General features: G+C 39.9%; 197 protein-coding genes and 2 tRNA genes (2 of these 199 only partly in view). 83 read left to right on the top strand and 116 right to left on the bottom strand.

Going from position 1 to position 230,686, the window contains the following annotated elements; all coding sequences use genetic code 11:
- The 7 genes from B4B65_RS01505 to B4B65_RS01480 all read right to left on the bottom strand — a co-directional run.
- Positions 1 to 187, bottom strand: partial view of a nucleotide sugar dehydrogenase gene (locus B4B65_RS01505; protein ID WP_293912728.1) — the 5' end (the start) only. Its footprint begins 1,097 nt before the window's first position; only the first 187 of its 1,284 coding nucleotides appear in the window; the start codon lies at positions 185 to 187; its stop codon lies beyond the left edge, outside the window.
- Positions 188 to 229: 42 nt separating this feature from the next.
- On the bottom strand, positions 230 to 682 hold the full coding sequence (locus tag B4B65_RS01500; RefSeq protein ID WP_293912725.1) for an adenylyltransferase/cytidyltransferase family protein: 453 nt from the start codon (positions 680 to 682) through the stop codon (positions 230 to 232).
- A gap of 604 nt (positions 683 to 1,286) precedes the next feature.
- Complete coding sequence (locus B4B65_RS01495; RefSeq protein ID WP_409590538.1) at positions 1,287 to 2,159, bottom strand: GDP-mannose 4,6-dehydratase; 873 nt, start codon at positions 2,157 to 2,159, stop codon at positions 1,287 to 1,289.
- A complete protein-coding gene (locus B4B65_RS21665; protein ID WP_409590539.1) occupies positions 2,131 to 2,370 on the bottom strand; it encodes a GDP-mannose 4,6-dehydratase in 240 nt (79 codons plus the stop codon). Before B4B65_RS21665 ends, B4B65_RS01495 begins: the two co-directional genes overlap by 29 nt.
- 172 nt (positions 2,371 to 2,542) lie before the next feature.
- Positions 2,543 to 3,505: a GDP-L-fucose synthase family protein gene (locus tag B4B65_RS01490; protein WP_293912722.1), complete on the bottom strand. Its 963-nt coding sequence runs from the start codon at positions 3,503 to 3,505 to the stop codon at positions 2,543 to 2,545.
- A gap of 60 nt (positions 3,506 to 3,565) precedes the next feature.
- On the bottom strand, positions 3,566 to 4,177 hold the full coding sequence (locus B4B65_RS01485; protein ID WP_293912720.1) for a 3'-5' exonuclease: 612 nt from the start codon (positions 4,175 to 4,177) through the stop codon (positions 3,566 to 3,568).
- A gap of 209 nt (positions 4,178 to 4,386) precedes the next feature.
- Positions 4,387 to 5,667, bottom strand: coding sequence for a replication-associated recombination protein A (locus tag B4B65_RS01480; protein ID WP_293912717.1), 1,281 nt, complete (start codon positions 5,665 to 5,667; stop codon positions 4,387 to 4,389).
- Between the two features lie 93 nt (positions 5,668 to 5,760).
- On the opposite strand from B4B65_RS01480, the gene B4B65_RS01475 reads away from it, so the two are divergent.
- On the top strand, positions 5,761 to 6,891 hold the full coding sequence (locus tag B4B65_RS01475) for a tetratricopeptide repeat protein (protein ID WP_293912715.1): 1,131 nt from the start codon (positions 5,761 to 5,763) through the stop codon (positions 6,889 to 6,891).
- 94 nt (positions 6,892 to 6,985) lie between these two features.
- Here B4B65_RS01475 and B4B65_RS01470 read toward each other — a convergent pair whose 3' ends face one another.
- Positions 6,986 to 7,726, bottom strand: a complete 741-nt coding sequence (locus B4B65_RS01470; RefSeq protein WP_293912712.1) for a dienelactone hydrolase family protein — start codon at positions 7,724 to 7,726, stop codon at positions 6,986 to 6,988.
- Positions 7,727 to 7,966: 240 nt separating this feature from the next.
- Here B4B65_RS01470 and B4B65_RS01465 point away from each other — a divergent pair, with 240 nt between their 5' ends.
- On the top strand, positions 7,967 to 10,078 hold the full coding sequence (locus B4B65_RS01465) for a carboxy terminal-processing peptidase (protein WP_293912709.1): 2,112 nt from the start codon (positions 7,967 to 7,969) through the stop codon (positions 10,076 to 10,078).
- A 464-nt stretch (positions 10,079 to 10,542) separates the two neighbouring features.
- Here B4B65_RS01465 and B4B65_RS01460 read toward each other — a convergent pair whose 3' ends face one another.
- From B4B65_RS01460 to B4B65_RS01425, 8 genes are all read right to left on the bottom strand, one after another.
- Positions 10,543 to 12,069, bottom strand: coding sequence for a DUF5689 domain-containing protein (locus B4B65_RS01460; RefSeq protein ID WP_293912707.1), 1,527 nt, complete (start codon positions 12,067 to 12,069; stop codon positions 10,543 to 10,545).
- Positions 12,070 to 12,095: 26 nt separating this feature from the next.
- A complete protein-coding gene (locus B4B65_RS01455) occupies positions 12,096 to 13,625 on the bottom strand; it encodes a SusD/RagB family nutrient-binding outer membrane lipoprotein (RefSeq protein WP_293912705.1) in 1,530 nt (509 codons plus the stop codon).
- An 11-nt stretch (positions 13,626 to 13,636) separates the two neighbouring features.
- The gene (locus B4B65_RS01450; protein ID WP_293912703.1) at positions 13,637 to 16,885 is read right to left on the bottom strand and encodes a SusC/RagA family TonB-linked outer membrane protein; all 3,249 of its coding nucleotides are present in this window, start codon (positions 16,883 to 16,885) and stop codon (positions 13,637 to 13,639) included.
- Positions 16,886 to 17,263: 378 nt separating this feature from the next.
- Positions 17,264 to 18,706 (bottom strand): M28 family peptidase, encoded by a 1,443-nt coding sequence (locus B4B65_RS01445; protein WP_293912700.1) that lies wholly within the window; start codon positions 18,704 to 18,706, stop codon positions 17,264 to 17,266.
- Between the two features lie 69 nt (positions 18,707 to 18,775).
- Positions 18,776 to 19,429 (bottom strand): tRNA (guanosine(46)-N7)-methyltransferase TrmB, encoded by a 654-nt coding sequence (gene trmB / locus B4B65_RS01440; RefSeq protein ID WP_201681204.1) that lies wholly within the window; start codon positions 19,427 to 19,429, stop codon positions 18,776 to 18,778.
- A gap of 73 nt (positions 19,430 to 19,502) precedes the next feature.
- Positions 19,503 to 20,012, bottom strand: a complete 510-nt coding sequence (locus B4B65_RS01435; RefSeq protein ID WP_201681203.1) for a hypothetical protein — start codon at positions 20,010 to 20,012, stop codon at positions 19,503 to 19,505.
- Positions 19,987 to 20,403 carry a hypothetical protein gene (locus B4B65_RS01430; protein ID WP_002998088.1) on the bottom strand — a complete coding sequence of 139 codons (417 nt, stop codon included), beginning with the start codon at positions 20,401 to 20,403 and terminating at the stop codon, positions 19,987 to 19,989. Before B4B65_RS01430 ends, B4B65_RS01435 begins: the two co-directional genes overlap by 26 nt.
- Positions 20,404 to 20,567: 164 nt before the next feature.
- On the bottom strand, positions 20,568 to 20,837 hold the full coding sequence (locus B4B65_RS01425) for a YtxH domain-containing protein (protein ID WP_002998090.1): 270 nt from the start codon (positions 20,835 to 20,837) through the stop codon (positions 20,568 to 20,570).
- A 229-nt stretch (positions 20,838 to 21,066) separates the two neighbouring features.
- Between B4B65_RS01425 and B4B65_RS01420 the strand changes: the two genes are divergently transcribed.
- Positions 21,067 to 22,605, top strand: a complete 1,539-nt coding sequence (locus B4B65_RS01420; RefSeq protein WP_293912694.1) for a YifB family Mg chelatase-like AAA ATPase — start codon at positions 21,067 to 21,069, stop codon at positions 22,603 to 22,605.
- A gap of 3 nt (positions 22,606 to 22,608) precedes the next feature.
- On the opposite strand, the gene B4B65_RS01415 is transcribed toward B4B65_RS01420, so the two are convergent.
- The 5 genes from B4B65_RS01415 to rsfS all read right to left on the bottom strand — a co-directional run bounded on the left by B4B65_RS01415 (position 22,609) and on the right by rsfS (position 26,925).
- Positions 22,609 to 23,031, bottom strand: a complete 423-nt coding sequence (locus B4B65_RS01415) for a hypothetical protein (protein ID WP_201681201.1) — start codon at positions 23,029 to 23,031, stop codon at positions 22,609 to 22,611.
- A 56-nt stretch (positions 23,032 to 23,087) separates the two neighbouring features.
- Positions 23,088 to 23,714, bottom strand: coding sequence for a rhomboid family intramembrane serine protease (locus B4B65_RS01410; RefSeq protein WP_201681200.1), 627 nt, complete (start codon positions 23,712 to 23,714; stop codon positions 23,088 to 23,090).
- Position 23,715: 1 nt separating this feature from the next.
- On the bottom strand, positions 23,716 to 24,363 hold the full coding sequence (locus tag B4B65_RS01405; RefSeq protein WP_201681682.1) for a LutC/YkgG family protein: 648 nt from the start codon (positions 24,361 to 24,363) through the stop codon (positions 23,716 to 23,718).
- A gap of 76 nt (positions 24,364 to 24,439) precedes the next feature.
- A complete protein-coding gene (ftsH, locus tag B4B65_RS01400; RefSeq protein WP_201681199.1) occupies positions 24,440 to 26,509 on the bottom strand; it encodes an ATP-dependent zinc metalloprotease FtsH in 2,070 nt (689 codons plus the stop codon).
- A gap of 41 nt (positions 26,510 to 26,550) precedes the next feature.
- The gene (gene rsfS / locus B4B65_RS01395) at positions 26,551 to 26,925 is read right to left on the bottom strand and encodes a ribosome silencing factor (RefSeq protein WP_201681198.1); all 375 of its coding nucleotides are present in this window, start codon (positions 26,923 to 26,925) and stop codon (positions 26,551 to 26,553) included.
- A 78-nt stretch (positions 26,926 to 27,003) separates the two neighbouring features.
- Between rsfS and B4B65_RS01390 the strand changes: the two genes are divergently transcribed.
- The 4 genes from B4B65_RS01390 to pfkA all read left to right on the top strand — a co-directional run bounded on the left by B4B65_RS01390 (position 27,004) and on the right by pfkA (position 31,088).
- Positions 27,004 to 27,750: a biotin--[acetyl-CoA-carboxylase] ligase gene (locus tag B4B65_RS01390; RefSeq protein WP_293912687.1), complete on the top strand. Its 747-nt coding sequence runs from the start codon at positions 27,004 to 27,006 to the stop codon at positions 27,748 to 27,750.
- Positions 27,751 to 27,878: 128 nt separating this feature from the next.
- A complete protein-coding gene (locus B4B65_RS01385; RefSeq protein WP_201681196.1) occupies positions 27,879 to 28,328 on the top strand; it encodes a protein-disulfide reductase DsbD domain-containing protein in 450 nt (149 codons plus the stop codon).
- An 85-nt stretch (positions 28,329 to 28,413) separates the two neighbouring features.
- Positions 28,414 to 30,090, top strand: a complete 1,677-nt coding sequence (locus B4B65_RS01380; protein WP_201681195.1) for a protein-disulfide reductase DsbD family protein — start codon at positions 28,414 to 28,416, stop codon at positions 30,088 to 30,090.
- A gap of 23 nt (positions 30,091 to 30,113) precedes the next feature.
- The gene (gene pfkA, locus B4B65_RS01375; RefSeq protein WP_201681194.1) at positions 30,114 to 31,088 is read left to right on the top strand and encodes a 6-phosphofructokinase; all 975 of its coding nucleotides are present in this window, start codon (positions 30,114 to 30,116) and stop codon (positions 31,086 to 31,088) included.
- Positions 31,089 to 31,122: 34 nt separating this feature from the next.
- On the opposite strand, the gene B4B65_RS01370 is transcribed toward pfkA, so the two are convergent.
- The 5 genes from B4B65_RS01370 to B4B65_RS01350 form a co-directional block, all read right to left on the bottom strand.
- On the bottom strand, positions 31,123 to 31,605 hold the full coding sequence (locus tag B4B65_RS01370) for a hypothetical protein (protein ID WP_293912684.1): 483 nt from the start codon (positions 31,603 to 31,605) through the stop codon (positions 31,123 to 31,125).
- A gap of 40 nt (positions 31,606 to 31,645) precedes the next feature.
- Positions 31,646 to 32,776, bottom strand: a complete 1,131-nt coding sequence (locus B4B65_RS01365) for a TlpA disulfide reductase family protein (RefSeq protein WP_002998111.1) — start codon at positions 32,774 to 32,776, stop codon at positions 31,646 to 31,648.
- Positions 32,777 to 32,869: 93 nt separating this feature from the next.
- Entirely contained in the window at positions 32,870 to 33,709 is an 840-nt protein-coding gene (locus tag B4B65_RS01360) for a TPM domain-containing protein (RefSeq protein WP_293912681.1), read from the bottom strand.
- Complete coding sequence (locus B4B65_RS01355) at positions 33,709 to 34,143, bottom strand: TPM domain-containing protein (protein ID WP_201681191.1); 435 nt, start codon at positions 34,141 to 34,143, stop codon at positions 33,709 to 33,711. The genes B4B65_RS01360 and B4B65_RS01355 overlap by 1 nt, the downstream gene beginning before the upstream one ends.
- Positions 34,144 to 34,213: 70 nt before the next feature.
- Positions 34,214 to 34,792, bottom strand: coding sequence for a LemA family protein (locus tag B4B65_RS01350; protein WP_003009126.1), 579 nt, complete (start codon positions 34,790 to 34,792; stop codon positions 34,214 to 34,216).
- 184 nt (positions 34,793 to 34,976) lie between these two features.
- On the opposite strand from B4B65_RS01350, the gene B4B65_RS01345 reads away from it, so the two are divergent.
- From B4B65_RS01345 to B4B65_RS01335, 3 genes are all read left to right on the top strand, one after another.
- The gene (locus tag B4B65_RS01345; RefSeq protein WP_293912676.1) at positions 34,977 to 36,521 is read left to right on the top strand and encodes an NAD(P)/FAD-dependent oxidoreductase; all 1,545 of its coding nucleotides are present in this window, start codon (positions 34,977 to 34,979) and stop codon (positions 36,519 to 36,521) included.
- A gap of 56 nt (positions 36,522 to 36,577) precedes the next feature.
- Positions 36,578 to 36,650, top strand: a tRNA-Gly gene (locus B4B65_RS01340).
- A gap of 234 nt (positions 36,651 to 36,884) precedes the next feature.
- Positions 36,885 to 37,241 carry a PH domain-containing protein gene (locus B4B65_RS01335; RefSeq protein WP_293912674.1) on the top strand — a complete coding sequence of 119 codons (357 nt, stop codon included), beginning with the start codon at positions 36,885 to 36,887 and terminating at the stop codon, positions 37,239 to 37,241.
- A gap of 37 nt (positions 37,242 to 37,278) precedes the next feature.
- Here B4B65_RS01335 and sufD read toward each other — a convergent pair whose 3' ends face one another.
- The 3 genes from sufD to sufB form a co-directional block, all read right to left on the bottom strand.
- Positions 37,279 to 38,619, bottom strand: a complete 1,341-nt coding sequence (gene sufD, locus B4B65_RS01330; RefSeq protein ID WP_293912672.1) for a Fe-S cluster assembly protein SufD — start codon at positions 38,617 to 38,619, stop codon at positions 37,279 to 37,281.
- Positions 38,620 to 38,631: 12 nt separating this feature from the next.
- Positions 38,632 to 39,390 carry a Fe-S cluster assembly ATPase SufC gene (gene sufC, locus B4B65_RS01325; RefSeq protein ID WP_037460381.1) on the bottom strand — a complete coding sequence of 253 codons (759 nt, stop codon included), beginning with the start codon at positions 39,388 to 39,390 and terminating at the stop codon, positions 38,632 to 38,634.
- Between the two features lie 108 nt (positions 39,391 to 39,498).
- Positions 39,499 to 40,950 (bottom strand): Fe-S cluster assembly protein SufB, encoded by a 1,452-nt coding sequence (gene sufB / locus B4B65_RS01320; protein ID WP_201681187.1) that lies wholly within the window; start codon positions 40,948 to 40,950, stop codon positions 39,499 to 39,501.
- Positions 40,951 to 41,282: 332 nt separating this feature from the next.
- Between sufB and B4B65_RS01315 the strand changes: the two genes are divergently transcribed.
- A complete protein-coding gene (locus B4B65_RS01315) occupies positions 41,283 to 41,753 on the top strand; it encodes an Lrp/AsnC family transcriptional regulator (RefSeq protein ID WP_002998128.1) in 471 nt (156 codons plus the stop codon).
- A gap of 3 nt (positions 41,754 to 41,756) precedes the next feature.
- Complete coding sequence (locus tag B4B65_RS01310) at positions 41,757 to 42,839, top strand: DUF6695 family protein (RefSeq protein ID WP_293912667.1); 1,083 nt, start codon at positions 41,757 to 41,759, stop codon at positions 42,837 to 42,839.
- Here the strand turns inward: B4B65_RS01310 and ung are convergent.
- Positions 42,836 to 43,516 carry a uracil-DNA glycosylase gene (gene ung, locus B4B65_RS01305; protein ID WP_201681185.1) on the bottom strand — a complete coding sequence of 227 codons (681 nt, stop codon included), beginning with the start codon at positions 43,514 to 43,516 and terminating at the stop codon, positions 42,836 to 42,838. The two genes, B4B65_RS01310 and ung, sit on opposite strands and share 4 nt — an antisense overlap.
- Before the next feature lie 100 nt (positions 43,517 to 43,616).
- On the opposite strand from ung, the gene B4B65_RS01300 reads away from it, so the two are divergent.
- Positions 43,617 to 44,156: a DUF2892 domain-containing protein gene (locus B4B65_RS01300; protein WP_293912665.1), complete on the top strand. Its 540-nt coding sequence runs from the start codon at positions 43,617 to 43,619 to the stop codon at positions 44,154 to 44,156.
- A gap of 17 nt (positions 44,157 to 44,173) precedes the next feature.
- Here B4B65_RS01300 and B4B65_RS01295 read toward each other — a convergent pair whose 3' ends face one another.
- Entirely contained in the window at positions 44,174 to 44,641 is a 468-nt protein-coding gene (locus tag B4B65_RS01295; protein WP_293912663.1) for a hypothetical protein, read from the bottom strand.
- Positions 44,642 to 44,871: 230 nt separating this feature from the next.
- Between B4B65_RS01295 and B4B65_RS01290 the strand changes: the two genes are divergently transcribed.
- Complete coding sequence (locus B4B65_RS01290) at positions 44,872 to 45,651, top strand: NYN domain-containing protein (RefSeq protein WP_293912661.1); 780 nt, start codon at positions 44,872 to 44,874, stop codon at positions 45,649 to 45,651.
- 32 nt (positions 45,652 to 45,683) lie between these two features.
- Here B4B65_RS01290 and B4B65_RS01285 read toward each other — a convergent pair whose 3' ends face one another.
- Positions 45,684 to 46,754: a fatty acid desaturase family protein gene (locus B4B65_RS01285; protein WP_201681182.1), complete on the bottom strand. Its 1,071-nt coding sequence runs from the start codon at positions 46,752 to 46,754 to the stop codon at positions 45,684 to 45,686.
- 379 nt (positions 46,755 to 47,133) lie between these two features.
- On the opposite strand from B4B65_RS01285, the gene B4B65_RS01280 reads away from it, so the two are divergent.
- Entirely contained in the window at positions 47,134 to 47,325 is a 192-nt protein-coding gene (locus B4B65_RS01280; protein ID WP_002998145.1) for a cold-shock protein, read from the top strand.
- Between the two features lie 79 nt (positions 47,326 to 47,404).
- Here B4B65_RS01280 and B4B65_RS01275 read toward each other — a convergent pair whose 3' ends face one another.
- The 5 genes from B4B65_RS01275 to B4B65_RS01255 all read right to left on the bottom strand — a co-directional run bounded on the left by B4B65_RS01275 (position 47,405) and on the right by B4B65_RS01255 (position 51,116).
- Positions 47,405 to 47,917, bottom strand: coding sequence for a CinA family protein (locus tag B4B65_RS01275; RefSeq protein WP_293912658.1), 513 nt, complete (start codon positions 47,915 to 47,917; stop codon positions 47,405 to 47,407).
- Positions 47,918 to 47,938: 21 nt separating this feature from the next.
- The gene (locus B4B65_RS01270; protein WP_293912656.1) at positions 47,939 to 48,826 is read right to left on the bottom strand and encodes an SDR family oxidoreductase; all 888 of its coding nucleotides are present in this window, start codon (positions 48,824 to 48,826) and stop codon (positions 47,939 to 47,941) included.
- 173 nt (positions 48,827 to 48,999) lie between these two features.
- Positions 49,000 to 49,212 carry a hypothetical protein gene (locus B4B65_RS01265; RefSeq protein WP_293912654.1) on the bottom strand — a complete coding sequence of 71 codons (213 nt, stop codon included), beginning with the start codon at positions 49,210 to 49,212 and terminating at the stop codon, positions 49,000 to 49,002.
- 141 nt (positions 49,213 to 49,353) lie between these two features.
- Positions 49,354 to 50,013 carry a response regulator transcription factor gene (locus B4B65_RS01260; protein ID WP_002998156.1) on the bottom strand — a complete coding sequence of 220 codons (660 nt, stop codon included), beginning with the start codon at positions 50,011 to 50,013 and terminating at the stop codon, positions 49,354 to 49,356.
- Positions 50,014 to 50,015: 2 nt separating this feature from the next.
- Positions 50,016 to 51,116, bottom strand: a complete 1,101-nt coding sequence (locus B4B65_RS01255; RefSeq protein ID WP_293912652.1) for an ATP-binding protein — start codon at positions 51,114 to 51,116, stop codon at positions 50,016 to 50,018.
- Positions 51,117 to 51,540: 424 nt separating this feature from the next.
- Between B4B65_RS01255 and B4B65_RS01250 the strand changes: the two genes are divergently transcribed.
- Positions 51,541 to 52,173, top strand: a complete 633-nt coding sequence (locus tag B4B65_RS01250) for a hypothetical protein (RefSeq protein ID WP_293912650.1) — start codon at positions 51,541 to 51,543, stop codon at positions 52,171 to 52,173.
- Positions 52,174 to 52,201: 28 nt separating this feature from the next.
- Here the strand turns inward: B4B65_RS01250 and B4B65_RS01245 are convergent, their stop codons facing one another.
- Entirely contained in the window at positions 52,202 to 52,879 is a 678-nt protein-coding gene (locus B4B65_RS01245; RefSeq protein WP_293912648.1) for a DUF421 domain-containing protein, read from the bottom strand.
- Between the two features lie 5 nt (positions 52,880 to 52,884).
- Positions 52,885 to 53,100 (bottom strand): hypothetical protein, encoded by a 216-nt coding sequence (locus tag B4B65_RS01240; protein WP_293912646.1) that lies wholly within the window; start codon positions 53,098 to 53,100, stop codon positions 52,885 to 52,887.
- Between the two features lie 190 nt (positions 53,101 to 53,290).
- Here B4B65_RS01240 and B4B65_RS01235 point away from each other — a divergent pair, with 190 nt between their 5' ends.
- Positions 53,291 to 53,824 carry a type 1 glutamine amidotransferase domain-containing protein gene (locus B4B65_RS01235; protein ID WP_293912644.1) on the top strand — a complete coding sequence of 178 codons (534 nt, stop codon included), beginning with the start codon at positions 53,291 to 53,293 and terminating at the stop codon, positions 53,822 to 53,824.
- Between the two features lie 75 nt (positions 53,825 to 53,899).
- Here the strand turns inward: B4B65_RS01235 and B4B65_RS01230 are convergent, their stop codons facing one another.
- The gene (locus B4B65_RS01230) at positions 53,900 to 54,418 is read right to left on the bottom strand and encodes a pyridoxamine 5'-phosphate oxidase family protein (protein ID WP_201681173.1); all 519 of its coding nucleotides are present in this window, start codon (positions 54,416 to 54,418) and stop codon (positions 53,900 to 53,902) included.
- Between the two features lie 300 nt (positions 54,419 to 54,718).
- Between B4B65_RS01230 and B4B65_RS01225 the strand changes: the two genes are divergently transcribed.
- From B4B65_RS01225 to B4B65_RS01210, 4 genes are all read left to right on the top strand, one after another.
- Positions 54,719 to 55,180 (top strand): ferritin-like domain-containing protein, encoded by a 462-nt coding sequence (locus B4B65_RS01225; protein ID WP_201681172.1) that lies wholly within the window; start codon positions 54,719 to 54,721, stop codon positions 55,178 to 55,180.
- 67 nt (positions 55,181 to 55,247) lie between these two features.
- On the top strand, positions 55,248 to 55,739 hold the full coding sequence (locus B4B65_RS01220; protein WP_201681171.1) for a hypothetical protein: 492 nt from the start codon (positions 55,248 to 55,250) through the stop codon (positions 55,737 to 55,739).
- A gap of 390 nt (positions 55,740 to 56,129) precedes the next feature.
- Positions 56,130 to 57,338, top strand: a complete 1,209-nt coding sequence (locus B4B65_RS01215; protein WP_293912640.1) for a glycosyltransferase family 4 protein — start codon at positions 56,130 to 56,132, stop codon at positions 57,336 to 57,338.
- Between the two features lie 14 nt (positions 57,339 to 57,352).
- Positions 57,353 to 58,465 (top strand): hypothetical protein, encoded by a 1,113-nt coding sequence (locus B4B65_RS01210; RefSeq protein ID WP_293912638.1) that lies wholly within the window; start codon positions 57,353 to 57,355, stop codon positions 58,463 to 58,465.
- Positions 58,466 to 58,474: 9 nt separating this feature from the next.
- Here B4B65_RS01210 and B4B65_RS01205 read toward each other — a convergent pair whose 3' ends face one another.
- Positions 58,475 to 59,935 carry a glycoside hydrolase family 130 protein gene (locus tag B4B65_RS01205; protein WP_201681680.1) on the bottom strand — a complete coding sequence of 487 codons (1,461 nt, stop codon included), beginning with the start codon at positions 59,933 to 59,935 and terminating at the stop codon, positions 58,475 to 58,477.
- A gap of 159 nt (positions 59,936 to 60,094) precedes the next feature.
- Between B4B65_RS01205 and B4B65_RS01200 the strand changes: the two genes are divergently transcribed.
- On the top strand, positions 60,095 to 62,290 hold the full coding sequence (locus B4B65_RS01200) for an ATP-binding protein (protein WP_293912636.1): 2,196 nt from the start codon (positions 60,095 to 60,097) through the stop codon (positions 62,288 to 62,290).
- 22 nt (positions 62,291 to 62,312) lie between these two features.
- On the opposite strand, the gene B4B65_RS01195 is transcribed toward B4B65_RS01200, so the two are convergent.
- The gene (locus tag B4B65_RS01195; protein ID WP_293912634.1) at positions 62,313 to 63,275 is read right to left on the bottom strand and encodes a YihY/virulence factor BrkB family protein; all 963 of its coding nucleotides are present in this window, start codon (positions 63,273 to 63,275) and stop codon (positions 62,313 to 62,315) included.
- A gap of 217 nt (positions 63,276 to 63,492) precedes the next feature.
- Between B4B65_RS01195 and B4B65_RS01190 the strand changes: the two genes are divergently transcribed.
- Complete coding sequence (locus B4B65_RS01190; RefSeq protein ID WP_293912632.1) at positions 63,493 to 64,074, top strand: ferritin-like domain-containing protein; 582 nt, start codon at positions 63,493 to 63,495, stop codon at positions 64,072 to 64,074.
- A gap of 67 nt (positions 64,075 to 64,141) precedes the next feature.
- Here B4B65_RS01190 and B4B65_RS01185 read toward each other — a convergent pair whose 3' ends face one another.
- Together B4B65_RS01185 and B4B65_RS01180 are read right to left on the bottom strand one after the other, a co-directional pair.
- Positions 64,142 to 64,651, bottom strand: a complete 510-nt coding sequence (locus B4B65_RS01185) for a YdeI/OmpD-associated family protein (RefSeq protein WP_293912630.1) — start codon at positions 64,649 to 64,651, stop codon at positions 64,142 to 64,144.
- A 71-nt stretch (positions 64,652 to 64,722) separates the two neighbouring features.
- Positions 64,723 to 66,255 (bottom strand): SulP family inorganic anion transporter, encoded by a 1,533-nt coding sequence (locus B4B65_RS01180; RefSeq protein WP_293912628.1) that lies wholly within the window; start codon positions 66,253 to 66,255, stop codon positions 64,723 to 64,725.
- Positions 66,256 to 66,417: 162 nt separating this feature from the next.
- On the opposite strand from B4B65_RS01180, the gene B4B65_RS01175 reads away from it, so the two are divergent.
- From B4B65_RS01175 to B4B65_RS01165, 3 genes are all read left to right on the top strand, one after another.
- Positions 66,418 to 66,963, top strand: coding sequence for a lipocalin family protein (locus tag B4B65_RS01175; RefSeq protein WP_293912626.1), 546 nt, complete (start codon positions 66,418 to 66,420; stop codon positions 66,961 to 66,963).
- A 102-nt stretch (positions 66,964 to 67,065) separates the two neighbouring features.
- On the top strand, positions 67,066 to 67,314 hold the full coding sequence (locus B4B65_RS01170) for a DUF7218 family protein (RefSeq protein ID WP_293912624.1): 249 nt from the start codon (positions 67,066 to 67,068) through the stop codon (positions 67,312 to 67,314).
- A gap of 89 nt (positions 67,315 to 67,403) precedes the next feature.
- Positions 67,404 to 68,453, top strand: a complete 1,050-nt coding sequence (locus tag B4B65_RS01165; RefSeq protein ID WP_293912622.1) for a DNA topoisomerase IB — start codon at positions 67,404 to 67,406, stop codon at positions 68,451 to 68,453.
- Positions 68,454 to 68,574: 121 nt separating this feature from the next.
- Here the strand turns inward: B4B65_RS01165 and B4B65_RS01160 are convergent, their stop codons facing one another.
- Positions 68,575 to 69,078, bottom strand: a complete 504-nt coding sequence (locus tag B4B65_RS01160; RefSeq protein ID WP_236582350.1) for an RNA polymerase sigma factor — start codon at positions 69,076 to 69,078, stop codon at positions 68,575 to 68,577.
- A 399-nt stretch (positions 69,079 to 69,477) separates the two neighbouring features.
- Between B4B65_RS01160 and B4B65_RS01155 the strand changes: the two genes are divergently transcribed.
- Entirely contained in the window at positions 69,478 to 70,233 is a 756-nt protein-coding gene (locus B4B65_RS01155; protein WP_293912619.1) for a Ku protein, read from the top strand.
- Here B4B65_RS01155 and ligD read toward each other — a convergent pair.
- The 4 genes from ligD to B4B65_RS01135 all read right to left on the bottom strand — a co-directional run bounded on the left by ligD (position 70,230) and on the right by B4B65_RS01135 (position 74,314).
- Positions 70,230 to 72,710 carry a DNA ligase D gene (gene ligD, locus B4B65_RS01150; protein ID WP_293912617.1) on the bottom strand — a complete coding sequence of 827 codons (2,481 nt, stop codon included), beginning with the start codon at positions 72,708 to 72,710 and terminating at the stop codon, positions 70,230 to 70,232. The genes B4B65_RS01155 and ligD overlap by 4 nt on opposite strands.
- A 43-nt stretch (positions 72,711 to 72,753) precedes the next feature.
- On the bottom strand, positions 72,754 to 73,341 hold the full coding sequence (locus B4B65_RS01145) for a DUF4142 domain-containing protein (RefSeq protein ID WP_293912615.1): 588 nt from the start codon (positions 73,339 to 73,341) through the stop codon (positions 72,754 to 72,756).
- Positions 73,342 to 73,457: 116 nt separating this feature from the next.
- Positions 73,458 to 73,841 carry a nuclear transport factor 2 family protein gene (locus B4B65_RS01140; protein WP_201681156.1) on the bottom strand — a complete coding sequence of 128 codons (384 nt, stop codon included), beginning with the start codon at positions 73,839 to 73,841 and terminating at the stop codon, positions 73,458 to 73,460.
- Positions 73,841 to 74,314, bottom strand: coding sequence for a DUF4293 domain-containing protein (locus B4B65_RS01135; RefSeq protein WP_201681155.1), 474 nt, complete (start codon positions 74,312 to 74,314; stop codon positions 73,841 to 73,843). Before B4B65_RS01135 ends, B4B65_RS01140 begins: the two co-directional genes overlap by 1 nt.
- A 253-nt stretch (positions 74,315 to 74,567) precedes the next feature.
- Here B4B65_RS01135 and truA point away from each other — a divergent pair, with 253 nt between their 5' ends.
- Positions 74,568 to 75,341, top strand: coding sequence for a tRNA pseudouridine(38-40) synthase TruA (gene truA / locus B4B65_RS01130; protein ID WP_201681154.1), 774 nt, complete (start codon positions 74,568 to 74,570; stop codon positions 75,339 to 75,341).
- A gap of 62 nt (positions 75,342 to 75,403) precedes the next feature.
- A complete protein-coding gene (locus tag B4B65_RS01125; RefSeq protein WP_293912611.1) occupies positions 75,404 to 77,113 on the top strand; it encodes an ABC transporter ATP-binding protein in 1,710 nt (569 codons plus the stop codon).
- 87 nt (positions 77,114 to 77,200) lie between these two features.
- Here B4B65_RS01125 and B4B65_RS01120 read toward each other — a convergent pair whose 3' ends face one another.
- The gene (locus B4B65_RS01120) at positions 77,201 to 79,339 is read right to left on the bottom strand and encodes a M3 family metallopeptidase (protein WP_293912609.1); all 2,139 of its coding nucleotides are present in this window, start codon (positions 79,337 to 79,339) and stop codon (positions 77,201 to 77,203) included.
- A gap of 162 nt (positions 79,340 to 79,501) precedes the next feature.
- Between B4B65_RS01120 and B4B65_RS01115 the strand changes: the two genes are divergently transcribed.
- The 5 genes from B4B65_RS01115 to B4B65_RS01095 all read left to right on the top strand — a co-directional run bounded on the left by B4B65_RS01115 (position 79,502) and on the right by B4B65_RS01095 (position 84,393).
- Positions 79,502 to 80,608 (top strand): DUF4407 domain-containing protein, encoded by a 1,107-nt coding sequence (locus B4B65_RS01115; protein WP_201681152.1) that lies wholly within the window; start codon positions 79,502 to 79,504, stop codon positions 80,606 to 80,608.
- Between the two features lie 192 nt (positions 80,609 to 80,800).
- Positions 80,801 to 81,544 (top strand): aspartate/glutamate racemase family protein, encoded by a 744-nt coding sequence (locus tag B4B65_RS01110; protein WP_201681151.1) that lies wholly within the window; start codon positions 80,801 to 80,803, stop codon positions 81,542 to 81,544.
- 110 nt (positions 81,545 to 81,654) lie between these two features.
- Positions 81,655 to 81,990, top strand: a complete 336-nt coding sequence (locus B4B65_RS01105) for a TM2 domain-containing protein (RefSeq protein ID WP_201681150.1) — start codon at positions 81,655 to 81,657, stop codon at positions 81,988 to 81,990.
- Between the two features lie 162 nt (positions 81,991 to 82,152).
- Positions 82,153 to 82,866: a pirin family protein gene (locus B4B65_RS01100; RefSeq protein WP_293912606.1), complete on the top strand. Its 714-nt coding sequence runs from the start codon at positions 82,153 to 82,155 to the stop codon at positions 82,864 to 82,866.
- Positions 82,867 to 82,971: 105 nt separating this feature from the next.
- Positions 82,972 to 84,393 carry an aldehyde dehydrogenase family protein gene (locus B4B65_RS01095; RefSeq protein ID WP_201681148.1) on the top strand — a complete coding sequence of 474 codons (1,422 nt, stop codon included), beginning with the start codon at positions 82,972 to 82,974 and terminating at the stop codon, positions 84,391 to 84,393.
- Positions 84,394 to 84,451: 58 nt separating this feature from the next.
- On the opposite strand, the gene typA is transcribed toward B4B65_RS01095, so the two are convergent.
- From typA to B4B65_RS01075, 4 genes are all read right to left on the bottom strand, one after another.
- Complete coding sequence (typA, locus tag B4B65_RS01090; protein ID WP_115170240.1) at positions 84,452 to 86,257, bottom strand: translational GTPase TypA; 1,806 nt, start codon at positions 86,255 to 86,257, stop codon at positions 84,452 to 84,454.
- A 79-nt stretch (positions 86,258 to 86,336) separates the two neighbouring features.
- Complete coding sequence (gene kbl / locus B4B65_RS01085; RefSeq protein ID WP_201681147.1) at positions 86,337 to 87,527, bottom strand: glycine C-acetyltransferase; 1,191 nt, start codon at positions 87,525 to 87,527, stop codon at positions 86,337 to 86,339.
- A 128-nt stretch (positions 87,528 to 87,655) separates the two neighbouring features.
- Positions 87,656 to 88,903: an ABC transporter permease gene (locus B4B65_RS01080; protein WP_201681146.1), complete on the bottom strand. Its 1,248-nt coding sequence runs from the start codon at positions 88,901 to 88,903 to the stop codon at positions 87,656 to 87,658.
- A gap of 136 nt (positions 88,904 to 89,039) precedes the next feature.
- The gene (locus tag B4B65_RS01075) at positions 89,040 to 89,468 is read right to left on the bottom strand and encodes a DUF2147 domain-containing protein (RefSeq protein ID WP_201681145.1); all 429 of its coding nucleotides are present in this window, start codon (positions 89,466 to 89,468) and stop codon (positions 89,040 to 89,042) included.
- A 220-nt stretch (positions 89,469 to 89,688) separates the two neighbouring features.
- Between B4B65_RS01075 and B4B65_RS01070 the strand changes: the two genes are divergently transcribed.
- Together B4B65_RS01070 and B4B65_RS01065 are read left to right on the top strand one after the other, a co-directional pair.
- The gene (locus B4B65_RS01070) at positions 89,689 to 90,042 is read left to right on the top strand and encodes a phage holin family protein (RefSeq protein WP_201681144.1); all 354 of its coding nucleotides are present in this window, start codon (positions 89,689 to 89,691) and stop codon (positions 90,040 to 90,042) included.
- 191 nt (positions 90,043 to 90,233) lie between these two features.
- Positions 90,234 to 92,138, top strand: a complete 1,905-nt coding sequence (locus B4B65_RS01065) for a heavy metal translocating P-type ATPase (RefSeq protein ID WP_293912601.1) — start codon at positions 90,234 to 90,236, stop codon at positions 92,136 to 92,138.
- Between the two features lie 88 nt (positions 92,139 to 92,226).
- On the opposite strand, the gene B4B65_RS01060 is transcribed toward B4B65_RS01065, so the two are convergent.
- The 3 genes from B4B65_RS01060 to B4B65_RS01050 form a co-directional block, all read right to left on the bottom strand.
- Positions 92,227 to 93,630 carry a PepSY-associated TM helix domain-containing protein gene (locus tag B4B65_RS01060; protein ID WP_293912598.1) on the bottom strand — a complete coding sequence of 468 codons (1,404 nt, stop codon included), beginning with the start codon at positions 93,628 to 93,630 and terminating at the stop codon, positions 92,227 to 92,229.
- Positions 93,631 to 93,752: 122 nt separating this feature from the next.
- Positions 93,753 to 95,264: a SusD/RagB family nutrient-binding outer membrane lipoprotein gene (locus tag B4B65_RS01055; RefSeq protein ID WP_293912595.1), complete on the bottom strand. Its 1,512-nt coding sequence runs from the start codon at positions 95,262 to 95,264 to the stop codon at positions 93,753 to 93,755.
- Between the two features lie 10 nt (positions 95,265 to 95,274).
- A complete protein-coding gene (locus tag B4B65_RS01050) occupies positions 95,275 to 98,328 on the bottom strand; it encodes a SusC/RagA family TonB-linked outer membrane protein (RefSeq protein ID WP_293912592.1) in 3,054 nt (1,017 codons plus the stop codon).
- Positions 98,329 to 98,478: 150 nt separating this feature from the next.
- Here B4B65_RS01050 and B4B65_RS01045 point away from each other — a divergent pair, with 150 nt between their 5' ends.
- Positions 98,479 to 99,372 carry a helix-turn-helix domain-containing protein gene (locus B4B65_RS01045; protein ID WP_293912589.1) on the top strand — a complete coding sequence of 298 codons (894 nt, stop codon included), beginning with the start codon at positions 98,479 to 98,481 and terminating at the stop codon, positions 99,370 to 99,372.
- Between the two features lie 56 nt (positions 99,373 to 99,428).
- Here the strand turns inward: B4B65_RS01045 and nagB are convergent, their stop codons facing one another.
- From nagB to B4B65_RS01030, 3 genes are all read right to left on the bottom strand, one after another.
- Positions 99,429 to 101,351, bottom strand: coding sequence for a glucosamine-6-phosphate deaminase (nagB, locus tag B4B65_RS01040; protein WP_293912587.1), 1,923 nt, complete (start codon positions 101,349 to 101,351; stop codon positions 99,429 to 99,431).
- Between the two features lie 151 nt (positions 101,352 to 101,502).
- Complete coding sequence (locus tag B4B65_RS01035; protein WP_293912584.1) at positions 101,503 to 102,654, bottom strand: methionine aminotransferase; 1,152 nt, start codon at positions 102,652 to 102,654, stop codon at positions 101,503 to 101,505.
- A gap of 74 nt (positions 102,655 to 102,728) precedes the next feature.
- Positions 102,729 to 105,218 carry a DUF5686 and carboxypeptidase regulatory-like domain-containing protein gene (locus B4B65_RS01030; protein WP_293912582.1) on the bottom strand — a complete coding sequence of 830 codons (2,490 nt, stop codon included), beginning with the start codon at positions 105,216 to 105,218 and terminating at the stop codon, positions 102,729 to 102,731.
- Between the two features lie 197 nt (positions 105,219 to 105,415).
- Here B4B65_RS01030 and B4B65_RS01025 point away from each other — a divergent pair, with 197 nt between their 5' ends.
- Positions 105,416 to 106,108 carry a TlpA family protein disulfide reductase gene (locus tag B4B65_RS01025; protein WP_293912579.1) on the top strand — a complete coding sequence of 231 codons (693 nt, stop codon included), beginning with the start codon at positions 105,416 to 105,418 and terminating at the stop codon, positions 106,106 to 106,108.
- Positions 106,109 to 106,219: 111 nt separating this feature from the next.
- Here B4B65_RS01025 and radA read toward each other — a convergent pair whose 3' ends face one another.
- On the bottom strand, positions 106,220 to 107,605 hold the full coding sequence (gene radA / locus B4B65_RS01020) for a DNA repair protein RadA (protein WP_293912577.1): 1,386 nt from the start codon (positions 107,603 to 107,605) through the stop codon (positions 106,220 to 106,222).
- 155 nt (positions 107,606 to 107,760) lie between these two features.
- The gene (locus B4B65_RS01015; RefSeq protein WP_002998253.1) at positions 107,761 to 108,051 is read right to left on the bottom strand and encodes a helix-turn-helix domain-containing protein; all 291 of its coding nucleotides are present in this window, start codon (positions 108,049 to 108,051) and stop codon (positions 107,761 to 107,763) included.
- A 171-nt stretch (positions 108,052 to 108,222) separates the two neighbouring features.
- On the opposite strand from B4B65_RS01015, the gene B4B65_RS01010 reads away from it, so the two are divergent.
- Positions 108,223 to 108,372 (top strand): molybdenum ABC transporter substrate-binding protein, encoded by a 150-nt coding sequence (locus B4B65_RS01010; protein ID WP_201681133.1) that lies wholly within the window; start codon positions 108,223 to 108,225, stop codon positions 108,370 to 108,372.
- Between the two features lie 6 nt (positions 108,373 to 108,378).
- Here the strand turns inward: B4B65_RS01010 and B4B65_RS01005 are convergent, their stop codons facing one another.
- The gene (locus tag B4B65_RS01005) at positions 108,379 to 109,041 is read right to left on the bottom strand and encodes a rhomboid family intramembrane serine protease (protein ID WP_293912572.1); all 663 of its coding nucleotides are present in this window, start codon (positions 109,039 to 109,041) and stop codon (positions 108,379 to 108,381) included.
- Positions 109,042 to 109,205: 164 nt separating this feature from the next.
- Here B4B65_RS01005 and B4B65_RS01000 point away from each other — a divergent pair, with 164 nt between their 5' ends.
- From B4B65_RS01000 to B4B65_RS00965, 8 genes are all read left to right on the top strand, one after another.
- Positions 109,206 to 109,391, top strand: coding sequence for a hypothetical protein (locus B4B65_RS01000; protein WP_293912569.1), 186 nt, complete (start codon positions 109,206 to 109,208; stop codon positions 109,389 to 109,391).
- Between the two features lie 56 nt (positions 109,392 to 109,447).
- Complete coding sequence (locus B4B65_RS00995) at positions 109,448 to 111,604, top strand: peptidase domain-containing ABC transporter (protein ID WP_293912567.1); 2,157 nt, start codon at positions 109,448 to 109,450, stop codon at positions 111,602 to 111,604.
- A gap of 162 nt (positions 111,605 to 111,766) precedes the next feature.
- Complete coding sequence (locus B4B65_RS00990) at positions 111,767 to 112,636, top strand: AraC family transcriptional regulator (protein WP_201681129.1); 870 nt, start codon at positions 111,767 to 111,769, stop codon at positions 112,634 to 112,636.
- 429 nt (positions 112,637 to 113,065) lie between these two features.
- Positions 113,066 to 116,083, top strand: coding sequence for a SusC/RagA family TonB-linked outer membrane protein (locus tag B4B65_RS00985; protein WP_293912564.1), 3,018 nt, complete (start codon positions 113,066 to 113,068; stop codon positions 116,081 to 116,083).
- Positions 116,084 to 116,100: 17 nt separating this feature from the next.
- The gene (locus tag B4B65_RS00980) at positions 116,101 to 117,726 is read left to right on the top strand and encodes a RagB/SusD family nutrient uptake outer membrane protein (protein ID WP_293912562.1); all 1,626 of its coding nucleotides are present in this window, start codon (positions 116,101 to 116,103) and stop codon (positions 117,724 to 117,726) included.
- A 72-nt stretch (positions 117,727 to 117,798) separates the two neighbouring features.
- Positions 117,799 to 119,616, top strand: coding sequence for an aryl-sulfate sulfotransferase (locus tag B4B65_RS00975; protein WP_293912560.1), 1,818 nt, complete (start codon positions 117,799 to 117,801; stop codon positions 119,614 to 119,616).
- Positions 119,617 to 119,630: 14 nt separating this feature from the next.
- Positions 119,631 to 120,836, top strand: a complete 1,206-nt coding sequence (locus tag B4B65_RS00970) for a glycosidase (RefSeq protein WP_293912558.1) — start codon at positions 119,631 to 119,633, stop codon at positions 120,834 to 120,836.
- Positions 120,837 to 121,079: 243 nt separating this feature from the next.
- Entirely contained in the window at positions 121,080 to 122,969 is a 1,890-nt protein-coding gene (locus tag B4B65_RS00965; protein ID WP_293912555.1) for a sodium:solute symporter family protein, read from the top strand.
- Here B4B65_RS00965 and B4B65_RS00960 read toward each other — a convergent pair.
- Positions 122,966 to 124,135 (bottom strand): dipeptidase, encoded by a 1,170-nt coding sequence (locus B4B65_RS00960; protein WP_293912552.1) that lies wholly within the window; start codon positions 124,133 to 124,135, stop codon positions 122,966 to 122,968. The two genes, B4B65_RS00965 and B4B65_RS00960, sit on opposite strands and share 4 nt — an antisense overlap.
- A 145-nt stretch (positions 124,136 to 124,280) precedes the next feature.
- Positions 124,281 to 126,041 carry a serine hydrolase domain-containing protein gene (locus tag B4B65_RS00955; RefSeq protein WP_293912549.1) on the bottom strand — a complete coding sequence of 587 codons (1,761 nt, stop codon included), beginning with the start codon at positions 126,039 to 126,041 and terminating at the stop codon, positions 124,281 to 124,283.
- Positions 126,042 to 126,229: 188 nt separating this feature from the next.
- On the opposite strand from B4B65_RS00955, the gene xseA reads away from it, so the two are divergent.
- The 6 genes from xseA to B4B65_RS00925 all read left to right on the top strand — a co-directional run bounded on the left by xseA (position 126,230) and on the right by B4B65_RS00925 (position 135,381).
- Positions 126,230 to 127,504, top strand: a complete 1,275-nt coding sequence (gene xseA / locus B4B65_RS00950; RefSeq protein ID WP_293912546.1) for an exodeoxyribonuclease VII large subunit — start codon at positions 126,230 to 126,232, stop codon at positions 127,502 to 127,504.
- Entirely contained in the window at positions 127,494 to 127,721 is a 228-nt protein-coding gene (xseB, locus tag B4B65_RS00945) for an exodeoxyribonuclease VII small subunit (protein ID WP_293912544.1), read from the top strand. Before xseA ends, xseB begins: the two co-directional genes overlap by 11 nt.
- A 145-nt stretch (positions 127,722 to 127,866) precedes the next feature.
- Positions 127,867 to 130,671, top strand: a complete 2,805-nt coding sequence (gene uvrA / locus B4B65_RS00940; RefSeq protein WP_293912541.1) for an excinuclease ABC subunit UvrA — start codon at positions 127,867 to 127,869, stop codon at positions 130,669 to 130,671.
- A gap of 7 nt (positions 130,672 to 130,678) precedes the next feature.
- Positions 130,679 to 132,325 (top strand): alkaline phosphatase PafA, encoded by a 1,647-nt coding sequence (gene pafA, locus B4B65_RS00935; protein ID WP_201681119.1) that lies wholly within the window; start codon positions 130,679 to 130,681, stop codon positions 132,323 to 132,325.
- A gap of 63 nt (positions 132,326 to 132,388) precedes the next feature.
- Positions 132,389 to 132,832, top strand: coding sequence for an RrF2 family transcriptional regulator (locus B4B65_RS00930; RefSeq protein ID WP_115170267.1), 444 nt, complete (start codon positions 132,389 to 132,391; stop codon positions 132,830 to 132,832).
- 158 nt (positions 132,833 to 132,990) lie between these two features.
- Complete coding sequence (locus B4B65_RS00925) at positions 132,991 to 135,381, top strand: TonB dependent receptor (protein WP_293912537.1); 2,391 nt, start codon at positions 132,991 to 132,993, stop codon at positions 135,379 to 135,381.
- A gap of 147 nt (positions 135,382 to 135,528) precedes the next feature.
- On the opposite strand, the gene B4B65_RS00920 is transcribed toward B4B65_RS00925, so the two are convergent.
- The 5 genes from B4B65_RS00920 to B4B65_RS00900 all read right to left on the bottom strand — a co-directional run bounded on the left by B4B65_RS00920 (position 135,529) and on the right by B4B65_RS00900 (position 142,096).
- Entirely contained in the window at positions 135,529 to 136,830 is a 1,302-nt protein-coding gene (locus B4B65_RS00920; RefSeq protein WP_293912535.1) for a UDP-N-acetylmuramoyl-tripeptide--D-alanyl-D-alanine ligase, read from the bottom strand.
- Positions 136,831 to 136,960: 130 nt separating this feature from the next.
- The gene (locus B4B65_RS00915) at positions 136,961 to 137,785 is read right to left on the bottom strand and encodes an SMP-30/gluconolactonase/LRE family protein (RefSeq protein ID WP_293912533.1); all 825 of its coding nucleotides are present in this window, start codon (positions 137,783 to 137,785) and stop codon (positions 136,961 to 136,963) included.
- 38 nt (positions 137,786 to 137,823) lie between these two features.
- Positions 137,824 to 138,405, bottom strand: a complete 582-nt coding sequence (locus B4B65_RS00910; protein ID WP_293912531.1) for a TIGR00730 family Rossman fold protein — start codon at positions 138,403 to 138,405, stop codon at positions 137,824 to 137,826.
- A 109-nt stretch (positions 138,406 to 138,514) separates the two neighbouring features.
- Positions 138,515 to 141,307, bottom strand: a complete 2,793-nt coding sequence (locus B4B65_RS00905; protein ID WP_293912529.1) for a TonB-dependent receptor — start codon at positions 141,305 to 141,307, stop codon at positions 138,515 to 138,517.
- A gap of 72 nt (positions 141,308 to 141,379) precedes the next feature.
- Entirely contained in the window at positions 141,380 to 142,096 is a 717-nt protein-coding gene (locus tag B4B65_RS00900) for a hypothetical protein (RefSeq protein WP_293912527.1), read from the bottom strand.
- Positions 142,097 to 142,743: 647 nt separating this feature from the next.
- Here B4B65_RS00900 and B4B65_RS00895 point away from each other — a divergent pair.
- Genes B4B65_RS00895 through B4B65_RS00875 form a run of 5 tightly spaced genes read left to right on the top strand, consistent with a single transcriptional unit; the run spans position 142,744 to position 146,199 of the window.
- Positions 142,744 to 143,820, top strand: coding sequence for a DUF1573 domain-containing protein (locus tag B4B65_RS00895; protein WP_293912525.1), 1,077 nt, complete (start codon positions 142,744 to 142,746; stop codon positions 143,818 to 143,820).
- A 29-nt stretch (positions 143,821 to 143,849) separates the two neighbouring features.
- Positions 143,850 to 144,158 carry a chitin binding peritrophin-A domain-containing protein gene (locus B4B65_RS00890; RefSeq protein ID WP_293912523.1) on the top strand — a complete coding sequence of 103 codons (309 nt, stop codon included), beginning with the start codon at positions 143,850 to 143,852 and terminating at the stop codon, positions 144,156 to 144,158.
- A gap of 40 nt (positions 144,159 to 144,198) precedes the next feature.
- A complete protein-coding gene (locus B4B65_RS00885) occupies positions 144,199 to 144,834 on the top strand; it encodes a hypothetical protein (protein ID WP_293912521.1) in 636 nt (211 codons plus the stop codon).
- Positions 144,835 to 144,882: 48 nt separating this feature from the next.
- Entirely contained in the window at positions 144,883 to 145,515 is a 633-nt protein-coding gene (locus B4B65_RS00880; protein ID WP_293912519.1) for a hypothetical protein, read from the top strand.
- 48 nt (positions 145,516 to 145,563) lie between these two features.
- Complete coding sequence (locus B4B65_RS00875; protein WP_293912517.1) at positions 145,564 to 146,199, top strand: hypothetical protein; 636 nt, start codon at positions 145,564 to 145,566, stop codon at positions 146,197 to 146,199.
- A gap of 283 nt (positions 146,200 to 146,482) precedes the next feature.
- Here the strand turns inward: B4B65_RS00875 and B4B65_RS00870 are convergent, their stop codons facing one another.
- From B4B65_RS00870 to B4B65_RS00860, 3 genes are all read right to left on the bottom strand, one after another.
- Positions 146,483 to 148,903 (bottom strand): TonB-dependent receptor domain-containing protein, encoded by a 2,421-nt coding sequence (locus B4B65_RS00870; protein WP_293912515.1) that lies wholly within the window; start codon positions 148,901 to 148,903, stop codon positions 146,483 to 146,485.
- Between the two features lie 172 nt (positions 148,904 to 149,075).
- Positions 149,076 to 150,812, bottom strand: a complete 1,737-nt coding sequence (locus B4B65_RS00865) for a PspC domain-containing protein (protein WP_201681113.1) — start codon at positions 150,810 to 150,812, stop codon at positions 149,076 to 149,078.
- Between the two features lie 26 nt (positions 150,813 to 150,838).
- Complete coding sequence (locus B4B65_RS00860) at positions 150,839 to 151,174, bottom strand: PadR family transcriptional regulator (RefSeq protein WP_115170281.1); 336 nt, start codon at positions 151,172 to 151,174, stop codon at positions 150,839 to 150,841.
- Positions 151,175 to 151,393: 219 nt separating this feature from the next.
- On the opposite strand from B4B65_RS00860, the gene B4B65_RS00855 reads away from it, so the two are divergent.
- Entirely contained in the window at positions 151,394 to 151,774 is a 381-nt protein-coding gene (locus tag B4B65_RS00855) for a VanZ family protein (RefSeq protein WP_201681112.1), read from the top strand.
- A 121-nt stretch (positions 151,775 to 151,895) separates the two neighbouring features.
- On the opposite strand, the gene B4B65_RS00850 is transcribed toward B4B65_RS00855, so the two are convergent.
- The 8 genes from B4B65_RS00850 to B4B65_RS00815 form a co-directional block, all read right to left on the bottom strand.
- Positions 151,896 to 152,588, bottom strand: coding sequence for a ComF family protein (locus tag B4B65_RS00850; RefSeq protein WP_293912510.1), 693 nt, complete (start codon positions 152,586 to 152,588; stop codon positions 151,896 to 151,898).
- A 58-nt stretch (positions 152,589 to 152,646) separates the two neighbouring features.
- Positions 152,647 to 153,705 (bottom strand): 23S rRNA (adenine(2503)-C(2))-methyltransferase RlmN, encoded by a 1,059-nt coding sequence (rlmN, locus tag B4B65_RS00845; RefSeq protein WP_293912508.1) that lies wholly within the window; start codon positions 153,703 to 153,705, stop codon positions 152,647 to 152,649.
- A gap of 112 nt (positions 153,706 to 153,817) precedes the next feature.
- The gene (locus B4B65_RS00840) at positions 153,818 to 155,509 is read right to left on the bottom strand and encodes a hypothetical protein (protein ID WP_293912506.1); all 1,692 of its coding nucleotides are present in this window, start codon (positions 155,507 to 155,509) and stop codon (positions 153,818 to 153,820) included.
- 188 nt (positions 155,510 to 155,697) lie between these two features.
- Positions 155,698 to 156,546, bottom strand: coding sequence for a DUF4349 domain-containing protein (locus B4B65_RS00835; RefSeq protein WP_293912504.1), 849 nt, complete (start codon positions 156,544 to 156,546; stop codon positions 155,698 to 155,700).
- Between the two features lie 65 nt (positions 156,547 to 156,611).
- Positions 156,612 to 157,652, bottom strand: coding sequence for an LLM class flavin-dependent oxidoreductase (locus B4B65_RS00830; RefSeq protein WP_201681108.1), 1,041 nt, complete (start codon positions 157,650 to 157,652; stop codon positions 156,612 to 156,614).
- A 99-nt stretch (positions 157,653 to 157,751) separates the two neighbouring features.
- Positions 157,752 to 158,333: a tRNA-(ms[2]io[6]A)-hydroxylase gene (locus B4B65_RS00825; protein WP_201681107.1), complete on the bottom strand. Its 582-nt coding sequence runs from the start codon at positions 158,331 to 158,333 to the stop codon at positions 157,752 to 157,754.
- A 119-nt stretch (positions 158,334 to 158,452) separates the two neighbouring features.
- The gene (locus B4B65_RS00820; RefSeq protein WP_293912500.1) at positions 158,453 to 159,133 is read right to left on the bottom strand and encodes an AcvB/VirJ family lysyl-phosphatidylglycerol hydrolase; all 681 of its coding nucleotides are present in this window, start codon (positions 159,131 to 159,133) and stop codon (positions 158,453 to 158,455) included.
- 13 nt (positions 159,134 to 159,146) lie between these two features.
- A complete protein-coding gene (locus B4B65_RS00815; protein ID WP_293912498.1) occupies positions 159,147 to 161,744 on the bottom strand; it encodes a phosphatidylglycerol lysyltransferase domain-containing protein in 2,598 nt (865 codons plus the stop codon).
- 99 nt (positions 161,745 to 161,843) lie between these two features.
- Between B4B65_RS00815 and B4B65_RS00810 the strand changes: the two genes are divergently transcribed.
- A complete protein-coding gene (locus B4B65_RS00810) occupies positions 161,844 to 163,067 on the top strand; it encodes a glycosyltransferase (protein ID WP_293912496.1) in 1,224 nt (407 codons plus the stop codon).
- 61 nt (positions 163,068 to 163,128) lie between these two features.
- Here the strand turns inward: B4B65_RS00810 and B4B65_RS00805 are convergent, their stop codons facing one another.
- From B4B65_RS00805 to B4B65_RS00785, 5 genes are all read right to left on the bottom strand, one after another.
- Complete coding sequence (locus B4B65_RS00805) at positions 163,129 to 165,021, bottom strand: glycoside hydrolase family 2 protein (RefSeq protein ID WP_293912493.1); 1,893 nt, start codon at positions 165,019 to 165,021, stop codon at positions 163,129 to 163,131.
- Positions 165,022 to 165,062: 41 nt separating this feature from the next.
- Positions 165,063 to 166,163 carry an aldose epimerase family protein gene (locus tag B4B65_RS00800; RefSeq protein ID WP_293912490.1) on the bottom strand — a complete coding sequence of 367 codons (1,101 nt, stop codon included), beginning with the start codon at positions 166,161 to 166,163 and terminating at the stop codon, positions 165,063 to 165,065.
- 277 nt (positions 166,164 to 166,440) lie between these two features.
- Complete coding sequence (yiaA, locus tag B4B65_RS00795; RefSeq protein WP_002998337.1) at positions 166,441 to 166,860, bottom strand: inner membrane protein YiaA; 420 nt, start codon at positions 166,858 to 166,860, stop codon at positions 166,441 to 166,443.
- 157 nt (positions 166,861 to 167,017) lie between these two features.
- The gene (locus B4B65_RS00790) at positions 167,018 to 167,596 is read right to left on the bottom strand and encodes a YdeI/OmpD-associated family protein (protein ID WP_293912488.1); all 579 of its coding nucleotides are present in this window, start codon (positions 167,594 to 167,596) and stop codon (positions 167,018 to 167,020) included.
- A 115-nt stretch (positions 167,597 to 167,711) separates the two neighbouring features.
- Complete coding sequence (locus B4B65_RS00785) at positions 167,712 to 170,108, bottom strand: TonB-dependent receptor (RefSeq protein WP_293912486.1); 2,397 nt, start codon at positions 170,106 to 170,108, stop codon at positions 167,712 to 167,714.
- A gap of 116 nt (positions 170,109 to 170,224) precedes the next feature.
- Here B4B65_RS00785 and B4B65_RS00780 point away from each other — a divergent pair, with 116 nt between their 5' ends.
- The 3 genes from B4B65_RS00780 to B4B65_RS00770 all read left to right on the top strand — a co-directional run bounded on the left by B4B65_RS00780 (position 170,225) and on the right by B4B65_RS00770 (position 173,511).
- On the top strand, positions 170,225 to 171,316 hold the full coding sequence (locus B4B65_RS00780) for a hypothetical protein (RefSeq protein WP_293912484.1): 1,092 nt from the start codon (positions 170,225 to 170,227) through the stop codon (positions 171,314 to 171,316).
- Between the two features lie 214 nt (positions 171,317 to 171,530).
- Positions 171,531 to 172,091, top strand: a complete 561-nt coding sequence (locus B4B65_RS00775) for a hypothetical protein (protein WP_293912481.1) — start codon at positions 171,531 to 171,533, stop codon at positions 172,089 to 172,091.
- A 127-nt stretch (positions 172,092 to 172,218) separates the two neighbouring features.
- Positions 172,219 to 173,511: a hypothetical protein gene (locus B4B65_RS00770; protein WP_293912479.1), complete on the top strand. Its 1,293-nt coding sequence runs from the start codon at positions 172,219 to 172,221 to the stop codon at positions 173,509 to 173,511.
- A gap of 46 nt (positions 173,512 to 173,557) precedes the next feature.
- Here the strand turns inward: B4B65_RS00770 and B4B65_RS00765 are convergent, their stop codons facing one another.
- The 4 genes from B4B65_RS00765 to B4B65_RS00750 are packed head-to-tail and all read right to left on the bottom strand — an operon-like array spanning position 173,558 to position 176,803.
- Positions 173,558 to 174,235, bottom strand: coding sequence for a phosphatidate cytidylyltransferase (locus tag B4B65_RS00765; protein ID WP_293912477.1), 678 nt, complete (start codon positions 174,233 to 174,235; stop codon positions 173,558 to 173,560).
- Between the two features lie 5 nt (positions 174,236 to 174,240).
- Complete coding sequence (locus tag B4B65_RS00760) at positions 174,241 to 174,987, bottom strand: phosphatidate cytidylyltransferase (protein WP_293912475.1); 747 nt, start codon at positions 174,985 to 174,987, stop codon at positions 174,241 to 174,243.
- A complete protein-coding gene (locus B4B65_RS00755; protein WP_293912473.1) occupies positions 174,966 to 175,547 on the bottom strand; it encodes a CDP-alcohol phosphatidyltransferase family protein in 582 nt (193 codons plus the stop codon). The genes B4B65_RS00760 and B4B65_RS00755 overlap by 22 nt, the downstream gene beginning before the upstream one ends.
- Before the next feature lie 2 nt (positions 175,548 to 175,549).
- A complete protein-coding gene (locus B4B65_RS00750; RefSeq protein WP_293912471.1) occupies positions 175,550 to 176,803 on the bottom strand; it encodes a hydroxymethylglutaryl-CoA reductase in 1,254 nt (417 codons plus the stop codon).
- A gap of 105 nt (positions 176,804 to 176,908) precedes the next feature.
- Here B4B65_RS00750 and B4B65_RS00745 point away from each other — a divergent pair, with 105 nt between their 5' ends.
- Together B4B65_RS00745 and B4B65_RS00740 are read left to right on the top strand one after the other, a co-directional pair.
- Positions 176,909 to 177,865: a hypothetical protein gene (locus B4B65_RS00745; protein ID WP_293912469.1), complete on the top strand. Its 957-nt coding sequence runs from the start codon at positions 176,909 to 176,911 to the stop codon at positions 177,863 to 177,865.
- 40 nt (positions 177,866 to 177,905) lie between these two features.
- Complete coding sequence (locus B4B65_RS00740; protein ID WP_293912467.1) at positions 177,906 to 178,448, top strand: SMI1/KNR4 family protein; 543 nt, start codon at positions 177,906 to 177,908, stop codon at positions 178,446 to 178,448.
- Positions 178,449 to 178,479: 31 nt separating this feature from the next.
- Here the strand turns inward: B4B65_RS00740 and B4B65_RS00735 are convergent, their stop codons facing one another.
- The 14 genes from B4B65_RS00735 to purD form a co-directional block, all read right to left on the bottom strand.
- On the bottom strand, positions 178,480 to 179,091 hold the full coding sequence (locus tag B4B65_RS00735; RefSeq protein WP_293912465.1) for a hypothetical protein: 612 nt from the start codon (positions 179,089 to 179,091) through the stop codon (positions 178,480 to 178,482).
- A gap of 158 nt (positions 179,092 to 179,249) precedes the next feature.
- Positions 179,250 to 179,525, bottom strand: a complete 276-nt coding sequence (locus tag B4B65_RS00730) for a hypothetical protein (protein ID WP_293912463.1) — start codon at positions 179,523 to 179,525, stop codon at positions 179,250 to 179,252.
- 239 nt (positions 179,526 to 179,764) lie between these two features.
- A complete protein-coding gene (locus B4B65_RS00725) occupies positions 179,765 to 180,238 on the bottom strand; it encodes a hypothetical protein (protein WP_293912461.1) in 474 nt (157 codons plus the stop codon).
- A gap of 2 nt (positions 180,239 to 180,240) precedes the next feature.
- The gene (locus B4B65_RS00720; protein WP_293912459.1) at positions 180,241 to 183,768 is read right to left on the bottom strand and encodes a DUF6443 domain-containing protein; all 3,528 of its coding nucleotides are present in this window, start codon (positions 183,766 to 183,768) and stop codon (positions 180,241 to 180,243) included.
- Positions 183,769 to 183,776: 8 nt separating this feature from the next.
- Entirely contained in the window at positions 183,777 to 187,148 is a 3,372-nt protein-coding gene (locus tag B4B65_RS00715) for a hypothetical protein (RefSeq protein WP_293912457.1), read from the bottom strand.
- 353 nt (positions 187,149 to 187,501) lie between these two features.
- The gene (locus tag B4B65_RS00710) at positions 187,502 to 188,836 is read right to left on the bottom strand and encodes a serine hydrolase domain-containing protein (protein ID WP_293912456.1); all 1,335 of its coding nucleotides are present in this window, start codon (positions 188,834 to 188,836) and stop codon (positions 187,502 to 187,504) included.
- A 194-nt stretch (positions 188,837 to 189,030) separates the two neighbouring features.
- A complete protein-coding gene (locus B4B65_RS00705; RefSeq protein ID WP_293912454.1) occupies positions 189,031 to 190,152 on the bottom strand; it encodes a TlpA disulfide reductase family protein in 1,122 nt (373 codons plus the stop codon).
- Positions 190,153 to 190,168: 16 nt separating this feature from the next.
- Positions 190,169 to 191,113 (bottom strand): DUF4465 domain-containing protein, encoded by a 945-nt coding sequence (locus B4B65_RS00700; RefSeq protein ID WP_293912452.1) that lies wholly within the window; start codon positions 191,111 to 191,113, stop codon positions 190,169 to 190,171.
- A gap of 34 nt (positions 191,114 to 191,147) precedes the next feature.
- A complete protein-coding gene (locus tag B4B65_RS00695; RefSeq protein WP_293912450.1) occupies positions 191,148 to 192,638 on the bottom strand; it encodes a RagB/SusD family nutrient uptake outer membrane protein in 1,491 nt (496 codons plus the stop codon).
- A gap of 11 nt (positions 192,639 to 192,649) precedes the next feature.
- A complete protein-coding gene (locus B4B65_RS00690) occupies positions 192,650 to 195,868 on the bottom strand; it encodes a SusC/RagA family TonB-linked outer membrane protein (RefSeq protein WP_293912447.1) in 3,219 nt (1,072 codons plus the stop codon).
- 575 nt (positions 195,869 to 196,443) lie between these two features.
- Positions 196,444 to 198,831, bottom strand: a complete 2,388-nt coding sequence (locus B4B65_RS00685; protein WP_201681086.1) for a TonB-dependent receptor — start codon at positions 198,829 to 198,831, stop codon at positions 196,444 to 196,446.
- A 554-nt stretch (positions 198,832 to 199,385) separates the two neighbouring features.
- A complete protein-coding gene (locus B4B65_RS00680) occupies positions 199,386 to 200,498 on the bottom strand; it encodes a glycoside hydrolase family protein (RefSeq protein ID WP_293912445.1) in 1,113 nt (370 codons plus the stop codon).
- A gap of 246 nt (positions 200,499 to 200,744) precedes the next feature.
- Positions 200,745 to 200,816, bottom strand: a tRNA-Glu gene (locus B4B65_RS00675).
- 104 nt (positions 200,817 to 200,920) lie between these two features.
- Positions 200,921 to 202,195 carry a phosphoribosylamine--glycine ligase gene (gene purD, locus B4B65_RS00670; RefSeq protein ID WP_293912443.1) on the bottom strand — a complete coding sequence of 425 codons (1,275 nt, stop codon included), beginning with the start codon at positions 202,193 to 202,195 and terminating at the stop codon, positions 200,921 to 200,923.
- 117 nt (positions 202,196 to 202,312) lie between these two features.
- Between purD and B4B65_RS00665 the strand changes: the two genes are divergently transcribed.
- From B4B65_RS00665 to B4B65_RS00635, 7 genes are all read left to right on the top strand, one after another.
- Positions 202,313 to 204,994 (top strand): TonB-dependent receptor plug domain-containing protein, encoded by a 2,682-nt coding sequence (locus B4B65_RS00665; protein ID WP_293912441.1) that lies wholly within the window; start codon positions 202,313 to 202,315, stop codon positions 204,992 to 204,994.
- Between the two features lie 7 nt (positions 204,995 to 205,001).
- Positions 205,002 to 205,769 (top strand): enoyl-CoA hydratase/isomerase family protein, encoded by a 768-nt coding sequence (locus B4B65_RS00660; protein ID WP_293912439.1) that lies wholly within the window; start codon positions 205,002 to 205,004, stop codon positions 205,767 to 205,769.
- A gap of 1 nt (position 205,770) precedes the next feature.
- The gene (locus B4B65_RS00655) at positions 205,771 to 206,652 is read left to right on the top strand and encodes an SDR family oxidoreductase (protein ID WP_293912436.1); all 882 of its coding nucleotides are present in this window, start codon (positions 205,771 to 205,773) and stop codon (positions 206,650 to 206,652) included.
- Complete coding sequence (locus tag B4B65_RS00650) at positions 206,653 to 207,297, top strand: hypothetical protein (protein ID WP_293912434.1); 645 nt, start codon at positions 206,653 to 206,655, stop codon at positions 207,295 to 207,297.
- Positions 207,298 to 207,376: 79 nt separating this feature from the next.
- Positions 207,377 to 209,110 (top strand): phospho-sugar mutase, encoded by a 1,734-nt coding sequence (locus tag B4B65_RS00645; RefSeq protein ID WP_293912431.1) that lies wholly within the window; start codon positions 207,377 to 207,379, stop codon positions 209,108 to 209,110.
- 9 nt (positions 209,111 to 209,119) lie between these two features.
- Positions 209,120 to 209,662 (top strand): NUDIX hydrolase, encoded by a 543-nt coding sequence (locus B4B65_RS00640; protein ID WP_003009518.1) that lies wholly within the window; start codon positions 209,120 to 209,122, stop codon positions 209,660 to 209,662.
- A 154-nt stretch (positions 209,663 to 209,816) separates the two neighbouring features.
- Positions 209,817 to 211,127: a nicotinamide mononucleotide adenylyltransferase gene (locus B4B65_RS00635; RefSeq protein ID WP_201681069.1), complete on the top strand. Its 1,311-nt coding sequence runs from the start codon at positions 209,817 to 209,819 to the stop codon at positions 211,125 to 211,127.
- A gap of 50 nt (positions 211,128 to 211,177) precedes the next feature.
- Here B4B65_RS00635 and B4B65_RS00630 read toward each other — a convergent pair whose 3' ends face one another.
- Positions 211,178 to 212,008 carry an N-acetylmuramoyl-L-alanine amidase gene (locus B4B65_RS00630; protein ID WP_293912428.1) on the bottom strand — a complete coding sequence of 277 codons (831 nt, stop codon included), beginning with the start codon at positions 212,006 to 212,008 and terminating at the stop codon, positions 211,178 to 211,180.
- A 147-nt stretch (positions 212,009 to 212,155) separates the two neighbouring features.
- Between B4B65_RS00630 and B4B65_RS00625 the strand changes: the two genes are divergently transcribed.
- Positions 212,156 to 212,848 carry an AIM24 family protein gene (locus B4B65_RS00625; RefSeq protein WP_002998389.1) on the top strand — a complete coding sequence of 231 codons (693 nt, stop codon included), beginning with the start codon at positions 212,156 to 212,158 and terminating at the stop codon, positions 212,846 to 212,848.
- Between the two features lie 42 nt (positions 212,849 to 212,890).
- Here the strand turns inward: B4B65_RS00625 and B4B65_RS00620 are convergent, their stop codons facing one another.
- Together B4B65_RS00620 and gcvP are read right to left on the bottom strand one after the other, a co-directional pair.
- Positions 212,891 to 213,553: a hypothetical protein gene (locus tag B4B65_RS00620; RefSeq protein WP_201681067.1), complete on the bottom strand. Its 663-nt coding sequence runs from the start codon at positions 213,551 to 213,553 to the stop codon at positions 212,891 to 212,893.
- A gap of 282 nt (positions 213,554 to 213,835) precedes the next feature.
- Positions 213,836 to 216,709 carry an aminomethyl-transferring glycine dehydrogenase gene (gene gcvP / locus B4B65_RS00615; RefSeq protein ID WP_293912424.1) on the bottom strand — a complete coding sequence of 958 codons (2,874 nt, stop codon included), beginning with the start codon at positions 216,707 to 216,709 and terminating at the stop codon, positions 213,836 to 213,838.
- Positions 216,710 to 217,215: 506 nt separating this feature from the next.
- Here gcvP and ctlX point away from each other — a divergent pair.
- The gene (ctlX, locus tag B4B65_RS00610) at positions 217,216 to 218,160 is read left to right on the top strand and encodes a citrulline utilization hydrolase CtlX (protein ID WP_293912421.1); all 945 of its coding nucleotides are present in this window, start codon (positions 217,216 to 217,218) and stop codon (positions 218,158 to 218,160) included.
- Here the strand turns inward: ctlX and bshC are convergent.
- From bshC to rpmB, 6 genes are all read right to left on the bottom strand, one after another.
- Positions 218,157 to 219,746 (bottom strand): bacillithiol biosynthesis cysteine-adding enzyme BshC, encoded by a 1,590-nt coding sequence (gene bshC / locus B4B65_RS00605; RefSeq protein WP_293912419.1) that lies wholly within the window; start codon positions 219,744 to 219,746, stop codon positions 218,157 to 218,159. The two genes, ctlX and bshC, sit on opposite strands and share 4 nt — an antisense overlap.
- Positions 219,747 to 219,848: 102 nt before the next feature.
- Positions 219,849 to 221,183 (bottom strand): 30S ribosomal protein S12 methylthiotransferase RimO, encoded by a 1,335-nt coding sequence (gene rimO, locus B4B65_RS00600; protein ID WP_293912417.1) that lies wholly within the window; start codon positions 221,181 to 221,183, stop codon positions 219,849 to 219,851.
- A 1-nt stretch (position 221,184) separates the two neighbouring features.
- Positions 221,185 to 222,159 (bottom strand): signal recognition particle-docking protein FtsY, encoded by a 975-nt coding sequence (gene ftsY / locus B4B65_RS00595; protein WP_002998405.1) that lies wholly within the window; start codon positions 222,157 to 222,159, stop codon positions 221,185 to 221,187.
- Between the two features lie 197 nt (positions 222,160 to 222,356).
- The gene (locus tag B4B65_RS00590; RefSeq protein WP_002998407.1) at positions 222,357 to 222,518 is read right to left on the bottom strand and encodes a DUF4295 domain-containing protein; all 162 of its coding nucleotides are present in this window, start codon (positions 222,516 to 222,518) and stop codon (positions 222,357 to 222,359) included.
- Between the two features lie 50 nt (positions 222,519 to 222,568).
- Positions 222,569 to 222,751, bottom strand: coding sequence for a 50S ribosomal protein L33 (rpmG, locus tag B4B65_RS00585; RefSeq protein ID WP_002998409.1), 183 nt, complete (start codon positions 222,749 to 222,751; stop codon positions 222,569 to 222,571).
- A gap of 76 nt (positions 222,752 to 222,827) precedes the next feature.
- The gene (gene rpmB, locus B4B65_RS00580) at positions 222,828 to 223,061 is read right to left on the bottom strand and encodes a 50S ribosomal protein L28 (protein WP_002998411.1); all 234 of its coding nucleotides are present in this window, start codon (positions 223,059 to 223,061) and stop codon (positions 222,828 to 222,830) included.
- 207 nt (positions 223,062 to 223,268) lie between these two features.
- On the opposite strand from rpmB, the gene B4B65_RS00575 reads away from it, so the two are divergent.
- Both B4B65_RS00575 and recO read left to right on the top strand, forming a co-directional pair.
- On the top strand, positions 223,269 to 223,496 hold the full coding sequence (locus B4B65_RS00575) for a signal peptidase (protein WP_201681062.1): 228 nt from the start codon (positions 223,269 to 223,271) through the stop codon (positions 223,494 to 223,496).
- A 57-nt stretch (positions 223,497 to 223,553) separates the two neighbouring features.
- Positions 223,554 to 224,276, top strand: coding sequence for a DNA repair protein RecO (gene recO, locus B4B65_RS00570; RefSeq protein WP_293912405.1), 723 nt, complete (start codon positions 223,554 to 223,556; stop codon positions 224,274 to 224,276).
- A 66-nt stretch (positions 224,277 to 224,342) separates the two neighbouring features.
- On the opposite strand, the gene B4B65_RS00565 is transcribed toward recO, so the two are convergent.
- Complete coding sequence (locus B4B65_RS00565; protein ID WP_002998417.1) at positions 224,343 to 224,534, bottom strand: cold-shock protein; 192 nt, start codon at positions 224,532 to 224,534, stop codon at positions 224,343 to 224,345.
- A gap of 152 nt (positions 224,535 to 224,686) precedes the next feature.
- Between B4B65_RS00565 and B4B65_RS00560 the strand changes: the two genes are divergently transcribed.
- The 6 genes from B4B65_RS00560 (at position 224,687) to gcvT (ending at position 229,040) form a co-directional block, all read left to right on the top strand.
- Positions 224,687 to 225,409, top strand: coding sequence for an SIMPL domain-containing protein (locus B4B65_RS00560; RefSeq protein WP_236582342.1), 723 nt, complete (start codon positions 224,687 to 224,689; stop codon positions 225,407 to 225,409).
- Positions 225,410 to 225,412: 3 nt separating this feature from the next.
- Complete coding sequence (locus B4B65_RS00555; RefSeq protein WP_293912400.1) at positions 225,413 to 225,898, top strand: DUF4112 domain-containing protein; 486 nt, start codon at positions 225,413 to 225,415, stop codon at positions 225,896 to 225,898.
- Between the two features lie 69 nt (positions 225,899 to 225,967).
- Entirely contained in the window at positions 225,968 to 226,339 is a 372-nt protein-coding gene (locus B4B65_RS00550) for a DUF4359 domain-containing protein (RefSeq protein WP_293912398.1), read from the top strand.
- Positions 226,340 to 226,348: 9 nt separating this feature from the next.
- Positions 226,349 to 227,041 carry a pseudouridine synthase gene (locus B4B65_RS00545; RefSeq protein ID WP_293912395.1) on the top strand — a complete coding sequence of 231 codons (693 nt, stop codon included), beginning with the start codon at positions 226,349 to 226,351 and terminating at the stop codon, positions 227,039 to 227,041.
- 2 nt (positions 227,042 to 227,043) lie between these two features.
- Positions 227,044 to 227,877 carry a DUF6929 family protein gene (locus B4B65_RS00540; protein ID WP_293912393.1) on the top strand — a complete coding sequence of 278 codons (834 nt, stop codon included), beginning with the start codon at positions 227,044 to 227,046 and terminating at the stop codon, positions 227,875 to 227,877.
- 80 nt (positions 227,878 to 227,957) lie between these two features.
- A complete protein-coding gene (gene gcvT / locus B4B65_RS00535) occupies positions 227,958 to 229,040 on the top strand; it encodes a glycine cleavage system aminomethyltransferase GcvT (RefSeq protein WP_201681056.1) in 1,083 nt (360 codons plus the stop codon).
- Between the two features lie 19 nt (positions 229,041 to 229,059).
- Here gcvT and B4B65_RS00530 read toward each other — a convergent pair whose 3' ends face one another.
- Together B4B65_RS00530 and B4B65_RS00525 are read right to left on the bottom strand one after the other, a co-directional pair.
- Positions 229,060 to 229,302: a DUF6358 family protein gene (locus B4B65_RS00530; protein ID WP_201681055.1), complete on the bottom strand. Its 243-nt coding sequence runs from the start codon at positions 229,300 to 229,302 to the stop codon at positions 229,060 to 229,062.
- 315 nt (positions 229,303 to 229,617) lie between these two features.
- Entirely contained in the window at positions 229,618 to 229,932 is a 315-nt protein-coding gene (locus B4B65_RS00525; RefSeq protein WP_293912390.1) for a rhodanese-like domain-containing protein, read from the bottom strand.
- A 194-nt stretch (positions 229,933 to 230,126) separates the two neighbouring features.
- Here B4B65_RS00525 and B4B65_RS00520 point away from each other — a divergent pair, with 194 nt between their 5' ends.
- Positions 230,127 to 230,686, top strand: the 5' portion of a protein-coding gene (locus B4B65_RS00520) for a M20/M25/M40 family metallo-hydrolase (RefSeq protein ID WP_293912388.1). It continues 751 nt past the right edge of the window; only the first 560 of its 1,311 coding nucleotides appear in the window; the start codon lies at positions 230,127 to 230,129; the stop codon falls past the right edge of the window.

The following is a 230,686-nucleotide window of genomic DNA, read 5'->3' as shown; positions in this document are numbered from 1 at the left end:
AAGTATTTTCATCTTTAATCAGCTTGAGTAATTCTTGTTTAGAAATTTCTAAAGTACGATCATATCCGCTATTAAGTTCAGCAACTCTTGTTTCATTGATATCAAATCCAACAACCTGATGATATTTTGAAAAAGCCAGCGCCAAAGGTAACCCTACATATCCCTGTCCGATAACGGCGATGTTCATACTATTCTGCATATCCGTGAATTATGATTGTACAATCAAGACCTATAATTGCGTATTTTGTGCTTCCTTCTCCGCTACAATACGACGAAGACCTGAGCTTGAGAACCGATGGTCACGGCTATTGAAATAGAGCTCAATACCATTTTCTTCACAATATTGACGTCCGGTAAAATCACGTTCCTTGTACTCATCTCCTACTATACGGACATCAATTTTGAATGCGCGCAAAATATCTTCCAGATCCTGTTCTGTAGCATAAGGAACAATCTGATCAACATATTTACATCCTTTAAGCTGGATATAACGCTCTACAACAGTTTGCGTAGGTTTATTTTTCTCCGGACGATCTATGGTAGGATCTGTCTGCAGTCCGCAGATTAGAAAGTCACACTGACGCCGGGCATCTTCCAGCATTTTGATATGACCGGCATGAAGCAGATCAAATGCACTAAATGTAATGCCTATACGGAGATCTTTATGTTGTATATCTTTCATTTTAGTCTTATATCATTTTTTTAAAGTATAAAATTACCGCTTTATACGAATCCACTTATCAAAAGTCCAACAGCAATAAGCAAATTATATGCCTTATATATGCATTTAATAAATAAAGATAATTTAATCTCTTCCAATTGTAAAGTTAGCAATAATGAATTGATTAATTGGCCACGGAATAAGTGAAAACAGCACGTATCTTGCTGAAGCACCTGCTTAGACCTCATTCATGAATAGTCAGATTAACAACACTTAGCTCATGGGCCAACTTAAGCTTCCGCTGTTATCCTCGTCAACGGAAGTATTGAGGTGAATGACACGCTTGATACGAACAGGATTTAAGCCTTCCTGATAAAAAAGAGGAGAGAAAAACTAATTCGCGAAACCGTTGTCGCTTCTATGGCGGACGTCTATCTACGCCTAGAAGACTATAACTATACTAAAACCTCTCTGCTCTGCGGGCATCTCTCCTTGAAAAGGAGAGAATTAATCTGGTTTGATCCTTGTCACTTCTTTGGCACCAGTGTCTACTTTTATCTAATTCATTAAACAGCCGGATCACAAGCACCGCTTCGCTTATGCTTGCGCTATATAAAATAAAAACTTACTCCGCCTGATTAACAACTTTATGCCCGGCTTTCATCAGTTCGCAGTCTCTTTTAAATAAATCTACATCTGATGCAACCATCTCCTGTACTAATCCGGCCAGGTCGTATTTAGGTTTCCAGCCCAATTGTGTATTCGCCTTTGTAGGATCGCCAATCAGCAAATCTACTTCTGTAGGACGGAAATATGCTGGATCAACATGAATCAAAACATCTCCAGCCTTGACTGTCGGAGTATAACCTTTTAACAAAACACTTGTTATAGCTTCGTCTATATAATCCAGAATTCCAACTTCATCGACTGCTTCTCCTTCAAATTGCAGGTGAAAACCGACCTCTGCAAATGCCATACGGATAAATTCACGAACTTTTGTGGTTACACCTGTCGCAATTACAAAATCTTCCGGTTTTTCCTGTTGAAGAATAAGATACATCGCCTCTACATAATCCTTTGCGTGTCCCCAGTCCCACTGAGCATCCAGATTGCCTATATACAACTTATCCTGCAAACCTAATGCGATCTTAGCCACAGCTCTTGTAATGTTACGCATTACAACAGTTTCTCCACGCAATGGAGACTCGTGATTAAAAAGAATACCATTACAGGCATACATACCATAAGCCTCCCGGTAATTGACCGTAATCCAGTATGCATACATCTTTGCTACAGCATAAGGAGATCTAGGATAGAAAGGTGTAGTTTCCGATTGCGGAACAGCCTGTACAAGACCGTATAATTCTGAAGTTGAAGCCTGATATATCTTTGTCTTTTTCTCTAATCCTAACAGACGCACAGCTTCCAGAATACGCAAAGTACCTATTCCATCTGCATTGGCTGTATATTCAGGGGGTATCAAAGCTAACCTTAACATGGCTCATCGCAGCAAGATTGTAGATTTCATCCAGCTGTATTTCCTGAATAACACGGGTCAGATTCATGGAGTCTGTCAAATCCCCATAATGGAGCTTTATCCGTTGATGCGGATGATGGGGATCCTGATATAAATGATCGATACGGGCAGTATTAAATAATGATGATCTACTCTTAATCCCATGGACCATATACCCTTTGCTTAAAAGCAATTCGGCTAAATAAGCTCCGTCCTGTCCAGTGATTCCCGTGATTAATGCTGTTTCATCTTTATATGATTACCGTTTTTTCTGTTATGTGATATCGTTACTTTGTTTATCTGCTTTTACGCTCTGGCTGTGTCCTTACAACTATTTTGATAAAGTATATTTGAACAAAGCAAAACTACAATTTTACTTCTTTATAGCGATCAGTATTTGCTAAAAACCACTGGTAAGTAGTTTGTATGCCCGTCTCCAGTTCAACCCTATGTGTCCAACCCAGAGCATGCATTTTAGACACATCCATTAATTTACGTGGAGTACCATCCGGTTTTTCCGAATCCCACAAAATTTCACCCTTATGCCCTACAATTTTTTGTATTGTAGAAGCCAGATCACGTATACTCAGATCTTCTCCTGTACCTACATTGTACAAATGCTCGGGCAAAGTGTTTTCTAATGCAAAAATTGTGGCCTCCGCCAGATCATCTACAAACAAAAACTCCCGCAATGGGGTCCCTGATCCCCAAAGTGTAACCGGCTGATCTCCCGCCAATTTAGCTTCATGAAATTTACGAATCATAGCAGGCAATACATGCGAGCTGTTCAGATCGAAATTATCATTTACTCCGTACAAGTTAGTGGGCATCAGACTGACAAAATCTTTACCATACTGCTTCCTGACAGCTTCGCAGGCTTTTACACCTGCAATCTTTGCTATTGCATAAGCCTCATTAGTCGGTTCCAGTGTATCTGTCAATAAAGAATCTTCCGTCAATGGCTGTGCAGCAAACTTAGGGTAAATACAGGAACTGCCTAAAAATATAAACTTTTCGACATTTCCCTTGACCGCAAAATCAATCAGGTTGTTCTGGATCTGAAGATTCTCAATCAGAAATTGATAGGGATAAGTACTATTGGCAAGTATTCCACCTACGCGCGCAGCAGCATCAATCACGACCTGAGGATTTTCCTTTTCAAAAAAATCTCCAACCTGTTGCTGATCCCGAAGGTCAAGCTCACTACTGGTTTTGCCAATAATATTGGTATATCCACGGGCACGTAAGACCCGTTCTATTGCCGAGCCGACCATTCCCCGGTGCCCTGCAATATATATTTTACTGTTTAATAGGGGATTTGCATCCATATATTCTGATTCAATTGAAACCTATAATCCGGTATTATGAATAAATGTGTTTAGGATCTACTATACAATACCTTCACTTCCATTTTGTGATTCGCCATTTTTAGCTATCTCATCCGGCTGAATCAATAATTCTTCCGCAGGAAATACACGATCTAACAATTCCTGGGTGACTTCATTTTGCTTCAGGTAAAGGAAAGCAGCTGCTTTTGCATCTGACAGGGCCTCATGATGATTCAGGTCTATACCCATAATCTCACAGCATAAATTAAGCTTTGTTTTTTTAAAGCCCTTATCCCTATAGATTTTGCTTGTACACTCCCACATGACTGGTAAATGAAGTTCACGATAATCCAGACCACATGCTTTCATTGTTTTGGATAGCACCTCCCGATCAAACTTCTCGTTATGAGCGACCATCTTTCTGTTCTGAAGAAGATCTTTAATCTTTGGATAGATCTCCTCAAAAGTAGGTGCATCTGCGGTGTCTTTGGGTTTGATGCCATGAACACGCGTCGTCTGCCACATGTATTCATTCTTAGGAGGTTTGACCAGACTATAAAATTCGTCTGTGATTACACCCTGATCAACACGTACAATACCAACAGAACATACACTATTGTAAGCAGCAGTTGCTAACTCGAAATCTATTGCAATAAATGATTGTAATGCCATGTAGGTTACAAATCTAGATAAACTTAGTAGGATATACAACTTTCGTAAAATTAACAGATGCTTCAGACATCAGTCAATATTTTACAGATTGAGGTAATGAAGAGTCATCGATCTGTCCAAGAAAAGGTTAAAATAAAGTTCTTTATCTGATTTAACGGGCTGATCAGTCCAGACACTGCCGCAACCGTTTATCCTCCAACAAGAAGCTTTTAGTACCCGTATTTATTTTTCCATTTTTCTTTAAGAGACTGGCGAAGCTTCTCCTCTGCCGCATTTTTCCCGGGATCATACAGTAAAGCACCACTGATCTTATCCGGCATAAACTCCTGATCTACAAAATTACCCGGAAACGCATGTGAATATTTATATTCTGTACCATAATTAAGTTCTTTCATCAGTTTAGTAGGTGCATTCCGGAGATGAAGAGGTACGGACAGATCCCCCGTTTGCTTTACAAGAGCCTGCGCTTTATTAATAGCCTCATATGATGCATTGCTTTTTGCTGAACTGGCAAGATATGTCACCGTTTGGGATAATATAATCCGCGATTCCGGCCAGCCTATGACATTTACCGCCTGAAAACAGTTGTTAGCCAGCAATAACGCATTGGGATTGGCATTGCCGATATCTTCTGATGCGAGGATCAACAAACGGCGGGCAATAAAAGAAGGATCTTCTCCACCTTCAATCATACGGGCCAGCCAATAAACAGCAGCATTAGGATCACTCCCCCTTATCGACTTGATAAAAGCTGAAATAATATCATAATGCTGTTCTCCTGTTTTATCATAGATCGCCATATTCTGTTGCACCTGTTTAAGCACAAATTCATTTGTAATAGGTTTATTCAGACTCAGAGAAGCATTTACCACAAGTTCCAGCACATTCAGCAGCTTTCGGGCATCTCCTCCCGAAAGACGCAATAAAGCTTCATATTCTTTAACTTCTATTTTCTCTTCTTTCAGAAATTCGTCTTCAGATATAGCCGAGTTTACGATACCGATCAGTTCTTCTTCCGTCAGATGTTTCAATACATATACCTGACACCGGGATAAGAGGGCCGAGATTACTTCAAAAGATGGATTTTCTGTTGTGGCGCCAATTAATGTAACCAGTCCGCGCTCTACAGCTCCCAAAAGTGAATCCTGTTGGGACTTCGAGAACCGATGAATCTCATCTATAAAAAGTATAGGTTGTTCCTGATTGAATTTTTGCAGTTGACCCGCCTTCTCAATGACTTCCCGGATATCTTTAACACCCGACTGTATTGCACTGAGACTAAAAAACGGCCTGTCCAATGCTTTAGCCATTAACAACGCTAAAGTGGTTTTCCCAACTCCGGGAGGACCCCAGAGTATCATCGATGGAATATTATTTTGTTCCAGTGCATTTCGCAATACCGCACCTTCTCCTACAATATGCTCCTGTCCGACATATCCGACAATATTTCGGGGACGCATTCGTTCTGCTAATGGAATTCGTGTTGCCATGATAGTAACAAACTTAACAGATTTTTCATGGACTTTCAACGGATTACAATAACTTTACAGAAGGACCTCTCCTGAAGAGCTCTGTTTTCACATATGATGTTATCTTTTTTTATGACTAAATATAAAATGCATATTACCGGATTAATCTTATTCTTAACGATTGGTCTGTTTTCAATTTCTAATCCATCTTTTGCACAGCAAAAAGATCAGGAAGATCCTGCCGGTTACATCAGCAAATACAACCCTAACTTTGCCGGTATAGGCCCTCCTGTCTATTTTGTTCCTGCACCCCGTACCACAGAAGAAATTCTGCATGATGCATATAAGAACAAACAAACCTTCGCAGATACAATTGCCATCGCGCTTACCTTACAACGCTTTCTGATTGATTATAAGCTGACTTCCAATTCTGCCCAGCTGCAATATCTGATCTCCCCTCTCCCTGCAACACCGCAGGCATGGGAAATCATTATTCAGCAGACCCGCAATGCAGACAATATGAATACGCTGTATGGCCTTTTGAATGAGTCCGCATTGTATGCGATCAAAAACGGAGCTTATCCGCTTGCATTAAAACAACTGGAAGAAGCACTATCTACGGTACAAAAGACAGAAAACAAAAATGATCTGTCCATTATTCAGTTCAATTTGGCAAACCTTTATCTGTTTGATCAAAAATTTGAACAGGCGGCCAACTTTCAGGAGCAGTACTATAAAAATGCGATTCAGAATAAAACATACCTGGATCAGGCGAATTCTTTGGTTAAGATTGCTACAATTCAGGCATTTGACAGAGATTTCAAATCTGCAGAGCAAACCATTATCCGAAAAGCCATTCCGCTCTACAACAAAACCCGCTCTTACGAAGGGAAGATACTGGCATGGGAACAACTTGCTCTGATCTATCAGATGCAGAAAAAGCATACACAGGCGCAATGGTTTCTCCTACAGGCACGCGAACTGGCAGAGAAAAAAAGTCTGCCCGGAGAACTGGCAGAACTGGAATATATGCTGGCCGAATCCAAATTTGATGATGGCAACCTGAAAGTTTCCAAAAATGAATTTATAAATGCCCGAAAATTAGCCGAAAAAGAAGACAATAAGCTTTTGCAATTGGCGATTGAAAACAAAATCGGTGAACTGTTTATGAAATTAAAAGACTACAACTCCGCAAAGGAATCACTCGAAAAATACTGGGCACTACGAGCTGAACTATTCAAATAAACAGGCTTAAGATATATTAAAGCAATCCTTAGATCAAAAAAACTCCCCGTTTTCTTATGAAACGGGGAGTTTTTTTTGATAAGGCCTTTATATTTTACTTCTCCAGAACTTCCTCCAGAAACATCATCAAATGTTGCCAGGAGCGTTTTGCAGCCAATGGATTATAATCCTGCGATTTAGGATTAGTGAACGTGTGTTTGCTCGCTGCATAATAGATCATTTGCCAGTCAGCCGCAGCGTCATCCAGTTCTTTTTGTAAAGCCACAATATCACTTGCCGGCACACTTGCATCCGAAGCTCCATGTAATACCAATACTTTAGTACGGACAGGGCCATTGGCTCGTTCACCCTTACCAAGACCGCCATGTATAGATACCACAGCTTTAACAGGTAGTTGCGCGCGTGCAGCTTCTAATGCACCCGTTCCGCCAAAGCAATACCCAATAACAGCTATACGTTGCGGATCCGCTCCTTGTTTTACCAGTTCATCCAAAGCCGCTTTGATCCGCCGCTGATATAACGCATAATCGGATTTGAACTGCCCTGCAATTTTACCGGCTTCAGCAGAAGTCTTTGGTATATTTCCCTGACCGTATATATCAGCAATAAAAGCTGTGTATCCTGCTTTTGCCAGATTTTCAGCAGCAGTCTTTGCTTCATCATCAATCCCCATCCATGCGGGCAGAATCAATACTCCCGGTTTATTTTTCTGATCTGCCCCGGATAATAATCCCTTTAGCTTTTGTTCCCCATCGCTATAGTCTATGTCCTTAAGCTGAGCAAAACCTGTCTGTACCATTCCCATTGTAAGTAGTATTAAAAGAATTGTTTTCATATCTGTATTTGAATTAGTCGTCATCCTGTATGTTTAACCCTCATGTTTTCATTTTGTTTTTTTATAATGTTACTTCCGTTTAAGACACAGATTTGTAATAATATTTGACTTTGGATGTAAAATAGTTACTATATTTAGTCCTTGTAACATATACATCATACATTTTTATTTAATTTTAACGTTTAAGAGTCGAACAATCAATTTTGTTTCACGCGAATGAATTTTAACAACTATAAATTTATGTTTAAAAATCTAGTATTTGCTCTTTCTATCGTTTCTATTGTAGCCTGTGGCGCCAAGCCAAGGGTCAATCTGGAAGAAGGGGAAGGAGGCGTAAAACCCACCATGCAGCACGAGATTATAGCGAAAGAAGTGGCAAATCTATTAGAGAATGTCAGCTATAAGAAAGTTCCGATGAACGATTCGCTTTCTAATCTCGTCTTTAATAATTTGATCAAATCCATGGATCAGGGCAAAACCTATCTCCTCCAATCGGATGTTGATGAGTTTCAGCAATACAAAAATGAACTAAGTCAGGATTTCAAAAGCGGAGATCTTTCAGCTGCATTTCATATTTTCAATGTGTATTCAAAACGCTACCTGGAAAGAATGAATTATGCATTAGCACAGATTGATGTTCCTCAGGATTTTAATCAGGATGATTATTATACGGGTTATCGCGAAAAGCTCAATTGGTTCAAAACAGATGAAGAAGCTAAAGAACATTGGCGCAAAAGAGTAAAATATGATCTCCTGAATCTTAAACTCAGCAGCACAGGTAAAGAAGATGATGCCGCTAAACAAAAAGAAACCTTGCGTAAGCGTTACAACAATCTGATTTCTCAGGCAAAAAAAACAAATGCTAATGATGCATTTCAGTTGATCATGTCTGCATTAACAGATGCTGTAGATCCACATACAACATACTATAATCCTTCATTTGCACAAGCTTTTAACGAAGGTATGTCCAACACATTCGAAGGTATAGGAGCCCGACTGATGATAGACAATGAAGCTGTTACTATTTCAGAAGTATTGCCTGGAGGGCCTGCTTTCCGCGACAAAAGTCTTCATATGAATGATAAAATCATCGGTGTCGCTCAAGGCGAAAAGGGTGAATTTGAAGATATCATAGGATGGCGATTAGATGCTGCCGTAGCGAAGATCAAAGGACCTAAAGGTACAATTGTAAGATTAAAAATTATCCCTGCCGGTCAGGAAATGACCGCTCAGCCAAAGATTGTTTCCCTGAAAAGAGAAAAGATCGTTGTGGAAGAAGAATCAGCTAAAAAAGAGATAAAAATGGTAAAGGGAGATGATGGCAAAACCTACAAAATAGGGGTGATCAATCTTCCCAAATTTTATATAGACTTTGATGCTTATCGCAAACGCGATCCAAACTACAAAAGTACAACGCGTGATGTAAGATTAATTCTGGATACATTAAAACAGGAAAAAGTGGATGCTGTAATTCTGGATTTAAGAAGCAACGGCGGTGGATCCCTCCAGGAAGCAATCGAATTGACCGGATTATTTATTGATAAGGGCCCGGTAGTACAGGTTCGTGATACCCGCAATAGAATAGAAGTGGATAATGATGAAGAAGCAGGTATGGCCTGGAGCGGACCGTTCGGTGTTATTATCAACAGATTCTCGGCTTCAGCCTCAGAAATCTTTGCAGGAGCTATTCAGGATTATGGCAGAGGACTTATCTTAGGCTCCCAGAGTTATGGAAAAGGTACTGTACAATCTGCTGTCGACATGTCCCGTTTTATCAGTGCGACAAGCCGCTTATTGTTAAAGGCAGAAGGTGAAAAAGATCCTGACACCCCTAACGGTGCGCCTGAATTCGGACAGATCAATATCACAATGGGTAAATTCTACAGAATCAATGGTAGCAGTACACAACACAAAGGTGTGTCGCCTGACATTACTTTCCCAACGCAGTTCTCTGCAGAAAAATTCGGCGAAAGTTCAGAACCTGCAGCATTGCCTTGGGATCAGATCAAGTCTACAAACTTCAAAAAAGTTGCAAACTTAGATGACGTTACCAAAAAACTGGAAGCTATCCATAAAGCAAGAATGGAGAAATCACAGGAATATAAATTCTTACTGGAAGATATCGATACTTTTAACAAATTAGACTCTGTCCCTAAAGTCACGCTGAATGAAGCTAAACTGAAAAAAGAACGTGAAGCAAATAAGGTTAAAAACCGAAACAGAATCAATGAGGAATTAAAACTGCATGGTAAGCCTGTATGGAAAGAAGGCGAACCTCAGCCAAAAATAGATTTTGACTATGTAATGGATGAAAGTGCCAACATTATGGTAGATTTCCTCAAACATAAATAAATCGATCGCATATTAGAATGCTTTAAAGCATTTATTGAATCCCCTGCACTCTTTGTTGTAGGGGATTTTTTTGTGATGATCGGATTGGAAAAATTAGAGCCTCATAAATTAAAGTTGCGTCTGACGGTGTCCTCACCAGCAACTTAACACTTACTAAACCATTGATGGGGACACCAACGGACGCAAGTAGATACTATTGAACCTCTCCCTAACCCTCTCCTCAGAAAGGAGAGGGAACAGGTTTTACTCTTAAATTCAGGTCACGTATGGCCGTGTACCCACCGGCAACTTGACACTTACTAAACCTTTGCCGAAGACTCCAACGGACACAAGTAGATACTATTGAACCTCTCCCTAACCCTCTCCTCAGAAAGGAGAAGGAATTATTTTAGAAAACAGAGCTAAAAAAGGGCAGTACTCAATAGTACCGCCCTTCCGTAATAGTAAGATATTTCTAATAGGTATTATTCAACAAGTTTTGTAGACAATTCCGTCTCAATCTCAGACAACAATGACTGTTTAGTCATTAATATATTATTCTGTGATCTGGCCTTTGTCCATCTTCCGAGTCTTGTATTATACTCGCCACCCAACATGACAAAATATCCCAGATCTGCTGTGTTATATTGCAGACCGAGTGTATTGCTGCCGCTCAGATAAAAAGGCTGAGGTTTCAGATCAATAGGATTGATCTTATCATAGTAATCTGAATTTGCTATACGGTAACCTCTGCCATTTCCGTTCAAACTACCACCGCTACCAATCACAAACATCACATCTACCGGATAAGTAGCCTCTGTAACGGTTGTACCTTTGAAAATGGCAATACCGGAAGCAAAACCGGAATTCGCAAGAAGTCCCCCCGTTTTATTTCCAAAGTCAAAGCCATTTTTATTGACATAATCGTAGTTTAATATCCAGTTTGCAGCTGAAATATCCGTGGAAGCTGATCCGTTGATTAATTTGTATATACCTCCGACATAGAAAAATGTACCCTTTTTAGCAATCCCTTTTGTCAGGTTCAGCTTATATGTACGTTGATTACCTGTAGCCCAGCCTTTTTCAGGAAAACCTGTAGGCTGCGATGCTCCTGCATTATTTGTTACGACAACAGCGTATGGAGTAACTGAAAAATCAATATCCTGAGTAGCCAGAAACTGAATGTATTCATAATTTCCATCACCTCCTTTTGCATCGCTAACAAATCCGGATATCACTACTGGTGTTTCTTCTTTCTCCGATCCCAGCACTACAATATCCGCAGCACTTCTAACAGCCTCATATGGTTTCAGGGTACCGTCTGCAGCCTGCTCACTGAAGATAATACCATAATAATTAGCCATTCCAGGAGGACGCATTGATGAAAATGAGGTATTTGCTTGAGTTTTCAAAGTCATATCGCCAAATCCGTCGTTGATCACTTTATCTCCTGCAAGCGTTGCCTCCGGCCCCGGAACAGGTGTAAAGATTCCTTTCACTATCGCAACGAGTGTACTTTCGTATTGATCCGGCTTATTCAGAATGGCATTGATATTAACACGGTTTAAGGGAATGTTGACTCCTTCTGCGACCTTATTGATCTTCGAATTATCCAAACCTGAAATCTGTAAAATACCATTCACGCGTTCCAGTTTTCCGCCAACTACATTGACAACGATAGAATCGCCAGGAAGATAGTTTTTGGCAGCATCCCCCAAATTAATAGCAATCCCTCTTAGTTTATTAAGACGTCTTTTGTCCTGCATAGTCAACAGACCTGCAGGAAGATTACCTTCTCTGTGATCGGATGTGACGACACCGGTCAGCATATTTGACCCCTCAAGAGATTCTGTATTCAGCTCAACAGCACTCCCTTTATAAAGATTTCTCAAATCATATATCCCATAATAAGGACTTATTTCACCTCCCGGATAATTTCCATCTTTATTGCAAGAAGAAAAGATCATCGTTATAGCAAAGGCGAAAACTATATAGTTTAGAGTATTTTTCATCTGTATATATTTTGATATCATGAATATTATGGTTTCTGCCACCAAACCTTCGTATTGATTTCATCCGGCCCCTGTATACCAATAGCTAACTTATAATTAGTTGGGTTAGTAGATTGTATAGCCACAGGGTAGGTCATACGGGATGGCATCTCTCCGTTATTCTGTAATCCTTTACCTTTTGGCAATACCGGATATCCTGTTCTTCGGTATTCAAACCATTGCTGCATATCCACCAGAAACAAACTGTAATATTTCTGCAAGTGTATCTTTTGCATTTTAGCTTCAAAACTTTCACTCTCGCTCCAGTTAAAATCTGCTGCATCCAGATATTCATCAATCGGAACAGACCATGTTGGTAACCACAAGGTAATACTGTTCTTTACACCACTTTTGAAAAGTTCACCCGCATTCTTGCTTGTCCAGCCTTTCAGTGCAACCTCTGCTTTAATAAACTCCACTTCGGCATAGTTCATAATCATCCCCGTCATCGGGTCTGTCATCAACGTAGTCGCATTATAGTCCCCTACTTTCTGATTTGTAGAGTAGAAATATGCCTTACGGTCAAATCCTTCTCCCGGAGCATACCCGCTTGGCACACCCACAAATCCACCTTGATAAGGAGCAATACTCCATCTGTTTACACCATTCGTCCCCAATGAGGTATTGATACGCGGGTCATTCCAGTTAACAAGATTGTCGATAAAGAAACTTGCAATTCCAGGCTGTCTGAAATCTGCTTCCCGTACCGTCGCAAAAGGTGAAGTATAGGGAGCAACTCCAGTCCAGCGTAGTATAGCCGAATCATCATTACTTGTCATAATCGGATAGTTTGATGCATTCGTCTCCAGGATCTCTTTAATTTTAGCCTGTACCAAAGCACTGACCTCTGGTTTTCCTGAAACACGCAACAATAATCTGAGGTACAATGAATTTCCCAGTTTTCTCCAACGGGAAACATTTCCCTGAAAGACAGGATCCTGACTTGCATTAATAGATTTATTCGCTTTCAACCAGGCATTTGCAGTATCAAGTTTTGCAAAAATAGCCGTGTAAATATCCTTTTGCGTATCAAACTTAGGTTCAATAATCAAGGAATCCTTTCCTAAAAGAGCTTGCGTATATGGAATATCTCCATAGGTGTCCGTTAGGATTGAAAATATCCAGGATTGATTGATCAATGAGATCGCGCGGTATGATGCATTATCATTAATCCCGCCATCTGCCTTTTTATACATTTCTCTCCAGCCGTTGAGTACCGGATATAAATTGTTCCACATATAGTCCGCCCAGTTACGTCTGAAATCATAACGGAATACCTTTCCTTCAGAATCTCCAACATTCACTGTCACCTGCATTAATTCATTATTAAAACCCCGGTTACGGTTCATATTATACGATACCGAATTGACCAGTGCCGGAGCCATAAACTGATACGGATAAGCTTCTAACGATTTATTCGGATCTGTATTAATCTCCTGAAAATTCTTATCACATGATTGGAAAAACAAACTCATTCCAACACATGCACATATGATATAAATAATGTTCTTTTTCATCTTTTTAACGCTTAAAATCCAACAACTATATTAAATCCAAAAGTGCGGGTTGAAGGGAATTGCGCCACCTCAAATCCTTTCACAATATCTGTACCGCTCAATGTTCCGAATTCCGGATCAAAAATTGGCCAATCCGTCCAGATAAATAAATTACGGCCATATACTCCTACTGTAGCACGCTGGATTTTCAGACGCTTGGTAACATCTTTATTCAATGTATAATCAAAGCGGGCTTCACGGAACTTGATAAAGTCAGTAGAAAAAACACTTCCTTCGGCATTATCCTGACCATAGTGTGAACGGTAGTATTCATCGATATTCTTAGCAATTACATCATTTTTACGATAAGTGCCGTCAGGGTTCTGAACAACCCCGTTCCCAATGATACCGTTATATCTTCCCGGCAATGTATTTGTTGTTTTACCCTGTTCGGCCAGCTTGTAATGGGATAAAGAGTGAGATACACCACCAAACTGCGCATCAAATAACACACTCAGTTTAAATCCTTTGTAACTAAAATCACTACCAATACTCGCTCTTCCTTTTGGAATCGTATTACCTAAATAGATAATCTCATCAGACAATAGCGCATATCCTGTATTAGCGTCATACACAACCTGTCCGTCTGGAGAGCGTTTGTAACCGTATCCGTACAAGTCACCCATACTTCCTCCTACTTTTGCAACCAGCTGACCTCCGGCTACCGGACCGGTCTGTATTACTACAGAACTATCCAGTAAATTATCTATACGGTTGGTATTACGTGTAAATGTGGCAAACATGTTCCAGTTAAAACCATCTTTGTTCTGAACAGGTTTACCATTCAGACCAATTTCCAGTCCCCTGTTGCTTACTGCTCCGGCATTGATCACGTACCTTCTGTATCCTGTAGACGGATCTATATAGCGTAATAAGTGCTGATCTTTTGTTTCACTCTTATATAAAGCAACGTCAATGCCTAAGCGGCTTTTGAAAAACCGTAGATCTGCACCAACCTCATATGAATTTGTCTTCAAAGGTTTCAACCCGCCGTTTCCAAGAGTAGTTGGCATTTGAAGCCCCCCTGAATAAAGACTTCCGGCTGTTTCATAAGAATATCCTGTCAGGTATGGATCTGTACCCCCACTACCAACTCCAGCTATGGAAGCTCTCAATTTTGCATAATTAATCTGTTTAGGAAGTGTGAAATACTCTGAAGCGATAAAACTTAGATTCACAGAAGGATAGAAAAATCCAAGACTCTTATCCGGTACATCGACAGAAGCCAATGTACTTGACCAATCCTGGCGACCTGTTACGTCAAAGAATAAATAGTCTTTGTAACTTGCTGTAAGCAATGCATATAGTGAATTTACTTCAAATTTGGACGAATAGGGACGTGCATCCAACGGTCCTTTTGCATTTGCAAATGTATACACACCCGGGAAGGTCAGGGAATCGGCACGCAACTCTTCTTTTTTGTATTTATTCTGCATGCGGCTTCCCCCAAAAGTGGCAGACACATTCCAGTCCTTATTAATCTTTTTGTCATACTTTAACAGGAAGTCAATTGTATTTTCATTAGAAAAAATACTTTGTGTCCTGAAACTGCCCTGCGTCAGTTTGCTACCTGCATCAAATGGACGCTCCTGCGCTCTGTCTTCATATGCAAAGTCAATAGATGATCGCAACTGCAAGCTCCACTCTTTATTAAACTGGTAGCTAGCCTGCACATTTCCTGTTACCCCCTGACGATTAGATCTGTTGATAAACTCATTTGAGATCGCATACGGGTTTTCAGGATAAGAACTAAACGGATATCTGATCTTAAGTCCCTCTTCTCCCGGACGCCAGTAATCTTTTAACCAATTCAAATCTGCGTTTGGCTGCCAGAATATAAACCAATACATCAGTGACTGATTTCCATAGCCTGCACCTGGAAGGTTATCACTCCATTTATTGGTATAATTGATTTTGGAACTGATGGTTAATTTATCGCTCACTTTTGAATTTACAGATAGTGCGACCGTATTTCTTTTGAAACCTGTATTAGGCAGGATCCATGAATTATTAACATTTGTTGCTGAAAAACGAGCCGTTGTCCTGTCTGTACCACCATCTATACTCACAGAATTGGTATAGGTACGTCCTACATCAAAAATATCTCTGATTTGGTTTTTGTATGGTACCCATGGTGTACGCTCCTTTCCTGTCGTATTGGTCAGAGGATCATACTGAAAAAACATCTGTCCATCAAATTTAGGACCGTAGGCCGAACTCGTTCCGCTTGTACTTGTGCCATCTGCAGTTGTACCATAAGAGTAATAATCCGAACCATCTAAACCTTGCCCGTACTCATATTGCATATCAGGCCAGCGGTTTACACTTTCAAATGCAGTATTTGAATTTACGGTAACTCCTATTCCTTTTTTACCTTTCGAGCCGGATTTTGTAGTAATAATAATGGCTCCGCTGGCACCTCTGGCACCGTAAAGTGCTGCAGCACCCGGACCTTTCAGTACCGTCACGTTTTCGATATCTTCCGGATTGATGTCATCAATACCTGATCCGTAATCTGCCGGCATATTATCGGCTGAGGTTCCATAAGCATTCTCACCTCCTATAGCAGTCTTACGCCCGCTACCATTACTTACGACAATACCATCAACGATAATCAAGGCTCCCGGATCACCATTCAGATTTGATTCTCCACGGAGAATAATCTTTGTAGACCCCGTAGGTCCGGAATTAGAACGCATCAGATTCACACCCGCTACTTTTCCCGAAAGGGCATCCGTCCAGTTGTTGGAAAGGGCATCTGTAAATTGCTCTCCCTTCACTACTGTAGCGGAATATCCCAATGCTTTCTCATCTCTTTTAATCCCCAATGCAGTAACAACAACTTCAGACAAAGCAGTTTCATTTGGCTGCAGACTGATTGTCAGATTATTATTCTCTTTGTTGATGGTTTGATTATGAGTGGTATACCCTATACCACGGAATGAGACCTGCGTTCCTTTAAGAACTGAAAAGCTAAACTTTCCATTTTCATCTGTCTTACTGATAGATTTATTACCAGCCAGAATCGTTACTCCCTCGACAGGATTACCATTGACAGCATCCTTTACGACTCCTTTGATATCAAACAGTTCTTGTTCCACAGCTTTGACAGGAATGACATTCGCCAATACCCCTTCCGCTATCCCGTGCTGAAATGCTCCAAAACAGAAAAGAAGAATAAAGAGAGTTTTCTTCATATTCGAAATGTAGAATTCTTTCATAGTATAAATTGGATTTAGTTTTGTTTACTTTTATTAAAAGTTACGTTTGGTTATTTTTAGTTTTGATTGGTTATTCAAAACAAATATATAATAACAATTGACATTTTCATTAAATAAATTTGTCAAAAGATTTATGGGATTGTGTTGATTTGAAGAGACTGACATGTGAGTAAAATAAATAAATGCCCTTTTTTATATTAAAAAAGCGTTTTTTAAGGCAGCACAAAGGTTCAATTCTAATATTAAGCCAATATTAAATCCAAATTAACATTTTATAAAAAGTTTATATATACGTAACTTTTATATAGACAATAAAAGTAAATGAAAGAAAAAGAGCTTATCTTTTGGATAAACTCTTTATACAATTATTATTTTTTGTTACCAAATCCAATCTCCCGAAATCCGGAGAGGAGTTTCAAGTTGATGTTTTATAAGGTAGTTTTTCAATACATCTCCTGACAATATCGCCACAGGCAGATTATCCTCATTAGCCAGTGAATATGCTAATATTAATCCGTTTTTGGTGGTTTGTTTCATTCCTTCTTCAGAAACCAATCCAAATACATCTCCGTCGGAATGATAGTATAAACCGGCATTATTGGGAAGCTTATCTCCGGCTCCTCCTGCGTAAGGTATTCCTTTCAGCAAAAACGGCTGATGATCGCTATGAAGCCATGCTCCCGAAACAAAGATATTTTTAAATGTAGAATCTGCTTTAGCATACGACGCTCCCCACTTTGCAAATAAATCCTTTACCTCAGAGCGGGAACTAAAAAAACCTGTTGGTGCATTAGTCATATCATAGTTAATCATATAACGTACCTTTTCCAACTCGTGATGCTTAATCAGATCTTCAACAAAAGCTTTAGAACCCAGCAATCCCTGCTCTTCACCCATGAACAGCACAAATTGCACCGTACGTCCAGTCTTTAGCTGTAATTTTGCAAATGTTCGGATCATATCCAATACTGCAAATGAACCTATTCCATTATCGATTGCACCTGTTGCGAGATCCCAGCTATCTAAATGTCCGCCGACTACAATTTTTTCATCCGGAAATTTTGTCCCTTTGAATGTTGCAATAATGTTTCTTGCCTGTATCATACCGGCTTCATTTTTCATATGAATTCGTATTGTACCCTTTCCATTTTTCTTCAATTCCTCTTTTAACTGCATACCATCCTCCAAACCTATACACAGAGCAGGAATTTTAATCAACTCCCCATCAATAGAGGCCGTTCCGGTCAATAAAACATTTCCCTTAACCTGATTAATAAAAACAATGCCTGCAGCACCATATTTATAGGCGATGGCTGTCTTCTCTGATCGATGCAGAGAAGCAGTTCCAACCGGAGAACCAGGCAATACGCCCAGATAAACCAAAGCGATTTTTCCTTTTATACTGATTCCGGCCTTTACATAGTGATCTTCCAGTCCATTTCCAAGATCAACAACTGATGCCTCTACATCACTGGTTACCGGAGCATGCGCCAGACTGACTGCTTTTACAGGTGTGAAATTTTTAGCACTTACTTTTACTTCCACATGTAATGTTCCTCTGTTCCACCCCCGGGCATCAAAAGGTTGAAATTCAACTTGTACACCATAGGATTTAATGAGGTCATACACATATTGCTCAGCTTTACGGCCATTTACAGACCCCGTAAGCCGATGCCCGATTGTTGAAGTGATATGACGGAGATTATGATATCCCTCGTAATGATGATCTACCTCATCAATAATTTGCTTATATGTAGTCACATAATCCTGCGCATATACAGGACTGACAAATAAAAAAAGAAGAAAAAGGAAACGATTCATACTGAAATAAAAAAGGAGGTCATTATTTACCTCCTTTAAAGTTACAATTTCTATAAAAATTATGCAGGACTATTTTTTAAATGTCCACCTTACATAATTGATATTCTTGTTATGTGCCAGGTACTTCTTCTCATAGTACGTCTTTATAGACAGTACATCATCCACAAGTTCTGAATGATAAAGATCATCAGTCTGAGCCTCTTTGGTCAAACCAAGAAGATCAATCTGTTCTAAAGTATAGGCATAAAAACCGTCATTATCAGTCTTCAAATGCATCAGACCATCCGGTTTCATTATATATTGGTACCGTTCTAAAAATTTAGGATTCGTTAGTCTCTTCTTTTCCCGGCTGTCCTGAGGCTGAGGATCCGGAAATGTTATCCAGATTTCATCTACTTCATTTTCTTCAAAGTGTTCCAGTATAGTTTCGATCTGGATTCTCAAAAATCCGACATTGTTAATTCCTTCCTCAAGAGCAGTTTTCGCTCCTCTCCAGATTCTGTTTCCTTTATAGTCTATTCCGATAAAATTCTTTTGCGGAAACAGCTTGGCAAGATTGACGGTGTATTCTCCTTTTCCACAGGCTAACTCCAGTACTATCGGATTGTTATTACCAAAATGTTGAGTACCCCATTTTCCCTTTAATTCCTTTCCTCCATCTAATTGTACAACATTTTTGAAAGTGGAGACTTCCGCAAATTTCCTTAACTTATCTTTACCCATTTTTAAAAAATATGGGCAAAAATAACGTTAAAATCATAGAAGTCAAATCTTAAAACAAAAACTAAGCTGAAACTTAGTAAGTTTCGCTATCAGGAGGGATACCAAAATGAGGCGCATCTTCCTCAATCACTGGTTTGATTTTTTTTTCTTTCTTTTTTCCGGGACGGATGTAATCAGACAATTTGGATATTGCAGAAGATATCTTGTCTTTATTTACCTGGCCAATAGCGGTTTCAGAGGCCAGCAAAACAAGTGCTTTTTTAAGCCATCCAGCCCGCTTCAGAAAAAATTTATTCAATAGAAAAGGTACGCCTATGCGCAATGCTTTTGTTGCCCATCCACTACCTTCACCATCTTCGGTTCCTTTATTGTTTCCGGAAGATGAAAATAACTGCGAGACAATATCAACCCCGGGAATACGGGAAGTAATGGATCTGAAGAAACGCACAGGTGCTTCTATTTTCCTATTTAACAAATGATACTGATCCTTCAAATAGGCTTCCTGCTCAAACTTCAGCTCATTAAGCCTCGCAATTTCGGCTTTTAGCTCGGTGAGATTATTTATTTTTAAAGGTTTCCTCATTACGTTTCCCATTTTCAGATTTTACATCTTCCTCATCCTCTTCATTCCATTTCCCCAATAGTTTTCGGATAGAAAGATCCATAAATTTAGCTTCCAGTTTTGTCTCCGTCAATCGTACTATTACTACCAGAAGAATGAAAATACCGCCGGTGGTTAAAAAGCCCAGCGCATTACTGTTCATTAATTCTCCTAAATAAAATGCAAAAGCCAGACTAAGGAAAAATACAATAAATAGCGTCAATACAACTTTACTGATATCTAAGATAAGACTACCTAACATACGTGATCCGCGAGCGATAGCCTTGAGCTTCAAAAGCTCAATCTGCGAATCCAGGTATTCTTTTGACTTTTGAAAAGTACCGGAAAGAGAAAATTTTTGTTCTTCGTCCATGCATTCCATGTTTAACAGAAAGGTATATGACAATTATAGAAAGACTACCTTTATCAGTAATCCGGAGAATAAGTTAAAATTCTCTGGCTGGCAATTTTCTGTAACCAACCATACACCTTTCATAAAAATTTATAAAATTAAAAAAGCAGTATGCCTTTTTATATTCACGCATGCTCTTCCAGCTCCCCTTCTACAGAGTGTCCGGCTTTGTTTATTTTAGATTTGACTGCTGCTACAACTTTATCTTTAAAGTCATTCAATTGGTCAAATTGTTCTTCTGCTCTTTCTTTTAAAGCATCCCCAAGGTCAGAAAGAGATTCATTAATCTTATCTCTTGTTTCAGAACCCTTTTCTGGAGCAAACAATACACCTAAAACTGCCCCAGCCGCAAGACCTGCCAACAAAGCAGCTACTATTTTACCGTTATCATTCATGATTTTTAATTTTAATTGCTGTTAATGATTCTACGTGTTACTTACTAAACAAGTGAAATAGCAAATCGTTTGCCAAACACCCGATTTTTAATTCATTTATGCCGAAATTTCTTCCTTATCAAAATACAAAATTTATCGATTCTCAACAAGTTTATTTTTCCAAAAGCCCAAACAGCTTGCAGTTTCACTAATATTTTATTAACTTTAGAGAAATCGCACCAACTAAATTATGCTCGTAAAAACCTATTGCAGTGCCGTTTATGGCATTCAAGCCACAACGATTACCGTTGAAGTTAATATATCCCCAGGGGTAAAGTATTATATCGTGGGTCTTCCGGATAACGCCGTCAAAGAAAGTCTTCAGCGTATTGAAACAGCTATATTAACCAGCGGATACCGTATGCCACGGCAAAAAATAGTGGTCAATCTTGCTCCTGCAGATATACGGAAAGAGGGGTCTTCCTATGATCTGGCTATTGCGACTGCAATTCTTGCCGCATCCGGACAGCTGATAGCTGACAAAATGGATCAATATGTCATATTGGGAGAACTTTCACTTGATGGAAAAGTACAACCTGTCAAAGGATCCCTTCCTATAGCTGTTCAGGCATCCAAAGATGGATTCAAAGGAGTAATCCTACCCAGTGCCAATGCCAGAGAAGCTGCTATTGTGGAAGGATTAGAGGTACTGGGAGTTGAATCATTTCAGGATGTTATTGATTTCTTTGATAAAAAGAAAGTGCTTGAGGCGACGCATGTCAATATCAACGATGAATTTATCCAGAACATTAATAATTACGATGCAGACTTTGCGGAAGTAAAAGGGCAGGAAAACATTAAACGTGCACTGGAGATCGCCGCAGCAGGCGGACATAATGTCATCCTTATCGGCCCTCCCGGATCAGGCAAAACTATGCTCGCTAAGCGACTTCCAACTATATTACCTCCACTCAATATTGACGAATCATTAGAAACAACAAAAATTCACTCTGTTGCGGGTCAGCTTCCCGTCACCGGATCTTTGATGACAGTAAGACCTTTTCGCGCTCCGCACCACACAATATCAGATGTAGCACTCGTAGGTGGAGGAACACACCCTCAGCCTGGCGAGATCTCCCTTTCACATAACGGAGTGCTTTTCCTTGACGAGCTTCCTGAATTCAAACGCTCCGTATTAGAAGTCATGCGTCAGCCTTTGGAATCCCGGACCATTACCATATCCAGAGCCCGGTTTTCAGTTGATTACCCAGCCAGTTTTATGCTTATAGCTGCCATGAATCCATGTCCCTGTGGCTTCTATAATCATCCGGAAAAAGAATGTATATGCGCAAAAAATATAGTGAAGAGGTACCTGAGTAAAATATCAGGTCCTTTATTAGATCGTATTGATCTGCATGTTGAAGTGACTCCTGTAGATTTTAAAGAACTTTCTTCCGTCAGGATCGCAGAGAAAAGTTCCCTTATCCGTGAACGCGTCATAAAGGCTCGCCATGTGCAGCTACAACGATTTGCACACTTACAAACCATACATAGTAACGCACAGATGAGCACAAAAACAGTTCGTGAAGTGTGTATTCTGGATGAGACAGGGACACAACTACTCAAAGCAGCAATGGACAGACTTGGTTTGTCAGCAAGAGCCTACGACCGTATTCTGAAAGTGGCCCGCACAATAGCAGATATGGAAGAATCTGCACATATCCGAAATGAGCATCTTGCTGAAGCTATCCATTTCAGAAGCCTGGATAGAGAGAATTGGGCTGGTTAGTTCTTATCGGCTTTTTCGCCATTCCTCCAATGGGAGGTAGTCACCATTAACCACATCCATCACCTCAATATCTCCGCAGGTCGCTTTATTGACGTAGAAATGGTAGTAAGGCTCGTATCGTAATTCACCGTTATAGCCGGCAGTAACTGTATAAACCTGTTTGCCATTAATATCGGCACTATCTACCATAAAAGAAATATTAGGCTTATCAGAGAATAAAGAATCCAAAACAGCTTTCTGTTCTTTGATCTCCTCTAACTCACTTAGCTTTCTGACCACCTCTTCAACAGTACACCCTTCTGGTTTCGCAACATGAGCGATAGTCACATTTTTAGTTTTTGGTTTATCATTCCCCTGAGAACTGCTCGAATTACAGGAAGACAATAACAGTATACAGAAAAAGGAGAGGATTATGATTTTTGCCATATAGGTAATGGATTAGATTAGTAAATGTACTTTTCTACGATCAAAAGGAATCGGCATCAAAACTGACTCATAAAGTGTTGTATAACATCCGGGAAGAACAAAACAGTCAGCAACAGTCCTGCAAGGGCACCAAACAGGTGGGCACTATGATTAATCCCGTCATTTGCTTTTCTGGACGCCCAGTAACTATAGCCCATAAACAGTACGGCAAACAAATAAGCTTTCATGGGAATAACAAAAAATATACCCAGTTCTGCCTGAGGGTCAAACAGAATGTAACCAAATAAGACAGCGCTTATTGCTCCGGATGCGCCCAGACTATAATATCCGGGATTGTTCTTTTGTTGTAAAATCGTCGGTATATCACTCAGGACTAGACTTAAAAGGTAAAGTACTGCGAACAAAAAATGCCCCCATACACTGATTCCGGCAAAAATGGACTCAAGTCCGAATCCAAAATAATAGAAGGTAATCATATTGAAGAGCAGGTGCCCCCAGTCTTTGTGGATAAGTCCGCTCGTAAAGATTGTATAAATTCGATGCTTACGGTATACACTGTAAGGATGCAACATCAGTTTACCAAAAAGATGTTGATTAGAAAACAGGTAAAGGCTAAGTCCGATAGTAAGTATAAAAATTACACTGGATACGGGTGATTGTATAAAATAGTTGATGTTTTCCATACTAAAATCTGTCCTCCAGCATGAATACATATAATTCCTTTGGACCATGTGCGCCCAGCACCAGCATCTTCTCTATATCTGCTGTACGGCTTGGACCTGTAATAGTGGTAATCATTGTCGGGAGACGATCTCCGTATTTTTGCTTTATTCCATTAAGCGCATGCTTTACATCCATCACCAATTGAGAGGCTTTGGCAATCACAATATGTACAGGCGGATAAATGCTTAACCGGCGTCCTCCTGCATTTGCATTGGAAATCATAATACTTCCATTCCTTGCGATTAAGGCTTCGCATGCTGTAATCCCGACCTGTGCCTGTTCAAAATTCTGATCATCTTTCATTAACGGGAAGCCATATTGCCCCAAAAGCTGTTTGATACTCTCTTCCCAGCCGTAGATTCGTGTTACATTCTGCTGTTCAGCAAAGGCAATCAGATTTTCAATCAGGTTAATCTCTCCGTCGCAATAAACAAATTTGCCTGATATGGCAGTGAATTCGCGTGCAAAGGTTACATCCAATGATTCCTCCTCATCTTTATACAAAGGGGAGTCTTCAAAATCCGGATGCGGATTTTCTCTTTTCTGTAAAAGAGCCTGCCGAATTTTTTTCAGCATCTTTTCTTTTGCGGTCGTATTCTTGATGTTCATTGGAGAAGTATTGACGGCTATAAAAAACGATGTACCGTAAGCAGAGTTACAGTACATCGTGATCCGTTTTATTTAATTACGAATTAGAGGAATCCTGGTTTTTTTGTTCAGCAATTCCTTCTGCAGACTCTTCCGGTATAGGAGGAATCGGCAACTGTGTCTGCGGAACACCGGAAGACTTACCATTTACAAATTCGTCATAAGTTGTTCTGTTTACGAAAGGGCGTTTACCCAGAATCTCTTCCAGATCAGACTGGAATAAGATTTCTTTCTCAAGAAGTTTTTCTGCAATCTTGATCAATCCTTCCTGATTTTCCAGCAGTAGCTCTCTTGTACGCTCATACACTGCAGAAATCAACGTTCTTACTTCTTCATCAATAAGTTCTGCTGTCTGATCAGAATATGGCTTCTGGAATTGTGATTCTCCTGAACTGTCTCTGAAAGATATATTACCCACTTTATGGTTCATACCATAGACAGCAGTCATAGCATATGCCAGCTTTGTAATACGTTCCAGGTCATTCTGAGCTCCGGTAGAAATACGTCCAAATGTGATGTCTTCGGCTACACGTCCGCCCATAGTCATACACATACTATCCAGCAATTGCTCTGTAGTATACAGGAATTGTTCTTTAGGCAGGTACTGCGCATAACCCAGGGCAGCGACTCCACGTGGAACAATAGAAACTTTAACCAAAGGATCAGCGTGCTCCAGAAACCAACCTGCAATAGCATGTCCGGCTTCGTGATAAGCCACAATTTTTTTCTCCTCCGGAGAGATAATTTTATTTTTCTTTTCAAGTCCTCCGATCACGCGGTCTATCGCATCCTGAAAGTCCTGCATATCGATTTCTTTCTTATCCTTACGTGCTGCGATCAAAGCCGCCTCATTACACACATTTGCAATTTCGGCACCGGCAAATCCCGGTGTCTGTGCAGATAATTTTTTAGCATCAACAGAAGCGGAAAGTTTTAATGGTTTCAGGTGAACATTGAAAATCTGCTCTCTACCTATTAAATCCGGCTTATCAATTGAAATCTGACGGTCAAAACGTCCCGGACGTAACAATGCAGTATCTAATACATCAATACGGTTAGTTGCAGCAAGAATAATAACACCCAGATTTGTTCCGAAACCGTCCATTTCCACTAACAACTGATTCAACGTGTTCTCACGCTCATCATTACCGCCCATGATAGAATTTTTTCCGCGGGCACGACCAATAGCATCGATCTCATCAATAAAAATAATACAAGGCGCCTTTTCTTTCGCCTGTTTGAAGAGGTCACGAACACGGGATGCTCCCACGCCGACAAACATCTCCACAAAATCTGATCCCGAAAGAGAAAAGAAAGGAACCTGTGCTTCTCCTGCGACAGCTTTCGCAAGTAAGGTCTTACCTGTACCCGGAGGGCCTACCAAAAGAGCTCCTTTAGGAATTTTACCTCCCAAATTCGTGTATTTCTTAGGATTTTTCAGGAAATCTACAATTTCCATCACCTCTTGCTTGGCTTCTTCCAATCCGGCAACATCATTGAAGGTGATATTAACCTGAGATTCCTTATCGAATAATTGCGCTTTAGATTTACCGATGTTAAAAATAGCACCACCCGCACCGCCAGCTCCGCCATTCATTCTACGCATCAGGAACAACCAGATCACGACAATAATAAGCAAAGGAAGCATAAAAGTCACGAACCAACCTGTCCATGGATTGGAACGATCTTCAGGGATAACGCGAATCCGTTGTGACGCATCAACATTAGCCTGAGAAGCTTCTAGTTTCTTCTCTAAAGCATCAAAGGAACCATCTGTAAAAGTATACTGCGGACCCGGCGAATTGCCTAATTTAAGAGCATTCGGCGTTGGCGCCACATCTTTATATTTACTATCTTCTTTTAGTTTATTGGGTTTAATATATACTTCGACCTGAACTAAATCATTTTTCTTATAGGCAACGAGTTTCTCCACGTCTCCCGTATTGAGCATCTTCGACTCGAACTCGCTATAGGTAGTTTGCTTTGCTGTCTCTCCGTTTAAAAAATACTGCAATCCAAAAAATCCCAAAATCATAGCGATCCACAGCCACATCATATTGAACTTCGGTGGCATGGGTGTTACTTTTTTACTGGGTATTTTATTCATTATATTCTCTTGTTTGTGAAATTATGTTTTTCTAAAATCTATTAAGCACTCTGATAAGTCTTGACATCAGCATCTCCCCATAAATCTTCTATGCCATAATGGCTTCTTTTTTCTGTTTTGAAGATATGCACGACGACATCTACAAAGTCAATCAGAATCCATTCTCCGTTTCCATGACCTTCCTTATGCCAGGGATCCTGACCCAGCGCTTTGAAAATCTCTTCTTCTACACTTTTAGCGATCGCATTGACCTGCGTAGTTGAGTCTGCATGGCAAATTACAAAATAATCGGAGACGGAACTGTTAATATTTCTCAAATCAAGCCGCACTATTTCATTTCCTTTTTTCTCCTGCATTCCATGAACAGCAATCTCGGCCAGCTTTGAAGATAATCCTGCGTTTTTATTTTTAACCATTAAAAATTATTATAGTTTTGATCTTTTAATTCTTTAATCCTCTTTTCTGTGCAAAATAACACATTTCTGCGACTTTACATGGGTCTAAACTTAATAAAGTTGGACCGGGTGGCTTCTACAAATGATTATTTCAAAGAACAACTGTCAAATTTCAAGCCACTTGAAGAGGGTTCTGCCATTATGGCAACAGAACAATTTCAGGGAAAAGGCCAAAGAGGTAATGTCTGGAGATCAGAACCTGGCAAAAACCTCACTTTAAGCATCTTACTTTATCCTTCTTTTTTAGAGGTGTCCAAACATTTTTTTTTAAATGTGGCAATAAGTCTGGGTATTGCAAAATGGCTACAGACCCAAACAAAGGCACAAATAAGTGTAAAATGGCCAAATGATATCATGGCTGACCAAAAAAAAATCTGCGGAATTCTTATAGAAAATCAAGTTAAAAAAGATGTTTTTTCGAGTAGTATTATCGGCATGGGGATAAATATCAATCAAACTGATTTTCCTGCTGAAATCAGTCATAAAGTCTGTTCTTTAAAAAAAATACTGCAACAAACAGAAGACATTTGTATAGAAAGCCTTCTTCCTGAACTCTTTTATTCTTTAGAAAAACAGTATAACCGGTTAAAAGCCGGGGAGGAGACGGAATTATTAAATGACTATAATTCAATCCTCATGTGGCGTAATGAAAAACATAATTTTCTTATTGACAATGTAAAAGTTGAAGGAACTATTACAGAGGTAGACAAGGACGGATTACTATGGGTTGATTTCGGCAAAAAGGTCGTATCCTTTAATTTAAAAGAGATCGCCTATCAGTTATAGGCAACGACAATTTTACTTTGATATTAGTTTAAGAAAGAACTTTTACGTTATTTTTGTACAAGGTTAATTAAACCTTTTAATGAGATTCGTATTCATAAATAGAGGTATAACATATTTAAAAGATAAAAATGAAAAAATTAAGTTTATTAATCGTTGCTATATTATTTACAGTAGTAAGTGCGCAGGCACAAATTCTGAATCCTGTTAAGTGGTCTGTTGCCACTAAAAAGACAAGCAATACAGAAGCAACAGTGTATATAAAAGCAACTATTGACAAAGGATGGCACATTTATTCTCAGAATGTGGGAGAAGGTGGCCCTGTAGCTACTTCTTTTACTTTTACCCCTTCTAAAGACTTTACATTAGCAGGTAAAACAGTAGAGCCGACTCCAAAATCAAAATATGAGGATGCCTTTAAAATGAATGTGAAATTCTTTGAGAAAGAAGTTATTTTTGCTCAAAAAGTCAAACTTAAAAAAGGACAGACAGCAGTAAAGGGTAAGGTAGAATTTATGGTGTGTGATGATTCCCGTTGTCTTCCACCGGACGAATATGCTTTTACTGCACAGATCAAGTAATTTAAAAATATTAAGTTAATATGAATTTGGCGGTAAACTCGTTTACTGCCTTTTTTTTTATTTTTACTATTTCTTATTCATAAACATGAAAAAACTTCATTTTCTTTTACTTACGTTATTTCTAACATTTTCAACGGCTTCATTTGCATTGAATGTACAGGATAGTAGCTCCACTGATAGCTCTGTATTGACGGAGATTCCTTCAGATCTGGAGTTTTCAGATGGTCAGGATGAAGCACCTTCTACAGATACTATTACAGCAGATACGACCGTCGCAAAGCAGATTACACAGGCTAATACAACCGACAGTAGTCAGGAGAAATCGCTCTGGACTATTTTTATTGCCGGATTGGTTGGCGGATTTCTTGCCTTTCTGATGCCATGTATCTTCCCTATGGTTCCGTTAACAGTGAGTTTTTTCACAAAGAAAGCCGGTAGCAGAGCAAAAGCTGTACAGCAGGCGCTATTGTATGGATTCTTTATTATTGTTATCTATGTTGCGTTAGGAATGCTGGTCACCATAACCTTTGGTTCTGATGCACTGAATGCCTTATCAACAAACGGATTCTTTAATTTCTTCTTTTTTATTTTGTTGGTTGTTTTCGCAGCCTCCTTCTTCGGAGCGTTTGAAATTACACTGCCAAGCTCATTTGTTAATAAGATAGATTCGAAATCGGATAAAGGCGGTCTTATAGGATTATTTTTCATGGCTTTTAGTCTTGCAGTCGTATCCTTCTCCTGTACCGGCCCTATTATCGGCACATTACTTGTCGATGCTGCCTCCAAAGGAGATCGTCTGGGTCCGGCGATTGGGATGTTAGGGTTTTCGGTTGCATTGGCTATACCTTTTGCATTGTTTGCCTTATTCCCATCCCTGTTAAAGTCAATGCCAAAATCAGGTGGATGGCTGAACAGTGTTAAAGTAGTTCTGGGATTTTTAGAACTTGCATTAGCTTTAAAATTTCTTTCCAATGTAGATCTGGCTTACCACTGGAACTGGCTTGACCGGGAAGTATTTCTTTCTCTTTGGATTGTGATCTTTGGTCTTATGGGACTTTATTTGATCGGTAAGATCAAGTTTTCCCATGACAGTGACTTAGCTTATATGTCTGTGCCCCGCACGCTGTTAGCTATCATTGTATTTTCTTTTGTTGTCTACATGGTTCCAGGACTGTGGGGAGCTCCGCTGAAATCTATTTCTGCTTTTCTTCCTCCTTCAGCAACTCAGGATTTTGATCTTAGTACAGGTGTAGCAGCAGGCCCGGCGGCACACGATGGTAAGGTAAAGAAATATGCAGAGATCTTCCATGAACGTGGTACACCAAAAGGATTTGATCCGTACTACGATTATGATCAGGCGCTGCAGACTGCAAAGGAAGTAAACAAGCCGGTAATGATTGACTTTACAGGATGGAACTGTGTCAATTGCAGACAAATGGAAGCTAATGTATGGACAGATCCAAGAGTTGCCAAACTGTTAAAAGAAAAATTTGTTATGGCAGAATTATTTGTGGATGACAAGACCGAGCTGTCTACTGAAGAACAATATGTTTCTAAATTCAGCGGCAAAAAGATTCGTACTATAGGTAATAAAAACAGTGACTTTCAAGCCTCTGCATTCAATAGTAATTCACAACCGCTATATGTTATTGTAGATACGGAAGGTAATGTATTAGTACCTCCAAGCGGGGCAGATTATAATATTGACAGCTACATCAAATTTTTACAAAGCGGTTTAGATGCTTTTAATGCCAAAAAATAAGATTTCTTATTATCTTTGAATATATGAGTAAGATCCAGAATATTGCCGTATTAACATCAGGAGGAGACGCTCCCGGAATGAATGCTGCCATCCGTGCAGTTGTCCGTACAGGTATCTATTATAATTTAAATGTTTTTGGTATCCGTAGAGGATATGATGGAATGGTAAGTGGAGATATTATCAGTATGGATGCCAAATCCGTAGCTAATATTATCCAAAGAGGCGGAACGATACTTAAAACTGCCCGAAGTGATGAATTTCGTACAATAGAAGGCCGACAGAAAGCCTACGAAAATCTGAGAAAGCACGAAATCGATGCATTAGTCGTGATCGGAGGAGACGGAACATTCACCGGTGCTTCAAAATTTATTGAAGAGTTTGATTTTCCGGTCATGGGTTTACCGGGAACGATCGATAACGACTTATTAGGAACTGATTTTACAATTGGTTACGATACAGCTATCAATACTGTTGTAGATGCTGTAGATAAAATCAGAGACACTGCAGAATCACACGATCGTCTTTTTGTCATCGAAGTAATGGGTCGTGATTCAGGTTTAATAGCTCTTCGCTCCGGAATAAGCACGGGAGCTGAGGCGGTATTGATTCCGGAAATTAAAGTCGATTATGATGCCATTATGACTCGTCTTGATAAAACACGTAAGAATAAAGCTTCCCGTATTATCATTGTCGCCGAGGGAGATCAGGAAGGCGGAATGGTTGTGGCAGATAAGATCAAAGAAAGCTTTCCTTCATACGATGTGCGCCTTTCGATATTAGGGCATATACAGCGCGGTGGATCACCAACATGTATGGATCGTGTATTAGCGAGCCGTGTAGGTGTAGGAGCTGTCGAAGGACTGATCGAAGGCCGAAGAGGTGAAATGGTGGGATTGATACACGGAGAGGTCAAATACACCCCGTTCAGCAAAGCAATTAAACACATTGATAAAATTGATGACAATCTGACAAGGATTGTCGAGATTCTATCTCTATAAAATAAGAAAGGAGGAGCAAAATGCTCCTCCTTTCTTATTTTAACAATGTATTTCTATACGCATCTGTTATCTCAGGCAGCTTAATATCCTGTCCTTCTTTTTGCAGTGAATCCGCAAAATTATTAGTTTCTCCAAGAGCCTTAATGTAAGCTTGCACTACATCGTCCTCTACATTGATTTCCTTTCCTTCCCTAATATCAACCTGATAGCGGTTATTTACCAGTTTGACATGACCATAAAACCGATATGCAGCAGCTTTCAGCAGGGATAAATCTTTCTGTGACAACTGATCGATTCTCGCATCAGCGGGGAGGTTAACTTCAATAAATTCGCCATCCTTTGCCAGCTGATCAATGGGTGCATCCAATGGTACACTGGCCAAAGCAGAAAGGTTGATAATGGCCACTCCTTCTTTCTTAGGAGATTGACAAGCTGAAGTTAGAAACAAAGCAATTAATAAGGAATAGAATATCCGCATCTTAAATAGTATTTTGAATGAATACAAAAGGCTTTCCATAATTGAAAAGCCTTTTTGTATGGTTCTTACTTTTGATTTATTATTTCAGAATCTCAGAGAGTTTAGCGACAAGAGCTTCTCCTCTCAGATTGGACGCCACGATTTTACCCTGAGGGTCAAGTAAAAAGTTCTGAGGAATACCCCGGATTGAATACAATTCAACAACAGCTGATCCCCATCCTTTTAAGTCTGAAACATGTGGCCATGCCTGAAGATTATCTGCTTTAATTGCATTTACCCAGGCATCCTTTTTTCCCTCCTGATCCAAAGAAACGCCAAGTACTGTGAAGTTTTTGTCTTTAAACTGATTAAATGCAGCTACGACATTTGGATTTTCATGTCTGCAAGGTCCGCACCAGCTTGCCCAAAAATCAACCAGCACATATTTACCTCTCAATGAAGAGAGTGCCAAAGGTTTGCCTGTTGTATCAGGAAGCGTAAAGTCCGGCGCTACAGATCCAACCGCTAATTTTTTCAGATCTGCAATTTTCTGCTCCAGCGCTTTTCCTTTTTTACTGTTTTTCAGCTCGGCTGACAGGGATTTGAACTGAGGTTCTACAAACTCACTTACGGACTCCGGATCAAGTTTTTCTTCCAGAAGACTTAAGGAAATAAAGCTATTAGGATTTGCTTTTACATATTCATCATTGACTACCTGCTGTTTTTCAAAGATAGCCTGTGCTTTTTCCTGAAGAGCTCCTACAAATTCCTGGTCATTTTTCTGCTCGGCAGTAGCTGCCATATATTCATTATTCAAGGCCGCAAACTGTTCCTCAAAGGGCTTAATCACTTGCTTGTACGCAACAAGATTATCATTGATCTGATTGCCACTGATTTTCGCATCCTTCAGGATCTTATCTCCTTCAATCTTCACCACTCCTTTTGAAAGGTATACTGCTGTCAGATCAGGTTGCGGAATAGACTGAGGATCGAGACCTTCCGGAGAAAGAACTACAAATGCCTGAACCGGTTCTGTAACAGTACCATGAAACTTAAATTCACCTTTCACAACTGCTGTAGAATCGAGAAATGCCTGGCCATTATCTCTATATTGAATATATGCCTTAGCTTTATCACCAACATTGGCAAGTTTTCCATGAACAGTAAAGTCCTCTTGCGCAAATACCAGTGCAGGAATAAGGCTAAGTCCTAAAAAAATTGATTTCTTCATTATTATTAATTCTAATTTGTTTAAAATCTATTTCCGCTATCTATTATAACGGTTATTAAAGAGTTTTCTGCGGATATCTTTACAAAAATTTTGTTACCATCTTCCACTTGCTCCGCCTCCGCCAAAGCCGCCGCCACCGAAACCTCCAAAGCCACCGCCACCTCCGCCGCCGAAGTCACCTCCGGAAGAACCGCCACGGCCACCTCCGCCCAACATGCCATTCAACAATGTCCACCAGATCAAATCGTTAGCACCACGACCACCTATTACGCGACCGCCACCATTACCGCCGCCACCGCCACCCTTTCGGGCAGCCAGCACAATAATGACGATAACTACAAAAATAATAATCTTTAATATACCTCCTCCTGAAGGCTGTCCCTGAGTCCTGTCAGACGGATCACTCCGGTATTCACCTTTTGTATAAGAGATCAATGCACTCGTAGCCCGGTCTATTCCTGTATAATAGTCACGCTGCCGGAATGCAGGTTTGATTTCATTCTCAATGATTCTGTATGCTATAGCATCCGGCACTGCACCTTCTATTCCGTATCCGGTCTGTATAGTCACCGCCCGGTCTCCCAAAGCTACTAACAGTAAAATACCATTATTGTACTTTTTATTACCTACTCCCCACTTTTGTCCCAGTCTTACAGCGTAATCTGCAATATCGTAATCACCGGTTGTATTCATCACCACTACAGCAATCTGTATGGAAGTAGAATCCTCAAAAGCCAGCAACTTACGCTCAAGCTCCTGTACTTGTGTACTATTTAATGTGTTTGTATAATCATTAACCAGACGATTAGGGGTTGCAGGAAAATCCTGAGCTCCTGCTCTCAACAATAGCATAAAGAAGAGCGAAAGCAGGAACATCGATCTTAAATATGCTTTTTTAATTTTAGACATACTATCTATACGTATATGAGTCATTAGTTATCACCAAAATAAACCTCATTCGGCAATTCATTGATATCATCTGAACGACGGGGGTAAAAATGCTGAAGTTTTTTCGCCACATTGTGTACACCGGCAATCAAACCATTGGCAAGTTCACCTTTCCTAAATGATTCTGCCATTAATTCCTTTGTAGACTCCCAGAAATCACCTTCTACCCGCTCGTTAATACCTGCGTCACCTATGATAGCAAAGACATGGTCGTCTGCAGCCATATATATCAGGACACCATTTCGCTGAACGGTATTATGCATTTCCAGTTTTCCGAAATAAGATACTGCTCTTTTTATAGGGTCCTTGTCTTTACACACACGTTCCATAACAATCCGTATCTCCCCGGAGGTCATATTTTCTGCCAGACTTATCGCGTGAGCGATCTTTTCCTGTTCTTCGCTATTTAATATCTGCATCTGCAAGATTAAAAAAAGATGAACAATCCGGATCTGGGATCCGGATCGTCCATCTTATGTATGATTTTCATTAAAATGATACCTGAGGAGCTTTATCAGATCCCTCAGCAGCTTTAAATGTCCCTTTTGATTTAAACCCGAAGATTCCGGCCATAATATTATTCGGAAAACTTCTTACAGTGGTATTGTAATCCTGAACAGCTTCATTGAACGCTCTTCTTTCTACAGAAATACGGTTTTCAGTTCCTTCAAGCTGCGCCTGAAGTTCCAAAAAGTTTTGATTTGCTTTCAGATCCGGATAAGCCTCTACACTCACTAATAATCGTCCGATAGACTGAGAAAGTGCATCCTGAGTCTGTTGGTAATTAGCGATTGATTCTTCTGTAAGGTTAGAAGGATCTACTGTTACAGATGTTGCTTTGGCACGAGCTTCGACAACCGCAGTCAAGGTTCCCTCTTCATGCTTTGCGGCACCTTTAACGGTATTAACCAAATTAGGGATCAAATCTGCACGACGCTGGTAGGCATTTTCGACCTGAGCCCATTTTGCTTTTACATTCTCATCTTTGGAAACCATTGTATTGTAACCGCAGGAACTGAATGACAATGCTGTGAATAAGCCCACAATTGCTACTAATAATCTTTTCATGTGTAAAGTTTTAATCTAATTAACTTTTAAATATACTAAAATGTTTTTATACCACATGGGTATAGCAAAGCACATACCAATAGCATTTTTCTCAAGCTTATTTATAACACCGCTATCCCTGGGTGAAATATTGTCAGTGAATCCTTATCTTTGTGTCGTTTTGGGATAAAAACCCAGCCAGACCATGCAAAAAGAAATAGAATTAGCCATTGCTCCTGAGTATATACAGGATGAGGCTTATATCCTCGAAAAAGGAATTAAAGAATTGCGCCTGCCAGCAGGACGTATCAAAGGATTCAAAGTCAGAAAACGCTCTATTGATGCCCGGGGCAGGAATGTTGTCTTTCGCATCAGGGTAATCTTTTTTATTGACGAAGAGCCTGTTAACAGCATTTTTCATCCAACTCTTTCTACTGTAAAAGACGCCAAACCGGTCATTATCATAGGTGCAGGCCCCGCAGGCTTGTTTGCGGCGTACAGATGTATTGAACGAGGCCTGAAACCTATTGTTATCGAACGTGGGAAGCCCGTCCGTGAGCGACGCCGGGACTTAGCAAAGATTACGCGCGAAGGAGCTGTCAATCCTGAATCCAATTATTGTTTTGGTGAGGGAGGAGCTGGCACATATTCCGATGGAAAGCTCTATACCCGGTCTGACAAACGTGGTGATGTGCAAAATGTACTACAGATTTTTGTCAATCACGGAGCAACCTCGGATATTCTAGTGGATGCACGTCCACACATCGGCACCAACAAACTGCCCCATATTATAGAAGCGATGCGGGACACCATTCTGGAATATGGCGGAGAATTTATCTTTGACCAGCGTGTCACTGATATCAACGAATCCTTTGGCAATGTAAGAGGTGTCACACTGGCAAACGGATCGCAGCTCAAAGCTGAACATGTGATTCTGGCTACGGGACATTCCGCACGCGATATTTTTGAGCTTTTCAGACAAAAGAACTGGTTAGTAGAAGCAAAAGCTTTTGCGCTGGGTGTACGGATCGAACATCCGCAGGAAATTATTGATCAGGCGCAGTATCATTGCAGCACCCGCCACGAAAATCTTCCTCCAGCCTATTACAGTTTGGTAGAACAGGTCGATAACCGGGGTGTATTTTCATTCTGTATGTGTCCCGGAGGCATAATTGCACCCTGCGCGACAGATGAAAATGAAATCGTTGTAAATGGTTGGTCTCCTTCCAGACGTAATAATCCGCATGCAAATTCAGGTACAGTTACACAAATCAATCTGGAGGATGTACCCAATGCTGCCACCGATCCCTTTGCTTTATTGGATTTCCAACGTCAGATCGAACAAAATGCATTCCGCTTAGGCGGAGGCAATCTCGTTGCACCAGCTCAACGTATGGTCGATTTTGTAGAAAAGAGAGTTTCCAAAGATCTGCCCTCAAACTCATACAAGCCCGGCACTGGAAGCGTAGATCTGGATGAAGTGCTTCCTGATTTCGTGTTTAAGGCTTTGCGGGGAGCGTTACCTGTATTTGGCAAAAAGATGAAAGGATATTATACTAATGAGGCCATATTAGTGGGTGTCGAGTCTCGGACTTCTTCTCCTGTACGGATTCCCAGAGATAAGGAAACCTTACAGCATCCACAAATAATAGGACTCTATCCATGTGGTGAAGGAGCTGGATATGCCGGCGGTATTGTTTCGGCAGCTATTGATGGCATTAACTGTGTGAATGCCATATCATTACTATAAAGTTGAAATTTTATTTGTCAGAATAAAGCACAAACCGTATTTTTGCATTACCAAAAGCGAAAGTAGCTCAGTTGGTAGAGCACAACCTTGCCAAGGTTGGGGTCGCGAGTTCGAATCTCGTCTTTCGCTCAAAAGGAAAGCCTTTGAAGATCTTCAAAGGCTTTCCTTTTTTATATAATCTTCTACGAATCTACACTTTCTGCTAAAATTTGTTTTCCGTTTAACTTTAGAATTCTTACTTTGACGGCCTAATCTTTATTATAAAAATTCTATCCCGACATGATCTTCAACAGCAGAAAAGACCCGTTAGTTCTTGGAATTATTTTCACCTGTTGTCTAACAATAATAGTTTTATTCCTGATAATGTATATCAAAGAAAGGGCTACTCTGTTTCAAATCCTTATTTCGCTTATCCCTGCTTTGACAGCAACAGGGATATTACTTTGGATGACTTTCCGTATAACGTATACCATCGGGCTGGAATCCATTGATTGTATAGCGGGATTTTATAAGGAACGAATACAGATAGATGCTATAAGAAGAATTGATAGAGATACAACTATGTGGATGGGATTTAAACTTGCAGGAGCAAGAAAAGGCATCATTATTTATTACAATACATACGAGGAAGTATACCTGAGCCCTGACAATAATGATCGATTTATAAGTGAATTAATCAAAGTAAATCCTGCTATAGACATTCATAAAAAAAGCGTTTAAGATTGCTCTTAAACGCTTTTTGAAATCCTTATATTTCTTAGTCTCTCAATCCGGCATCTACCAGATTTTCGACATATTGACGTACTACCGGATTAGAAAATCTTGTTGTTACATCAAATGCAAACGCATGTACCAGAAGCAGTCGGGCCGACTCTTCGCCGATACCGCGGGCTCTCAAATAAAACAATGCATCATTGTCAAATTGTCCCATTGTACAACCGTGCGAACATTTTACATCATCTGCAAAGATCTCCAGCTGAGGTTTGGTATATACCGTCGATTTATCACCAATCAACATATTATTGTTTTGTTGAAAAGCATTCGTTTTCTGTGCATCCTCGCGAACAAAGATTTTACCATTAAAAACGGCAGTAGAAGTATCCTGAGGTATGTTTTTATACCACTCATATGATTCACAATGTGGTTTCATATGATCTACTACTGTATGATTATCGACAAACTGGTTATCAGCAGTCAGATTAATTCCGTACAGGTGACTTTCTACATATTCAGCATCCAATCTTACGTTGATATCATTACGGACAAAAGTTGCTCCCGGGAAATTACAGTTATAATTATTATATAAACTATATTTTTCCTGATATACTTCAGTATGATTGAAATAATGGCTTACAGATTCCGAAACCTGAAGATAGTAGTGTTGTAATTTTGCATTCTCCTGTACTACAATTTCAGTTACTTTATTCTGCACATTCTTTGCTGCACCTTCTAATGTAATGAAGGATTCGATAATCTCTGCTTCTGCATTAGGCTCCAGTACGATCAGATTACGGGTTTGCGTGAAAAAATCTTCCGCTCCGGTCGCTACGTGTACTATATGAATAGGCTTTTGCAGTGCCTTGCCTTTTGCCACATCTATATATAAACCTGATGTATACAACGCTGTGTTCAACGCTACAAAAGGATTCTGTGTCTTATCGGCATATTGTGCAAAATGCGCAATAAAATTACCTTCCTGTGCTGCATCATCAATAGGCTTCACTGTCAATCCGATCTCTTCTTCAAGTGAAGAAAATGCCAGTACATACTGACCGTTTACCAAGACTATGCGATGTGCATCCAGATCAGGAATATCAGCTTTACTGAAATCCAAACCATCAATATCCACATCCGGATTCAAAACATATGTTTTGTTTACCAGACTGTGAACATTTGTATATTTCCAATCTTCATTTTTCACAGTTGGAAAACCAACCTGACGAAATTTGTCAAAAGCATCCTGACGTAATTTAGTCAAGGCTACAGTTTCGGAAGCACTTTCCTGCTCCTGAAAACCGTCTACCAATTGTTGAAATAATGAATCTGCTATCAATGTACTCATGTTATTATCTATCCGTCTGCTTGCTACTTCATCCATCCGCTAAGATCCTCAAGCATTTTGTGTGTCTAATTCTTTTAACCAATCGTAACCTTTTTCTTCCAGCTCCAAAGCAAGTTCTTTCGGACCCGATTTCACAATACGTCCATTGTAAAGTACGTGAACAAAATCCGGAACAATATAATCTAATAAACGCTGGTAGTGTGTGATCACAACAAAAGCATTGTCTTTTGAACGTAATTGGTTAACACCGTTTGCGACAACGCGTAATGCATCAATATCCAAACCGGAATCTGTTTCATCCAGAATAGATAATTTTGGATTCAACATCGCTAATTGGAATATTTCATTACGTTTTTTCTCACCACCTGAAAATCCTTCGTTTAATGAACGGTTGGCAAGATTTGCAGAAAACTCTACAAGCTTCTGTTTTTCTTTTACCATCTGTAAGAATTCTTTAGCTTCCATCGGCGCTAAGCCTTTATAAGCACGAATATCATTTACAGCTGTCTTCAGAAAATTAATGTTTGAAACTCCGGGAATTTCTACCGGATACTGAAAAGCCAGAAACAAGCCTTCACGGGCGCGATCTTCCGGAGAAAGATCCAATAAATCTACACCATCCAATAAGGCTGTACCATCTGTTACTTCGTAGCTTTCACGACCAGCCAATACATTTCCCAATGTGCTTTTTCCGGCACCATTAGGCCCCATAATAGCATGAACCTCTCCTGCTTTTACTTCAAGATTTAAGCCTTTTAATATTTGTTTGTCTTCAACAGACGCATGTAAATTCTTAATACTTAACATATTCTTTATCATTTGGAGATCAGCGGTATTGTTCGGCAAATTGCTCTACTTCTGCTGACAGCTCCTTATATTTTTGTCGATATTTAATTTTATATATGATTCCGCTTACTATCCAACACTTCCCTCTAAGGAAATAGCCAGTAACTTCTGTGCTTCTACAGCAAACTCCATCGGCAATTGATTCAGTACCTCTTTGGCATACCCATTAACAATAAGCCCTACCGCCTTCTCCGAATCAATTCCTCTTTGATTAAGATAGAACACCTGATCTTCCCCGATCTTAGAAGTCGTGGCTTCATGCTCCAGTACGGCTGTTCTGTTTTTATTTTCGATATAAGGGAAAGTATGCGCTCCACATTTGTCTCCTATCAATAAAGAGTCACACTGTGTGAAATTTCTGGAATTGTCCGCATTGGGACCGATCTTCACCAATCCTCTGTAGCTGTTGTGGCTTTTCCCAGCGGAAATCCCTTTAGAAACAATCTTAGAACGTGTATTTTTTCCCAGGTGAATCATTTTTGTACCTGTATCAGCGACCTGCATATTACGTGTCAATGCTACAGAATAAAATTCACCGACAGAATTATCTCCTTTGAGAATGACTCCGGGATATTTCCATGTAATAGCTGATCCTGTTTCTACCTGTGTCCAGGAAATCTTACTGTTATCACCTTTACAGATACCTCTTTTTGTTACAAAGTTGTAGATACCACCTTTACCGTCCTTGTCACCAGGGTACCAGTTTTGAACAGTAGAATATTTAATTTCAGCATCTCTTTGAGCAACCAGTTCTACTACTGCAGCATGTAACTGATTTTCATCACGTGTAGGAGCAGTACATCCCTCCAAATATGAAACGTATGATCCTTCATCTGCAATAATCAGCGTACGTTCAAACTGCCCGGTATTCTGCGCATTGATACGGAAGTAAGTTGACAGCTCCATCGGGCATCTTACGCCTTTAGGAATGTAAACGAAAGATCCGTCCGAAAATACTGCAGAATTCAATGCAGCATAAATATTATCTGTCTGAGGAACCACTGTTCCCAGGTATTCTTTTACTAATTCAGGATATTCCTGCACAGCTTCTCCAAAAGAACAGAAAATAACGCCTTGTTCTTTTAGTTTTTCACGGAATGTAGTCTTGACAGATACAGAGTCAAAAACAGCATCTACCGCTACTACACCGGCCAATATCTTTTGTTCATCCAATGGAATTCCTAGCTTTGCGAAGGTAGCCAGCAATTCAGGATCCACTTCATCCAGGGAATTCAACTGTGGTTTTGCTTTAGGGGCAGCGTAGTATGAAATAGCTTGAAAATCAACCTCCGGATTTCTAAAATTTTGCCAGGTAGGCATCTTTAACGTCAAAAAATGACGGAAAGCTTTCAAACGCCACTCCAATAACCACTCCGGCTCATTCTTCTTTTCGGAAATAAGTCGAACCGTATCTTCTGTCAAGCCTGTCGGAGCAATATCCATTTCAATATCAGTTGTAAAACCGTATTTATACTCCTCCTGCTCCAGCTCTTTTAAAATATCGTCATCTTTGGTACTCATATCTCTGCTCTTAATCAAAAATCTTCTGAGCATTATCACTCAGTTTCAAGCTACAAAGGTACGACTTTAGAACCTAAAAAAATACTTTTTAATCGGTTAGATGGCTTATTTATGACAAAAAATATGACTTACATCACTTTTGTTCTTTCTTATCCACTGCAATCTCACTCCACAAGGGCAAAAATAACATAAACACCTAAAAACAAAATAGTTAAGCGAAAATTTAAACTTTTTATGTCAAGAATAATTGTTTATATAAAGAACCTATAACCAAATATTATTCGGATATTTTTTATTATCTTTACATTTAATCATAAAACTAAATTGAAAATATGCCTTTTCAGCCTGACAAAACTGACTTAAAAATTTTGAAGCTTCTTCAAGAGAACGGTCGGGTGACCAACCTGCAGTTAGCTTCAAGCATTGGCCTTTCTCCTGCCCCAACGCTGGAACGCGTACGTAAGTTGGAGAATTCCGGATTCATCAAAAGCTATCATGCTTTTGTGGATGAGGAGAAGCTTGGGCTGGGAATCAAATCTTTTATACAGATTTCTTTAGATTTTCATACCCATAATGCAATTCCTGAATTTGTGGAAGCTGTAAAGGGAATTCCAGAAGTAACAGAGTGTCACCACGTGACCGGAAATTGTGATTTTATCTTAAAAGTGTATGTCAAAGACATTAAAGCTTATGAAGCTGTCATCATGGAAAAGATATCTAAAATCCCTTTTGTAAAGACATTCCAGACGATGATGATCATGTCTACCAGTAAAAAGGAGCCTATCATCCCTTTGGAGTATTAGCCTATGGATAAGACTGTACCTGAGTTTAAAGATTTTGCATTAATTCTTGCCTGGCCCGATTCAACAATACGGGGCGATGAGGCCTGGATGATGTTTTTCAAAAAGATAGGAATCGTAAAAAATTTAAATTTCAAAGTCGGTCATACTGGCATCGTACTGGTCAGCGCATCCTCCGGAGAGCTGTTGTATTATGATTTTGGCAGGTATATCTCCCCACGAGGACATGGAAGAGCCCGATCTAAAGAATCAGATCCAAGACTGACCATCGACTTTAAAGCCCGGTTTGACAAGGAGGGAAAAATAAGCAATCTGGAAAACATTGTCCACTACTTTGAGTCTATGCGGGAAGATATGCAGGGGTTCGGGGAATTGTATTTCTCAGTAGCAGAAGATATCAACTTTGATCAGGCGAAAAAATATGCGGATACTGTTGTACTTCAAGGATCTACACCCTACGGAGCAGTAGCTCGTGGAAATAATAACTGTTCCCGGTTTATTACCCGACTTCTATTCAATTCCTCTCAGAAATACACCTGGTTGCACTGGATTAATTTTCCGGAAACAATAAAATGCAGTCCCATTAGTAATGTTGTAAATGCAAATAACTGCAGATCTGTCTACTCTTACAGTCCGGAAAATGGTTTAAAAAACTTCAGAATGAACCGCTGGCAATCGTTCCTATTCCTACTCAGCAAGTTGGCAGATAATGTACGGAGCAAGAAAGCAGCTTTACTACCTGATGATCTCATCATTGGCGGAATGGAGTGTGACGCTAAACCGACTTCTATTCCGGAACATGCTCAATATCTGGGCGGAGTGGGTGAAGGAGCATGGTATGCTTTCCGTATCATGGAAGATCGTCAAATAACCATTTCCCGTTATACCCCTACAGGCGAGTGGGAATATGCAGTAGTCGGTATCGCCGATCCGGCTTTGGATCCGGAACAACCTTTTCAAATTACGTATGACAGTCATCTCCTGACAACACATGTTATCCAGGCTGGTGTGAAATTTAACATCAGACATGTGAAGAGACTTTCAAACACGGAGCTTCCATTTCCGAGAACTGCAGAACAATCTGCCTAATCCGTTTCTATCCGCCAGTCTATCGGCAATCTTCCATGACCTTTTAAATATTCATTGGCCTGTGAGAAATGTTTACAACCAAAAAAGCCACGGTACACAGACAAAGGTGAGGGATGCACTGCAGTCAGAATCAGGTGCTTACTTTTATCAATCAGAACTGCCTTTTTCTGAGCATAACTTCCCCACAGAATGAATACGACATGCTCGCACTGTTCCGAAATTTTTTGTATGATCTGATCTGTAAATAATTCCCACCCCCTTTTTTGGTGCGAACCCGCCTCATGTGCTCTTACGGTAAGAGTTGCATTAAGCAACAGCACCCCCTGTCTGGCCCATTTCGTGAGGTTGCCAGTTGCAGGATACTTAAATCCCGGAATATCTGTCTGCAATTCTGAATAAATATTGCGCAGAGAAGGGGGAAGAGCAATACCATCCGGCACAGAAAAAGAAAGACCATGCGCCTGGCCATCATTGTGATAGGGATCCTGCCCCAATATAACAACCTTAACCTGATCCAGAGGAGTCAGTTTAAAAGCATTTAAAACCAGATCTTCCGGGGGAAAGATAAGGCAACGTTGCCGTTCCTGCTGTACAAATTGTGACAATGACCGCATATAAGGTTCTTTAAAGAGTGGCTTCAAAATCACATCCCAACTTTCATCATAACGCTTTTCCATATTTCAAATTTACAATTTTTACAATTTTATGCTGCCAACAAGTTGTACTTGCGGCTAAATTAATGGATATTTGCAATTTAAAGTACAAAATCAAAGACACATGTCAAATCTAATTCGAATTATTATCAGCTGTCTGCTGTTAGTCGGTACCGTTGTCCTTTTTTGGTTTGGACAATGGGGATGGGGAGTTTTAGGCATTCTGATCACTATATTAGCCTGGGTAACCGTATTTTTCAATGAAAATATGCTGTTAGCTCAGTGGTTTATGCGTAAGGAAAAAATGGAAAAGGCAGAACAGTGGTTAAACAGAATTACAAACTATGAAAAACAACTGATCCCTGCACAGCACGGATATTACAATATGCTAATCGGGCTTATCGAATCCAGAAGAGCACCTTTACAATCTGAAAAATTCTTTAAGAAGGCCCTATCGCTGGGACTTCATATGGATCATAATATAGCCCTTGCAAAATTGAGTCTGGCAGGTATCGCTATGGCTAAGCGCAACAAAAGAGAGGCGGAGAAGTACTTACAGGAAGCGAAGAAAGCGGATAAAAATAAATTGCTGACCGAGCAGATCAAGATGATGAAAGATCAGATGGGTATGATGGATCGTCAACAAATCCGATATTCAAGATAACACAAAAAGGCTGTCATTTACAAATTGACAGCCTTTTCTATAAATTTACCAGCTTCAGTGCTATCCTCAAAAACGAGCTTCACAACTTTCGCTTTATTTCCTTTCGCCCAGTTATCTACTGTAATCTTAAAAGCTACCGGAACTTCATCTTCCATGAAATAGTGAAGGTAATTCTGTCTGTCGGACAGCTTAATCAACACTTTTCCCATCTGCATTGTGGAATACATATACGTCTGCCCCTTAGCGTCCAGCACTTGAGTTGCAAATGTATTCAGCTTAAATTCTCTCGGATTTTTTTGATAGGAGATTAAAAAAAGATCCAATGTCAGTGTCTTGGTCTTTGCATCCACACTTACATTTTTAACATCGACCTGAATATCATCGACCAATTCGGGCACAGTATCGGATTCCTGCGCTGAAGACAGATCAGGAATGGCCAACATTCCCAAAAGAAGGATACAGTAACATATTATATTTTTCTTCATAACTATTATTAACGTTTTAACGCCGGCTTCATTGCGCTGCCGGGTTGAATCACTAAAAATAGTAATTTATCACAAAAAACAACAAGACTCTGTTTCGGAAAGTATTATAGTCTGATCCATATCAGCATACATACTCAATAAATTTTCATAAATTAGAAACTATTGAGGGTGGAGTAAAAGGATGTTATTATCCCAATCTACTATTCTGATGCAGTAACAGACACAAAGAAATGAACGATTCCAAATTTAATATTGCTGTTCTAATAGATGGAGACAATGCTCAGGCGAGTCTGATTAAAGAATTAATAGCTGAAGTCTCCAAATACGGGAAAGCTACAATCAGACGTATTTACGGAGACTGGACAAGTCCGCAAATGAATAGCTGGAAAGATATATTAAACGAATATTCAATAAATCCAATTCAAAAATTTTCTTACACCTCCGGTAAAAACTCTACTGACAGTTCCCTTATCATAGATGCGATGGATATTCTGCACGGTAAGAGTGTGGATGGCTTCTGTATTGTATCCAGTGACAGTGACTATACCGGATTAGCGAAGCGGATCAGGGAAGAGGGGCTGTTTGTTATGGGAATAGGCCGAAAGATTACGCCTATCGCATTTGTTAACTCTTGTGAGATTTTCACTTTCACAGAGAATCTGGTAGAAGTAGAAGAAATTGCTGCTATTGCTGCGGATAATAAAAAAAGACCGGCAAGAGCCATTGCTGAAAAGATTAACAAAAAACCGGAGTCTGTTAAAATCACCAAAGCTACCTTACCCAAATCAGAAATGATCAAAATTGATAAGGCATTCTCAATTGCGACAAATGAGGATGATGAAACTTTTATTGCTAAAATAGGACTGGCTTTACGAAAGATTGATCCGAGTTTTGACGCCCGTACTTTTGGATTCAAAAATCTTACCCAGCTATTAGACAGTCTGGATAAATATGAAATTATAAAAAATGAAGTTAACGGATTAAATCATCCTCTTGTTAAGCTGAAATAGCTTAAAAAACCTTTATAAGCAAGTACAAAGCATTATGCATTTACGGACATTTTATGAATATGCCGTATATGAGACCACACGGCTTGCCCTAAGCTTTTAAACTCGATATATCCTATTCCATGATCCTTGCAGGTCTGCTTTACAAGTTTATTGATTTCCGGATAATGAATATGGCTGATCTTAGGAAACAGATGGTGTTCAACCTGATAATTAAGCCCTCCGAGTAACCAGGAAAGCAATTTATTATTTGTTGAGAAGTTGGCTGTTGTTTCAAGCTGGTGAACCATCCACTCTTCTTTTATATCTTCATGTTCCTTTACAGTAGGGAAATGGGTTTCACCTACAACATGCGCTAACTGAAACACAAATGCAAGGCATAAACCACAGCTCACAAAAGCGATAACAAGACCTATGCATGCGGCCTGCCAACCTGCAAAGCAGACTGGTAAGACAATAAAAATCCCCAGATGAAAAACCTTGGTTATCCAAAAAATAGCCTTCTCTTTTGTGGGAAAGCGAAAACTTTCGCCTCCTTTATTCATTGTTCCTCTGAAATATTTCTCATAATCCTGATAGAATACCCAGGCCATATACGATATGGAATAAAGCAGAATAAAGTAGATATATTGAAATCTATGATACCAGCGAAAGGGTTGGTCATCATGCAACCGCATAAACTTTACATCTATATCGTGATCGTGCCCTTGTACGTTGGTATAGGTATGGTGAGCAATATTATGTTTGAGTTTCCAGAAGAATATACTCCCTCCCAAGAGATTGAGACTGTAGGAGAATACACGATTAACTTTTTTATTTGCAGAAAAAGTATCATGCCCTGCATCATGCATAATATTAAAACCAATACCAGCCAGATTGCATCCGAATATGATACTTAATATAATTCCTAACCAGGCTGGATAAGAGAAAAAAACAAGAAATACATATATGGACAGGGCCGATACAATAAGCAGAATTGCTTTTAGAAAGAGACGAAAATCTCCAACTTTTTCTTTAGAAGTCGTACCGAAATATTGATTTACTCTGTTACGGAGGTCTTTGGAAAATAATGAGCTACCATTATTTATGAATTTTATTTTTGACATCAGATAAAATTACGCTCCGAATAGAGCACTGATATTAATGATCTTGTCAGAATGTAGTGTTCAAAGATAACAAATTTAAAGAGTTAAGGATCCATTTCAAAGTTAAATATATGTTAATAACGCTTTGACCGGTGAACCATTTTGCTGACAAATGCCCTGTCCAATTAAATAAAACAGAGACAATTGTATAAAAGTGCATTTTTTCAGATATAGCTGATTTCCAACTTTTTTAGTTTTTTTTGTTACAATTGCAATATGTTAAAATGGCATAAAACAACAATTAAGGCCTTTTACCATAATGAAAACTTTTTTTAAAAGTATTTCGAAATTTAACCAAAATAAAACCGTACTCTTGTATAAATAATTTTAATACAATACAATGAATACAGGAACTGTAAAGTTTTTTAATGAAACTAAAGGATTTGGTTTTATTACTCCTCAAGATGGTAGTGCTGATGTTTTCGTACACACTACAGGACTTAAAAACCAAGTTAGAGAAGGTGACGAAGTTACCTACGAAGTAGAGCGCACTCCAAAAGGATTGAACGCTATCAATGTGAGATTAAGCTAATTACTACTATAGTTTTTTTTGCATAAGCAGTTTTTTTTATTAAGAACTGCTTTTTTTGTTTCCTGTTAGTGCTTCAACGCTAAATCTTATCTTTCTCCTGCGTCTCTGAAAGCAACACCATTTCGTACAGATTCTCAATAATCTCATTGGCTGTCGCCATTATGATGTCATGTGCTTCCCCTGTAAAGAGACATTTTTTATTTATGAATGAATTTTGATATTGGATCTGAAGGAAAACCGTTCCTACTGGATTTTCAGCACTAATGGCCTTATCTTCAAATGCAATTCCTGTGAGAGCGACAGCGATGTGCGCTTCATATCTATCCTTTAAGCCATTTAATAAGGCATTCGTAACCTCTTCAGATACAGCGCCGGCTTTTTGGATGAGATCCGGCTCAACACCCAGACTCAATATTTTCATATCATCATGATAACAGACAATTGAACCTAAGAAGTAATCTCCGGAATTAATTTCCAGACTTATCACGGACGCTACAAATCCTGCTGTCATACTTTCTGCAAGTATGAGTTTAAGATTTTTTTTAGAAAAGTAAGCCCCGCAGAAGTTCAGTTTATCGTTATTAATCTCCATGTGTAATATTAAGTTTAAGTGCTAAAAGGCTATTTTACCTCCTGTTGCCGGAATAGTTGCTCCCGAGATATAAGAAGCCGCAGCAGAAGCCAGAAATACAAAAATAGGTGCAATCTCCGCTGGCTGCCCCGGTCTTCCCATAGGTGTATCTTTACCAAAATTCTCATGATCGGGAATCGTGGAAGGTATTAGCGGGGTCCATATCGGACCTGGAGCTACTGCATTTACACGAATGCCATTATCAGCTTCCAGCATCATCTGCGCCATATTGGCTGTAAAGTTTTGTATAGCAGCTTTTGTCGCAGCATAAGGTAAGAGTATCGGATTAGGGTGATACGCGTTTACAGATGTTGTATTAATGATGCTGCTTCCTTCCGGCATATAAGGCAAAGCCTCATGACATAAGTAAAACATCGCATGTACATTTGTGTCAAATACCTCCCGCCATTCGTCAGCTGGTATGGAGTCGAAATCCTTATAAGTCCGCTGATAAGCGGCATTGTTTACTAAAATATCTATTCCACCCCATTCCTCTACAGCTTTCGAAATCAGTAACTGACAATGTCTCTCATCTCTAATATCACCCGGCATTAATATCGCATTTGCTCCTGCCGCTTCAACCCAGTTTTTGGTATCGATGGCATCTTCGTCTTCATTGAGATAGGAGATTATTACATCTGCACCTTCTCTGGCAAAAGCGATGGCAATAGCTTTACCTATTCCCGAATCTCCACCTGTGATTAACGCTTTCTTGCCTTGCAGGAGTCCATTTCCCTTATACGAATTCTCTCCGTGATCAGCCTGAGGATCTAATCCTTTTTCAAGACCGGGTGGATATTGTTCCTGTTTTCTAAACGGTGGCCCGGGATATTTATGAATAGGATTTACGGGCTTATTAATTTCTTCCATAACATAATTTTTACTTCCCTATCTATCCTTAAAAAAGACAAAATAGAGTATTGCCAGAATTACTACTGCAATTAAGATGGTCCAGTATATCGCATATCCTGCTGGTTGATCATCCGGTTCTTCCAAGATAGTCTTTGCTACTTTTTTCTTTCTGAATAACATGGCGTTCCTTTCTATCTAATATCCGTGTTAGAGGTGTCGGTTACATTCGAATCTATAGGCATTACCAGAGAGTCCGCCTGATTCTGATTATAACGCGTGTCTTCTCCATTTGTAGGCGGTACAGTAGTCGATTGTCCGCTATTATCTGTTTTAGAATTTCCACATGCAGCCACAGAAAGCATACAGCCTGCAGCGAGCATCAATATTAATTTTGTCTTATTCATAGCATTATGATTTTTAATGGGTAAAAAATCTGTATACTATAAAAACACCCTTTATCAACAGTAAGTTTACAACTGTGTCGATAAAGGGTGTTTATACTGAAATTCCGCGTATTTATACGGGGGAATCTATTTTGCTGATTTTTAATCAATTAATCCATTAAGAATAGCAAATTTGATCAATGCAGGAGTATTTTTAGATTTTGTCTTATCGATTAGACTTTGTCTGTGTCCTTCTACAGTTCGCTTACTCAGAAACAAACGTTTTGATATTTCCAGATTTGTAAGGCCTTCGCCCAACAATTCCAGAACTTCCAGTTCACGAGAGGAAAGGTCGAGTTCAGCAGGATCAATTTTGGTAGGTTGTGTTACTGATTTTTCAATAAGCTTATCAATAAACTTCATTGTCAATTCTTCACACAGGAACCTTCCTCCCTTTGCGACGTGATTGATGCAGAAGATCATTTCTTCCGCAGCCACATTTTTTACCAGATAAGCTTTAGCTCCGCTTTGGAAAGATTTGGAGACATGCTGATCACAATCCAGCATGGTAAGAACAATAACCTTAAGAGCAATATTACGGGATTCTATCTCTTTCATGAGTTGAAGACCGTCAATATTATGCATACTCAGATCGGTAATCAGGATATCGGCCTCTGTTCCTGAAGTCAAAAGATCTAATACTTCTTTTCCGCTTCCCACCTCCCCTACAACTTCAAAATTGTCCTGAGAATCCAACAATAATTTGATTCCATTTCTGACCACCAGGTGGTCTTCTGCTAATATTATTCTGATTTTTCTCATATTCATATTACTTGCAATGTTACAAGCACGGTAGTTCCGGTATTTTCTGTTTTTATTTTTATATTTCCATTATAGAAATTGATTCTGCTCTGAATATTTCTCAATCCAGACCCTTCTTCCATACATTCCTGTACATCTTTCTTAAATCCTTTTCCATTATCTCCAACTTCCACATTTACCCAATCATCTTTCATCGTTACTTTTACCCGGATTCTTGTGGCTACAGCATGCTTCATGCAATTGTTCAGGAGCTCCTGTACAATCCGGTAAATAGCGAGTTTCATCTCATCAGATAATTGTTCGCATTTCTCCTGTACCAGCGGAATGACCTGAAAATCCGGAATAGTGATCCGTTCAGACATAGAACCAATAGCTGCTTTCAAACCAAAATCATTCAGTACGGATGGAACAAGATCCATGGATATATTCCTGATCTGAAAAATAGCTTCATTTAACATTTCTTTCATAGGTAGCATCCAATCTTTTTCTCCCGATTTTAGAGTCTGGTGTTGAAGATTGAGCCGGATTGCATACAGTAACTGCGCAGTACTGTCATGTAATAAACGTCCAATATTTTGTCTTTCCTGTTCCTGAGTAGCAATAATAGTATGGTAGATCTCCTGCTTTAATTCCAGCAACTGACCATTTGGACTAAACTCTTTATCAAAGATAAGCAAACAATATTGCTCATCGCCAACCTTTGTTTTGTACTTACGAACATAAGTATCTGTTATTAACACCTTGTTTTTGTCCTTTACAAATCTTAAACTTACCAGTAAGGGAGTCTTCAATGCCTGACTATTCTGTAAAACAGATTTTAAACTAAGCGCATCCTCTCCTGCCAGAAATTCAAAAACCTGCCGGCCCAACATTTCTTTCGGTTTATACTCCAGCATATTTTCCAGCTTCTGATTGAGACGTCCTATTTGAAAATACCGGTCAAGAAGCAGAATCCCAAACGGCCCTTCTTTGAAAAAAATATCGAAACAGAGTTGGTCCCGATCAAAATCTTCCTCGAACAGCGAATACTGCCCTTTGATGTAGTCAGACTCATTCTTTTGATCGCTAAAGTTGTTTGCTCCGTTCTCTATTTTTTTGTTCATATATTTCCGATGATTCCGCCTTTTAAGATTAGGTATACTATCCTTTTTCTCATGGTATCCGTCGTAATACAACAACTCTTGTTTTTAAATGTTTTACATCTTATCCTAATAATTTAAGTATAGCTTTTATCTAAAGAGAATTTCCTTAAAACCTTTTTTAATCGGTTCATTAGAAGATGCTGCCTGCTCCGTAAAGTAAAACACTCTGTGGCATACAGCCCCTCCTACAAAAATAAATCGGACTAAATATAATTGTTAAGTATGTAAGAGATATAGTGATACCCTATATTTTCCATGCTATTTATATAAATTACGTATTTAACGCTGCTTTTTTCTGCTTAATTGCGGCAAATACCTGACTTTAATTATTATAAAACATGAGCATCGTGTCGCCGTTTTTATAGTACATCTAATCTCTGAAATTATGAAACATCAAATTCCTATTCAACATACTGGCCGTAGTATGGATGCTTCAGAGTCTGTATGCTTCCCTGAAAAAATGGATGCTAAAGATTTTTATGAAATAGTCCATAACCGACTACTTAGGATAGATAAGTGGTATGAGTTAGCAGATCTTCCGATGGCTTCTTTCGTACAAATTGATCAAACTGGAAAGGAGACCTTCGATTTAGCAAAAGTTGGCAACTACATTAAAATTGACATTCCGGGACCAGGTCTATTAAGTACTCAGGGTTTTGATTTCGTAAGAATTGAACGCATTGACGAAACAGATGAGGATAACCTTCAGGAGGTAACTTTAACATTACGCCCAAGTTCGGATCCTAATGATAAGTCAGATAATGAAACTAAGCACTTTTTCAAGAATGTAGCGACGTCCACCATACAGATTAAACGTATCAATGCGAGTATAAATGCAAATTATTTTGGCCGGAATGAACTCATGAATTTAGAAGCAGAAGCGCTTACAGATAAACTACGTAATTTTTTTGTTGGGATGGGAGCCCGTTTGGGTGCTTCTTATCCACAATGGAAATTACTGCTTAAAGGATTAATAAACAGCAATATTATTCAGGGAAACCGGAATAAGCCTCTATAGCATCGTTACCGCTCAGAAGACTTTTTATTCAAATTCTCCTGCTGTCCATTGCTTGCGTCCATTTAGTTCGGTTACAGCGTTTACAAAAGCCTTCGTCTGGTATTGTTTCCTCTACTCTTCCACAATACATACAGGCAAACGGACCAGATTGAGACTCCTCCTTTACCTGCCGGTAATCATCCGGGAATAGGGGTAATCCGTACTTTACTTCCTTATCTGCATAAAAAAGTATGCTCATTGTTCCATCTATTTCTAATACTGCCATTTTTACCTGACCCAGATGCTCTACGGATTGATTGCGCAATTCAGAGAAAAACTCCATCTTAGAAAAATCTCCGTCATGCTCATGTTTCAGATCAAACTCGCCTGCTCTGACCACAACCATAGCCTGACCTTCCAGCATTTTATTGAGGAAAGCAGATTTTGACGAAGCCCATGTCACGAATTTATAAATCAGTATTACTGAAAATAACACTACAAAAGCATACAGCACGGGGAGCTCTTCCTGAAACATCGGATCTCCTGCAGCAGAACCGAGACTCAGGATGATCGCCACTTCAAAAAGGGTCAACTGCCGTACACCTTTCTTGCCTGATAACCTAAGGATAATCAGGATCAAAGCAAACATAATAACAGAGCGAACAACAATCTCTCCGAGAAAACCCCATTCCACTCCCTCTAAAAAGATCTTTCTAAAGCCGTCCATAGAAACTATTTTTTAGCCGTTTTTTTCTTCGGTTCTTTAGGGTAGGTATGCATATCAGGCATAGTATGAAGCTGCCCGATCTGAGGATCTACCCCTGCTTCTCCATCTTCCTCTTGTTTTTTATCCCTTTTTTCAACTACTGACGTAATGGTTTTTTCCTTTTTGGGTTGTCTGTCTTTATTAATGATTCCAACTTTTGCATTCTCCTTTTTAATAGCCATGGTCTTTAAGTTTTTATGATAATCTGTTTTAGTAAAACACAGATATTACGGTGAAAGTTTTTGAGGTCCTGTCTCAGGCAAAGGTTTATGTGATATACCTGATCACATAGGATTAATACGCAATGTATGCTGTATCCTAAACATTCTCTTACAGGAGGCTGTTTAATACATACATCTATACACATATATTATGAACAAAATAGCCATTTTAGCTGCAGACGGTTTTGAGGAAATCGAATTAAAATCTCCAAAAATATATTTGCAGAATAAGGGATATCAGGCAGACATTGTATCGCCAAAAGATATAGAATTTGTACGGTCATGGAATCATTTTGACTGGGGTCCTTCCTACCCGATTGATGTACATCTTGCAGAGGCTGATCCGTCAGTTTATGAAGCACTGATTTTACCCGGAGGGACACTGAGTCCTGATGCTCTTCGTGTCTTACCTAAAGCACTAGATTTTATCAGGCATTTTATTGAACAAAAGAAACTGATAGCTGCAATCTGTCACGGTGCCTGGCCGCTTATAGAACTTGACTTTGTAAAAGGAAAGAGAATGACTTCTGTCAGCAACATCCGCTCCGATCTGAAAAATGCAGGGGCAATCTGGGAAGATGATGCGGTCATTCAGGATGGCAACCTGATCAGTAGCCGCACTCCGGATGATCTCGAATTCTTCAACAGCGCTATTACAGCATATCTGGAAGAAGTATTACTTTAAATTTAACCATTAACATAAATGCGGGCTTTTCATAAACAGAAGAGCCCGCATTTTTATTTTATACGTTTATAAGGGCTACACTGTAAGATCTCCATGGATACCATCGTGATCTGGCTTTCCGGTTAGCAAAGATTTTAGCATTTTGAATGCTGCTACGGGAGCAATATTCTTATTATCCCAATAATGACCTTCTAAAATTTCTACTCTCAATAAAACAATCCGGGGATCTTCCGGTCCATCAAACCAGATTTCTAATGCGGGACTCCAAAGTTCATTGATCTTCTCCTGATTTTCCAGTTCTTCGGCTATCCCATATAAATTCAGAAAGCCTGCTCTCTTACCACTTTGCATCATAAGATTAACAAAAGGATCTTTAGCAACTTCTTCATCCTTGTGTGTCTGCGAAGAAGTCATAAACCACAGATAACCATTATCATCTACCTGTAATACTGTCATTGGCCGTACAGAAAGCGGCACTCCGGTACGTATATCCGTACAGAAAAAGCATGTTTTGGCATCATCTACAATTTCTCTTATTTTTTCTAAGGCCTTCTGTCCGTCTAGATTTTCTTCTCTGTTTTGTTCTGTGTTCATATTATTTCTCCTGTTTATTTAATATTCTGTGTTGTAAAAATTACAGACTAAGCTGTCTAAAAAAAACAATTGCTCAGGGGATAAGTTTCGATATCAGGATCAATCAGGTATAAAGAAATCTAATTCGTATTAATACGGAAATAATAATAATTAATACCCCTTCTGAAGCTTTACAATAAACATAAATAATTGAATGTCAACACATTAAATATATTTTATAAAATTTCAAAATAAACTTTTCGTCAGATTTTACGTTTCTTCTTTACATCGATATTTATTCATTACTAAAAAGGAGAAGATATGACAACGGAAAACAAAACAGCTGAAATTGTGAATGATCTTATTGAAATCAATAATGACAGAATTGAAGGATATACCAGAGCATTAGAAGATCTTAAAGACGAAGAAAATCTTGATCTCAGATCTCTGTTTGAAGATTATATCCAACAAACCCGTCAATTCAACAGCGAACTTAATCCATTGGTTGTCATCAATGGTGAGGAGCCAACTACAGGTACACGTACATCAGGCAAATTGCACCGTTTATGGCTGGATGTAAAGGCTACATTTAGCGGTAATGACCGTAAGAGTATTCTTGAGGAATGTGAACGTGGAGAAGATGCCAGCAAAAAAGCTTACCAGGAGGCATTACGTGAAGCACCGCATCTTCCTATTAACGTGGTAGATGTTATCAGAAGTCAGGCTGAAAAACAATTGCAGGCTCATGATCGTATACGTGATCTTAGAGACAGCAGTAGATAAAATTTAAGTTATTTGCTTCGGTCTTACCGTATATCCAAATGATAAATTCAGATTAAATAATCAGACTATGGATACAACATACAATTATATTCATGAATTGAGAAATCGTCAGATGGCTTTACGCGCCAAGATCGAAGCAAGTACTATTGCTGGAGAGATCCAATTCTCCTATGGACAGGATTGTTATCAGGAAGAAGCCAGATCTATGGGGCTGCGCATGATTCGGGACGGTCTTGACTTGAAAGGTGAACAAATAATCCTTGGGTTTGTGAGGGAACATTATCCGGATTATGTGGAGGAAGAATTAAGATGGATCAGCAAGATGATGCGCTATCTGAATAAGATTACAGATACTCTTATTGATAATTTGCTTGCAGAGGGATACATCGCTCTTCATGGTAATATTGATCTTCCAAATGAAAACACCTTATTTTATCCGCTCAAAATATTAGATGAGGAGAGTCTTTTATATTATAAACTGAATATCAATACGCTCGTTGATCTAAGCCGTTCTCAGGATCTTGAGCATCTGGAAGGTTGGGTATATTATAAGTCCTAGCATTCTCTAAATATCAATCATTATAGGTAAAGTAAGGCAAAGGAATTGCCTACTTATATGCACCGCTGCTGGAATGAGGTTCCAGACAGTAATTCAGAATATAGTCAACGGTACAATTTTAATAATTGTACCGTTTTTATTTCCGGAAGCTTCTTTTGTTTATTCTGATCTTTTTATAGTTCGTTTATGAAATTAACCTTCCTTTGAGCTTAATAAAAGTTGAAAAATTGATTGTAAAAAATACTTCTTCCGAAGTATTAATACCTGTTCCAAAAGAATTAATCCTCTTTTAATACGATATGTTCTTTTGCTCAGGAACATTATGTTGACTTCGCTGTTTATATACTTACAGCACATAACAGTTGCCGGCAAATTTAACATTATCTACACATGAGAACTGCTATCATCGGAACATACCCACCCAGACAGTGTGGTATCGCCACTTTCACACAAGATCTTTATAAAGCGATGGTAAAATCATCTGCTGAAACACACAGTATATTTGCAATGTCGGATGGATCAGAAGATTCCTTTCCGGAAGAAGTCGCTTTTGTAATAGACCGAAACAATGTGGATAGTTATAAGAATGCAGCTCACCTGATTAATTCGTATTATGATGCTTGTATTATTCAGCATGAGTACGGAATTTTTGGAGGAGACACCGGTGAATTCATTCTCGAGCTTCTGTATAAATTACAAGTTCCGGTGATAACCAATTTACACACGGTACTCCAGCAGCCTAATGCTAATGAACAGCGTATTTTGCAACAACTGTCTATGTATAGCAGTAAAATAACAGTGATGACTGAACGCGCAATTCATATGTTGAGCGATATTTATCAGGTTGATGCTCAGCTGGTCGAACTCATTCCACATGGAGTGCCGGATTTCAATTACGACCAGGAGGAAGCGAAAGCAAAACTTGGATTAAGTGATAAAAAAGTCATGCTTAGCTTTGGTTTTCTGGGAAGAAGTAAGGGTTTTGAAACCGCTATTGATGCAGTCGCATCTGTGAAGGATAGTGATTTTAAATATATAATACTTGGATCTACTCACCCCAATATTATACGACATGAAGGGGAAATATACAGACAGTCTCTTATGGATAAGGTGAAAGAACTGGGTATAGAAGACAAAGTAGAGTTTGTCGATACGTTTGCCACAGAAGAATTACTGGTTCAATATCTGAGCGCCTGTGATATTTATGTAACACCATATCCTAATGAAAATCAGATAAGCAGCGGTACATTATCATTCGCAATTGGTGCAGGTGCGGCAGTGCTTTCGACTCCATACTGGTATGCTAAAGATCTGCTGGCAGATGATCGTGGAATTCTGTTTGACTTTAAAGATTCGGAAGGCCTGGCTACTATTATCAATCTTTTACTGGAAGAACCTTTACTTATGGCCAGATACAGATCCAATGCGCAACTATATGGACAGGAAATGTCATGGACTAATATTGGGAAGCGACATTTGGCTTTATTGCAAAGCCTTAAAAAGACAGATGCCAAGCCAACTATTTCATTCAACAGCCGGACTCTGAAAAAGAATATAGCGGCTCTGTTTCCCACGGGCAATAGCAGACTCTCTTCGTAAACCCCATAAATGAAATGAACAAGTCGTATTTAAAGGTAATGGATGAAAATCCGGCAGCCGCTGCCCTTGATGTAGATCTTATTACTGAATTAGCAGAAAAAGTACCTTCTTTTGACCTCAGTCATATAAAAAGGTTAACCAACCATGTAGGAATACTGCAACATGCCACATACATAACGCCAAACTATCATCACGGATACTGTATTGACGATAATGCAAGGGCACTTATACTGGCTTTGATGGCTTTTGAAAAAGACCCGTCTGAAGACCACCATCAATTGATATCTACATATCTGGCCTATATAAATTACATGCAACTGGAAAACGGAAAATTCAGAAATTTCCTTTCTTTTTCACATGTTTTTTTAGATGATGAAGGCACTGAAGATGCCATGGGCCGTACCATATGGTCATTAGGCTATTTGCTGAAAAGCAATGTAAATACCAGTTTTCACAAATTAGGAAGAGAAATATTCGACCGTGCGGTACGCCATCTTGATGGGTTAAGATCGCCCCGGGCTGTAGGCTATAGTCTTTTAGGATTGGTACATCTTTCCGAAAAATCTCCAGAAGATGCCGGAATGAAAGAACTGATCAATCGTCTCGCTCACTATCTTGCGGAGGAATACCGGCAAAATTCAACAAGCGAATGGTCCTGGTATGAAAAGGTAATATCGTATGACAATGCAATACTACCTTTGAGTCTATTGAGAGCTTCTGTAGTACTGGAGAATGAGTCTCTGAAACTTACGGCAATGGAGAGTTTTCATTTTCTGGACAATATATTATTTAAAGAATCTTATCTCTCCATCATCGGTAATGCGTCCTGGTATAGTGAGGGTGGAAGTCCCTGTATATACGGGCAACAACCCATTGAAGTCACATCTCTTGTATTACTTTATGAAGAGATGTATAGCATTACGCTTGAAAAAATATACAAACAGCGCATGTTGACTTCTTTTTTGTGGTTTTTTGGAAAAAATAAACTGGGTCTTCAGCTCTATGATCCATCCTCCGGAGGTTGCTGCGATGGTCTTGACAGTCATGGTGTCAATCTGAATCAGGGAGCAGAAAGTACAATATGTTTTTGGTTGGCATATCTAAACATCAACCGTCTGCTGTCCTGAAGCATCTTACTATGTCAATGCGTCCAGTAGCTCTTTCAGATCTACGGATGCATATGTAGAAGCATAATCTGACATAGCATAAGGAATGATAAGATGTCCGTTGTGAATAATCTGTCCACAGGAATATACTACATTTGGCACATACCCTTCTCTCTCATCTGCATTAGGATATAGCAAAGGTTCATTCAACTTTCCGATTATCTTCGTAGGATCTTCGAGGTCCAGTAAAATTGCTCCTAACGTATATTCCCGCATAGGCCCTACACCATGTGTCAGGACAAGCCATCCTTTTTCGGTTTCTATAGGTGATCCGCAATTGCCCAATTGTACCAGTTCCCAGGGATATTCCGGTTCTTTCAGTAAAGTGATATCCTGTTGCCAGGTATTGATATCTTCTGAAAATGCAATGTAATTATTTTCACCATCTACCCGGCATAACATGGCATATTTGCCTTTTATTTTCCTTGGGAAAAGAGCGGCTCCTTTATTAGCAATCTTACCGTTAATGGGCTGTACTTTAAAATGAATAAAATCTTTGGTAGACATCAGTTTGGGCAGAATCGTGAACCCATCATAAGCAGTATAGGTCGCATAATAAGTCTGCTGATTTTTCTCTCCTCTGAAGCGTACAAATCTGGCATCCTCGATTCCATTTTTCTCCGTATCGGAAATTGGAAAGATAACCCTTTCTGAAATAGAAGTATCCAGCGAATAAGTCATCTCATAATGAGAAGAAGCCAGCCACATAATCTGTGACATCAGTGTCTGACTATCCTGAGTCAACTCATTTTCCTGCTGCATCTCTTTGACAAATCTCCGGAGTTCTTCATATGTAAAGGAATCTGTTAGTTTGGCTCTGATAACAGCAAGCACATCCTCTTCGGGATCATGCATCTGTAACAGTTTATCTATAAAATCTTCTTTCTGATACCGGTGACTTTTAAATTGTTTTGGTTTTTCCAATAGGGTACCCACTTCGTCCAGATAGATATTGAGGTCTTTGTCAATAATAGCTGAGCGGAATACGATAGAGGATACATGTCCTTCACCAGTGGCTCTAAAACTCAGGATAATCCGCTTTTCCCCATCCTTTAATTGGGTCTGATCAGGCGATTCTACTACCGAAGGATTAAAAAATGCGGCAGCTTCAATAGAATATTCCATTGTAAAATAGGCTCCTATGAGGAGCTTTTCCTTATAACTAACATCCTCATCTTTAATATTCATTTCCCTCAGGATGGTTTCCGTCCTTTTATAATTTTTTTCTAAAATAGACACCACACTACGATGTCTCTTCGAGAAATTACGCAGCACCTGATTAAGTGTATCTGCTTTTTCCTGTTTGCTCATTTTCAGCACCCGCTGAACTATTTTGATAGATCGTTCTACACTGAGGTTAAAATAACGTGCTAATACACGTCTGGAATCGGGCTTAAAAAAGATGCTTTTTCTGACTACATTCAGGGTCATAGGATTTATATTTATTTTAGAACGGTCTTCTAACCCAAATTGTTTGTGCATTTGAAAAAATTATAACCGGAAACTGTAGGAGTTAAAACCGCTACCTCTTCTACTGTAGTCATGGGAAATGTCGATTTTAAAGTTTAACTTTATAAAAAATCGCTATCTATGATCCCCAATCAGATTCTGTGTGAGAATGAGCCTATTCATTTATGTGGCCGTGTACAACATTTCGGCCTTTTATTGATATTGGATCAGAAACTCAGTATCTCCGGTATCAGTGAAAATTGGGGAAACTACCTGCAAGAAGAGCCTGATCTTTATCTTGAACAGGACGCCGTTAAGTTTCTTTCTTTTCATTTCGCGGATCATGCAGAAGAAATTAAAGAACGCCTCGATCACTTCTCTCATTCTATAGAAGGTCGCTCTGTTATTGAACTAAAGCTCGGACAATCCGATTATTACCTGAGCATCTATAGGGTCAATGAGTATATCTATCTTGAGTTTGAAGCTACTTCCAATACACCTCCGTCGTGGCTGAACTTATACTCGTATTCAAAAAAGATAGATCGTTCTAATCAGAAGGTATGGGAACAACTTTGCGAAAGTGTGCATGATGTCATCCGATTTGACAGAGTTATGATCTATCAGTTTCTGGAGGACGGAAGCGGCAAAGTCATCGCTGAACGTGTAGCGGAAGATTGTGAGCCTCATTTGGGATTACGATATCCGGAATTTGATATTCCTAAGCAGGCTCGCGCACTTTATCTGATACACCCGACGAGATTGACATCAGACATCTCTGCTCCGACTTATGCGATCAGAAGTCAACGACAATTAGATTTCGACCTTACCTACACCACAATACGGGCTCTTTCACCGGTTCATTTACAATATTTGGAAAATGCAGGCGCTCAATCGAGTATAAGCTTTTCTATTATTGTACATGACAAGTTGTGGGGGCTTGTCACTTGTCAGCACAGGACAGCAAAAGCCGTAGATCTTGCTCAAAGGCATCTGGCTGTATTGCTGACACAATATGCTGTCACCAAATATCTCAGTAATGTTAAGGAAAAAGATATTCAATTACTTAGGGAGATCAATACGTTTGAACTTGAACTTAAGGAGAAGCTCCTCATAAAGAATGATATTCTCTCCGCTTTATCTTCATCTATTCAGTCCCTTGGCGATCTTATCCACGCAGATGGAGTAGCTATACGTTATTCTGACCGTATCATTACACACGGAGCGGCCCCTTCTCCAAAAGAGATTGAAAGCATACATCAATATATCAATGGTTTCACAGACAAGCTGTTATTTAAGGATCATAATTTTCTTCTGAACCATAGCAGCAACTTCAGCTTTTGTCCCTGCTTTGCGGGCGTCGGAAAAGTAGATATTGACAGTAGCCGTACTTTTAGCATTTATTGGTTTCGAAAAGAATATGTGTATGAAGAAAAATGGGCAGGAAAACCGGAGAAAGTATTAAAATATGATTCTCAAAAAGATCAGTACTACCCTTCTCCGCGTACGTCTTTTGAAATATGGAAAGATGCTGTAGAAGGCACAGCTATGAAATGGAACAAAAACGATATCTATTTTATGCGACGTGTAAGGCAATTGATCAGAGAAAGCATGCTTCGCAAATCTGTCGAAATAAAAAGCCTCAATAAAGAACTTATTCTGTTGAACAATACACTCGACACCTATTCCAGCACGGTAACACATGATTTGAAAAATCCGCTTTCGACAATAAAACTATCTGCTCAGTTGATGAAGATGCGAAAGGAAACAGACCCTGTATTTCTCAATAAAGTATCTACCAATATTCTCGATGCGGTATCCTTAATGGAAAATATGATGTCTAAGATTCTGGAATTCTCTCGAGCCCGGGTCTACAACTTCAAACCGGAGCGTATAGAAGTTTCCTCGACTATCGAGCAGATTGCACAGCAATGTCTGGAAATTTACAATATGCCTCTTTCCAGTATTCAGACAGGAACACTTCGTCCGGTATGGGGTGAAAAAACATTGCTCTACCAGTTGTTTATGAATATCATCAACAATGCAGTGAAATATTCCAGCAAAGTAGAAGAGCCGCTGATTACTATAAACAGTACGTTGGAGGGAGACTGGATCCGGTACGAAATAAAGGACAACGGAATTGGTATTGCTCCTGATGAACTTAAGACAGTGTATGAAATCTTCAAAAGGTTACCTAATGCATCGTCCTATGAAGGAACGGGAATAGGACTTGCTATTGTAAAACGCATTGTCGAAAGACTCAACGGCAAAATCGATATCCTCAGCGAATTAGGCAAAGGTACTACTGTAGTTGTCAGGCTTCAGGAAATAGAAGATTAGCTCTTTAACGTTCCTTATGATATTATGTTTTGTCATGATCCGGAGGAGGCAGGACTTTGACTTCCTTTTCAACCTCTTTCTCCTCCACATGCACAGCAAAATCAGAAGGCTGTATCGGAATACCTTTTATAGCGGCATATTCTCGTGTATAAATGGCTCCAAAATAGAGTATGGCCGCTGTATAATATACCCACAGCAAAACTAATATAATGGATCCTGCAGCTCCATAAGTAGATTCTGTGCCCGAAGTCTGGAGGTACAACCCGATAACAAATCGTCCGATAACAAATAATATCGCGGTAAAAAAAGCTCCTGAACGCACAGTCCGCCACGCAATCTTAACATCTGGCAGCGCCCTGAATATTATTCCAAACAGAATAAATATAACAGCAAAACTTATTGAGAAATTGATCGCATCTAACAGAACTACCGTAATATCCGGAAAGTAACGTTGCAAACGATCTGTAAATGCAAGTATTACCCCATTCACAACCAAAGTAACCATCAGCAGAAACCCCAGACTTATCACAAGAGAAGAAGATAATAAACGGTCTTTGATGACCTTTACCCATCCCTTTTTAGGTTTGGCACGTACATGCCATATTCTGTTTATCGAATTCTGAATATCTCCGAATACCGATGTTGCTCCGATCAGTAACGTAATAATACTTACGACAAGAGCGAGATTTGACTTACCTGATAATTTGAGATTCATGATCACTTCCTGTATCTGCCGGGCAGCACTTGGTCCTACAAGACCTTTCATCTCCGTAAACACTTTGCCTTCGATAGCATCCTGACCAAAAAATACACCAGCCAAAGAGATAATTAAAACTAAAATAGGTCCTATTGAAAAAATAGTATAATAGGCCAGTGAAGCACTATACTTGAGACAATCCTCATTTATAAATCCCATAGCAGATGTCTTTATAATGGAAAAGAAGTCTTTAACAAAGTTGCCACCTTTCGAATTTGTCCTACTCATCTTTTTCTTTTTTAATTAAACCAGAGTTTCATCTCTTATATAACAAGAGACTATAAGCAAAGTTTACCTAATGGGCAGAGTCGGGCATTAATACGCACGCCTTAGTAGAAGTACGCATTATTAAAAACTTAACCGCAACAGCAGAACTATCTGATTACTAATCCGTTCTTCTATTAACAAATGAATTAAACCTTTGAAAACATAAAATCATATAATTATGGCAACTACAACAGCTAAAAGCAGCAGTGCATCAAAAACTACACCTGCGAAATCCTCAAATAAAGAAGATTCAAAAATTAAAGCTAAATCCGGAGCGGCTAAAGATCTGGCAGATTTATTTGAAGACGGTTTGAAAGATATCTATTGGGCAGAAAAAGAGCTGACCAAAGCATTGCCTAAGATGGATAAAAATGCAACTTCTCCGCAGCTTAAAAAAGCTATTCAGAAGCACCTCAAAGAAACGGAAGAACATATCGCCCGTTTACAAAAATGCTTCGAATCAATTGGTAAAAAAGCTAAAGCTGAGAAATGCGATGCTATGGCCGGGCTCATTGAAGAAGGCAAAAGTATAATGGAAGAAACAGAAGTCGGCAACGTAAGAGATGCAGGTATCATTGCGGCAGCACAGAAAGTAGAGCACTATGAAATAGCTACTTACGGAACCTTAGCTGCATTTGCAAAAGTATTGGGTAATAAAGAAAGCTTAAAACTCTTATTAATGACACTCGAAGAGGAAAAAAGCTGTGACGAAACTTTAACGGGCATCGCCGATACAAACTTAAATTCGAAAGCAGAATAATTATATTCTGTATTTAGTTGTGATTAAAGCGGGTTTTAATATTAAAATCCGCTTTTCTATGGTCAATCTATAGCAGGCTGTCAGCATCCTTTTTCATATTAATGGGCTCCCGACCGATAAATCTTTCTTTTCCTAACAAAAAGTTTATCGCTTTTCCGACATTCCGTACAATACTATCTTCCTGCTTTAAATGAGATATATAACGGATAATCTCCAATTGCAGGGATGGAGTTAGAGTCTGAAAAACAGCCTCTGCTTCTGAATTTTGCGCTAAAGCTTTTGCCAGAAGTGGATGTATCTGGATTTCAGGTTTATCAGCATTAAATGCTAACGTAAAGTCAGCCGTATCTCCAACAGTTTTTCCTGCAGCTTTGAGCATAGGGCCATTGATGTACAGGCGCCATTCGCCTGCATACTTAACTAATGTCTGGGTAAAAGCAATCCCATCAATGGTTAACGATACAGGAATTTTTCCTTTATGCTGACCGGCTGCTGTTATCAGTTCCCGCAAAACAAGTTCAGGAACAAACACAAATGGATTAATACCTATTTTATCAATGACCGCAATAAAGCCCATTGTCTTACCTGTTTTAGAATTTCAATTCTTAAAGATAAATAAACGAATAAGGGGATCAAAAATAAATACGTCTATTCGGGCATCACTTTATATGTAGGATCATCTTCTACATTCACCTCAATGAGACCAGCCGCATCCGCAAGCAGTTTACGGGAATCCGCACTCAGGTGCCGTAATATGACACGTTTCCCATTCTCCGCGTATTTCGATGTCAGTTTATGTACTGCGTCAATAGCAGTCATATCGACCAACCGGCTTTCCTTAAAATCGATAATAATCTGATCCGGGTCTTCAGCCACATCAAATTTTTCTGTAAAATGAGTGGCTGATCCAAAGAAAAGCGGACCATTTATTTCATAAATCTTATTACCTTCCGCATCTATACTCTTCCGGGCGCGAATCCTTTTGGCATTGTCCCAGGCAAACACCAGAGCCGATATTACAACGCCCACCAAAACGGCCAAAGCCAGATTGTGTAGCAGCACGGTTATAGCAGCTACCAGTATGCCCACAAAAATATCCGATTTAGGCATTTTATTCACAAGCCGTACCGAAACCCACTGAAAGGTACCTATAGAAACCATTATCATCACGCCTACCAAAGCGGCCATGGGAATACGTTCAATAACAGGACTGCCAATCAGAATAATAAGCAATATAGTCAATGCTCCTATTATGGCTGAAAGCCTGGCTCTGGAACCGGCATTCAGATTTACCAAAGTCTGAGCGACCATGGCGCAACCGCCCATTCCTCCAAAGAAACCATTCACTACATTCGCCGTACCCTGTGCCATCACTTCCCGGTTTGAGTTTCCTTTTGTATTGGTGATTTCATCCACCATTGAAAGCGTCAGCAAGGATTCAATCAGTCCTACTCCTGCCATAACCAGTGCATAGGGAAATACGAGCTGTAAGGTATCCCATGTCATCGGAACAGTTGGTATATGAAAAACAGGAAGGGATCCGCTCACGGATGCGATATCAGATACAGTCTTTGTCTCTATACCTCCGGCAAGCACGATCACGAAGATGACCATAATTGCCACCAATGAAGCTGGGATCGTACGGGTCACTTTAGGAAAGAAATATACGATCAACATCGTCAGTACTGTCAGTCCGACCATAATATAAAGAGCAGATCCGGACAACCAGTGACTAACCCCATTCTCCACCACCTTAAACTGATGTATTTGTGCCATAAATATAATGATAGCCAGACCATTCAGAAAACCATACATTACTGGTTGTGGAATAAGTCTTACAAACTTACCCCAGCGGAATAGCCCTACTAAAAATTGAAGTACACCCGCCAGAATGATCGCAGCAAACAAATATTCCACACCATGTGTTGCCGCCAAAGCAATCAGCACCACCACTGTTGCTCCCGCTCCACCGGAAACCATTCCGGGCCGCCCACCTAGCACAGCTGTAATCAGTCCCATCAGAAATGCAGCATATAAGCCTGTAAGCGGGCTCAATCCAGCCAGAATAGCAAAGGATAAAGATTCCGGAATCATAGTCATAGCGACAGTAAGACCTGCAAGGATCTCAATCCTATAGTTGACCTTTTGCTTAAAATCGAAGAAGGGGAGAAAAGAATTCATATATGAGTGCAAATATAAGGCTTATACTCCGAAACCTCCATCGTGTATTATGGCAGTAAATAAGAAGGATTCCGTAAATTGCACAAGCGATAGGAATTACTGTTTTTCAGGAAAACCAGTTTACATTATCAGTTGTTATCTTATAAAACACTTACCATACATATGAAAAATAAATACTCTTATAATTGCCTGTTAATCATCTGCGCCCTTATTTCCTTTTTGTTCATCCAATGCCAGACCATTCCCGAAAATGTGAAAGCTGTAGAAAATTTTGATCAAAGCCGTTATCTTGGTAAATGGTACGAAATAGCTAGGTTTGATTTTAAATTCGAGAAAAATCTTAAAAATACAACGGCCACTTATTCGCTCCATAAAGATGGTTCTATAAAAGTCGTGAATACAGGTTTTGATACTGTGGAACGTAAACAAAAGGAAGCTATTGGAAAAGCTAAGTTTGTAGACGAACCTACTAAGGGAATGCTAAAAGTCTCTTTTTTTGGCCCGTTTTACTCAGGATACAATGTCATAGCTCTTGATTCCGCATATCGATATGCGCTGATAGCCGGCAAAAATCTTGACTACCTGTGGATCCTCTCACGGACCCCCACTCTTCCTGATCAGATTAAAAGAGAATATCTGATCAAAGCCAGAGAAGCAGGCTATGACCTGAACAAATTGATCTGGGTACAGCAAGATTCTGCGAAGTAAAAATACGTGAAAACACAAGAATAATACCTGTTCGTTATTATCTCCTAAACAAACATCGGGGCTTGCCGTTATAGATTTATAGTTTTCCTTAATGTATCAATCATGAGCAAAGATCACGGAAATCAAATCAAGGATGATGAAAAATACGAAGCTCTGCGCCATAAAGGCATGAGTAAAGAAAAAGCAGCACGTATTGCCAATACGCCTGATGCCAGCCGGAAGGGTGGAAAAAGTAGTGATCTTGATGACCGCAAAAAATCTCAGCTTTTGGCTGAAGCCAAAAAAATTGGAATAAAAGGAAGACATAGCATGAATAAAAGCAAACTTATTGATGCTATAAGAAATCATTGAAATCGATCAATTACAATAACACAACAGTAACCTTGACCCTGCATTTTTAAAAGATGTGGGGTCTTATTTTTCAAAGCTGTAATTTATTTATGAAGACCTCAGCCCCCTTGCCACATGCGGCACTAGATATCAAGCTTAGATATGTATCCGATAAGCAGCCCGGATATACCCGAAAAGAGAAAAACGGAAAATTCGTTTACTTTTCAGATAAAGGTAAAATAGCTGACAAGAAGGTATTAGACCGTATCCGGGCATTAGTACTTCCTCCTGCATGGCAACAGGTTTGGATCTGCACTCAGGCAAACGGACACATACAGGCCACGGGTATAGATGCTCGCGGCCGTAAGCAATATCGCTATCACAATGACTGGTCTGCCTTCAGAAATCTGAAAAAATTTGATCGCCTGGAAGGGTTTGCAAGAAAACTGAAACTTTTGAGAGTTCAGTTAAAGAAAGATCTGAGACGCAAGAAACTCACAAAAGAGAAAGTATGTGCCATAGCTGTAAACATCATGAGTCACACTTACATCAGAGCAGGCAATAAAGCTTACGAGCAGGAGTATGGATCATTTGGGTTGACAACACTGAAAAACAAACATATTAAAATCGAAAGCAACAAAGTTTTTTTCAAATTCAAAGGAAAGAAAGGTGTGGTCCAACAAGTGTATCTCAAAGAACCTAAACTGGTAAAAATGTTGAAAAACATTAAAGATATACCCGGTCAGGAACTCTTTCAATATTATAACAAGAATGGTGAAATTGTACGGTTAGACTCGGGTGATATCAACTCCTATCTGAAAGAATCCATGAAGGACGATTACACGTGCAAAGATTTCAGAACATGGGCGGGATGTACGCTCGCATTAATGATCATGGCCGGGATACCAGTTGCTGAAACCGAAACAGAACGCAAAAAAAATCTGCTTCATATTATAGACGAGGTCGCTTCAAAATTAGGAAATACACGAACTGTCACGCGGAACTATTATATTCATCCTGAATTACAAAATCAATATCTGGATCAGCGTCTGACACCTGTACTCAATCGTATAGTAAAGAAAAACACAGACAAGTTCACGCTCACAGAAATTGCCGAAAAATCCTTTTTAAAGTTTCTTTTATCGCTTCCTTCGGCATAGGTTTTACGAAGACATATCTCATTTGTGATCTGGAGGATAGATCAGCAAAAAAAATCCCTCAAGCTAAAGACTGTAAACAGCCAGTGCCTGAGGGAAAAGAAAAATGGTATAATTATATATATTATTGATAAACGGCTAAAACATTCTTCAATTTTTTTCTTGCCATATGAATCCGCGTTTTGACCGTCCCCACAGGCAAATTCAGATGTTCTGCAATCTCGTAGTATTTATATCCTTCAAAATACATAGTGAAAGGTACATAACAGCCTTTATCCAGTTCGGAAAGGGCTTGCTGAATATCGTCCATTACAAATTTATTCTCTCCCCAGTTATGAACAGCTGAAAAATACATCTGTGAAGAACTCACCTCTTCCTCGGTTGTAATGAATGACTGTGTTTTAGAAACTCTGCGATAACCGTTTATGAAGGTATTCTTCATAATAGTGTATAACCAACCTTTAAGATTAGTTCCCTCTTTAAAATTTTGAAAGTAGGTCACAGCTTTGAGAAACGTCTCCTGAAGAAGATCGTTGATTTCTTCATTATCTTTTGTAAAGCGTTTTGCAAAGCTCCGGAGTTCATTTGTTTGCTCCATAACCTGAGTATTAAATTCGTTTCTAGTCATAATAGTAGATTTTTTATTTCCGCTTTGAAGCATATTACCGTTAACTCTATTTTGTTGAATCATCGCAAGACATTATTCAAAGGCCATGCTAAAACAAGTGGTTTTTTTCTTTCAAAAAGCGTATAAATACCTATAAACTTTTGGTTAAACAAACGCCCTTCTCCATAGAGTTAAAAAAGCCCAATTATCAGCAAGGCAGATACGTATTTATACGCGTATTTAACCCCGATGAAATTGAAAATTTTGGACTCTGAAACATAGAGAAGAATTTGGTACAGGCGTATACAGCTCTAAATGTCTATTTAATAATACAAAACAGTCTTTTAGACTTCTCTTCAAAACATTAAAAATCAACCGCATACACCGAAACCTTCTATCCATTACATTGTTTATATGAGTATGAGAGCAATTTGGACAGGAGCAATAGGCTTTGGACTAGTAAATATTCCGGTTAAGATATACAGTGCCACGCAAAGCAGTTCACTGGATCTGGATATGTTAGATCGGAAAGACAAGTCAAACATTAAGTACAAAAGGGTGAATGAGAAGACTGGTAAAGAAGTCGCCTGGGAAAATATCGTCAAAGGATATATGCTGAAAGACAAATATGTAGTTCTTGAAGAGGCGGACTTTGAGGATGCAAGTCCTGAAAAAAATAAAATGATCAATCTCCAGTCCTTTGTTAAACTGGAAGAAATAGATAGTATCTATTTTGATACTCCCTATTATTTAGAGCCGCAGAAGGGAGGAGATAAAGCCTATCAATTGCTTTTGAAAGGATTAGAAAAAAGCAAAACTGCTGGTTTAGGTTCCTTTGTTATGCGTAATATTGAGAATCTGGTCATTATAAAACCCTACCAAAATATGCTGTTGCTCAATAAACTTCGATTTGAAGAAGAAATCCGCTCCCCTGAAGAATTAAAAATTCCGGGAACTTCCAGAATCAAAAAAGAAGAAATGGATATGGCCTTACAACTTATCAAACAACATAGCCATAGCTTTGATATCTCCGGATATAAAAATGAATATACGCGAGATCTGCTTAAAATCATCAAACAGAAAGACAAAGGCAAAAGGGCCACTATCCGAAAGATGACTGTAGAAAATACAAAAGCAGCAGATCTGTTGGCTCAGCTGAAAGCAAGTTTAGCTTAAAATTTCTCTAATGCTTTTTTGATATCGGCAGGATGTTCAAAAATATCCTTCCATGGATCTTCTCTCTTTTCAAGACGATCAGTAATAGAAGTTATATTAAATTGTTTTATATCCAGCCCTTCCTTTACTTCTTTCCAATGTAAAGGCGTACTGATAGTAGCTCCTGGCTTGGGGCGGACGGAGTAAGGCGATGCAATAGTCTGTCCCCTCCGGTTCTGCAGATAATCCAGATATATGAGTCCCTTTCTTTTCTGTGGATCCCTGATCAGACTCGTTGTGTCCGGATGTTCTTCATAAATCATCTCTGCGATAAACTGTATAAAATCACGAACTACATCATAGGTATATTTTCTGTTTACATAAATATATATATGCAATCCTGTAGATCCGGAAGTCTTAATATAATCTGTCACACCTGCCTGTTTAAAGAGACGATGAGCCGTTCTGGCGACATCAATCAAGACCTCAAAATCAGCGCCGTTGGGATCCAGATCCAACACGGCAAAGTCCGGGTATTCTTTCTTTTGATAGGTAGACAGCCAGGGATTAATTTCGATAGATCCTAAATTCGCAATGTAAAGCAGCGTTGCCTTATTATTACAGATCAGATAATCGATATTCTTATCTGTACTTTCAGAATACATGGAAACAGTGCGCAACCAACCCGGAATCTGCTTTACGTCCACATCCTTTTGAAAAAAACTCTTTTCTTCTATCCCATTTGGAAAACGGTGCATGGAGATCGGTTTATCTTTGAGATAGGGTAACAGAAGATCTCCAAATTTCTCGTAATATGCTAACAATTGTCCCTTAGTATATCCATCCGATGGCCAATATACCTTGTCCAGATTAGTAAGCTTTACCTGATGACGATCAACTGTAACCACCTTATCTTTCACCAGCTCTTCTTCAGGGTGCTCTACTTGTACATCCTTCACATTCTTATCCATACGCAACCCTTTAAAAACAGGATGACGAAGATGATTGTCTGCTGTCCATTCTGAATAATAGACTTCGCATACCAAATCAGGCTTCACCCAGGTCACCTCCTTTTCTTTTGCTACAATGACTTTCGGGTCAAAAGGTTTTCCTGATTTCCTGTTATCTTTTAGTTTATCAAAAACATCTTTTAAAAGATCCTCTGTAAATCCTGTTCCGCAGTTTCCAAGGTAAATCCATTGCTCCTTTTCGTAATATCCTAACACTAAAGCCCCAAAAAAGGAACGGCTACCCTGAGGCTTTGTATATCCGCAGATCACTGCTTCCTGAGTTTTCCGGAACTTTACTTTAAGCCACTGGCTACTTCGTTTACCGGCATGGTATAAACTCTCTGTATCTTTTGCTATGACTCCTTCCCAACCCTGCTTTTCAGCCTGTTTCCTGATTTTTGATACCGTTCCTGTCAAAGCTTCAACAGGCGTTATTACAGATTTTTTCACTCCTTTTAATAACAATTGAAGCAGATCCTTTCGCTCCTTCAATGGATATTGACTCAGATCATTTTCATCCAGACTTAGCAGATCAAAAATATAATACCGAATTACGAGAGAAGGTGGCAAAGGCTCTCCACTCTGCAAAAGCTGGAACTGAGCTTTCCCGTTTTTATCTTCTATAACAACTTCTCCGTCCAGCCAGACATCACGTTCGAGAGACGACACCGCTTTGACGATACTCGGGAATAGCTTATTCATCTGTTTTCCATTACGAGAATACAAAATAACGTTTTTAGAGGTCTTAACAGCGATTATCCGGAAGCCATCGTATTTTTTTTCATACAACCAGCCCTCTTCATCTGGTAAATCTGTAGTGAGTCGGGTTAACATGGGAAGAGGTTCCAGCAGTTCAACCTTTACATTTTTAGCAGGTGAAGGAGACAATTTTGATTTCTCTTTTGATGTCTTTGCAGGCTTCTTTTTATACTGTTCTCCTTGATCCTTAATCTTCTTACTGACATAGTCTTCAGCATTGTACGGTTTATCTACGGCGAATTTATCTTTGTGTTTGATCAACAGCCACGATTTACCATCTCCATCTTTTATACGTACTAGGGCAAACTCTCCTTTTAGTATTTTTCCATGAAGAATAAATTTAACTGAACCTTGCTCTACATCATCCAACAGACTTTTCTCTTTGCCATTCTCCAACGGCTGAAAATAGCCTTCGTCAAATATAGAAACAGTCCCGGCGCCGTAGTTTCCTTTAGGAATCTCTCCTTCAAAGCTGGCATAATCAACAGGATGATCTTCCACCTGCACCGCAAGTCTCTTATCCTGCGGAAAAAGAGAAGGACCTTTCGGCACTGCCCAGCTTTTGAGCACTCCCCCCATCTCCAGACGAAAGTCATAATGCAGACGACTTGCATGATGACGCTGCACAACAAATCGTAGTTTAGCCGGTTTATGCGAACTTGTGGCTCCTTTTGGTTCCGAAGTTTCCTTGAAATTGCGCTTCTTATGGTATTGCCCTAATTTATCCATAATCCTATACTTTCTATATAAACATCAGGATATTAACAAAGGTTTACAGCCTACTTATCATTCTGTCTCTGAAGTAGACACGCTCTATAATTCTCGCTTTGGATAGCTGAGCATATAAGTTAGGAAGAACGGAAGACGCCACATTCCTTATTTCGGAATTATTGGCATCCGATACAGCCTGTTCAAAAAGAGGAATGCTACGTTCATAATCTTCAATGACCATTTTTATAAATCTATAATCAAAGTCCGTATTCTTTTCTTCTTTCAAATCGGAGACTTGCTGTGCATCGATAGCATTCATAACCGCCGGAATAGCGACATTTAAATTGTCTCCTAAAGCCATAATCTGTTCTACATCTTTCGTATGGCATTCTTTTAAAGCCAATGCAAGATTGCGGATAGAATCTGAACTGGTCATCCGCAAGGCTTGTTCTGAAGCATTTTTTAGTTTAAGACCGCTTTCCACGGTTTTTATAAAAAAGCGTTCGGCATCAAAATAAATATTGTAATCCAATATCGAAGCTGATACTACGGAATCTGTGAGTGGCGCATTTTTAATAGATGTAGGTTTCTGGCAACTGCTTAAGTTCCATGTGACTGCAGCCAGAAGAATATATAGGTAAGCTTTCATGATCCTGTGTTGTATAATTACTATAATTACACACAGGAGCCACAAGTGTTGAGGGGAAAAACACCTTAAAAAAAAGAATAATACCTGTTGAATAAGATTAAATGCGCAATTGGGAATTAGCTTATATCTGTAAGGCTGATAATCTTATCTGTTCCGAACCGGAATACTGAACGGCCCTTCATGCTGATTACTTGTCCGCGTTCATAACCATTAGGCAGATCTACAGCTAATTTAGCTGAATAATCGATTTCAATTTCGGTCTCTTCGGGAGAATGACGAACAGCCAAAATTTCCTGTTTGCGTTCCGAAAACAACTCTGCCGCCTGTACGGCCTGATCCCAGAATGCACGGCGACCTAATAAAGATAAGTTGATCTCACCATCAGTAATATTAACAAAACGTATTTCATCATCCAGATCCGTAAGCATACCTGCTATATCGAGCTGATTATAGGCTTCAACATAATTGCGGATCAGTTTTTCTCGCTGGGTATAGTCCATTAACGTAATCTTTCTGCTGATTTTATCAGGCGTTCATCTTTACGTATACCACCGAAAGCGAGAGATAGAAACACAATAGCTACAGGGAATAAGAAAAACCCGACGCCAATATTACTTGCGGAAAGATATTGGGATGTTTTAGACAAAATATCTCCGGAAAAAGAATAAAGCCAGAAAAAGAATAGAACAAGCAAAACAATCTGTAATAAAATCAGTTTGATCTGCATCTTACGATCTTTAAATTTAAAGATGATATATACCGGGATCAAACCCAAAACGACTGTAGCTATACTCTGCAGAATAAAAGACTCTTCTTTTACAGATTCACCATTAACAGCCGTATAAGATCCTGACACTAATAATTTTCTGCCTATTCCCGCTACATCAATATATTGCAGATAGGGAAACAGAAACAATGCGAAAATAGTCACTCCCGCTAATAATAACCAAACCGTTTGAATACGCTGTATCATAAGATTATTTTATTGTAACAAAACAAACTTAGATAAATTTGCTTTTATATGCAATATTATTGACTGTATATAAAACTAATTTATCGGTTTCTCCTTTGCCGTTAAGCCGTAATTTTTTAAGAGAAAATATACTGTCATCTCCACAAGTGAATGTATGACAGTTACTATGTTTTATTAACAATGCTAATGTCAAATTGTTGCGTCAAAAATTGAAGTTGAATTATAAAATCATCCAAATCACTACATTTGCAAAGTGGAACTAAAAACGAAACGTTTCTTTCTGGAGATAGCCTATCAGGGCACCGCATATCATGGTTGGCAAATCCAGCATAACGCTGTTTCTGTACAGGAAAAGTTAAATGATGTACTTAAAACCTTACTTCGTAAGGACATTGAAACAATAGGTGCAGGCCGGACAGATACAGGAGTACACGCGAGGCAGTTATTTGTTCACTTTGATGCCCTGGCGGAAGGTCTGCTATTACAGCCCGATAAATTTGTGCATTCTCTCAATGCTCTTTTACCTCATGATATAGCAGTATACAGCCTTTTACCGGTAGATGACGAAGCTCATGCCCGTTTTGATGCAACTTCAAGATCTTATGAATATCATCTGCATTTCAAAAAAGATCCGTTCCTGTTACATGCTTCCTGGTTGACAAGAGATATTCCGGATGTAGCAAAGATGAATGAGGCCTGTCAGTATCTTCTGGGAAGACAGGATTTCGAGTGTTTCAGTAAATCCAACACACAGGTTTTTACCAATTTTTGTGATATATCAAGAGCTGAATGGTTATGGAAGACCGATGACCATCTTGTTTTTCATATTTCTGCAGACCGGTTCCTAAGAAATATGGTCAGAGCAATTGTCGGAACCTTATTAGAAATCGGACTGAAAGGAAAAGAACCTGTCTATATAAAGGAAGTCATAGCGAGCAAGAGCCGTTCAAAGGCCGGAACATCTGTTCCAGCGCACGGATTATATTTAACGGAAGTGGTTTATCCTTATATTAGTAAACGTAAATAGAATAAGCAGTGAGTGATCAAAAGATAACAGGAAAAACATACGACAGTAAGCTATTAAAGCGCATGATCAAATACATGCGCCCCTATCAGACAGTATTCTGGATTTCGGTCGTATTGACTATTTTGCTTGCTGCTGTAGCGCCCGCACTTCCCTTGCTGATCGAGCATACATTAGACAAATATATCCTCACAGACGATGCCTCAGGTCTTAATAATATGCTGATTGCCATGTTGGGACTTCTCGTTCTGCAAACTATCATAAGGTATTTTCATACGTTAATGACGAATACACTTGGACAGTCTGTCATCAGAGATATACGTATTGAAGTATTTAATCACATCACTAATCTCAGACTCAAATACTTTGATAATACCCCTATCGGAAGACTTATCACGCGTACAATATCCGATCTGGAAACGATATCCAATATCTTTTCCGAAGGACTTATACAAATTATAGGTGACTTGCTGCAACTACTGGTGATACTCATAGTCATGTTCTATACCGACTGGAAGCTGACGCTTATTGTTCTCATCCCAATGCCTCTGATGGTAGCAGCGACCTATATTTTTAAAGAAGCAATGAAATCTGCTTTTCAGGATGTACGGAAGTGGGTGGCTAATCTAAATACATTTTTGCAGGAGCATATCTCCGGAATGGGTATTATTCAATACTTTGCCCGGGAAAAACAAGAGTTACATAAGTTTAAAGACATCAACTCCCACCACCGGAATGCGCATATCCGTGCCAACTGGTACTTTTCTATATTTTTCCCGGTATTAGAACTGATCATGGCCATAGCACTCGGTCTTCTGGTCTGGTTCGGATCCAAACAGATTATCGCAGATGTAATATCTCCCGGAGTAGTGGTGGCATTTATCATGTACATAAATATGATATTCAGGCCGATACGAGAGCTTATAGATAAATTCAACACCTTACAAATGGGGATGGTGAGTGCTGAAAGGATCTTCGATGTACTGGATACAGATGAAGCGACTCCCAATTCGGGTACGCTTAAACCGGAAAATGTCAAAGGAGAAATAGAATTTAAAAATGTGTGGTTTGCCTACAATGATGAAAACTGGGTACTAAAAGATGTAAGCTTCAAAGTGCAGCCGGGAGAAACACTTGCTCTTGTAGGTGCTACAGGTGCCGGTAAATCCTCTACCATCAATATTCTGAGCCGTTTTTATGAAATCAATAAAGGGCAGATCCTTCTGGACGGGATAGATATCCGGGAATATGAACTCAATTATCTGCGTAAGACTATAGCTACTGTTCTTCAGGATGTTTTTCTATTCTCCGACTCCATCAGAAAAAATATCAATCTGAATGAAGATCGCATTTCGGAAGACAAAATAATCGATGCTGCAAGACAAGTCGGAGCTTATGATTTTATTCAACGTCTACCCGGAGGGTTCGACTACGAGGTGATGGAGCGCGGAGCAACATTGTCAGCCGGTCAGGCACAACTTATTTCTTTTATCCGGGCACTGGTACACGATCCTAAAATCCTGATACTGGATGAAGCTACATCTTCTGTAGATACCGAAACAGAAGAACTTATCCAGTCTGCCATTGACAACCTGATGAAAGGAAGAACCGCCATTGTCATCGCGCACAGACTGTCCACAATTCAGAAAGCAGACAAAATTATTGTTCTTGATAAAGGAGAGATTAAAGAAGTCGGCAACCATCACGAATTACTCGCTATAGACGGTTATTATAAGAAACTGTACGACCTTCAATTTCATTCGGCCGGAATCTGATAACTTCAGATGTATTTACTGAAAATTTTATCCTAAACAAAAGCGGGGTTTTCTATATGAAAACCCCGCTTTTGTTTTGTTATGTGATTAGTTCAATCCTCTTTTCTTCATAAGATAAACCGGATTCGGATCCGCACCTCTGAATGTACGATACATTTGTGCCGGATTTCCTGTTCCTCCTCTTTCAAGAATATTTCTTCTGAAAGAAGCTGCAGTTCCCTGATCATACAAGCCTTTTTCTTTGAATGCTGCGAAAGCATCTGAATCCAGTACCTCAGACCAGATATAAGCGTAATAGCCTGCAGAATAGCCTCCTGAGAAAATATGCTCAAAATAGGTACTTCTATATCTCGGTATTATAGAGTTGATAAGTCCGATCTTGTTCATTGCTCCTTTCTCAAAAGCATTGATATCATCTTTGACAGGAGCTGTAATGGTGTGGTAATTCATATCCAGTAAGGACGCCGCCAAATATTCAACAGTAGCAAAGCCCTGATCAAATGTGCCTGCCTTTTGCATCTTGGAAATCAGCGAATCCGGAATTGCCTCTCCGGTTTTGTAATGTTTGGCATATACTTTCAATACCTCAGGATCTGCCGCCCAGTTTTCCATGATCTGCGAAGGAAGTTCCACGAAATCTCTTGGTACCGATGTACCGGCCAGACTTTTATATTTAACATTAGACAACAATCCATGCAAAGCATGTCCGAATTCGTGGAATAACGTTGTGGCTTCATCAAACGTAAGCAATGCTGGTTCATCACCTATCGGTTTAGTAAAATTACATACTATAGAAATAACAGGAGCGACACGCTTACCCTCTTTTCTATATTGTGAACGGTATGATGTCATCCATGCGCCTCCCTTTTTAGAAGCTCTCGGAAAGAAGTCGGCATACAACAGACCCAGATGTGAACCATCTTTATCCTTCACTTCATAGACTTCCACTTCAGGGTGATAGACCGGTATATTATTTAAAGCGACAAATGTCAGACCATATAATTTATTTGCAACAGAGAAAGCTCCTTCTCGTACAGATTGCAGACTTAGATAAGGCTTGATGTCCTCTTCATTCAACGCAAAACGTTTTTTACGGATAATTTCAGCATAGTATCTCCAGTCGTATGGTGCCACATTAAAGGTATCTTTTGCAGCAATAATTTCTTTCTGAATATCAGCAGCTTCTACTTTCGCTTTTGCCAAAGCCGGTGTCCACAACTTGTTCAATAAGTCATATACATTAGCCGGATTCTCCGCCATAGATTCTGACAATACATAAGCTGCATGATTTGCAAAGCCTAATAATTTGGCCTTTTCCAGACGCAGATTAGCGATTTTACGAACAATCTCTTTGTTGTCTGCATCATTTCCGTTATTTCCTCTCAGGCTATAAGCTTCCCAGATTTTCTTACGCAGATCTCTGTTCTTTGCATATTGCAGAAATGGCATAATAGACGGGTTTTTCAATGTGAATACCCATTTATCTTTCAATCCTTTTGCCTTAGCTACTTCCGCAGCTGCCGCTTTCAGATCAGCAGTAAGCCCTTCCAGATCCGCCTCTTTATCTACAACCAATTCGAATGCATTGGTTTCTTTTAATACGTTCTGTCCAAACTGAGTTGTCAATACAGACATCTCTGCATTTATTTTTTTCAGCTTTTCTTTGTCCTTATCCTTCAGACCCGCTCCCGAACGTATAAATCTTTTGTATGTTTCTTCCAGTAACTTGTTGTCTTCAGCATCAAGTCCCAGTGCCTGTTTCTTTTCCCATATGGTTTTGATTTTACCAAACAGGGTAGAATTTAAGGTAATCTCATCATTATGTGCAGACAATACAGGTGCCATATTCTTAGCTAAAGCCTGAATAGTATCGTTAGTATTCGCTAAATTAAGATTAGAAAATATAGTGGAAACCTGACTTAACAAACCTCCGGCATTTTCCAAAGCCAGAATAGTATTTGCAAAAGTTGGTTCATCCGTATTATTAACAATAGAGTCAATCTCCAGTTTATGTCGTTTTAATGCTTCGTCAAATGCAGGCTTAAAATGCTCATCTTTGATCTTGTCAAATGGAGGGACATTGAAAGGTGTATCATAGGCTAAAAGTAACGGGTTGGTCGTTTCTGTCTTCTGTTCATTATTACAACCGACCACAGTTGCCGCAATGATCATGAACATGGGCAAAAAGCTTTTTTTATTCATTTCTGTTTCTTGATTTGTTTTCAATGTTTTTTACAAAGTTAACAATTCCACCCGGAATGACTGCCTTTAGCATACACAAAGACTCTTTACTTTCAGAAATTTATCAGATTTTTGTAAAACAAATACATAGATGTAACTATTATCAAAATATTACGTCTATTAGCATAATAATTAGCAACTTAAAAGATGAATAGTGTATCTCGCTTCTTCTGGTACTGTGCAGGTGTACATCAGGACACGCTGGCCAAATATCCTGAAGAACATAATAAATATGTCAGCATTGGTGCTACGATATTTTTCACAGGGCTTTTTGCCGCTCTTTCCGGTGGATATGCATTATATTTTGTCTTTAGCGGTAATGACCTTTCCGTTGTATACGCCATAATCTTTGGACTTATATGGGGCCTGGCCATCTTTAATCTCGACCGTTACATCGTGCTGAGTATTGATAAAACTAAAGGAAGCGGCAAGCAATTTCTTCAGGCTTTCCCACGTATCTTACTGGCCATACTTGTCGGTGTTGTTATTTCCAGACCCCTCGAGTTAAAGATATTTGATAAAGAAATCCGCGAACATCTGCGAGGTTCATACCTGAGTCAGCAACGGGCAAAAATAGATACCCTCAATCAGACATTTGAGAATAAATATGCAACTGAATATGGGCAGCTCAACGGGTTAAAAAAACAGGCAGACTCATTAGACAGCAGCATAAAGTCAGATAAGCAAAAACTTAATTTTGAAATCTTTGGCAACAAAACAACAGAGACTTCCGGAGTCATGGGATACGGGCCTTATGCCAAAATGAAAGAAGCCCAGCTCAAAAAGCAGGAAATTTATCTCGATACACTCCGGACACGCATTCAACAAAAAGAAGTCGTACTCCTGGAACGAAAGTCATTTGAGGGAATCCTGGATCAGAAATTACTTTCGAATAAAAGTCTGGACAGTGCAGTCAATATAGCCGGATTTGCAGATCGTAATGCAGCGCTTGGCAATCTTAAGTTTAAAGCGGACGGCTCTGTTGATCAGGCTACAGAAAATGCCGTACTCTTTATTGCGCTTTTATTTATATTTTTTGAATGTCTGCCCGTATTTGTCAAACTCATGAGCGGACGTGATTCCTACGATCAGGCTTTATTAAGTCAGCGCGAAATCCACAACTATGAATCGCACACCAGTATCGCTGTGGAGAAAAGTGCTATTGATAATCTGGAAGGTTTCAGAACAGATGTATCCATCAAAAAACGTATGGATAAACTAAATAACGATTACCACGAAGAAAAAGAAGTATAAAAACTCCCAGATCTGCTTATTGACATACAGTAAAGGAAAGTATGTTAATAATGCTGTCTTTTCAGAATAAAATTCATATTCCTTTAACACATTTTTGCTTGCAGCACACACATATTGGCTTCATTTTTGGATAATTGATGTTACCGCACTTCGATCGGGAGTACGGATTAAATTAAGATTAGGAGGTAAAATATGATTGGAATCGTTGGAGGAGCCAGGCCACTTGCGGGACTGGAACTTATAAAAAAAATTATGGAAGAAACAATTGCACCAACAGACCAGGATCAGTTGCCTGTGCTCTTGTCTTCACAACCTCATCGTATCGCAGACCGTACTGCGTATTTACTTGATAATACACAGACAAATCCGGCATATGCCATAGCGGAGATTATACGTGAACTGGAACAATCCGGAGCTACTGTAGTTGGGATTCCTTGTCATACCGCACATGCTGTTCCCATATTTGATATCATCCGATATGAATTACAGAACAAAGAGCATAAAGTACGACTGCTGCATATGGTAGAAGAAACATCGGACTATATTGCAGCACATTTCACTGCACCTATAGTTGGCATTCTGACCACCACCGGCATCCGCAACACAGGACTTTATAATCACGTATTTGCAGCAAAAGGCTTGAAAGTTATTCAACCTCCTGAGGAATGGCAGGAGAAAATTCAGGCAGCAATACATGATGAGCAATACGGAATCAAAACCAACTCCTCTCCTGTTACAAACCGTGCAAAGGAAGAATTGATAGGGGCTATTCATGAACTTAAAAAAGAGGGGGCTACAGTTATTGTATTAGGGTGCACAGAATTATCCCAGGTCTTTCGTGAAAAAGAAATTTCAGGTATGCCTCTTGTGGATCCGAATCGGATTCTTGCACGTGCACTGATCCGGACAGTTGCTCCGCAAAAGCTTAAAGACTAAGTAATAAAATAAAAGTGGCATTATGTTGAAGATAACGCCACTTTTATTTTTTTTGCGCATTCTTACTAAAATTCTATATTTACGATTGAAAACATTATTAAGCTAAAAATATGGATGCACAAAGAGTGGACAGTTATTTAATAACTCAGGTCAAATTTTTCTCACCTCAACACCTTAATCTGTTGAGAGAGCAAATGTTACAAATGGATGAAAGTCGGTTTGTACAAATACAGATGCTGTCCTTCAACGATCCTATGATTACCCTGTTGATCTCGATCTTCGCAGGTTCATTCGGTATAGATCGTTTCATTATCGGAGATACAGGTCTTGGAATAGGAAAGTTATTGACTTGCGGTGGTCTGGGTATCTGGACAATCGTTGACTGGTTCCTGATTATGGATGCTACAAAAGAAAAAAACTTCAGAAAAATAGCAGCTTTGCTATAGATCAATAAGAACATAATCCGTACTGTATTTATAAAATATACCGTACGGATTTGCATACGACCTCTACCCAACAGGATCATCTGTCACTTTGACACCTCCCTGTCTGCTATTTTAGTTGGCACAAATATTGATGTTTAAACACGTAAATACAGGAGGTTAATCATGCAAAAAACAATCCATCGTGCAGAAAACCGTGGTCAGGCTGACTTCGGATGGTTAAAAAGCTATCATTCTTTTAGCTTCGGACAATATTACAATCCGGAGAATATTCATTTCGGCGCATTACGTGTGCTGAATGATGATCATGTAGCAGCAGGTCAGGGATTTGGCCGCCATCCGCATGACAATATGGAGATTGTAAGTATCCCGTTAGCAGGCACACTGGCCCACAGCGACAGTATGGGTCATGGAAAAGATATACAGACCGGAGATGTACAGATCATGAGTGCCGGCACAGGTATTCAGCATTCTGAATTCAACGGTAGTAAAACAGATGATGTAAAATTCTTACAGATCTGGATTATTCCTAAAGAGGCGGACATAGAGCCAAGATACGATCAGAAATCATATGCCCATCTTGATAAAGATAATAAATGGATCACGATTGTGTCGCCTGATGAAGCGGATGCAAATGCTGTATGGATAAATCAGGATTCCTGGTTCAATCTTGCTGATCTGAAAAAAGGAAATACTTTGGCCTATCCCTTACACAATCAGACAAATGGTATTTATCTCTTTGTGCTGGAAGGAAATGTTTCTGTGGCAGGAGAACAACTGAGCCGCAGAGATGCCATAGGAATACAAGATTCAGCCAACATCAGCATAGAAGCAGATACAGATGCACAACTTCTTCTGATAGAAGTGCCGATGTTTTAAAAAAACTGATCTCAAACACAGATAATTGAGGGTCTGACTTATCGTCGGACCCTTTTTATTAAAACTTTGTTTGGCTTTTCAGGTTGTATATAAAATAATCCTACTATGGCAGAAGCGACCCGTACACCTCTAGCACAAATATCTTCTCTCTATTCCAGACAATCGGACTACAAAGAAAAGGCCAGACAACTATCGGTAGAGCAACGCATTGCACTTCTTCGGGATTTGGGTAAAAAAATAGAAAACAGTCACGCTGCCATTAAGGAAGCACTATATCACGATTTCAGAAAGAATACCTTTGAAACAGATTACACTGAAATCTACGTTGTCGAATCTACTATAAGACATGTCTGCAGGAATCTAAAAAGATGGGCAAAAAACCGAAAGGTAAAAAATAATCTGATGTATATCACGACACGCTCCTATCTCCAGTACGAACCTAAGGGCAATTCTCTTATTATTACTCCCTGGAACTATCCGTTTCAGATTCCGTTGATGCAAACAATCAGCAGTATCGCTGCCGGAAATACCGTTATGCTGAAATTATCGGAATACGTTCCGCATACCAATGCAATAATAGAACAGATAATCAGCTCTGTATTTGAGCAGGAACACGTGGCTGTCACTAACGGACAAGCTGAAGAAACTACACATTTATTAAATCTGAAATTTGACCATATTCACTTTACTGGTTCACCACAGATAGGGAAGTTAGTTATGCAGGCAGCTTCAAAACATCTGTCTGATATCACTCTGGAATTAGGTGGAAAATCACCTGTCTTTATAAATCAAGATGTAAACCTCCGATTAGTAGTACGAAATCTGATATGGGGTAAATTCGTAAATGCAGGCCAAACCTGTATTGCACCGGACTATGCTCTCATAGACAATAAGGTGAAGGATACTTTTGAAAAAATAGTACAGGAAGAATTGTCAATGGCTTTCGGATCCTCAACCGATCAGTCGCCGGACCTGGCCCGTATCATTAATGACAGGCAATTTGACCGGTTGGAGCGCGCTCTCAAACAAGCACTGGAAGCAGGAGCCCGTGTACTGGCTGGTGGAGAAACGAATAAGACGTCCCGTTTTATTTCCCCCACCATATTGACAGATATCCCGGCAGACAGCAGTTTAATGACAGAAGAAATCTTTGGACCGATATTACCCGTTATTTACTACGACACTTTAAGTGAAGCTTTATCCCTTGTATCTCAAAAAGAGAAACCTCTGGCGCTCTATATCTTCAGCAGGGACCATCATTATACCGATACTATTCTCAGGAATACGACAGCAGGTTCTACGGCCGTAAATGATATGCTGATTCAGTATATGCATCCTCATCTTCCCTTTGGCGGAGTCAATCATTCGGGCATAGGCCAGTCTTTCGGACAATATGGTTTTAAATCCTTTTCTCACGAACGGACAGTAGTCTCCGGGAGCAGAAGCCTTCCGATATCGCAGGTTTTCTGGTATCCGTATACCGCCAAAACCGAAAAGCTGTTCAAGTTTATAAAACGCTTCCTGTAAACAAAAAAAGAGTTGTCAGAAATCTGACAACTCTTTTTCTATGTATAATGCGATACGATTACTGGAATTTTTTCGCATTGATTTTACGTTCATTCTCTGTCAGGTAGATCTTACGCAGACGTGTACTTTCCGGTGTTACCTCGATGTACTCGTCAGCCTGAATATATTCCATAGATTCTTCCAGTGAAAATTTGATTGCAGGAGCAATACGTGTATTATCATCCGTACCTGAAGCACGCATATTTGTCAACTGCTTACCTTTCACGATATTGATAGTCAAATCATTATCACGGATATGTTCACCCAAGATCTGTCCTTCATAAATATCAACTCCCGGATCTACGAAGAATTTACCACGATCCTGTAATTTATCGATAGAGTATGCAGTAGTTGTACCTTTGTCAAGTGAAATCAATACACCATGAAGACGTCCAGGGATCGTTCCTCTCCAAGGCTCGTATCCTTTCAGACGGTGAGCCATTACAGCTTCACCAGCTGTTGCTGTCAATACGTTGTTACGAAGACCGATGATACCGCGTGATGGAATCTCAAATTCCAGATGCTGCATTTCTCCTTTTGTCTCCATCACTAACAATTCACCTTTACGTTGCGTTACCAACTCGATTACCTTACCGGATACCTCAGCAGGAACATCTACCACCATCACTTCAATAGGCTCACATTTCACACCGTCAATCTCTTTAACGATAACCTGTGGCTGACCTACCTGAAGCTCGTATCCTTCGCGACGCATTGTTTCGATCAATACTGATAAGTGAAGAATACCACGACCATATACCAACCATGCATCAGGAGATTCTGTAGGAACAACGCGTAATGCAAGATTTTTCTCTAATTCTTTCTGCAGACGGTCATGGATGTGACGTGAAGTAACATATTTACCCTCTTTACCGAAGAAAGGAGAGTTATTGATCGTGAACAACATATTCATGGTAGGCTCATCGATATGCATAACCTCCAGTTGTTCCGGGTTTTCAAAATCTGCAATAGTATCACCGATATCAAATCCTTCGATACCTACTACAGCACATATATCACCTGATTTTACTTCTGTAACTCTCGCTTTACCTAATCCTTCAAATACATACAATTCTTTCACACGTGATTTCACGATTTTACCGTCACGTTTTACCAATGATACCGGTTGTCCTTCTTTGATCAGACCACGCGCTACACGTCCTACTGCGATACGTCCTACGAAAGTAGAATAATCAAGAGATGTAATCTGCATTTGTAACGTACCTTCTACTACCGGAGCAGACGGGATATGTTTCAGGATAGCATCCAGAAGGTCTGTAAAATCTTCTTTAGGTTCTTTCCAGTCTGTAGACATCCATCCTTGTTTAGATGAACCGTAAAGTACAGGGAAATCTAATTGCTCTTCATTTGCATCAAGACTGAAGAAAAGGTCAAAAACATTTTCATATACTTCATCAGGACGACAGTTTTCTTTATCCACTTTGTTTACAACAACAATTGGTTTCAGTCCTAATCCCAAAGCCTTCTGCGTCACGAAACGTGTTTGAGGCATCGGTCCTTCGAATGCATCCACCAAAAGGATAACCCCGTCAGCCATTTTTAGTACACGCTCTACCTCACCACCGAAATCGGCGTGACCAGGAGTGTCAATAACATTGATTTTTACACCCTGATAGGTAACAGAAACGTTTTTAGACACAATGGTGATACCGCGTTCGCGCTCCAGATCATTGTTATCCAAAATTAAGTCGCCTTTGTTTTCCGAATCTCTGAAAAGATTGGTAAAGTGTAAAATTTTGTCAACCAATGTAGTTTTACCGTGGTCAACGTGTGCGATGATCGCTATGTTTCTGATATTCTGCATCTAGCAAATGTTTGTATATAAAATTTGAGGGTGCAAAGCTAACGATTTTACACCACAATTTTTATATCATCACTAATTTTTATTTTATAACCCCCAATTCCTGACCGACTTTAGTAAACGCAGCAATAGCTTTGTCCAGGTGATGACGTTCATGACCAGCCGATATCTGTACTCTTATCCGGGCTTTTCCCTGAGGAACAACAGGGTAATAAAAGCCGATTACATAGATACCTTCTTCCAGCATTTTTGTTGCAAATTCCTGTGCCAATTTAGCATCATACAGCATTACAGGCACGATTGGATGAAATCCCGGCTTAATATCAAAGCCCGCAGCAGTCATCTGTTCACGGAAGTATTTGGTGTTATTTTCTAATTTGTCACGAAGCTCTGTTGTCTGACTCAACATATCGAGTACAGCTACCGAAGCACCTGCAATAGCCGGCGCCAATGTATTTGAAAATAAATACGGGCGGGAACGCTGACGTAACATATCTATAATTTCTTTTTTACCGGAAGTAAATCCTCCACTAGCTCCGCCAAGTGCTTTTCCCAGTGTTCCGGTAATGATATCCACACGGTCAATCACATTATAGAGTTCGTGTGTACCCCTACCGTTTTTACCGATAAAACCTGTACAATGCGACTCATCGATCATCACCAATGCTTCATATTTATCGGCAAGATCACAGATCTGATCTAAAGGAGCTACCGATCCGTCCATAGAGAATGCACCATCAGTCACAATAATTTTGTGACGGGCTCCTGAAGCAGCTTGCAGCTGAGCTTCAAGATCTGCCATATCAGCATTTTTATAACGGAAACGCTGTGCTTTACACAATCTGACTCCATCAATGATAGATGCATGATTCAGCTCATCTGAGATAATAGCATCTTCCGCACCAAATAAAGGTTCAAAAACTCCACCATTAGCATCAAATGCTGCTGCATATAAGATTGTATCCTCTGTTCCCAGAAAAGTTGAAAGCTTAGCTTCTAATTCTTTATGAATATCCTGCGTACCACAGATAAAACGTACAGAAGACATTCCGTATCCATGTGAATCGATAGCCTGCTTAGCTGCTTCAATCACTTTAGGATGAGAAGAAAGCCCCAGATAATTGTTTGCACAGAAATTGATAACTTCGGCACCTGTGCTTACTTTAATATCGGCTCCTTGAGGTGTCACGATAATACGTTCTTCTTTATACAAACCAGCTTCTTTAATGGCTGCGATCTCTTTCTGCAATGCAGGTTGAAGTGTCTTATACATAATAATCTATTTTAGCACGTAAAAATACAGTTTTATCTCTGAAGAAAGGGACGCAGAAGACCGGTTTAAAGAAAATTTAATCCAAATTGCACAAAAAGAAGACTGTGGAAACGATTGTTTAATTTTCACTATTCATAACGGAGAGCTTCAACCGGATCGAGGCGGGAAGCTTTAGATGCAGGATAATAGCCTGAAACTACTCCAACAAAGATACAGACAGCCATTCCGAGAAACATCCATTTCCATGGAATAATAAAGCTGGCACCAAGCGCAACAGCCAAAAGATTTCCAATCGAAATGCCGAGAATAATCCCGGCTAATCCTCCCAGAATACAAATAACAATGGCTTCCATAAGAAACTGTTTTCGTATTACTCCGGGAGTTGCCCCTATAGCTTTTCGCACCCCGATCTCACGTGTGCGTTCCGTCACCGAAACAAGCATAATATTCATAAGGCCAATAGATGCACCTAATAATGTAATAGCAGCAATTGCAATTGCACCATAGGTCACATAATTCAGATTCTGCATAAGCATCTGTGCTACTGCATCTGATTTTATAATTTCAAAATTAGAGGTTTGTCTTGCATTCAGGCCACGTATCTTACGAAAAGTAAGAATTGCCTCTCCTTCTGCCGCATCCATTTTGAGCGGATCCGGAGACATAACAGTGATGACATAGGAAGGATTCGCATTCTCCATCATCATCCTTGCTTTAGAGATCGGTACAAAACAAGCTTTATCCGCTCCGAATCCGGCACTTGAGCCTTTACTTTCCAGCACACCGATCACTAAGAAGCGGTCATCTCCCACTGTAATATACTGACCTAGCGGATTTGTATTGTTTTTAAAAAGTTTCGTCGTTATCTCTTTTCCGATAATCACGACAGAACTTCCCAACTCCACATCTTGTTTTGTAAAATTCCTTCCGTCTGCAATTTTATATCCTGAAGTCTGCAGGTAATTATCATCTCCGCCTATTACTCCGATATTTGGATTAGTTTTCTCACTCTTAAATTTAATAGTAGAAGCCCAGGTTACATTTGCATTGATAGACACAATAGCATCTGTACTGAACCGGTCTTTAAATTCAATAGCCTGTTTATACGTAATCGCAGGATATACTTTGGGTTGACTCCCCTGATCGCCGATCCGCACATTAAGTCCCCTATTACGAATATTAAAGGAATTAGAGCCCATGGAAGAGAAAGAGTTGGTCAATGAACTCTGGATCGCATCGATAGAGGTAAGAACGCCTATCAAAGCCGTAATACCAATCGCTATGATCAGAGCTGTCAGGAATGTCCTGAGCTTATTGCTTACAATAGATTGCAGCGCAAGCTTGACATTTTCGCGGTAAGACATATTAACGGACATATACGATTGTATTATTTATATCAAATTAATCGATTAAAAATCAAAAAACAAAGGCCTTGATAAAATATCAAGGCCTTTTCAACCAAAAACCACCTTATGAAATCTAATTTACTAAATTCTTTATGTTACAAGCGGTTTATTTTACCCTTGTAAAAGTATCCGTACGACCAATAAGACTTACACCTACATATCCCCGGATATCCAGTTTATCTCCTTTAAGCGTCATCTTACAGCTATATGTTTTTCCGGATTTAGGATCATATACTTTTCCGTTTTCATAGAGATTCTCTTTTACCTTTTCAAAGTTGGTCAGATTCTCCATTCCAAGAACAGCTCTGCTTTTGAGTTTATCATCCGGATTTTTTACATCTTTTTTTGGATGACCGGATTCATCGTTTGGCGTTTTAAGCCAATAAATCTTCCCGTAAAACTTATCACCCTTTTTATAAATCTCGACTCTTGCCTCTCCGCTTGGGTTCTGCCATTTACCGATTACAGGATCCGTTTGAGCAAATAGAGCTACTGTTACGAATAGCACCATTAATGATAGCATTAATTTCTTCATGATCGTTACTGTTTATAATTGCAAGAGTGAATATACGAAAAAATAATTATGCAAGCATAGCATTTTTTTATTTTTTTTATCACCTTACCGTATCATGACAGAGCAATATGAGATAACTAAAAGTTTAGAAAGTAGTTGAAAATCTTCTTTTTTAGAGTTTAAATTGGTTTTTGGCACTTATTTTGAACGTTTTTATCCGGAACTTTTAAACCATTTTGCTATGAAATTTATTATTAGTTTATTACTTACCGGCGTTGTAGTAGCAGTATCAGCCTGGATCATTCCGGGAGTTTATGTTGCAGGTTTCGGCTGGGCAATTGTAACCGGACTGGTTATCGGATTTGTTAATGCGACTGTAGGAAGTATTCTTCGCTTATTTACCTTCCCTTTGAATTGGTTGACTTTAGGTTTGGTGTCTTTTATTATTACTGTACTTATGGTATTGTTAAGTGATAAAATTATGGGCGCTAAATTCGATGTCACCGGATTCTGGACAGCGGCATTATTTGCAATTGTTGTCGCTATTGTAGAAATGATATTATCCGCAATCTTGGGATCTTCAAAAGATAATTGATCTGTCCAAGTTTACAATACATACGGGATCCGGTTTAATATCGGATCCCGTTTTTGTTTTCACATATTTGTATTGTTTATTACAGCGTGTTTACTTTAGTTTTTAAGATTTTATGATGTAATATCTTCGTTTTCTTGTTTTTAATCTGCTAATTTAGAAAAAATCAAAATAGCGACTTTTAATTTCAAGATATGTGCGAACATCATCACGACCATAATCATACAGAGATCAAAGAAAGCCCCTGGTGGGTCACACAGAGGAACTTGCTTATTGCCCTTTTCATCTTACTGACCCTTCTGCTACTGGAATATGCTTTCCAAATTACTATCCCTTCCTATTTACAACTTCTTTTCAGCGCTGTAGCTTACTTACTGGCAGGCTGGCCAGTCATTGATCTTGCGGTCAGAAAAGCTTCAAGAGGTGACTTTTTTAATGAGTTTGTACTAATGGCGATCGCAACTATCGGAGCTTTTCTGATCGGAGAATATGAAGAAGGAGTTGCGGTAATGGTATTCTATCAGATCGGGGAATGGTTTCAGGATAGTGCCGTAAACAAAGCGAAAAGAAATATCAAAGCTTTATTGGATGTCAGGCCGGAGGAAGTTACGGTGATCCGAGACGGAAAGGAACATGCAGTACATCCAAATGAAGTACATATAGATGAGATTATCCGTATTAAAGCCGGGGAAAAGGTAGCCCTAGATGGTATATTATCCTCGGATTCTGCATCATTTAATACCGCAGCTCTTACCGGCGAAAGCAAACCGGACACAAAGTACAAAAATGAAGAGGTCTTAGCCGGAATGATCAATCTGGAAAAAGTGAGTTTGGTACAGGTTAAGTCCGCTTTTAAGGACAGTAAACTCAGCCGTATTCTGGAAATGGTGCAGGACGCTACCGCCAGAAAGTCACAGACCCAGCTCTTTATCAGTAAATTTTCAAAGGTATATGTTCCTATTGTATTCGGACTTGCGGTAGCAGTCTGTCTGCTTCCGGCATTATTTGTTGATGAATATATATTCAGAGAGTGGTTTTATCGTTCACTGGTCTTTCTGGTGATCAGTTGTCCATGTGCATTGGTGGTCTCCATTCCGTTAGGCTATTTCGGAGGAATCGGACTGGCATCCCGGAATGGAATACTCTTTAAAGGAGGCAATTTTCTGGACGCAATTACTACAGTAGACAGCATTGTGATGGACAAAACAGGGACATTAACAAAAGGCGTATTTGAAGTCCGGGAAATCAAAACCACTGAGAATATTACACCTTCTGAATTGCTCCGTTATGCCAAAGCAATTGAATCTCAGTCCACACACCCTATTGCTAAAGCCGTAATGCGATATGATAATAATGCAGAACCTGTTCAGCCTGCCGAACAGGTGGAGGAGATTGCCGGACACGGACTGAAGGGAATGTCCTATGGCCGGGAGATTCTCGCCGGAAATACAAAGTTGCTCGATAAATTCGGCATCTCCTATCCTGCTGAAATCAAAAATATCGTGGATTCTATCGTTATATTGGCTATTAATCAACACTATGGAGGTTATATTACGGTTGCTGATCAGATAAAGGAGGATGCGGCGGAGGTTATCCGTAAGATGAAAGACAGTGGCCTGCATACGGTAATGTTATCGGGAGACAAGGAGTCTGTTGTCCATGATGTCGCTCAAAGGTTAGGCATAGATGAGGCATATGGCAATCTGCTGCCTGAAGATAAAGTAAAGCATGTACAGGCATTACTCGATCAGAACCGAAAAGTTGCATTTGCAGGAGACGGTGTAAATGATGCTCCTGTGGTGGCATTAGCGACAGTAGGAATTGCTATGGGCGGATTAGGAGCTGATGCTACAGTAGAAACGGCAGATGTGGTCATCCAGAATGATGAACCCCGTAAAATCCTGGCGGCAATCCGGATAGGTAAATTGACAAGGAATATTGTTTGGCAGAATATCATATTGGCCCTAAGTGTAAAAATCATTGTTCTGATTCTGGGTGCCGGAGGAGTGGCCACACTCTGGGAGGCGGTGATTGCCGATGTGGGTGTTGCTCTGGCAGCGATCCTCAATGCTGTTCGCGTACAGCGAATGAAAGTGTAGTTAATGGTCAAATTCAGGAATATAAACAAGGGCTGTTACATACTTTGCAACAGCCCTTGTTTATATTCAGATAGCGCACAAATTCTACTTAAGCTATTCCGGGTTTTATCTTTTTCTTTTTTGTTTTCTTCATCTTATTTAACCAGATCATAACTCCTGTGACCGGAAGTGAAGTCGCAATCAGACAGGAAATAAAATACAGCAGCTTGGTAAACGGACCATATACATCTCCAACATGCAGACTCTTTACAGAAGAGGATATGCGTTCATTCAAAGGCTTTTCCGAAAAAACTTCCTTTTTCAGAACTTTTCCGGAATACTGATCCAGCAGCAGTCTGTCTGCAGTGGACGGCGCAAAAAATCCTTTTTTATACTTGGATATAGATACTGTACCAACAGAATCGGAAGCCAGAGAGACCATATAATCTCCCGGATAAACAAGTTCCTTATCCGCTATTGCCAGGAGCTGATTCACACGCAGAGAAGCATGTTCCGGCCCTGGATATATTGATTCTTCTTTCTTTTCCTCTTTTGGAGGTGCTGCACCTTCTTTCGGAGCTTCCTTATAGGTCCCCCAGGTCTTCTGCCAGCCTGTCCGATACCAGTCAAATGACCAGAAAGGTCCCGTTACACCCATCAGAAATAAAATAATACAACTGTAAAAGCCCAATGTATTGTGCAGATCATGATTTATACGCTTCCATTTTGCAGACCATTTGATCTTTAACCCGTTCTTCCAGCCTCTTAGACGCTGTGGAAACCAGATAACGATTCCGCTGATCACCCCTAATGTAAAGAGCAAAGTCGCTGTCCCTGTGATCCAGCTCCCCAGCTTTCTGTTTTCCACTCCTTCAATAAGAGGTTTCTCTATTTCATTCAGCATAAGCCAACGGTGCAGGCTAAACATCTTTTGCATAAAAGCTGCTGTCTTTGTTTCCTTTTCCTGCGGATCACCCAATAATTCACCGGTATACGGGTTGATCATCATCTGATTGGCTCTTTGACGCCCGCCAGCCGGAGGACCAGCCTTTTTCTCTTTTTGCTGCCCTTCTTTTTTATTTTTTCCTTCTCCGTTTACAGCAAGACTTTCTTTACGCTCATTTTTGGATTCAGGTTTTTCAGGCTTCTTCTCAGACTTACCTTCTCCCTCAGATTTTCCTTCTTCTTTTTTAGGTTTGCTGTACAAGATGGCATAGGCCCTCTCCGGATCTTCGCTAATTCGAATTCCTGAAATTTTGCCTTTAATTTGTTTTTTCGCTGCAACGAGAAGATCATCCGCTGTCATTGCCTCTTGGGAAGTCTTTTCCACTTTAAAAAGATGCGGGGCTGCAGCTTCACGGATCTCGGTATTATATACATAGATTGTACCCGTCAGACATACAATCAAGACAACGATACCACTGATCAAACCAAACCAAAGGTGAAGGTCGTTGAAAAACTTACGGATTTTCGGCCATTTTGAATCCGCCGTTATTTGTTTTGATTTATTCATTTTCTCTCTCTTTAATGATTCATCAAATAAAAATCAGGCAATGCTGCTTTACAGCATTACCTGATGTAATTGTTATGTACTCCTATTTATTGACTACCTGAAAATATCCTGATAGCATAAAATTAATTTGCATCCCACCATACTTTAGAAGTCAGGACTCCATTCTCTCCCTGAGCCACTACATTTTGATTATTTGTATTAACCTCTGTTTCCGGATACATAAATCGTAAAGGATGTGCTCCAGCTGTAGGCGAAGATACAGAATTCGGGAAGTTTGGAAAGCCAAGGCGTCTGAAGTCATTCCATGCCTGAATATTATTAATACTATTCAATGCCAGCCACTTTTGAGTTATTATCCTTTCAATCTTATTCGTAGCCGTTGCATAACTGACGCTGTTCTGATTGATATAGGTCTGTATATTATAATTGTTGACATTAAACAAATAGTTGAATGACGCCTGAACACCGCTTTGGTACAGTTGACTTGCCACTCCGCTAATCCACCCTCTTTCTACAGCCTCGGCCTGCAGGAAGTTGGCCTCCGCCAATGAAATAATCATACTGACCTGATTAAATGATTTTATAATCCCTGCCGGTTGGTTAGAATTCTCTGTCGGACCTTTGAAGGCTGAAGTCGTTGCGGCTGCAAATTCATTAGCAATCGTGTTGTTTCCGAAAATTACTCCTTTATAATCTCCTGCAATACTTGTATAATTCTGTGCCAGACGAGGGTCATTAAATTCCTTATACTTGCTGATCAGGTATTGAGTAGGGCGTATATTTGCATAATTTGCAACTGCTACACCTGCATTATTACGATAAAACGTTTCATAGAAAGGATTCATTTTAGTCGCAGTATTGAGGTAACCGGGATTCACGCTCGCATTCTCTAATAGAAAACCTGACCCCTCCTGTACAATTTTCGCAATCTCCTGTGTAATGTAAGCGGACTGTGCAGAAACTTCTGATTGTCTTAAAAGTGCTCTCAATTTTAATGTATTTCCAAACTTTGCCCACTTAATTTTATCTCCTTTAAAGAGGACATCATCATTTGTGGGCAACAGGGATGCAACTTTGATTTCCTGAATACCTTCAGTGATCAGGTTGATAGATTTGGTATACACATCTTTACCCGGCTCATAGGATGGGTGCAGAACAGCTGAACCTTTCAATGCTTCATCGAATGGCACATTGTTATAGAAATCTACAAGGATAAAGAAGTGATAAGCCATCATAATTTTGGCTATCCCTGAATAGAATTTAGCATCTTCTGTATTTGCCTGATCCAATATTTCCTTGTAATACAAAAGATTGTTGTAGTTTGATTCCCAAACCGGAACTCCGTCACGGGTATCCCGGATAGCCGGCCCATTATACGTTTTCAGCGATGTAAATGAACTAACCCCCTCATTGGATGTTCCCCAATAGCCGCCCCACAATCCTCCGATCTGGTTTAACTGAATAGCCTCATTCGCTGCTGTTGTAACCAATGCAGCAGGCAATTTGGCATTTAAACTTAAATTTTCCTTTATCGGAGAGTTCGGATTCACATTTACATCCAGAAAATCACTACATGCTGTTAATGTAATAGAAACGAATGCCAGCAAACCTATTTTTATAATATTGTATTTCATCTTCGTGTTATTAAAAAGTCATGTTAACATTAAAGCCCATTGATCTTGCTGAAGGAATCTGTCTGAAACTGTTGTATCCGTCTGTTTGATTATACAGTGCTTCAGGATCACCTATTGTGTTAGAAGAATGTCTGATAATAAACAGGTTATTTCCTACAAATCCAATACTTGCTTTTTTAATCAGCTTCTGCCCTGCCAACCATTTTCCCGGTAAATCATACCCGATATAAAGCTCTCTTAGTTTTAAATAATCGCCTTTTGCTGCAGTGGTTGTCTGGATATTTCCATATGCAGTCCACCAGGCTTTATCTCCTTTAGAGTATACATCGGTATTCTCAACGATAGAGCCGTCCGCTAACCGTACCATAGAATTTGGCATAATAAACGGCTGCCTGTCATACTTAGCCGTTTCCGGGTGGGTCCCGGCAGCATACATCCGAGGCACAACCTCAGAATACATCCAGCTACCTAATCTCGAATCGATCTGAAATCCTACTGTCAAGGATTTATAGCTGAATTTGGTATTAAATCCAAACAGATAAGGAGGAACCATTGTACCTAATACTTTCTCGTCTGTAGATGGAATAACATTTCCGTCTTTATCCAGTACAATCTTTCCGTTCTCCCTTAGAAAATCGGTCATACGAAGGGTAGGGTATTGCAAACCTTTGATGGCATACGCCTGTCTGAAAATATTAAACTCATCTCCCGCATATAGATTTTTCGCTTTGGTATCTGTATAACTGAAATTAACCCCAAACTCCAATGTTACATCTTTATTTTTAATAGCAGTACCGTTAATCATGACCTCAAGTGTCTTATTGATTACCTGCCCCGCATTCACAATAGTAGAATTAAATCCCGTGGCACTGGATATTCCGGCATTGAAAATCTGTCCGTCAGAATCTGAATATGCGTAAGCGATATCGGTCCGCAATCTGTCATTAAAGAATGCCAGTTGGGTTCCCACCTCAAATGATTTTACAAATTCAGGTTTGATTAACAAATTCGGTTCTGATAGTGATGGCGTAAATCCGACCAGACTACCAAAAGGGAAACCTCCGGTCTGACTGTACGTCAGGTTTAATCTGTAAGGATCTAAGGTAACATTACCAGTCTTGTTATACGAAGTGTAAATCCGTCCATAACTTAGAATACTGCTGTTCTTAAGACTTTCTATTGCATCTGTAAACACAAATGATGAACTGATCCCCGGAGAGAAGTAACTGTTATTATTCGGATCCAGGACGGACACCTGATCATTTCTACCTGTTAAAGTCAAAAACAAATAATTTTTGTATCCCGCTGTAAACTCACCGTAAGTTGCCAGTGAACGATATTTCGTTATAGTAGATCCTCCGGTCAGCTCTCCTGTTCTTGAACCTTGGTTGAATATATCTTCAAACAATAAATTTGCAGCACTTACGTTGATGAGTTTCGAATCATCCATCCGAACATTCTGTCCAACCAATAATTTGGTCGTGAAATCACCGAAGTTCTTGTGAAAATTCAAAATCAAATCATTATTGAAGCGTGTGAATCCACGGTGTGTATCATTTACTGAACCATTGATATTTCGTGTAGCAATATTTGATACTAACTTACGGTTAGTGACCCTTCCCGGTTCGGACTGGAAATAAAGACCTGTTCTGTAAGTCGCATCAAACCAGTCTGTAAACTCATAATTGAATTCCAGTTTTGAATTTAAAGTATGCTGATCATACATATTTCTATTATTATCCGCCATAAAAATAGGATTTCTGGTACCTGCTACTGGATTATACCAATTGAGCGGATGATTTGGAGAGCTTGGATCCTCCCAGTTTCTTGCTTCTTTATAATCTATATTAGCGGGCTGAGTATAGACTGATAACCAGGGACCATCACTTGTTGTATTGTTCTTGAAGAATACATAATTCATATTAAATGAAGTATTCAGCTTATTAAAACGGCGTGATCCGTTAAATCTGGCACCTGTACGACTGGATCTGTCACCCGGAATTACTCCTTTTAAACGGACATCCTGTAAAGACACAAAGTAAGAACCCTTCTCATCTCCTCCGGAAAATGATAAATCATTCTGGGTAGTGATTCCAGTATCAAAAAAACCTAACCTGTTATCTTTAGACGGAGCAGCGTAAACTTTTGTTGGCTGTACTCCGTTGATTGGCAAACCGAAATCTCTGGTTTCCCCATTAAATTTATCTCCCCACGACTCGTTAGCAACTGGACTGTAAACACCATTCTGCCCTTGTCCGAAGACCGTCTGCGCCGGAGGTAATAAAAATACATTTGAGAATGTAGTACTGTTACTGAAATTGATCTGACCTCTTTCTGATCTGCCCGATTTAGTCGTGATCATAATAGCACCATTAACACCTTCAGATCCGTATAAGGCCGCAGCATTTGCTCCTTTAAGCACAGTGATATCCTGTATGTCATTTGGATTGATACGGGTAATATCCGGCAAAGGAACTCCGTCTACAACATATAAGGGGTCATTTTTAGATCTGTTCAAAGAGCGTGTTCCTCTCAAACGGATCTGAATACCCGGATCTGTTTTTCCTGTTGTCAGATCCGTAGCATTAATCCTCAATCCGGCAACCTTACTTGATAAAGCCAGTAAGGGATTGACCACTTTACCTAAATTAAGCTCTTCATTGTTGACCGATTGTGCAGAAGTACCCAATTCTCTGGACTGTCTTTTTATACCCAAAGCCCCCGTTACAAGAACTTCGCTAAGCACATGAGGATCTTCTTCCAGGCGAAAAATAAGATCGGACTGACTCGTGTTAACGACGACCTCAGCAGCAACATAACCAATATGGGAGATCACTAATGTCTGTCCGCGATGTGCACGGATACGGAAGGAACCTTGAGAACCTGTAATTACGCTTCCTGAACGCGGATTTTCTTTCACCGAAACCGACACGCCACTGATAGGCTCATCACTTTTCTGATCCAGAATACGCCCTTCCAGGGTAATATGGGTCTGCGCCGATGATTCCGAAACGCACATCGACATCCATACAAGTAATAAGATTGAAAAGTATTTTTTTAACATATCTTAATATTTTAAATTGAATAAGTATAAAATTTTCTATATTTGATTTAGATTCAGTCTAAATAAATAATGCACGAAGATAGAGTTAATCTAAATCACCGAATAACGCAATAGGAAATAAGACTTATAACATCGGAAATTTCTGTAAAGATGAAATTGCTTAATACGAAAACACGTACACTTCATTATGATCATCAGGATTATGGTATCCGGTTGATCAATCCGTATACTGCATACGAGTTTATTCCTGATCACGAAGGTTATCTTGTACTAATAGCCATGAAAGAAGGATGTTCATTATCAGCCGGAAATCATAAACTCATCCTGAAAGAGAAAGAAAGCACCATCATACGACTTGATAAAACGAATATAAAAGTAAGCTCCAGACATCCTGAGGCACAATGTCTTACTTTACTCTACAAACCTTCCTACCTGAAGCATATGGATATGTCTGACCAAAGTATTCTTCAGATAGATGCCGGAATCCGCAAAGTTGAAAAAATGGAAAGTGAAGTTGCTTCCAGAACTTATATTAAAGCTGTTGATCTTATGCGCGTGAAAGCAACTCATACTCTTTTACCTGCTTTCTATAAATCCAAATCCCTTTATATTTTATCCTTATTGATGGATGGTATACAGCGAACAGTATCTTCTATACCGGCTGAATTGAGGGAGGCTGATATTGAAAAGATCAAAAAAGTAAAATATATTATTGAAACTAACCTGAATAAGAATTTTACTATTCAACATCTGGCGAGAGAGGTAGGCACGAATGTTCAATACCTAAAGCAGCATTTCAAACAGTACTACGGACAGACCATTTTTAGTTTTATTTCCGAATGTAAGATGCAAAAGGCTCAGCACCTGTTGAAAGAGCGGGAACTTACGATCAGCTTTATCAGCCACCAACTGGGTTATAAACATGCCAGTCATTTTACAAATGCCTTCAAAAAATTCTTCGGTTACGTCCCGAATACAATCCGCTATTTGTTTATTCTTTTTTATAATGAAATAGTTGCGATAACAGAACTTGGCCTTTTATAATGAAAACGGCTCCCTTTGTTTAAAGAGAGCCGTTACTTATTATACTTATAGATTGATTAATCGAATTTCCATCTTACAAAAGCTTCAATCGCTTCGTAATCTGCCAGACCTAACTGGTCATAAAGTGAAGCGGTTTCACTTGTACGGTCTTCTGCACGCACCCAGAATTCACGCGGATCGTCGCCCGGGAAAACAGGAAGATCTTTCTGCGACTGGTGTTTGAATATAGCCAAGCGCTTGCGGTACACCTCTTGCGGAGACAACGGAACAGCCATTTCGATCTCATGGATCGGAAATTCGTGCCATGCTCCACGGTACAACCACAACCAACAATCTTTTGTCCACTCATCTGTCTGACGTAATCTTTTTACGGCTTCCAGAATAATGTCAAAACAAATCCGGTGTGTTCCATGCGGATCGGCAAAGTCACCTGCAGCAAAAATCTGATGAGGTTTTACTTTACGCAACAGTTCCATCGTCTGAACGATATCATCTTCAAAAGATACATTTTTAGAAAATTTCTGTCTGTCGTAAAACGGAAGATCCTGAAAATGAATATTTGATGCCGGAAGACCAACAAATCGTGCTCCTGCGATTGCCTCACCCTTACGGATTAATGCTTTTATCTTACGAACAATGTCTGTATCGATCTGATTTGGTTTTTTACTGGCGAAGATATCACGGCTTTCATCATATAAAGCTTTGATTTTACTTGCATCAATACCCATTTCATTTGCAAAATCTTCTGCAAATTCCAGGTATCTCACCACATCATCATCCCATACAGCTGTATTACCACTGGTCTGATAAGCGACATGTACATCATGTCCCTGATCTGCAAGACGGATAAATGTTCCTCCCATAGAGATCACATCATCATCAGGGTGTGGAGAAAATACGATAGATGTTTTCTTTGCCGGATTAGCACGTTCCGGGCGTTGAGAATCATCTACATTTGGTTTACCTCCCGGCCAGCCGGTAATGGTGTGCTGCAATTCATTAAAAATACGGATATTGATGGTATAAGCAGGGCCTTCTTCGGTTACAAGCTTAGCCATTCCGTGACTGTTATAATCTTCTTCCTGAAGTTTTAAGATTGGCTTTTTCACTTCTAAAGCCAACCAAACAACTGCCTTCTTTGTCAGTTCAGGTGTCCACTCTACATCTTCTGCCAACCAGGGTCTGTCAAAACGAGTCAATAAAGATGCCGCATCTGTATCCAGAATAAACTCTACATTATCTGATAATTGCAGGTAAGTAGCCGGAATTTCTGAAGAAATTTCACCTTCAACAGCTTTTTTAATGATTTCGGCCTTATTTCCGCTCCATGCCATCAGAATAATTTCTCTGGCCTTGAAGATCGTACCGACACCCATTGTGATTGCTTTGCGAGGTACATTATCTTTACCACCAAAATCTCTGGATGCATCACGACGTGTAAGATCATCTAATGTAACCAGACGTGTTCCTGAATTCGGAGCTGAACCCGGCTCATTGAAACCAATGTGACCCGTACGTCCAATACCCAGAATCTGAATATCAAGACCTCCGCAATCTGTAATTTTTTGTTCGTAAGCCGCACAGAATGCCTGTACATCTTTTGCATCCAGTGTACCGTCAGGTATGTTGATATTTGCTTTATCGATGTCTACATGATCAAATAATTTATTATTCATAAATGTCACATAGCTCTGCGCAGCATCTGGTTGCATCGGGTAGTATTCGTCCAAGTTAAACGTCACTACATTTTTGAAACTCAATCCCTCCTCCTTGTGCAGCCGGATCAATTCCGCGTACACTTTTACAGGAGTAGCACCTGTTGCCAATCCAAGAACAGCCTGTCCGCCATTCTCTTGCTTAGCCCGGATAATATCAGCGATACGTTTGGCAACAACCTTTGATGCCGTATCCTGGTCAGGGTACACACTTACTGGAACTTTTTCGAAGCGTGTCTCTTCCAACAAATTTAATCTAGCCATTTTAGATATAGAGTATTAGATAAGGTGAATAGCAAATTTAATAATTTCTACGGTTTAACCACAGCATGTTTGCGCTTTTTTGCAAGATTTTGTCGGTTATATCGTTTTTTGCCCTTAAACAATCGTTTGAGCAACATATTTAAATTAAAAATTAGCGAATATTCCTCAGTAAATCAAGGGCTTTAGATAATGTCTCCGCTTTCTTGGCAAAGCAGATACGAAGGAGTTGCTGATTGACTGGTGTAGAATAGAAAGCAGAAACAGGAATCATAGCGATTCCGTTATCTTTTGTCAAACGGACAGCAAATTCTTCTTCCGGAAGTGTGGATATTCTGCTGTAACAAACATTTAAAAAATAAGTACCCTGTGAAGGAATAACCTCAAATCCCGTGTCTTTCAGGCCTTCAGCTAAAAAATCTCTTTTTTCCTGAAAGAAGGAAGGTAAAGACAAATACGTTTGCGGATCCTCCAGATATTTTGCAATAGCATACTGCATCGGTGTATTGACACTGAATACATTAAACTGATGAACTTTACGAAATTCCTTAGTTAATCCCGCGGGAGCAATGCAATATCCGACTTTCCATCCCGTGGTATGCAACAATTTGCCAAAAGAAGCAATTATAAAACTTCTGTTTCTCAATTCCTCATATTCCAGAAGGGAATGAATCGCCCCTCCATCATATACTATATGCTCATAAACCTCATCGCTGATAATAAGAATACCAGTTCCCCGGACAATATGACAAAGTGCCGTAAAGTCTGCTGTTTGAAGTACTCTGCCTGTTGGATTATTAGGATTATTGATAATGATCATTTTGGTCTTATCCGTAATCTGTTCTTTCACATATTCCCAGTCTATCTCAAAATCCGGGGCAAGCAACCGGACAGCACATGCTTTACCGCCGAAGAGTTCTATTGCAGGCCTGTAACAGTCGTATGCCGGTTCGAAAATGATCACTTCATCACCCGGACTTATTGTGGAGGCTATAGCCGTGAATATGGCCTGAGTACCTCCTGCTGTTACCGTAATTTCTTCTGCAGAATCAACCGTAACACGATAGAGCTGTTCAACTTTCGACGCAATTCGCTCTCTTAACAACGGAACTCCGGCCATCATAGCATATTGATGGTGGCCATCCCGCATGGACTGCTCTACAAGAGCCAACAGTTGAGGATCCGGATCATAATCCGGAAATCCCTGCGAAAGATTCAATGCACCATATTGCTGCGCTAAAGCTGACATTCGGGTAAAAATGGTCGTTCCTACATTCGGAAGTTTAGATGATATATGGATGGACATATGAAAAGACTGATAAATATCCACTAATATAGTAGATTATTCCAGAATTATCTGATCAAAAGAAAGATGGTTTTCTATTTCAGCACATTCAACAATTTGATACTGATCATAAATCCATTTTCAGCAGATGCTCCTTGCAGATTTCGTACATAATCTACCCTAAATATCCTGTATTTTCCAAATCCAACATTGTCAAATCCTGCCGTAAACTCGTGATATGGCTTAAATTTCGGAACAGCCAGATGATGATACCCTAAAACGAGATTCCATTTCAGCAAGTTTAATAAAGGAACTTTGTTCATGACATACCCCTTAAAATTATGTTCTGCATGCATTTCAAAATAGGCATCATTGGTACTACGCGTGTAATAAGGTAACATCAGAAAATTATTAAGGTATCGGGAAGCCCGTTCTACATTTGTCTCATTACCATTGAAATGTCTGAAATCTGCAAATCCGATACCCGAAGCATTAAAGAACTTACCGGCATTCAGTGCGATGCCGAAAAGGCCCTTATTGTTAAAATCAAAATCCTGAGTCAGTCTTCCCTTTATAAGCTGATATTCATACTTCTGCTCTGAAGCCCCGAAAGCCTGCTCCCAACCAAGTAAAAGGGTCGGAAAAGTCGGGTCCGGAATCGAAAGACGTTCATCCGGACGCTCAATAATCTTAACCCCTGGTCTTATACGTGCTGTAATATTGTATTTAAATAAATGATGAGGATCAAATACAGGAACCGTATTATCCTCCGGCAATAATGGGTTGTTAGAAGTATATTCATGTTCTCTACCGGCAAAAGAGTAATCCGTATTGTTAAACAAGGCTCTCCTGTCGGCATATTCAAGAGATAGCGAAGCTGCGATCTGATCTATCAGGTTTCGGGAATAGGAAATTTTAGCAAAATCCTTTTGATATATTTTCATATAATTTTTCCGTGAAAACAAGGAATAGGCCATATTCAAAAACGGATCTATAGGTTCGGCCGGATTAAACTGTTCTACAGAACGGCCACCTTCAAATGTAAGTATGTCGTAAGTCTGTGTATTAAACCGATGTAAAAGTTTTCCTTTCACGCGCAACTGCTCATCAGCAAGTCCATAATTGAAAGATACCTCTCCCCGGCTGTATTTACCTTTTTCGGACTCGCCTTTTGCCGCCGAAAATCCCGCATTAAAATTCCAGCCCTGCACGGTATTGAAACTCGTAGACAGCAGGTTTGATAAACCTCTGTACCGGAGTACAAAATGATCGGGTGTGTTCCGATACGTATAACCGATTAACACATCCAAGGGTCTAAATTGATTATTCTTTCTATCCACAGAATCGATATATCGCGGCGAATTTCTTACCTGCTGAATACTATCTTTCTTGCTATAATCAGCAGATTCTTCTGCCGTTAGTGGCACAGGTCTGTTCCTTTCCCAGTAATCAGTTCCTTTTTTATTTGCCAACGGATCTATCCTGGCAATAACATTCGTAAAAGTCTTCTTCTCAAATGCATTCACATAATTGTAATTCGAAAAATTGTGTATATACCGGCCATCAAACGCAATACCTAATACACTGATCTGAAACTCTATAGTTTGCAACATCTTGGACCATTTCTGATCCTGTGCATTATAAGCATATTGCTGTATCAAATGCAGTGTATCAATAATTGGTTGATTCATCTGTGAACCTTTAATAATAAAATCGACCCCGTATATCTCCCAGCTCCCGTCTACAATATAAATATAGCCTTTCACTACCGGCTCGGATTCGCGCACAGGTATCACTCTTATCTTGTGAACACGCATGCTGGGTTCTACATCAATGACATTTTCTCTTTTAAATTTATAATAGGAGAATGCAGCATTAGCCAAAGGAGATACAATACTTGATCCCAGTGTTACATGGTTAGCATAGAAATCAAAATTCGTTCCCTGAGCGGTATTGAAGCTAAATCCTTTATCATCTCCGCTCACTTTTGATGCGACAATGTGTTCATTTATCTTGTCTGGTTTCTGAAAACGGATCTCAGATACCGTTTCAGAAAGATATATAACCCCTGTACGGGCTGTGTCTAATGCCAGCTCGTCATCGTCAATCTTTTGTCCAAGTATCTTTTTTGGTAACTTCTTTACTCTCAGCAGTCCTTTTGAATAAAAGTCTGCTGTATATTTATCATTTTTTTCTGCATTAACCTGTCGTGATGCAATCGCCTGCCGGATAATTCGTACAGCAGGATCTTCCCCTTTCATCGTCACCACGACTTCCTCGATCTGCCGTTCTTCAGGTTCCAGACGTATATTGATAATATGAGGCTGTTCTTTTATTTGTGCTGTCACGATCTGTGTCTTATAACCCAGGTTTTGAAAGATAAGAGTACGGCTTTTCTCTTCTTTGGAAATTTTCAACTCGTACTGTCCCATCATATTGGTAGATGTTCCGGAGGTACTGTTCTGCAGAAAAACAGATACCGAAGGAAGGGGCTTTCCGGACTGATCCGTTACTACACCTTTAATCTGAGCTGATAATGTGCAGGATAAGAGCATTACACATAAAAAGGAGAGGATATTCTTCATCAGTAAAGTATTGATCGACAAAATCTATTGACTATTAGGTTAAAAAGCAAATATAATTGTGTGGATTTTAATATTCTGTTAAAGTTTGTTAAGAATAGAAATAAACATCTGCACAATCCTAAAAACAGTTATATGACAATAATATTACTCGACTAGTTTAATAGATTACTTTATATTTGTAGAAAATAAATATACATATGAAAAAGATATGCCTATACCTTCTTTTTGCTATTCCGGTATTTGCTTTCGGGCAGCAAGGATCACAAAAGAAGGAGCTTACCAAGCAAGAATATATAGAGCTGGTCAAAGCCCATCCGGATTCAGTTTCCAGTCTGATCTCCCTCCGGAGAGTAGGTGGCTATGACCCGGATTATAAAGAGATGCAGGAACTTTATAACGGTCTGAATAAAAGCGTTAAAAAGTCTAAAGAAGGAAAAGAATTTCAGGACTATTTACGGGTATTATCTACCGTTGCAGTAGGAAAACAAGCTCCTGAATTTACTCAAAATGACACAACCGGAAATCCTGTTAAACTAAAAGATTTCAGAGGGAAATATGTCCTATTAGATTTTTGGGCGTCCTGGTGTCCGGACTGCCGTGTAGAAAGCCCTGATCTGGTTGTTACTTATGAAAAATTCAAAGGCGATAAGTTCGAAATACTGGGCATCTCCTTTGATAAAGATAAAGCTGCCTGGACCAAAGCTATACATGCTGATAAAAGACACTGGAGACATGTATCAGATCTGAAGCGCTGGCAGAATGATGTAGGAACATTATATGGTGTAAAAGCCATTCCACAGAATGTCCTTATCGATCCTAACGGCAAAATAATAGCCCGGAATCTGCATAAAGAAGCGCTCGACAAAAAACTGGCAGAGGTCCTTAAGTAGTAAATGGACGAAAACAGAATAGCCCCTGAATTAAATCAGGGGCTATTCTGTTTTACCGGCAGATTATACAGGCGAGCAAGAAAAGACCACAACTGTTATGAGCTCCTTCAACTAACCAAATAATGCTCTGAATATATCCTCCAATGTTGCCATAGGACGGATGGCGATATTATACTTTTTAGGGTCAAGACCTTTTATATTGAACTTGGATATAAAAATACCTTCAAAACCCAGTTTTTCTGCTTCAGCAATACGTTGTTCTATTCGGTTTACGGCCCGTATCTCTCCGGACAATCCTACTTCACCTGCGAATGCAAAGGTTGTTTTTATCGGCATATCCTGTTGAGAAGAAATAATAGCAATAATCACAGCCAGGTCAATAGCGGGGTCTTCTACACGTAAACCACCTGCAATATTCAGGAAGACATCCTGTGCACTCAGGCGAAAGCCAAACCGCTTTTCAAGAACAGCCAGCAACATATTTAATCGCTTGGTATCGTAACCTGTAGAGGATCGTTGTGCATTACCAAATGCTGAATTGCTGACCAATGCCTGTACTTCTATCATCATAGGACGCATCCCTTCAAGCATCGCAGCAATTGAAACGCCACTCACGGGCGCATCCCGCTGAGAAATCATAATCTCGGACGGATTGGAAACTTCTCTCAGACCAGCTCCCTGCATTTCATAGATACCAAGTTCGGAAGCAGAACCAAATCTGTTTTTTACTGCCCGGAGAATGCGGTATACGTGATGACGGTCTCCTTCAAACTGCAGAACGGTATCGACCATATGCTCTAATACCTTTGGCCCGGCAATAGAGCCGTCTTTAGTGATATGACCGACAATAAATACCGGCGTACTGGTCTCCTTTGCAAACCGCAGAAGCTCAGCTGTACACTCTCTGACCTGAGATACAGATCCCGGAGCAGATTCAATCTGAGAAGAATGTAGCGTTTGAATAGAATCTATTACAATAACATTGGGTTGTACAGCTTCTATCTGTTTGAATATATTTTGTGTGGATGTCTCCGTAAGAATATAACAATCCGCTCTGGAAGATTGCGAAAGGCGTTCTGCCCGCATTTTGATCTGCTGCTCACTCTCTTCTCCTGAAATGTAAAGCGTTTTGACCTGAGGAATAGAGAGTGCAAGCTGCAACATCAGTGTAGATTTACCTATACCGGGCTCTCCTCCTATCAGGACTAATGATCCGGGTACAATTCCGCCCCCAAGAACCCTGTTGAATTCCTGATCAGGAGTCAGAATGCGCGACTCATCCTGATAAATAATTTCGTGTATGATTGCGGCCTTATTCGCTCTCTTAGATACTGAAGCACTGGTTGTACTTCGCCATTCAGGAACCTTGGAGTTACCTTTCTCGACGACTTCCTCTACAAATGAATTCCATTGTTTACATGAGGGACATTGACCTAACCATTTAGGGGATTCATATCCGCAGTTTTGACAGAAATATGCTGATTTACTTTTAGCCATTATACGAAATTACTAAAAATAATCAGTGCATATGCAGTGATCATAAACAGTATGGATGAAATTAAGACAGGAATAGCGATATATTCTATACCACAGAATGACTTCTGTGTATGAATATATCTGATTATTTGAAAATGAAATTTAACTAAAGAAAATCAACCTTTTACCAGTCCTTTGATTTTGTAAAAAGACCACTTGATTGCATACCATATCAATCCAAATGTGTTCTCTTTTGTAACATCACTTGCCAGAGATGGTGGCAACAGCTCATATACACTAATACCGAAAAGGTGGGCTATTTTATAGACCTGATCAACTTTTACTTTTGTTTCCCCTCTTTCAATTTTAGAATAAGCTGCCTGGGACATATCTAATTTAAATGCCACAGCTTCCTGAGATACTTTTAAGTTTTCTCTCTTGATACGAATGTATTCTCCAATTTCCATATCCGTTACCAATTAATTCTGCTATAAATATAATAATATAAAAAATTATAACCTACGGTTATAAGAAAAACTTCAATTACAACGCTAAGTTATAACATACAACTCTGGGTTGTGGTAGCTCCTCTCATCTAGATCTAGCTTTGGTTTAAATATTAAATAACCCAAAATGCTATGAACAATTTAGAAAAAAAAACAACAGAAACTCCGGTTGAATTAAAAGAATTAACACTAGAGGAGCAAATCAATATCAATGGCGGATCCAGAAATGATCCTAAACAGGAAGATCTGTGGGATATCATTTCCAAATGGCTTTTCCAATAGGAATATCTATTGAAAAATTGATTTAAATGAATTTATAAATTCAATAAAAGCCGGTGGTCTGACACAAAATGCCAAAACTGATCCTAACAAAAAAGCAAAAATATGCAGCCCCTTATTAACTTTACTTTTAGGAACGAAGCTCAGCAATAGAATCACAATAAGTACCGCTAACCAAAATTGTGCGCTTACTTTTATTGCTTCTATCCAGAAACTACTCATTTTTTGAAGAGGATAGTATAAAAAGCTGAATCCATATAAGCCAAACGTTAATCCGGAAGCACCAACAGCTGTATATGTAAAGTCATCTTTTTTGATATAGGTTTGAAAAAGATTTGGGATGATAACTAAGCATATAATTATCAAAACAGAAAGTAAATATGCTGCTGTCGTCCCATATTCTTGCTTTATCAATCCAAACAGATCGTATAAAAGCACATAAATCAGTACCACATTGACCAGAAGATGTATCCAGCTTCTGTGAATCAATGCCGAGGTAAATAAGGTATGCCACCTTTTGCCCCGGCATATTTCATACGGGTGCAGGAGCAGTTTATAAAAAAACGGTTTATAGTAAAATCCGATAATGCTGCAGATAATAATAACAGGTACCAAAGTATATGACCATGGTGACTCTGCAGGAGTAGGTAATATATCAAATATTGCCGGCATATGTAGAATGTGTAAACGAATGTATTGTTTTTTTTATAATATAATCACGGTCAATTGAACAAAAATTTTCTTTTCGTATATTGACCTACAAACCTGACACTTGTGATTTTTCCCAAAAAGAACATTAAATACCTGCTGTGATTATATTTTTACTTTTCATATTTATGATACCGTTTCTCTACATTCCGGCATCAGTATCTGCAGAAGAAATCCCTCTCCCTGCAAATAAAGATTCCACTATACACTCTCCGGTAGATAAGGAGTTAATTGCTGATATACGGATTCAGCAGTACAACGAAAAAATGAAGAGGTATGATACAGTCCTGCTTATTTCTTCTGCAATTATCTGACACAGTCCGCACATAAAGCTTAGACCCATTATCCCATATCTGCTATAGAATCACCCATGAAAAAAAACTGCCTTGTAAAACAACACGATATCAAAGACTGCGGAGCAGCATGTCTGGCATCTGCAGGGGCTCATTTTGGATTGGAACTTCCTTTAGCCAGGATCAGGCAGATCTGTTACACCGATAGTCAGGGTACCAATGTTCTGGGCATGATACAGGGACTACAGACCATGGGTTTCCACGCCAAAGGGGTTAAAGCAACAGTGCAGTCTCTTTCCAGGATACCCCTTCCTGCTATTGCGCATCTTATTCTAAAAAACAAACTGCATCATTATGTTGTCATTTATGAAGTGAGTAAAGACAAGGTCTCTGTCATGAATCCTGCTCATGGAAAAATGGAGCAATTCAGCATTCAGGAATTTACAGAACTATGGACAGGAGTTCTTATCCTGATGGAACCTAATGAGTTTTTCCGGCAAAAGAAGGAGAAGATCAGTAATTATACCCGATTCTGGAATCTGATCAAACCACATAAGACCATGATCATACCGGCGCTGCTGGGCGCACTGTTATATACTATACTTGGTCTTTCCATGTCCATTTATATACAGAAAATAACGGATGAGGTGCTTGTTGACGGAAACCTCCGTTTACTCAATCTGCTCTCCGTAATCATGATTGTAATTCTGGTATTTCAACTTTTTATAGGCTCGATGAAAAGCATTATGGTACTAAAGACCGGACAACGCATAGATCGGTATCTGATTCTGGGATATTATAAACATTTACTGCAGTTGCCTCAGCGTTTTTTTGATACCATGAAAGTCGGTGAAATTATTTCACGGGTGAATGATGCTGTCAAAATAAGAACCTTTATCAACGATGTATCCATTCAGATCATTGTGAACGTATTTATTATCGTCTTTTCGTTTACACTGATGTTTATTTATTACTGGAAGCTGGCCCTTATTGTCATGTTGGTTATTCCTCTGTATATCTTTATCTACTGGGTTTCCAATAAACTAAATAAGATGGTGGAGCGAAGAATGATGGAAGAAGCAGCCGATCTGGAATCCCATCTGGTTGAATCCTTACATGCTATCAGCACCATCAAACAGTTCGGAGTAGAGAATTATGCCAATAAGAAAACCGACAACAGTTTCAGTAAGTTGCTCGGCACCATCTATACTTCAGTAATGAATACCCTGTTTTCTACAAATGCTTCAGATTTTTTGTCGAAATTATTTACCATTATACTCTTATGGGCAGGAGCTGGATATGTAATAGACCGCTCCATCACGGCCGGAGAATTATTATCGTTCTATGCATTGATTGGCTACTTTACCGGTCCCGTATCGCAACTTATCGGCACAAACAAAGCTATACAAAACGCCCTCATTGCAGCAGACAGATTATTCGAAATCATGGATCTGGAGCGGGAAGAATTAACAGGGAAAACTGATTTGTCCCGGGATTCGACAGGAGATATTAAACTGGAAGATGTATCTTTTAGCTATGGATCACGTGCCCGTGTTTTCAAGGATTTTTCCTGCACATTCAAAAAGGGACAGACAACAGCTGTTGTTGGAGAGAGCGGTTCCGGCAAAACAACGCTGGCAGCACTGATCCAGCATATCTATCCGACCAATAGCGGAAAAATATCCATTGGCTCCACCAACATCAGAAACATCAGTAAGCACTCCCTTCGAAACCTTATTTCCGTCGTTCCACAGCAGGTAGACCTCTTTTCGGGAAATGTTATTGAAAATATTGCTCTTGGAGAAGACTCTCCTGACTTTAGTCGTATTCTTGAGATTACGACAGCATTAGGTATCCGGCCTTTTATTGAAAAATTACCTGAGGGCTTTGAAACGCATCTGGGTGAAAACGGGACCGTATTATCCGGTGGCCAAAAACAACGAATCGCTATAGCAAGGGCCCTCTATAAAGATCCGGAAATCCTTATTTTGGATGAAGCCACATCCTCGCTGGACACCGAGTCGGAACTTCTGATTCAACAAACGCTGGCACAGTTCAAAGCGCAGGGTAAGACGATGATTGTTATCGCACACCGCCTCAGTACGGTTGCCCATGCAGACAGCATAATGGTGCTCAAAGAGGGCAAATTAATGGAAGAAGGAAGCCACCATCAACTCCTCACAAAAGATAGCATATACCGATCGATGTGGCAAAAACAAAGCTTATCCATTTAAAATTAAAGAACATGTACATGCAAGGTGTTCAAAATTATTTCAAACGTTGATAAGTTGAGCATATGCCCGTATCCTTCCTAAATCCTGATCAGTAAAAAAACAATCAAAACAAAAACCAAAATCATTAGATTTGGAATTGATCAACCAAATAATACTGAGGTTATGCTTTCCGATATTTATAGAGAAAAATCGCCATTGTCTGAGCAAGATTGTTTTGTCGTATTTGACCGCAGAAAATCCTCGTTCACATTTCCAGTACATATCCACCCTGAATATGAGATCAATTATGTGGAAGGAGCATCCGGAGCGTTGCGTATTATTGGAGACTCTGTAGAGAATATCGGAGAGAAAGATCTGGTATTAATTGCCAATCCGGAACTCAAACATGCCTGGAAAGACGGAGATTGTACATCCACCAATATCCATGAAATTACCATCCAGTTTCATCCCTCATTAATCGAACAATGTCTGGATAAAAAACAATTTCAGAGCATTCAGCAGTTGTTTTCCCGTGCGTCAAAAGGAGTTCATTTTGGTGCCGCCACCATAGAAAAAGTACTCCCGTTACTGCGGATCATAACAATGGAAAAGGATGGATTTTATGCCGTTATGAAGTTGTTTATTCTTCTCTATGAATTGTCAAAAGGAGACGACCTTCGGGAACTCTCCAGTGAAACTACCATAGAAATGACAAAGAATGAGATTTTACTACACAAACTTCAAAACTATGTATCTACTAATATTGCAGAAGTAATCCGGCTTCCTGAGGCTGCAGATGCATTAAACATGAGCAGATCCACTTTTGCACGTTTTATCAAATGCAATACAGCAATGAATTTTACAGATTACCTGCTGGATTTCAGAATAAATATGGCTATGCGAAAACTTAAAGATGCGACCCCTATATCCGAGGTGGTCAGCCTTTGTGGTTTTAACAGTATTTCGTATTTCTACAGGGTCTTTAAAAAAGCAAAAGGAATTACACCTGCCGAGTTTAGAGACAACAGTAAAAATCAACAGTTGATTATTTAAATGGTGTCAGACGTTCACTATATTTTTCCATTCCTTTCCCTGCTCTTCCCTTAAGAGTGAATAGTTCAATAAAATTGAGTTAATTGTACAACTGCAAACAGATAAAACAACCTGTAAAAACCTATTTAACAGCTAATTAAGATAAATTAAGATCTTTTGAGTACAATAAAAATCTCCAGAAATAAAAACTAATTTTCTTGACAGAGAAGATCTTCCTACTCCTCTTTTAGTATATCCGCCCCAAATAAAGATTAAAAAGTTCAATCCGATTGAAGCAAGAGTTCAATTTACGGAATATGTTTTCCTGTAGTTTAGCTCCGGACAAATTCCAAAAACAATCCGGATAAACTAATGATATACATCAGACATCAGTGAATCCAACGCTCGTTCAGGAAGATACAACCATCAACCCAGAAAATTATAAACCGTATGAGAAGAATTATTTTAATACTCCTGCTTGGAGTCTGTAGTCTATATGCTTGGGCGCAACAGGCTATCACTGTCAAAGGAACAGTCAGAGACAAGGAAAACAAACCAGTAATCGGAGCTACAGTCGCCGTAAAGGGTAGTTCTGAAGGAACAAAAACAGATATTGACGGGAATTTTACGATCAGTATCGCTCAGGGTAAAATACTCCAGTTTTCATATGTAGGAATGCAAAAATCTGAGCATACAATTTCAGATGCATCTTTTCTACAGATTACATTAGATGACGACAATCAGTTGGATGAAGTCGTTGTGGTCGGATACGGAACCGTCAAAAGACGTGACCTGACAGGTGCTGTCGCTTCCGTGACAGGCAAAGATCTGCAGGCTGATGTTGCAAAAAGTGCCAGCGGAGCTTTGCAGGGCAGAATTGCCGGAGTTACGGTATCGAATACAGGAGGCCAGCCCGGCTCAGGCATGAGTATCAATGTCCGTGGACTTAGTTCCTTAGGGGCAAATACGCCATTGTATGTCATTGATGGTGTATACGGAGATATCAATATGGTAGACCCTGCCGATATTGCTTCCCTGGAGGTCCTCAAAGATGCGTCCGCAGCAGCCATCTATGGTTCAAGAGCCGCAAATGGTGTGGTACTCATTACCACCAAAAGCGGGAAAAAGGAGATGGCCCCTACCATCAATGTAAATTTCTATTCAGGAGTACAGCAGATTACCAAAAAACTGGATGTGCTGGATGCGCAACAGTGGAAGAATATCATGAAACAATCAGGCTATCTCCCTCAGGAAGCGGTAGACTATCAGGGTACGGGAACCAATTGGCAGAATGAAGTATACAGAACTGCTCCTGTAACCAAAGCTAATGTTGGTATAACAGGCGGGTCCCAACAGGCCACGTATAGCTTATCTGCCGGATATATCAATCAAGAAGGGATTCTGATCAATTCAGGTTATGATGCGTTCAATATCCGGTCTAAAAACACCTTTTCTTTTTTCAATGACAATTTCAGATTAGGCAATACCTTATTATTGAAAACATCTAATAAAGATATCAACAGATTAACGATTACAGATGCTCTGCGTCAGAATCCTCTGATGCCTGTTTATGATGCAGACCAGCTGGGCGGATATGCAGGCATTTCTCCGTGGATGAAAAACATGGACAATCCCGTAGGCGCTTCCCGCCTGTTTGATAACGAAGTACATAGCACAGAAATACTATTCAATGCCTATGCAGAGGTCGATCTGTGGCTGAAAGGACTGAAATATAAACTCAACTTCGGTTATAACAAAGACAATGGACGCAACTATGCCTATAATGCTCCTTATGATTTCGGATCCGGAGCAGTACAATCTAAACTAAATGAATCGGCATTTTTTGAAAACCAATGGTTGCTGGAACATACGTTACACTACGACAATACTTTTGAAAAGCATACCATATCCGCACTATTGGGATATTCTTCTCAGAAAAATTCGAATCGCGGATTTGGTGCCGGTCGTAGTGATATCCCATTCGGAACAAATTCTATAGGCGCAGGCTCCACAACGCAACAGACAACATCTGGTCAGCTACAGGAATATGCGTTGCTTTCCCAGTTTGCCCGTGCAATGTATAGTTATGATTCCCGCTATATGTTGACAGCTTCTGTACGAAGAGACGGCTCCTCCAGATTTGCAGATGGCCACAGGTACGGCGTATTCCCGTCGGTATCCGTCGGTTGGAATATCATGAATGAAAACTTCTTTGCTCAGGCTAAAAACAAAATCAGTGAATTAAAACTTCGGGCCAGCTACGGGATTCTTGGCAATCAGGAAATCGGAAATTATGCGACACAGAATATCAGTTCTAGCGGAATCAATTACATTCAGGGAGGAACATGGTGGATGGGTAGCAACACCGGAGTTGCATGGGTTTCTCCAAAAAACCTGACATGGGAAGAAACCAAAACGAGTAATGTGGGATTGGATGTAAGCATTCTGAATGGCAAGTTTGGTTTAAATGCAGATTATTATGTCCAGGAGACGAATGATGTGTTGCTGAGCATCGCTATGCCAAGTTCTGCGGGAATGAACGGAAGCCCTACGATGAATGCAGGAGTAATCCAGAATAAAGGTTTTGAACTCCTGTTAAATCATAAAAATAACGTTGGTGAAGTTCACTATAACATTGCTGTAAATGCATCAACTGTAAAAAACAAAGTCAAGGCTGTAACGGTTGGCTCTACTCAGGAATTTGGGGGATATAATCCTCAGGGAGAAGGCACAATCACCTGGGCAAAGGTCGGTGATCCTATCGGGGCTTTCTATCTGATTAAGACCAATGGACTGTTTCAATCTGAAGAAGAAGTAAAGGCGCATACCACTCAGAATGGTCAGCTTATTCAGCCGGATGCAAAACCGGGAGATATCCGTTTTGTAGATTTCAACGGAGACGGCAAAATCACGGATGATGACCGGCAATATGCAGGAAGTCCGTTTCCGGATTTCAACTATGGGATCAGAGGAAACGTTTCCTTTAAAGGAATTGATCTGGGCATATTTTTCGACGGTATGGCGGGAAATAAAATATACAACTATACCCGCGCACGTATGGAGTCCATGAATGAATTTACCAACTTCGGTTCTAATGTAGAAAATGCATGGACAGAACAGAACAGAGATACAGATGTCCCACGTTTTACACAGGAGGATAAAAATAAAAACAGCCGGAGAGTCAGTGACCGTTGGTTAGAAAGCGGTTCTTTCTTCAGACTCAAAACACTGGAAATCGGATATACTTTCCATACACAGTGGGTAAACAAAGCAAAGTTCAAAAATCTCCGTCTCTTCGCTGCAGCAGACAATCTTTTCACATCGACCAAATACAAAGGATATACACCTGACCTTGGACAAAATGACGATCAGAACGGAGGTGGCTCAAGCACAATGTCCAGAGGCACAGACCATGGACGATTCCCATTGGCCAGAACAATTATGATGGGTCTGCAAGCGAATTTCTAACATTTAAAAAGTAAAACATGAAAACCACTATATTAAAAAATATATCATTTGCTGCGATAGTCACACTATCTCTATCCAGCTGTAAATCAGACTTTTTAGACCTGGTCAATCCAAACCAGGCTGTGGAAGAAACATTCTGGACTTCTGAAGCCAATGCTCAGGCTGCTTTGGCAACTGTTTATTCGCCAATACGGGGACAGATGTACGGATATTTTGGCGGATATACAGGATGGCATACCATGAACAGGGCCGATGATGTCTGGTTCATCCTGGGCGAAGAAATTCTAAACTGGGAACCGGCGACCTATACCAATACAGCAAATACCGCAGAGAGCGATTTCGGAAGATTATACAATTGTATCAACAGAGCAAACGTCGTCCTCAAAAATATCCGGAATGTTCCCATGAGTGAAAATAAGATAAATGAGCTGTATGCAGAAGCCAGCTTCCTGAGAGGCTATGCTTATTTTCTACTCGCCAGCAACTTTGGGGATGTTCCGATACGCTTGCTCCCTGCAGGTGAGAGTTCTGATGAGATTATGAAAAAATCTTCTCCGGAGGAAGAAGTCTGGAAACAGGTTACAGAAGATTTCAAGACCGCAAAAGAATATCTGCCTGTCACAAGACCGGCTGCAGAAGCAGGACGTGTGACGAAAGGCGCGGCCATTGCTTACCTGGGAAAGGCTTATCTTTTTATGAAGCGTTATCCGGAAGCGGAAACGGAGCTGGCAACCATTATGAAAGCTCCGTATAGCTACGATCTGGTTGAAAACTTTGAAGACAATTTTACAGAATATAAGGAACTGAACAAAGAATCCATATTTGAACTTATCTATGACGGTAGCTTCGGCAGTGGTTCCTGGGGATCTGAAGAATCTACCAGTACGCAGGGCTTTGTGATTGCCAATTTTGTAGGCCCGCAGGGAACCGGAGGATGGTTTAAGTGGATGCCAACAGCCTCCATTGTTAAAAGCTTCACGGCAGAAGAGCGGCCTGCAGGATCAAGCTCCCGATTTGACAAACGGATGTATACCAGCCTTTTCTGGAAGCATTCGGACTTTGAGTCGACTGTTCAGGATGGTGCATGGTTTGGGAATATGTCATTTGACAAAATATGGGAAGCTTCTGCAACCAAACGCCTTCGCGGAGAACCCGATTTTCCAACTATAAATGCTGTAAAAGGCCGGTTCTTAATTAAAAAGTTTACCAACTTTTATAAAAATGAAGCCGACGCAAACAGCATGTACAATCAACAAAATCAAAATAATAACCTTCGTGTAATGCGCTTTGCTGAGGTGCTGCTGTTACATGCTGAAGCTTGTATCAAAACGGGTAAACTTGGCGATGCTGCAGCGGATCTTACACGTATCCGAAGCCGTGCCGGACTGGCATCAAAAACCTGGGCTAATGCTGATGAATTATGGAATGAAATGATCCATCAGAACGAACTGGAATTCTTCTTCGAAGGTCACCGTTTTTTTGATCTGAAACGGTGGTATTCTTACGAACAGATGAAACAGATCCTCGTTACCAACAAAAAACAAGGTGCAGAGAATTTTCAGGCCAGGCATTATTATCTGCCAATACCACAGGGAGAGATGAATACAAATACTGCGATCCAGCAACATCCGCTTTGGAGATAAGAACTACTAATGCAATTCATAAAACCATACAGGGGGCAGCAAAATGTTCCCTGTCTTTTATCACAAAACATTATGCCTGGACAATTTTTTAGGAGGGGATTCCATACACTGGTATTGTTCCTTATCCTTTTGCTTTGCGTACGTTGTAAGGATGACAAGGTCGAAGCAACAAGTGCCGACCTTCCCTTTCGTGCAGCTCTTCAAGCCATGATTGATAAAGGAGTTCTTCTCCAAAAATATACAAAGGGTGCTGAATATTATGTTTTTCATTTTGAGACAGGAGAGATCAGTGTGCCTGTATCTAATGTCAGAGATATCAAAGAAAGTCCTGAACTATGGTCTACACAAATCACATTTACGGATCACCAGTCCATCGCTATCCCCTCAAAAGGAGATAAGCTTGACTTCATTGTAAAGGATATCGTTTTAGACCCTTCAGGATATAATCCGCTCGCTGCTATGGTAGATGTACTATTACCGGCAGCAGGCAGGATCAAAGTCATCGTGAAAGGCAAATCCGGAGAACAAGGTACAATTACACACTTACTGCAGGCACAAACTCCAAGACAGCAAGTACCGGTATTCGGACTGTATGCCAATTTTAATAATAAAGTAGAACTTGTATTCACGGACAAAGATGGTCTTGAACGTGGCCGTACTTCTATATCGATCCAAACAAAACCTCTTGATATAAGTTCTTTCCCCGCTTTTGAAATCATCACTGCTCAAAGAGCCCGAATGGAACCCGGATTGAATCTGGTAAGTTATCCGGGAGAGAGCGAACTGGACACTTCCTGTCCCTATATGTTGGATGCCGATGGAGAGATCCGATGGATATTGTTGCTCAAAAAGTCTCCGGATCTGCAGTCTTTAGGTGCCTCTATTGGTCTGAAGAGACTTAAAAACGGGAATTTTCTGTCAGGAGATATGTATCAAAACCGAATTGTTGAACTGGATATGTTCGGAAAACTTGTCCGGCAGTGGGATCTCAAGAAATTAGGATACACTTTCCATCATGAAGTATCAGAGGCCAAAAACGGCAACTTCCTGATCACAGTAACAAAATCAAGTGCGCATCTGAATAATGGTAAACCCAGAATAAACGATCATATTATTGAACTTAATCCAGGCTCAGGAAGCCTGGTAAATGAATGGGATCTAGCCAGTATGCTGGACAGTTCGCGCTATGACAAAGGGGATGAAAATACTCCTCAGCAATTCGCACAGACTCCCTCCAACTGGGCACATAACAACTCTATTACGGAGCGGGGTAATGATCTTCTTGCGACCTTACGTTATCAGGGGATTACCAGCTTTAATCCATCCCATAAACTGAAATGGATTATTTCACCACACAAAGGATGGGGAGCAAACTATCAGTCTTATCTCTTACAGCCTGTTGATAAGCAGGGACAGCCGATTACAGATTTCAGGATCATCTCCGGAGAAGTCGCTCATCCTGATTTTGACTGGCCATGGGGGCCACATACCCCTGTAGTAATGCCAAACGGCAATATCCTTGTTTTTGATAATGGCTACAATCGCCATTTTAAACCCAATGACCTAAGCTCGGACCAAAGCTACAGCCGTGTAGTAGAATATGCGGTCGATGAAGGCAAAAAAACTGTACAACAAGTGTGGGCATATGGACAAAACAGAGGAAGAAGAACCTTTTCACAGGCTCTTTCAGGAGTACAATACCTACCCCAAACCGGAAATATATTATTCTGTCCCGGCATGGGAACGGTAACCAACAAAGGCTACGGGGGCCATATCATCGAAATCGATGGCAAAACCAAGGAAGTCATTTATGAACTGGAGATCAGCTCCCCTAGCTACACCGCTTTTCACAGGGTAACACGCCTTCCCCTATACTCGGACAACCTATAACCTATTGATCAAACATGAGCCAGCAGAACAACATGAGGGGACACTTTTTTAACCAGCGAAAAACATTACTTTTTGACAGACACGAAGAGTTACTGACGAGAACCAATATGCCTCAATCGGATTTCAATGGGATTATAAATCGCTATAAATATCCGGTTATCAGCAAACATCATATTCCGTTAAACTGGAGATATGACCTTAATCCCGAAACAAATCCACATTTTTTAGAACGAATCCCGGTCAATTCTACATTAAATGCAGGAGCAATCAAATGGAAGGGCAGCTATCTTCTCCTTGTTCGTGTAGAAGGGGTCGACAGAAAATCCTTCTTCGCTATAGCCGAAAGTCCCAATGGGATTGATAATTTTCGATTCTGGGAGCGCCCCTTATCTTTTCCTGATAATGATGAACAGGAGACAAATGTTTATGATATACGCCTGACAGCCCATGAAGACGGGTGGATTTATGGCGTTTTTTGTAGTGAAAGACATGATCCGAAAGCTTCTCCGGGAGATTTGTCATCTGCTATCGCTTCAGCAGGCATTATCCGGACAAAAGATTTTACACATTGGGAAAGACTTTCCAATATCAAGTCTGACAGCCAGCAACGTAATGTCGTCTTACATCCTGAATTCGTAAATGGCAAATATGCCCTGTATACACGCCCTCAGGATGATTTTATTCTGGCCAGAAACGGAGGCGGAATTGGTTGGGCACTCACAGATGATATCCGCCACGCCGTAATTCAAAACGAGATAATCATTAATAAGCGTCATTATCATACCATTAAAGAGGTTAAAAACGGAGAAGGTCCTTCTCCGCTGAAGACTGCTGAAGGCTGGCTGCACCTGGCACATGGTGTACGACATACCGCAGCCGGGCTACGATATGTACTCTATCTGTACCTGACTGATCTGATCAATCCGGATGTACTGATTGCCGAGCCGGCAGGCTATTTCATGGCTCCGGAACAGGATGAGCGGATTGGTGACGTATCCAATGTACTGTTTTCCAATGGCTGGATTGCCGATGAAAACGGAACCGTTTATATTTATTACGCATCCAGTGATACCCGCATGCACGTAGCCGTTTCTTCGATAGATCAATTACTGGATTATTGTCTTCACACGCCGCAAGACGGTTTAAGAACCATAGAATCTTTAAAAAAAATTAATGAGCTCATTGACAGAAACAATATATACAACCAAAAGCATGAATAAAAAGGTGAGTGTATTCATGCTGTTATTTACGTTCTATCCACTAACAAGAATGGGACAGAACAAAGACAATGTATATTTTATATATTAACCTATTACATATTAGTCGGCTTTCAGGAAAAATTTCTGGAGACTAACCGGTGACTACTATATTACACTTGTAAAGAAAGAGAAAAAATGTACCTTTAGCCGCTCCTTAAACAATTATATTCCGGTTGATACATACAAAAGGATAGCAGATTTCCAATGAAACTCCAGTTTATAGACATTCTTATTATTGTTGTATACCTCATTACAATGATTGTCATCGGCTTATTGCTGAAAAAGAAAGCATCTAAAAATCTTGACTCTTATTTTCTGGGCGGCAAATCTCTTCCCTTCTATTTACTGGGTCTCTCCGATGCTTCCGGAATGTTTGATATTTCAGGCACCATGTGGATGGTTTACCTTGCTTTTGTGTATGGATTCAAGAGTCTGTGGATTCCGTGGCTGTGGCCTGTATTTAATCAGGTTTTCCTTATGATCTATCTCTCGATATGGTTGCGGCGCTCCAATGTACTTACAGGAGCAGAATGGATACGTACACGGTTTGGTTATGGACGGGGAGCCAATCTCTCGCATACTATCGTGATCCTCTATGCCCTGATGGGTGTACTGGGATTTTTAAGTTATGGATTTATCGGGATCGGCAAGTTTATGGAAGTATTCTTTCCCTGGGAATTTGTCTCCCAATATATTCCGCTTCATCTTGAAACAGCATCCGTCGCACAGGTGTACGGAATTTTTTTCACCGGTATTGCAACTTTCTATGTGATGCTAGGCGGTATGCACAGTATTGTCTGGGCTGATGTTGTACAGTTCAGTATCATGACCGTATCCGGAATTGTGATCGCTGTTATCGCGATGAATAAAGTAAGCCCTGAAATGCTGGCAGCTCACACTCCTGCAGGCTGGGATTCTCCGTCTTTTGGCTGGACACTGGACCTCGACTGGAGTAATCTCATCCCCTCCATTATGGACAAAATCAATGAAGATCAGTATAGTCTGTTTACCATATTTGTGATGATGATGCTTTTCAAAGGAATTTTTATGAGCATGGCAGGTCCGGCAGCCAATTATGATATGCAAAAGATATTAGCCTGCAAAAGCCCAAAAGAGGCAGCGCTCATGAGTGGTTCTGTATCTGTCATTCTGTTGATACCAAGATACCTTATGATTATGGGCTTCACAGTTCTTGCACTTGTCTTTTTCAGCGAAGACTTTAACAATATGGGAAATAGTATAGATTTTGAAACTATTTTACCCAGAGCAATTAATGAATTTGCACACGTAGGGCTGGTGGGTCTTTTACTGGCCGGACTTTTATCTGCTTTTATGTCTACATTCGCCTCTACAGTCAACGCAGCACAGGCCTATATGGTCAATGATGTATTCCTGAAATATATACACAAAAAAGCTTCAGCAGTGACACAGATCAGAGTGAGCTATATCGTATCTGCTCTTGTCGTGATTATCAGTACCATTATTGGTATGTATGTCAGCAATATCAATTCCGTATTGCAATGGATCGTATCCGCATTGTATGGCGGATATATTGCAGCCAATGTACTGAAGTGGCATTGGTGGCGCTTCAATGGGAACGGTTTCTTCTGGGGCATGCTTTCAGGTATCATCGCATCCATGATTGCACCGCTGTTTTTTCCGGATATACTTCCTCTTTATTATTTTCCTGTACTCCTGTTGGTATCCGTTACCGGATGTATAGCAGGCACATTGCTATCCAAACCTACAGAAGAAAAAGTATTGATAGATTTTTATATCAAAGTACGTCCCTGGGGATTCTGGAAGCCTATCATCCAGAAAGCAATGGCACAATATCCGGATCTTAAGGAAAACACAAACTTCAAGCGTGATATGTTCAATATTGTTATCGGCATTATCTGGCAATGCAGCCTGACCCTCATACCCATGTATATCGTAATCAAGCAAGGCTTTCCATTATTTACCAGTATACTGATCTTAGGAATTACCTCACTGATCCTCAAGAAAAACTGGTACGATAAGATGAATATCGAGGAGAAAGAATATAATGAATTTATGAAGAAAAACTTCAGAAGTATTGATCAGAAATTCTAATGTACTTCGTTTTCGCGCAGTAAGCGTAGAAAATTCCCACCCATTATTTTGCCTACATCTTCTTTGGAATACCCTTGTTCCAGAAGTGCTTTAGTCAATAAGGGGAATGTACTTACATCTTCCAGCTCACGCGGAGGAGATTCGATTCCATCATAATCGGATCCTATGGCCACGTGGTCTACACCGACTTTCTTAACCAGATAATTAATATGTTCCAGCAATTTGGACATCGGAGCATTAGCCTCATGCTGTAATTTCTTTGGCAGTTTTTCATATTGGCGGGTCGGGGATAATTTATAGTTCCCTTTATCTCCAAAATGCTTGCGGTAAAGTTTCTTGACCCGTTCTGTATATGTCGGATCCAAAAATCCCGAATAAAAATTTACACCGATTACTCCGCCATTTTTCTTTAAGGCTTCCAGTTGTTCGTCTTTCAGATTACGATAATGTGGCATCAAAGCATAGGCATTACTATGAGATACCAAAATCGGTTTGGTAGATGTGGCGATAACATCATAAAAAGTCTTTTCACCTCCATGAGAAAGATCTACCATCATCCCCAGTTCATTCATCCTTCTGATAATATCCTTTCCATGCGCTGTCAGTCCCTTACCTTTATCAGAGCTTGTTTTGACCTCAATAGCTGCTGCTGTAACCCATGGAAGATTATAATTCCACGTCAATGTAAGATAACGGACTCCCCTGTCATATAGCTTTTCCAGATTCGCAATTTTGCTTTCAATCATGTTGCCACCTTCGACACCTATCACCGCAGCAATCTTTCCTTTATTCAGTATGGCATCTATATCTTTGGAGCTTTTGGCCAGTTCGATCTGCTGCGAATTTTTCGAAATCATTTTCTCCAGCGCATCAATCTGGTCGTTTGCATGATTAAATGCACCCTTTTTCCATTTCTTATCATCCGACCATACAGCAAAGACCTGTACATCCACCCCACCTTCTTTAAGCCTGGGGAGATCTGTATGGCCTGTATTCAGCCGCTTACCAATATCCTTGCTTTTGAAAATAGATTCATAGATCACATCATTATGGCCATCCACAACAATCAGATCCTTATGAATCTGTTTGTAATCCTGGGCAAATACAGAAGAGAAAGTACTCATAAGTGTAATTCCTACAGTTAACTGTTTGACTATTTTAATCATAAGAGTATCTTTTATTCCATGTATATAATTTGATTTTCAATGGTCATATGGAATATCCAAACTATATTCATTGGTGTTTGTGCAGCCTGTACGACATGGATATTTCATTAGAATACGGCTTTACGACGATTGACAGACCCTACTTTTATTTCTTTACTTCATCAAGTGTCTCATATATGGCATCCTGAATCCGGCTGCGGATATTCAGGTCCAGCAATTTGGATGAAACCTGCGGGTGAACTCTGTTGGATAAGAAAATATAGATAAGCTGATTAGACGGATCTATCCAGATACATGTACCGGTGTATCCGGTATGTCCATATACGGAGCTATTTGCACCTTTAGAAGGATATTCATTTTTTGGATTCGGATCCCAACGGTCAAATCCAAGTCCTCGTCTGCTCGTTGCGGATTGTTTGCTGGTAAACAAATCCACTGTTTCTCCTTTAAAATAGCGGTTTCCCCCATACTCTCCTCTGTTTAAAAGTAACTGACCATATATGGCCAGGTCATTTGCAGTAGCAAAAAGCCCGGCATGTCCCGCCACTCCACCGGCCATTGCAGCTCCCTGATCATGGACATAACCTTGTAAAAGGACTTTACGAAAAGAAGTGTCATGCTCTGTAGGAATAATATTTTCTTTTGCAAAACGGTCTCTTGGAAGATATCCTGCAGTCTTCATACCCAAAGGCTTATAAAAGTTCTTCTGTACATAATCCTGCATAGGTACGCCCGTCTGATGCTCAGCAACTTCTTTCATGACATACATACTGATATCACTGTATACATAATTGCCGACCGGCTTGACCGGAGAATTTAGCATTTCAGGCCACATCACATCTCTGTAGTAATTGTTCAGCAAATAACAGCTATCTGCAACTTTCACCTGATGACTTGCCGAAAAACGACGTTCCAGATCTCCGGGTTTCAGGTTTCTGTAAAATGGAATAAAGGGAGTAAATCCTGCTTCATGCAACATTACACTTCGTAAGGAGATGTTCTTTTTATTGGTTGCCTGTGCCTGATACAGGTAGTCTCCTATGGTACTATCCAGATTGATCACATGTTGTTCTGTAAGACGCATAATAACAGGCGTTGTTCCTGCAATTTTGCTCACGGAAGCTAGATCAAAAATATTACCTATAGTCGTAGGCGTCTTTTTGTCATAAGTGTGATATCCGTAACCTTTTTCAAAAATGACCTGTCCATCCTTAATAATCATCACTACAGCACCAGGAGTCGCTTGTTTGCTGATGGCTTCTGCGGCAATCTCATCTATTTTTTTTGTGAGCTTATTTAGATTAAGAGAGCTGTTCTGCCCCTCTGTATACTGAAGTCTGGTTTGATTCGTATTGAAACCGGCTCCCTTTTGAAAATAAAAACTATAAGTCTTATCCAGTTTTGCGGTACTGGAGATCCCGCCAAAAATTGTCATAGCCGCGTTTTTCTGCGTCTGACTATCTGTATTTGTATTAAACAGAATTGGTATTGTAAGGCTGTTCAATTTCGTCAATCCGCTTCCGTTACCGAAAACCACAAGGATGATCTTTTTATTATTTTTACGGGCCTGCACCAGTTGGTAGACGAATTGATCCGTGATATCCGCATCATGTAGTGGAATAATAACCGTATTCGCATACTTAATACTCTCATCCAGTTTTTCCAGCCCCTTTGTTTCAAATTCGGTGTAACGTTCGGCCTGAGCAATAAAATCCGCAAATTTATCTGAAGAAGGGCTGGCAATAACAATTTTATAGTCATCCAGCTTTTTAAGAGGAATTATTCCCTCTTGATTAAGGAGCAACACACTCTCATTTTTGACAGCAGATTTATACTGTCCATACAGAGGAAGTGTTCCCAAAAAACTACAAACAGTTGCTGCGATTACCCATTTATGGATTTTCATACGTCTTTAATTTAGGGTTTACGATGATAAAAGTAACGAATAAATTCTTTTTTGCTGTAAATTTAAATTTCAAAAATGCACAAACATGCATTCAATTGTCTTTTTTATTCCAATCCAGTAAAAATATTACATACAATCTGCTAAAATCGTCACTTTTTTATCAAAGAAAGATTGTCTAAGTTTGTTTAATGCCAGAGGTTATCGACAATAAAACCATTTTCTCCTTACTGGAAGTAACGAAAAGTATTCAAAAGACTATTGCGGATCGTTACAAGAGTATGTATTGGATTAAAGCGGAGATGAATAAGCTGAATCATTATACGCATTCCGGACATTGTTATCCTGAACTGGTTGAAAAAAAAGATGGTAAAATTGTCGCAGAAATTCGTTCTATCCTCTGGAAGGCGGACTACAACCGGATCAACATAAATTTTATGAAGACGGTACGCGAGCCGCTTCGCGAAGGTATCACCATGCTTTTTCAGGCCAGCATCTCCTACGATCCTATGTATGGATTGAGTCTTAAAATTGTAGATATAGATCCGACTTTCGCACTGGGGGAACTGGAAAAAGAAAAACTGGAGAGCATACAACGTCTTAAAGAAGAGGGCATCTACGATCTGAACAAGTCTCTCCCTTTCCCTGTAATTCCCAAGCGTATAGCTATTATTTCTGTAGAAACAAGTAAAGGATTATCCGATTTTTACAAGATCATTCACCAGAACCCCTGGGGATACCGATTCGAATGCACTCTGTATCCTGCCCTGTTACAAGGGGATAAATCTGTTCCTTCCATTATTCAACAGCTTGGTATAGTGGCAGAACATCAGGATAAATATGATGTAGTTGCCATAATCCGGGGAGGTGGTGGAGAAGTCGGACTATCCAGCTATAACAATTATCTGCTGGCAAGAGCTATAGCTATATTTCCATTGCCTGTTCTTACGGGTATAGGACATTCAACGAACCTCACAGTAAGTGAAATGGTGGCTTATAAAAATGCTATTACCCCCAGTGAATTAGCTGATTTTCTTCTGCAGAGATTTCATAATTTTGCTATCCCGCTGGATCGCGCCTCCGAAACAATCCGCCATTACAGCAGCCTGATATTTGAACAACAGGCTCAGAAACTGAATGTCTTTGCTACAGATATCAGATGGACTACGCAACATATGGTCCAGATGGCTAAAAATAATATCCATATTCTGGAAAAAGATCTTAAAACCGGATTTCAGCAACACGTAAAGGAGCAACTCTCTTTTCTAGAAAATACAGAAAAGCTGCTGCAGTTAGCTGATCCGGTACATCTGCTGCAACGCGGATTTTCAATAACAAAAATAAACGGGCAATTACTGACTTCAACGGTACAGGTCAAACCGGGAGACAGCATCAGCACACGCGTGCAGGATGGAGAAGTTTCCAGTACAGTACATGCCATTAATACCCACCAATATGGAGACTAACTACAGCTATACAGATGCATTCAACGAACTGCAACAAATTGTCAATGATATCTCTTCAGGAAGCACGAATATTGATGAACTGTCCGAAAAGATCAAACGGGCAGCTCTCCTTATCAAAGTCTGTCGCACCAAACTGATTTCTACAGAAGAAGAAGTAAACCAGCTCCTGGCAAATCTTGCACCTGCTGAGGCGCCTGTTAGCCCGGAAGAAGAGTAACAGACGTGCTTATAACCGAAGTGTAAAGATATTGTTGTTTAATTAGTTTCCGTCGATCAGGGTATCATAAGATATTTTAATTCCTTAAATTTGCCATGCTGCTTTCGAAAATTCACTGAAAAACAGCGTGATAAGTCACCATTGCATGCAAGATTCTGAAAAAAACAGCCCTAAAACTCATATACTTATAAAAGGAGCACGAGTCAATAACCTCAAAAACATTGATGTCAGTCTTCCGAAAAACAAACTTGTAGTTATTACCGGAATGTCCGGTTCGGGAAAGTCTTCTTTAGCCTTTGACACCCTCTATGCAGAGGGACAACGCCGTTATGTAGAAAGCCTTTCTTCCTATGCCCGTCAGTTTATGGGCCGGATGAATAAACCTGAAGTAGATTATATAAAAGGTATAGCGCCGGCTATTGCTATTGAACAGCGTGTCATTACCAGCAATCCAAGATCTACCGTAGGAACATCTACAGAAATCTATGATTATCTTAAACTCCTTTTTGCCCGTATAGGCAAGACTTTCTCTCCTGTTTCAGGAAAGGAAGTAACTAAAGATACGGTATCAAGCGTTGTAGACTTTATTTCGAAAGCACAGGATGAGGCTACAGTTACCATATTTGCTCCCTTAATCCCGCTGAACAACAGAAAACTAAAGGAGGAGCTCTCTTTACTCTTACAAAAAGGCTTTGTCCGCGTGTGGTATCAGGACAAGATGCAAAAGATAGAGCAGCTTATAGATGATAAAAATGTGGCGAACAAATCCTTCAAAGATGATGAGGTACAAATTGTTATTGATCGCATCCGGTTAGATCAGGAGGAAGAAACCATCAGTCGTCTGGCAGATTCTGTGCAAACTGCTTTTTTCGAAGGAAAAGGAGTCTGTACTGTTGATATAGATGGTGCTAAGCATTTTTTCTCTGATAGATTTGAGCTGGATGGTATTACATTTGAAGAACCCACTCCCAATTTTTTCAGTTTCAATAATCCATATGGAGCCTGTCGCCGTTGCGAAGGTTACGGAAAAATCATAGGCATAGATCCGGATCTGGTGATTCCTGATAAGAGTCGCTCGGTATATGATGGTGCTATCGCACCATGGCGCGGCGAAAAGATGGGAGAATGGTTGCAGGTTCTTATCAAATCTGCACTCAAATTCGATTTTCCGATACACCGTGCATATGGGGATCTGACACCTGAGCAGCAAGAATTGCTGTGGACAGGAAACTCTTATTTCCGAGGATTGAATGAGTTCTTTCAGGAACTGGAAGAGCAAACTTACAAAATCCAGTATCGTGTCATGCTATCCCGCTATCGGGGCAAAACAGATTGTCCGGATTGTAAAGGGTCTCGTCTGCGTAAAGATGCAACCTATGTCAAAGTCGCTGATCGTTCGATCACCGACATTGTACTGTTACCATTAGATCAGGCGCTCACTTTTTTCCGGGAGATAAAACTGACAAAAAATGAAGAGATTGTCGCAAAACGGTTATTGGCAGAGATCAATAACAGACTGCAGTTTCTGTGCGATGTAGGACTGAGTTATCTGACTCTTAACCGCTTATCCAATTCTTTATCCGGTGGAGAATCTCAACGCATCAATCTGGCTACGTCACTTGGAAGCTCATTAGTGGGATCCATCTACGTTCTAGATGAACCTTCTATAGGATTACATCCCCGTGATACACAACGCCTTATCGGGGTGCTGAAATCACTACGCGACATTGGAAATACGGTGATCGTAGTGGAGCATGAACAGGAAATGATGGAAGCTGCGGACTACCTTATTGATATCGGTCCTGAAGCCGGTATTAACGGGGGAGAATTAGTATTTGCAGGTACCTACTCTCAGATCCTGAAGGATAAAAAGAGTCTGACAGGCCAGTATCTGAGTGGAACTGAGCAAATTGATATTCCAGCCAAAAGAAGAAAATGGCATGATAGCATCAAAATTAAAGGTGCTCGAGAAAATAACCTCAAAGGCATAGATGTTGCCTTCCCTCTCAATGTATTTACCGTTGTTTCCGGGGTGTCCGGTTCGGGAAAAACCTCTTTAGTGAAAAGAATCTTATTTCCTGCTCTCCAAAAAGCGATAGGTAATTATTCCGGAGAGCAAACAGGTATCTTCGACGCTATTGAAGGCGATATTAACAGTATAGAGCAAGTGGAAATGGTCGATCAGAATCCGATAGGCCGGTCCTCCCGATCTAATCCGGTGACGTATGTAAAAGCCTGGGATGAAATCCGTGCCCTGTACGCCAATCTTCCGGTTGCAAAAGCGGGAGGCTTAAAACCTGCTGCATTTTCATTTAACGTGGAAGGCGGACGCTGTGATGTCTGCCAGGGCGAGGGAGAAGTAAAAATCGAAATGCAATTTATGGCGGATATTGTGTTGCCATGTGAAGCATGCGGAGGCAAACGATTCAAACCACATGTCCTGGATGTACAGTTTAAGGACAAAAATGTATCTGATATATTAAGCCTGAGCGTAGATGAAGCCCTTGAATTTTTCAAGGATCAGGCTAAAATTATTTCCAAACTACAACCTCTGCAGGATGTAGGTCTGGGCTATGTAAAACTGGGGCAGTCTTCCAGTACCTTGTCCGGAGGAGAAGCACAGCGAATCAAACTTGCCTCCTTCCTGATCAAAGGGAACAACAGTAAAAAGACCCTTTTTATTTTTGACGAACCGACTACAGGTCTGCATTTTCATGATATCAAAAAATTACTGAAATCTTTCGATGCTTTGATCGCTTTAGGAAACAGTATCCTGGTGATCGAGCACAATATGGAGATGATCAAATCTGCGGACTGGGTTATCGACATTGGTCCTGAAGGAGGAAATAAAGGCGGACAACTGGTTTTTGAAGGAACTCCGGATGAACTCACCAAATGCAAGGAATCTTACACAGGACAATACCTAAAGAATCATTTAAACAACAATTAATATTACTATGAAGCTAAAAAAAGTACTAATATTAGCCACTGTCGGAATACTGGGATTGACTGCCCAGGCACAAAATCAACCTGAACGCCCAAAACTGGTGGTCGGGTTAATGGTAGACCAGATGCGCTGGGATTATCTTTACCGCTTTGCTGACCGCTACGGTAAAGGAGGTTTCAAAAGACTGTTAGATGACGGCTTTACCTGCCAGAATACATATATTAATTATATCCCTACTTATACTGCTATCGGGCACAGTTCGGTTTACACCGGAAGTGTACCGTCTATTCACGGTATAGCAGGAAACGACTGGATCATGGAACAGACCGGAGAATCTATGTACTGTACACAAGATACAAGTGTTACAGGTGTAGGAACTACTGAAAAAGAAGGAAAACAGTCTCCACGCAATCTGTTAACATCTACGGTGACAGATCAATTGCGCCTGGCTTCTAATTTCAAGTCAAAAGTAATCGGTATTGCTCTCAAAGACAGAGGAGGAATTTTGCCTGCCGGTCATTTTGCAAATGCAGCTTATTGGTTTGAAAGCAAGTCAGGTAACTGGATCAGCAGTAATTTCTATATGGATCAACTGCCAAAATGGGTACAGGATTTTAACAACAAGAAACTAGCCGATAAATATCTGAAACAAGACTGGAATACACTTTATGATATTTCAACCTATACTTCCAGTATTGCTGATGACAATGTATACGAAGGAAAATGGGCAGGCGAGGATAAACCAACATTTCCTCACCTTACTTCCAAGCTGATGAAGGATGAAGGTTATGAGCTGATCAAAACAACTCCATATGGCAACCAGTTGACTCTGGATCTGGCAAAAGCAGCTATAGAGAATGAAAAAATGGGAAATAATCCGACAAAAAACACGGATTTCCTTTGTGTAAGCCTTTCATCCACAGATTATGTAGGTCACCGCTATTCTTTATCTGCTATTGAAATTGAAGATACTTACCTGCGTCTGGATCAACAGCTGGAAGAGTTTTTCAATTATCTGGATAAAACAGTAGGACAGGGTAACTATACTTTATTCCTGACAGCAGATCATGGTGCATCCTATAACTCCCGCTATTTTATGGATATGAAAGGAAATGGAGGTTATTTCTTTTCCCGTCAGGTAATGAAAGATCTGGATGAAGCATTGAATGCAAAATTCGGAGTTACCAAGCTGGTTAAAAGTCTGATGAACTATCAGGTTCACCTGAATTACCCGCTAATCGAAAAATCCAATCTGGATGTCGATAAAGTAAAAGAAGAGATTATCAAAGTATTGAAAAAAGAAGAAGGAGTAGCCTATGTAGTAGATGTGGAAAAAGGAGACAATATGGCGATTCCGCAACCTATTCGTGAGCGCATCATCAACGGGTACAACATGAAAAGAAGCGGAGTTATCCAGATTGTACTGGAACCGCAATGGTATGACGGATCTCCGCGCTCTACAGGAACCACGCACGGCACATGGACACCTTATGATTCCCATATTCCGTTGATATTTATGGGATGGGGCATCAAACCGGGTGTTTCAAACAGAGTGGTTAATATGACAGATATTGCGCCGACTATTTCTTCTTTACTGCATATTACTGAACCGAACGGCAATATTGGTAAGCCGATACTGGAGGTATTAGGTCAATAAAACCATCATATGAAAATCGCAATTAATTTGCTTATTTTTGTGGATTATCAATGGAGTTAAACTATGCTTTCTAAGAAAACAAAATACGCAATCAAGGCTTTGATGGTTTTGGGACGAAATTACGGGAAGGAGCCGATGCAAATTGTTAAAATAGCTGATGAAGAAAATATTCCGAAAAAGTTTTTGGAACAGATCTTATTAGAAATGCGAAACGCTGGTATCCTGTACAGTAAAAAAGGTGCTGGTGGCGGATACAGCCTTAACAAAGCTCCGGAAGATGTTTTTCTTTCACAGGTTATGCGTCTTATAGATGGACCTATTGCATTATTACCCTGCGTAAGTCTTAACTTCTATCGTTCCTGTGATGAATGTACAGAAGAACATGTCTGTGGTATACGCGATACTTTTATCGACGTCCGCAATGCTATGCTGCAGATCCTGAATGATACAAGCATCGCACATCTTATCAATAAAGAAAAAGAACTAAATCTGGATATCAGGCCTTAAGTTCTGCCGGAAAGCAAGATATAAAAAAGCACATTGCATTAACGCAATGTGCTTTTTTTGTAGTATTTCCTTTTTATTTTAACATTCGTTAACCTTATTTAACATCATGCTAATTAACAATAACTTATTTTTACTGTACATATTTGAACCGATTAATTATGAAAAATCTCTACCGGTTATTGTTAATAATCTCCTTAACTATAGGCATTTCGCAACACACATTTGCACAGATTAATATTTCCGGTAAAATCCGGAATTCCAGTGATTCTCCTGTTTCTTCGGCTGTAGTAACGTTGTATCAAGGCAAAGGTACCGGTAAAATGATCACAGCAGGAGCCACAGATGAAAATGGAGAATTCCAGCTTACGTCAGATAAGGGTTCTTATTTGCTGAAAGTTACTTTTTTACAAGAACTTCTTTATCAAAAAGAAATAACAGTCGAAAAACAACTTGATCTGGGCCTGATTACAGTCGAAAAAGATGGTAAATCTAAAGAGCTGGCTGAAGTAGAGATCAGAAAGTACAAACCAACTGTCGTTTTCAGAAACGGGAAATTAGAATTCAGTCCCAGTGTAGTTGAAACGGGTTCGGTACTGGAAATCATGAAGATTGCTCCTACCGTGCAGATACAGGAAGAACAGATCAATCTGCTTGGGAAAACGGGAACAGAAATTCGCATAAACGGCAGAAAAATACATATGAGCGGAGAACAACTGACTTCTTATCTTGCCACTCTTTCAGCTAACATGCTCGAAAAGCTCGAGATAGTACACAATCCGGGAGCAGAATATGATGCGGATGCCAGAGGAGGAGTTATCAATATTGTATTGAAAGAGTTAAAAGAAAAGGGAATTAATGCCTCCACCTATGTAACCCAGACAAAGTCCAAATATGCAAACACTTCATTAGGAGGTAATTTTAATATGTTAACCGGAAAGTGGCAGACCTGGGGATCTGTGGGAGTAGATAAAGGAAAAAACTGGACTTACGGCACCAATGACATTTTCTATACTTCGGGACTATGGCAGGACAAAAATGAACAGACAACCCAGCAAAAAAGTCTGTCCGCTACTGCCGGAATCGAGTTTGTACCGGATTCCAGCAATGCCATCAATGCTTCTTTTTCTTATTATAAAGGCCCTTCGACAGGAGAAGAATATAATCAGTCCTTTATATACAATGTCAAGAAGATACTGGATTCGACACTACGAACTACAGGAACGAATCCTCAGGATTACAGCAACTTTTCCTATAATGTGAATTACGTACATACATTCGGAAAGAGCAACAGAAAACTAACATTTGATTATGCGCAGGTATCTACCTTGTTTGACAGAGAGCAGGATTTCACCAACTCGGTCGTCAAAGAGGGAAACGACACACAAAGGCAACGCTTCTTTTCCGGAAACAATCAGAATGTGGCCGTACAGACAGCTAATCTTGCCGTGGATCTTCCTAACAAAATTGTAAATCTGAACGTAGGAGGCAAACTTATCTTCAACAAAAATCAGAATGAGACTTCGTTTTATGAGTTTGTAAATAATAACTGGGATGCGAGTGAAGATAAGTTTGACAATTTCAAGTATAAGGAACGTATTCAGGCCCTTTATTTTCAGGGAAATAAAACTATAGGCAAGTGGGAATTGCAGGGAGGACTTCGTATGGAAGCTACCCAAACAGAAGGCAGCAGCATTACGAATGAACAGATCACAAAAAGGAATTACACGAAATTCTTTCCCTCTTTCAGTGCATCATTCAATAAAGATGAGAACAATACGTTTAATCTGTCTTATGGCAAAAAGATTCAGCGACCTGAATTTTCATGGGTCAATCCGTTTGCCTGGTATACCAATGCATACGAATATTCTCACGGAAATCCTTCCCTGCAACCGTATTTCAGTAATGATCTGACCTTTATGTATGTACTCAAACAAAAGTGGACATTTTATGCAAGCTATTATTCTGCACGTGATATTTATGCGGAATACATGAAAATCGATACGACAACCGGACAGCGTGAAAGCAGAGTGGACAATTTTGTGAATCAGGATATTCTCAGTCTGTACGCAAGTACTGATTTCAATCTGTGGAAAAAATGGAAAATGTCTCCTGAGTTAGCTTTTCAGGCACATAAAAGAGGTTCAGACCTGGCATTGATTGATGATACTAGCGGCTTTAACGTAACTGCCGGTCTATACCAACAGATTCAGGTATTGCCAGACAACAAACTGGTGCTGACTTTAAATTCATCTTACAGTTCGCCCAGCAATGCCAGTGTATTGGAAACCAAAGCCAGATTTGTACAGCATGCAGGCATCACCTACCAGGCTGTTAAAGATACACTGCAAATTTCTATCAACGGCAATGATCTGTTCAAATCCGGAGCTTTCCAGTATGATGCATATGTTAATGATATTCGCCGCACACGGTACAAATATTCCAATAGCCAACAGGTCAGCATGACGGTCCGTTATAATTTCAAAAAAGGTAAAAAAAGAGAAATAAATAGATCTAATGCAAATGATGATGAAATGCGTCGGGCAGGATAAAACAAAAGCGGCCGGAAATATTTTCGGCCGCTTTTTTTTTTTTCTGCCCGCCCCGTTTCTTTTTCCTTTTTTTTTTATTTTTTTTTTTTTTTTTTTTTTTTAAAAATAATAAAAAAATAAAAAAAAAAAANNCCGCCCGCTTTTGTTTTATAATACATCCATCAGATGTTCAAATGCCATTCCTCTGGAAGCTTTTAACAGAATTGTACTATTGATTACCGGCCGGTCAATCAAAGCTTGCTTAGCCTCTTCCGAGGTTTCATAAAATTCCGCTTCAAGATAGGCTTGCTTTTTGAATGCCTTTCCGACAAAAATCAAACGGTCAGCTCCGATAGATTTTGCCCGTTGCACCACCTTTTCATGTTCTGCATCAGACTCATCCCCCATCTCAAACATATCCCCCAATATGATCACCTTGCGGGAAGCATCAATGACTTCAATATTATCCAGTGCCGCAGCCATACTGCTTGCATTTGCATTATAATAATCAGCTATAATGGTATTATGCTCTGTCTTTGTCACCTGTGAGCGGTTATTTTTAGGGACATAACGCTCAATTCCGGTATTAATTTGCTCAGCACTGACACCAAAGTATAATCCTACAGCTATTGCTGCCAAAAAATTCTCTGTGTTATATGATCCTGTCAATTGTGTGTGGACGGTATAGGAATCAGACTTATCCTTTTCCTTCCATTCAATCTGCAGGAGCGGATCCGCCTTTAGCAATTTCCCGATTACATCGTTGGTTTCAGCAAATCCGTAGGTAACTACTTCACTTATTTTACGTGTGGCAGCCATTTCATTCAGATGCGGGTTGTCTGCCTGAAGAAACAACGTACCATTGTGGTTCTGTAAATAGTCATACAATTCACCTTTTGTTTTCTTCACCCCCTCAAATGAACCAAATCCTTCCAGATGTGCCTTTCCTACATTTGAGATCAGACCATGTGTTGGTTCCGCAATAGTACACAAGAAAGCAATTTCTTTGAGGTGATTTGCACCCATCTCTATTACTGCAATTTGTATGCTCGAATCAATAGATAATAAAGTCAGTGGAACTCCGATATGGTTATTAAGATTTCCCTTTGTTGCATACGTCTTAAATTTCTGCGACAAGGTAGCATGTAACAGTTCTTTCGTGGTCGTCTTGCCATTTGTTCCTGTCACACCGATAACAGGAATACTCAATGTTTTACGATGATGATTAGCGAGCTGCTGTAGGCTTTCCAAAACATCATCTACCAAAATATAACGTCCGTCTTTAGCATATGGTGCTTCATCAATAATCACATAGCTCGCACCGGTTTGTAAGGCTTGATCAGCAAAGCTGTTTCCATTGAAATTAGACCCTTTAAGCGCAAAAAACAAACTTCCCGGCAAAATATTACGGGTATCTGTAGATACATATGGATGTTGTAAATATAAATCGTATAGCGCTTCAATAGTCATGATCAAGAATTTGTTTCACAAACTTAGATAAACTTGCAACTATATGCAAGAGTCTGTCGACGGTTAACAAATATGAGCAAGATTCTTCCTTATAAAATCAAACCATATGCTCCGTAAAATCTGGAAAATATTATTGTAATTGATACGCAATCACGCTATTGCCATTAAAAGTAGGGATATACACGATTTTTTTCTTTGCATCATAACCAAGATCGGCAGTATTAAACTCTCCTTCAACATCTAAGAGTTTCTCAAAATTTCCATCTGCCTTTACATAATACACCACACCCGGCCAACAGGTAACAATATAATCCCCGTTACCTACAGCTTCTATTCCATCCCCGCCATGCTCAAATCCTTCTGCCAGAATCTGCTTTTCTTTCGTTTGTGCATGTACACTCCACAATTCCGGACCGGCAAGTACCAAAAGGTTATCCCCAACCACCAAAAGCCCGTTCGCACTTTCTGCATCCTCCAGAAAAACCTCAGGTTTGTGGTTAATCAGTTTAAACACTTTTCCTAAACGCGTATCAGAAACATATACTGTCCCTTTAGCGTCAATTGCTATATCGTTTAAAAAAGTAGCATCGGGGACTTCAATCTTCTCCAACACTTTACCGCTTTTGGCATCCACCACTACGACATGGTCTATATCCGCTACATAAAGTTTGTTCTTATACAATCCTAATCCTTTAGGTGCATTCATTCCGGTAGCCCAATCTTTCTCTTTTACTGTCCCATCTGTATTTAATAGGGCAACACCTCCTTTTCCGTCTCTTTCCATTCCTCCTCCGTCAATTAATGACACATACAATTGTTTGTCAGGTACTGCAAGAACAGATTCCGGAACAGGCATTTCTTCTTGTGTACGCCAGATTTCTTTTAATTGATGTTGTGCCTCTGCCATTGTAATGCACAGAAAGGAAAGGGAAAGACTTAGAATTGTGTTTTTCATAATATAAAGAGCTTATATTCTTAAAGATACGAAAAAAATTAATTCCCGTCTTTCGTCAGCCATTTCGGTCGTTGCGGAGCCTGATAGTTTTTCATCTTTTCCAGCAGATCTTCGATATTATCACTAACCAATAACATATCCCTGTTTTCTGCAGAGAGCAATCCTGATTCTACCATGTGATTTACAAAAAGGATAAGATGATCGTAAAATCCATTAACGTTTAACAGTCCTATAGGTTTGGAATGCAGCCCCAACTGTCCCCATGTAATCATCTCGAACAGTTCTTCCATTGTACCAAAGCCTCCGGGCAGCGTAATCACGCCATCACTAAGGTCATTCATCATCTGCTTCCGTTCATGCATGCTTTCCACTACATGCAGCTGAGTCACTCCTTTATGCCCGATCTCTTTGCTATTCAGAAAATGAGGAATCACACCGATCACCTCACCTCCCTGAGCCAAAGCGCCATTTGCCACAGCACCCATTAACCCTACATGACCACCTCCGTACACAATACGTAGACCTTCGTCGGCTAATTTTTGCCCTGCGAAATAGGCACTGTTCATATAAACTTCATCAAATCCCGGACTTGACGCACAAAATATAGCCACACTCTTCATAGTTTTAAAGATAATGATAATCCCAAAACATTCAGATTTTGCATGTATAAAAAAACCGTAAGTGCATTTCAGTATCAGATAGTAAAATACAGGCTCATACAGTCTCTCTTTACTCAATAAAGCTACCGTCTCCCTTTCGACCCTTTCCCTTATCGTATCTACTCTTACCGAATAATTCCGGACGATAAGAAAACTGGAGTAAAAAATACCTGCTATTGGTATTAGTTACCATATTATTATATCCCAGATTACTGCTTACATAGTTTGTAACTGCATTTTCACGCGTGGCATCCATTATAACAAAACTCAATATTCCATTTTTCTTCGGGAACAACCTCTTCTCAATATTTGCATTGATTACAAAAGGAGATTTGTTCGTCATCAGGTTGGTAGTGTTATATACAGCCTGCGAAAGATCAACATTTACCGCCCAGTCTTTAGGCAAATAAACTCCCAATTTCATATTGGCGAAGAAACTGTTGCTGTACGTGCTGCCATTAGTAGCAATCAGTGTATTTTTATCCCGCAGACCCTCGTACTTAATTTCCGGCGCTATATCTATCCATTTTACAGGATTGTATAAAACAGAGACATGATATGTCTGGCTAAGTGATCTGCGTCCTTCTACCTTACCATTTGCCATATACGGATTGTCACTTTGCATAACATTCCCTGTCAGCTTCAGCGTAGAATTGAGTTTATTTAAAAACTTGCTTATCGTCAGATGACTCTGAATCTGGTTTCCACCGGCCATATTCACATAGCTACTTTCCGTAATCAGTATATTCTTGTCCGCTATAATCCGCGCGGTGCGATTTGACGTTATGATTTTTTCGTTTTTGGCATACATCCCCAACAGGGAAATGCTTAATCTCATTTTGCGGAGGAAGATCTCGTACCTGATGTCGGCGGCATTTCGTATCGTATTTTCCAGCTTTGGATTACCGACCTGCACATCATACGCAGTCAGGTAATATACTGTAGGATTGAGCATAGTGACCGCCGGCTGTGACACGCTTCTGCTGAGACCAATATTCAGACTTCCTGTTTTATTATTTCTGAAACCTACAGTAAAACGTGGTGTAAACAAAAAATCACTGCGTTTAATGGACTGTCCGTTTTGTGTTATTTTTCCGGCAAGTGACTGAAAAGACCCTCCCAGTGAGGGAGACAGAAAAACACCATTTTTAAAAGATACCTCGGGTTCGATAGCAATGGGGATTCCAACATTGGTTTCGGACTGATAATTACTCAATCCCGGATTATAGACCTCTATACCCTGACCATCAATCAAATAGGAACGAATATTTCGTAACGCATATTTATGTTGCACACCCAGATTGAACTGATATTTGATCAGATCACTTTTTTTCCAGATCAGCGAGTTGGTCAGGTTGGTCGACCAGTTACTATTGTTTTGCGGACGTGTTTGATATACCGAGCTATCCGCCTGAGTGAGGTCTGACGGATTATTGTATATATCATTCTTACTGGTTTCATCCTTTCTTTCGGTATTTAAGGAGCTGTAAAGCCCCGTCCGCAAGATTAGCTTTTTTGTTGCCTGATATTCATTCCTTACGTTTAGATTATACTTTAACGCATTTCCCTTTTCGTCTTTTTCCAGCAATTCGAGCCCCTTTACAAGACCGGATCGCAGCCCCCGTTCCACACTGTTTCTGTCAAAGACAGTATAACTTAAATTCAGTGCGCCACTCATATTCAACCCAGCATTTCCCTTATTCATATCGAACATCGTTACCAGTTCGTGATGCTGATTGCGTTGTTTTTGGGATTGCAGATTATCCACAGCAATATTACCTTGTTCATAGTAGGTTTCACTACGGCGTTCTGTTCCTTTTTTGATATTATCCAGTTTGAAGTCGTAGGTGGGTGTCAGATTGAATTTACCGATTGCCAGGTTCTGACTTATTCCGGCAAATGTATTTGCTGCGCAACCATAAGATTCTGTTTGCCTGCTTTCCCGGATTGTAACGTTTGTTGTCATTCCCGAAATGGATCCGGGTACAGCATCAGATTTGATACCCAGCGGTCGTTGTGAATAGCCCAGCTTGTAACTTCGCTGATCTTTTCCGTCTATAGTCCTGAGTCCGGCTTGTCCTTTATAACGGTCTTGCGTTCCTCCTTCGAGACTTATATCGTACATCTTTCCGGCCGATTTATCTGCTTTCGTAACGACATTCAACACTTTAACACTTTGTTCAGACTTCATTCCTTTGCCCATCAGTCCCGATTCGTCCCGGTCAATAATCTGAATACGCTCTACGATATCGGCGGGTAACTCTTTCATGATTTCACGAACAGAACCTTTAAAATATGTCTGATTATTGAACAAAGCCTTTACGACCTGTTGTCCGTTATAATATACGCTGCCATCCGGATCAATAGTGATGCCTTCCATCCTGCGCAACAAATCTTCCAGCCGGGCATAGTCCCGTACAATATAATCTTTGGCCCAAAACTCTGTAGTATCCCCTTTTAGCAAAGGCCCCCGAAGTCCGGAAATGGTCACTTCCTTCAGCTGCTCTTCTTTGATACCCAGCCGTATAGGAGGAATATTAAGCTGTGGCTTTATATCACTGTTAAAATATTTTCGGTTATAAGGTTTATGTCCTGTTGCCCGGATACTCAAAAGAAATTCTGCAGATTTCACTTCTTTAAATCCATAAAAACCAAACTTATTGGTTGCAGTCATTAAGCTGTCTTTGCCGGAGACCAGACTGACAGTAGCACCTTCGATCGGTTTATCCAGAGAGTCCCGCAGCAGACCGGAGACATTTCTCACAGGCAGTGCCGTTGTTTTGGTCTGCGCATCAGCAGTATAAATACCACAAAACAATGTCAAAACAAAAAAACAGAGATTAAGAATAGTATCTTTTTCCATTATTTACATAGAAAGAATATGGATGAAAGGAAACCAGAATTGTAAAAAAATTGAGTATTTTTCATCTTGAATTTAATTTAGGTCGCTTAACATTATGTTTCTTGTAAATTCAGTATAAAACATCCTTTCATACAGTTTACGGGTTTCTATAACCTCATTTAGTTGCTGTACACTAAACAGATTTCTTCTGATGACATCCGACTCTCCTTTTAACGCGATGTCTCCTCCGCGTAATCTTATCTTGAAGTAAATGTTATTTCCAAAGTTCTTTTCCAATAATTCCAGCGGTATCTGTATTTCACTATCAAACACACTTTTGAAATCATTTTTAGGATTATAAGGAATAATTCCCTCTTTTGGCATATTATCTTCATAGGTACATTCTACCAGAATTCCATAGTCATTGTACTTGGGCAAGACCTGATTCCTGATAGGACCACAATTATCTATTTCCAAATACTCCAAAACATTTGAGGTCAACTGTTCAAATTTTTGCCACGAAGTGAGGTGTGCATATGAAATTATAAATGACGTAGAATCTGTTTCTTTTTTATCAAAAAACAACTGTACTCCTCCCCCCGACATGACTTTCCCACCGTTATAGTCTTTCAGGATTCGTATGTACAGAAAATCGTTATCCCGCTGAAATGCGTAGTGGAGTTTATTTCGTTCGTCATACTGAAATTTCACTCCTTTCCAGTCATCAAATTTTCCATCAATCACGATTTGTGCATGCGCGGTAATAAAAAAAAGTACTTTTATAAAAAAAATTAAAATCAGTTGTTTCATAAAGCCGTTACAAAAGATTTCTGAATATGATAAATTACTTTTTGGTGTTAGCTAAAACAGTTCTTCCAGAATGTATTTGATTTTTTCTTGTTCTAACAAGACTTTGGTTTATGCAAACGAGAAAAAACTGTAACCTCATAATATTAAACCTATGCTCCAATAGGATTATCGCACGAGTTCAGAGTACACTTGAAACATTTTATCCGGCAGTGCTGGAATTTTGATCTGCAGTCAGTCCCATTCTTAAATTTTTTTAAAAATGATTATTAAAATGCCGACACAAAACAATTATATTCACAGAACACAAACACCTTTCTGTAAAGTAACAAATTTTTATACCAAAAAACAAAAAAACACCTGTTTCATATTCCGGCTAAAGCATTCTGTAATCTAAACAGAACACCGAATGATATACCCTTCAAATAAAGATCAAAATAGGATAAACAACGTGTTTTTAGAGAATCAGACCACATTTCTAACTTTCGCAGGCATAGCTTGCATATATACTTAGTCAAAATATAATGTACTTATTTGATAAAACCTAAAATTACACAGCATTAACAAATATCACAACAATGTAAAAAATTAAATCTTGGCGAGAAATTTATTATTAATTTACTTATTTTTCGGGAAAATTATTTACCCAAATGCTTAGTGCCCGAGTCGCCATATTTGTTTTTATTCCTACAATTTTATTGTTTGTTACAGCATGCTTCAATAGCAAGGACGATAAAGTTAAAAAATATGAATTCGACGACAACCAGAAAATAGAACAACTTCTTATTGAAAACACAAAAGCAAAAAATTTTTTAGTATTAATATTAACCGTTCCTAAGTGCCAGTTATGCTTCAGTATAAAAAACATCACAACTCGTACGTCCGGATTACCTCCTAATGTAATTTTCAGATCTGTTGATGTCAACAAACCAAGCAACAAGTGGATAAGTCAATTGATAAGAGATTATTCATTCCCTACAACTTTAATCTTTACACCAGAAAACAAATTAACAGCCTATATTAAGGGTGCTAATATCCCTAACATCAAAGAGGGGTTCCAGAAAGCTTTTAACGGAAGTACCTATTATTTCGATGCAGAGTCTCCTTTTTTGAATACATATACAATAGCCGGAGAGGACAGCCAGTCTTTCAAACTGAATTTTCTGGACAATCTCATTTCGGCCTACATGGCATTGCAACAGAAGAAAAAGCCAAACGAAAAGCTAGTAAATACATTAAAAACCAACAGTACAAACTATCCGTACTTTTTCAATACATACCTCCTTTATAAATTGTCCGGTGACAGAAACCGGGCGAATGACCTGATCTACAGCTATAATGATAATATCGATCAGTTTCTGTACAGCACGCTGAAGAAAGAGGTTGCTACTCTGGAAGATCCTAATAGTATGTCGATAGCCCCCAGAATCTCACTGCGCAAGGATTCTCTAAACTTTGGAACACGCAGAAGCGGTGAATCAGGGATTGTAGATATCCATATCCGAAATACAGGAAAAAGTACACTCCAACTAACAGATATAGCCCCCTCCTGCAACTGTCTGCGTATAAAATGGGATAAAAAGACAGACCTTGCGCCGGGTGAAGAAACCAATATCGAAACCACATACCACCTGGACAACAAAGGTGCATTCGAACATAAAGTATTTATTTTCTCGAATGCCATGGAGGCTCCGAAAGAGTTTACAATAACCGGAATCGTAAATTAACAATATAACTAACCTTAAATTTTAAAATTATGAAAGCAACAATTATTATGTTAACCCTGATTCTGATGAATCTTTGTTATCTTAATCCGGCAAAGGCACAAGGTGGCTGGACAATTGATATTAACGTGGACATATGTCGTGAAGTTGGAATTGATGACGGCTTCTATCCCAATTTTTCGGATTGCAGATGGTTTTATAGGTGTGATCAGGGAAATACATATGCAATTCAATGTCCTGCACCATTGATATGGGATGTAAGAACCAATACCTGTTCATGGCCCTTCTCATCTTTTAATGTTGCCTTGAATTGTCCTTATCCGAGAGCAGGAGACTTGTAGATGAGAATATATATGAACAGCCTTTAAATATTCTAAGCACATGAAATTATTCCACCTTACTTTTTTGATCCTTCTGATACCGCTGGCCATAAAAGCGCAAACATCTCCTACTGAAGGCATGCAATATGATCCGGAGAATGCGCTTTACTGGAAAATATCCAACGACAGCGAAAATCTCTATATAAGGCTGTATAAGGATGAGTATGCGCAAAAAATCAGGCAGCCCGGAGGTGTGTGGTTTTTTTTCAATCCAAAAGGAGAAAGAGACACTGTAGCTGTACCCACAATACAGTATCCAATATATAAAAGACCAAGGAATCTGGAGATAATGGGTGTCTATCATTTTAAAGATATACCAGATGGTGAACTGCCAAAGTACAATTCCTATGGTATATTGACGGAAGGAAAATTGGAAGAGAAAAAAGGAACCTCTACTTGGAGCAAAGATCATTTGATTTTTTTCTCTTATATCACTGTACCCTTGCAATATATCCGGACAAATGGCTCTAAGCTGGCTATACAAATCCTGCTCAAGGGAGTGCGGAAAGTTCCGCTTCCAGAGGGTACGGTATCCCCCATACTGATTTCCACAGTAATGGGATCGCAGGACGTAAAGGATATGCTGTATGCAACAGACATCTGGACACATTGCTGGATAGATTATGAAATAAGGTAAGGGTAACAATATGCTGTTGGTATATACAGATTTTTCAATTCTAAGCACATGAAATTATTTCACCTTACTTTTTTAACCCTTCTGATACCGCTGACCATAAAAGCGCAGACATCTCCTACTCGGGGTATGCAATATGATCCGGAAAATGCACTCTACTGGAAAATATCCAACGACAGCGAAAATCTCTATATACAGTTGTATAAAAACGAGTATGCACATAAAATCAATCAGCCTGGAGGTGTCTGGTTTTTTTTCAATCCAAAGGGACAAAGGGATACTGTAGCTGTACCTGCGCTGCAGTATCCTATATATAAACAACCAATGAATCTGGATGTGATGGCTGTCTATCATTTTAAAGATATAACCAATGGTGAACTGCCAAAGTACAATGCCTACGGCATATTGACCGAAGGAAAACTGGAAGAGAAAGAGGGTACGTCTTTTTGGAATAAGAATCACCTTGTTTATTCTTCTTCTCTCACTATACCTCTGCAATATATCCAGACCGGCGGCTCTAAGCTGGCTATACAGATCCTGCTCAAGGGACGACGAATAGTTCCGCTTCCTCCGGGTGCTGTATCTCCCATACTTATATCCACACCAACAGAAAAGGAGGTCGATGATATGTTATATGCGACAGACATCTGGACACATTGCTGGATAGATTATGAAATAAGGTAAGGGAAACAATATGCTGTTGGTATATACAGATTTTTCAATTCTAAGCATATGAAATTATTTCGCCTTACTTTTTTAACCCTTCTGATACCGCTGACCATAAAAGCGCAGACATCTCCTACTCGGGGTATGCAATATGATCCGGAAAATGCACTCTACTGGAAAATATCCAACGACAGCGAAAATCTCTACATACAACTGTATAAGGATGAATTCGCACAAAAAGTTAAGCCCCAGGGAGGGATCAGGTTTTTTTTCAATCCAAAGGGACTGAGGGATACTGTAGCTGTACCTACGCTGCAGTACCCCATATACAAAGATCCTATGAATCTGGATGTAATGGGTGTCTATCATTTTAAAGATATACCAGATGGCGAACTGCCAAAATACAACGCCTACGGCATATTGACCGAAGGAAAATTGGAGGAAAAAAAAGGTACGTCTATTTGGAGCAAAGAGCATTTAATTTACTCCTCTTCCATCACTGTACCCTTGCAATATATCCGGACAAATGGCTCTAAGCTGACTATACAGATCCTGCTAAAAGGTATGCGTACAGTTGCGCTTCCTGCGGGCGCGGTATCTCCTATACTTATATCAACAACAACTGCCTCACAAGAGGCAAAGGAAATGTTATATGCAATAGACACGTGGACACATTGCTGGATAGATTATGAAATAAGGTAAGGGAAACAATATGCTGTTGGTATATACAAGATTTTTAGTTTTCAGACATATGAAATATGCCTGTAGTAAAGACTGCACAAACATGAATGAATATAGTTTGGATATTCCATATGACCATTGAAAACCAAATTATATGCATATGAAATAATGTAAAACTGCTTCTGAGAGACTATCAGAAACAGAGCTGTTTTAGTCCCAAAACATTCAGATTTTGCATGTATAAAAAAACCGTAAGTGCCTCGCGCGCTTACGGTCATAACTAACTAAACATTGAAACAATCTTTTATTGGGCCCGGCTTTTCTCTTCGTTACCGGTGTCCTTTTTATTGAAGTTATTTTTCAGATTTCCAAACTTATACGTGTAGGTCAATCGGACTACACGGCGATCATGTGTCTGGCGGATTCGGGTATTGAATTCACCAAAGTTTGTGGACAGATTATGATTACCTGTATTGAATATATCGTTTATGGCCAGTTTGATCAGGCTTCTTTGGTTCTTAAAGGTCTTGGTAACTCCCAGATCCAGATTCCAGCGCGATTCCAGCTTATAAATGTTATAAGAAAACGGAGACATATAGTTCACATTAGCCTCTGCAGACAACAAAGATGAGATCTTGAAAGTATTCATGGAATTTCCCTGAAACATTACCGTCTGACGGTTTAATGCGTTATTGGCAACCTCTCCTTCAAACTTCATGTAAACAGCTGTCAGGTTGTTATACATCGACCAGAATTTTGTCACCGTCACCGGGACATTCAGATTGATATAAGCCTCTTTATTTCTTCCCAGATTTTCGCGTGTTACCCAGGTTGTATTCGTTGTCGCATCCTGCCCCATACTCTCCACTATCGCATCTTTCTTGACGGTGTAGCCCATAGCGACGTTATACTTTTGCAATAAAGTATAGTTAAATTTATACTCATCTGCATATTGTGGATTCAGATACGGATTTCCTCTCTCAGATGTAAACTTATCAATGAAATAATCGAACGGATTCAGATACTTATAGTTTGGACGATTGATTCTTCTTGCATACCCAACAGATACAATATGATTGGGACTCACCGTATAGGTCAGTGTTCCGGTAGGAAACAGATCCAGATAATCACGTTTTGACCGTTTACCCATTGTTATGGAATTACCATCAGACTGAGTATATTCTGCTCTTAATCCGGTTTTTAATCCCCATTTTCCAAACTGACCTGAATAATCCACATATCCGGCAGCGATTTGTTCTTTATAGATAAAGTGATTTGTACGGGTTGTATCATTAATCCAATTATTACCCTCAAACTGCTCAAATAAAAGATCGTTATCAGATGTCACATTGGAATATTTAGCACCTACATCCAAGGTATGATTTTTATTTATAGGATGAGAATAATCTAATTTCGCAACGTAAATATCAATCCCTATAGGCATATCGCTTTGAAGCAATTCTGCTGCACCTATCAGCTGGTTATCAGGACGGAAAGTTCTGTTATCATAATCTGCTCCTTTGTTGTTTCTGAATCTGCTCCAGTCCAGATCCAATACCAGTTTACGTCCGGCAGAATCAATTTTAAATTCATTGTTAAAATTGACAGAATAGTTATTGAAACGCTCTTTGTAATCCGAAACTGATCTTACAATCGAATCTATAGGATTGTTGACAATTCGTACTTCAGTTGTACTCCAATTATCATTCAGTTCTTTATTGTTACGACCAATGAATTGCAGTACCATTGTATTCTTTGCTGATGTTTTCTGCTCTATACCAAATTTGTAACTATGCGTCTTGTCCCGTGCATCAATCTGACTAATCTGAGAAAAATTAGTATTTATTCCATTATTTGCAATAGTTCTGTCGACGTTGATATCATTGATATAGCGCTCATTGAAATAGGAATATGATGTAAACACATTTGTATTGTTCTTTTTATAATTTACAGACAAGGAAGTGTTGCCTCTGAATCTGCGTGCCTGTGCAGCTGATATATTGAAATTTCCGTTGAAGCCTTCAATTTTATTCTTCTTCAGCACGATGTTGATCGTACCCGTAGATCCTTCTGCATCGTCTTTACCTGAAGTAGCAGTAATAACTTCCACAGACTTCACCTGATTGCCATCGGTACTCTTCAATAAAGTTGCCAACTGATCTCCGGTCATATAAGTCTGACGGCCATCTATCGTCACATTGATACCACTCTGCCCCATCAGCTGAATATTGTCATTCTGATCTACACTAACACCTGGAGCTCTTTTGATAATTTCCAGCGCATTATTACCCGCAGCCAATGGTGAATCTTCTACATTCAGAATCAACTTCCCCTGTTTATTCTCGATCAGAGGCTTCTTTCCCTGTACCTCTACTTCTGCGAGTACAGTTGAAGAATTTTTAAGAATAAGATCAGCGACTCTTCTGTTCTGACCATTTATATCCGTGATTGCTGATTTTTCCTTTGCATATCCGACACTGTTTGCTTCAATGATATATTTTCCCTCCGGAACATTTACAAACTCATACTCCCCCTTTTCATTGGATACTGTGGATTTCAGAAGCAATTGTTTTTCCGCCACATACAGATACATGGTCGCCGCAGCAACAGGTTGCTGTTTTTCATCCACAATCCTTCCTTTCAGGTTGTTGTCCTGCGCCCACACATTCAGTTTCCCAACACAGAATACGGCTGTAATAATTAATAATTGTACTAGTCTTTTCATAGATTTTAAAAATAAGGCTTCCCTGTTCCGGAAAATTCTCTCCGAAATAAGCTGTCACTCCGATGTATTGATGATCAGTTTGTGCGGTTGGCCTGCTGTTGTTTACTGTTTTATATAGGTTAGACGCTAACGGGAAAGAAAAGGTTGCATTCCTTTCCCGATTTCGCTTTCTTTATTTTTTATTCTTCTCCTTCGTATCTATTCTCACACCATCTTTCCCAATATTCACCAAGGTGTCTTTTGAGTTTTTTGTTGTGATCTTGATTCCATCTTTAGAGATATTTACATTTGTTTCATCATCGCTGTGATTAATGGAGTCCTGTTCAATTGTCACCTCTTGATCTTCTGAAACTTCTTCTTTCGGTTCAATAGCACATTTCAATCCCAGATCTGTCACGTTCCACTCCGTTTCTTTCACATCCTCTTCATATCTTACTTTGCAATCGTAGTAAGAGATATCTCTTAATTTATGTTCCAAAGAGCGATCAATGATTACTTTAGATCCTACAGGCAGGTAAAGAGTTACAGTTACTTCCTGATCTCTGTACAATTCTTTCTCTCTTAATTTAAAATGACTGTCGAAATGTATGCCCAGACTATCCTGAGTTACCTGATATCTGATCTGCGAAGCACGATTGGTCGCCAGCTGATAATTTTTACCTCTTGATGAGTATTCATATTTGATATAAGGAGCTTTCAGAGAGTCTATTTTTTCAACTCTAACCCTGATATTATTTTTCAGAAAATCGCTAAGATCTCTGTCATCTATCTTGATTGTTCTTTTGGTATTGCTTTCCTCTACTTTGATCACTCTTACATCACGCTCACTCAGGTGATAAACGGCCTGTCTCTGAAGTGGCTTTTCTTCAACGATTGTACTTTCTTCCTTAAAGTCTTTCATCGTATTAACCCCATAAGAAATACTTACTCCTGTCGCCAGTAACCAAACAATAAATAAGGAAATCGATACATATTTATTCATGGAACCTTTATTGAAAAGCGCCCGTATAATACTGTAAAATATAGCGATCATAGGTATTGCGATTGCAAAAGCAGCTGCTATAAGTGCAATATAGGCCTGATTCGGTTCCATGAAATTGACCGGATACATAATTCCGTTGTCACTAAATCCGGAAATTCCGAAGGCGAAGAAAATTACAGCGATCAATAATCCCAGTAAACTCAATCCTATTGAAAAGGCGATTACCAATCCTATTGCCTTTACAAACACAGTCAAGATCTTGACGATAACATCGCCGGCCGAACGAACTCCTTGACTAAGAGAATCGCCGGCCCCCGAAAAATTTTCGCGAAACCCACTCATTTCTTCTTCAAAATTTTTCTTAAAATTCTGCAGATTCGGAGCTTCTCCTCTCATTTCCATTTTATCTGCGCGGGTGACAGCTACAGGCATAATAATCCAAAGAATCACATAAGCCAATATACCTGAACCTCCCAGAAGAACAAACAAAACAAACAGCAGACGTACCCAACGAGCTTCAAGTCCTACATAATGCCCAATCCCGCTACACACACCGCTGATAACCGTATCATCCGGATCACGCATCAGCTTTTTGCCAAAAGTAAAAGACTGGTTATTTGTATAATCCTGTTGTGTATATCCTTCACCATAAGATTCATCCGCTGTATCAAAGTCACTCACTCTTCCCATCTGAGCGATCACATCATTCACATCTTCGTTGTTAATGACTTCTTTACGCCCGCTCTCGATACGCTCGCTAAACATCTCAGCAATTCTGTTTTCGATATCTTCCAGAATCTCTTTGCTATCCTCCGATTTACCAAAATGGCGTTTGATGTCGATCATATAAGATCGGAGTGTCTCGTAGGCATCCTCTTCTATGTGGAAGACGATCCCGTTAATATTGATAATTATTGTCTTATTCATGATATATGTCTCTAATTGTTTAGTCTTTAGTTTATTCTTCCTTCAATTGATGTGGATACGGCAAATACCAGTTCCTTCCAGGTCACATCTAATTTTTCGAGAACCTGAAGACCTTCTGCTGTGATCTCATAATATTTTCTTGGAGGACCTGAAGTTGATTCCTTCCAAATATAACTCAGCAAACCATTGTTCTTAAGTCGAGTAAGTAATGGATATAGGGTACCTTCTACTACCAGTAACTGCGCCTTTTTTAGTTCGCTGATAATATCTGAGGCATATATCTCCCCTCGGGAAATAATAGAAAGGATACAGTATTCCAGAATCCCTTTCCTCATTTGTGTTTGTGTATTTTCAGCTATCATAACAATACAAAGATATATGCTTTATCCTGTACTTTGCAATACATAGTACTATAATTTATGAAAATAAATACACAATACCCTGATAATCAGCAAAATAATTTTTTGTGTTTTTTTCTAATACTGAATCAAAAGGTTAAAAAAATTATTATTCCGTTATTTTTCCCTATTTTTAAAACATGGAAGGCTGCTTAACCTTCCTTAAAATGAAAGCATATTTTAATGAGATTTTTAATAAACTATTCATGGACGATTTTGTGGTCCATAATCGTTCTTATATTGATCAGCCTTCCGTCCAATGATTTCAATGGCGTCAGTACGTTCGAAGGATTTGATAAACTTGTACACACCGGTTTCTTTTTTGTCTTTACGATCCTGTCCTACTTCGGATCGGTTTTACAGTCCAAAAGAAGAGCAACCAAGCTGAAGACAAGTATTATAATCATACTGATAGCAGTATCCTTTGCCTTTCTTACTGAAGGGATACAACTGTATCTTACAACGACAAGAAGTGCAGACTGGTGGGATATCTTTGCAGACACTGTGGGTATAGGTATGGGCGTATTTGCCTATTCATTACTCTATCATAAAAGAACAATATGAAAAGAAAATACTGGATTTTTACACTTCTGATTGTCCTCACGACAGTATGTTTTAGCTCCTGCTCTATCTTTAAGAAAGACTGTGGATGCCCGTCTGTGAATTCAGGCAAACGAAAATAATATCAGGCTCTTGCCAGGGTAGCGATAGAGACGCGTACTCCGCTGATGCCGGATAGCATACTGGCAGCGGAGGCAAGGGTCGCTCCTGTAGTCAATACATCATCGACAAGGAGTATATGTTTATCCGTCAATGCTTCTTTATTTAAAATGTCAAATATACCCTTCACATTGTCATATCGATCCAGTCTGGAATACATCGTCTGACTCGAAGTTTCTATCGTTCGTACCAGATTGACGTTGTCCAACGGTATACTCATTGACATTGCGAGTCCCCGCGCAAAATACTCCGCCTGATTATAACCTCTTTTTCGTTGACGCTTACGGTGTAAAGGAACGGGAACAACGAGATCCACATCAGCATATTCTCTGGTTCTCCTGAGGACCTCGCCATATTTTATACCCAGAAAATAACCAATTTCAGGATGTCCGTTGTATTTGAGTTGATAAAGAATACGCTCTACGCGAGTTCCTTTAGATAGAAACAACATAGCTGTCGCATTCTGAAAGTCACACTTCCCTCTTAACTGGCGGGTAGGTTCATTGTTACTGTCCAGATGAAAATAAGTCAGCGGTAAATGATACAGGCATGTTGTACATAGAAATTTTTCCTGATAGAGCAATGCTACTCCGCAGCCAAAACAACATTCCGGAAAAAATAAGGATAGAAAATCTTTCCAATAGAACGCCAGTTTCATATATTCAAGTCATTGGTTTGCTTAAAGTTAACCAATGATAATGAAAATAGAAAGCCGGTTAGACAGCTTCCTCTTCTTTGATTGCTAACTGTCCGCAGGCAGCATCTATATCTTTGCCTCTGCTACGTCGTACATTTGTGATGATGCCCTGACTACGCAGATATTCAGCGAAAACATCTATTTTATCGGCATCAGCATTGGTAAAATCTGCTAATGATATGGGGTTGTACTCAATAAGATTGACTTTGCTTGGTACATGTTTACAAAAACGGGCCAGCTCTTTCGCATCTTCAAGTTCATCATTAAAATTATTAAAGACTATATACTCGAAGGTGATCGGGCTTTTGGTTTTTAAGTAGAAGTATTTCAGGGATTCAGCAAGAGCTTTCAGTGTATTTTGCTCATTGATAGGCATGATTTCATTACGCTTCTCATCATTAGCAGCATGTAAAGAAAGTGCCAGATTAAACTTCACCCCATCATCGCCCAGTTTTTTAATCATTTTGGCGATACCTGCAGTAGATACAGTAATCCGTTTAGCGGCCATATTCAAACCATCCGGAGAGGTGATCCGTTCTACAGACTTCATCATATTGGCATAGTTAAGCAAAGGCTCGCCCATACCCATATATACGATATTTGTCAGGGGTTGTCCGTATTTTTCTTCAGCCTGTTTGCTGATCAATACGACCTGGTCATATATTTCATCTGCATTCAGGTTGCGTTTACGGTCCATATATCCGGTTGCACAAAACTTGCAGGTAAGACTACATCCCACCTGAGAACTGACACATGCAGTCATACGATCGGTAGTAGGAATAAGTACACCTTCAATAACATTGTTATCATAAAGCCAGAAAGAGCTTTTTATAGTTCTGTCTGAACTGACCTGCGATTCTTTGACAGTCACAGCATTAATAGCAAAATTTGCCTTCAATGTGTCTCTCAATGCTTTACTCAGGTTGCTCATCTCATCAAAATCTGTACAGGATTTCTGCCACAGCCATTCATATATCTGCTTGGCGCGGAATCCCTGCTCTCCCATTTCAACTAACTTTTGCTTCAGCTGATCGAGTGTTAAACTTCTGATGTCGATGATGTTACTTTTTACTGCCACGGCGCAAAGTTACGGTAAATTTTGGAAATCCGTCTTTTCTAATGACACAGCAGTATCAAAAAAAGGCTACTCCGTCTCCGAAGCAGCCTACTATCAATCATCTGTTTTACTATTAATTCACATATTCTATAAGCACGGAAGATGCCTTATCATTAAATGATGTAATACAACTGTTAGTGGCATTCAATACATAACTGCTGCCTTTAAAATAGTCCTGATCGTAAAGTGTTACCCGTATATTCGGAGACAATAATGCTCCGGAAATATCATTATCTGAGATCCCTTTAGCGACTAATTCTGCTGTTGTATACCCTCCGACCGGCAGCTCGACTTCATATCCGCCATAACTGCAATGTTTATAAAATTTGGCTGTACCCCCGCCACCATAAGGCTCGACAATAACAGAACTGGTCTTATCATTAAAACCATAACTTCCTGCCAGACAGTCTGCACTTGCAGTCATGAGCAGCGGAGTTCCGGCAAAGTTGTCCTGATCATATAACCTCACTCTAACGCCGGTCATCGGCACTTTTATCCCGGAAACATCATTATTTGCAACTCCTAACGCGATCAACTCTGCTGTGGTATAAGAACCATATGGAAGCGTAATATTATATCCTCCGTAAGAACAGTTTTGCGTTACGGTAGTTGTATTTCCTGCAAATTTTGGAATTCCGTTTACAAAGCTGAAAGAATATCCCTTAGCGCTGATGTTCCCATTTTCAGCAAGCAACCGTATTGTAAAATTATAGGATGTATTGCCTAAGGAATGTAAATCACTTACAGGCATTTCTATATGAAATGTATTTCCGGAAGGAGCATTTACCCACATGGGAGAGTCATGATCTGTATTCGTCGGACTACTGACAGGGTCAAAGTAGTAAAGGACGTTTGCCAATGTCTGATTACTGGTAAATGTTCCTGAAATAACCATTTTTGATGTTGCTGTATTGTAATACGCTTCTGTAAGAGAAACATTTGTAGTCAGACTTCCATATTGTCCGGGAACGACAGACGGCTGAAACAGTTCATTGCGAAATAATATAGCACAATCTCCTTCTGAAAGAAAGGTTTTTTTGCCGGTCTTACCATAAGTAGAATTTCCGCTTCCCATCAATGAGGTCCCTAATACCGGAGCTTCTGAGACTTTCTCTTTGTTGTGAGGCAGGTTTAATCCATGTCCCAACTCATGGAACAGTCCGCCGATATAGGCCGATGTCGTAGTTGGCATAGCCGCCAGACTGATGTTAGGATTATCGAGGGCAAAACAATTTCTTCCAAGGCCGAAGAAAGGCTGCCCACCACCATCTGTACGTTGAGGCAAAATAATCAGATTGTGGTAAGTCGTAGAAAATTCCTGCGGATGGGTGGATCTATACGCATTTATTTCACTTATAATGGCATTCGCAGCTGTTGTACTGTATGGGTAATTTGCCTGAGGTTGCGCGCCCTGTATTGTTATAATTTTTACACGATTAGTCGTACTGTCCAGCGGAAGTCCTAAAGTTTTGCCTCCATATCCGTTACGGGTCATCTCCGCTGTAATAAATCCCTGAAAATGAATCAGCAGATCACTCAACCGTTCTTTGTAACCACTTACTGCCGGATTATCGGACGGAACAAAATAAATGATATTCAGGTTCCTGGCATTTGAAACAAAGCCACCGGCATTCAGCGGGAGACTGGCAACAGTATTTGTATTGGAAAGTTTTGAATCGGATTGCGTATCCGTTACATTGGGTTTCTGACAAGCATACAGCATGCCCAATACCCCCACCAGTATTAGTGTTTTTAGATTGTTCATAAGTAGTTTATTTGATTGGTATCAACCAAATATAATGATCTATACGCCTAATATTCTTGCGTTTACAACGAAAAAATTACGAAAACGTTTACGTGTATAAGATACATTTTACTGCTATTTATTTATCAAAAAATGCCGCTATTTCCAGGTATAGCGGCATCATTTCTCACAAAAGACAGCAGTAAATTTTATTGTTTCCTGCGTTTTTTATATTTGCGGATAAATACGAATCCCAATACTCCGATCAGTAAAAACGGCCAGATGCGAATCAGGATAATAAAGAAGGTTTCTAATGCAGTCCACCCGAAACGAACCGCATCTACCAGCTTGGTGCCAAAGCTGTCTGCCCCGATGGAAATATTGGATTGTTCCTGATAGAGATAAACCGAAAGCGTACTATATGCGACTTGTTCACTTAAAGATTTGAGAGAAGCAGCCGTTGCATCAATTTCTTCCTGAATAACCCGTATCTGCTCCTCAATCTCTAAGATCTCCTTGACATTCCGGGCTTTGCCAAGCAATTCTGTATAACGTTGGAGGTAGGCTTTTTTACTTTTCAGCCGCGAGTCCAGATCATAATACTGCCCGGTCATATCCTGAGACTGAATGCTCTTACTTGTAATATTGTCCTTCCCGCCTTCCAGTTCTGCAATGAATGCTTCATAGTCTTGTACAGGAATCCGGATATTAAGATTATACGAGGCTATTGAATTTCCTTTTGAAAGTGTCTCTTCTTCATAGAACCCTTTATGTTTGCCGACCAGCGCATCGAGAGATTTTTTACTTTTCGCTACGTCCCGGGATTCCACAGAAACAGATCCTGTCTTGATGATTTTTTTCTGGGGCACAACCAGACTCACCTTTGCCGCGGCATCAACCGCAGCATTCGGCTCACTCTGATCTTCCAGTTTCAGCTCCATAGGTTCTGCGGCATCAGGCTCGGACAAAGCGACCTTAGAAGAGTCCGAAAGCTTATTACACGAAAATAGGACAAGTACTGCTGATCCTATTAACAAGATTCGTTGTACATTTTTCATTTTTTTGAATTTTAGACATGATGCAGCATCAAATCAAATTCCATAAAAGAAAAATGAATACTTATTTATTCGGCTTTAGCTAATGCTTTTTTAACCGCCGGAGCTATTTTTGTACCGAATATTTCTATAGATTTCATCATCATATCGTGATCCGGACTACCGACATCCATATGTGCTGAGAAACGTGTCAAACCAAACATTTCCTGTACATGAAGGATTTTTTCTATGGCTTCATTCTCACTTCCGATGATCAGGTGTCCATGGATAGAACGACCAAAATCATATTGTGATCTTTGGTAAGGAGGCCAGTTGCGGCTCTTACCGATTCTGTTCATCTGAGCAGCATATACAGGATAGTAGTACTCCGCTACTTTTCTACTGTCTTCACCAAAGAAGGCATGCATGTGTACACCCACCTGAAATTTATTCATATCATGTCCGTTGTCTTCATAAGCCTGACGGTACATCTCGAACAAAGGTTGAAACTGCTCTGCAGCTCCTCCGATTATGGCAAACATTACCGGAAGGCCCAATTTACCGGCACGAATTACAGAGGAAGTCGTTCCGCCGACAGCGATCCAGATCGGAAGTTCGTTGTGCACAGCTCTCGGAAATATCTCCTGATTAATGAGTGATGGTCTGAACTTCCCTGTCCAGTTAACCGTTTGTTGTTTATTGATACGGAGCAACAGATCTAATTTCTCTTCAAAAAGCTCACTATAATCTTCTAATTTGTATCCGAATAATGGAAATGATTCAATAAAAGAACCTCTGCCGGCCATGATTTCGGCACGACCGTTGGAAAGTAAATCTACAGTAGCAAAATCCTGATATAACTTAACCGGATCTGCAGAACTTAATACAGAAACTGCACTTCCTAATTTGATATTTTTAGTAACAGATGCCGCCGCCGCTAAAATAATCTCCGGAGCAGCTACAGCATAGTCTGCACGGTGGTGCTCTCCCATTCCAAAGAAATCCAGACCGACTTCATCCATCAGTTTGACCTCTTCAATAATTTGATGTAAGCGCTCCTGTGGTGCCTGTATCTTGCCGGTCGAAGAATCTATTTGAAGATCTCCAAACATTCCTATTCCTAATTCCATAATATTTCCCATTTTATATCAACAAAATTAGATAAGATTGGTTGTGCCTGCATTGATCTATGATAAGAAACGCTTGTTATGAAAATATATCTGTGATACTTACCCGTGAATAAGCTCTTTATTACCGTAGCTCTGAATCAATTCTCCTTCAAAAGTCAGCCATTCTTTCCACCGCTTGTCAACATCTACATCTGTAGAATATTTTCTCGCAAAATTCAGAAATGTAGTATAGTGATTTGCCTCAGAGACCATCAGGTCATGGTAGAATTTGGCAAGATCCTGATCCTTGATGTTCTGGGATAATACTCTGAACCGTTCGCAGCTTCGCGCTTCAATCATAGCCGCAAAAAGCAGGCGATCAATAAAAGCCATATTACGGCTTCCGTCTTTTTTTGAAAACTTCATCAGCTGGCCGACATAGTCATCTTTACGTTCTCTTCCCAGCGTATACCCTCTTTCCCGGATAATCTCTATAACCATCTGAAAATGTTGCATTTCTTCAATAGCAATTGCCGTCAATTCGTGCACAAGATCTTCATGTTCAGAGTTATACGTAATCAGTGAAATAGCATTTGTTGCTGCTTTTTGTTCACACCATGCGTGATCTGTAAGAATCTCCTCTAAATTTGATTCTGCAATATTTGCCCAACGGGGATCCGTTAATAATTTCAATCCTAACATATACAAAGTAAATAGTAGAAGCTGTTTAATAATCTGCTGATATCAACCTTTTCTTCTTTTAAAATATAAAAATAAGGATATTATGCCGCTTTCAGGCATCTACATTGTCAAATTGATTCTTAATGATGCGATGTCAGTTCGGAGATCACAGCATTCGCCACCTCATCTTCATGTCCGTCAAAATGATGGTCCCCTTTCAGTACCTGAATACGCACATGTTTTGTGGACAGTTGTGAGGAGGGAAAATCCCGGGTATCGTTTCCCATCAACAGAAGGGTTTGTGTATTTTCTATTTTATTTATTTCAGCAATGACATCGAGGCTTCTTTTCACATGACTTCTTCCGACCATATCTGCCAGATGAATCTCCAGATCGGTAGATGTGGAAGGTTCTATCATGACAGCGCGATACAACTTACTTTTGAGATCTGCAGGAAGTCTGTTTACAAGAAAGGGAACCGCATCGGCACCAAAAGAGAATCCCGCAACGACAAATTGCGTATTAGGTCTTTTGTCCAGTATCTTATGAAGGTAGCCAGCCATATCAGTGGCAAGCTGCTGGGGACTCTTCTTATTCCAGAAATACTTTTTGGAATCCACAGCAGAAATACCATATCCCTTATTTGCCAATGTACTGCAAAGATTGTTCGAAAAAGTATTCAATCCGCCATCTCCACTAAAAAATAAGATAAACGGAACTTTTGTATTTCCCTGCCATTCTTTCATAGGTACCGTATTTTGTTGAGCCTGTACGACCATTAAGATCATAAGTGCTCCCAATAAACCCCAATTCTTTTTCATATATAGACCTCTCCTACTTTCCCGGCTTCATTACCTTCGTCAACGCTACAGGCAATTGCAATAAATCAAAATCATTACTGAATACCAGGTACTTATTTTCCCAGATAGTTGCATATTTCTCCTTGAAACTCCGTAACGTCTGATAGTGCTTAAAACTTCCTACTTTCTCGGAAGCAAACTTCATAATCTGCTCTGCCGGATTGTCCGGATTACTGAGTCCGCTCATAGGAATCATTCCTAAATTAAGGTAATTCAGATTTTTTTGTTGTGCGTAACCTATTAATTCGACGATAAGCGCATCCATACATCCGCCGGGAGCTTCAGCACGTTTACGGATCAGATCATAGGTGCATTCTTCAGGAGCAAAATCCGGAATAATGTTTAAAAATGCCTGTATTTTTTTTTCTTCATCTCTCACGACAATCACATCCTGATACTGTATGGTTTCGGCTTCAAACATACCCTGTGAAAAGATCATCTCTTTTTTACCAAATGATACTAACCATTCCTGCGAGACAGCTTGTAGTTCCTCTACCAGATCAAAGCTGTGGGGAGCATACAGAATCTCCGCATTATACCCTCTCTTTGTGAGCGCATTAAGCCCGTTTCGTAAGGACTTGCGATCCTTTCCGCTAAGGGAAAACGAACGTGTTTCCATAATAGCTTCCTGACCAATGATGATTTTCTGCTTTTTCATATCCATGAAATAGACCAGACTGCTTTCATCTACCCTGTAGTATGCCGTCTTCAGCCCGAGTCCGTGGCAATATTCTTCAAATTCAGCAATCACTTCTTCCTTATCCTCTTCTTCACAAACAGGCTCGTCGAGTACTATCGCAAACTCATTTGCTGTTGCATAAGATACAAATCCATCCGTCAGCGTAGAGAAATAGATCTGCTTATCTGCAGATACCTTGAAATAATCCATTGGGGAATGTCCGTAGAGATGCAAGAGGCTCTTGGCTCTCTCCAGCTCGTGACCTTCCTGTATTTTTTCGGGGTGTACGATCTTCGGGCGAAGAATAGTATATAATAATAACAACCAGGAACACAGCCCGAGTAACCGCGTGATGTTGAGAAAATCGCGGCCGAAGTTGGTGCGCGGATCTAATTCATCATCCGAAAACAACAGAAAACTGCGGATCGTATGATAAAGCGATTCCTGCCAGGAAAAGTCTTCTCCGAAGTGTTTTTTATCAATAAAATAGAAGCTCAGAAATTCGAAAAGCCCCACTGCGGCCAAAACCGTAAAGAATGTTATAAAGCCAATCCGGATCCAATTCAGATTTGTCTTGATATTATACTGTCTTCGGTTGCTCATCAACAGGAAAAGGATAAGCAAAGCAACGATAGATTCTTCGTAATCAAAGGCTTTTCCGAGATGTCCGAACAACGACAGTACAGTAAAGATAATAGCCGCAACCCAGGCTAACCGAAGACCCTTCAAGAGATAGGCTGATGTCACCATAAGCGCTATTCCCATGACCAGTACCATTAGCTTTGAAGCATGCATCGCTTCTGCCGGCAAATAAAATTTCTCCAGCCGCATCCGTTCAGCGAGAGGAGGCGTTGCAACGGAAATCAGGTTGACAAGCCCCAAGAAGAAAATAGATACTGCTGGAAGAATCCGTACAATAAGCTGTTTTCCCCGCCATAAAAACGAAACAATTCCGGCAAACAAAGGCAGCCAGAATTCAAATACCCGATACAGTAATGTAATTCCTAAAGCCTGATCGTGCGCATATCCATAGGCTGTAAAAATGTATAGCATTGTAAATTCCACAGCTCCCAGTCCTCTTAGAAAAGGAGAAATAATCATCAGCACCACTGAAATCGTATAGCCTACCGCAGCGGCTTCGAAAGAGATGTGTACACCTAATGCATACATACTTATAAAGGCATGCAGAATACCACAGCATTCGATCAAAGTAGAGAGAAGAACGGTATACAACAGATGCTTTCGGTCCAGACTGCCGGAAAAGACTTCGTCTATCTGATGGATTACTTTAGGAAACCGACGTTCTACCAGCCTGTAGAGCTTTCCTCTGGTTCTAAAGGACCAGAAAATAACAAAAGCAATTCCCAAAAGCAGACCTAATGCCAGTAACGCCAGCCAGGCATCATTAAAACTGCGATGATCCCACACCGTGTAGATAATAACCGGAACTCCGATAATAAATACCGTCAACAGGCCCACATAGCCGTAAATCGCCCCCGCCTGATGGATTTGCGTAGCTTTGAGCTTGCGCCGGCGTAGCTGTGCCGTGGTATAGGCGAGCGAGCTGATTCCTCCTGCCGGAAGAAATACACTTAAAAAATTACGTTTTAAAAAAAGCTCTATAGCATCTGAAAGATGCAAAGATGCTCCAATAGTACGGAAACTCTGTATGTACATCCAGCCCTGAAGAAGAATATATAGCAGCGTAATACAGACTCCGCCAAGAAGCCAGACAGGATCGGCCTGCTGCAATTGCGGAAGAATGGACGCTAATTCTTTACGTTCACTACGGAAAAAGAAAAAAGCCAAAAGGATAACGAAGATGGCTACGATCTCTTTCCAATATGTCTTTGGGGAAAAACCCTTTATTTTTTCTTTGAGCAATGCGTTCATTATAACCTCATTGGTGAAACGAATGTAGTATTATTTCTTAATAAAGCAATGTTAAAAAAAATTAACCATCGTCTTAAAATTGGCTTAACTTTGGACTTCATGCAACAGCAAAAAGTATTGATCATTGGCCTGGTGTGGCCGGAACCGACATCCTCAGCAGCAGGATTCCGGATGCAGCAATTGATAGAACTTTTTCTTCAACATGATTTACAGGTCGTCTTTGCCTGTGCTGCTCAAAAGTCTGCATACAGTCTCGATCTTGCCACAATGGATGTAGAAGAAGCCCCGATATTGCTTAATGATCCTTCTTTTGATGCTTTTATTCAAGAGCTGAATCCTGCTATGGTGGTATTTGACCGCTTTATGATCGAAGAGCAGTATGGATGGAGAGTAACACAGCACTGTCCGGATGCACTAAAGATACTAGACACCGAAGATCTTCATTTTCTTCGCCACGCACGTCAGCAAAATACGACAGATACCACTCCCGACCTTTACAACGATGTCACTAAACGCGAACTAGCTGCTATCCTGCGATCGGATATCAGTCTGATTATCTCCGAGACAGAGATGGATCTCCTGACTTCTACATTCCGGATAGACCCTCGTATACTGTATTATCTACCTTTTTTGGAACAGGAAATTGATGATGAAAGAGTTGCATCATGGAAGACATTTGAAGAAAGAAAAGATATGCTGTTCATAGGCAATTTTCTGCATGAGCCGAACTGGCATACGGTGCTGAATCTTAAGAAAAATATCTGGCCGTTACTTCGCAAAAAAATGCCTGAAGCCTCTCTTTATATTTATGGTGCCTATCCTTCTCAAAAAGTCTTACAACTTCATAATCCTAAAGAGCGTTTTTTTATAGCCGGCCGGGCAGAAGATGCCAGAGAAACGATGGCTAACCACAGGTTGCTGATCGCACCTATCCCTTTTGGTGCTGGTATAAAGGGTAAGTTTATAGATGCCATGCAAACCGGGACACCTTCCGTCACCTCTTCAACAGGAGCCGAATCAATGGCTGACCGGGTTAACTGGCCTGGTGCAGTGGAGGATGATATAAACCTGTTTACGGAGCAGGTCACGATACTTTATCGTGATAAAGATGTCTGGGGAGCTGCTCAGAAAAAAGGTATTTCGATTATCAACAACCGGTATTCCAGCAGGAAGTTTGCGGAGACGTTTATACAAAGGTTATTTGAGTTGCAGCGCACTCTTGTCTTACACCGGCAAAATCATTTTGTGGGGCAGATCCTGCAACATCATACTTTGCAAAGCACCAAATACATGTCCCTCTGGATTACAGAAAAGAACAAATAAGATAAGCCATCTTTTTGAAGACACCTTATCTTATTCCAAAATAATACTACCTGTACTTCAATTAGTTATTGTAAAGTTTACTGTGAATCTTCTTTAATTCATCTACCGGAATTTTTATTACTTTTCTGTCATAGGTCATAAGACCATTAGTCTCAATCTCTACATCTGTAGTCTGCGTATATACTGCTGCCGAAAGACCGGCCCGGATCAATTCAGGAAGGCGCCCTATAAGCTTAGCATACTCGGATAACAGTTTCTCTTTATCATCATAAGACTTATATCCCCAATTGCCTTTATCCAGCCACACATGGTCTTTGACCGGAAGTCCCAATCCTCCGAACTCGCCCAATACCAGAATTTGTTTGCTGCCATATACAGCCGGATCCGGCATGGCAGGTCCTGTATAATAATGCAGGTCAAGTATTGGACTCAATCCCACGAAAAAATTACCTCCACTCGCAGCATTGACCAGCCTGCTCGTATCATATTTCATTGTCCATTCCACAATATCTTTCGTTTTGAATTGTCCCCAGGCTTCATTAAACGGAACCCAGACAACGATAGACGGATAATTATGGAATTTATCCATGATCGCTTTCCACTCTTTACGGAATATTCTTTCTGATTCTGCAGAACGCACCTTATCAAATTTAAGATCTGGTGCCTGCGCTATCAGATCGTGATCCGCATCGACTTTCTCTCCCTCAGGCATTTTGACCCGAAGGTGCTGAGACCAGTTGTTATCCCCCCTGTCTCCGCTAGGCATATCCTGCCATACCAGCATCCCCAGCTTATCACAGTGATAATACCATCTTGCGGGTTCTACCTTAATATGTTTACGGATCATATTAAATCCCATTTCTCTGGTTTTCAGAATATCAAATACAAGTGCCTCATCTGTTGGAGCAGTATATAATCCATCCGGCCACCAACCCTGATCCAATGGTCCGTACTGGAATACAAACTCATTATTCAGCATCATACGCTGTATGCCATTCTGATCCTTGGCCATAGATATTTTCCGCATTCCAAAGTAGCTTCCTACTTTATCTATCACTTTCCCTTTGCGTAGTACCGTTATTTTCAGATCATATAAAAACGGATTTTTAGGAGACCATAGTTTTGCATTTGGAATGGACAAAGTCGTCGCTCCGTCGGTCAGCAACTGCTCTGTAACCTTTACTGATCCGTCCAATGCTGTTACTTTTATCTGATCACCCGTCTGAAGATTACTTGTCTCTACTGTCAACTGTAGCTGCGACTTATCAATATCAGGCGTTTGACGGGTTGACAAGATATACGTTTCAGGAACAGCCTCTACCCATACGGTCTGCCAGATCCCTGTGACTGGTGTATACCAGATAGACTCCGGTTTGTTGACCTGTTTACCGGCAGGCTGTGGCCCTTCGTCTGTCGGATCCCAAACCCGAACAGCAATCTTTTGTTTTGTGCTTTTATTCAGTGCTGAACTGATATCAAACGAAAAGGAATCATACCCTCCTTCATGTGTTCCGACTTTTGTCCCATTTACATAGACCTGTGCTGCCCAATCTACCGCTCCAAAATGTAACAATACCTTCCCTTTCCGCAGAGAGGAAGGGATTTCAATTTCCCGGTAGTACCATAATACACTATCTTTTCCCACAGATCTGCCCACTCCGCTCAAAGCGGATTCTACGGCAAAAGGAACTAGAATATCTCCGTCAAAAGATTCCGGAATCTTCGGATCAGCAGCATCAGGCAAAATAGTGTATCGCCACAGGCCATTAAGATTTTTCCAGTTATTATTACGTGTTAATTGCGGTCGTGGATACTCGGCATGGGGAGAAGATGCATTTACTTTTGTCGCCCATTCTGTGGTAATTTTTCCGGGCACTATTTTCCATTCCTTCTGAGCAAAGACCTGAGCACTAGCCAGCCACCCCATCAGTATCAGCAATATTCCTTTTTTCATAATCATTAGTTTGTTTCTTTTTTGTTCCAAACGTTTTTCAGTTATTTAACGGTTGAAAAAGCATAGGTAGATTTTGTATGGTATACCTCATCCGGCCGAAGCACAGTTGAAGGAAAGTTTGCATGGTTGGGACTATCCGGAAAATGTTGCGTTTCTAAACAAAATGCGGATCTGTAAACATCTTTACCGTTTCTGAGTGTGTTTTTTTCCTGCATAAAATTACCGGAATAAAACTGCAATCCGGGTTCACTGGTATAGATTTGCATTTGTATTCCCGAATCTGTACTTTTTACGGTTGCCACCGGGCCCGTAGATTTCTTATTAAGAACGAAGTTATGGTCATACCCTTTTCCGAAGCTCAACTGTTCGTTTTTTTTGTCTATGTCAGCTCCTATTTTTTTCTCCATCCTGAAATCAAAAGCTGTTTCTCCCACATCGGCGAGCTCTCCTGTAGGAATTAATGAACTGTCAACAGGTGTATATTGATCCGCATCTATCTGAAGGGTATGGTTCAGAATGCTCCCGGATCCATTCAGATTGAAGAAAGCATGATTGGTGAGATTCACAACGGTTGTTTTATCTGTTGTTGCTTCATATTCCATTGTCAGCTCATTATTGGCTGTAATGGTATATATTACTTTTACTGTCAGATTTCCCGGAAAGCCATTATCCTGATCCGGAGAAACCAGTGTACAGACAAGTGTGCTGTCTCCCACTTTTTTGAGGTTCCATTTTTTATACTGAAATCCTGTTTTACCTCCGTGCAATGTATTCAGACCATTATTGATCGTCAATTGGTAGTCTTTACCCTCAAGTGAAAATTTACCTTTATTAATCCGGTTTCCATACCGGCCTATTGTCGCTCCGAAGTAAGGTTCGGTAGCGGTATCATAATCTGCCGGGTCTTCAAATCCAATCACAACATCGACAGGATTTCCATTTTTATCCGGTACCTGCAGACTCATAATTCTGGCTCCGTTTTCACAGAATCGAGCAGTCATCCCTTTATTATTAGTAAGAATAAATACCTGATATGCTGAATCTTGCAAATTAACCTGCTGTTTTGAGCTTTTATCTGTGGAGGATTGACAACTTAACAAAGTTCCGATAGTAAGTACAAACAATGTGATGGTGATTTTCATTGGTTAGCCGTTTGTATTATCATAATAATATGTATGTCGGTTCCTGACATACATATTGTTTTTCAAAGGTATCTGTATATAAAAATAGTTCTAAAATTTCTATATACGCACATATAGAGTATATCTATTCTGTGACAAATAATCAGCTCCCCAACGGAGAAGTCAGGAGAGATGATTATTTTTTTATCGGGGCAGGTGTTTCTATAAAGATTTTATGGAAGCACCATATTCTATTCTTCTATATATTTTAATACAAATAAGAATAGGTTGTAAATTATTAGAAATTTGGGTCCTGATTATCCTGTTTCTTCGCCAGTTGCTGACTGTCTCTTGTATTTTTTTGTACAGCAATAGCACCAAACAATGCCAGTAAAAAAGAGAAGGCATAAAATCCCTTTTCACTCGGAAGCAGGGTTGCATTCCAGAGTCCTATGGTCAGTAATACAATGGCCAGAATCGTCGAAAACCAGCTAAGTCCATAATAGATATCTGTAACCGGAATATTTTCCAGTCTGTCGCGGACACTCTTCTGAACGGATATAACAGCAAAAAGGCCAAACATTAGAACAGTGAAATAATAGCCCTTTTCGTTTAACAGCATCTCCGCTCTCCATAGTCCGATAAGAAAGCCCGCTATTCCTGCTGCAAGAGCAATCCAGGAAGCAGCAATAAATGCACTTGATGGTTTTTGATTCATATAGTTGTATAATTGATTTGTTGTAAAATTCTAAACGAAGGAATTCTTCTTCATATTTTAAGTGAATACAATCTTCTTCATTACAAATGGCTGATATATAAACGTCCAATATAAAGAATTTATTTTCTTCTTACTATTCCGGGGAATCAACTTTAAACTATTTTGCTCTTTTATTTTCAGTGGCTAAAGAGATTGTTTCTTCAATTCGCTTTTGCCTGGTTTCCGGTCTTTTCGCATCATAAATCCATTTCAAAATTTCCTTTTTTGATGTTCTCGAAAAGCTTTCCCAATTTTTATATGCTTCTTTATTTATAAGAAAAGCATGCTCTAAATCCGGAGGAACCAACAGATTCTCCGCATTATCAGATGCATCCCACATTCCGTTTTTCCTGGCCATATCCACGACTTCCAAACCTGCATCCGTCATCAGATTCTGCTCCATCAAAAGCGCAATTTTTTTCTTATTTACAGCACTCCAGTTGCTCTTTGCTTTTCTTTTGGAGAAAAACTGAAAGCATCCATCCGGCTCCCGCTTCTTCTTGAGACTATCAATCCAGCCATAACAAAGCGCCTCTTCCACGGCTTCAGAGTATAACACACTTTTCACAGCAGACTCTTTCCTGAAAACGACCAGCCACACTGCATGAGCAGTCTGGTGATTATCCGCAAGCCACTGGCGCCATTCCGCTCTTGATTTAGCATATATCACCTTAACTCCATTTCTGATTTCTTCCATAACATTGTTTATTAAGAACTCAGGAAAGCAAACTACCTTCATTTACAAGATCTTACCAACTAAACTTACACAAAAAAAACCTTCTCTGAACAATCTTTATTTATAAATGCGACTATTACAGAAGCACTTTGACACCCAAAGAGATATTCCGGCCGGGAAGAGGTGCAAGATATTTCAAAAAGGAATTTTGTGGTCTGGCTTCTATGTTCAGCAGATTATTACCATGCGCATAGCATTCTACTGTCTGTCCCATAAACTTCAATCTATATCCGACCCGTCCCGCAAGCAGAGAATAAGCTGGCATTGGAGGCTCCGGATTTATATTTTTCCCTAAATAACGTTGTTTCAGATAGCGGTCAAAGGATACATGAAAAAAGATCTTATCAAACTGCAACGATCCTGCAAGGCCGTATCGGCTGGTAGGAAGGTTTGGCATATAATCTCCTTCCGCCCATTTACGCATATTATCATCTGCTGTGTTTTCATTTTTGACCAGATCAAAGAAAGAGGATATCTCCCACGTTCTGTCCTTAGTCCAGGAAGCTTTGTAGCTTAGTTCAGCTTCCCAACCTGAAATTTTCGTATCGGAAGCTCTCCATTCCTTGACCAAAAAACCTCCGGATCTGGATATTCCGGTATGTGCCAGATAAAGGTAATTGTCAAACGTTGTTTCATAATATGTTGCACTCAGCTGAAAACCGTACGCCTGCCAACCGGCTCCGAATTCATAGGTTTTAGCAACCTCTTTTGGTAATCTGTCATCTCCGTTTTCTTCAATCATAATTGCGAAATGATCATTACCGGCGTATAGTTCGTTTACATCGGGAGCGCGTTCTGCATGATTGTAGGATAACTTAAGAAAAGCTGTTTTCAAAATATTCCAGCGCAGATCAGCAGAAAAATGATTCAGATCAAAATTCCGGTCGGAAAGCTTTCCTCCTGCCATCCCGCGACTCGTTTTATATCCGGCATCATGTTCTGCCCGCCGTACGACCCAATCATGTCTGTAACCAACATTCAGCAGTACGGGTTGGAAAGTAAATTGCTGTAAGGTAAATGCCCCGACCTCCCGGCTCCAATTATTGGGTAAATATCTTTGTGCTCCCGTTCCATCAATTTTTAAAAAGGAAAAATCTATTCCACTGGTTCCTTTCCAGAATTTTTTAATCTGATGTTCCATATCTGTTCGGAGTGCGTGTCTGGTACTGTTGAATTTATTAACCTGGTATATTCCCACCAATTCTCTGTCATCAGATCGCTGCATCATATAATTGAGTTTCCAGGCGGATATAATGGAAGAATCAGCGCGATAAGCTGTTTCAAAAAGTGCACTGTGAGCCAGAGCCCTTGTATTGATCGGTGCGTAGTCCGGCATTGGCACCACCACATCATGTGAATGCTTAGGTTTACTTGTCATCGCAAATCCCGGAATTCCATAATATCCCTCCAATGCACGGTAGCCTAAGCCTATCCGCCACCGATCCTGAATATAACTCGTTCCGATATTTATCGCCCGGCTCTCCGCATGGCTGTTGGGCATGATACCTCTGGTCACGGGTGCATAATCCGAAATTCCATGTACTACAGTAGTCGAAAGAGGTATTTCGGGGTCTTGTCCCGCGATATATTTGTCATTGGGAGGATTGAGCACACGCTCAGTACCGATAACAGAATGGGATTCAAAAGTATAAAGATCTGCTTCGGAAAGACCCCATTTGGGATCATTCAAATGATCCAGTACAAACTGGCTTAGGTAAGGATACAGGCTCAGGTTACGAATCGTCTCTCTATCCACATGAACCTGTGCCATTGTTTCGGTCAGGTGGTCAATCTGGGGATCATACGCTATCGGAGCTTTGGTATTTCCCGGAATTTTAAGATTATTATTATGCTGATTCATTCCCCCGAAATGCCAGGCCCATTTTTTTCCGAGATTACCATTGATATCGACGGCCTGTCTGGTTCCGCTATTCGTACCGCCTTCTACCGTGACCCGTCCTCCAAAAGGTTTTGCAAATAATGACAGCGGAATTGTGTTATCGTGCATATCCACAGCTCCTCCAATTGCCTTACCTCCATAGAGCACGCTCGCACTCCCCTTATACACATCAATTCCCAGTAAATTATCCATATCAACATTGCTGTTCAGATTGGGACTTATACCAGACAGATCATTGTAAGATAATCCGTTAGTAAGGATTTTGACACGGTTTCCACTCAGACTTCTGATCATTGGTGCTCCTGAATTCGGTCCGAAGTTGGCATTCTGTACTCCAGGGACACGGCTCAAGGTTTCGCCCAACGTCCTTGCCTGCAATATATCGAGGTCTTTGCGACTCAGCTCAGACACATTTCCCTTTGAGGATTTACTGCCTGTTACAATAGCTGTGGGTAGATTGATCTTTTTCAGACTATCAGCAGTGACTTTTTCCTGCGCCTGAAGAAAGGAAACTGAAAATATACTTGTAGATAGCATAAGTACTAACGGAATGCGATAGTGAAGCGATTTCATATGGTGTTGAGAAGTAATGTTTAAATGATGGTGCAAAAATATAAAAACAAATTTTAAATGCAACATTGTTGCTTTTTATTGCAATATATTCCTACCTTCGTCAAAAAATACATTTTATGAAACGCTACAATTACTCTAAACCCTTACTTTTCGCTTGCGCCACAGCCTTATTGCTGTCTACGTTTTCGGCTTGCAAAAAAGATGAAAAAACACCTGATCAATTACCTTCAGAACTTTCCCTGCTTTATGGCGAAGAGAAAGATCTGACGTTACACGGTTCTTTAGCAGAACACGGGGATGTCTCCTTGCGACTGGAATACGCTGAAACGGAAAATATTACGATTTCGGGAACAACCAAACTGCACGATAAATTAAGTCAGGCCTTCACCATTCAAAAGAATCAAAATAAAATTCACATTAACAGTAATGTTCTATACCCGAATGGAGTCGTTTCTGTAACGAACGGAATCAAAATTCCGGATACTTACAAAGTAGCAGTGGTAGCTACTGCGGCTAACGGCACTGTAGTGGGCAGACAGACGGTAGGAATCAAAGTATCTCCGGCTAAAGTGAGCATTAAAGGAGTCCAAAACAACGGCGAAACTCCCTTTTCCTATGTCTTATACAATGATAAAGGAGCTAGTTTTGAATTGGATGCATTGAAAACACCTACTACGGGTACTTCCTGGTTCTTGCCAAAACCTGCGGACGGAGATACGGCAGTCAGTATAGACGGCAATCAGATCAAATTTGCCGCCACTGCCGGAGACCCTCAGAAACAAGCTGAAAAAAAATATAATCTTGCACCCGCTTTGCTAAAAGATGGATTTCCAGTTGCCTCAACTCCATTCCAGGTTATATTTATTCCGCAAATCAAATTCTTCTTTGGGATGTACTATCCGGAACACAACCTGACGATCAGACTCAATCTGATTCATATTAGCTTATCTAACGGCTATGTCTCTGCTGCTCCTACTTTATATCCGGATAAATACAAATCTTCATTCAGTCTTGTTTCGATAGAGAAGGATGGCAAAGCTTTTACAGATAGCAACAACACTTTTGCTGTCAATCCTGCTACCGGAATTGTAACTGTTAAAAAAGATGATGCTTTGAAAGAAGGAAGTTATAAGTTTATAATAAAAGCGGTTACCACTACAGGTCTGACCTTTGAAACAGATCTGACACTAGCCATGTCTGGTGAATAATAGTTAAGAATTGGTTTGGTTAATTAATAGAAGATGGCGGTTTGTGCTTAGTGTCTTGATTACGGACATTAGGTACATCGTCATTTTCAAACCATTGGATACACATTGATTTTGAAAAACAACCTATCTTAAGTATATTACAACTTAAGCTGAAAAACAGCTTAATAGACTTATGCTTTCTGGAAAAGTAAGGGTGCGCACATAATCAAAGAAAATGAAGGTAAAGAAAATAGTAATTATTCTGGCAATGCTTGCTGCAGGTGGAATTGGCCTTTTTATTTTCATACTCTATGCAACCGTCAAAACCAAATCTACCGACATCAGTACATACTCTCCTTTTAAAGAATGGGTAGGAAAAACCGTTACCCTCAAAAAAGAAATGTTCCTGTTAGAACAGGATAAAAACCAAATTGAAGAACCTGTATATCCTTATTTACTAATTGACAGCTTGCATCCGCAATGGCAATATGCTGAAGCTCAAAAAAATAATTCAAATAGTGACATTAAAATAATTGGAAAAATTCCTGTGGGCAGTAAACTCTCCATTGAAAAAGCAAAGCAATATACAAATGGTGTTTCGGGTTTTTCGCAACCAGCTCTCCTGGGAACTTTAAAAAACGTAGAAAAAGAATTTAAGATCACATTCGAATGGGGAGATCAGAATATAAGCAAAGCTATGGATGGAATCAAAGCTTCCTGGCTCTTTCAGCAGGCTCCCTGGCAGGAAACTAAGGACACCTCCTATTACATTTTGCCTGAAGCAAAATGGTGGTAGAACCTCTATCCATTATCTGAAATAAGGAATTCTGAATCCCTTGATTTTTCATTTTTTTATTATTTTAGTTTAAAATTTGAAGGATATATACCTATTATTATCCTTCCTCATTTATCATGAATTACAAATGAAAAGATACATTTTTATTCTGACGCTTAGTCTTTTGCCTTATTTTGCTTTTTGCCAAAAGACAGTTGTTCCAGGTAGTCCAGATATTAAGGCTTCTTATCTAAAGCCTGAAAAATCTTTATATACAGTTTATTATGTGAAAGATACCAGCTGGACAAAAATGGGTTCTTTAGCTTATGATATCTCTGTATCCAACAATCAGCTAAGCCTTACATACAAGTATACAGACAAGAGTAATGAATGGTCAAAGCAGCGGGTTTCTATCGCTGATGCAAAAACATTAAGACCAATCAGTTATAAATCAGAAGGAACGGAAATAAAACTGGACCTTAATTTTGCAGAAACAATAACCGGAAATTACTATTCCAAGAAAACCAAAAAAGAAAAACAGCTAAACTTACAGCCAAATAGCAAGTTTATAGATTTCAATCTGGCAGATCACTTTATCACTACACTTCCTCTGGATGTTGGGTACAAAGCCGTTATTCCTCAATTTTATTATGATGAAAAGTCTGATGTATTAATTACCAACTACATTGTAAAGGAAGTAAAAAGTTATATCTATTATTCGCCCCGGACCGGAAAGCATGATACCTGGTTAGCAACGGTACTGGAAGAAAGTACAGGAGCGATTTACAACTATGTGGTTGATAAAAAGGACCATCGTCTCTGGCAGAGAGAAATGTCTATGGGCAAGGGAATGTGGGAAATCTGTGTAAATGAGGAAATAGATTACCAGCCGATCAAAAACGCATTCGATAAAGAACAAGCGATGCGGCAGATTACAAAGGGAAACAGCGTTATTATTGGAACGGCATACGCAAAGGAAAATTCAGGTAAAAAGCTCGGAGGACTCGTCAATACAGCAAAAAAACAATTTGCGCCAAAAGGAACAGAAATAACACTTTTTCCAAACTCTGCTTATTATGAGGAATGGGTAACTGTAAATAAGAAGATAAAAAAACAGGGAAAAATGCCAGAAGTTCCCTTAGATGTAAATTTTGGCTATGGTATTAAGAAGGCAAAAGTATATGACGATGAAGGTCATTTTGAATTCTTAGATCTTATGCCCGGAACGTATGTTGTAATGGCTAGTTTTGATTTTACCAATTCCTACAATTATTCTTATGTATCCGGCTATACGAATTATTACAATTACTGGGGCTATACAGGATCAACAACACATTATGGTTCATCCAGACAGCAATACAGAGATAAAGCAAATGTCGAAAAAGAGGTGACAATAGCCAAAGACGGAGAGAAAAAAGAAGTAAACCTGAAAGATAACTAAATAATTAAAACCGGTTGTTTTTATAACTGGCATTGATCTTTTATTGTTAAATTATCAGCGTATCAAAGATGTAAAACCCGGCAGATACGGTAAACGGTATCGTTACATTATCATACCCGTCACGGCTCAATGCCTCCGTAAGCGCTGTAATAACAGATAGTAGTGCTAATACCAACAGTTCCTGTCCCTGCAAGGGATACCGGAATATAAGGCAGGAAACCAACATAATCAAATAGGCGCTGACAAAAAAGAAAAGCGAGCCGACAATCGTTTTATGTGCTCCCCAGATCTGATATGCCCCCAAAGGCCATCTCTTTCCGCTCAATGCGGCAAGCGGATCACTAAGGGCTAATATAAGAATAGGAAGATAATAGTATATCAGCTGATTATTCAGGATAGTATAGCTCAGATAGCAACCGTATACGGCCACCGGATAAGCCAGACTGCCAACAGACCTGCGCTCAATAGCATGAATCGACCGGAGTAAACGGAAACGTTCAGAACAGATTAACAGAATTGTAAATGTAGTACATAGGATTAAAACCCACCAATGATTATCCAGCATCATTGGAAAAAGCAATGCCAATAAGCCTGTACCTGTATGTACGATTTTGCGTGTAAACTCGACCCTTACTTTAACACAGTGATATAACAGTTCTGCAACTGCAAACAGCGATAAAAAAAGTCCGGACAGTATCAGTACATTACATATTCCTGGATCCATATCTGTTACCATATTAATCGCTCTAGATGCCCTAAACCAAAAACCGATCCTGTGAAAATAAAGCTGTCATACCGGTCCAGTATACCTCCATGTCCCGGAATCAGCCTGCTGTAATCTTTGGTTGCACAAAGTCTCTTATACCAGGACGCCAGTGCATCTCCTGCAAATGCACAGATGCAGATCAATAGCGGTAAAATCAGGCTAAACCCATCAAAGGTACCGGCATGAACAGTAATAAGCAGACCTGTTATATAGCCTGTGATGCCTCCTCCAACTGTGCCCGCAGCAGTTTTGTTCGGGCTGATATTCGGTAATATCTTACTTTTACCAAACAACTGCCCGAAGAGCTGCGAGAAGCCGTCAAACGTAAAAATAATGGTATAGATATACAGCAACACTTCAGGAGTACTGCTGATAACAAACCGATAGAAACCAATAGCAATACCGATATAAATAAGGATGGACACAACACCAAAAATTACACCCCGTTTGGAGAGGCACCCTACCAAAAAAAGCTCAATAAATCCCGTAAAGATTAGTCCGGCAGCCAGGTAAATCAGCATTCCGGTTTGAATACTGCCCGCTGTAATAAGGACGATCAGTAAATAAAGAATATACTTAATCCACCGGGATCTTTTCTGCTCCGGGTTGCTGTTTTTATTTAGAATTGCCGTAAGCAGAGCACCAATTCCGAAAAATAAAATAACTATATAGAGAAGGTTCAAAAACATCATTTCTTTGATTTGTTCCACACGAATAAACTGCTTTTTACATTCGACCGGAGTTCGGGCAAGACAGACACTAAAAGTAATTCTTCCATATAGGCCAGAAGGCTGATGACCAGCATAATATAAAAGTAAATCGTACTTACTCCGAATATGAAAAATGTGAATATAAAAACACCCTGCACATATCCCGTTACTTTGTAGGACCAGAGGTGAAAACTCGGGAATCTGCGAAAACGGATCAAACTTACTAACTGAGGAAGCAGCCACATCCCGATAAGCAGACTGAATTCTATCCTATGCTCCATAACAAAAGATTTCTCCAGCATTATCATTCCCGCAAAAGCCATAATGTAGGTACCGATATCGGCCAGAGAATCGAGTCTTGCACCCAATTCCGTTTGTAAGTGAAATAAACGGGCAATAAGCCCATCCAGGATATCCGTTATCAGATTGACAGACAGAAGTGTGATAAAAAGTGGTTTGTCTCCTACACGCATTGCATAGATAATAAAAGGCAAAGCCAGTATACGGTATATGGATAAGGCATTGGGCACATTCCATATGTTTTCTTTTTTAGCGTCCATAGCTATACAGATTTCTTACGTCCGAATTTCTGGTGAGCACTTGTAAAATGCCCTGCAGATAACGCTGCTGCGATAGAGAGTTCGCCAGCCAGTACAAGACCTCCACATATTTCAGCAAATTTTCTGGCCTGGCCTGCTCCATAGCAATCCATCATTTCCAGACACTCCTGCTGTGTCGGCAGGTGAGTTCCTCCACCAACTGTTCCAACCATCAGATTGGGTAAAGTCACACTTGCGTACAAGGAACCATCCTTATTAAGCTCCATACGTGTTATACCAGTCGCCGCTTCTGCCACGCAGGCAACGTCCTGTCCGGTTGCCAGAAATAAAGCCGCTAATCCATTCGCATAATGTCCGTGAGCTCCTATAGCACCACTTTGGATAATGCCCATTGTTGAGGAGCGCCAGTATTCTGCCATAAGTTCAGGCGTAGTTTTCAATACCTGCCGGACAATAGTCTCCGGAAGCACAATTTCAGCTGTCACCTTTTTACCCCGGACATTTGAAAAGGATAGAGCAGTTGCCTTTTTATCGCCGGAATAATTACCTTCTACAAACCAGAGCTTAGGCTTTACAGGACTGTTTGATACCAGATACTGGCATATGGCATCTGTACATATCGTGACCATATTCTGCCCTGCCGCATCTCCAGTCTGGTACTCAAAAGTGATAATGAGATGGTTTCCTTCGATCTGAATTTGCATATTAGCTAATCGGGCAAATCGACTGGTTTGTCTTGTGATTTCCTTCAGTTTTTCTTCCTCCGGAAGTAGCCAGCTGACAAACAGACCTAATTCGCCGACATTCTCAAATTTGAACAAGGGACTGCGTTGTACACCTTCCAGCAGACATATTGAAGTAATACCACCTGCCATAAAACAGGCTCTTGTGCCGCGATGATAAGAGGCCACTAAAGCGCCTTCACTCGTTGCCAGAGGGACATAAAAATCAGCATTGGCGGCAGAACCCGTAATCCGTAACGGGCCGATCACTCCTGTTGGTACACAAGACATCCCGATATAATTTTCAATATTTCCGTTAAGAAGATCCGTTTCATCTCTGCTCTCTCTTCCCGCCAGACAGGGAAATTGTTTTCCGGTAATCTTTTGTAAAAACGAATGCCGCTGTTCCAGACCTTCCCTGTTTACCTCCTGAGATAACGGAAGCGTACAGTCAACTGCTAATTCTGCAGGTTTGAGGTTTTTGAGGTTGTGTATTATACCTTTAATGTCTGTATTTTCAATTGATGAGGCCATAATAATTGATATTAGTAAACACAAACATATTGCGATTTTCGTTGTTTAATTTGTGACAAACAATAATAATATTTTGCATTTTTGTGAAAATCACAAAATAAACCTATGTATCAGGAACTGTTAATCCGCGAAATCCAAAAAAAAACAGGCCAACACCAGTCGCTTATAGCGGAAGTATCTGCTGCTTTGGATATCAGCTATGACGCTGCACATCGGCGTATATCGATGAAAAGTAAATTTTCTATTGAAGAATCTGTTCAGCTGGCAAACTACTTTGGTTTTTCAATGGATCAGGTTTTTCAACGGAGTGAGCATGTTTTGGTTAAAAGAACAAAGGAGATTCAGACGTTAAATGACTTCAGCAGTTATCTGGATAACTCTCTCAAATCGTTAATGGATTACCTTCCCGATACAGAGACCAATTTCTATTATTCCGCTAAAGATATTCCGATATTCTACACGATAAATATGGATCTGTTATCTACATTCAAGCGGTATGTCTGGCTGAATATGTTGAATATGGAAGGTTTGGATATTTCTTTTGAAACCTTTGAAAAAAATGCCCGGATTATGGATAACAGCAGAAAATTAAATCACTTCTATTCTGCCATAAGTGCTCATGAAATCTGGAATGATACGACGATAAACAGTACTCTGCAACAAATCATGTATTTCTTTCATGCAGGTCTTCTAACTGCAGATAACGGAAAATCCCTCTGTGAAAATCTTAAAGAACTGATATTTTCCCTGGAAAAAAAATGTACCGCACAAAATGAGCAATACCGTCTCTATTATCACGATCTGCTGATCCTGAATAACAATGTTCTCGTGGCAGATAAACAACGGAAATCTTTGTTTGTGCCCTATACCATGCTGGGATATTTTATCACCAATGATACAGATACTTGCAAGCATGTTTCTAATTTTTTTCAGCATCAGCTCAAAAACTCCAAACTTCTGAATACTGCCGGCACCCGTGATAAAAAGATGTTTTTTAACAGGGCTTATCAAAAAATAGATCTGTACAAAAATCAGATTACTTCTTTTAATGATATTGGTTAAAGGGGATTATATTTACACATTCTGATAATTACGTTGCTTTATGAAATCTCAAAATTTTGACCTTAAACTCTCCGGAACTCCGCTAGAGTTTGGGGATACACAATCGCTGGAAAGTTATAAATTCCCAAATGGCAAAGGGTTTCCGGATTCTTACAAAGATTTTGTGCTGACCTATGGATATGGCGTGGCTCTAAGAGAATTTCTTATTTACATACCTATGGAAGACTACGGTGATTCCCTGTTTGTGCGATCGGAAGAAATCAAAAGTACGTATATCGAAGATGTTTATAATAATGATATTTGGTTTGAACTGGAACCGGATGGTTCTCCGGAATTGTTAAAACGATTATTTCCTTTTGCCAGCAGCGAAAATGGACTTTATCTGTTCTGGGATTATGAGTCGAATCCCCAACCACATGAATTTGACATCTATCTTACCGATTTCCGGGGTACAGGTTTTAAGAAAGTGGGAGGATCACTATACCGTGTCATCGATAATCTGACACACAATGGATCTGAACATACACCTGTTTTCAATAATCCGAAGGAACGGATTTTTAAGTGTCTGCTGAGACAGGATTAGCATAGAGTGGCTAATTCTTTAGAAATTATCCTTAATAACTTGCTTCAGGTCGTAATATAATTTTAGAGAACCAGGTTGGAGGCTTACTTTTGTCTTCATCAGGAGACTGGTACACATATTTTATATGTTTGCGAAATTTGTGAAACTCTTTAAAATCTGTTAACTCGTCAGAAGTTAAAATATTGTAATGTCCTATAGTATTGCGAATCAGGTAAGCCAGACTATCATTCTGAAATCCTTGCTTCTTTGATAGGGAATAAAAATTATTATCAATATTTAGCACAATACTATCTTTCTTAATTCCTCTGAGCAGAATATAAATCTTGAAATCACCTGAATATCTCATGCTTTCTTCAGTAGACTTATTATACGGACCATTATCTACATTGTTGTACAGATATTCAAAAGAAGCTGTATCGAGATATTTTTGACCTAAATCTCTAAATAAATAACTGTACTTTTTTTGTTCCTCTTCAAAGTCTGGAAACTTATAGCCACTATCATCTACGTCTCCATTCTCATAGTAGATCTCCATTACTGTCGAATCTTCTTTCTGCGATTGACTATTATCAATTTTAGACTCATTACAGGCCAGCAATATTAAAAATAAGCTTAACCAGAATGCATTAAAAATAATCTTCATAATTTTTAATATTGTTCCCCAACGACATTTGGTCTTTTACCGGTTTGCCTTATCAGATAAAATTCCCTGACTTTTTTGATTATGCGACTGTACTATTTAAAAAAAAGTAATACTATTATTTTTAACCTAACCTTTATTAAAATAAGGTTACAGAAGATTTAAAAAATAATGCGGATAAGGGTTTTACCAACAAAAAGAAAAAACCATATAAATACCGTCGAAATAAATACAACAACAGGTAAGCTGATTAAAGGAATAATAAATCCTATTATTCCATCATAATAAACATTGTTTACTTGCATTGGTTTTAATCCAAATGAGGCTAACAGAGCTGCCACTAGTATAAAAGGCAGGCCTCCAAAAAATAAGGTCCAATACAACATTCCAAAAGATAAATCAGTATTGCCAATTTTCTTAAAATAATCTTTCATCATATATATTTAACAAAGAAATCAAAACCCTCAAAATTCTTCACTTATAAATTGCGTAAAATAGGTCTATAATTACTTCTTACCTACTACATTTTTATCAGAAAGTTTATTCCAAATATCTACCGCCCCCTGAACGATAGATTCTGCAACTCTACTATCTCTATCATCAACTACTTTATAGTTTAGCTCAGGATTTTACTGTATAGATTCGAAAATTATCTTAGTTAACGATTTCTCCGATATCAGAGTAACAAACAAAAATAAAAAGACAACAGAACAAAAAGTATTGACCCCACGGTCAACCAGCCATATTTACGCTTTTCCTGCTTAGACCACTTTTCATATCTGTCAAAGTATTTTATGTATTTATCCTGCCTGAAAACAAACGCATAACAGATCAGGCCAGAGCCAACCCCACAGCCTATTATAAGCAGTGTGGATATACTTACTTTCAACATCATCAGAACAGAAAAAAAGAAGAGAGCCAAACCTCCCCAAAGGAAACCGCCCGCAGCGACAGTACTAAGACCAAACCGCTTGTCTCCCCATGCCTTGTTGATTTCCTGATGAATATCAATCCCAAGCTCTTCATAGCGCTTTCTCTGAAAAGGCAATTTATGTATAAGATTTACAGGGTTAATTCTTTCGGTAAACAAATGTACCTTATAAAAAGCTCTGTAAATACAAAAGTGTAGAGTATTAAAATATTTCTCCATAACTACCTCTCATAATAATAATTAACGGACTGCTCTCCCGCACTGCTACCCATATATCCTCCGGCTAAACTTCCAATAAAACCACCAATCAATGCCCCAGGAACGGCCCCTACACCACCAAACCAAACACCAATAGCAGCACCAGCAGATGCTCCAATTTTGGCACCAGCCAATCCTCCAACTAGTCCTCCAGCACTGCTTGCTGCTGCTTTTTGAGCATTGTAACCAAATTGTCCACCATCCATCTGGTACCCTCTGTATGTTTCTATGCCTCCAACGAGTACAGAAGCAATGACGGTTCCTCTACCTGCCCATTTATACATACCAGCTATTTTGTATGCTCCTGAGCGACTTCCCGCATATTGATTGCCACCCCAAGAGCTATTATAGTATTTCCCATTCTTACCAAGCCATTTGTTGCCAGGAGCAACCAATATTTCCGATGCACCTAATAGTTCTCCTGTCATATCTAAGGCTGACTTAGTGCCTTCAAATCCAAAGTTTGCAGTTGAAACAGATTTAATATTCCCCATTATACCAACGGCATTACTAACCTGCCCCTGTACATTACTTAGCCATCTCCCACTCTCAAAAGAGGAGGTTCCCGTTACATTAACAGCATCCAATTCCCAACTAAAACCATTTCCGGCACTGATAACATGATTAGAAATATCATTTATAGAAGCTCCACTGCTATTGTTCAGATAATTGAAGAACGAAGAAATTTCATCACTATCATCTATGGTTATATTACCGTTTGCATCCACACGGTACATGCCATTCGGATCATGAAACAGAATAGGATCGTTTCCTACATATGCATAAGGAGAATAAGAAGAATACATTTCTGACATAGGATCCACTACATTCCATCTTCCAATCACAGGGTCATAGAATCTGGCTCCATAGTCCAGTTGGCCACCTAACTCCTCTTGCTTCTCTTTACCATTATAAAGATACTTATTATTTCCATATACCGGATTTGGGGATTTCTGTAACCCAAACGGATAGTAGTCATCTCTTTGTAAGACTTCCACTGCATTTGTATTCGGGTTGCGGTAGATGGTAGCTCTGACATTGCCCAGGTGGTCCGTCAGGTTGTAGCGGTAGCTGTATGTGCCGTTTGTATTCCGGTAGGCCACGCCTTCTGCGGTGTGAATCAGTTCGATTACTCCATTCTGGTATTCTATACCGCCTGCGTAATCCCGCTGTCCGCTGGTGTTTGCTATTTTACGAAGTTTATTACCACCTGCATCATACAGGTAGGTAATCGTGTTCCCTCCTCCTGTCACCTGACGGGGTAGATTCAGGTGATTGTAGCTCAGATTCATACCCATACGATCGGTCTTTGCGTTGCCGTTTTCATCATAGCTGTAGCTGCCATTGATACCACCGGATACGGTATTCAGCCTGTTGCCCGTATAGCTGTAACTGATCCCGGATCCGTCTCGGGTCAGATTCGTGATATTACCCATATCATCGTAGTTCAGGATTTCAGACATGCCGGAGGTGGGACTGCTTCCATTGATCAACCGGTTCAGTTTATCATAACTGTACACAAAATGCTGATTGAGGCTTGTCGTCTGCCCCCATTGCTGTTCGGAGATGTTGCCGTTCCATTGTGCTGCTGCTCCTTTGACCGGATCCTGATAACTGAGCTGCTGGCTGAAGTGGGGTGAGGTGGTGCTTGTCATCCATCCCCGTTCATTGTACCGGTAATCTGTTGTATTCACAGGGTTATTTCCCTGCTGATCTGCGCCTACTGTCTTTGTCTTGAGCTGTCCGAGCTCATTGTAACTGTTGGCCAGCAAGGTGACTTCCGGTTGACTGTTAATCTGTTGTCTGCTGTTGACCAGACGACCTACATGATCGTATTCATTGGTGGTTATTATGGTAGTGGTTTGTCCGTTAACGGTATGTCTGCGGGTACTGCTTTCCAGTTCTCCGGTGAAGCTGTAGCTGTTGTCCGTGATATCTGTGCCACCAATATGGTTCTGACTCTTGCTCTGGATCACCCTTCCTTCCAGATCATAATAGTGAGTGGTCAGCAGCATATTACCTGTACCCAGTGTGGTGGTTTTAGTTCCCGTCAACAAGGTCCTTACCCGTCCTCCGGAAGCCTGATTCCCTGTCGGAGCTCCAAAGCTGTTCTCCGGAAAGTCATACCGGTCGTAGTAGTTGATCGTATGATAGTACGCAATATTAGTCGGAAAGACAGCATTGGTATACCCCTGATCTGTAGTTGTCGGATTTTCCCAAAGCCGGCCTGCTGTCTGGCCATTGCTGTTAATCTGAGCAGTCAGCGCAGCTGCACTCTCTGTACTGTTGTAGATACCGGTCATAATCACCCGGCCAAATGCATCGTATTTACTGAACAGCCATTCTCCGGCTGCTCTGCGGTTAGCATCACGGCTCAGCACTATTTGGTCATTGGTATTATACACCAGTTCTTCTTTTCCTTTGCCCGGGATCTTCTTCTCTGTTAAGCGTCTGCGGCCGTCATATTTATAACCATAGATATATGCATCGTAGTTGGGGTCTGCAGCATCTTCACTAAAGCTGTTAACAGTCACTGCAGGAGGGACTACATAGCGAAGGTCGCCGAAGTCATCGTAGACATAATGCGTCTCCAGTTTTTTACTCTCTGTTTCCCAGACACGTTTCAGTACCACTCTTCCATCGAAGTCTTTGTATTCTTCTACAGTACCACTTTTACCATTGCTCCAGTTCTCATCCTTGATGGTGGTTTTGTACAGCCTGCCCGGTTGGTAATAAGTAGCCGAGGCTCCGTTTTCGGAAGCATTAAGCTGCCATAGTTTCACATCATTGGCTGCATTGGTGCCATAGTCTGTGCGTACCGTATGACCTGAGCTCAGCTGCCAGGCTTCGCCCGGAGAGCCCTGAGCCTGTACCCGGTTCAGCGGACTGTTTTCGAACTGGGTTTCCGAATAGGGATAGCCTGTTTTCTTTACTGCAGCATCCCAGCCTGTAGCTGGATTATAGAAATTCATTATATCCACTCCGGCTGTGGGCTTATAGCTGCCATCCATGCTTGCCGAAGCAGCATAGGGAAGATATTTTTTGCTCTCCCTGCCAAAGCCGTCATACTCTATATGCTGTACAATGTCCTGGTGTGTAGGGGAAGCCATGACCTGTATACTTTGCAGTGGCCGGCCCAGGCCGTCAAAGTACTGTATACTCTGGTTCTCCTCTTCTACGGTGCGGGACTGGGATAGGTTGGCTAATGTTACTCCTGCCTTGCGAAAGGTACGTGTCAGGATGTAGTTCTGGTTAGCACTCGGCTGGGTTTGTAAAACCGGGTGTGTCTGCAGGCTGCTGCTGGTATAGATCCGAACCGTACTGCCTGAAGGGATATGGAAGCCCGGTTTCAGCGTAACGCTGCCACTGGCTTTGATCTGCCCCTGGCCGCTGTAGCTGGTCAGAACCAGATCCGTATTTTGTCCCTTAACCGTGGATAGGGTTAGCAGGATTGATAAGGTTAATATCGTGGATAAAAGAGGTCTTTTCATAATCGGACTTATTGGGGGCGGTAATGGTAATGGTAGCTCTGTCTGAGCTGCTGAAACTGATCCAGAATGTGCTGCAACCGTTGCAGGCCGTCATATTGATAATACTCCGTCTGCCCTTTGGCATCGGTCTTACTTGTCATGCCGACTAAGGGTTTGTAGGTATAAGAAGTCACCTGAGACCCGGGAAGATTGGAGCGTAAAATGTCCATCTTCTGACGGATATAATCCGCTGTGACCGTTCCGCTATTCAGCGCATCGACTACACTTTGTCCACCAATGGCTGAAACGACGTCATTATAATGTGCATTGACAATTTCGGCAACAGGATACTGGCCGTTGTAACCCCAGAGGTAACTGGTCGAAAGGCTTCCGTTTTCAAGAACCTCCGACAGATTATTGAAATTATCATAAAGGATACATTCAAGTCGCTTTTCATATTGTTCATCGGGCAGGAAGGTTGTTTGCTCACCCTCCGGAAAAATAACGCCTTTTATTCGATTACTAAATTTAAAATCATTTGAAACAATGCCATTAGAATTGATCCGGAGTTCATAAATCGAATGTAAACGACTAAAGTTATCATACGTAAAGTGCTTACCTCCCAAAATTCGTTTACTTCCTCCATTTTCGACAAGCGTTACACTTTCAATTGGATTTGCAATTACATTTTTTTCAAGAAGTTTAGTTAAAAATGGAGTACTGTCAATATAATCATAGGGATAAATGAAATAATTACGTTTAACTTTTCCATCACTTGTTTGTATTTTATTCGTCCTTAGCTGACCAAAAACATCATCATATGTTGACTCCGTACTATTTGTGGTGGATATTGTAGTACCGTTAGCATCATATTCTGAGATCGTCTCTCTTGAAAGTCTGTAAACAGGGATATACAACATGAATGGAGTTTGACCAAACAAATCAGAATCAATAGATACCTGAGATGCCGCACAAGTTGGATTGACATATATCTTTGTTCTGAAAAACTTCATTACACGTAATGGATTACTGATAAGATCATACTTACGTTCAATCATCCGCTGGAGAATAAATTTCCCGGAAACATTATCCCATTTATAATAAGACTCCGATGGTGCATTTCCGATAAATACCATATTGTTTACAAACTCTTTCTGATAAGGAGAATTAGAAGAATGGAAACTATATGGAACAGCTAAGCTCAGATTTTTACTGTACCCTATTTTACCGGTTACTTCTCTTTTATTATTATACTGTATTTTTTGTACAGATTCATAATAAATATGTCTTCCGAAAATATTGGGACCAAGAATATTTGCCTGTCCTGTATACACCAGATAATTACGGTCATAGAAACAGGCACAAGGGATCATTTCTGCGCATTGATAATCAATCTTTAATTTTTGAAAATAATGGTTATCATCAACCTCTTTAAGCTCTCTAAGAACTTTTCCTTCCGAATAATTAAATTTATCCATATTAACAAGAACACCTGTATGATCAAAATTTTCAATAGTTTGAATACGTACGCCATCAGCAAAAATATTACGATTTGCAGTAGCGTGATATTTACCACTAACAGAGGCCTCAACATAGGAAGCGTTAAATAAATTATCGGAAGGTTCGTCAACAACTGTTGTTATAAGACGATAAATACGACCGTTTATCAGCGAAACCTGTAAGTTATGAGATTCTGACTGTGTATAATTAGTACTTCTATTCTTTATTATAACATTTTGATTAGTTGTCAAATCAATCAATCTGACAACCTGCATATCGGGTGGAGAGTAATATGGTCCAGGAGGTTTTAATGGTGAAAAGTAAATCTTTAAATAGCCTGTGTTATTCAGGACGTTCTCATTCACAACAAAATCTACTGTATCATGAACCGGGATCCTTTTAGATTTACCCGTTACTTTTAAATTTCCGTAAACTTTATTTAATTCTGTATTACTTTGCCCGCTATAAAAATTCGGTTCAAATGTAAATATTGTCTTTCCTCCAGTCGGATAGACAATTTCTTCCAGAATACCGGATTGAATTAAAGATGTATCTACACTTCTGTCCGATCCTCCGACATAGCGGTCTGTATCGATTCCCGGTAAAGAAAGAGGTTTTATTTTTGGTAAAAAATCAGATATCCGTCCATTATAATAGCCCCAGTAATCCTGTGCTGTTGAATTGGTTGCCGGCAATGGGTGAGACATGTCATATCTGAATCCGTATCTTTGATCATTAGATACTCCGATAGATAAAGAATTTAATTTCAATCGATAGTCAAATTGCGTAACCGGGTTATTTCCCACAAAGTAGTCGTATGAAAAGACTACCTTATTAATAATCTGCTGGTCTGCGTAAATATCAATAGAATTGAGTTGATGGCCGGGGAAATCATAACGGGGCACAGTATAGTTAAAAAGGACTTTGCCCGATTTCATTGTAATTTCCTTAATGCGCGGCTCAACCTGAGTATAATAGCTCAAATTTTGCTCATAAACCTCTCTTGGCATCCCATAATCTCTACTATCAGCCTGATATAGAAATTTCTTCACAAATGATTTTTGAACCAGCCATTCCGGTTTTACCGAAGAACCCGAAGGAAGTGAGGCATATGCAGAAACCGTTTCATATTGGTAAGCAATCGATTCACCCTTAATATTCTCAATCCGGGACAAAAACCAGGATTGGGTATAAGACTTTAATATTAATGGTATTTCCCAGGCGGAATCATCAAAAGTAACTTGAGTCGTTTCAAAAAAGTATCGGTTGCCATTAGTCGTTGTAAGCACAAATGAACTTGACTGATAAGAAGATTTGTTTATCCAATCGATTTTAATTCCGGGATCAAAATCATTGATAAATTTTCTTTTTGAGACATCATAAATAAATTTTCCACCTTCACCTGTAGGAAGTCTGAAACTAAAGACATCAGGCTCTCCATCATAGAATAAGTCCGCATATACTTGCTTTTGTTGGTTTGTCGTATAGCTGTATTTTTCTTCATAACTAACATTCAAATCAATATATCCTCGTTGTGCGTACTCATCAGGTAAGGCTCTTACTGACCGGCTAATAACTCCTCCTGAATTTAATGACCACCCCAGCCCTACAGAGGAGGCGACCTGAGAAACTTTTATTCCGGAGGCATTGTAGTCCACATCTACGTCATAAGCAAGAGATCCGGACTGTACTTTAAACAACGGAATTTTTATATCCGGAACTCCGGTATTTACACCAACATTATATTCTCCATACCTGAGAAAAGCTGCTACATCAGGGGAAGCTATCTGCGGCTTGATTTTATATTGGTCCGTCTGACCAAACAGATTAAAACTAAAAGAGAAAAAAGAATAAATTAAAATAAGACATTTAATTTTCGAAAACAGTAGCTTCAGAGACAAATTCACGGCGATTAATAATATTTAGTTTAATAAACCAGGTATTCATTGCAAAATTATATCGTGTAAAAAAAACAACAAAAGCATTATGATTACTTCACAATAAACTCACTACATTTTCTTAATAGAAAACACACAATAATTAACAATGACTGCAATTATAACAACTTTCATTCAAAATTTAAAAATTAAATCACATTAATAAATTACTTAATCGATCTTTAACAAATCGACAAACTTACAGAATTGGAAATTTGATTTTATTTATATATAAGAGCCTAATTATCAGAAGTAAATTAAGGCAAAAAAAAAGAGACTTCATCAGAAACCTCTTCTTGTATACTTAAATTAGCCCTTTACTTAGCAGGTTCTGCTTTTAGGCGTTTGAAATTGACTTCATTAGAACCCTGGCGATAGAACATACTATCCTGAGCCGGGGAAAAATCCATATAGATTTGAGCCGCCTCAAACATAAACTTGTCCTCTTTATAACAGGTTAACGGAAATGCGCCCTGACCGTCGGCCTGACCGTACAGCTCTCCCTCTTCCTGGAAAATCTTTATTTTGAGTGGAAAATCTGCAGATGAATACAGTCCTTCATACTGCTTTAACTGTTCCGGAGAAAGTTTCAGAACATTGGTTTCAAATTCTGGTAATTTAAGTTCAGGATCATAGATAGCACCCAGAATAGCGATATAGACAGCATTATGCTCATACCGCTGACCGTTAATTGTAATAGAAATAGCTATCTTATCATCCACATTGTATCCGGCGAGGGTGTGGGTACCATAGGTATCTCCTCCATGCCCCAAAAAGACATTCTTCTTATAAGGAATATACATAAATCCCTTTCCAAAACCATTATTATCTTTACCTGCTTTCATTTTTTCGAGCGTTTCCTTTTTCAGCAACTTACCTGCGAACAGCCCTTCAAGGAAATTGTTCAGATCCCGTGGAGTAGCCAGAATATCTCCCACACCAATAATATTCTGAGGATAAAAATCCGGAACCTCAATCCATTCATTAACATACTTGTAAGGCCGGAAATAGTTATTATTATAACTGTCAAAAGATCTGAAATCCTTTAATTTTAATGGTTTGACAATCTCTTTTTCAACGATCTTTGCGTAAGGTTTCTTATAGCATTTTTCTATGATCTTCGTTAATAAATAGAATCCTGAATTTGAATACCGCATGTCGGTTCCGGGCTCAAAAAGAGGTTTTCCATGTCGTATAACATTCAAGATAGAATCCACAGATCTTTTTTCTGTTAGCCAGGGTTCCCCCTCTCCAATATTTGTATAATCTCCCAAACCACTATTATGACTGAGAATCTGACTTAAATGAATCTTATCTGCATTGGGAATATCAGGAAAATAGGTGCTCAGCTTTTCCTCTAAATTTAACTTATCTTGTTCAACCAATTTCCAGAAAAGAACAGAAGTTACCAGTTTAGTCACAGAACCTATCTGGTAGCTTGTATGTTCATCAAAGGTTAGATCCTTGACTTTTGACTGTCCGAAACTTCGGTTATACACTTCCTTTCCATCTTTGTAGATAGATACGTTTCCAATCCCCTGATTGTAGTGTTCGATATGATTGAGAACTGAATCTAATCTTTCTTTTCGGATAGTCTGCCCTCCGCAAACAGAACCTATCAGAACGAAGGTCAGTAAGAGTAGTGATTTCATATATGATTTTGTTTTTCAGCTTAATAATTGTCAGCAATTTAATAATAAAATATAAGCTCCCAATTTTTCAGTAAGTAAAAATTAAATTAACCGTCAATCCAGGTTGAAACAGTAAAATGAGGCGATATATAAGAAAGGGTCGCCTGATTATAAGCGACCCTGACTTTACTTTGTTATGAGTTATAATGTTCTTCTTAAGGTTTTAAAACTTCTGCCAGTTTTTTCTCCAGGTCAGCTCCTCTTAAATTTTTAGCAATAATTCTTCCTTCCGGATCCAATAGAAAGTTTGAAGGAATTGCACGGATACCGTACTGTGTGGAGACATCATTTTTCCAGCCTTTCAGATCTGATAATTGAGCCCATTCCTGAAGATTATCATCTTTAATTGCTTTAAGCCATGCTGCTTTACCTTTTTCATCATCCAGGGAGATTCCGATAATGGTAAAACCCTTATTCTTAAAAGTGTGAAATGCTTTTACAACATTGGGGTTTTCAGCTCTACATGGGCCACACCAGCTTGCCCAGAAATCTAAAAGAACGTATTTTCCTCTGTACTCCTCCAGCTTAACAACTTTCCCCGATGTATCCTGCTGACTGAAAGCAGGAGCGACACTGCCCAATCCTAAAGCTTTTTGCAACAACAGCTGTTCCAGGTATTTTTTTCCTGCAGTACTGTTTTTAACTTCAGCAGAGAGCTTTTCGTAAAGAGGATAGATATCATTGTATTCCGGCGAATAACCACCAATCGCCTGCACAATATCCAGCGCAATAGGAGTATTCGGATATGTAGTTAAAAAGTCTTGCCTGATCACCTTACGCTTCTGGCTGATATCCTTATTTGTTTCATCAATCTTATTCTTTACAGCCAAAGACTCTCTCTCCGTTTCAGATAATCCCCTGTACCATTCATACAGTTTAGTCTGTTCGTCATTATGAGGTTTAAGTAATGCATTTAATTTCTGATCATCGGTATTAACTGCACCTCCTGTAACCGTTGCATTAGTTATGGAATCCTTGCTGGCTAGTGTAATCTTACCTTCCTCCAGATAAAATGGAATTGCATAACGGTAAGCCTGTCTCAGGGTAGACCCCACCAGAAGATGTGCTTTCGTGGGACCATCAACCTCTCCTGAAAATATAAATTTACCTTGCGGATCAATTTGCACCGAATCAGCCTCATTACCTTTAAGCAGATACGCTTTATATTCCTTCTTTACTGCGGGAATATGGCCTTGAACTTCAAATTTCGAAACCTGCGCCTGTACTGCAATGGGAGCAAGTACTAAAAGCAGGATTTGTTTTGTGATTTTTCTCATGATTATATAAACTAAATTAGTGTTGAATTCTTAAACCGTCTAATGCAAAATATGGCGGACTTAGCAGAGCCTGATTATTATCCTTATAATTTCCGTCAATAGTAAAAAGTATTTTATCTACACGACCCAGGGACTGCAGATCTACTCTGGTCCAGTTGGAGCGGACAATCTCTACTGTGGGATTCTGGCTGTCCCCTCCTTTTGTGGTTGCCAGATAAAAAGTAGTCGTTCCGGTGTGGGAACCATTCAGATAGCCTGTTATCAGCAAACGAATATAAGTAGGCGTTTTGCTTAATGCAGTCGTTCCCGCCAACCGGATAAGATCTTTTCCGGCTAACGTCGGAAGACGCCACCGACCATAATCTGCTGTGGAAGTACTGGATACATTCGGATTTCTGACTTTTGTACCATCCAGTTTATACTGTTGACTGCCGGCATCTAACGTCCCTGAATAGACAGATCCATAATTTGCCAGCAGGTAAGTATAAGTCGTGTTAGCGATCAGTACATGCTCCGCTACTACCGGAGCATCAAAAGAAAGAAAAGCCTGATCATCCTGCGCATGTCCGATAAGGTAGGTTTCAGTCCGGTTAGGCGTAGTTGTGTAAACGCTAAAAATTGTTGAATCAATTGCGCTTCTTCGTAATTCTGCTGATACACCTGATGATGGCGTAAAATCCGGACTTAATACCCAGGGATAAGAACGGTAGTTTCGGTTGGATAACGCAAATCCGCTGAAATCGTTATTACCCTTTTTCTGAACATTTACCTGCACAAATCCTGTAGATTCAGCTCCTGCACGATAAGGCGCATCCGGAATACGACTGGAAAATCTATCAAGTGTAATCTCATTGAATGTAATATCTTCCGGATAAGGTATTAAAACCTCTTTGACCTCGTCTTTGCAGGATGCAATACCTGTAGTAAGTGAGAGCCAGATAAGCGATTTGATTATATTCATCTTTTTCATATAAATAATTAAATAGAGGGGTCAATTAATCTTGTCCCGGATTTTGGATAGCTGACGGGTTATTAATAATCTCTGAATTTGGGATAGGCCAGGAAGAACGCGTTATGTCAAATGTCAATCCGTCTTTAATTGCTACAATCCAGGGCTGATTATCTTTTTTAAAGCGAATACTGGCAAAGAATTCACTGCCATTTTCCAGGCACAGTTCTAAAAATATTTCTTTAAAAATAGCATCATATAGCTGCTCCTGATTGAGTGGACTAAGGCTTTTGAAAGCCTGTGCAGATCGTTTCTGACGAAGTTCATTGATTGGCGCAATAGCTTGCGACACACTAGCTCCCGTACGGGCCAGTAGTTCGGATTTGAGCAAATAGAGTTCTGCAAAGCGGAAGTAATAAGTTGCATACTTTTCATCAACAGGCGAATTGACTTTCCCCTGATAACTTCCCAGGCGTGCTAACTTCTTAAAGGTATAGCGAAAAGTATTGTCCCATGTCTCCGGAGCTCTGACCTCTCCGGTAGCAATAGACCAGCGCGGATCGCCCGCGAACCAGTCAGTACCATAGCGCAGACCTGCCGTTAATGATCCTCCCGGAGCTAATGGCAGTGTATTTCCCTGATAGATAATCCCGTAGGTATACCAGTATCCTCCTGCGGAAGTACGGGAACCATCGTCTTCTAAATATTTTACAAAAAGGTTTTCGGGTGACTCCCAGGACCGCTGGTATACTTGTGCAAGATCACTTTGAAGCTGAAATTTGGCATTCGTTTGCTCCAAAACACTGTTAACCAGAGTCAACGCCTGTCTGAGAGGTTCTGTTTCATTACGGTAACCTGCACGATATAAGATAGATTTTGCCTTAAGTATTTGTGCAAACTGCCTTGAAATATAGCGTGGAGTATCAAAGTCCGGAGCATGTTGAATGGCAAAATCAAGATCTTCATTAATATGCCTGTAGCTTTCACCAACAGTTATACGCGGAGCATTCACATTGTCCAATGCTGCAGGTTTGTCCCGATAAATCAGCCCGTAAGGACTTTCATCTTCTGCCCACCAGTAGCCAAAATTCCAGAGGATATTAAGATTGATCCATGCTCGTACTGCCTTAGCTTCACCAAGCAGAGCATTTCGTTGGGCAGTATTGGCAAAAGCAGATTCAGGAAGAGCCTCAATACCCGTTATAGCAAAATTAGCAGAATTCAGACTACGGTAAAAAGCACTCCAGACAGCCGATCCTCCGGGCGTCTCCTGCGTATAGGACAGATTGTAGTCAGCTACACCTGAAAAATTTACAAATCCAGCTTTGGTTGCTTGTGCCACATATAGCGCTCCGGACCAATTATCATTACGGAAAGTCGAATATATGCCATTCACAGCTGCTTTTGCTTTATCATAACTTGTGATGGCATTGGATTCCGTGAGTGCAAACCTGGGCTGCTGATCCAAATATTTTTCACAACTGATAAGCAATGTAAATACGGAAATCAAAAGAATATGAAGGTTGAATTTTTTCATAAGTATTATTTTTATCTAAAAGTGAGTTTCACACCTAAATTAAACGTGCGTGCTGCAGGATATGCACTGTTATCTGTTCCCATCCCGGTACCGATGCTTGAACTGGACCAGTTGCCCTGCGGATCAAATCCGGGATAGGAAGTAAAAGTCAGGAGATTAGTCGCCTGGAATGTTAAATCTATTCCTTGTACCAGAGAATTGGCGAGTGATTTTTGAGGTATTCTGTAGCTTAGATTAAGAGCACTGAGCCGGATGTAAGAAGCGTCATATAACCAAAAATCGGAGAAAGTACCATTAGCTCCGTCTCCGTACTGCGTCATGCGAGGAATAGTTGCAGAGTAGGGATCTAACAGCGTTGCACTTTGTCCTGCGATCTTATTACTATGGTTGTAATTCCCTACATAGCCGACATCTTCAAGAGGCATACTCCACAGTCTTTTCTGACCGTAAGCATAGGTAAAAGTAGCATTGGCATAGAAATTTTTGTAAATGGCGGTAAGACCAAATCCACCAAAATATTTGGGTTCAGCGCTTCCTAAAAAAACCTTGTCTTCTGTATTAATGATACCATCTCCATTCTGGTCTTTAAAATACAGATCACCAATACTTTCCTGTGCACTTCTGTAATATTGTTTGGCACCTGTGGCACTCGTCCCCTGTAAAGCTATAATTTCTTCCTGTGTGACAAACAGCCGGTTATAGGTTTCATAACCAAACCATTGTCCTGTCCTTTCTCCTTCTTTGACCACGATATTACCAAAATTCAGCTCCGATGCTGTTCCGTTAATTTTCAAAACCTTCCCTTTGTTACTGGCAATGTTTGCATCAGCCGTTAATGTAAAATCCGGACGCTTAATAATATCATACCTTATATCAAACTCCAATCCTTCATTTTTAATAGATGCTACATTAGAACTAATAGTACTGAAGGATGAACTGGTTGGAAGTGGTTTGGAGTAAATAAGATCGTCAGATTTTTTAGAATAATAACCAAATGATCCGCGAAGTCTTTCCCTGAATAAACCAAAATCAAGCCCGACATCGACCATCTTGGTTTCTTCCCATTTGAGTTCTAAATTACCGATAGAAGACGGACTGATCGCGGGACTTTCGTTATATCTTGCGGAACCGATGTAAGTTTGCCAACCATAATTACCAAGGTTTTGGGAACCGGCTGTTCCTATAGACCCTCTTAATTTAAGATAAGAGATCTTGTCTTTTACAGCGGTATTTTTAAAGAAGGATTCTTCATGAATCAGGTATGCAACTGATCCTGAAGGAAAGATTCCCCAACGATTATTGGGACCAAAGCGGGACGAACCGTCTCTTCTTAAGCTTCCCCCAATAATGTAGCGATCTTTAAATTTATACTGAAGTCTGGAGAACTGGGAAACCAAAGCATAGGCGGTATAATCTTCTGTCAGGGCTCCCCTGTTTGCTCCCGAACTGAAATTATTGAGAATATCATCATCAGGGAAATTGCTGGCCGCCATCCCAAAGCTGGTTAAGCCTGTTTTTTCGAATGAATATCCAAGTAATGCCAGTATATCATGATCTCCATGTTGCCTGGAATAATTAAGCGTATTTTCCCAAACTTGAGAATTTGTTTTCTGATACTGCCAATTGCGGCTTCCATCATAATTAAAAGTACTGCCCCGGCGCATATACCTTAGCGACTCATTGTTGATATAGTTTGCCGTATAAGCCGTTCTCAAAAGAAAATGTTCCCAAAAATTCACTTCCAGAAAAGTCGTGGCATTGAAGTTTTTATTTTCTCCATTTTGTGTATTCAATAAAGTCGTATAAGGATTTTCAGTGTAAGGATCCCTGGTGAAAAGAGTTCCGTCCTCATTGTAAACAGGAATATCCGGTCTTATTTTTTTTATGACGTTAAGCATATAATCTTTATCGTCCGTATTTCGGGAGGAAGCATTTATTTGCAGACCAAATTTTATCCCCTTACGAATTCTTGCCTCAAGATTTGCCCGACCTCCGTAAAGTCGGTTTTTACCTGATTGGATAACCCCATAGTAATTTTGGTTATTGAGCGAAACATAATAGACCACATCCTGTGTTCCTCCCCGCAAGGAGAGCGTATGGGTATGGTTCCAGGGCGATTGGGTCATCTCTTTTAGCCAATTGGTATTCCCGTCATAATATGCTCCGGGTAGTATACGAAGGTCCGATTGGTCATATTCGCTCGTTCGCAGTTTAAAAAAGGCCTGTTCATCCAGATATAAACGTGTGAAATAATCGAAAGCTCCTCTGCTGATAACTTCTTCACGTGCAGCCCTATCCGCAAAATCTATATACTGCGGAGCATCAAAATAGGAGTACTCATTGAAGTTTTGAGTTTGCAGCCCCAATCGGGAGGAAACCTCAATCGTGGGCACCTGACCTTGCTTTCCTTTTTTTGTTGTGACAAGGACTACGCCATTTGAAGCTCTTGAACCATAAAGTGCTGTGGCAGAAGCATCTTTCAAGATATCAACACTCTCCACATCTTCCAGATTCAAGTTGTAAAGAGTGTTTGCCACATTTCCCGATGTATTATTAGAATAATCCGGTACACCATCGATAACCCAAAGCGGTTGATTATTGCCGGTCAGGGAAGATGCCCCCCGAATGATTACACTGACGGGTGATGTTGGAGAAGCAGATTGAATCGCAACGTTGACACCGGCTGCTCTTCCCTGAAGAAGGCTCTGAATATTAGCACCCATAGGTGCATTTTTCAGATCAGCCTCCGTAAGCCGGGTTAGTGATCCCGTTATATCTTTTGCCTTGGAGCGCCCATAAGCAACAACAACAGTCTCTTCCAGTGAGTTTTGAAGAACCTGCATGTTGATCTCAATACGCTCCTGGATATTTCGAAGGGGATAATGGACAGTTTCAAATCCAACATAAGAAATCGTTAACTGATCTCCTTTGACAGAGGGTATTTCAAAATTTCCAACGGCATCCGAGTGTGCGATAATACCTGTGATTTTAGATTTAATGGTAGCCCCGCTTATAGGACGTCTTGATTCGTCAAGAATTTTTCCGCGGATAAGTGTCCGCTGATCTGATTCCGGTAAACCAACAATAGCAGGCAGGAGTAAGAATCGACTTTTTTTAGTAGCAAGATTATGATTTTCAGAAGAATAAGCAACACTTATGGACAAACTAAACAATACCAAAAGTATCTTCAGCCAGGCACAAGTGTATGTATAGAAACGAATGTATTTCATTAAGATTAAAGTTTAAGTAAGCAAGAGGATGTTTAGCAGTAACTAAACTTTTGTTTTTTTGGATAAGGATAATGCGTTAGCATCTACCTCTTTGTGGATGTAGTATGTGATGTGCCAGGGGGCACATTCGAAATATTATAAAATGTTTTTTATAGGGCATTAGACGTTAGATTATTGTTAATTGCCCTGCAAATATATTACAATATCTATAAAAACTATAGACTTTATAGATATTTATTGTTTCAGAGATCTATAATAACGAATAAACAGCTGATTTAATGAACTTTATAAATTTAAATTTTTTCTAAATAAATACTGATTACATGAAGATTTTAACCCTATATTCTTCTTTTACTAAAGAATTATTGCTCATTTATGAATTAAATCAGCCGGTTTGTTTTCAACGCTTCGCTGCCTTAAAATGGAAAACTTCAGGAAATATCTGCAGGTTTGCAGATTTATATGGAGATCAATAACAGGGAATAATTAGTAAAGCTTCCGAAACAAAGGAAGAAATAATCCGGATCTCTGTCTACAGACATGAGATGTCAGCAATACAGAGATCCGGAGAAAATTTAAAATTTATACGCAACGCTTGCCATAAAATTAAACGGCTTTTGCGGTCTGGCATAATAGCCGTCACTTACCCAGTATTGTTTATCAAGGATATTATTTGCTTTAATACGAAAACTATATTTTGGCCTGTTGTAGAACAGCGTCGCATCCAGCAAGTTATAGGCTCCCAAAGTAAATGTATTTGCAGCATCCAGATATGCTTTTGAAATATAGGAATTTCCGACGCCAAGCCCCAGTCCTTTCAACTGTCCGCTAGTCAGCGCATAACTTGCCCAGACATTGATAACATGTTCAGGAGTACCCAATGCCCGTTTACCTACATTTGTCCCACTTACAAATTCATTATCATTATATCCATAACTTGCCACATAATTAAAACCCGTAAAAGGTTTACCTATTAACTCCACTTCAAGACCTTTACTGCTCTGTGTTCCATCTTGTACAGTATAATTCTTACCATCCCGCGCCTCTGTACGCAGACTATTTGTAACGTCAATATCGTAATAACTCACTGTTGCATTGAACACATCGGACAACTCGACTTTGAACCCTCCTTCCAGCTGATTTGCCCATTGCGGTTTAAATACCGAAACAACTCCATCCGGCTGCAAACGGTTCGGCACATTCTTGAAGCCGTTCATGTAATTAGCAAATAAGGAGACTTTTTCTTTCCATACATTGTACACCAATCCAAACTTAGGGGAAAGGGCTGTTTGGTTATAATTCCCGGTCTGTACTCTTGTCAGTGTATTGGTCGTCCCTTCACTGATAAACCGGTCTACACGCAGACTTGCCATCGCCAGTAACCGATCTGTCACATTAAATACATCAGATACATAGGCACTGTAACTTGCTTCTTTGGTCACATTCTGCCCCGTATTTCGTCCTGCCAGAACTGCACTGACATTCTCTATCCGAATCACAGGTGTCGCCGGAAGATTGTATAACTGTGCAGGTGCAAATACCGGTGTTCCATAACCTAAACCATCGTAACGTGTTTTTCTATAGTTAGACATATAGTCAAATCCGACAACCAATCTGTTTCGGAACTTTCCGATAAGAAAATCTCCAATGAAATTCTGCTGAAAGTTTTTACGTGCAGACTCTTCGTCTGTAAAAACACGTAATGTCCTGTCCACCAGACTATCTGTCTTCCAGATCATATCAAAAATATAAAGATCATCGTATCCTCCACTTCCCCAGGCATATTTAGTCTGCGAAAGCCATTTATCTGAAATTTTATAATCTGCCTGAAACAAGACGTTGCTGGAAGATTGTTTACTAACTAATGAATTGTCGTTAAGAGACTGCCGATAGTCCAGATGAAGCTGGTCAAAACTTGTTTTCCCGAGCTTGGAATCGATCATCCAACCCGCCGGAGTGATGCCACGAACAGCATAAAAATCAGCATCAAGTGTCAGTTTCAGCCGGTCATTGACCTGATAGGAAAGACTGGGGGCAATAAGTACTGTTCCGTTATTTCCCTGATCCTGGAAAGAATTCTCTTTTTGACGTGCCAGATTCAATCTGAATAATACGCCGTCTCCAATCTTAACAGGTGTGTTAATATCAGCTGTTAACCGGTTCATATCCCAGCTTCCTACCGTATAACTTACCTCTCCGCCAAAAGTCTCATATGGTTTTTTTGTAATGTAGTTAACAATACCGCCAAAGGAAGTCATCTGTGCCCCAAATAATGTTGATGTTGGACCTTTGATAGTTTCCACCCGCTCTACTTCAGCCAGGTCGATTCCTGTGCGTAAGTAGGTGGCCATACCATTTCTAAAGTTTTCACTGGTCTGAAACCCTCTGGAAAAGAAAGAAGGCATTCCGGCTCCGGTCTTGGATGGCGCAGCTCCTGGTACATTTCTAAATGATTCTTCCAGAGTCAGTGCCATCTGTTCTTTGATTAATTCCTTATCCACCACACTGTAAACCTGAGAATTTTCCAGATTTTTAAGTGGTAACCGTGCTACATAATCACTCTCCTTTTTAGAAGTGATGATATATTTTTGTCCGATAATAAGAATTTCATCCAATGTCTTGCCGTCTGCTGACAGAACAAAATCGGCGATCTTTTTTTCTCCGTCTGCAAGCTGCACAGTCTGAGATTGCTCCGGCAACCCCACAAAACTTACGGTAATAATGTAGGTTCCGGCCTCCATATTTTCAAATGTATAGCGGCCATCTTTATCGACACTTATACTTCTTCCACCGGAAAGTTTTACTGTACTGTATGCTGCAGATTTACCATCTGTTGTGGAGACCCGACCAGTAATAATGCCGCTTCTGTTCTCCTGGGCATTGATATTCCCGGAACAGATCATGAAGAATAATATTTGGAAAAGAAGGAGTAGTGATTTACTGTTTTTTAAAGAATGATACATTTTTGTTTTTGGTTATGTGTAAGTATTAGATTGAACTATATGATTAATTATCTATCAGGTCATACGTTGCCATCATAATACCTCTACCCTAACTATATTATCCAAACGAGAATAACTGTATAACCTGAAAAACAAAACAAAAATAGAAGCAATACGCTTGCTATCAGCATGTTAATTGCTCTGACTCTATTAATTATTTGAATGTGTTTTCATTTATATATATTAAGTCTAAATAAAAACAACAGCAAATGTATTTTCAAAATATTGAAATACCAAATCTTTTTAATAAATCTTAAATAGCAGATGGAGAGTATATACTTTTATAGTATAAGTGTTGGTTAGATTACACTCTGTTTTGAATACATAACAGATATAGCAAATTAAGTTCATTTGCTTTCTAATCTGTGATAGGAAGATTTATATAGAAGTTGTTCAGTTTTTCTGCCCGGCTAAAAAGCCCTCGTCCGCCTCAACTGCAGAAAAATCGAAAAGGGGCTTCTTTTGTTTTTCGCTGAATTACAAGAGCCATAGTTTGTTTAATTCCAGATTAATCACTATTTCAGAGGTATGACCATATTCCATGTACGGTCAAAACTGTAGGAACCATTCCCGCTGCCTGTCGCTGCAAAAAGGTGAGTTGGCTTCCCGTCTTCAAATAATAAAAACGGCCTTTCGAAATTCGCCTGAACTGTTTCAGTTCCGTCATCCCATCGGATTTTTTTGGAATATGCTTTTACAGGAGTAGAAAGCTCCCAATTGACCCCGTCACGCGAGGAAGCATGAATGCCACCGCCTTCTTCACCGCATATATGCCCGAATCTGTCTTTCATGATTAGTTCATAGGATTTTCCATTCCACCATACAAAAGGATCTTCTACATCGTTGGCTTTATTTTTCAGGGAATGAAATGAAAATATTGGATGATCAGATATCCTGTTGTAAGGGCCTTTAAAAGTTTTTGCCATTGCAGCACCCAAAAGCAAAGGTGGATTATGATCTGCCGGAGAGGATTTATAAACAAGGTAAATGCTTTTATCTGGTAATACTACAGGAGAGGGGTTTGAGGTAATCGAAGCATCCCATTTTCCCGGCCGAGGAGATAATATGGGAGAATCTGACCGCGTCCATGGACCTTTTATGGATTTGGAATAAGCCATTCCTATCCTTTTGTTCATCCAGGCTTTATGTGCCACTCCGTTGCTCCATACGTCTTCATCATACTGAGGGGCCGGATCGCTGTAAGTATTTCCAAAATAATAGAGTACATAGTATCCATCCGTTTTTATGATGCGTGGATTGTGTGTAGTACAGCCATCAAAATATTCTTTTCCTCTCGCAGGCAGTACAACTTCGACAAATTCATATGGCCCTTCGGGAGTGTCCGATACAGCTCTCACCACTTCAGAATTGGTAACCCAATTTCCAAATCCATATTTTTTACTCCATCTTGAAGCAAACATATGATATTTTCCATCTTCCCCTTTTATCACTGACGGATCCCATATCCAGTAATCATTCATAGCGAAACCACCACCTTTTGGAGCAGGTAAAAGTTTATCAATAAATGCATCTTCTTTGTTAAAGAGAAATATTCCGTCTTTCTGCATGGACAGAAAAAGGGGGACACCGGCCATTGTTTTCAAAAAGTTCTTTCGAGAAATATTCATTTTTGATTATTAAAAAATAAAGACCCTACTGCAAAATAAAAACTACATTTAATAACCTGCTTTTCTACAGATCGTATAATAACGTATTTAAATATCAGGTTTTTTTCAAAATAATCAATTACTTTTTAGATCTATAGGTTTTATCATACGAATGAATGTAACTGCAAATTCTATCTTTCAGGTAAATAACAGATTACCCCAAAATAAAAACAGGACAAATGAAATATATTCATTTGTCCTGTTTAGTAGCCCGTAGGGGAATCGAACCCCTGTTTCAAGAATGAAAATCTTGCGTCCTAACCCCTAGACGAACGGGCCATTATTTTTTTGGTGATGCAAATATAAGAGGATTTTTATTGCTTCCAAAATATTTTTCTCAGTCGCAACGTAAGCTATTGAGACTGAGAAAAATGTTTTTTAAATCAGATAAGATCGAAGCCAATATCACGGCGAAAATACTTACCATCGAAGTATATGCGGCCTGCATCAGCAGTCGCCTGCTGCAACGCATCAAACAGTGTATCCTGCAAAGTAGTGACTGCGATGACACGTCCTCCGGCACTTAACACTTCCCCGTTCTGCTCCTTTGTACCTGCATGGAATACGATAGATTCCTTTACATTTTCTATGTTAGATATCACTTTCCCGGATTCGTAATCACCCGGATATCCACCTGAAACCAACATTACCGTAACAGCCGTTTTTGGTGAAACCGTATACGAGCGGGTATCCAGATTTCCCTGCGCAACACCTTCAAGTAAATCAACCAGATCAGATTCAATGCGAGGCAATACCGATTCTGTTTCCGGATCACCCATACGTACATTATATTCGATCACAAAAGGCTCTCCACCAACATTCATCAAACCGATAAAAATAAATCCTTTGTAAGGAATATTATCCTTCTTCAGACCATCTACTGTAGGTTTAATAATTCGTTCTTCCACCTTGTTGAGAAACGTTTCGTCTGCAAACGGGACAGGCGAAATGGAACCCATACCTCCTGTATTGAGACCCGTATCACCTTCGCCGATACGTTTATAATCCTTTGCAGATGGCAATACCTTATATGAAGTCCCGTCTGTAAGTACAAACACAGACAGTTCTATTCCTTTCAAAAACTCCTCAACCACTACGACATCACTGGCTGCGCCAAATTTAGCATCTGCAATCATAGCTTTCAGTTCATCCTTTGCCTCCTGAAGGCTTTCGCAGATCAATACCCCTTTACCCGCAGCAAGACCATCCGCCTTCAGTACAATCGGAAGATTCTGCGTTTCCAGATAAGCAAGTCCCTCTTCCAGATTAGACCGGTCAAATGAACGGGAAGCCGCTGTAGGAATCTGATGACGTTGCATAAACTGTTTGGAGAAGTCTTTTGAGCCCTCCAACTGTGCTCCCTCCTGCTGAGGACCGATTACAGGAATATGCTTGATGTCTTCTCTGTTGAGAAAATAATCATGAATTCCTTTAACAAGAGGCTCTTCAGGTCCGACCAATATCAGATCAATCTTATTGTCCAGTGCAAACTGTGCCTGTCCTTCAAAATCAGTTACTTTTAAAGGCACATTTTCTCCATAGGCCAATGTACCTGCATTTCCCGGAGCAATAAATAATTTGTCTAATTTTTTACTTTGAGCAATTTTATATGCAAAGGCAGATTCCCGACCGCCTGAACCAATGATTAGGATATTCATACCGCAAATATATTTGTTTTGGCCGGAATGCGAGGATATTTTTGAGTCTAATCTGCTAATTATCAAATAACCTTTATACTTTCTGTATTTTTTCTTAATTTTCTAAAAAAACCGATCATGAGTCTTAAATATTTCTTCATGTGTTTGTTTACATCGCTTTCTATCGCAGCGATGGCACAAACAGCAGTCATTGACAATGTCTCCAAAAAACTCGACACCTATCTAAGTAACAATATTCAGGAAAAAATATATCTCCATCTTGACAAACAACATTACAGTGCCGGGGAGACCATCTGGTTTAAGGCTTACACTACCGTCGGAATAGAAAATCTGCTATCAAATATCAGTGGTGTTGGTTACGTTGAACTGATCGGACCTGAAAAGAAAATCATTAAATCCCTGACCATCCCCATGACTGCAGGACTCGGCATCGGCGAAATTGAACTGATCGATACCCTGACAGAAGGCTCTTACCGTATCCGTGCCTATACCAACTGGATGCGGAATAATGATGATGCCTACTTTTATGACCGAACCATACAAATATCAAACGGACGAAGCGATAATGTTGTTTCAACGACCTCCTTTATCCCGGCCTCAGATCCTGCTGAAAAGAAGAATACCTATGTAATCAATCTTAAAAATTTCGCAGGAGCTCCTTTGATCAACACAAATGTACAATACCGCACCTATACAGGAGACAAAATAGAAGACAAAGGCCGTGAAAAAACAGATGAAAAAGGAGATCTGACTCTCAAAACAGATAAAAAACTCACTTCAGGCTATATTCTTCTAACCTTCGAATCTACCGATAAGCGTCCGGTAAAGAAGATCATTCCTCTTCAGGCACCTTCCGATAACAGTATACAACTCCTGGCTGAAGGTGGAATTTTACTGGACAATACGTTATCAAAGATCGGTGTCAAAGCACTGAAACCAAACGGCATGGGCATAAAGGTCAAAGGCAAGGTCTTAGATAATAAAAAAGAGGTCGTTGCCGAATTTGAAACAAATGATCTGGGCATCGGCAGCTTCACCTTTAATCCGTTTAAAGATCAGCAATACAGTGCTGAAGTCAATTTTGATGACGGAACAGTTTCATCTGCAAAACTTCCCGAAACACAGAGCTCCGGTATCACCGTTGCTGTAAATCCATTTATGCAGGACCGTATTGCGGCACAATACAGTTTCTCTCCCGATCGTGTCGATCAGAAAGAAGTCTATCTGCTGGTACAGCACTTAGGGGAGCTCCTTTACGTAGCAAAGCAAAAAGTCAGTAAGAGCGAATTGCTATTTATGATCCCGAAAAAAAATCTGCCAACCGGTATCTATCAGATCACCTTACTTTCTGAAGCTGGCCTCCCTCTTGTCGAAAGAATGGTCTTTACCTCCAATCCGCAGAACGTCCTCCCGCTGAAAGTAAGTACAGACAAGACGGATTACACAACGCGAAGCAAAGTAAATGTTCGTCTGGATGATGCGATTCTGGAGCCTTCCAATTTTGCGAGCCTCTCTGCGGCTGTCATTAACCTAAACCGAAACGAGCCATATGACAAAGACGCTCCGAATATCTATTCCCAATTACTCTTAGCTTCAGATATAAAAGGATATATAGAGCGTCCCGGATATTATTTTGAAAACCCGGATAGCATTAACATCACGGATCTGGATAATCTCATGATTACACAAGGCTGGAGAAAAATTGAATGGCAGAAAATAGACTCATTAGCAAATATCAAACCCACATTTGAACCTCAAAAAATGCTGTCTATCAAAGGTGTGGTAAGAAAATACGCCCGAAAGGGAACAGTTCCGAATGCTAAACTACAGCTAATCTCCACACGAAATTTCATGGATTTTATCGATACCACCGCAAATGCGGACGGAAGATTTAACTTTGATAATCTCGTCTTTCCGGACAGTGTTAAATTCCTGATCTCCGCGACAGATGAGAAAGGCAAAAAAAATGTGGAAATCGATATTGATCCCACCGTCCCTCCGTTTGTAAAAGAAAACAAAAATGCCCCTGAAGAATCGAGCAATGTAAACTTTACATTTCAAAAAACAATAAAAGAAAACCAGCGCATGTTTGCAGAAATGCAGCAAAAAGGACTTTTAGAGAAAACTATTTTTCTGGAAGAAGTCGCTATTACACGACGTGTAGAGAAAAAAGCTGCTGAAAGCTCCCGCAATCTCAATGGCTCCGGCCGCGCCGATCAGATTCTGACAGAAGAAGATTTGCAAACCTGCCCTACTCTGGAAATGTGTCTTAACGGCCGATTAATGGGTGTCTATTTTCAGGGAGGCATTCCCTACAACACACGTGGAAATGTACCTATGCAGGTCGTGTATGACGGAATGTACATTGAAGCTGATCAACTCAGTATGATTAATACCTTCGATATTGAAAGTATTGAGGTACTCCGCAGCCCGATGTACACCGCTATCTACGGCTCATACGGTGGCGGAGGTCTGATTGTTATCTCCTCAAAAACCGGAAAAGCTTCCATGACCAGCAATTTTGATCCAAAAGGAATAGCGACAGCCACACCGAAAGGATTTCACCTTAATAAGACATTTTTTAAGCCGGATTACGAAGTTAATGACCCGGAAAAAGCATTTACCCGTGATTACCGCTCAACAATCCACTGGGAGCCAAATCTTCTTATTAAAGATGAGAAAGGAACAAATTTTTCTTTCTTCACTTCAGATGAAAAAGGAACATACCAAATTACATTGGAAGGCGTTGATACAAAGGGACGCATTGGAAGAAGAGTTTTAAAATTTGACGTAAAATAATTAGAATATGCAGTTTATCACCATCAATACCGAAGAACGGATCACACACATTACGCTGGACAGAGGAAAGTCTAATGCCATGCACATGGAAATGATTGACGAGCTTACACAAGCCATTCTCGAAGCAGAAGAAGACCCCGCCATTGAGGGAATTATCTTACATGGGAAAGAGAATTTTTTCACCTCCGGACTCGACCTCATCACCCTGTATGCATACAATGAAGAGCAAATGAAAATCTTCTGGTTAAAGTTTATGACCTTGATACATAGACTCACCGCATTTTCCAAACCTTCTGTTGCGGCCATATCCGGCCATAGCCCCGCAGGAGGATGCGTACTTGGTATCTGTTGCGATTACCGCATAATGGCTCGTGGCGAATTTATCATCGGACTGAATGAAGTCCCGGTCGGTATTGTCGTTCCACCGAGTATTTTTAAGCTGTATAGCTTCTGGATCGGACAGCGTCTGGCTTATCAATATCTGTTAGAAGGGAAATTACTTAATCCGGAAAAGGCGCTTGAAGTCGGCCTTATAGATGAAGTGGTCGACCCGGACCGTATTCGAACCGCAGCATTACGTAAGATAAAGTCAGTAACACAATTTGAAAAGAACTCTTGGAGAAGTACCAAACAGAATCTAAGAAAAGAATTACTCGAAAGTATCACTCAACAGCAGGAGGCTGCTATCGATCAGGTACTCAAGCAGTGGTGGGCACCCGCAACACGGGCAGTGCTCAAAACAATTATTGAAAATTTAACCGCAAAAAAAGCATAATATGGAACAGTCAAAAGTAGAAGGAGCCTTAAAAGAAAATGCGTTAAAAGGAAAAACAATCGTTGTCACCGGAGGAGGAACGGGACTTGGACGAAAAATGGCAACTTATTTTCTGGAATTGGGAGCTAATATCGTCATCACAAGCCGGAAAATAGATGTACTGGAAATCACGGCAAAAGAGATGATGGCAGAAAAAGGAGGAACTGTTCTACCGGTAGCTTGTGATATCCGCAATATAGAAGAAGTAGAACATCTGCTCTCTGCAACAGAAGAACGATTCGGACGTGTAGATGCGCTGTTAAATAACGCTGCCGGTAATTTTATTTCACCTACTGAACGTCTGTCTGCAAATGCCTTCTCCACAATTATTGATATTGTACTCAAAGGGACGGTTAACTGTACGCTGACATTTGGAAAAAACTGGATTGCGAAAAAGCAACAGGCCTCAGTTCTGAATATTATCACGACTTATGCATTTACAGGCTCAGGATACGTGGTCCCGTCAGCTGTCGCAAAAGGCGGAGTGCTGACCCTGACCAAATCCCTTGCTGCAGAATGGGGAAAATACGGTATCCGGCATAATGCCATTGCTCCGGGACCTTTCCCGACAAAAGGAGCATGGGATAGGTTATTACCGGGAGATCTGGCTGAAAAATTTGACTTTAAAAATAGGGTACCGCTAAAACGTGTCGGAGACCATCAGGAATTAGCCAATCTGGCTGCTTTTCTGGTTTCAGATTTTGCCAACTACATCAACGGAGAAATTATTACCATCGATGGCGGAGAATGGCTACAGGGGGCGGGACAGTTTAGCGGATTCGAAGCAATACCGGAAGAAATGTGGGATATGATCGAACAAAGCATCCGCAAAAACAATAAATAAATGAGGAGAAGTCCCATAATTCTGATCCTAATGCTCTTGCTGCTGACGGGTTGCAATTCCAAAACAAAAAAGGAATCACAACAGGTTTCGGAACTGGCGGATTCGGGAAAAACTACATCCGCTCAAACGGATGAAAAAGTAGAAATTCAGGAAATTGCCTCTCGCTTTGTCAGGGCTTACTTAAGTCAGGACTCCGCAAAGGTAAATGCCCTGATACATCCTGAGTTGGGTTTGACTATCATTCTTAGAATCGGAGCTGGAGATCGCTTTCAACGGATATCAACGTTAGATTTTGCAAATCCTTTACCCGGTTTTTATCCTTACCCTGCATTTCAAAATGATTACGGAATCACATTCGCAAGCCTGCCGACATATAGTTGCGAACATGAGAAATGGAGTAAGGATGGTTGGTTTATAGATACGACCACTCACCCGAACACACTCTCCTCATTAGCCACATTTCTCGACCGCGTCAAGGAACAGGAAATCCCTGCAGAAGAAATCCAAAAGATGAAGACGCTGGAGCAGACGAGCTACAGAATTATTCTAACCGGAAAAGAATCTGTTATATTTCACATTACCAACTATCAGAATGCCTGGTATGTCACCCTTTTAGACCGCGCATACAGCAGCTGTGATGCTTAAAATTATGTTGTAATGCTTAAAATTATTTAGCAATCTCATTATTGATTGACTATATTTACTACCAATTAGAGTTTAGCATATGAGTACTATTGACACAAATACACAGGCCAAAATCAATCAATGGCTGGGATCTGAATATGATACGGAAACAGTAGATCAGGTCCGGAGACTAATAGATCAAAATGAAGAAACAGAATTAATTGACAGTTTCTACCGGGATTTGGAGTTTGGTACAGGAGGCCTTCGTGGTATTATGGGCGTAGGGTCTAACCGAATGAACAAATACACAATCGGAAAAGCGACGCAAGGTCTGGCAAATTACCTCAAAAAACAGTTCGCTGGTCAGGAAATCAAAGTCGCTGTATCATACGATAGCCGCAATAATTCACAGTCCTTCGGCAGATTGGTCGCCGATGTTTTTGCTGCAAACGGTATTAAAGTTTACCTGTTCTCCGAATTACGTCCGACACCGGTACTATCCTTTGCGATACGTCATTTTGGTTGTCAGAGTGGTGTCATGCTAACAGCATCCCACAATCCGAAAGAATATAACGGATATAAAGCCTACTGGAATGACGGTTGCCAGCTCACAGCTCCGCATGATAAAAATGTGATTGATGAAGTGAATGCCATTGCATCTGTAAATGACATTAAATTTGAAGCTATCGCTGAAAATATTATTCCTGTCGGAACAGAGATCGATGAGGCTTATATCAAAGCTAATGTGGCACTCAGCATCAATCCTGAAGTCGTAAAAGCGCAAAAAGACCTGAAAATTGTCTTCTCTCCCATTCACGGGACGGGCATCACTATTGTTCCGCAACTCCTTAAAGCATGGGGATTTGTCGATGTAATACTCGTGGAAGAACAGGCAACTCCGAATGGAAATTTCCCGACAGTAATTTATCCGAATCCGGAAGAAGAAGATGCAATGGCAATGGCCAAAGCTAAAGGTGAAGCTGTAGATGCAGATTTAGTACTGGCAACCGATCCGGATGCGGATCGCGTAGGTGTAGCCGTAAAAAATAATGCAGGTAAGTTTGAATTGCTCAACGGCAATCAGATAGGAAGTCTGTTGATTTATTATGTATTAAGTGCTAAAAAAGAACAGAATAAACTATCAGAAACAGCATACATTGTCAAAACGATAGTTACCACTAATCTTCAGGCCGATATTGCTGCGCATTTTGGTGTAAAGCACTATGAAACGCTTACAGGATTTAAATACATTGGTGAGCTGATGACAAAGTTACTTGGAAAAGAGGAGTATCTTGCCGGAGGAGAAGAAAGTTACGGATACCTGGTCGGCGACCTTGTCAGAGATAAAGATGCACCAAATGCCTGCGCTTTTCTTGCAGAAATGACCGCTTATTTTAAGAATAAGGGTAAATCAGTTTACGATGTACTCATGGACATCTATCAGGAATTCGGATGCTATCGTGAAAAACTGGTGTCACTGACTAAAAAAGGAAAAGCCGGAGCTGAAGAGATTGCAGCAATGATGGTCAGGCTTCGCGAAAATATTCCACAGACTTTGGGCGGTATTGCTGTAAAAGAAGTCCGGGATTACCAGAACAGTGTATCTATACTATTAGCTTCAGGAGAAAAAAAGGCTATCGAACTTCCTAAATCAGATGTTTTACAATTTATTACGGTAGATGGAGATGTGATCTCTGCACGTCCGTCAGGAACAGAACCCAAGATCAAATTTTACTGCTCGGTAAAAGAGCCTCTAAACTCAGTTGCAGAATACCACACGGTATCTCAGCGTCTGGAGGATAAAGTGGAAAAAATGATGGCCGATATTATTTAAGCTGACAATATGGAAAAATGGAAATTACTCGCTTCGGAATACATTATCAAGCGTCCATGGGCTACGCTCAGAGTAGACAAAATGGAGCTTCCGAACGGTAATATAAAAGAAGAATACTATGTGCTGGAGTACCCGACGTGGGTCAACATGATCGGAATCACTAAAGATCAAAAAATCCTCTTTGTACGTCAGTACCGTCATGGCGCAGATCAGATTATGGTCGAATTGCCTGCCGGTGTTGTGGAAGAAGGAGAAGATCCGCGCGATGCGGCAAGAAGAGAACTATTGGAGGAAACGGGATTTGCATTCGAGGGAATAGAAGAAATTTGTAAGCTATATGCCAATCCCGCTACCAGTGGAAATCTGACATATACTTACATCTTACAGGGAGGTGTAAAAGTACAGGAACAGGAACTTGACAACTCAGAAGATATCGAAGTTGTAGAAATGACTATAGAAGAGGCTAAAACTTTTCTGTTTGAAAATAAATTAGGACAGGCTCTGCACACCGCGGCCCTGTTCTATGCATTCCGTAAACTAGGCCTGCTTTAAAGCAAGCCTGGTTTTATTGCTTTTCAGAAACAATCTTTTGTAAACTCCCCGTTTGGAAGAAGCAAACACTGAATAATCCCTCTCTTTACGAATGTTGTTATCTCTAAACATCATTTCACTTTAGAAGCCGTAGGCTTTTTTGTACCTTTGCCGCATGGCGAGAGAAATTATTGAAACCAAGAGAAAAGCACTTCAAATAAATCTGAACCCCGATATTTACGGCACATTTGCCGAGATCGGAGGAGGACAGGAAGTCGCCCGAAACTTCTTTGGTGCCGGAGCTGCTTCGGGCACTATTGCAAAAACCATTTCAGCATATGACATGGCCTTCAGTGATGCCATTTACGGAGCCGAAGAGTCCGGCAGATATGTCAGCAGACCCCGCCTCAATAAAATGCTCCACCATGAATTTGAACTTTTAACAGAGCGTCTTCACGGAGAAAAATACTCTACAAAAAAGTTCTTCTCCTTTGCAAATACGGTTACAACGCTCAATTTCACAAAAACAAATGAACCGCATGGCTGGATCGGGATCCGTTTTCAGACGGTCACAAACGGCCCTATTAATCAGATCATCATTCACACCAGATTGCTAGACAATGATAACCAGCAGCAACAAAAAGTTCTGGGTACCATCGGTGTCAATCTCGTATATGCCGCATATTATTATACCAACGATATCCAATCCATGATTGAGTCTTTCGTAGATAATGTCTCCGCAGGCTCGGTGGAAATAGATCTGGTAAAAGTAGAAGGCCCGGTTTTTGAACGCGTCAATGAACGTCTGATCAACCTTTACCTTGTGGCTAAAGGATTTTCAAAAGCAGCGATCTTCAAACCAGATGGCAAAGCGGCACAGAGTAAGGATTATCTGTATAAAAAAGACATCATCATTCTCCGTACGAAATACCGTCAGAAATCTCTTCCAAACTTTGATCTTTTCAATCTTGCAGTAGAGCAATTCAAACGCAATACAAATGCAAATCCGGAAAATGTAGTCGTTATGATTGAGGTCTTGATGGGAAATGTACTGGATGAGGATTCAAATATCTCTAATGAGGATCTAAAATACTTCGCAGAGCGTGCGGAGTACCTCTGCTCTACCGGTAATACTATTTTGGTATCCAATTTCCGCAGAAACAATCACCTGGCTGAATATGTTACGCAGTTCAAACCGGGTAATATCGGCATAGCTTCCAATATCTCCAACCTGAGAAATATCTTCAACTCAGATCAATACAATAAAGATCATTATACAAATGAATTGCTGGGCTATATCAGTGGAATGTTTAGCAAAAATGTAAAGCTGTATGTCTATCCTTACATGGATAAAAATGAAAATATCATCACAACGGAGAATCTTAAAGTTTCGCCGGAAGCAAAGCCTCTATTCGATTTTCTGATACAGAACAGATATATTATCGATATCGAGAATTACGATCCGAAATTTGTAAAAACAATATAACAAAAAGGGCCTTACACGAGTAAGGCCTTTTTTGTATAAGGTGGAATCCTCTACAAGAACTTTTTATAAATAGCATACATGATCTTACGATCTTCATCCGTAAGAGTAGCTGTAGTAATGTCTCTTTGGATATAGTGTGTCTTAAATGCCTTGATTGCTGCATCCGGGTTCTTGGTGTCATATCCTATAATACGCAAAGCCATTACCGGATTGAAATCTAAAGGCGGCGTTTCCAGGAAATCATCATACCAGTAACCGAATCCTTTGTCTGCCAATGTTTTCCAGGGAAAACGGGTCGGATCATTTTTACGTTCAGGAGCCAGATCCATATGACCGATAAAATTGGCCTGTGGAATACCGTACTTTGTTTTCAGATAAGTCAGTAATTCGATCAGGCTATTGATCTGTGATTCAGTCCAGGGATCCGTAGTACCATTATTGTCCAACTCTATCCCTATAGATGAAGAATTGAGGTCTGTATCATTTCCCCATTTTCCTATTCCGGCGTGATGTGCCCGGTAATAATCGTTGACCATCTGCACCACCTTACCGTCACGGCCTACCACGTAGTGTGAACTAACACCTGCTTTGGCAGAATGAAATGTTTTAATGGTCTGGTCCGTAGAATTCTGTGCGGTATGATGAATGACAACATAGTTTGGCTTGCGCATACCAAAATTAATAGAAGCCACCCATTCTTTATCCTTTACCGGATACAATTTGGAAATAGCCTGATCTTTGGGAGGAACTTCTTTATATAGTTTGGCAAATTCTTTTGCTTTGCTTTTGTATACTTTCTCAGTTGCGGCATACTTTCCGCCTGAACAGGAGGCGATTACAAAAGAAGCCAGCATAATTCCCGTAGAAATTTTTAAATTCATAAATCATTATTTTAAACAAATATACAACCTGCAACCCAAATAAAAGACCGGACAAACCTCTTGGCACATAATTAGCATAGAAGCAACAGGTACTCTTATTAAACGAAAGAAAACAATTAATAATACATTTATTAGAACACTACAATTATGAGCGAATTTTCATTACAATCATTCATTGCAAAAACAAGGCAGGATGATTCAGAACATGATTATTTTGAGTTGGAAAAAGCACAAATGCTGGAAATCAACCTGAATAATCAATCTGTATGGACCAAAAACGGAAGTATGGTCGGGTATGTTGGTACTATCAAGTTTGAAAGGGAAGGTATGCTTTCCGGAGGGATTGGAAACTTCCTTAAGAAAACCCTTACCGGCGAAGGAGCCAAACTGATGAAAGCACAGGGCACAGGTCGGCTGTATGTGGCAGATTCGGGTAAGAAAGTTCAGATTCTGCAACTCAATAATGAGTCTATCTGTGTAAATGGAAATGATATCCTTGCACACGATCAGAGTATCAAAAACGAAATTACAATGCTGAAGAGTATTGCCGGAATGCTTTCCGGAGGATTATTTCAGGTTCGGTTGACCGGGAGCGGATATGTTGCCATTACAACACATGGCGATCCGCTTACACTGATGGTAACTCCGGGAAACCCTGTCTTTACAGACCCGAATGCGACTGTAGCATGGGCAGGACACTTAAAGCCGGAATTAAAAAGTAATGTATCATTCAAAAGTATACTGGGCCGCGGAAGTGGCGAAGAATTTCAAATGATGTTTCAGGGAGAAGGCTGGGTACTGATCCAACCCTATGAAGAAGTGTATTTTCAACAAAGCTAAATAAAAAAGGGGCTGTTTAGCCCCTTTTTTATTTATATCCTTTTATTTTAAAGCAGAATAATTCAGCTTATCCATAGCTTTCTGTAATTCAGCCAATGAGAAATGCTGGCCTCTTAATTCAACATTGTATCTGTCTTTTTCTAAAAAGCTTACTGAAGAAACAAAGTAATCTGCTGTTCCGTCATTTTCTTTGCTTTCTTCCGTTTTACCACGTTTTCCGTTAAACTCGCCGGTCTTCTCTACACGGTTTCCGTTTTCACTTTCACTTTCCACCTGATAACCAAGCACAAGCAAAGAAACAACGCCCGATCCAAGCTCACCTGCGCCATCCATCAATTTTACGGTGATTTCTTTCCCCGCTTCATCTGAATAAGTGGCATTTCCAGTAGCAATATTTCCATACATTTCACCATTCCCTACCGAAATACTGGTTCTCTTCAATCCTTCTAATGTTTCCGGAAAGAAAGATTTTAGTTCCTCATTAGATAACGGAGCCAGTCCTTTTAATTTCTTCTGTACTTCCTCCATTTTTGCCGCACCATCAGTCAGATTATTCAGGTTTTTGACCCCCGAAACTACGTCTGCGATACCGCCCTTTTCTTCTGTAGAAGTATCACCGTCCTCACTTTTTTTATTTCCGCCACAGGCAGATAGTAAAACTGCAGACAAAGTAAGAGTTGAAATAATTTTGAAATAGCTTTTCATATGTATAAAATTTGTTTTTTAAAAGACCGACGGGCGGATTCTAAACTGTACTGATTCGTATTTGTGGGGCTTGTACCACACAGATTTTCATATATAACTTATTTGTTTAACAAATATAAAAAATCCCGCCACATATACAATAATCTATTAAACAGCATTTTACTCATTCGAAAAAATTAAACACATCCGCTCTTCTGAGATATGTTTACTTCTGTAAAGCAATTAACAAAAAAAGAGGCATCGCTTAAAAGTAATGCCTCTTTCTGTATTATAATGAAAGGCTTATGCCTCCATGTATTCTTCAATAGAAGGACATGAGCAAATCAGCGTACGGTCTCCCTGAGACTCATTTACACGACCTACAGATGGCCAGAATTTATGTGCTTTCAGATAGTCTAACGGATATGCAGCAGTCTGACGGCTGTATGATCTTGTCCACTCATCTGCAGTCACGACAGCCGCTGTGTGCGGAGCATGCTTCAGAACATTCTCTGTCTGATCAATTTCTCCGGATTCTATTGCTGCGATTTCCTGACGGATAGCGATCAACGCATCACAGAAACGGTCTAACTCTGCTTTAGACTCAGACTCTGTAGGCTCAACCATAAGGGTACCCGCTACAGGGAAAGAAACCGTTGGCGCATGGAAACCATAATCCATCAATCGTTTAGCGATATCCGCAACTTCCACTCCTACGTTCTTAAAGTTCCGGCAATCCAGGATCATTTCATGCGCACAGCGACCATTGATTCCGGAATATAATACCGGATAATGATTTTCTAATCTGGATTTGATGTAGTTTGCATTCAGAATAGCTGTTTTAGTGGCATTTGTCAGACCATCTCCGCCCATCATAGCAATATACGCATGCGAGATAACCAGAATAGATGCTGAACCAAAAGGAGCTGCTGAAACAGCATGAATACCTTCTTCACCTGAAGTTTCTACTACTTCATGATTAGGTAAGAAAGGCACCAGATGTTTAGCGACACCGATAGGGCCCATACCCGGACCACCACCACCATGCGGGATACAGAATGTCTTGTGCAGATTCAGGTGACATACGTCAGCACCGATATGACCCGGACTTGTCAGGCCTACCTGTGCATTCATATTCGCACCATCCATATATACCTGACCTCCGTTTGCATGGATGATCTCACAGATTTCAATAATAGATTCTTCAAATACACCATGTGTAGATGGGTAAGTAACCATCAATGAGTTCAGATTAGCAGCGTGCTCCTCAGCTTTCGCTTTTAGATCAGCTACATCTATATTACCAAAATCATCACATTTCACTACGACAACTTTCAATCCCGCCATTGATGCAGATGCTGGGTTGGTACCATGAGCAGATGCAGGAATCAAACAGATATTACGGTTATGATCACCACGACTTTCATGATAAGCACGGATCACCATAAGACCTGCATATTCTCCCTGTGCACCGGAATTCGGTTGAAAACTCATTTTCGCAAATCCCGTGATTTCAGACAACCAGTCATTCAGTTCACCAATCAATTGCATGTATCCGGAAGTCTGATCCAGCGGTGCAAACGGATGAAGTCCGCCAAACTGTGCCCAGGTCACTGGAACCATTTCCGCTGTCGCATTCAGCTTCATCGTACATGATCCTAACGGAATCATAGAGTGACATAGCGAAAGATCTTTCGCCTCTAATGATTTGATATAGCGTAACATCTCATGCTCAGAGTGGTAGCTATTGAAAATAGGATGCGTCAGGTAAGCACTCTGACGAACCAATTCAGCAGGGATAGAAGATGCAATTGCCTTCTCCGCAGCATCAAAATCAACATCACTTAGTGTCTTACCTATAATTTTAGCAAACACTTTTGTGATGGTCTGAATGTCTTCAAAGGTAGTCGTTTCGTCTATAGAAATTTTTACTTCTGTTCCATTGTAATTGAAGTTCATTTCATTATTCAATGCTTCAGCTTTCAATGACCCGGCATGTTCTCCCAGTTCGAAACGAACTGTATCAAAATATGTTTTGTTCAGCTGTGTATAACCCAATGACTGAATAGCATGATCTAGTAATTGTGCAAGATCGTTGATACGGCTTGCAATATTTTTAATCCCCTGAGGTCCGTGATATACCGCATAGAAAGAAGCCATAATAGCTAGTAATGCCTGTGCAGTACAGATATTAGAAGAAGCTTTATCCCGACGGATATGTTGCTCACGGGTTTGCAGCGCCATACGAAGCGCATAGTTCCCGTTTGAATCAGAAGTAACCCCTATGATACGTCCCGGAATATTACGTTTGTAAGCATCTTTTGTAGCGAAGAAAGCCGCATGAGGACCTCCAAAACCCATTGGTACACCAAATCGCTGCGAGTTACCCACAACAACATCAGCACCCCATTCTCCCGGCGGCGTCAATAAGGCAAGACTCATCAGATCTGCTGCCACACAAATTGTCATTCCTTTTGCATGAACAGCATCAGCGAACGCTTTGTAGTCAATGATAGATCCGTCACCCAGTGGATACTGTAAGAAAACAGCAAAAACATCGTCTGTCAGATTAGATTCTGAAACAGATGCTATTTTCAATTCGATTCCAAAAGAGATTGCTCTTGTTTTCAATACATCAATCGTCTGTGGAAATGCTTTTTCTGAAACCAAAAAAGTGTTTGCTGCTTTATTCTTACGAGCAGAATACAACATAAACATTGCTTCTGCAGCTGCTGTTGCCTCATCTAACAAAGAAGCATTCGCAATTTCCAAACCTGTAAAGTCAGTAATAACCGTCTGGAAATTCAACAGTGCCTGAAGGCGACCCTGAGCAATTTCAGCCTGATATGGTGTATACTGTGTATACCATCCCGGATTTTCGAATACATTTCTCTGGATAACTCCCGGAAGAATTACATCGTAATATCCCTGGCCAATATAGGATTTGAATACCTTATTTTTTTCGGCGATTTGCTTAGCTCTTTTCAAATACGCAGTCTCACTTAATGCTGTTGGCAGGTTTAATGCTTTTTTAGCTCTGATTTGAGAAGGAACCGTTTGATCAATCAGCTGATCAACAGCGTCAACACCTAAAGCTGACAACATCTCATTCACTTCAACCTGACTTGGACCGTTGTGACGACTTTCGAATTTTTCTTGAAAATGTATTTTACTCATGGATGTAAAAAGTTACCGCTTTTTGTTCAGTACCGGCCCCCGGTTTATGGGGCTTTATTTCTTCACAAAACAGACGAATTTTGGATGTGCAAAGATACATATTTTCAAAGCCTAAAAAAAGTGATTTTTGCCTTGTGACACACGAAGTATACTTACCCTGTAAAACAACCGTTTGCGCTATCATTTTAATAAAATATATTGCCCGGCTAATCGCATTTGTAACACATTATTCTGACTTCCCCGTGAGCTTTTTTATAAATAAGAGAATCAGAGCAATCCTATTTTTCCATTATGATAATTTCCGGCTCAAAAAACCTGTGCATATTAGTATATTTATAATCCAGACACAGTCCAATAGTCTCAGAACCAAATTGTATAAACCCTAATAATCGGCTAATAGACAATGGTTTCACGTGGAAGAAATTCCTTATGCAGAAACCGGAAAACAAGAAGGCCGGTTCAGGTGTTCTATTTTATTACTACAGGAGGATGCAAACCTATATACCATGAGACAAACAACAGATACGCTATTGATGATCCGGCCGGCATCTTTTAGAAAGAATGAGCAGACCGCAATCAATAATTATTTTCAACAGACCATTCCCGGTTGGTCTGCTGAGCATATCAATACCTCCGCTCAGCAAGAGTTCGACAACTTTGTCTCCTTATTAAAACAACATGATATCAGACTTATCGTTGTACAGGATGACGGCCAATACGATACACCTGACAGTATCTTTCCGAATAACTGGATATCTTTTCATGAAAACGGGGAAGTAGTGCTCTATCCTATGTTTGCTGAAAACAGAAGAAATGAGCGTAAGATTGATATTTTCGCTCCTCTAAAAGAAGCCGGATACGCTGTAACTGATCGCCGGGACTTCACTTCTTCAGAAAATCAGCATCTATTTTTAGAAGGAACAGGAAGTCTTATTCTGGATCGGGTAAACCAAAAAGTATACTGCTCGCTCTCCCCAAGAGCTGATAGCGATCTTGTACACCGCTTTTGCCTGACCATGGATTATACCCCCGTTATGTTCGAATCCTTTCAATCGGTGGGCGATCTTCGTAAAGCGATATATCATACGAATGTGATGATGGCAGTCGGAGACCATTTTGCGGTGCTCTGTGCAGATGCAATAGACAATAAATTGCAACGTCAGCTGGTGATTGACAACCTTCACAAGGATAATAAAGAGATTGTATTTATTACAGAGGAGCAGGCGGGCAGATTTGCCGGAAACATTTTACAGGTACATTCCGTCTCCGGAGCTTCGTTTGTCGTGATGAGCAACCAGGCGTATGACTGTCTGCTCCCCATACAGATTGATATGCTCTCGCAATATGGCACACTCCTTAAAAGCCCTCTGAACGTAATCGAGACCTGTGGCGGAGGAAGTGCGAGATGCATGATGGCGGAAGTATTTCTGCCACAACAGACGACGTCTTAATACAGTATACTAAATTTGAAATCCAGAGGATTAAAATGCTTGTAAAGTTCACTGAAGAGCTCATCTCCATATTTGACATAAAGCAATGCAAAGTTTTCTGTCCGCTCCTGTAAACCACCTCCCGGAAACAGTTTTTCCTTTACTCTTTCAATCTGCGTCAATGCTTCATTATGATTTCGCTTATCTGCTTTCAGAAGCTTTTTCTCAAGATTCTTAATTGCCTTTTTTAGTCTGGCCTTGACGGCATCTGTACTAGGCCCGAGGCTTGGGTCAATTTTATGTGTACGTAGCTTTATTTTACCGAAAATCGCATTTAGCTCCATCCATTCATCATTAAGATTCAGGCGATGAGTAGTATGTCTGCGGACATAATCATTCTTAAGTGTGTTTGCCGGTTTAAATATACTTTTGAAGGTGAGATCCAGACGAAAGATTTTACCGGCAATAGTATCATCCGTGATCATGGCAGAATTACGGGGTATCAAAATCGGAAAATCAACAGCATACTGATCAAAATTTGCTTTTAACTGAAGCCAGTATACCATTTCAGCTCCCCCACCGATGTAGGCCAGATTAGGGAGTATTATTTCCTCATACATAGGCCGCATGATCACATTAGGGCTGAAGCGCTCCGGATAGTTATCAATCTCCTTTTCTAATTCTTCCCTGCTGAAATAGACATCCTGATGCAAAACTTCATAACGGCCGTCATCCAGCTTAACAATTCGCTCTCTGTACGTATCTGTTAAATAGAAAAAGTTGATCTCCCGGGCATGCACCTGAGTAGAAAAACCTTTCTCTTCCAGTTCTTCAGACGTTTTCTGAATAGCTTTATAGCTTTTTTCCTGAAGAATATCTTCTTTGATAACCGGAGCAAATACCTTTTTCAATTCTCTGCCATCGGCATCCAGAATAACTAAACCATACTCTTTAAAAAGACTATGTACAAAAGTTCTGGTTGCATCTGCCAGATTATTATGTTCAATGTACGCCTTATCGACTTTATCATTTAGTTTACAGGAATTGTCTGAAAGCCCCAATATTGCCTTATACTGTTTGACCGCCTCTTCGATACTTTCGGTTGCCATACGTCCGGTGGCAGATACAGCCGGAGTATCCCAACTTATTTTTTTTCCAAATACACGTGTATGATTTATCTCCTCAAAATCGTGATCTTCTGTAGCCATCCAGTATACAGGCACAAAGTTTTTATCCGGATGCGCCTTTTTCAGATCGTCTGCTAACCGGATAGCCGTAATAATCTTAAAAATAAAATAAAGAGGTCCTGTGAAAATATTAAGCTGATGCCCGGTGGTTACGGTGTAGGTATTTTCGTCCAGTAAGGCAGTAATATTGGCTTCCACGGCAGGAGCATCAGCAAGCAGGCCTGCATATTGAGTCCGCAGTTGATCGACCAGCAAAGGTCTGTGTGTGAAAGTCTTTTTGTGTTCAATTTGCTTTGCAAAACCATCCAGATCAGGTCGGTTTCCATAAAATGGCTGCAGCTCCGGATGATTATCCAGATAAGCGATTAAGGTCTTGGAAAAACTGTTGGTATCACGGTAATCTATATAAGTTGCTTTCATTCCTGCTTATTAAATTTTGGGTGCATTAGAAAAAAATACACTTGCCCCATAGGGAACCTAACAAAAATAAAAATTTAGCGGGAATGAAAGGCCCTTCTTATATTATTTGACAATAGTACCATAAAGATCGAAGTCTTCAGCACGGTCAATTTTTACCTGAACAAAATCTCCTATGCGCGCATAGGCATCTTTTGCAGAGATCAACACTTCATTATCAACCTCCGGAGAGTCATATTCTGTACGTCCGATAAAATAATCGCCATCCACTTTATCAACCAGCACTTTATAGGTCTTACCGATTTTCTCCTGATTAATATCGTATGAAATTCCTTGCTGAACCTCCATAATCTGTTCTACACGGGATTCCTTTACTTCTTCCGGCACATCATCAGTCAACGAATAAGCATGCGTTTTCTCTTCATGTGAATACGTAAAACAGCCCAGACGGTCAAAACGGGAATCTTCCACCCATTCCAACATCTCCTGAAAGTCCTGTTCTGTCTCACCCGGATATCCGCAGATCAATGTTGTACGAAGAGCAATATCAGGCACTTTATCCCGGATCTGATTGACCAGATCAATTTGCTTTTGTTTTGTTGTCCCTCTTCGCATAGATTTCAGCATATTATCTGAAATATGCTGAAGAGGCATATCTAAATAATTACAGATATTCGATCGCTCCGCCATCGCATCCAGTATATCCATCGGAAATCCGGAAGGATAAGCATATTGAAGACGAATCCATTCTATACCGTCTACGTCCGAAAGATTACGTAAAAGGTCCGAAAGATTGCGTTTGCCATAGATATCAAGACCGTAGTAAGTCAGGTCCTGCGCAATAAGAATTAATTCCTTTGTACCGTTAGAGGCCAGAAATTTAGCTTCATTTACCAGATCTTCCATAGATTTGGAAACATGCTTTCCGCGCATCAATGGAATCGCACAGAAAGAACATGGCCTGTTACATCCTTCCGCAATTTTAAAGTATGAAAAGTGCGAAGGTGTAGACAGCATACGTTCACCCAGTAATTCATGGCGGTAATCTGCCCCAATACTGGATAATAACTCGGGTAAATCATTTGTACCGAAGTATGCATCCACACTTGAAATTTCAGATTGCAACTCCGGTTTATAACGTTCGGACAGACAACCCGTTACGATCACCTTATTGATTTTACCCTGCTCTTTGAGCTCGCTGTATTGAAGAATGGTATCAATAGACTCCTGTTTGGCATTATCTATAAAACCACAGGTATTGATAACCACAATATCATTATTTTGAATATTAGAGGCCTCATGTACCACCTCCATTTGATTCCCTTTTAACTGCCCCATCAGCACTTCACTGTCATGAATGTTTTTGGAACATCCTAACGTAATCACATTAACACGGGGTTTCTGCTTAATTTCAGCAGGTCTTACAGATTTTGTTTTCATATTACCTTGCAGATTCTTTGAATAAAGAATCAACAAATTCTTTTTTATTGAACAATTGTAAATCGTCTATCTTCTCTCCTACTCCAATGTACTTAACCGGGATCTTAAACTGATCTGAAATACCAATTACTACACCGCCTTTTGCGGTTCCGTCCAATTTTGTCAACGCCAGCGCATTGACATCTGTGGCCTGGGTAAATTGCGTACACTGCTCGATTGCATTTTGCCCGGTAGAAGCATCCAGCACTAACAATATCTCATGTGGTGCTCCCGGAATAACTTTTTGCATGACATTCTTGATCTTCCCCAACTCGTTCATCAAGCCCACTTTATTATGAAGACGACCTGCAGTATCAATAATAGCGACATCATCACCATTGGAAACAGCAGACTTGATCGTATCAAAAGCAACAGAAGCGGGATCGGATCCCATAGCCTGTGCCACAACACGTACACCAACACGTTCTCCCCATAATTTTAGCTGATCAACCGCAGCCGCTCTAAACGTATCGGCAGCACCTAAAACAACTTTATTTCCGGCAGCTTTCAGCTGATGGGCAAGTTTACCTATTGTCGTTGTCTTTCCAACGCCATTGACACCTACCACCATAATCACATAAGGCTTATGGTTTCCGTATTCAAAGTTTTCAAAGTCAGAGCTGTTATTCTCTGCAAGCAAAGCCTGTATTTCGTCTTTCAGCAGATTATTAAGCTCAGAAGTATTGATGTATTTGTCTTTTGCTACACGCGCCTGAATACGATCAATGATTTTCAGGGTAGTTGTTACGCCGACATCCGAAGTAACCAGTATCTCTTCCAGTTCATCAAGAACGTCATCATCCACAGTAGATTTACCGACTACTGCTTTTGTAATTTTAGACAAAAACCCTTCTTTAGTTTTTTCTAAGCCCTTATCTAGCGCTTCCTGTGCTTCTGGCGTTTCTTGCTTCTTTTTGAAAAAATCGAATAATCCCATAGATGTCCTGAGCGAAACCGTGTAATGTAAAATGATTCTGTCGCAGATAGGTATATTCCCTTTGCAGAACAGATATACGCATCAAATATACGCAAATTTAGATGTAACGAAAAAAGCCCTTTCGGTAATATACCAAAACGGCTTTTGAGAATTTTTTAAAGAAAAACTTTAAAAAAGGAATATCTTACTGTTTCGTCTTATTTAGTAGCTGCAGCTAAAGCATCTTTCACTTTATCATTGTGAATCATGCTTGATTTGAAAGTATAAGCTCCAGTTTTTGCAGAACGAGTAGTAATAATAACCTTTGTAAATTCTTTACCGCCACCTTTTTGTAACGATGCAACTGCTTTCTTTGCCATGGTTTTATATTTTTTAACTCAATATCCCTGAAGGGATCTTGTGATAATGATTATTTAATTTCTTTGTGAACAGTAACTTTTCTCAACACCGGATTGAATTTTTTCAATTCAAGACGTTCAGTTGTGTTCTTTTTGTTTTTTGTGGTGATATAGCGAGACATTCCCGGAAGACCACTTTCTTTGTGCTCAGTACACTCTAAGATTACTTGTACTCTATTTCCTTTTTTAGCCATTGTTTTACTTTATTTTATATCCGCCTTGACGGGGATTGAATTTCAGAATATTTAATGCAACAGGCGACTGACCTAATTAGATAGATCCTTTTTTAATAAACGTATTAATAGCAGCAGTGATGCCGTTTTTATTAATCGTCTTAATCGCCGAAGTTGAAACTTTTAACGTAATCCAACGATTTTCTTCTGGAATGAAGAAACGTTTCGTTTGTAAGTTTGGATAAAATTTACGTTTGGTTTTTGCGTTCGAATTCGATACGCGGTAACCATTTAATGCCGTCTTGCCTGTTAAATCACAAATTCTTGACATGATATCTGATTTTTATTGTTGTCTGTATATTACTAATATGTCTTTTCGCAAAGAGTTTGCAAATATCTATATTTCTTTTTGCAAATACAAGACCTGAGCGGGAAATATTTAAAATATTTATGACACAGGATAGGTTGGAGCGCAAAAATAACTTTTTATTTTAATCTAACTTTGTATCTTTAATCAAATAGTTTTCAACAATTCACAATGAACAAATATTTACGAAGAGGGCTTATACTATCTGTATCCGGCATACTGATCATCTATGGGGGATACTGGATGATGCACCAAGAGATTGATCTCTACAAGATTATCATGATTCTCGGGGTCCTTGTTTTCAGTTGGGGATTTGTAACAATTATTTACAGCCTGATCCGTAAGATAGAAAGAAAGAGCATTATCGAATCCAGACAGGAAGAGCAACACAAAGATTAGAGAGGCAGATATTACAACTGTCAAATTCGTATTTTTGCCTGCCTCAATCGGAAAACCATGCTTCACAAAACAAAAGGTATAGCCCTCAAACTGACAAACTACTCTGAAAGTAGTGTGGTCGTGCAGGTTTATACAGAAAGTTTCGGCCTGCAATCCTATCTGGTCAACGGAGCAAAAAAACCGAAAGCAAAGATAAAGGCTAATCTCTTTCAGCCTCTTCATCTGCTGGAACTGATCGTTTATCACAAGGATAATAACAATCTGCAACGCATCTCTGAAGCACATCAGACTCCTCCTTTACTGGATCTGCCTTACCATATTGTAAAGAGCTCTATCGCCATTTTTCTTAATGAGGTACTGTACAAGTCATTAAAGCAACAACAGCATGACGGATTTCTGTTTAATTTTATTTTTCAGTCTATACGTTATCTCGATGAAACAGATCACAGTCTGGCCAACTTTCACCTTACTTTTCTTATAAAACTCAGCATGTTTTTGGGGTTCCTCCCGAATGTGGGAACAAAAGTTCTACCCTTTTTTGATCTGAGAGAAGGAAATTTCAGCAGCTCTCTACCCGCTCACAGCGATGTATTACAGCCTCCGCATACTGAAATATTTCATCAGCTTATCGGATCGACCTATGCCTCTGCTGCAGCCCTTAAAATCAATAAAGAAGAGCGTGCCCTACTGCTCTCTAAGATTCTGGACTTTTATAATATACATGTTGCGAATTTTGGGGAAATAAATTCTGTATATATACTTGAAGAAATATTCCGATAAAAAAAAGAGCCGTTTTCGATATCGAAAACGGCTCTTTTCACAATAAATATATCTTGAATCTATTAATTAGATAACTTTTACATTTACCGCGTTAAGACCTTTACGGCCTTGTTCTACTTCGTAAGAAACATTGTCGTTTTCACGAATTTTGTCAATTAATCCAGTAACGTGAACAAAGATTTCTCCTTCACCAGAATTAGGGATGATGAAACCGAAACCTTTGGCTTCATTAAAGAATTTTACTACTCCTTCTTGCATTTTGTATAATATTTAATTCCCTAAAGATATTTATAATTATTTAAAATCGGCAAAAAACATTAAACTAAATTCTCTTTTTTACGTCTATATTTCACTTATTGTATGAAAAATGGTCAAGTTTTTGACAGGTTTTCACACATAAAACAACAGATATGAAGAAAATAATATTAGGTATTTTAATTCTAGGAATTATGGGAACCACGTACGCACAACAACAAGTTACAGACAATCTACGCAAGGTATCAACAAAAGGAAAAGCTGAAAAAGAAGTCACACCGGACATTATTTATCTTTCTGTATCTTTAAAAGAGTACTACCTGGACGGAAATACCAAAAAGAAAGTAACTATTGAAACACTGGAGAAACAATTGTTTGATGCTGCTATAGCTAATGGAATCAAAAAAGAAGATTTCACCATTCAGAATATTTGGAGCTACAACAATAACGACGCTAAGAAAAAGAAAAACTCAGAATTACTGCAGTCACGTCAGTATCGTCTGAAAGTAACGGACCTTTCCAAACTGAACAGTCTGTTTGATGATGTAGATGCTAAAGGGCTTCAAAATACCTCTATCAATGAATATGACTATTCCGGAAAGAAAGAACTGGAGAAACAATTAAAAACAGAAGCTGTTAATGATGCGAAAAGCAATGCTACAATCTTAGCTGCAGCTGCCGGCGATAAAGTTGGTAAAGTATTAATCATCAATGACAATACGAGCTTCAATTTTGCTAATTATGCGCCGAGTGTACGCACTATGTCATTCAAATCTGCGGATGTAATGGGCGGAGCACCGGAACAGGAAAGTCTGGACATAGATATCAAACCTATCAAAATATATATGGAGATAGATGCGATATTTGAATTATTATAATCCGTGCCAAAAATTCTATTGCCCGAAGAAAAAGAACTCCGCTTAAAGCAGGATTTTGCCTGGGTAGAAAGAGTATCCTGGATACTGGACAACAAATTTAAGATTGGCGGGGTCCGGTTCGGACTGGATCCTCTTCTTAATCTGATCCCGTTTGCAGGCAATCTGGTTACCTTTTCGACATCACTCATGCTGGTCATGGTGATGTGGAGGAACGGGGTTAGTTCTAAAGCGGTGGTCAAAATGTTGATCAATATTATGATTGATGCAATATTGGGTGCCATTCCGTTTTTAGGAAATATCTTTGACTTTTTTAAGAAATCCAATCAGCGCAATGTGGAAATCTTGAGGGAACATTATTATGAAGGAAAGCACCAGGGATCTGGAGTCTGGTTAGTGGCAGCACTATTGGGTATACTCCTGTTGATTTGCGGGATTATGATTTTCATTCTTTGGCAACTTACCGGCTGGATCTATCACCTTATCTTTTAAAAAAAGATCTTTCTTGAAGAATAGCGTTAAGCGAAAGTTTAACGCTATTTTTGTTTATATAGCGATAGCATGAAAAATAAAAGCAGATATATAGCACTTGTGCTGATCATTCTCATGATCACCGCATTCTTAACAAATCCTCCGCGTGAAAAACATGAAGAGATTATACGGGACAAAGCAAAGCAAATCTTAAAAGAGCAGCTAAGTTACAAGCATCAGGATGCATTTGATTTTGGGATGCAGTTATTTGGAGACCAGATGATCAATCAGTTTATGAAGGGAAGCGTACAGATAGACAATTATTATTTATTCTCGACAACAAAGGTTCGCTGGGAAAATAAACAAACCGTGATCGGTATTGGTGCCTTCGGAAAAGTATGGTTAAGTAGTAAGATAGACGAAAAAATAACGGATATCATCAAAGTTCTTAAAAAAATATAACAAAAGGTAATGCTGGATATTCTATATCAGGATCAGGAGATTATCGCTATAAATAAACCGCATGGTTTGCTGGTGCATCGTTCGCCTATAGCCCGGGACGCTTCTGAATTTGCGCTGCAACTCCTTCGTGATCAGCTGCAGCAACGCGTATATCCTGCTCACAGACTGGACCGCAAAACAGGAGGCATATTGTTATTCTCTCTTACGAAGGAGATGGACAAGTCATTGCAACTCCTGTTTCAGGACCGAAAAATACATAAGTCTTATCTGGCAATAGTAAGAGGATATACAGAAGATAACGGTCAGATAGACTACCCGTTGAGAAAAGAGAACGGAGAAGAGCAAGAGGCTTTTACGGATTATAAGACATTGTCACGGACTGAAATTGATCTTCCTACAGGTAACTTCCCGACTTCCAGATATTCTCTTGTAGAAGCCAATCCGGAGACGGGACGCATGCATCAATTGCGAAAACATTTTGCTCACATTTTTCATCCTATACTGGGCGACCGCCCTCATGGTTGTAATAAGCAAAACAAATTGTGGAAGGAACGTTTCGAAATGGACACCATGATGCTTCATGCATCACTGCTATCTTTTGAACATCCATCAACAGGAAGTACGGTATACATAAAAGCACCTTTACAGCCGGAGTTTGAAAGGGTATTATCTATTTTAAAATTAGAGTCACCAAATCTTTAGTTATGAATACATTTATCTTAGAGGTTTTCTGTAAAATAATCGGCATCAGCGCAGCTTCCGGATTAGTATACAATCAGTCCCATCTGTATCTGATAGCTGATAACAGCCATTACATATATGACTATCTTCCCGAAAAAAATCAACTTCAGAAGTTTCCCCTGACTTCTTCCGAAATACTGGGAGAAAATATTATTAAAAAAGAAAAAGCAGACATTGAGGCAATCAGTCTGTATAACAATACGTTATTTCTATATGGCTCCGGTTCGACAGTGAAACGGAACAGGGGCTTTGAGGTCTTCCCGGATAAATCTTTCAATGTAAATCCGGTGGATCTGACAGCCCTTTATGCAAGATTGCAGAAGGCAGCAAATATTGCGGAAGCTGATTTCAATATTGAAGGTGCTATTGTGGAAAAGGACCGCATTCTCATATTCAACAGAGGAAACGGACCTCAGAAGCGCAATGTTGTTTTCCAGATCAACCGAAAGCAGCCGGAAAAGGAAATTCTGTGGAAGGATATTGCTCTGCCAGCCATCAAGACGATCAGCACTGGTTTTACAGATGCCATCATACACCAGGGTCAGATCTATTTTATTGCTGCAGCAGAAGACTCCAATTCCAATTATCATGACGGAGAGATCGGAGGGTCGCTCATCGGAGTAATGGATGCAGGCACATTTGAAATAAAGAATACTCTCGAGATTTCTACAACACATAAGATCGAGGGCATTACTTTTTATGGAGAAGATCAGAAGTCTGTTCAATTTCTGCTTTGTGAGGATCGTGATAATGACGAAAACGAGTCTATAATATATAAACTCACCTTGTCCAGGTAAACGATTGCACAAAAAGCGTAAACCCTCATTTTTTGTGGGTTTAATTTATAAATTTGTACAAAATTAAACTTAAGTTGTTTATGTCTAAAAATACAGCTCTTACGGAGCATCACATTGCGTTGGGCGCAAAAATGGTCCCTTTCGCGGGATTCAATATGCCGGTTCAATATTCTGGGATTAATGACGAACATGAAACGGTACGCAACGGTGTTGGCGTGTTTGATGTAAGTCATATGGGTGAATTTATTTTAAAGGGAGACAATGTGCTGGATTTACTTCAGAAAGTATCTTCAAACGATGTATCCAAATTATATGACGGAAAAGTACAATACGGATATCTTCCGAATGAAAATGGAGGTATCGTAGATGACTTCCTGACTTACCGTATTGATGAAAAGACTTATTTCCTTGTTGTCAATGCCTCCAATATAGAAAAAGATTGGAACTGGATCAGCAAATACAATACATATGGTGTAGAGATGAAAGACATCTCTGATCAGACTTCATTATTTGCAGTTCAGGGTCCTAAGGCTGCCGAAGCTTTACAGTCCCTTACTGATATAGAGCTTGCTCCAATGGAATATTACACTTTTGCTAAAGGTACTTTTGCAGGTGTAGACAATGTATTGGTGTCAGCGACAGGATATACCGGCGCCGGTGGTTTTGAAATTTATGTTGCTAATGAGGATGCACAGAAAGTATGGGATGCCATATTTGAAGCAGGAGCAGCTTATGGCATTAAACCAATAGGTTTAGGTGCAAGAGACACACTTCGTCTGGAAATGGGCTTTTGTCTGTATGGTAATGATATCGATGATAACACTTCACCATTAGCTGCAGGATTGGGCTGGGTAACGAAATTCACAAAGGATTTTGTAAATTCTGCTAATCTGAAAGCCGAAAAAGAAGCCGGAGTAAAACAAAAATTAGTAGGTTTTGAAATGATTGACCGCGGTATTCCCCGTCACGACTATGAAATAGTAGATGCAGACGGAAATGTTATCGGTCGTGTTACTTCCGGAACGCAGTCACCATCACTGAAAAAGTCTGTCGGATTAGGCTATGTTGATCAGGCTTTTGCTAAAGAAGGTACAGAAATCTTTATCCACATCCGCAATCAGAAGATCAAAGCTAAAGTGGCAAAACCGCCATTTGTAAAATAAAAAAGAAACGGGCTTAAAATTAAGCCCGTTTCTTTTTCTTCTTTGTTGTTGTCGTGGTCTTCAACGGAACCTGCTGAGGTGTTCTTGTCTTTCTTCGAACCTGTTTCAGCAACACAATTTTCAGGTAGATCAGTACGACTCCCAGCGCAATAGACAATCCGAAAATCAATGCATTCCCACTCTTGTAGGCTGTATACCCGATCATGATAAGCAGCATCATTCCCACATTCAGGCCTACATTATAAATAATCTCTTTTTTCATTTATTAAACCTATTTTTCGGAACGGAATGGATTACCCTATTCCGTAAAAACCAAAAATATACAGCTCCCGCAAGGATATTTCCCATTACAATGAAAATTGCTAATCCAAATCGTTCTACATTAGAAATTCTCCCTGAAAGAAAGATCTCTCTAAGAACGAGAAATACCCAGATCAGGGAAATCAATAAGGAAACACTTATAATGAGTGTTGCAAACTGTATATTGATAAAACAGGCCAGCAGGCCTATTACATAAAAAGCAAGACTAAACAAAAAAGCTTGTTTGGTCTGATGCTCCAGATTTTTCATGTGCAGACTAATAAACGTCCAGCTCAGGATCGATTTCTTCTTTCCAGGCCAGAATACCTCCCTTAAGGTTTGCCAGATTATCAAAACCTTGCTGCTCAAGAAGCATTACGGCTTGTGCACTGCGTTTGCCGCTACGACACTGGATAATAACAGGCTTGTCCTTCGCAATTTTTTCAGCTTCAATAACAATACCCGCCAAAGGAATATTAAGTCCGCCAAGATTAGATACTTCATACTCAAAGGGTTCGCGGACATCTATTAGTTGAAAATCCTCATTATTATCGATTTTTTGCTTTAATTCAGCAACGGATATTTCTTTCATGATTTCTTAAAATATTTTAATCAAATATAAGGATTTGCATTAAGGAAAAAGTAATAATGAATCCCTCTTTAATTAAAAATAATCCAAACCATTTCATCTCTCCTTCTTCCGGACGATTCGTATTTGTGCCACTGACAATACAATTTCTTTTTATTAAAAATCCGTATCTTGCCCATGTAAATACCTTTTTAATTATGAACAGAATTAATGCCTTATTTTGTGGTTTGTTCGTATGTGCCAGTCTGAACAGTGCCGCACAGAAATCCACAAGTCCTGTCGTAGATAACGCTTATATTACCACCATCCTGAATACACTGGCTTCGGACGAGATGCGGGGACGTTCGGCCCTGACAAAAGACATCGAGAAAGCAGCAGATTATATCGCCGGTGAATTTAAAAGTATAGGTCTTGAACCTTATGCGGAAAAAAACTACCGTCAGACTTTTCAGGTACAAAAAATTAGTCCGTCCATTCCAAAAGTTTCTATTGATCAGACTACTATCTCCCCAGAAAATGTACTGATCCTGAGTCGTGTAAAAGACTTGTATCTGGATGCAAAAAGTGGCGCAAAAGTGCTAAAGATAGAGGCTGGAAGTGATTTTTCAGAAGAATTTAGAAAAATTGTCCAAAGTGGAATTCAAAATGCTATCGTTCAGGTAGATCCCTCTTTTAAGGATCTGTTCAAACGTTTTCAAAAGATATATGGAAAAGAAAGTCTGGTTGCAGAGGGCAATGCGGTCTTCACGAATAGTTT

Origin of the sequence: Sphingobacterium sp. UBA5789 (assembly GCF_002418355.1) — a bacterium.
Classification (GTDB): Bacteria; Bacteroidota; Bacteroidia; order Sphingobacteriales; family Sphingobacteriaceae; genus Sphingobacterium.
This window is presented reverse-complemented; position numbering and strand designations above follow the sequence as displayed.

Coding starts and splice junctions, on each gene's coding strand:
- B4B65_RS01450 (WP_293912703.1), bottom strand. CDS start 16,885: ATGAAAGAATTCTACATTTCGAATATGAAGAAAACTCTCTTTATTCTT.
- B4B65_RS00810 (WP_293912496.1), top strand. CDS start 161,844: ATGCAACAGCAAAAAGTATTGATCATTGGCCTGGTGTGGCCGGAACCG.
- B4B65_RS00905 (WP_293912529.1), bottom strand. CDS start 141,307: ATGGAAAAAGATACTATTCTTAATCTCTGTTTTTTTGTTTTGACATTG.
- B4B65_RS01225 (WP_201681172.1), top strand. CDS start 54,719: ATGACAACGGAAAACAAAACAGCTGAAATTGTGAATGATCTTATTGAA.
- B4B65_RS01110 (WP_201681151.1), top strand. CDS start 80,801: ATGATTGGAATCGTTGGAGGAGCCAGGCCACTTGCGGGACTGGAACTT.
- B4B65_RS01460 (WP_293912707.1), bottom strand. CDS start 12,069: ATGAAAAATACTCTAAACTATATAGTTTTCGCCTTTGCTATAACGATG.
- B4B65_RS00640 (WP_003009518.1), top strand. CDS start 209,120: ATGGAAAAATGGAAATTACTCGCTTCGGAATACATTATCAAGCGTCCA.
- xseA (WP_293912546.1), top strand. CDS start 126,230: ATGCCAGAGGTTATCGACAATAAAACCATTTTCTCCTTACTGGAAGTA.
- B4B65_RS01380 (WP_201681195.1), top strand. CDS start 28,414: ATGAAAAAACTTCATTTTCTTTTACTTACGTTATTTCTAACATTTTCA.
- trmB (WP_201681204.1), bottom strand. CDS start 19,429: ATGGGTAAAGATAAGTTAAGGAAATTTGCGGAAGTCTCCACTTTCAAA.
- gcvP (WP_293912424.1), bottom strand. CDS start 216,709: ATGAGTAAAATACATTTTCAAGAAAAATTCGAAAGTCGTCACAACGGT.
- B4B65_RS01165 (WP_293912622.1), top strand. CDS start 67,404: ATGAAGACCTCAGCCCCCTTGCCACATGCGGCACTAGATATCAAGCTT.
- B4B65_RS00995 (WP_293912567.1), top strand. CDS start 109,448: ATGAAAAAAAACTGCCTTGTAAAACAACACGATATCAAAGACTGCGGA.
- B4B65_RS01300 (WP_293912665.1), top strand. CDS start 43,617: ATGTCAAATCTAATTCGAATTATTATCAGCTGTCTGCTGTTAGTCGGT.
- B4B65_RS00630 (WP_293912428.1), bottom strand. CDS start 212,008: ATGAATTTAAAAATTTCTACGGGAATTATGCTGGCTTCTTTTGTAATC.
- B4B65_RS00565 (WP_002998417.1), bottom strand. CDS start 224,534: ATGCAAGAAGGAGTAGTAAAATTCTTTAATGAAGCCAAAGGTTTCGGT.
- B4B65_RS01160 (WP_236582350.1), bottom strand. CDS start 69,078: ATGACTAGAAACGAATTTAATACTCAGGTTATGGAGCAAACAAATGAA.
- B4B65_RS01355 (WP_201681191.1), bottom strand. CDS start 34,143: ATGCAGATATTAAATAGCGAAGAACAGGAAAAGATCGCTCACGCGATA.
- ctlX (WP_293912421.1), top strand. CDS start 217,216: ATGAGACAAACAACAGATACGCTATTGATGATCCGGCCGGCATCTTTT.
- B4B65_RS01255 (WP_293912652.1), bottom strand. CDS start 51,116: ATGAACAAAAAAATAGAGAACGGAGCAAACAACTTTAGCGATCAAAAG.
- B4B65_RS01025 (WP_293912579.1), top strand. CDS start 105,416: ATGAAAAAGATATGCCTATACCTTCTTTTTGCTATTCCGGTATTTGCT.
- B4B65_RS01280 (WP_002998145.1), top strand. CDS start 47,134: ATGAATACAGGAACTGTAAAGTTTTTTAATGAAACTAAAGGATTTGGT.
- ftsY (WP_002998405.1), bottom strand. CDS start 222,159: ATGGGATTATTCGATTTTTTCAAAAAGAAGCAAGAAACGCCAGAAGCA.
- B4B65_RS01270 (WP_293912656.1), bottom strand. CDS start 48,826: ATGGAAGAAATTAATAAGCCCGTAAATCCTATTCATAAATATCCCGGG.
- B4B65_RS01095 (WP_201681148.1), top strand. CDS start 82,972: ATGGCAGAAGCGACCCGTACACCTCTAGCACAAATATCTTCTCTCTAT.
- B4B65_RS01480 (WP_293912717.1), bottom strand. CDS start 5,667: ATGGCAACACGAATTCCATTAGCAGAACGAATGCGTCCCCGAAATATT.
- B4B65_RS00975 (WP_293912560.1), top strand. CDS start 117,799: ATGCCTGGACAATTTTTTAGGAGGGGATTCCATACACTGGTATTGTTC.
- B4B65_RS01210 (WP_293912638.1), top strand. CDS start 57,353: ATGAACAAGTCGTATTTAAAGGTAATGGATGAAAATCCGGCAGCCGCT.
- B4B65_RS00525 (WP_293912390.1), bottom strand. CDS start 229,932: ATGAAAGAAATATCCGTTGCTGAATTAAAGCAAAAAATCGATAATAAT.
- yiaA (WP_002998337.1), bottom strand. CDS start 166,860: ATGAATCAAAAACCATCAAGTGCATTTATTGCTGCTTCCTGGATTGCT.
- B4B65_RS01045 (WP_293912589.1), top strand. CDS start 98,479: ATGAAATTGCTTAATACGAAAACACGTACACTTCATTATGATCATCAG.
- B4B65_RS01065 (WP_293912601.1), top strand. CDS start 90,234: ATGTGCGAACATCATCACGACCATAATCATACAGAGATCAAAGAAAGC.
- B4B65_RS00835 (WP_293912504.1), bottom strand. CDS start 156,546: ATGAAAAATGTACAACGAATCTTGTTAATAGGATCAGCAGTACTTGTC.
- B4B65_RS00785 (WP_293912486.1), bottom strand. CDS start 170,108: ATGAAATCGCTTCACTATCGCATTCCGTTAGTACTTATGCTATCTACA.
- B4B65_RS00680 (WP_293912445.1), bottom strand. CDS start 200,498: ATGAATATTTCTCGAAAGAACTTTTTGAAAACAATGGCCGGTGTCCCC.
- B4B65_RS01360 (WP_293912681.1), bottom strand. CDS start 33,709: ATGACTCATATACGTATAGATAGTATGTCTAAAATTAAAAAAGCATAT.
- B4B65_RS00960 (WP_293912552.1), bottom strand. CDS start 124,135: ATGATTAAAATAGTCAAACAGTTAACTGTAGGAATTACACTTATGAGT.
- rpmG (WP_002998409.1), bottom strand. CDS start 222,751: ATGGCTAAAAAAGGAAATAGAGTACAAGTAATCTTAGAGTGTACTGAG.
- B4B65_RS00685 (WP_201681086.1), bottom strand. CDS start 198,831: ATGTATCATTCTTTAAAAAACAGTAAATCACTACTCCTTCTTTTCCAA.
- B4B65_RS01105 (WP_201681150.1), top strand. CDS start 81,655: ATGGATGCACAAAGAGTGGACAGTTATTTAATAACTCAGGTCAAATTT.
- B4B65_RS00980 (WP_293912562.1), top strand. CDS start 116,101: ATGAAAACCACTATATTAAAAAATATATCATTTGCTGCGATAGTCACA.
- B4B65_RS00705 (WP_293912454.1), bottom strand. CDS start 190,152: ATGAGAAAAATCACAAAACAAATCCTGCTTTTAGTACTTGCTCCCATT.
- B4B65_RS01425 (WP_002998090.1), bottom strand. CDS start 20,837: ATGAATGATAACGGTAAAATAGTAGCTGCTTTGTTGGCAGGTCTTGCG.
- B4B65_RS00720 (WP_293912459.1), bottom strand. CDS start 183,768: ATGAAAAGACCTCTTTTATCCACGATATTAACCTTATCAATCCTGCTA.
- B4B65_RS00620 (WP_201681067.1), bottom strand. CDS start 213,553: ATGAAAAGCTATTTCAAAATTATTTCAACTCTTACTTTGTCTGCAGTT.
- B4B65_RS01485 (WP_293912720.1), bottom strand. CDS start 4,177: ATGGCATTACAATCATTTATTGCAATAGATTTCGAGTTAGCAACTGCT.
- recO (WP_293912405.1), top strand. CDS start 223,554: ATGCTTCACAAAACAAAAGGTATAGCCCTCAAACTGACAAACTACTCT.
- B4B65_RS00725 (WP_293912461.1), bottom strand. CDS start 180,238: ATGGAGAAATATTTTAATACTCTACACTTTTGTATTTACAGAGCTTTT.
- rsfS (WP_201681198.1), bottom strand. CDS start 26,925: ATGGTTAAAAATAAAAACGCAGGATTATCTTCAAAGCTGGCCGAGATT.
- B4B65_RS01500 (WP_293912725.1), bottom strand. CDS start 682: ATGAAAGATATACAACATAAAGATCTCCGTATAGGCATTACATTTAGT.
- B4B65_RS00745 (WP_293912469.1), top strand. CDS start 176,909: ATGTATCAGGAACTGTTAATCCGCGAAATCCAAAAAAAAACAGGCCAA.
- B4B65_RS00590 (WP_002998407.1), bottom strand. CDS start 222,518: ATGGCAAAGAAAGCAGTTGCATCGTTACAAAAAGGTGGCGGTAAAGAA.
- B4B65_RS01100 (WP_293912606.1), top strand. CDS start 82,153: ATGCAAAAAACAATCCATCGTGCAGAAAACCGTGGTCAGGCTGACTTC.
- B4B65_RS01390 (WP_293912687.1), top strand. CDS start 27,004: ATGGGTCTAAACTTAATAAAGTTGGACCGGGTGGCTTCTACAAATGAT.
- B4B65_RS00780 (WP_293912484.1), top strand. CDS start 170,225: ATGAAACGCTACAATTACTCTAAACCCTTACTTTTCGCTTGCGCCACA.
- B4B65_RS00815 (WP_293912498.1), bottom strand. CDS start 161,744: ATGAACGCATTGCTCAAAGAAAAAATAAAGGGTTTTTCCCCAAAGACA.
- nagB (WP_293912587.1), bottom strand. CDS start 101,351: ATGGCTAGATTAAATTTGTTGGAAGAGACACGCTTCGAAAAAGTTCCA.
- B4B65_RS00540 (WP_293912393.1), top strand. CDS start 227,044: ATGAATACATTTATCTTAGAGGTTTTCTGTAAAATAATCGGCATCAGC.
- B4B65_RS00880 (WP_293912519.1), top strand. CDS start 144,883: ATGAAATTATTTCACCTTACTTTTTTAACCCTTCTGATACCGCTGACC.
- bshC (WP_293912419.1), bottom strand. CDS start 219,746: ATGAAAGCAACTTATATAGATTACCGTGATACCAACAGTTTTTCCAAG.
- B4B65_RS00865 (WP_201681113.1), bottom strand. CDS start 150,812: ATGAATAAGACAATAATTATCAATATTAACGGGATCGTCTTCCACATA.
- B4B65_RS01495 (WP_409590538.1), bottom strand. CDS start 2,159: ATGTTAAGGTTAGCTTTGATACCCCCTGAATATACAGCCAATGCAGAT.
- B4B65_RS00665 (WP_293912441.1), top strand. CDS start 202,313: ATGAGTCTTAAATATTTCTTCATGTGTTTGTTTACATCGCTTTCTATC.
- B4B65_RS00800 (WP_293912490.1), bottom strand. CDS start 166,163: ATGAAAATCACCATCACATTGTTTGTACTTACTATCGGAACTTTGTTA.
- B4B65_RS01415 (WP_201681201.1), bottom strand. CDS start 23,031: ATGGCAAAAATCATAATCCTCTCCTTTTTCTGTATACTGTTATTGTCT.
- uvrA (WP_293912541.1), top strand. CDS start 127,867: ATGCAAGATTCTGAAAAAAACAGCCCTAAAACTCATATACTTATAAAA.
- B4B65_RS01285 (WP_201681182.1), bottom strand. CDS start 46,754: ATGTCAAAAATAAAATTCATAAATAATGGTAGCTCATTATTTTCCAAA.
- B4B65_RS00645 (WP_293912431.1), top strand. CDS start 207,377: ATGAGTACTATTGACACAAATACACAGGCCAAAATCAATCAATGGCTG.
- B4B65_RS01475 (WP_293912715.1), top strand. CDS start 5,761: ATGATGTTATCTTTTTTTATGACTAAATATAAAATGCATATTACCGGA.
- B4B65_RS01135 (WP_201681155.1), bottom strand. CDS start 74,314: ATGATACAGCGTATTCAAACGGTTTGGTTATTATTAGCGGGAGTGACT.
- B4B65_RS00750 (WP_293912471.1), bottom strand. CDS start 176,803: ATGGCCTCATCAATTGAAAATACAGACATTAAAGGTATAATACACAAC.
- B4B65_RS01295 (WP_293912663.1), bottom strand. CDS start 44,641: ATGAAGAAAAATATAATATGTTACTGTATCCTTCTTTTGGGAATGTTG.
- B4B65_RS01050 (WP_293912592.1), bottom strand. CDS start 98,328: ATGTTAAAAAAATACTTTTCAATCTTATTACTTGTATGGATGTCGATG.
- B4B65_RS00560 (WP_236582342.1), top strand. CDS start 224,687: ATGAAGAAAATAATATTAGGTATTTTAATTCTAGGAATTATGGGAACC.
- B4B65_RS00915 (WP_293912533.1), bottom strand. CDS start 137,785: ATGAAAAACACAATTCTAAGTCTTTCCCTTTCCTTTCTGTGCATTACA.
- B4B65_RS00875 (WP_293912517.1), top strand. CDS start 145,564: ATGAAATTATTTCGCCTTACTTTTTTAACCCTTCTGATACCGCTGACC.
- B4B65_RS01140 (WP_201681156.1), bottom strand. CDS start 73,841: ATGGACTATACCCAGCGAGAAAAACTGATCCGCAATTATGTTGAAGCC.
- B4B65_RS01470 (WP_293912712.1), bottom strand. CDS start 7,726: ATGAAAACAATTCTTTTAATACTACTTACAATGGGAATGGTACAGACA.
- B4B65_RS01215 (WP_293912640.1), top strand. CDS start 56,130: ATGAGAACTGCTATCATCGGAACATACCCACCCAGACAGTGTGGTATC.
- B4B65_RS00550 (WP_293912398.1), top strand. CDS start 225,968: ATGAAAAATAAAAGCAGATATATAGCACTTGTGCTGATCATTCTCATG.
- B4B65_RS00870 (WP_293912515.1), bottom strand. CDS start 148,903: ATGAAAAGACTAGTACAATTATTAATTATTACAGCCGTATTCTGTGTT.
- B4B65_RS00840 (WP_293912506.1), bottom strand. CDS start 155,509: ATGAACAATCTAAAAACACTAATACTGGTGGGGGTATTGGGCATGCTG.
- B4B65_RS00820 (WP_293912500.1), bottom strand. CDS start 159,133: ATGAAAAAGAATTGGGGTTTATTGGGAGCACTTATGATCTTAATGGTC.
- B4B65_RS01420 (WP_293912694.1), top strand. CDS start 21,067: ATGCTCGTAAAAACCTATTGCAGTGCCGTTTATGGCATTCAAGCCACA.
- B4B65_RS01190 (WP_293912632.1), top strand. CDS start 63,493: ATGGCAACTACAACAGCTAAAAGCAGCAGTGCATCAAAAACTACACCT.
- B4B65_RS01250 (WP_293912650.1), top strand. CDS start 51,541: ATGAAACATCAAATTCCTATTCAACATACTGGCCGTAGTATGGATGCT.
- B4B65_RS01350 (WP_003009126.1), bottom strand. CDS start 34,792: ATGAAAAGATTATTAGTAGCAATTGTGGGCTTATTCACAGCATTGTCA.
- B4B65_RS00775 (WP_293912481.1), top strand. CDS start 171,531: ATGAAGGTAAAGAAAATAGTAATTATTCTGGCAATGCTTGCTGCAGGT.
- radA (WP_293912577.1), bottom strand. CDS start 107,605: ATGGCTAAAAGTAAATCAGCATATTTCTGTCAAAACTGCGGATATGAA.
- pafA (WP_201681119.1), top strand. CDS start 130,679: ATGAAGCTAAAAAAAGTACTAATATTAGCCACTGTCGGAATACTGGGA.
- B4B65_RS00575 (WP_201681062.1), top strand. CDS start 223,269: ATGAACAAATATTTACGAAGAGGGCTTATACTATCTGTATCCGGCATA.
- B4B65_RS00735 (WP_293912465.1), bottom strand. CDS start 179,091: ATGAAGATTATTTTTAATGCATTCTGGTTAAGCTTATTTTTAATATTG.
- B4B65_RS00850 (WP_293912510.1), bottom strand. CDS start 152,588: ATGAAACTGGCGTTCTATTGGAAAGATTTTCTATCCTTATTTTTTCCG.
- B4B65_RS00625 (WP_002998389.1), top strand. CDS start 212,156: ATGAGCGAATTTTCATTACAATCATTCATTGCAAAAACAAGGCAGGAT.
- xseB (WP_293912544.1), top strand. CDS start 127,494: ATGGAGACTAACTACAGCTATACAGATGCATTCAACGAACTGCAACAA.
- sufB (WP_201681187.1), bottom strand. CDS start 40,950: ATGAGTACCAAAGATGACGATATTTTAAAAGAGCTGGAGCAGGAGGAG.
- rpmB (WP_002998411.1), bottom strand. CDS start 223,061: ATGTCAAGAATTTGTGATTTAACAGGCAAGACGGCATTAAATGGTTAC.
- B4B65_RS01290 (WP_293912661.1), top strand. CDS start 44,872: ATGAACGATTCCAAATTTAATATTGCTGTTCTAATAGATGGAGACAAT.
- B4B65_RS01035 (WP_293912584.1), bottom strand. CDS start 102,654: ATGTCCATCCATATATCATCTAAACTTCCGAATGTAGGAACGACCATT.
- B4B65_RS01175 (WP_293912626.1), top strand. CDS start 66,418: ATGAAAAATAAATACTCTTATAATTGCCTGTTAATCATCTGCGCCCTT.
- B4B65_RS01245 (WP_293912648.1), bottom strand. CDS start 52,879: ATGGACGGCTTTAGAAAGATCTTTTTAGAGGGAGTGGAATGGGGTTTT.
- B4B65_RS01275 (WP_293912658.1), bottom strand. CDS start 47,917: ATGGAGATTAATAACGATAAACTGAACTTCTGCGGGGCTTACTTTTCT.
- B4B65_RS01235 (WP_293912644.1), top strand. CDS start 53,291: ATGAACAAAATAGCCATTTTAGCTGCAGACGGTTTTGAGGAAATCGAA.
- B4B65_RS01315 (WP_002998128.1), top strand. CDS start 41,283: ATGCCTTTTCAGCCTGACAAAACTGACTTAAAAATTTTGAAGCTTCTT.
- B4B65_RS01125 (WP_293912611.1), top strand. CDS start 75,404: ATGATCAAATACATGCGCCCCTATCAGACAGTATTCTGGATTTCGGTC.
- B4B65_RS01205 (WP_201681680.1), bottom strand. CDS start 59,935: ATGACCCTGAATGTAGTCAGAAAAAGCATCTTTTTTAAGCCCGATTCC.
- B4B65_RS01435 (WP_201681203.1), bottom strand. CDS start 20,012: ATGAGGAAACCTTTAAAAATAAATAATCTCACCGAGCTAAAAGCCGAA.
- B4B65_RS00860 (WP_115170281.1), bottom strand. CDS start 151,174: ATGATAGCTGAAAATACACAAACACAAATGAGGAAAGGGATTCTGGAA.
- B4B65_RS00855 (WP_201681112.1), top strand. CDS start 151,394: ATGAGATTTTTAATAAACTATTCATGGACGATTTTGTGGTCCATAATC.
- B4B65_RS00910 (WP_293912531.1), bottom strand. CDS start 138,405: ATGAAGAGTGTGGCTATATTTTGTGCGTCAAGTCCGGGATTTGATGAA.
- B4B65_RS00690 (WP_293912447.1), bottom strand. CDS start 195,868: ATGAAATACATTCGTTTCTATACATACACTTGTGCCTGGCTGAAGATA.
- B4B65_RS01155 (WP_293912619.1), top strand. CDS start 69,478: ATGAGAGCAATTTGGACAGGAGCAATAGGCTTTGGACTAGTAAATATT.
- B4B65_RS00765 (WP_293912477.1), bottom strand. CDS start 174,235: ATGGATCCAGGAATATGTAATGTACTGATACTGTCCGGACTTTTTTTA.
- B4B65_RS00825 (WP_201681107.1), bottom strand. CDS start 158,333: ATGTTAGGATTGAAATTATTAACGGATCCCCGTTGGGCAAATATTGCA.
- B4B65_RS01180 (WP_293912628.1), bottom strand. CDS start 66,255: ATGAATTCTTTTCTCCCCTTCTTCGATTTTAAGCAAAAGGTCAACTAT.
- purD (WP_293912443.1), bottom strand. CDS start 202,195: ATGAATATCCTAATCATTGGTTCAGGCGGTCGGGAATCTGCCTTTGCA.
- B4B65_RS01000 (WP_293912569.1), top strand. CDS start 109,206: ATGATACCGTTTCTCTACATTCCGGCATCAGTATCTGCAGAAGAAATC.
- B4B65_RS00970 (WP_293912558.1), top strand. CDS start 119,631: ATGAGCCAGCAGAACAACATGAGGGGACACTTTTTTAACCAGCGAAAA.
- B4B65_RS00930 (WP_115170267.1), top strand. CDS start 132,389: ATGCTTTCTAAGAAAACAAAATACGCAATCAAGGCTTTGATGGTTTTG.
- B4B65_RS00730 (WP_293912463.1), bottom strand. CDS start 179,525: ATGATGAAAGATTATTTTAAGAAAATTGGCAATACTGATTTATCTTTT.
- B4B65_RS00545 (WP_293912395.1), top strand. CDS start 226,349: ATGCTGGATATTCTATATCAGGATCAGGAGATTATCGCTATAAATAAA.
- B4B65_RS00790 (WP_293912488.1), bottom strand. CDS start 167,596: ATGGAAGAAATCAGAAATGGAGTTAAGGTGATATATGCTAAATCAAGA.
- B4B65_RS00655 (WP_293912436.1), top strand. CDS start 205,771: ATGGAACAGTCAAAAGTAGAAGGAGCCTTAAAAGAAAATGCGTTAAAA.
- B4B65_RS01370 (WP_293912684.1), bottom strand. CDS start 31,605: ATGGAAAGCCTTTTGTATTCATTCAAAATACTATTTAAGATGCGGATA.
- B4B65_RS01445 (WP_293912700.1), bottom strand. CDS start 18,706: ATGAATCGTTTCCTTTTTCTTCTTTTTTTATTTGTCAGTCCTGTATAT.
- B4B65_RS00890 (WP_293912523.1), top strand. CDS start 143,850: ATGAAAGCAACAATTATTATGTTAACCCTGATTCTGATGAATCTTTGT.
- B4B65_RS00900 (WP_293912527.1), bottom strand. CDS start 142,096: ATGAAACAACTGATTTTAATTTTTTTTATAAAAGTACTTTTTTTTATT.
- B4B65_RS00925 (WP_293912537.1), top strand. CDS start 132,991: ATGAAAAATCTCTACCGGTTATTGTTAATAATCTCCTTAACTATAGGC.
- B4B65_RS01490 (WP_293912722.1), bottom strand. CDS start 3,505: ATGGATGCAAATCCCCTATTAAACAGTAAAATATATATTGCAGGGCAC.
- B4B65_RS00965 (WP_293912555.1), top strand. CDS start 121,080: ATGAAACTCCAGTTTATAGACATTCTTATTATTGTTGTATACCTCATT.
- B4B65_RS00530 (WP_201681055.1), bottom strand. CDS start 229,302: ATGAAAAAAGAGATTATTTATAATGTAGGCCTGAATGTGGGAATGATG.
- B4B65_RS01185 (WP_293912630.1), bottom strand. CDS start 64,651: ATGGGCTTTATTGCGGTCATTGATAAAATAGGTATTAATCCATTTGTG.
- typA (WP_115170240.1), bottom strand. CDS start 86,257: ATGCAGAATATCAGAAACATAGCGATCATCGCACACGTTGACCACGGT.
- B4B65_RS01465 (WP_293912709.1), top strand. CDS start 7,967: ATGTTTAAAAATCTAGTATTTGCTCTTTCTATCGTTTCTATTGTAGCC.
- ligD (WP_293912617.1), bottom strand. CDS start 72,710: ATGGATAAATTAGGGCAATACCATAAGAAGCGCAATTTCAAGGAAACT.
- pfkA (WP_201681194.1), top strand. CDS start 30,114: ATGAGTAAGATCCAGAATATTGCCGTATTAACATCAGGAGGAGACGCT.
- B4B65_RS00830 (WP_201681108.1), bottom strand. CDS start 157,652: ATGGAATTAGGAATAGGAATGTTTGGAGATCTTCAAATAGATTCTTCG.
- B4B65_RS01200 (WP_293912636.1), top strand. CDS start 60,095: ATGATCCCCAATCAGATTCTGTGTGAGAATGAGCCTATTCATTTATGT.
- B4B65_RS00755 (WP_293912473.1), bottom strand. CDS start 175,547: ATGGACGCTAAAAAAGAAAACATATGGAATGTGCCCAATGCCTTATCC.
- B4B65_RS00895 (WP_293912525.1), top strand. CDS start 142,744: ATGCTTAGTGCCCGAGTCGCCATATTTGTTTTTATTCCTACAATTTTA.
- B4B65_RS00740 (WP_293912467.1), top strand. CDS start 177,906: ATGAAATCTCAAAATTTTGACCTTAAACTCTCCGGAACTCCGCTAGAG.
- B4B65_RS01010 (WP_201681133.1), top strand. CDS start 108,223: ATGAACAATTTAGAAAAAAAAACAACAGAAACTCCGGTTGAATTAAAA.
- B4B65_RS00635 (WP_201681069.1), top strand. CDS start 209,817: ATGGCGAGAGAAATTATTGAAACCAAGAGAAAAGCACTTCAAATAAAT.
- B4B65_RS01055 (WP_293912595.1), bottom strand. CDS start 95,264: ATGAAATACAATATTATAAAAATAGGTTTGCTGGCATTCGTTTCTATT.
- ftsH (WP_201681199.1), bottom strand. CDS start 26,509: ATGAATAAAATACCCAGTAAAAAAGTAACACCCATGCCACCGAAGTTC.
- B4B65_RS00770 (WP_293912479.1), top strand. CDS start 172,219: ATGAAAAGATACATTTTTATTCTGACGCTTAGTCTTTTGCCTTATTTT.
- B4B65_RS01455 (WP_293912705.1), bottom strand. CDS start 13,625: ATGAAAAAGAACATTATTTATATCATATGTGCATGTGTTGGAATGAGT.
- B4B65_RS00920 (WP_293912535.1), bottom strand. CDS start 136,830: ATGACTATTGAAGCGCTATACGATTTATATTTACAACATCCATATGTA.
- B4B65_RS01170 (WP_293912624.1), top strand. CDS start 67,066: ATGAGCAAAGATCACGGAAATCAAATCAAGGATGATGAAAAATACGAA.
- B4B65_RS01115 (WP_201681152.1), top strand. CDS start 79,502: ATGAATAGTGTATCTCGCTTCTTCTGGTACTGTGCAGGTGTACATCAG.
- B4B65_RS01310 (WP_293912667.1), top strand. CDS start 41,757: ATGGATAAGACTGTACCTGAGTTTAAAGATTTTGCATTAATTCTTGCC.
- B4B65_RS01060 (WP_293912598.1), bottom strand. CDS start 93,630: ATGAATAAATCAAAACAAATAACGGCGGATTCAAAATGGCCGAAAATC.
- B4B65_RS01070 (WP_201681144.1), top strand. CDS start 89,689: ATGAAATTTATTATTAGTTTATTACTTACCGGCGTTGTAGTAGCAGTA.
- sufD (WP_293912672.1), bottom strand. CDS start 38,619: ATGGATGAAGTAGCAAGCAGACGGATAGATAATAACATGAGTACATTG.
- B4B65_RS01345 (WP_293912676.1), top strand. CDS start 34,977: ATGCAAAAAGAAATAGAATTAGCCATTGCTCCTGAGTATATACAGGAT.
- B4B65_RS00695 (WP_293912450.1), bottom strand. CDS start 192,638: ATGAAAAAATTCAACCTTCATATTCTTTTGATTTCCGTATTTACATTG.
- rimO (WP_293912417.1), bottom strand. CDS start 221,183: ATGAAAACAAAATCTGTAAGACCTGCTGAAATTAAGCAGAAACCCCGT.
- B4B65_RS00700 (WP_293912452.1), bottom strand. CDS start 191,113: ATGAATATAATCAAATCGCTTATCTGGCTCTCACTTACTACAGGTATT.
- B4B65_RS01240 (WP_293912646.1), bottom strand. CDS start 53,100: ATGGCTATTAAAAAGGAGAATGCAAAAGTTGGAATCATTAATAAAGAC.
- B4B65_RS00650 (WP_293912434.1), top strand. CDS start 206,653: ATGAGGAGAAGTCCCATAATTCTGATCCTAATGCTCTTGCTGCTGACG.
- B4B65_RS00805 (WP_293912493.1), bottom strand. CDS start 165,021: ATGAAAAAAGGAATATTGCTGATACTGATGGGGTGGCTGGCTAGTGCT.
- sufC (WP_037460381.1), bottom strand. CDS start 39,390: ATGTTAAGTATTAAGAATTTACATGCGTCTGTTGAAGACAAACAAATA.
- gcvT (WP_201681056.1), top strand. CDS start 227,958: ATGTCTAAAAATACAGCTCTTACGGAGCATCACATTGCGTTGGGCGCA.
- ung (WP_201681185.1), bottom strand. CDS start 43,516: ATGGAAAAGCGTTATGATGAAAGTTGGGATGTGATTTTGAAGCCACTC.
- B4B65_RS01260 (WP_002998156.1), bottom strand. CDS start 50,013: ATGAGAAAAATCAGAATAATATTAGCAGAAGACCACCTGGTGGTCAGA.
- B4B65_RS01145 (WP_293912615.1), bottom strand. CDS start 73,341: ATGAAAGCTTACCTATATATTCTTCTGGCTGCAGTCACATGGAACTTA.
- B4B65_RS00955 (WP_293912549.1), bottom strand. CDS start 126,041: ATGAAAATCCATAAATGGGTAATCGCAGCAACTGTTTGTAGTTTTTTG.
- B4B65_RS01080 (WP_201681146.1), bottom strand. CDS start 88,903: ATGTCCGTTAATATGTCTTACCGCGAAAATGTCAAGCTTGCGCTGCAA.
- B4B65_RS01220 (WP_201681171.1), top strand. CDS start 55,248: ATGGATACAACATACAATTATATTCATGAATTGAGAAATCGTCAGATG.
- B4B65_RS00660 (WP_293912439.1), top strand. CDS start 205,002: ATGCAGTTTATCACCATCAATACCGAAGAACGGATCACACACATTACG.
- B4B65_RS01075 (WP_201681145.1), bottom strand. CDS start 89,468: ATGAAGAAATTAATGCTATCATTAATGGTGCTATTCGTAACAGTAGCT.
- B4B65_RS01430 (WP_002998088.1), bottom strand. CDS start 20,403: ATGGACGAAGAACAAAAATTTTCTCTTTCCGGTACTTTTCAAAAGTCA.
- B4B65_RS01410 (WP_201681200.1), bottom strand. CDS start 23,714: ATGGAAAACATCAACTATTTTATACAATCACCCGTATCCAGTGTAATT.
- B4B65_RS01385 (WP_201681196.1), top strand. CDS start 27,879: ATGAAAAAATTAAGTTTATTAATCGTTGCTATATTATTTACAGTAGTA.
- B4B65_RS01195 (WP_293912634.1), bottom strand. CDS start 63,275: ATGAGTAGGACAAATTCGAAAGGTGGCAACTTTGTTAAAGACTTCTTT.
- B4B65_RS01230 (WP_201681173.1), bottom strand. CDS start 54,418: ATGAACACAGAACAAAACAGAGAAGAAAATCTAGACGGACAGAAGGCC.
- B4B65_RS01265 (WP_293912654.1), bottom strand. CDS start 49,212: ATGAATAAGACAAAATTAATATTGATGCTCGCTGCAGGCTGTATGCTT.
- B4B65_RS01365 (WP_002998111.1), bottom strand. CDS start 32,776: ATGAAGAAATCAATTTTTTTAGGACTTAGCCTTATTCCTGCACTGGTA.
- kbl (WP_201681147.1), bottom strand. CDS start 87,527: ATGTATAAGACACTTCAACCTGCATTGCAGAAAGAGATCGCAGCCATT.
- B4B65_RS00990 (WP_201681129.1), top strand. CDS start 111,767: ATGCTTTCCGATATTTATAGAGAAAAATCGCCATTGTCTGAGCAAGAT.
- B4B65_RS01405 (WP_201681682.1), bottom strand. CDS start 24,363: ATGAACATCAAGAATACGACCGCAAAAGAAAAGATGCTGAAAAAAATT.
- B4B65_RS00985 (WP_293912564.1), top strand. CDS start 113,066: ATGAGAAGAATTATTTTAATACTCCTGCTTGGAGTCTGTAGTCTATAT.
- B4B65_RS01015 (WP_002998253.1), bottom strand. CDS start 108,051: ATGGAAATTGGAGAATACATTCGTATCAAGAGAGAAAACTTAAAAGTA.
- B4B65_RS00710 (WP_293912456.1), bottom strand. CDS start 188,836: ATGAAATCACTACTCTTACTGACCTTCGTTCTGATAGGTTCTGTTTGC.
- B4B65_RS00885 (WP_293912521.1), top strand. CDS start 144,199: ATGAAATTATTCCACCTTACTTTTTTGATCCTTCTGATACCGCTGGCC.
- B4B65_RS01335 (WP_293912674.1), top strand. CDS start 36,885: ATGTATATCAAAGAAAGGGCTACTCTGTTTCAAATCCTTATTTCGCTT.
- B4B65_RS01030 (WP_293912582.1), bottom strand. CDS start 105,218: ATGAAGAATATCCTCTCCTTTTTATGTGTAATGCTCTTATCCTGCACA.
- B4B65_RS01005 (WP_293912572.1), bottom strand. CDS start 109,041: ATGCCGGCAATATTTGATATATTACCTACTCCTGCAGAGTCACCATGG.